The organism is Pantoea sp. AG702, from assembly GCF_003182295.1.
GTDB lineage: Bacteria > Pseudomonadota > Gammaproteobacteria > Enterobacterales > Enterobacteriaceae > Pantoea > Pantoea ananatis.
In genome coordinates this window covers 400,019-571,441 of sequence record NZ_QGTU01000003.1, presented here as the reverse complement: position 1 = coordinate 571,441, position 171,423 = coordinate 400,019, and the positions used below count along the sequence as shown (strand labels likewise).

The window sequence follows — 171,423 nt, the reverse complement described above, 5'->3', positions numbered from 1 at the left end:
TCGTGAGGCTTTGATATTTTTTACGTCCGGAGACGCTGATATCAATCCTGCGAGTGCCCACACAGATTGTCTGATAAATTGTTAAAGAGCAGTGCGAGCAGCGGGTTAACCGTCTGTCGCGAGGTGGCGTATATTACGCTTTCCTCCTTCAGAGTCAACCTCTTTTTCAGAAGTTTTTCTCCGGCGGAAACTCCTGGGAGCCTCCTGCTGAACACCGCGTTACGTAAGCCGTTGTGCCGTGTCAGTGGAGGCGCATTATAGGCAAATATTTTAGGCTGACAAGCGCTAATTCAAATAAATCTTTCGAGTGATTACTTTCCAGGCAATACGCTTTAAAAAAAGCCAAAACCACAGATTCCGCGTACAAAAAACGGGCGTAACGCCCGTTTTTAATAAATATGCCTTTACTGGTGGGCAGTAATGACGTCGTCTTTTACGTCCATCTCTATCACTTTGCCCGGGACCAGCTCACCAGAAAGAATCTGCTGTGCCAGTGGGTTTTCTATCTGCTGCTGGATAGCGCGTTTCAGTGGACGCGCACCGTAAACCGGGTCATAACCGTTTTCGCCCAACAGTTTGATCGCCGCATCAGAGATATGCAGCTGATAGCCTCGGTCTTCCAGACGTTTGTACAGCCGCTGCAGTTGAATCTGTGCAATAGACGCAATGTGTTTTTCACCCAGCGGATGGAACACCACTACCTCGTCAATACGGTTCACGAACTCTGGACGGAAATGTTGACCCACTACGCCCATCACCAGATTTTTCATCTCGGGATAATTCAGATTGCCGAAACGTTCCTGAATTAAATCTGAGCCCAGGTTAGAGGTCATGATCACGACCGTATTGCGGAAATCAACGGTGCGCCCTTGTCCGTCCGTCAACCGGCCATCATCCAGAACCTGCAGCAAAATATTGAAGACATCGGGATGCGCCTTCTCGATTTCATCCAACAGGATCACAGAATAAGGACGACGGCGAACCGCTTCAGTCAGATAGCCGCCCTCTTCATAGCCGACATAACCCGGAGGTGCGCCCACCAGCCGCGACACAGAATGTTTTTCCATAAATTCTGACATGTCGATACGAACCATCGCATCGTCACTGTCGAACAGGAAGTTAGCCAGTGATTTACACAGTTCCGTTTTACCCACACCTGTTGGGCCCAGGAACAGGAACGACCCGACAGGACGATTAGGATCGGCCAGACCTGCGCGGCTACGGCGAATGGCATTGGAAACCGCTTCAACCGCTTCATCCTGTCCGATGACTCGTGAATGCAGTTCCTGCTCCATGCGCAGAAGTTTGTCGCGCTCCCCTTCCATCATCCGGGCGACCGGAATACCGGTCCAGCGCGCCAGAACATCGGCAATCTCAACGTCCGTTACGCGGTTACGCAGCAGCTTCATCGTCTTGCCTTCAGACTGTGTAGCGGAAGCCAGCTGTTTCTCCAGCGCCGGGATCTTGCCGTACTGCAGTTCAGACATCTGTGCCAGATCGCCTGAGCGACGTGCCTGCTCAAGGGTAAGGCGCGCCTGCTCCAGCTCCGCTTTGATATTCTGCGTGCCGGTCAACGAGGCCTTTTCCGCTTTCCACTCTTCTTCCAGCTCGGCATATTCACGCTCTTTCTGGTTTAGCTCGGCTTCCAGCATATCCAGACGTTTGACGCTGGCATCATCAGATTCTTTCTTTAACGCCTGCTGTTCCAGCTTCAGCTGAATAATACGGCGCTCCAGACGATCCAGCGCTTCCGGCTTGGAGTCAATCTGCATACGGATACTGGATGCCGCCTCATCAATCAGGTCAATCGCCTTATCTGGCAACTGGCGATCGGCTATGTAGCGATGAGAAAGCGTTGCTGCCGCGACGATAGCCGGGTCAGTGATCTGCACATGATGGTGCAACTCATAACGCTCTTTCAAACCCCGCAAAATCGCGATGGTATCTTCAACGCTGGGCTCTGCCACAAACACTTTCTGGAAACGGCGCTCCAGCGCTGCGTCTTTCTCGATATACTGGCGATATTCGTCCAGCGTGGTAGCGCCGACACAGTGTAACTCGCCGCGCGCCAGCGCAGGTTTTAGCATATTGCCGGCGTCCATTGCACCATCTGCTTTACCCGCGCCCACCATGGTATGCAGCTCATCAATAAACAGAATGACGTTGCCTTCCTGCTTAGACAGGTCGCTGAGCACGCCTTTCAGACGCTCTTCGAATTCACCACGGTATTTAGCCCCTGCCACCAGCGCGCCCATATCCAGTGCCAGCACACGGCGGCCTTTCAGCCCTTCCGGCACTTCACCATTGATAATGCGCTGCGCCAGCCCTTCGACGATGGCGGTTTTACCTACGCCGGGCTCACCAATCAACACGGGGTTGTTTTTAGTACGACGTTGCAGTACCTGGATGGTACGGCGAATCTCTTCATCACGCCCAATCACCGGATCGAGCTTGCCTTTCTCGGCGCGCTCGGTGAGATCGATCGTATATTTCTTTAAAGCCTGACGCTGATCTTCAGCACCCTGATCGTTCACGTTGTCGCCTCCACGAAGTTGTTCAATCGCTTTGGTGAGCTTTTCGTTGGTGACGCCTGCGGATTTCAATATGTCCGCCAGCGAGCCACGTGAATCCAGGGCTGCCAAAACAAATAATTCTGATGAGATAAAGTTGTCGTTGCGCTTCTGTGCCAGCTTATCGCACAGGTTAAGCACTCGGATCAGGTCGGATGATGGCTGCACATCTCCGCCGCTGCCTTCTACCTGCGGCAAACGGTCAATAGCCTGATCAATTTGCGTACGTAACGATGCTACGTCAGTACCGGCTGAGGACAACAGGGGCGCAACGGAACTCCCTTCCTGCTTGAGCAACGCGCTCATCAGGTGCAAGGGTTCAATAAACTGGTTATCCTGTCCTAAAGCCAAAGACTGCGCGTCGGACAGAGCGAGTTGAAATTTATTAGTAAGACGATCCAGACGCATAATTCCTCCCATTACAGGTCAAATGCTACTGGAGATTAAAATGAGGTCATTCCTCAAATATTCAAGGTTAATGACCTGAAAAAGGACTAAAAAACGCTCTGTCTGGATCGTCTTACGGGCTAAGACTATAACAGCCAAATTAAAGTTGCCATACGGCCGGTGATGCCATCCCGACGATAGGAGAAAAAATCGTCCTGCTCGCTAAAGGTACAACGTGAATCCGCACTCACTGATTTCACGCCTGCAGCATGGAGCCGCTGACGGGCCAGTAGCAAGATATCCGCGTAGAATTTTTCCCCCGCCGGACGAAAAGCGGCAGCTGCCTCAGGATCGTGATTCATAAACGCGCGACGCACTTCTGCACCGACTTCGAACGCATCAGGACCAATGGCCGGCCCGAGCCAGGCGTGAATATTGCCGGGCGCAGCCTGAAACTGTGCCAGGGTATTTTCCAGTACGCCGCCACACAGCCCGCGCCATCCTGCATGAGCCGCAGCAACTTCACGGCCGTCATCCGAACAAAACAGCACAGGCAGGCAGTCAGCCGTCATGATTGCACATACCACGCCCGTTTCCCGCGTAATACAAGCATCTGCCTGTCGCGGCGCGGTTCCCCCTGCGCTCAGGCAGGCAACGTCGGTTGAATGAACCTGCTCCAGCCACTGCGGCATCGCGGGCAACGCCGCAAGCGCTATCAGCCGCTCACGGTTGGCTGCCACATGATGCAGCTTGTCACCGACATGGCTGCCGAGATTAAGCGAACGCCAGTTCCCCTCGCTCACGCCGCCCTGCCGTAATGTTGAGACGGCACGCACCCGATCGGGTGCCGGCCATTGTGGAATAATCAGGCTCATAGCCAGTCCAGCTGATCCTTGAACATCTCTGTATCCGCTTTCAGCGCATCAATCAGATCAATCATGTCCTGAGGTATCGCGGCGTGGAATTCCATCTCAATCCCAGAGATAGGATGGTAAAGCCGGAGCATCGTCGCATGCAGCGCCTGGCGATCAAACCCGCGCAGCGTGGTAATAAAGTCTTCCGATGCGCCTTTTGGCGGACGCGGACGGCCACCGTAAAGCGGGTCGCCCACCAGAGGATGATTAATGTGCGACATATGCACACGGATCTGGTGCGTACGGCCGGTTTCCAGGCGCAGACGCAACCGCGTATGAGCACGGAAATGCTCCATGATGCGATAGTGAGTGACAGCCGGTTTCCCCATGGGATGCACGGACATATGCGTACGTTTAGTCGAGTGACGGCTAATCGGTTCATCGACCGTGCCGCCAGCAGTCATCGTACCGATGGCGACCGCTTCATATTCACGTGTAATTTCACGGCGCTGAAGGGCGTCGACAAGGTGCGTTTGCGCCGGGACGGTTTTCGCCACGACCATCAGCCCGGTTGTATCTTTGTCCAGGCGATGAACGATGCCCGCGCGCGGCACATCGGCAATGGCGGGATAGTGATGCAGCAGCGCATTGAGTACGGTGCCATCAGGATTGCCCGCGCCCGGATGCACCACAAAGTCACGTGGTTTATTGATGACAATGATATCTTCATCTTCGTAGACGATATCCAGCGGGATATTTTGGGGTTCCCAGCGCTGCTCTTCTTCGATCTCAGCATCGATGGTCACGCGCTCGCCGCCGAGCACTTTTTCTTTCGGCTTATCAGTCACAGTGCCGTTGACACTGACGCGCTGGTTAAGGATCCACTCTTTTATGCGGGAACGTGAATAATCAGGGAACAATTCCGCCAAAGTTTGATCTAAACGTTGTCCGAGTTGTGATTCGGATACCGTTGCGGTGAGTTGAACTTGTTGTGCCATATACAGCTTCTTCGTTAACGTTGGGTTTTACGGCGATGCCGTTTAATATAATGTGCTATCGTACCTGGTCATTACCGGGAGCTATACGGACAGCTTCCGCCATAACATTTTGAGGATAATCACTTCGTCATGACGCGTATGAAATATCTGGTGGCTGCAGCCACACTGAGCCTGGCACTTGTTGGTTGTTCCGGCTCAAATGACGCGGTACCGGACAACCCGCCTTCTGAAATCTATGCTACAGCGCAACAAAAGCTGCAGGACGGTAACTTTAAAGCGGCGATTAAGCAACTGGAAGCGCTGGATAATCGTTACCCATTCGGTCCCTATTCGCAGCAGGTTCAGTTGGATTTGATCTACGCGTACTATAAAAATGCCGATCTGCCGATGGCGCAGGCTGCCATCAGCCGCTTTATGCGTTTAAATCCTACGCATCCTAATATCGATTACGTCATCTATATGAAAGGGCTGACGGATATGGCGCTGGATGATTCGGCATTGCAGGGCTTTTTCGGCATCGACCGTTCCGATCGCGATCCTACCCATGCTCGTGATGCATTCCGCGACTTTGCACAGCTGCTGCGCAGCTATCCAAACAGCCAATATGCAGCCGATGCCTATAAACGTCAGGTCTATCTGAAAGACCGTTTGTCAAAATATGAGCTTTCAGTGGCGCAATTCTATACCAAGCGTGGGGCCTATGTCGCGGTTGTTAACCGTGTTGAAGGCATGATGCGCGATTATCCGGACACGCAGGCGACGCACGATGCGTTACCGCTGATGGAAAACGCCTATCGCCAGTTGCAACTGAACGCCGAGGCGGATAAAGTCGCAAAAATTATCGCAGCAAACAACGACTGAGACGTTCGCGCGTTGAGCCACAAAAAAAGCAGCCCTGGAGGCTGCTTTTTTATGCGCATAAAACAGGCAAAATGTTGATTTACCTGTTGAGCTAACTTATCAAGAATGCCTTGATAAGGTGTTAGCTTCAAGGCTTTTCGGCCACATTCTCGCCCTTTCTCACAATTTGCTGTAGTTGACAAAAAGTGACATTTTTTTGTGATCAAAATCACACATCTACAGAGATATCGCGCTATGCTGGATCTATTCAGACGGCAATCACAGAGAGGTAAGCATAATGATCGTGAATATTACCAGTAAGCAAATGGAAATTACTCCAGCCATCCGTGAACACGTCGAAGACCGTCTCGCCAAGCTAGAAAAGTGGCAAACCGACCTGATTAACCCGCATATCGTTCTGTCGAAAGAATCCAAAGAGTTTGTGGCAGACGCCACGATTAATACGCCAAACGGTACACTGGTCGCCAGTGCCAAACATGACGATATGTACACTGCTATCAACGATCTGATAGGAAAACTCGAGCGCCAACTTAATAAAGTGCAGCACAAATCTGAAGCGCGCCGCGCGGCCACCAGCGTTAAAGACTTTACCCCCGCCGCCGAAGAGTAAGTTTTGTCCTCACCTTCCTGACGCGCCTACGGGCGCGTTTTTTGTTGACAGCTTTTCATCTGTGCGGTTACTCTCAGAACAGCTTATTTTTGGAACCTGTCATGAAAACACTGTCGTTTTTCTTCGCTTTCTTTTTTACCTTCCCCTGACTGGGAGGCCATTCGTCGTGTAAAAAGAAAGCGAAGACGAACAACAAAGCCTCCCAACCGGGAGGCTTTTTTATTGGATAGCTTACAGGTGAGCCTTATGACCCCGGACAATCCGCTTCTGGCACTGCGTGATAAAATCAGCGCCGTTGATGAAAAACTACTAACGTTACTCGCTGAACGGCGTTTGCTGGCTGTGGAGGTTGCAAAGGCGAAGCTGGCAACGCACCGCCCTGTCCGCGACGTCGAACGTGAACGCGCACTGATTGAGCACCTCATCGTACTGGGTAAAAAACATCAGTTGGATGCGCACTACATTACCCGCCTGTTTCAGTTAGTGATTGAAGATTCGGTTCTGACTCAGCAGGCCTTGCTGCAAAAAAACCTCAACCATACGCATGCTCATGCGGCCCGCATCGCCTTCTTAGGCCCGAAAGGCTCTTACTCTCATCTGGCTGCCCGTCAGTATGCCGCGCGTCATTTCAGTAACATGATTGAATGCGGTTGCCTGAAATTTCATGACATTATCAAGCAGGTGGAGAATAACGCGGCGGATTACGCCGTCTTACCGATCGAGAATACCAGCTCCGGTTCAATCAACGATGTGTACGACCTGCTGCAACAGACCAACCTCTCTATCGTAGGGGAACTGACGCTTCCGATTGAGCACTGCATGTTGGTCAGTAGCCAGAGCGACCTGGAACAGATTGAAACGGTCTACAGCCATCCGCAGCCTTTTCAGCAGACCAGCCACTTCATTAACCGCTTCCCGCACTGGAAGATTGTCTACACCGAAAGCACCGCCGCTGCCATGGAAAAAGTGGCCGCGCTCAACTCACCTAAGGTCGCGGCGATCGGTAGCGAAGCCGGTGGCGAGCTGTATCAGTTACAGGTGCTGGAGCGTAATCTGGCCAACCAACAGCAGAATCACACACGCTTTATTGTCCTGGCCCGTAAGCCCATCGAAGTATCCGATCAGATTTCGGCGAAAACGACGCTGATCATGGCAACCGGCCAGCAGGCGGGTGCACTGGTTGACGCACTGTTGGTCTTGCGCCAGCACAACCTGATTATGAGCAAACTGGAATCCCGGCCTATCAACGGTAACCCGTGGGAAGAGATGTTTTATCTGGATGTGCAGGGCAATCTGCAGTCTGAAAAGATGCAGCAGGCATTAGAAGAGCTGAGGGCAATGACGCGTTCGTTAAAAGTACTTGGCTGTTACCCCAGCGAAAATATCATTCCCGTTGAACCCGACAAGTAATCAGTAAAAAGGCATCCAACTGGATGCCTTTTTAGCTTATGGCCGGCTGTCGTTCGCCGAGCGCAGCAGGCTTCGGCTCTCAACCAAAAAGCGTTTGGCGTGATCGCCAAACCACTCTTCTACCCGGTTGAAGCTGGCAATAAAGGCGTTTTTGTCACCTTGTTCCAGCAGGGCAATGGCTTCACCAAAGCGCTGATAATAACGTTTGATAAGGTTCAGGTTATTTTCAGACGACATAATGATATCCGCATACAGCTGCGGATCCTGTGCAAACAGGCGCCCCACCATTGCCAGCTCAAGCCGGTAAATGGGCGAGGACAAAGCCAGGAGCTGATCAAGATTGACATTCTCTTCAGCCAGGTGAAGGCCATAAGCAAAAGTCGCGAAATGGCGCAGCGCCTGGATAAATGCCATGTTCTGGTCGTGTTCTTCTGCCCCAATGCGATGCAGGCGCGCTCCCCAGACCTGTATCTGCTCCAGAAACCACTGATAGGCTTCCGGCTGCCGCCCATCGCACCAGACCACAACCTGCTTGGCAAGACTGCCGCTGTCCGGCCCGAACATAGGATGCAGACCGAGTACCGGTCCCTGATGCGCCGCCAGCATCGCCTGTAGGGGGCGATTCTTGACGGACGCCAGATCCACCAGGATACAGTCATCCGGCAGCGCAGGGAGTTGTTGAATCACCTGCTCGGTCAGATGGATAGGCACGCTGATGATCACCATACCGGCATCGCTGAACAGCGTTTCCGCCCGATCCCAGTCATCTTTATCCAGCGTTTTTACCTGGTAGCCCGACAGCGTCAGCATTTTATTAAACAGGCGTCCCATCTGGCCATTACCGCCGACGATCACCACCGGACGTAACTCGGGACGCAGGGTTTTAAACCCTTTATCATTTTCGCTGGTATAGGATTCTCGCATGACGCGGCGCAATACGTCTTCAATCAGATCGCCAGGCACGCCCAGCGCTTCTGCCTCTTTGCGACGGGACGCCAGCATAGAAGCTTCCCGCTCCGGAACATAGATTGGCAAACCATGGCGGCTTTTAACTTCGCCGACTTCCGCTACCAGTTCCAGACGTTTTGCCAGTAGATCCAGCAGTGCTTTATCTACCGTATCAATTTGTTCGCGTAATGCCGTTAATTCAGCCACCATTGCCCACTACACCTCGTGTGAAAGACGCGCCGACAGAACCTCGTTTAGCTCATCATGCATTTCGCGCAGTAACGCCTCGGTGACGTTCCAGTTGATGCAGGCATCGGTAACAGAGACGCCGTACTTCATCTCACTGCGCGGCTGCTCGGAAGACTGATTGCCTTCACTAATGTGGCTTTCCAGCATCAGGCCAATAATCGAACGGTTGCCTTTCTTGATCTGATCGATGGCCGATTGCGCGACGCCAGGCTGACGGCGGTAGTCTTTATCAGAGTTACCGTGGCTGCAATCTATCATTAAGGCCGGGCGGAGTCCCGCTTTAAGCATGGCCGTTTCACATTGTGCCACGTCTTCCGGACTGTAGTTTGGTGCTTTGCCGCCGCGTAAAATAACGTGTCCGTCAGGATTTCCCTGTGTTTGCAACAGGCAAACCTGGCCTGACTGATTGATACCCACAAACCGATGAGGCATTGCCGCCGCGCGCATGGCATTTATCGCCGTACCCAGGCTGCCGTCGGTACCGTTTTTAAAGCCCACCGGCATTGACAGGCCTGAAGCCATTTCACGGTGGGTTTGTGATTCCGTCGTGCGTGCGCCAATCGCCGACCAGCTAAACAGATCGCCCAAATATTGCGGGCTGTTTGGATCCAGCGCTTCCGTCGCTAACGGCAAGCCCATATCGACAAGATTCACCAGCAACTCACGGGCAATGTGCAAACCCGCTTCCATATCAAATGAGTTATCCATGTAAGGATCGTTAATTAACCCCTTCCAGCCAACGGTCGTGCGGGGTTTCTCAAAGTAGACGCGCATAACAAGGTACAGGCGATCTTTCACCTGCTCAGAGAGGCTTTGCAGACGACGCGCATAATCCAGAGCCGCTTCTGTATCGTGAATTGAGCATGGGCCACAAACCACCAACAGGCGGGAATCACGGCCTGCAATGATATCCGCAATTGTCTGGCGCGAGGCGGCGATTTGCGCCTGCTGCGCATTGCTCAACGGGAATTTCGTTTTAAGCTCTTCGGGAGTAATCAACACCTGCTCATTGGCGATATGAACATTGTTTAACGCGTCTTTTTGCATCGTCCTGTCCTTTACACTCATTTATGCGGTCACGGGATCCTCATGGAGGAGAGATGAAACTGTATCATAATGAGTACACTCGACAATCCCTTATGTACACTTTATTTACCATCAAAAATAAAAAACCTGAAAAAATCAACAAAATACATTTAATATCAATGAATTAAAAAAATAAAAACACAATCAGTCAGGCTGTCATTGTGTAAATATAAATATACACAACATCTGTTCCACCACCGAAATCCCCCTGTTAATATTGATACGTTAACTGACAAGGACGAAAACATGATCCAGACCACCGCAGCCATTCGCCTGCGTCCTTTTGATCTAAGCGATATTGAGGCCTTCACCGTAGCCGTTAATGACTCTTTGGATACGTTATTGCCCTGGATGAGTTGGGCGCATCCGGATTATCAGCCGGATGAAGCCGAAAGCTGGATTCGCTTTACACACTTACAACGCGTACTTAAAGAAGCGGAAGAATTTGCCATCGTGGATGCCCAGAACCGCCTGTTAGGTGGTGCAGGCTTTCGCTTTGCTAAAAAACCGGGAGAGTTTTGCGCTTTGGGGTACTGGGTTCGCAGTGACGCGCAATGTCAGGGTGTTGCCACGCAAGCGGTAAAGCTGTTACTGGAATTTGGCTTTGCGCGCCCGGATGTACAGACAATAGAACTGCTGGCGGTGGAGAATAACTTCGCCAGCAGACGTGTAGCGGAAAAGAGTGGCGGGCGCTTTATCGATTACCGTTATGGTTTAATTGTTTTAGACAGCGGGCCGGTCAACGCGGCGATCTATCATTTCCAGCGCCCCTCATGAAAAGGCATGAGATCGTACTCAGCGGTCGTAGGCCTCAACATAAGCGACAAGCCAGCTGTTAACGTCCATGGTTTTCCCGGTATTACGCAGAATGATAATGCCGGATTCGATCCGTACCAGTTCGAATGCGCGCATCTCTCTGTGGAAATGACAATAGCCTTTGATAAACATCCCATCGCAGGACTCCACATCCACGCGCCGGTAAGCCACCTTACCCTCGTAGTCAAAATAGCTGAAGCCGATCTCTTTTAGACTCAGCCAGGGCATATCAACCTCGACCAGGGGCACATGCGCCGTCACCGCCGTGGACGTTTTGTTCTTACATGCCAGTTCTTTTTTGTGTTCGCGGCCTGCCCAAACAAGGATCACGTTAGCCGCCACAAAGATAAGGGCCGGACCATACAACCCCAGCGCAAGAAAAAGGGGAAACAACACGAATCCCATGCTTACCCAGACCGCGGTCAGGCAGCGGCAAAGCCACTTATGCTTGTTGCCTTCCAGTGCATATCGGGCTGAATAGAATGAGGCGAGCGAAAACATAAAGCCGGAAACTAAAAAAACGACGTCTTTCAAAACCTGTCCTTAGGGCAATGAGATTGAATAAGAGAATAATCGGTTGTGTCCGATGACGAGCAGATTGCGTTACGCAGCATCCCGGCGGTTGGCATGCACAGCATCGCAAAGATACCTGTTCTGTTCCGACAGGTTTTCCTTTATGTGAGACAGCGCTTTGGTCTGGCACACTTTGCCTGCAGATGACGGCAAACATTCGGCGTAGGCATTTTGTAGGCACTGGCATAAAAAAGGGGCTGGCACATTGCCAACCCCTTGTTTGCTATTAACTTTTAGATGTCGCGTTAGCGATACCTTAGTTAAGACGCTCTTTGATACGAGCAGACTTACCAGTACGCTCACGCAGGTAGTACAGTTTGGCTTTACGCACAGCGCCACGACGTTTAACAGCGATGCTGTCAATTACCGGAGAGTGAGTCTGGAAGACACGCTCAACGCCTTCGCCGTTAGAAATTTTGCGAACAGTGAATGCAGAGTGCAGACCGCGGTTACGAATAGCGATAACCACGCCCTCGAATGCCTGCAGACGTTTTTTAGAACCTTCAACGACCCATACTTTCACTTCCACGGTATCACCCGGACGGAAGGAAGGTACGTCCTGTTTCATCTGCTCTTGTTCAATTTGCTTAATAATGTTGCTCATAATTAAATCTCTTATCCTGGGTAAACTGATAGTCAGGGAAGATCACTCTCCCGCATCATCGTTTTGTTGCTGGTGTTCCTGTTGGAACGCCTTAAGCAACCTTGCTTGCTCTTCAGTCAGAGCCAGGTTTTCCAGAAGTTCAGGTCTTCTTAGCCAGGTACGGCCTAGCGACTGTTTCAGGCGCCACTGGCGAATATCGGCATGGTTGCCCGACAGCAAAACTGGCGGAACGTCCATCCCTTCTAACACTTCAGGTCGGGTATAGTGCGGACAATCCAGCAACCCGTCAGAGAACGAATCCTCATCGGCTGACGCCTGTTTGCCGAGTACTCCCGGAATGAACCGGGCAACCGCGTCAATCATCGTCATTGCTGGCAGTTCCCCGCCGCTGAGAACGTAATCACCGATTGACCATTCTTCATCAATTTCGGTCTGGATTACGCGCTCATCAATCCCTTCATAGCGACCACAGACAAGGATGAGCTTGTCTCGTGATGCCAGTTCGCAAACGCCCTGTTGGTCAAGTTTGCGGCCCTGAGGTGAAAGATATATCACCCTGGCACCCTCTCCCGCCGCTGCTTTCGCTGCGGAGATGGCATCCCGTAAAGGTTGTACCATCATCAGCATTCCCGGTCCGCCACCATAAGGACGATCGTCCACAGTACGGTGCCGGTCGTGCGTGAAGTCACGTGGACTCCAGCTTTGAACGCTGAGCAGGCCATTTTTTACTGCCCGGCCAGTTACCCCGTAATCGGTAATAGCGCGAAACATTTCTGGAAACAGGCTAATTACACCAATCCACATTGTCTTCGCCGTTACGTTACCGTTTGATTCGGAGATCAAAAACCAGGATCCCAATCTACTTCAATAAGGCCAGTAGAGAGATCGACTTTCTTGATAACCTGTTCATCAAGAAACGGAATTAACCGCTCCTGTACACCAAACGCATCTTTCAGGTTTGCCTTCACGACGAGAACGTCGTTCGAACCGGTTTCCATCATATCGACGACTTTACCCAGTTCGTAGCCTTCAACGTTGACTACCTTGCAACCCATCAGGTCTTTCCAGTAGTACTCACCGTTATCCAGCGCAGGCAGCTGCGTCGAGTCGACCTGAATTTCGCAATTGGTCAACTGTGCCGCCGCATCCCGATCGTCAATGCCTTTGACTTTGATGATCAGGTCCTGATTGTGGTGCTTCCAACCATCCAGTTCCACCTGCTGCCATTTACCGGCGCGCTGGATAAACCAGGGTTGGTAGTCAAAGATGCTTTCAGCGTCTTCAGTGGAGGAAAACACTTTGAGCCAGCCGCGAATGCCGTATGCCGCACCCATTTTACCCAATACAATCGGGTTAACAGGTGCCTGTGCGGCAAGTTGTCTGCTCATGCTCACCACCGTGACAGATTAAGCTGCTTTCTTTGCTTCTTTGATCAGCGCGTTGACGCGATCAGAAAGCGTTGCGCCCTGGCCAACCCAGTGCTCGATACGATCCAGATCCAGACGCAGACCTTCTGCCTGACCAGATGCGATCGGGTTGAAGAAACCTACGCGCTCGATGAAGCGACCGTTGCGTGCATTGCGGCTGTCAGTGACGACGACCTGATAGAACGGACGCTTTTTAGCGCCGTGACGTGCCAAACGAATTGTTACCATAACATCCTCTTCAGTTAATAAAACACCCGGCCCCCATCGAGGAACGGGGTCCGGGTGCTGTATAAAAAGCCCGAAAATTTTACTCATTTTGGCGCAAAAAGCAACCTAAACCGAGTAATCCCAGGCTTTTTTGTGGAACCCATTAGCGTCCTGGGAAACCTGGCGGCATCATACCTTTCATGCCGCGCATCATTTTCGCCATTCCGCCCTTCTTCATTTTCTTCATCATCCGCTGCATGTCGTCGAACTGCTTTAATAAGCGGTTAACGTCCTGCACCTGCATGCCCGAGCCGGTAGCGATGCGGCGCTTGCGCGAACCTTTGATAATTTCTGGTTTTTCACGCTCTTTGCGTGTCATCGAATTGATGATGGCTTCCATGCGCACCAGCACTTTGTCATCCATCTGCGATTTCACGTTGTCTGGCAGTTGCCCCATGCCCGGCAGCTTGCCCATCAGGCTCGCCATGCCGCCCATGTTGCGCATCTGCTTTAACTGCTCAAGGAAGTCATTGAGATCAAAACCGTCGCCGGTTTTCAGTTTCTTCGCCAGTTTTTCCGCTTGCGCGCGGTCAACTTTACTTTCGATATCTTCAATAAGCGACAGCACGTCGCCCATGCCAAGAATACGCGAGGCAATGCGGTCAGGATAAAAGGCTTCCAGCGCATCGGTCTTCTCGCCCATCCCCATAAATTTGATCGGCTTGCCGGTGATATGGCGAATAGACAGGGCAGCACCACCACGTGCATCGCCATCCACCTTCGTCAGAATAACCCCTGTCAGCGGCAGCGCTTCATTAAAGGCTTTGGCGGTATTCGCCGCATCCTGACCGGTCATGGCATCCACGACAAACAGGGTTTCTACCGGATTAATTGCGGCGTGAACCTGTTTAATCTCGTCCATCATCGCTTCGTCTACGTGCAGACGACCCGCGGTATCGACCAGCAATACGTCATAAAACTTGAGTTTGGCTTCACGCAGCGCGTTGTTGACGATATCAACGGGCTTCTGGCTCAGATCCGAGGGGCAAAAATCCACACCGACCTGCTGTGCCAGCGTTTCGAGCTGTTTGATCGCCGCCGGGCGATAAACGTCAGCAGATACCACCAGCACTTTTTTCTTGTGCTTTTCACGCAGAAATTTACCCAGCTTACCGACACTGGTGGTTTTACCCGCCCCCTGCAGACCGGCCATCAGCACAACGGCCGGCGGCTGTGCGGCAAGATCCAGCGCGTTGTTTTCTGCGCCCATCGCCGTAACCAGTTCGTTACGGACAATTTTGATAAATTCCTGGCCCGGCGTCAGGCTTTTGTTGACGTCGTGGCCTACCGCGCTCTCTTTGACGCGATTAATGAAGTCACGCACCACCGGCAGCGCAACGTCAGCTTCCAGCAGCGCCATGCGCACTTCGCGCAGCGTATCTTTAATGTTGTCTTCAGTCAGCCTTCCGCGGCCGCTGATATTGCGCAGAGTTTGCGACAAACGATCGGTTAAATTGTCAAACATTGTCTCTCACTTAAAAAAAATCGCGAGGCACCATACCGGCAGAATGCGGCGGATTATAACACGAAGCCGAGGCGATCTCTTCACTTCCACCTCAGTTCCTCTTCAATTCCACCTCAGATCGTTTGGAGCCTGCTGCGGCTGGCGCTATACTGCCCTTTTCCTTTATCTGACTGATGCCTGAAAGGAACTATGTCCGTTTTCGCGATTGTGGCGCTGTTCGCCTACTCCCTGAGTCTTGCACTCATCATCCCCAGCCTGTTGAAGCGTCAAAGCGGCTGGCGCAGGTTAGCTGTGCTGTCGGCCTGTGTGGCGTTAGTCACGCACGCTGTCGCCCTGCAGCAGCGTATCTTTGCCGTTGATGGCGGGCAAAATCTTAGCCTGTTGAATATCGGCTCTCTGGTCAGCCTGCTGATTTGTGCAATCATGACCATTGTTGCCTCCCGAAATCGTGGCTGGCTACTGCTGCCGATTGTTTACAGCTTTGCATTAATTAACCTGGCCTTTGCCACTTTTGTCCCGAATGCGTTTATTACGCACCTTGAAACCACGCCCGGCATTATGATTCATATCGGGCTGTCGCTGTTTGCCTATGCAACGCTCATCATCGCGGCGTTGTACGCGTTGCAGCTTGCGTGGATTGATTACCAGCTTAAGAACAAAAAACTGGCTTTCACTCAGGACATGCCACCGCTGCTGACCATTGAACGTAAAATGTTTCACATCACCCAGGTTGGCGTTGTGTTACTGACGCTGGTGCTGTGTACCGGCCTGTTTTATATGCATGACCTGTTCAGCGCCGAAAACGTAGATAAGGCCGTGCTGTCGATTATTGCCTGGTTTGTCTACATCGTTCTGCTCTGGGGCCACTATCATGAAGGCTGGCGCGGTCGCCGCGTAGTGTGGTTTAACTGCGGCGGCGCAGCGCTGCTCACGATGGCGTACTTTGGCAGTCGCGTACTGCAACACCTGCTCATTCACAGTTCTTAATAAAAGGAAGTTTTGCGGTGGAACATGTTTCGACCACGACGTTGATTGTCACACTCATCATTATGGTGTTGGTTTCAGCCTATTTTTCAGGCTCTGAAACCGGCATGATGACTCTCAATCGTTATAAACTGCGCCATCAGGCTAAACATGGCCATCGCGCAGCCCGCCGCGTCGAAAAATTGTTAAAGCGCCCGGATCGCCTCATCAGCCTGGTCCTTATCGGTAATAACCTGGTCAATATTCTGGCGTCCGCCATTGGTACTATCGTAGGGATGCGTTTGTATGGCGATGCCGGTGTCGCGATCGCGACCGGTATCCTGACATTTGTTGTACTGGTGTTTGCAGAAGTGCTGCCCAAAACGGTTGCTGCACTTTATCCAGAAAAAGTCGCTTACCCCAGTAGCTTTCTGCTCGGTCCGCTGCAATACATCATGCTGCCCCTGGTGTGGTTGCTTAACACCATTACCCGACTGCTGATGCGACTGGTGGGCATCCGGGCGGATGGTGCGATCAGTTCAGCACTCAGTAAAGAAGAGTTGCGTACCATCGTTTACGAATCGCGTACGCACATGTCGCGCCGCAATCAGGATATGTTGTTATCTGTACTGGACCTTGAAAAGGTCAGTGTGGACGACATTATGGTGCCGCGTAACGAGATTGTTGGTATTAACATCAACGATGACTGGAAATCAGTCATCCGTCAGTTAAGCCATTCACCGCACGGTCGCATTGTCCTGTTCCGTGATTCGCTGGATGATTGTGTAGGGATGCTGCGGGTGCGCGAGGCCTGGCGCATGATGACCGAGAAAAAAGAGTTTACGAAAGAGATGCTACTGCGTGCCGCCGATGAGATCTACTACATTCCCGAAGGCACGCCGCTCAACGTTCAGTTGGTGAAATTTCAGCGCAACAAGAAAAAGACCGGTCTGGTCGTGGATGAGTACGGCGATATCAAAGGCCTGATTTCGATAGAGGACATTCTGGAGGAGATTGTGGGTGATTTCACGACCTCAATGTCTCCGTCGCTGGCTGAAGAAGTGATGCCGCAAAATGATGGCTCCGTGCTGATTGAAGGTAGCGCGAATATTCGTGAGATCAATAAAGCCTTCAACTGGCAACTGCCTGAGCAGGAAGCGCGTACCATCAACGGTATGTTACTGGAAGCACTGGAAGAGATTCCAACAGTGAACACGCGCGTTCAGGTGAATCACTATGATGTTGATATTCTGGATGTGCAGGACAATATGATTAAGCAGGTTCGCATCACACCACAGACACCGCTCAAGCAATCCGTAGGATCCTGATGCTCATAAAAAACTGCACCTTACTCAGTTGGGTGTCCAACTTTTTGGGTGCAGTTCATTGCAAGGCGGTTTTTTTCGCCTGACCCGCAGGTTTTTGAAAAGCCCGCCGTCGTCATGCAGGCGCTGTTATAAAAAACGCCGCTCATGTGCGGCGTTTTACTGTCCGGACTAACCTAACTGACTAGATGTGCAGCTCTTTCAGTTTTTCGGCAGGCAGTTTCAGATCGTCATTGTGGTTAACACCGATCTCCTGCGCCAGCACGTTGCGGGCAATTTGCTGAGCTTCATCCAGAGAATGCAGTTTATAGCTGCCACACTGATATTCGTTGAGCTCTGGAATCTGGTTCTGATCTTTCACCTTCAGCACGTCTTCCATCGCGCCTTTCCAGGCTTGTGCCACACGTTGCTCGTCTGGTGTACCAATCAGGCTCATGTAGAAGCCTGTGCGGCAACCCATAGGTGAAATATCAACAATCTCTACGCCGTTACCGTTGAGATGGTTACGCATAAAGCCCGCAAACAAATGCTCAAGCGTGTGGATCCCACGTTCAGTCAGAATGTCGATATTGGGGCGACAAAAACGCAGGTCAAAAACAGTAATCGTATCGCCATGGGGAGTCTTCATGGTTTTTGCTACACGCACTGCGGGCGCGGCCATGATGGTGTGATCAACAGTAAAACTATCCAGTAATGGCATACGTCACCTCTTGGTCTGAAAAATTTTTTGAGAACGATGAAACTTTTCCGATCGCCCAGCGTCTGAATATATGAAAGACGCGCATTTGTTATCATCCATCCCTGACAACAGAGATGTTAATTTGGCCACATTGATGTGGCCTTTTTCTTTTCTACCCTTCCCGGCCAGCCAGATAGGTTTCAAAATCTAACGTATCATTCGCTTCAAGCTGCTGCTGCGCGGCAACGGACGCCTGTGCCTGACGCGCAAAGTCTTCCGGCTTGAGCACTTCCAGTTGCTCGTTAACCAGCAACTGCTGATACTGCTCTGCCAGAGCGATGCCCGTTCCCGTCACGCCGCTTTCTTTCATGGCTTTAAGAATACGCGCCGAATAGGTTAGCTCAGGATCGTCGAAGGATGCTACCAGTTCGTCACAGACTTGCTGATATTCTGTTGTGCCTTGATTGCTGTCCAGCGCTTCCGCAACGCGGCGCAAATCAGCAAACAGTGTCTTGCCGACCTCGACCAGTGAATACTCTGCTTCACCGCAGCCGACTGCAATTTTCAGATCGGGTTTGCGCCCTTCCAGCACCACGCGATTCCAGTTCTGCCGACTGCACTGCAATTCATCAGAACTCATCTCTGGCGCATCTGCCAGCGTGCACCAAATCAGGAACAGATCCAAGAACCGCACCTGGTTTTCATCCACCCCGATGGGCGAGAAAGGGTTAATGTCCATTGAGCGCACTTCGATGTACTCGATGCCGCCACGTTGCAGGGCATCGGAAGGCGCTTCACCGGATCGGGTAACGCGCTTGGGACGAATCGGCGCATAGAGCTCATTCTCAATCTGCAGGACGTTGGTGTTCAGCTGCAACCAGTTTCCGTCTGCATCCCGCGTGCCCATCTTCACGAAGTCTTCAGAAGGCGTTTTAATCGCTTTTTTCAAGGCGCTGACATAACCCTCAAGAGAGTTAAAGGTAATACCCAGCGAGCTCTGCGACTTATTGGTATAGCCCAGGTCACTCAGACGCAGCGAAGTGGCATAGGGGAGCCAGAGCGTACCTTTATTATCGGTGTCAAACGGCAGTGCGCTCTCGCCGCCCTGCAGGAAACTGGAACAAATTGCAGGCGATGCGCCAAACAGATAAGGGATGATCCAGCCAAAACGATAGTAGTTGCGGATCAGCCGCAGATAACCGGCAGAAATGGTTTCTTTACCGCTTTCATAATCTTTTACGTCCGCCCAGGCCTGCCAGAAGGACAGCGGCAGCGAGAAGTTGTAATGGATACCGGAGATGGTTTGCATCAACGCACCATAGCGGTTCTTTAATCCCTGACGGTAAAGGGTTTTCATACGACCGATATTGGATTTGCCGTATTGTGCCAGCGTAATTTTATCCGCATCTTCAATCAGGCAAGGCATGCTGAAAGGCCACATGCGCTCTTCACCGAGTTCGCGGGCAACATGACGATGAACGTCACGCAAAAACGCCAGCATGTGATCGATGCTGTGATCAACCGGGGTAATGAACTCCAGCAGCGTTTCAGCAAAGTCGGTGGTGATCCAGTCATGCTTAAGCGCCGACCCCAGTGACTCTGGATGCGCGGTCGTCGCAAGATGACCATCTGGCTGCACACGCAGCGTTTCACGTTCAATGCCACGGCCAATGCCTTTAAGTGCATCAGGATGCGCTTCCAGCCAGGATAACGCTTTTGATACGTCGGGGATCACATTAACCTCCCGCTGTGTGAATAATTTATTTTTGTTCAGCATAGTGTTAACCCTAGCCCCGAATCAGTACGAATCAATGCCACCATTCCATGCCCTGTAATGTGGCGGTCGCAATAACGATATAACGCAGCGTTTTACCGATAGCCAGAAACAGTATCGAGGGCAACCAGCCAAAGCGTAACCAACCTGCAAGAACGCAGAGCAGATCGCCTACAACCGGTAGCCAACTAAACAACAGTGCTGCCGGCCCCAGCCGTTGCAACCACGTCATCGCTGTCTCATGCCATCGCCCCTGACGTTTTAACGGCAATAAGCGACCCAAAATTATGTTGGTCAAGCCACCCAGGGTATTCCCTAACGATGCGACTAAAATCAACCCATAAACTGATGCGCTTTTCGCGATCAGTAGTGCAACTAACAGCGCCTCTGAGCTACCCGGAAGTAACGTCGCACTGAGAAAGCTGCTACTCAATAAAGACACATAAGCCAGTGTTTCGCTCACAGCAGGCGAACATCAACCACGGCCATCCCTGCGGCCTTCGCTGCCTGCACGCCAAAATCAGCGTCTTCGAACACCACACAGCGCTCTGGTGCGATGCCCATCAGCGCAGCACAGCGTAGAAAGGTATCGGGCTCAGGCTTGTGACGCTGCACGTCGTCGGCCCCCACCACAGCAGAAAAGAGATCTCTGACACCCAACTGGCTGAGCAGCGCATCAGCCATAGCGTGCTCACTGCCTGTACCCACAGCCAAAGGGCGGCGACCATAGTACGCCTTGACGACCTCCATGAGCGGAAGCGGCTGCACGTTATCCAGCAGCATCGCTTTTACCGCTGCTGTTTTTTCAGCGGCGAGCAAATAAGGATCGCGATCTGAATTATTGGTTTCAATAATGAACTTCGCCAGTTGCCATGAGGGCGCACCGTTGAACGCCGTTACGCGCGCTTCATCGAACGCCAGGCCATAGCGTGACAGCACCTGACGCCACGCTTTTCGATGTGTCGGTTCAGTATCAAGAATAGTACCGTCCATATCGAAAATCAGGGCGTCGTATTGATCGTAGATTGTCACTGAGGACCTCCAACAAATGAGCCATTACTTTAGCTGAATGTGCGTAGGTTGTCGCCAGGCGGGATGAACAGCAAATGCTTTGAAAGCATTAGCTATTTTAGTTTTCAGATAAAGGTGATCGGGTTGGAAAGCCTGTAAGGTCGCGAATTCCCTGTGATTTTAGCAGCGATGCAGAAGGTAAGCGCTATGCCAGGAATGTTATCAAGGATTAACAATGTTCAGCAGAAAATGTATCACCACAATCAATGTGATTCTGGCACAAGATCGCGACTACGCTCACGCCTTAAAGCCCGAACGCGTTCAGGCCGCATAAACCGAAGCTTGCGCGACACAGGTGTGGTTTGAGGGCATTCAGGTGAGGCGTTCTCAGATCGTCTGAGTAAACAGAGAGAACGAACAGTGTTGTCCTGCGCCTGATAACACGATGGCTTCACAGGTCATATGCTGGGGATTTCGGCCAGAAGATTCGCAAGACAGTCCCTGCGTAAGGATGACTCGGCTGACGCCTTGCCCTTCGGGCCGTTGCTGAAGCAACGTTATCCTCCCTGGCTCTGCCTGACAAATCGACTATGTCTTACAGACCAGGAATACACGTCCATACCGAAAAATATGGTGCATCCGGGAGGATGACTCGGCTGACGCCTCGCCCTTCGGGCCGTTGCTGAAGCAACGTTATCCTCCCTGGTGTTCGCTGTGATGACACCTGATTATGACAGAGAGGTTTCGCTTGAGCATTGCAGAATATGGTGCATCCGGGAGGATTCGAACCTCCGACCGCTCGGTTCGTAGCCGAGTACTCTATCCAGCTGAGCTACGGATGCACAGGAAAGCTTTTATGGACTGGCAGAAATCAACCTGAGGGTAATACGAAGAATGGTGTATCCGGGAGGATGACTCGGCTGACGCCTCGCCCTTCGGGCCGTTGCTGAAGCAACGTTATCCTCCCTGGCTCTGCCTGACAAATCGACTATGCCTTACAGACCAGGAATACACGTCCATACCGAAAAGTATGGTGCATCCGGGAGGATTCGAACCTCCGACCGCTCGGTTCGTAGCCGAGTACTCTATCCAGCTGAGCTACGGATGCATTATGAAATTCTTGTACAACGCAGGGTGCTAACGACTCACCATGAAGGAATTGCTAGTTCACTTTACAACTCTGTTCCGACAATGTTTTCTGCGGCGCTTCGCCTGACATCAACATATCCATATTCAACGATATGGTGCATCCGGGAGGATTCGAACCTCCGACCGCTCGGTTCGTAGCCGAGTACTCTATCCAGCTGAGCTACGGATGCATCGGAAATGGCGGTGAGGGAGGGATTCGAACCCTCGATACAGCTTTTGACCGTATACTCCCTTAGCAGGGGAGCGCCTTCAGCCTCTCGGCCACCTCACCTTACGCGTTCTTCCGAACTGCGCTTCTGAACTTGTTTCTGCTCATCGGCACTGCGTGGCGCACATATTACTTTCCCGCACTTATAAGTCAAACAATTTTTCGGAAGGTTTTTTCCGTTTGCACAAATGACAGGCAATTGGGACAAAATGACCGCAAAAAGAGTGAATAATCAACAATCAAAGATGATGAAGTTAACAAAAAGGGTAGATAACGAGGAAAAAGAAAAGGCGAGACGGCGGGAACAAAGGGTAGCGTCTCGCACAGGTGCGAGACGCTGAATCTGTCAAACGTTGGTTTGTTGCGTTTTTTCGGCCTGGATGCGCTGATAAATCTCTTCGCGATGCACAGACACTTCTTTTGGTGCGTTAACACCAATGCGGACCTGGTTACCTTTGACGCCCAGTACCGTTACAGTCACCTCATCACCGATCATGAGGGTTTCACCAACTCGACGAGTTAGAATAAGCATTCTTTGCTCCTTGAAAGATTAAAAGAGTCGGGCTTGATAAAGCTTCCCGGCGTTATCCATCACTTAACGCTGTACACAGGCTATGAGAAATACACCATTGCACATCAACGCGCCAATACATTCTGCTGATAAATAGTTTAGCCGAAATACGCTACATCAACCCGACTTTGTCACTAGCAAATTTAACATCGTATTAAAAAGCGCCGGAACATCAGTTCTGGCGCTTGCTACGATGAATTATTTTATTTAATTACAGACGGCTCGAAACCCATCCTTCAACACCTGCCAGCGCACCTTTCAGTGCAGTAGCATCACTGCCACCTGCCTGCGCCATGTCAGGTCTGCCACCGCCCTTACCACCCACTTTAGGCGCAAGTTCGGCGATGAGTTCCCCAGCCTTAACACGGTCGGTTAAATCTTTCGTTACGCCAGCAATCAGTGACACTTTGCCATCTGCTACCGTAGCCAGCACGATAATCGCCGAGCCCAGCTGGTTTTTCAGCTCATCCACCATGGTCCTCAGCATTTTCGGATCGGTGTTGCTGAGCTCAGTCACCAGCAGCTTAACGCCTTTGACGTCGACCGCATGATTGCCCAGCTGCGCACTTTCCTGCGCCGCCTGCTGATCGCGTAACTGCTGTAACTCTTTCTCCAGCGAACGCAGATGATCAACCAGCCCGCGCACTTTTTCATTCAGGTTACTGCTGTTGGCTTTCACCAGTTGGGCAATATCCTGTAGCTGGCTACTCTGCGCATAAACCTGTGCCAGAGCCGCCTCGCCTGTGATCGCCTCAATACGGCGAATCCCTGCGGCAGTACCGGACTCGGCCTGAATGCGGAACAGGCCGATATCACCGGTTCGCGCAGCGTGCGTTCCGCCACACAGCTCAACCGAGAAATCCCCCATGGTCAGAACGCGAACCTGCTGATCGTATTTTTCACCGAACAGGGCCATCGCGCCTTTGGCTTTCGCCGCCTCAAGATCCATGACACGGGTTTCAACAGGCAAATTGCGACGGATCTGTGCGTTAACAATATCTTCGACCTGACGAATCTCCTGAGGTTTCATGGCCTCAAAATGTGAGAAGTCAAAACGCAAATATTTGTCGTTAACCAACGAGCCCTTCTGAGCAACATGTTCACCTAAAACCTGACGCAATGCAGCATGCAACAGATGCGTTGCGGAGTGATTCAGACGAATACGAGCCCTGCGCGCCTCATCAACCACCGCCTCAAGACGATCGCCAACGCGTAATTGTCCGCTGCTGAGTTTGCCAATATGACCAATCGCCTGCCCATATTTTTGCGTATCCTGTACGCTAAACAGCGCGTTATTGCCCTTCAGCTCGCCAGTGTCGCCTACCTGACCGCCAGACTCGCCATAAAATGGCGTTTCATCCAGCACAATCACCGCGTCCTGACCGGCAGACAGGGCGTCAACGGCTTCACCGTTCACGAACAGCGCCTTGACGGTCGCCGTCAGATCCAACTGCTCATAGCCTTTAAACGACGAAGCCGCGTCGATACGAATCACATTGCTGTAGTCTGCGCCGAAGCCGCTGGCTTCACGTGCGCGCTGACGCTGCTGTTCCATCGCCTTTTCAAAACCGGCTTCATCAATTTTGAGGTTACGTTCACGGCAAACGTCAGCCGTTAAATCGGCAGGGAATCCGAAGGTATCGTATAAGCGGAAGACGGTTTCGCCATCCAGTGTATCACCTTGCAGTTTTGCCAGTTCCTCGTCCAGAAGTGCCAGGCCACGTTCAAGCGTTTTAGCAAACTGCTCTTCTTCACTTTTCAGAACGTTCTCAACCTGTGCCTGCTGACGCTGTAACTCATCGCCTGCCGCGCCCATGACCTGAATCAGTGGTGCAACCAGCTTGTAGAAGAATGCGTCTTTAGCACCCAGCATATTGCCGTGACGTACGGCGCGGCGGATGATGCGACGCAGGACATAGCCACGGTTTTCATTCGACGGAATGACGCCATCGGCAATCAGGAAGGCGCAGGAACGAATGTGATCGGCAATAACGCGCAGGGATTTATTATTCAGATCGGTCGCGCCGGTGACCTTCGCAACCGCTTCAATCAACGTCTGGAACAGGTCGATTTCATAGTTTGAATTAACATGCTGCAGAACCGCAGTGATGCGTTCCAACCCCATCCCGGTATCCACAGAGGGCTTAGGTAATGGCAACATCGTGCCATCCGCCTGACGGTTAAACTGCATAAAGACGATGTTCCAGATCTCAATATAGCGATCGCCATCCTCTTCAGGGCTGCCCGGTGGTCCGCCCCAGATATGGTCGCCGTGATCGTAGAAAATTTCGCTGCAGGGACCGCAAGGCCCGGTATCACCCATCTGCCAGAAGTTATCTGACGCGTAGGCGCTGCCCTTGTTATCACCGATACGGATAATACGCTCACGGGGAACGCCAATATCGTTGGCCCAGATATCGTAAGCTTCGTCATCGGTTTCATACACGGTGACCCACAGGCGCTCTTTGGGCAGCTTAAACCACTGCTCGCCGGTCAGCAGTTCCCAGGCAAACGCAATAGCTTCTTTTTTGAAGTAGTCGCCAAAGCTGAAATTGCCCAGCATTTCAAAAAAGGTGTGGTGACGTGCGGTATAACCGACGTTTTCAAGATCGTTGTGTTTCCCGCCGGCACGTACGCAGCGTTGTGACGTCGTTGCTCGCGTGTAGTCACGCTTTTCCTGACCCAGAAACACATCTTTGAACTGGTTCATTCCGGCGTTGGTAAACAGCAACGTCGGATCGTTGTTTGGTACCAGGGAGCTGCTTGCTACAACCTGATGTCCCTTACTATTGAAAAAGTCGAGAAACGCTTGACGGATCTCAGCAGTGCTCTTGCTCATATATATCCTGGAATCACGCTAACGAAAGGTCCTTCTTTATCAGGCGTACCGCATCGTTACGGCAGCAAGCATAAGGAACCAAAAGGGGTAAGATAAATATTCTTCGGAGGGAAGTAAAATCACATCGACTTTTAGTCATCAAAATTTCTGAAAACCTGCTGAATATCCTCGCTCAGAAAGCCTTTGGCATGCAAAAAGCGCTGCACTTTGGCTTTTTCTTTCCATTCTGTCGGCAATGGGTGACCAAATTTTTTCTCGGCGAGTTCAGCCGCACAGGCCGACCAGTCAATATCGGTTTCTTCCATGGCGAGATCGATCGCATCACGGCTGATGCCCTTTTGTGCCAGCTCCAGCCTGATACGCTGTGAACCAAATCCCTTGCGGCTTCGGCTCTGAATAAATCGTGCGGTAAAGCGCTCGTCATTTAACCAGCCGTTTTCACCACACCAGTTCAGCACCTTTTCCATTAGCTCGGGCGTAATGATTTCAGGATCTTTTTGTTTCATCCACGCGCTACGCTGAGCGGACAGCTGGAGCTTTTGTTTAAGCTCTTCGCGGCTGTGGTCACGCTGGCCCAGCAGGCGCATCGCACGATCCAGCAGGCGTGAAAATGAGATGACTTGTGGCTGAGATTGTTCAGACATACTGCGCACCTTTTACGAACGGAGGGAGAGTATGGCGGGAGACAGGAACAGAGGAAAGGCACGTGAGGCGTTAATGTAAAACAGGAGCGGAAAATCCGCTCCTGCTTCAGGCTTTAATAATCTTCGTTGGCTTCGCTCGCCGCCTTCTCAACGTCGTTGCCTGCAACGTCCGCCGCGATATTTTGATCGCCACCGTTAAGCAGCATTTCACGCAGTTTGATATCAAGCTCGTCGGCCACCGCGGCATTTTCTTTGAGGAAGTTGCCCGCGTTTGCTTTGCCCTGACCGATCTTATCGCCTTTATAGCTGTACCATGCACCGGCTTTTTCAATCAGCTTGTGCTTCACGCCAAGATCCACCAGCTCACCGAAGGTGTTAATGCCTTCGCCGTACATGATCTGGAACTCAGCCTGTTTAAATGGCGCTGCAATTTTGTTCTTAACGACTTTAACGCGCGTTTCACTACCCACCACGTTGTCACCCTCTTTAATCGCACCGATACGGCGAATATCAAGGCGAACAGAAGCGTAGAACTTCAGCGCGTTACCACCGGTAGTGGTTTCCGGGTTACCGAACATCACACCAATCTTCATACGAATCTGGTTGATGAAGATCAGCAGCGTATTTGACTGCTTCAGGTTACCCGCCAGCTTACGCATTGCCTGGCTCATCATACGTGCCGCCAGGCCCATATGTGAGTCACCGATTTCACCTTCGATTTCGGCTTTTGGCGTCAGTGCAGCTACGGAGTCAACGATAATGACGTCAACGGCACCAGAGCGGGCCAGCGCATCACAAATTTCCAGGGCCTGCTCACCGGTATCCGGCTGTGAACACAGCAGATTGTCGATATCTACGCCCAGTTTCTTAGCATAGATGGGATCCAGTGCGTGCTCGGCATCGATAAAGGCACAGGTTTTGCCCTTACGCTGCGCGGCGGCAATAACCTGAAGTGTCAGTGTCGTTTTACCTGAGGCCTCTGGGCCGTAGATCTCAACGATACGTCCCATCGGTAAACCACCCGCACCTAATGCGATATCCAGTGACAGAGAACCCGTTGAAATGGTTTCCACATCCATTGAGCGGTCTTCACCCAAGCGCATGATGGAGCCTTTACCAAATTGCTTCTCAATCTGGCCGAGCGCGGCAGCTAAAGCCTTCTGTTTGTTTTCATCAATTGCCATTTCTACTCCTAATCATGCCGGGTAAACACGCACGCATGGTGCCTGTGCACTTTCTGTTGCGGGTAATTATACTGTATAGTCATACAGTATCAAGTTTAATTTTGCAGAAATTGACGGGATAACGTCTGGAGTGCCCAGCCAACTGACTGACGGCGCACGGCATCGCGATCGCCATCAAACTGCTGACGAAAAGCCATGACCACGCCACCCGGTGCCGCAAAGCCAAACCAGACGGTGCCTACCGGTTTGTCTTCACTGCCACCATCCGGGCCGGCAATACCGCTAACGGAAATAGCGTAATCGGCGCGCGCCCGCTGCTGTGCCCCAAGGGCCATTTCACGCACTACCGCCTCGCTGACGGCGCCGTATTGCGCCAGTGACGCCGCGCTGACACCGACCAGTTCTTGTTTGGCATCGTTACTGTAGGTGACAAAGCCCCGTTCGAACCAGGCAGAGCTTCCGCTCACGTCAGTAAACACTTTTGCTATCCAGCCGCCGGTGCAGGATTCTGCACAAGTTACGGTAGCGTTACGCTGTTTAAGCGCCTCACCTGTCTGCGCACTCAGCGCGTGCAACTGCTGGTCATTCATTTTTCGCTCCCTGTCGCCGTTGAGTGAACATGGTGCATGCTCTGCGCTTTTTCAAGCACTCAGGGGCGCTTAGTCAACAAATTGCGCGTTACGCTCCAGTTTAGCCGTTGCGTGTCGCCACCATGAAAAGCCGGGGGAAAGCTAAGAGTACCTTGCCATCCTGACGGGCGGGATAGCCGGTAATAAGACACTGATGATAAGCAGCCAGAAACTGTTCCTGCTCAGAGACGTCCAGCGGCGCAAGGAAAGGACGCAGCCCGGTAGCCTTTAACCAGTGGATGATGGCCTGCGCATCGTCCATAACGTGATAGTAGGTGGTTCGCCAGATATCAACCGCGCAGCCTGCCTTTGTCAGCACGTCATAATAGTGTTCAGTTGAGGGTAATTTTTTGCGTTCCGCCGCCTGCGCGCTGATCTTGTCGCGCCAGGGGCCGGATGCCGCGACCTCACGCATTAACTGATGCGAAGGTTCTTCCAAATTATCGGGCATTTGAACCGCCAGCGCACCGGCAGGCGCCAGTTGACTGACTAACCGTGGTAACAGGGTGGGATGATCGCCAAGCCATTGCAGCGACGCGTTGGCATAAATCACCTGCTGCGGGATGTCGGTTGTCCAGTTGCCGATATCCGCCTGAATAAACTGGCACTGAGGCAAACGTTCCCGCGCCTGCGCGAGCATGGCGGCAGAACTGTCAAGCCCGATCACCTGCGCCTGCGGCCAGGCATCGTAAAGCAGTTCGGTGCTGTTCCCGGGGCCACAGCCCAGATCGGTAACGAACCGGACATCTTCAACCTCAATTCGTGCCAGTAATTCATGCGCAGGCCGCGTTCTTTCTGCCTCAAATTTACGATACAGCGCGGGATCCCAGTCTTGCATATTGCGTCTCCTCTCAGGGGTTAAAGATTCACAGAAGATGAGACGTATAAATAAACATAAAGTGCCCGACCAACAGCAAAATATGTCAGCGGCACGCAAACGGGCAGGAGGTCTTTATAAGGGAAAAGCCCGGTCGGGCTGACAGGAATAAGATCGGGCGCAGCGAGCAGGCGCCCGGCAGAATCAGTTCTTTTTCACAAACTCAGATTTGAGCTTCATCGGACCAAATCCGTCGATCTTGCAATCAATATTGTGATCGCCTTCAACCAGCCGGATGCTCTTAACCCGGGTGCCTATTTTCAGCACAGACGAACTGCCTTTGACCTTCAGATCTTTAACGACCGTGACGCTGTCGCCATCGGCGAGTAAATTGCCGTTTGCATCACGAACGATCAAATCCTGACCGCTGTCATCCCCTTCAGCCTGAGTCCAGATATGACCACAGGACGGACAGTTAAGATTTTCAGCATCTTGCCAGGTGTAATCGGCATGGCAAACAGGGCAAGCAGGTAAAGACATAACGGCTCCAGAAAATGAGGACGGCACAGAATAAAGGGCCGTCATCATATATCCTTACAGTTGCTAAGGGTAGTTTTAAAACAGCGATCCCTGACGCGCCTTGCTGACCGCCTCTCCCAGTTGCCACACGGTCATCGCGTAATGCGTGCTGTTGTTGTAGCGGGTAATGGCATAGAAGTTAGGCAAGCCGTACCAGTACTGGTAGCTGGTGCCGAGATCCAGACGGAGCAGGCTGACCTCGTCATGGCCATCCAGCGAACCCTGTGGAGAAAGCCCCGATGCTGCCAGCGTGCTGACGTTGTAACGGGTTTTGAAACCGTTTTCGAGCATGGGTGCCTGACCACTGGCTGGCACGGCAACATTTTCACCCGGACGCCAGCCGTTCTGCTGGAAATAGTGTGCGACACTGCCTATCGCATCGACGGGATCCCACAAATTGATATGGCCGTCACCGTTAAAATCTACCGCATAAGCTTTGTAGGACGATGGCATGAACTGACCGTAGCCCATCGCGCCCGCAAAGGAGCCTTTAAGATCGAGCGGATCGTCCTTCTCATCACGCGCCATGAGCAGGAAGGTCTCCAGCTCACCGCTAAAGTAAGCAGCACGGCGCGGGTAATCAAATGAGAGCGTTGCCAGCGCGTCCAGAATGCGGGTTTTCCCCATGATGCGGCCCCAGCGCGTTTCCACGCCGATAATGCCAACAATAATCTCAGGCGGAACGCCGTAGACCTGCTGCGCACGCTGCAGTGCATCCTGATATTGATTCCAGAACGCGACGCCATTTTGCACGTTATCCGGTGTGATAAATTTATTGCGATAGCGAATCCATGCGCCGTTAGGCCCACTCGGCGGTGTATAGGACGGTGCCTGACGATCCATTAAACGCAGGACGTAGTCCAGCCGCTTAGCCTGGCCAATAATGGCGTGCAGTTGCTCACGGTCGAAGCCGTGTTTCGCCACCATTTTGTCGATGAACTGTTCCGCAACAGGATTGCTGGCGAAGTCACCAAACATCGGCTGAACAGCATGAGACGGCTCCAGCAAAAAGCCACCTTTAGGCGCAACCCGTTCGGCGGGCGGCTGCGAAGAGTGTGGCTTACTGCTACAGGCAGCAAGCAGGGCAAAAAGCGGAAGGTAAGCAAGCTTAAAACGCATCAGATATCCATATAACAGGCCAGACCAGGGATTTTAATGTTAATCGTTCAACGCGGATACATACAAACGAGATCGTAAAAAAAACACTTTTTTTAACAATCAAACCGGCTGTTTTGTGAAATGCCTCTACTGCTTTCTCTCTCATCAAAAAAATCATTCAGTTGGCGACCCGGCTTTGCTAACTTCATTACCCGCTGCGGTAAGCCGGATGATGCAGGAGCCGTAAAATGGTACTATTTCCGCGCGGCATATGCAGCATGATGGTCGCTGCCTATCACCCTTGTTTAACCCAGCGAAAACCGTGACGGGAAAAGGAAGAGTCAACCTTGAGTAAGAATGAGATGAACAAAACAGCGCACATGGACTTGAGTACTCACACGCCAATGATGCAGCAATATTTACGCCTCAAGGCTGAGCATCCGGATATCCTGCTGTTTTATCGCATGGGCGATTTCTACGAGCTGTTTTATGACGATGCCAAACGTGCCTCTCAGCTGTTAGACATTTCCTTAACCAAACGCGGTGCCTCGGCAGGCGAGCCGATCCCCATGGCCGGTGTGCCCCATCACGCCGTCGAAAACTATTTAGCCCGGCTGGTGCAACTCGGTGAATCAGTCGCCATCTGTGAGCAAATTGGCGACCCTGCGCTGAGTAAAGGCCCGGTGGAACGCAAAGTCGTTCGTATTGTTACCCCGGGCACCATCAGCGATGAAGCCCTGTTACAGGAACGGCAGGATAACCTGCTGGCGGCAATTGTTCAGGGGGCGCGCGGCTATGGTTATGCCACGCTGGATATCAGCTCAGGCCGTTTTCGCCTGAGTGAACCTGCCGATCAGGAAACGATGGCGGCAGAGCTGCAGCGAACGAATCCTGCCGAGCTACTTTATCCGGAAGATTTTGCTGCGATGGCGCTTATCGATCAGCGTCGCGGTTTACGTCGCCGTCCGCTTTGGGAGTTTGAAATCGACACGGCGCGTCAGCAGCTCAACATGCAGTTTGGCACACGGGACTTAAACGGTTTTGGTGTTGAGCAGGCGCACCTGGGTCTGCGCGCCGCCGGCTGTCTGCTGCAGTATGTGAAAGATACTCAACGAACCAGCCTGCCCCATATCCGCTCTCTTAGCATGGAGCGTCAGCAGGACAGCATCATTATGGATGCGGCCACGCGCCGTAACCTTGAAATTACGCAAAATCTTGCGGGCGGAACAGAGAACACGCTGGCCGCCGTGCTGGATAAAACCGTCACGCCAATGGGAAGCCGGATGCTAAAGCGCTGGCTGCATATGCCGCTGCGTGACAGTAGTATCATCGCGAAACGACAGGCATCAATTGCAGAGCTGCAACCACTCAGCGATGCGCTGCAACCCGTTCTGCGCCAGGTCGGTGATTTAGAGCGTATTCTGGCCCGACTGGCGCTGCGAACGGCGCGCCCGCGTGATCTGGCGCGCATGCGCCATGCCTTTCAGCAGTTGCCGGAACTCAACGATCTGCTGGCAAACGCCGAATCCGCCCAGTTGAAAACGCTGCGTGCACAGATGGGCGAGTTTAGCGAACTGCGCACTCTGCTTGAGCAGGCCGTTGTCGAATCCCCCCCGGTATTAATCAGGGATGGTGGCGTTATTGCGCCCGGTTATAACGCCGAGCTTGATGAGTGGCGAGCACTCGCCGATGGCGCAACAGATTATCTGGATCGACTGGAAGTTCGCGAACGCGAAAAGCTCGGTCTGGACAGCCTGAAAGTGGGCTTTAACGGCGTTCACGGCTACTACATTCAGGTCAGCCGTGGCCAGAGCCATCAGGTGCCTATCCACTATGTTCGCCGTCAGACGTTGAAGAACGCAGAGCGCTACATCATTCCAGAGCTGAAAGAGTACGAAGATAAAGTCCTTACCTCTAAGGGTAAAGCGCTGGCGCTGGAGAAAAGCCTGTATGAAGGCCTGTTTGACCAGCTGTTGCCGCATCTTGAAGCGCTGCAGCTCAGTGCGGCGGCGCTGGCCGAACTGGATGTCCTGAGTAACCTCGCGGAACGAGCCTGGACACTTAACTACTGCCGTCCCACGCTGCACGACAAGCCCGGGATTAAAATTACCGCCGGCCGCCATCCGGTAGTGGAGCAGGTCCTGAAAGAACCTTTTATCGCGAACCCGCTCTCTCTGGCCCCACAACGCCGCATGTTGATCATCACCGGTCCGAATATGGGCGGTAAAAGTACCTACATGCGCCAGGCGGCGTTAATCGCCCTGATGGCCTGGATTGGCAGCTTCGTTCCTGCCGAAGAGGTGGTCATTGGTCCACTGGATCGTATCTTCACCCGTGTGGGCGCGGCAGATGATCTGGCCTCCGGGCGTTCGACCTTTATGGTTGAAATGACCGAGACGGCCAATATTCTGCACAACGCGACAGAAAACAGCCTGGTCCTGATGGATGAAATCGGCCGCGGCACCTCGACGTATGACGGTTTATCGCTGGCCTGGGCCTGTGCGGAAAATCTGGCTAACCGTATTAAAGCGATGACCCTGTTTGCGACGCACTACTTTGAACTGACGACCCTGCCTGAAAAACTGGAAGGCGTGGTTAACGTTCACCTGGACGCAGTTGAACACGGCGATACGATTGCGTTCATGCATAGCGTGCAAGACGGGGCTGCCAGTAAAAGCTACGGACTGGCCGTAGCTGCGCTCGCGGGCGTGCCCAAAGAGGTCATTAAACGGGCGCGCAATAAGCTGAAAGAGCTCGAAACGGTTTCCAGTCAGTCCGCGACGTCAAACATTGACGGCTCGCAGTTGCCGCTGTTGGTGGAAGAAACCTCCCCTGCCGTGGAAGCACTTGAGGCACTGGATCCCGATACGCTGACACCGCGACAGGCGCTGGACTGGATCTATCGACTTAAATCGCTGGTCTGATCACTGCCGCCCTTGACTGGGCGGCAACTGACTGCGCGTCAACCTTCTCTTGCGCCCGCGTTTCCCATTCTGCTGGCGCATTTTTCTGTTACTGCTTTACGCTATGACCGGCCGTTAAAGCGGTGTCATACTGCTGTCGTGTGCCTGTCGTGCTGCGATCGTGTTCCTGACGACGCTAACCGGGGATGCTGCTTACCGATTGTTTACTCTTTCGGAGACTGCACTATGCGTAACCTGAATAAAGTCAGAGAATATCGTCTTGCCCGCGCCTGGTCACAGGAGCAACTGGCCGAAATGGCCGGACTCAGCACCCGAACCGTACAACGCATTGAAAACGGTGATCCACCCAGTCTGGAAACGTTAAGCGCGCTGGCGGCCGTCTTTGCGTGTAAAATCACCGACCTGACCAGCGAGGCATCAGCGGAGAACGGCGAAGCGTTGGACAGCTACATTTCAGATGCCCGCCTGCAGCTTGCTGCCGAGAGTCGGTTTTACCGTTCTCTGTTTAGCGCCGTGGTAGTGTGCACACTGCTGTTCGTCCTCAACCACTTTACCTCGCCGAATGAGCGCTGGTCACTTTGGGTCGCTGCTATTTGGGGAGCCTTACTCGTGGTCAGAGCATTACGCCTGTTTATTTTCAAGGAAGCGATCCGCCGTTGGCAGCAAAGACGGCTGCAAAAGTTATTGCGCAGGCAGGGGTAACTTAGCGGGTTGCGCCTTCCTGTTATCCTCACACTTCAGGAACAGCTTATGCACTGGTACAGTCAGGACGCGTTTGCAATTCGTCTCGAATGGGGCATCGCCGCACTGGATCATCTTGCCGGCAATGTGGATGCCATTGTGATAGTGGATGTGATGTCCTTTTCCACCTGCGTCAGTCTTGCCGTGGAGAACGGGGCACGCGTGTATCCCTATCCCTGGAAAGATCAGACTGTCGTCCATTATGCGCAGTCCGTCGGTGCTGTCGCGGCGAACAGCGACAGGCGATTCGGTGGCGAAGGCTACAGCCTGTCGCCCCGAACGTTGCTCAGCGTTCGCCCTGGTGAAAGGTTGGTACTGCCCTCCCCTAATGGCTCCGCAACCTGCTTCCGGGCACGAGAGTGGGGCGTGCCCGTGCTGACAGGCTGTCTGAGAAACCTCACTGCCACCGCCGAGGCCTGCCGCCCCTTTAAACGTCTTTTGATTGTCCCTTGCGGCGAGCGTTGGCCGGACGGGAGCCTTCGCCCCTGTATTGAGGACTATGTGGTTGCCGGGGGGATCATTGCCGCACTTGAGCGAAACTCGCTGTCACCGGAAGCACAGACCGCTGTCGCAGCCTGGCACGCTCATCAGTTGCAGGATTTCACGGCGCTGTTTCACTGTTCGTCAGCAACAGAACTGATACAGCGCGGTTTTCCGGAGGATGTAACACTGTGCCTGACAAAAGATGTGGCCCGTCGGCCCTGTTTTTTGTCAGACGAGTATTTTGCCCTGCGGGCAGAGGCATAACACGCAGATAAAAAAAAGCGATGGGGTTAACCATCGCTTTCTGTTGATGTGCTCTGTGACGGCTTATTCGCGGAACAGTGCTTCAATGCTGAGGCCCTGACCCTGCAGGATTTCACGCAGACGGCGCAAACCTTCAACCTGAATCTGACGCACACGCTCGCGGGTTAAACCGATTTCACGGCCAACATCTTCGAGCGTTGCCGCTTCATAGCCCAACAGGCCGAAACGACGAGCCAACACTTCGCGCTGCTTAGCGTTCAGTTCGAACAACCATTTAACGATACTTTGTTTCATATCGTCATCTTGCGTAGTGTCTTCTGGGCCGTTGTCTTTTTCATCGGCCAGAATATCCAGCAGCGCTTTCTCAGAATCCCCTCCCAGTGGAGTATCAACTGAGGTAATGCGTTCGTTGAGACGCAACATACGACTAACGTCATCAACCGGCTTATCCAGTTGTTCTGCAATTTCTTCCGCACTCGGCTCATGGTCAAGCTTGTGAGAAAGTTCACGCGCAGTACGCAGATAAACGTTCAGTTCTTTAACAATATGGATTGGCAAACGAATTGTACGGGTCTGGTTCATGATTGCCCGTTCAATGGTCTGACGAATCCACCAGGTGGCATACGTTGAGAAGCGGAATCCACGTTCTGGATCAAACTTTTCAACGGCACGGATCAGGCCGAGGTTACCTTCTTCAATCAGGTCCAGCAGAGCCAGACCGCGATTGCTGTAACGTCGGGCAATCTTTACCACCAGGCGTAAGTTACTTTCGATCATGCGGCGACGAGAAGGAATATCACCTCGTAATGCGCGGCGAGCAAAGAGAACTTCTTCCTCTGCCGTCAGCAATGGAGAATAGCCAATCTCCCCAAGATAGAGTTGAGTAGCATCAAGTACACGTTGCGTCGCACCCTGCGCCAGCAACTCCTCTTCTGCTACATCATTGTCGCCAGATTCATTTTCAACGAGTGCCTTCTCATCAAAAATCTCTGCTCCATTCTCTTCGAATTCCGCGTTCTCATGTAACTCGTTTACTTTCAGCGTATTCTGGCTCATAAGTGGCTCCTACCCGTGATTCCAGGGCAGATTCCTGAGGACTCTGCCGGATTATCGCTGCGGCAAATAACGCAACGGGTTTACGGATTTCCCCTTGTAACGAATTTCAAAGTGTAATCTAACTGAACTGGTTCCGGTGCTACCCATGGTAGCGATCTTTTGCCCAGCCTTAACTTCCTGTTGTTCCCGGACCAGCATTGTATCGTTATGGGCGTAGGCACTCAGGTAATCATCATTGTGTTTAATGATGATTAAATTACCGTAACCACGAAGCGCATTGCCTGCGTAAACCACCCTTCCTGAAGCAGTGGCTACAATTGGCTGTCCGCGCGAACCTGCGATATCGATGCCTTTATTGCCACCCTCGGCGGCAGAGAAGTTATCGATGATCTTACCTTCAGTTGGCCAACGCCAGCTTCCCACAGGGGTTGAACTGTTAGTTGTACTGCTAACCGTAGGCGGTGCGGTAACGGCTGGAGCTGTTGTCGTTGCAACATTTGCTCCCTTCGAAGGCAACAATTTGCTGCCACTCGATTCACCCGAATCATCAGAATACGTAATAACAGGCTGCTGTGCAACAGGGGCCTGTTTTATTTGTGGTGCACTCACAACGCCGCTTTGCGTTGCATCTGCAGCGGTGATGGCGTTGCCACCGGTAATGGGCTGACCCGAGCCGTTGTCAACCTGTAGCGTCTGTCCCACATTCAGGCTGTAAGGGGCCTGAACGTTGTTGCGCTGCGCTAAATCGCGGAAGTCATTGCCCGTAATCCAGGCGATATAGAACAAGGTATCCCCACGTTTTACGGTGTAGGTCTGGCCAGAATAGCTACCTTTAGGAATATTCTGATAACTTCTGTTGTACACAATCCGGCCATTTTCAGTTTGCACATTATTATTATTGGCACTAATGATTCCCGAATTGTTCTGCGGTAAAGGTGTACTACGGCTTAACATTCCGCCCTGCGGTGGCACAGAGGGCACGCCGCCGGTGGCTGGCGCAGTACCAGAGCCAGCCATATTACTGTTGTCATTAACGCTGTTGCTGTCGCCGATATTGCTTATCGGCGCCTGAGTATTATCGCCTGAACTACAGCCTGCCAGCCAAAAACTCACCAGTGAAAGCGCCGCCAGACGGCGTAACTGAAAAATTGTGCTTCCCGTGCTCATTAATCCCCCGTGGTGGCAACCTTTAAAAAACTGACTTACTCGTCTCACCAGCACAATACACTGTGCGGCACGTTAAACGCTGGATTTTCGTTGAATGAACTGGATAGTAGCAATATCAACTACCTGATTCCATGAAACAGTTATGAAGAAATGCTAACAAGGCAGTCAGGCCAGATCGCCCTGAACTAAGGGAACGAAACGGACCGGCTCAATGGTTTCTTCTGTAATCTCATTGCCGCGGCGGCGCAGACGCTTTAACACCTGCTGCTCCTCACCTACGGGCAGCACCATAATGCCGCCTTCCGCCAGTTGCGCTATCAGCGCAATCGGAATTTCAGGCGGTGCCGCGGTAACGATAATGGCATCAAAAGGGCCACGAGACGGCCAACCCTGCCAGCCATCGCCGTGTCGGGTTGAAACATTGTGTAAATCAAGCTGTTTCAGGCGCCGTTTGGCCTGCCACTGCAGGCCTTTAATGCGCTCGACCGAGTAAACGTGTTCAACCAGGTGGGCGAGGATGGCGGTCTGGTAGCCGGAACCGGTGCCAATCTCCAGCACGCGCGCGTGCTCTGTCAGCGCCAGCAACGCGGTCATGCGTGCCACCATATAGGGCTGCGAGATGGTTTGACCGGACCCGATGGGCAGCGCCATGTTGTCCCAGGCTTTGTGCTCGAAGGCTTCATCAATAAAGCGTTCGCGCGGGACATCGGCAATGGCTTTTAACAGGTGCTCATCTTCAATGCCCTGTTGACGCAGCTGTGACAGCAATGTCTCAATACGCCGACTTACCATGCCAGGTGTACCTCAGCGTTGGCCAGCCAGGTGCTGAGAACAGCCTGCGCATTATGCGCAGTCAGATCGACGTGCAATGCAGTCACTGACACATAGCCCTCATCCACGGCGGCAAAGTCAGTCTCAGGGCCCGCATCCAGTTTTTCACCGGGCGGGCCAATCCAGTACAGCGGATTACCACGAGGGTCGGTTTGCGCAATCACCCGATCGGCCGGATGACGGCTGCCGCAGCGCGTGACGCGAATGCCCTTTATTTCAGCCAGAGGCAAATCGGGCACGTTGATATTTAAGATGCGTCCGGTGCGCAGCGGTTGTTGCGTCAGCGCTTTAAGAATGGCACAGGTCACTGCCGCGGCAGTGTCATAGTGCAGCTGGCCATTTAGCGATACCGCCACGGCGGGCAATCCCAGATGGCGGCCCTCCATTGCGGCCGCTACCGTACCGGAATAGATCACATCATCCCCCAAATTGGGGCCGGCATTAATGCCTGACACCACGATGTCTGGCCGGGGCTGCATAAGCGCATTCACGCCCAAATAAACGCAATCGGTGGGCGTACCCATTTGCACGGCAATATCCCCATTGTCATGGGTAAAGGTGCGCAACGGGGTTTCCAGCGTCAATGAGTTAGAGGCACCACTGCGATTACGATCCGGTGCCACAACCTGCACCTCGGCAAATTGACGCAAAGCCTTTGCCAGCGTCTGAATACCAGGCGCGTGGATGCCATCATCGTTGCTGAGCAATATCCGCATTTAATTCTGACCTTTTCTGTTCAACCGGGCCGCCGTTATATGGACCTGTTTTGAGGCATGGCAACAAGTTAAGAGTGGACAGCGACTTTTGCATTCTAGCGGTGAGCGAGAGGAAGTGGTAGGCGAAAATCAAACGAACGGGCAGGAAAAGAGCAAGGTCGCTACGATGTTAAAGCATCCGGAACAATGAAATACGCATACTGCCATGCCAACGGGCCGCCTACGCGGCTCGTTGGCAGCCTGGCGACGAGGCCGATTCTGATACACAGGCAACGTCGCGGCTTATTCGTCAGGCATATCAAGTAACTCGGTGCTGTTGAGCAACTCCCGGACAACGCTGGTGGCAAAGCTGCCTGCGGGCAGCCAGAATTGCATCTCCAGCGTGGCCTCATCCTGCCAGCGCCAGCGCAGGTCGCGCGGAACCACCAGCATCGCCCGGCGCCCGGCATCCACGCGCTCACGCTCAAGCAGACCGCGCAGCTCACCGGCATCGGCCAGGCACTGCTGTTCAAAAGCCAGCGCATCCGCCTGAGGGCCGGGCTCGCCCTGCCCCGGTAACGGTGCCGTAATGCGAAGCGCATGCTGATTAACACGCGTCTGCAGCTCGGCCAGCTCTTCCGGCTGGGCAACGAACCAGCTGCCGCGACCGGTAAGCTGCAGTGCATCCCCGTTCATAACCTGGGTTAATCCGCCCTGCTGCGCTAAACGCATGCTGGTCACCTGATTAAACAGCGCACTGCGCGCCGCCGAGAGCATCAGTCCGCGCTTGCTGCGATCGCGTATCTGAATCTCGTTCCGCGCTAACTTTGCCGCCGTCACCAGGTTATTGCCGTTGCGGCCAAAGCGTTGTTCGCCAAAATAGTTGGGCACGCCGTTATCACGGATGCTAACCAGCCGCGCCTCTGTTTCCTCACGATGGCTGACCTGCCGGATCACCAGCCGGAATGCATTTCCCGCCAGGGCACCGATGCGCAGCTTGCGCTTATGGCGCACCACCTCAAGTATGTCAACGCCGTCCAGCGCAAACCCCGCCAGAACGGGCATGGAATTGCCGGGGACGCGAAAGCAAAGCGTCTGTTCCGTAACCGCGTGGCGATCTTTCATGCCCGCATAGCTCAGGTCGCGTACGCTGACCTTCATAAACTTCGCCAGGGCTTCGGCAACAAAACGGGTATTGGCGCCGCTTTTGCGAATGCGCACCAGCACGTGCTCACCCTCGCCATCCGGCTGATAACCCAAATCTTCCACGACCACGAAATCTTCCGGTGTCGCTTTAATCACGCCTGTCGCCTTTGGCGTACCCTGCAGGTAGTGGAGCGTCATGCCGGTTCCACTTTCAACAGTAAGGCCACCGCTTCACAGGCAATACCTTCACCCCGACCGGTAAAACCGAGTTTCTCGGTGGTGGTGGCTTTAACGTTAACCTGGTCCATGTGGCAGCCCAGATCTTCGGCAATGTTAATGCGCATTTGCGGCACGTGCGGCAGCATTTTAGGTGCCTGGGCAATCAGCGTGACATCGACGTTGCCAATGCAGTAGCCTTTGGCCTCAATGCGACGCCATGCTTCACGCAACAGCCCGCGGCTGTCCGCGCCTTTGAACGCCGGATCGGTGTCCGGGAACAGCTTGCCAATATCGCCCATGGCCACCGCGCCCAACAGCGCATCGGTGAGCGCATGCAGCGCCACATCACCATCGGAATGGGCAATAAAGCCATACTCAAATGGGATTCGCACACCGCCAATCACCAGCGGACCTTCTCCACCGAAGGCGTGAACGTCAAAACCGTGACCGATACGCATTATGTGCTCTCCTTTGACTGAATCTGACTGAGATAAAAAGCCGCCAGGGCTAAGTCTTCCGGGCGGGTAACTTTGATGTTGTCGCTACGGCCTGTTACCAGCTCAGGATGATAACCGCAGTACTCCAGCGCCGAGGCTTCGTCGGTAATGGTCGCCCCTTCGTTCAAGGCTCGCATCAGGCTGGCCGTCAGTAAGGCCCGGGGGAAGAATTGCGGGGTTAAAGCGTGCCACAGGTTGTCGCGATCGACAGTGTGCGCAATCGCCGCCTGACCAGGCTCGCCGCGTTTCATGGTGTCACACACGGGTGCCGCCAGAATGCCGCCCGTTTTGCTGGTTTCCCGCAACTGCAGCAGACGATCCAGGTCGTCAGGATGCAGGCAAGGCCGTGCAGCATCGTGAACCAGCACCCAGCTGGCACCCTGAGCTGCCTGCAGGCCGGCCAGAACCGACTCCGCGCGCGTATCGCCCCCGATGACGCAAATCACCCGCGGATCGTCTGCCAGGGGCAAAGCAGCAAAGTGCCGATCGTCTGGGCTTAACGCGACGATAACCTGCGAGACATCTGGATGGGAAAACAGACGGGCAATGCTGTGTTCCAGAAGGGTGTGCTGACCAATCGTCAGATACTGTTTAGGGCAGGTTGCCTGCATGCGGCTGCCGATACCGGCAGCGGGCACAACGGCAATCACATCCGCAGAGTGGGACCGATTGTTCATGTTTTATCGTTGTTGGTTTTGCGCAGCTTGTTGCGCGTTGCGTTTGTTCTGGTCAGGGACCAGACGATAGAAGGTTTCACCAGGCTTAATCATGCCTAATTCGCTGCGTGCGCGTTCCTCAATCGCTTCAGAGCCGCCATTGAGATCGTCAATTTCAGCAAAGAGTTGATCGTTGCGCATTTTCAATTTGGCGTTATTCGCCTTTTGTACCGCAACGTCATCGTTGACGCGCGTAAAGTCATGGATGCCGTTCTTACCCAGCCACAATGAATATTGCAGCCAACCCAACAGCACCAACAGCAGTAACGTCAGTTTTCCCATCCCGCCCCCTAAAAACGGCCCAATCATCCCATAACTTTACCCAGGACTCCACACTGGCAGTAAAAATGGCGTGCAATGCCGTTTATGCAGACAAAAAAGGGAGGAAAAGATCGGACGCAAAGCAGGAAAACTTTTGTAACCTGCTGCTGCGTTTGGACATCAGTGTCCTTACCAGCGGGACAGAAACAGGAACAGTAACCAGAACTGACAGGCCACCGCAGCAACGCAGATCAGAACGGTCCAGAGCAGTTGCCCACGGAGCCAGGTATTCAATACCATTCCTGTGAGAACGGAAACGGGAAACAGGGCCAGGAAAAAGGGCCACGTGTAGAGGAAGAAAAACAGCGTGCTGGAGCCGTACAACAGGAAAGGTATGGCAAGCGCGCACCAGTAACAGATAAAGCCAATGACGCCTCCAGGAAGGACGGAACGAGGCTCATCCGGTGTACGGTGGTCTTTGCGTGCCAGCATGGGAGTAATGTTCTGCATAAATATCCTGTCAACGCGAAGGCGGCAAAACGAAAGGCGCTTTGCCGCTGTCTGTTCAGGAACTGATAATATCGCGCTGACGCAGCAGATCTAACAATTGGGCCGTCAGTTTTGTAACCAATTGTTCCCCGTTAAGCCAGATTTCTGGCTGGTCCGGCGCTTCATAAACGCTGTCTATTCCGGTGAAATTCTGTAACTCGCCTGCACGGGCTTTTTTGTACAACCCTTTAGGATCGCGCGCTTCACACACTGCAAGCGGCGTATCGACAAAAACCTCGATAAACCGGTCGCTGTCCAGCAGATCGCGCACCATCTGGCGCTCGGCACGGTGCGGTGAGATAAAGGCGGTAAGGACGACCAAACCGGCATCCACCATCAGTTTGGCCACCTCGCCTACACGGCGGATATTCTCTTTACGATGTTCATCGCTAAAGCCCAGATCGCGACACAACCCGTGACGGACATTATCGCCGTCCAGCAGATAGGTGCTGACACCGATGCGGTGTAGCGCCTGCTCCAGCGCCCCCGCAACGGTGGATTTACCGGACCCCGAAAGGCCGGTAAACCACAGTACCACGCCCTGATGGCCATGTTGCTGTTCGCGTGCCTGCCGCGTAACCGGATGGTCATGCCATACTACGTTTTCATCATGTTGGGCCATTACTGACCGCCCAGCAGATCGCGCGCATTCCAGTGCGGGAAGTGGCGACGGACCAGTGCATTAAGCTCGAGTTCGAACGCGCTGAACTCGCCGTTGTGCTGCGGCCGATCGTTCAGTGGCTCATGAATCAGCCCCGCGCCTACGGTGACGTTACTCAGACGGTCAATAATGATCATGCCGCCGGTTACGGGATTTTGCTGATAGCTGTCAAGCACCAGCGGCTCATCAAACGTAAACTCAGCAAGGCCAATCCCGTTCAGCGGCAGATTGTCCACCTGCCGTTTCTCCAGTGAATTAATCTCAACCTGGTGAATGACCTTTTCCACTCGCCCACGGGCTTTCTTACCGGCGATTTTTACATCGTAGCTCTGTCCGGCCTGAAGCGGCTGCTCAGCCATCCACACCACATCGACGGTGGCGGACTGAACGGCGCGCAGCTCGGCGCTGGCGTCCACTAACAGATCGCCACGGCTGATATCGATTTCGTCGTTCAGGACCAGCGTAATGGCCTCGCCCGCTCCCGCTTCCTGCAGATCGCCGTCAAAGGTCACAATGCGGGCAATGGTGGACTCCACGCCTGAAGGCAGGACTTTAACGCGCTGTCCCACTTTCACCACGCCAGAGGCCAGCGTACCGGCATAACCGCGGAAGTCGAGATTGGGACGATTAACATACTGCACCGGGAAACGCATCGGCTGGTGATCCACCACCGCGTTTAACTCCACGGTTTCCAGAACGTCGAGTAACGTCGGGCCGCTGTACCACGGCATGCTCTGGCTCTGTGAGGCGACGTTTTCGCCTTCCAGCGCCGACATCGGCACAAAGCGAATATCCAGATCTTCAGGCAACTGGCCGGCAAAATCGAGGTAATCCTGTTTGATCTGCTCAAACACAGACTGCTGGTAATCCACCAGATCCATTTTGTTTATCGCCACAACCAGATGCTTGATGCCCAGCAGCGTCGAAATAAAGCTGTGGCGACGCGTCTGATCCAGTACGCCTTTGCGGGCGTCGATCAGCAGGATCGCCAGGTCACAGGTTGATGCGCCCGTTGCCATATTGCGGGTGTACTGCTCATGGCCTGGCGTGTCGGCGATGATGAACTTACGTTTTTCGGTGGAGAAATAGCGATAGGCGACATCAATGGTAATCCCCTGCTCGCGCTCGGCCTGTAAGCCATCGACCAGCAGCGCCAGATCCAGTTTCTCGCCCTGGGTGCCGTGACGTTTGCTGTCGCTTTGTAATGAAGACAGCTGATCTTCATAGATCTGACGCGTGTCATGCAGCAAGCGGCCAATCAGCGTACTTTTGCCGTCATCGACGCTGCCGCAGGTCAAAAAACGCAGCAGGCTTTTATGTTGTTGTGCGGTCAGCCAGGCTTCAACGCCGCCCTGTTCGGCAATCTGTTGTGCAATTACGGTATTCATCTGGCGTCTCCTTAGAAATAACCCTGACGTTTTTTCAGTTCCATCGAACCGGACTGATCGCGGTCAATCACACGGCCCTGACGCTCGCTGGTGGTGGAAACCAGCATCTCTTCAATAATCTCAGGCAAGGTTTGCGCTTCAGATTCCACCGCACCGGTCAACGGCCAGCACCCAAGGGTACGGAAACGAACCATGCGCTGTTTGATCACTTCACCTGGCTGGAGGTTAATTCGATCGTCATCGATCATCATCAACATGCCATCACGTTCCAGTACGGGACGCGGCGCGGCCAGATAAAGCGGCACGATCTCAATGTTTTCCAGGAAGATGTATTGCCAGATATCCAGCTCGGTCCAGTTAGACAGCGGGAAAACACGGATGCTCTCGCCTTTGTTAATCTGGCCGTTGTAGTTGTGCCACAGTTCCGGGCGCTGATTTTTTGGGTCCCAGCGGTGAAAACGGTCACGGAACGAGTAAATACGCTCTTTGGCACGTGACTTCTCTTCATCCCGACGGGCGCCGCCGAAGGCCGCATCAAAGCCGTACTTGTTCAGCGCCTGCTTCAGGCCTTCGGTTTTCATAATGTCGGTGTGCTTGGCACTGCCATGCACAAAGGGGTTTATCCCCATCGCCACCCCTTCGGGATTGCGATGTACCAACAGCTCCGCGCCCATCGCTTTGACGGTGCGGTCGCGGAATTCATACATCTCGCGAAATTTCCAGCCGGTGTCCACGTGCAGCAACGGAAACGGCAACGTGCCTGGATAGAAGGCCTTACGCGCCAGATGCAGCATGACAGAGGAATCCTTGCCGATGGAATACATCATGACCGGATTGCCGAATTCGGCTGCCACTTCGCGGATAATATGGATGCTCTCCGCCTCCAGTTGGCGCAGATGAGTGAGTCGTTTTTGGTCCATCGTTTTTCCTCTCAAGCCAGATTGACAACGGCGGACTCGCGAGCCCCCTGCTGTGCCGAATGCTGAAACCAGGCCAGTTGCCCGTGTAAATTAACCACTTCCCCAATCACCAGCAGGGCCGGGGAAGGCGCTGACGCTGCCAGCGTCTCCAGATGTTCGAGTGTGCCGGTCAATACCTGTTGATCCGGCCGGGTACCGCGCCCAATCACCGCAACCGGTGTTGAGGCGGCGCGCCCATGAAGAATAAGCTGCTGGCTGATGTGAGCCGCCTTGACTGCGCCCATGTAGATCGCCAGCGTCTGACGGGCACGCGCGAGGGATGGCCAGTCAATATCATCGCCATCCGGACGGCAGTGTCCGGTGATAAACAGCACGCTTTGTGCGTAATCACGGTGCGTCAGCGGAATGCCAGCATAGGCGGTAGCCCCTGCGGCGGCCGTTACGCCAGGCACGACCTGGAATGGAATACCCGCTTGCTGCGCCGCCTGCAACTCTTCGCCGCCGCGGCCAAAAATAAAGGGATCGCCGCCTTTAAGGCGCACCACACGTTTGCCTTTCTGCGCCAGCTGCACCATCAACTGGTTAATTTCGTCCTGCGGCAGGAGATGGGCGCTGGCACGCTTGCCTACGCAGATACGATCGGCATCGCGCCGGACCAGATCGAGCACCTCATCGCTGACGAGATGATCGTAGAGCACCACGTCCGCCAGCTGCATCACCTGCAGTCCGCGCAGGGTTAACAGGCCGCTGTCGCCGGGCCCCGCGCCAACCAGAATAATTTCGCCCTGTCGGGGCGGCTGATCGCCCAGTTCGCTATCCAGCGTCTGTTTAGCGGCCGTAACGTCGCCCGTCGCCATCTGACTGGCAAAACGGCCATTAAATATTCTTTCCCAGTAACGACGGCGATCGGACATACGGCTGAAGCGAGCTTTGACTTTGTCACGCCACTGACCCGCCAGCTCGGCCATTTGGCCCAGATGGGATGGCAGCAGCGTTTCGAGTTTCTCGCGCAGCATGCGGGCCAGCACCGGCGCGGTGCCACTGGAGGAGATCGCCACGACCAGTGGCGATCGATCAACAATAGAGGGGAAAATAAAGCTGCATTTAGGCTGATCGTCTACCACGTTTACCAGCTTGTGGCGGGCATTCGCTTCGTCATAGACCTGCGCATTCAGCGCATTGTCATCGGTAGCGGCAATGACCAGAAAGACCTTGTCGAGCTGAGCGGGTTCAAAGGACGTGGCCAGCCATTCAAGCTGCTGTTCATCCAGCAAAGCCTGTAACTCGGGGCAGAGTTCGCGTGAGGCGATTTGAATGCGCGCCCCGGCCCGACGCAGCAGCTCAATCTTGCGCGCCGCGATATCTCCGCCGCCGACGACCAGTACGGGTCGACCTGCGAGATCGGCAAAAAGAGGCAAATAATCCACGTTAACCCTAGTGTTGTTACGAAGCGTTATCGCGACTATACGTTCACAGGTTTATTGAGATGAAATTACGAATTGGAATGAGATGTTACCGAATGGAATAACGCCCGGCAAAAGCTCAGAACAAAATGTGCTTAGCGAATGATCTTATGAGGCTTTCCGGACGATTCAAATTGTGTAATCACCGTCACAGTTTCATACTAGGCACAAAAAAAATATGGCCCTCTTTTACGGAATGATCCACAAGGAACCCGACATGTCTGCCTTTCTCCGCCTGGCCGTACTGCTTGGCGGCTGCATTATTTTTAGCGCTCAAGCCGTGACCGACCTCACCGGGCACTTTGCTGAGCAACAGGTTCGTCATATTGCCACCTATTTTCCCGGCCGCATGAGCGGAAGCCCGGCTGAACTGATGGCGGCCGACTATCTGCAGCAGCAGTTTACCCAACTCGGTTTTGAAACTAATACCCGGCAGTTTAATACCGGCTACAGCTGGCATGAAAATGACGGCACCTCGCGCTGGCATAAGCTTACTGCTACATCGGTTATTGCCGCGCGTGAAGGCAGTGCGCCCCAGGAAATCCTGGTTGTCGCCAGCCTGGATACCTGGATTCCGCTCACCCGCAGTGAAACCGCGCGCAGCGTAGGCGGATTGCGTTTGCAAGGCGTTGATGACAATGCATCCGGGCTTGGCGTGATGCTGGAACTGGCCCGGCAGATGAGTCATAAACCGCTCCATTATGGCGTGCGCTTTGTCGCGCTCAGCGCGAGCGAATCACAGTTGCACGGCGTGGAAGACTATGTGGCACGCATGAGTGAGAAAGAGAAAAAAAATACGCTGCTGGTGATCGATCTCAACAGCCTGATTACGGGCGACCACCTTTATTTCAACAGCGGCATCAACACGCCGCGCGCCGTGCGTAAACAGACCAGCGAACGCGCCTTACTGCTGGCTCGCCGCTATGGCATTTCTGCCGTCAGTCGTCAGATGAAGAGCACTGATTTTCAGGGCATCAATCCTTTCGACGCGGCAGGATTCCCTTTGCTTGATGTCACTGCGCGAAACTGGAACCTGGGCAGCAAGGATGGTGAACAGCAACGCACCCGTTCCCGGCATTTCCCGGATGGCACGACCTGGCATCAGACCGATCGCGATAATCTGGATTTTTTAGATCACTGGCTACCCGGCCGGATTGGTCTTCGTACCCATGACAGCGTTAAAGTGCTGCTGCCATTGCTGAGCGAGTTAACCAACCCCAAAGTGTGAGGACAGACGATGTATGTCATTTACCTGAGTTATTTTCGGCCCATCGAGGAAGTGGAAGCCCTGCTGGCACCCCATATAACGTGGCTGGATCGCTATTTTGACAACGGTGAGTTTATTGCTGCCGGCCGCAAAGATCCCCGCACGGGCGGCATGATCATGGTAAGAGACATGGATCGCGCCCGGCTGGATACGATTCTGGCGGAAGATCCCTTTGTCGCCGTGGCCCATTATGAGGTCACAAAGGTCAACGTGACGCGCACAGCCGATGCATTTGCGGGGCTGAAAGACCTGTAGCCCCTGAGCCAACAGCGCCGGGCGCCTCGTTTCCCCACGCGGCGCTGCTTTCAACTTGCCCGTCGGCTCAGGTAAAGTCAGACAGCTTCTGACCCGCGTTAATTAAGGTTTTCAGCAGCATCTGACGCCGCGCTTCTGGTGTATCCCGGCTTACCATAAAACAGATGGCCGCCACCGCCAGATCGTTGCGGGCGCGAATAGGCGCAGCCATACAGCAGGTAAAGCTCTCTGACAGCCCTTCCGTCATGGAATAGCCAAGATGCCCGGCCCGGTGAATGTCAGCCAGAAAGTCCTGCTTATCCAGCACCTTCCCGTTCGCCAGCTGGTAATCCTCTTCTGGGATCAGAGCCAAAATCGCCTCATCGCTCCAGTTACTCAGCAGCAAGCGGCCGGTGGCTGTCCAGGGAATCGGGATTTTAACGCCGATATCGGAGGTTATCTTGAACGGATGGGCATTGCTCTCTGACAGCACCACCGTGTATTTATTGCCTTCCAGCATACACAGCTGCACGGTTTCACCATGCTCAGCAACCATCTCGATCATTAACTGATGGGCACGACGGATCAGGGGATTGTGCGCCATATAATCTGCACCGTAATAGTGCATTTCACGGCCAAAATAGATACTGCCTTCCGAATCAATTTCGACCAGCCCCGCCTCACTCAACAGATTAACCAGTTCATACACGCTTGAGCGGGGCGCGCCCGTCGCCTCGATCAGTTCACGCATCGCCATGGGCTGGCGGGCAACGTGTAACTGACGAAAAATCGCGATCACACGGTCCACGCCACGTGCTCTGGCGGGTTTATCTTCCTGCATACCCTTATTCTCCTGCCGGGATCGTCACGTTAAGGTTGATGTAATACATCATACACAGCCCACTTTGTTTTACCTACGGTCGCGCACGCTATCCCGCCTTTTCTTTTTTTCGCGACATGCTATTTATCAGGGCACCAAAAGAGCGCACTCAATAATGATAAAAAGAGATCTTCATCACCATTTATTTAAAAAACTTATCATTAATGACAAATATTCGTGAAGCCAGTTTTAAAGCATCAAAATAATCCCTGATCAGGCTATTGCAAAAGAAATAACATTGTGCAAATCTCGACCTATCCGGTATTGCAGATTTAATTCCGGTATATCAGACAAGCTACAGGAATGATTCTAAGGGCACAAGCATGACAATCAAGCGCTATGGCACAGAGGGCGGTGTCGGTACCGGAGGACAAAAGCTGCCTTTTGCCCGTGCGGTAGAAGCCGACGGCTGGCTGTATATCTCCGGGCAGACGCCAATGAAAGGAGGCGAGGTCGTTGAAGGCGGCATCATTGAGCAGACGCGCCTGGCCTTCGACAACTGTCTGACCATTATGCAGGAAGCAGGCTATCGGATTCAGGATGTGGTGCATGTGACGGCGGTCCTGACGGATGCACGTTACTTCAGCTCATTTAATAAAGTGTTTAGTGAGCTTTTTCATGATAACCCGCCCGCCCGTATTTGCAGCGTGCAGGACCTGGTTGTGGATTGCAAAGTCGAAGTCGATATGACGTGTTTTAATGCCGAACGGAAATAAAAGCTGATTCTTATCTCCCCGGCCAGAAATAAACGCATTCGGTATAAAAGTGATAATTAAAAACGTCTCTCCACATTATTTAATAATGTTGGTGATATCCCTCTTTTATTTGAGAGCAGAAATATGAATACCACTTTCCAGCAAAATGTATTCACCCGGTTCCTGCCTGCCCTGTTCACCGTGGTGGCACTGGCCGGTTGTACGCCAACGGACAATAAAAATGAAACCGCAGGTGCCGCACCGGCATCCACGCTGCAAACCGTGCTTCAGCGTGGCACGTTGCGGGTGGGTGACTGCCTGAGCTTTGCGCCCTTCGGTTTTTACGATAAAGCCGGTAATCCCGACGGTTACGATGTGGATCTGGCCAAAGCCCTGGCAAAAGCGATGGGGGTAAAGCTCGAAATGGTGAATACCACCAGCGCTAACCGCATTCCTAATCTGCAAACCAATAAAGTGGATGTCGTGTTCTGTAATTTCACCCGCAACCTGGAGCGCGCCAAAGAGATTGGTTTTACTCAGCCTTACGTGGTGGCCAGTGAAGCGATGCTGGTTCGCAAAGTAAGCGGAATCAAATCGGCCCACGACATGGCAGGAAAAACCATCGCGACGGTCAAAGGCTCGACCAACGGCGACGAAGTTCGCAGCATGGGGATCGATGTAAAAATCCAGGAATATGATTCCTCTCAGGCAGCAATTCTGGCCGTGAAGCAGGGTCAGGCAGATGCCATGATTGAAGATAATAACTTCCTCGCCTATCAGGCCAAACTCGACCCAACACTGGAAGTCACTAATGAAGCCCTGGTTCCGCTGGAATACAACGCGTTCGGCGTCAAGCAAGGCGATCAGGTGTGGACGAACTATCTCAACGAATTCCTGTTTGAAATTAACGCATCAGGTGAGAACGCTCAGCTCTACCAAAAATGGTTTGGCAGTAAGCCTCGCTATCCGCTGAATCCGCAGTTCTGACAGAAGAGGACACAGGTCACGCCTGTGTCCTCCTGAGGAGGCTTTCTATGCGCTACCAATGGCTGACACTCTGGCAATATGCCGATACCTTTCTCGCCGCGACCTGGTTAACGCTTCAGGTGACGTTGCTGGCTTTTATGCTGGCGCTGGTACTGGGACTGCTGGCCGCGCTGGCGAAATCTGCGACTTTTGCGCCTTTGCGCTGGTTGAGCCACGGCTACGTTGAATTTATTCGTAACACGCCCGTGTTGCTGCAGATTTTTATCGTCTTTTTCGGGCTTCCCTCGCTGGGCATTACCATGAGCGCCTTTACCGCGGGCGTGCTGGCGCTGGGGATTAACGTCGGTGCCTATCTGGCTGAGGTTTTTCGCGCCGGTATTCAGTCCGTCCCCAAAGGTCAGTTGGAAGCCGCCTGGATTCTTGGCATTAGTCGTCGCCAGCGATTTTTAAACGTGGTCATGCCACAGGCCGCGCGCGCCGTCTGGCCCGCGATTATTAACAACCTGATTCAGCTACTGTTGGGCACCTCACTGCTGTCAGCCATTGCGCTACCGGAGTTGACGGGAACCGCAACGGTCATCAATGCGCGTACGCTGCTCTACATTCAGACATTCAGCGTCGTCGCGCTGGTCTATCTGTTTCTCAGTAACCTGTTTTCCTGGCTGGGCAATGTCGCGGGACGCCGACTGTTTATGCCGCCGCTGGTTGTCTCGGTCAAACGGCCCATCTGGACGCAGGCGAAAAGAATGTTTTCCCATACGATTAAACGGGAGCCAGCCCAATGAGCGAATTGATCCTCAGCAGTCTGCCGCTCCTGTGGCGCGGTCTGGTGATTACGTTATTGCTGTCGGTCGCTGCCATTGCGGGCAGCACGTTGCTGGGTTTACTGGCCGCGATTTTGCGTACCAGCCGCATCCCTGTCGCCCGGCAAATTGCCGTGATCTATACCGAGCTGTTTCGCGGCACGCCCGTGCTTATCACGCTGATGTTTATTTACTTTGGCGTGGCCTATTTCGGGTATGACATCAACCTGTTTGCCGCAGGCATTTTGGGCCTGAGCATTTATCAGGGCGCTTACATTGCCGAGATTTTTCGTGGCGGGATTGAAGCCGTGCCGAAAGGACAGTGGGAAGTTTCGTGGATCCTTGGGCTCTCCAGGCGGCAAACTTTCACCAGCGTGATTCTGCCGCAAACTCGCGGCATCGTATTGCCGCCGCTGGTGGGTCAGTATCTGTCGCTGATTAAAGATACCTCTATCGTCAGCATGATAGGCATGTCGGAACTGATGCATCAGGGCCAGGCCATCGTCGATCGCATCGGACAGCCCGTAGTGGTTTATGGTCTGGTTGCCCTGCTCTATTTCGTTATCTGTTTTCCGCTTTCCCGCTGGGTCCAGCATCAGCAAACCAGGAACTCGTTATCATGAAAAATGCAGCCATTACTCTGAGCCGGATTACGAAGTCATTTGGCGCTACGCAAGTTCTGAAAGAGATCAGCCTTGATGTCTCGCCCGGAGAGGTGCTGGTGCTGATCGGCGCATCCGGTTCCGGTAAAAGTACCGTACTACGGATCATGAGTGGTCTGGAAAAGGCCGACGGCGGCGAAATTTGGGTTAACGACGTTCCGCTGCACGACCCAAAACGCAATCGTGATATTTGTGGTCAGGTGGGGATGGTGTTCCAACAGTTCAACCTGTTTCCTCATAAAACCGCCCTCGGCAATGTCACCCTGGCGCTGATAAAAGCGCAGAAACTGTCAGTGGCCGAGGCGAATTCGCGCGGGATGGCAGCGCTGGAGCGCGTTGGACTGGCTGACCGCGCCGATCACTATCCTTCTCAGCTCTCCGGGGGACAGCAACAACGTGTGGCCATTGCGCGCGCTCTGGCGGTGCAGCCAAAAATCATGTTCTTTGATGAAGCCACGTCCGCTCTCGATCCTGAATTAGTCGGTGAAGTAATGGAAGTGATGCGCGGGCTGGCGCGCGAGGGCATGACAATGGTGGTGGTAACCCACGAAATGGGGTTTGCCCGGAAAACAGCCGATCGCGTTGTTTTTATGGATCAGGGCGTGATTGCTGAGCAGGGTAAGCCGGACGACATTTTTGTTCATCCGCAGAATCCGCGCACGCAACAGTTTCTGTCACGCGTGCTTGAGCACTAAGGAGCCGCCATGTCTTTACATTTTCCGCTGATCGCAGACGCGAAGCTGGACACTGCGCAGCCGTCGCCCCGCTTTAAATCGGTTGCCGGTGAGGGCGATGCTCCCCTTAAGATCGGCACCGCCGTGCTGAGTAGCGAAGATGTCTTTTCGCCCGTCATGGTAATGAAACAGTCCGCTCTGGAAAACAACCTGCGGCAGTTAGCAGCGTTTTGCCAGGAGAAAGGCGTCATGCTGGCAGCACATGGCAAAACCTCAATGGCACCGGCAGTCTTACGCCGGGCCGTGACCCAGGGCGGCGCGTGGGGGATCAGCGCAGCAACACCTGCTCAGGTGCGCGCCCTGCGCCATTTCGGTATCCGCAACGTGTTTCTGGCAAACGAATGTGTCGATCCTGGCGGAATTCGCTGGATTGGTGAATGGCAGCGTCGGAATCCTGACCACGGCTTTCTCTGTTACGTTGACTCCCTTGCGGGCGTCACGCTGCTGGAGCAAAACCTGGGCGACACGGCCATTGCGGTCTTGATTGAAGTGTCGATTCCCGGCGGCAGGACAGGATGCAGAACCGAAGAGGAGGTACTGGCGATTGCTGAGCGCATCGCCCAAAGTCGCCATCTTCATCTTGTTGGTGTCGCAGGCTATGAAGGCGCGCTGGGTGCCGGGCGGGATGCGGCTGGCGTGGCGTTAATTCAGCACTACTGCAACGTTATGCTGGACTGCGCCAGAATGCTGGCTGAACGCCAGCTGTTCCACAGCAAGACGATTCTGCTCAGCGCAGGCGGGGGGGCGTGGTTTGATGTGGTGACAGCCTGTTTTACCCAGGCCGTTTTGCCGCTGCCGGTTCAGCCTTTGATTCGCTCGGGTGCCTACATGGCACACGACAGCGGGCTCTATTCGCGTATTGCGCCTTTTTCCCAGCCCGGCGCTGACCATCATTTTGAAGCGGCCCTGGAAATCTGGGGGCGCGTGCTTTCCCGCCCTGAATCTGGTCTGGCGCTGCTGGATTTTGGCAGACGGGACGTGCCTTTCGATCAGGATTTGCCCGTGCCTTTGTGGATCCGCCAGCCGGATGGCACCGCGCCACGAACCGGCACGCATCTGCACATCAGCGAGGTTAACGATCAGCACGCCTATTTACGCGTGCCTGACGATGAATCGCTGATGCCGGGAGACTGGGTCGGATGCGGTATTTCTCATCCGTGCACGGCATTTGATAAATGGCGTTATCTTCCCTTAGTGGATGATGAATACCGGGTGGTGGACAGCGTCGAGACGGCGTTTTGATCGCAGCCGACATCCTTCCCCTGAGGCGATGACGGAGGCCATAGCAAAACGGGCGACCCCAGAGGATCGCCCGTTACCAGAACTAAGCGCGTCAGTTAGCCTTCGTGCAGGCCGCACTCACGTTTCAGGCCAAAGAAACGCGTTTCTTCTTCTGCCATCCCCGGCTCCCACTTGCGCGTGGTGTGCGTATCTCCGACAGACAGATAGCCTTCCTCCCACAGCGGATGGTATTTAAGGTTGTGGGTTTGCAGATACTGATGAATCTGGCGGTTATCCCAGTCAATAATTGGCAGCACTTTAAACACGCCGCGCTGCACGCCCAGTACCGGCAATGTGGCGCGGCTGCCTGACTGATCGCGTCGCAGGCCCGCAAACCAGGTTTGGGCGCACAGGGTTTCCAGCGCCCGATTCATCGGCTCAACTTTGTTGATCTGGTTGTACTGTTCAATGCCCTCTACCCCTTGCTCCCACAGCTTGCCGTAGCGGGCTTCCTGCCACGCTGGCGAGGTTTCCGCCCGGAACACCTGCAGGTTAAGGTTAAGCTGGTCAGCCAGTTCATCAATAAAGCGGTAGGTTTCCGGAAACAGATAGCCGGTATCGGTGAGGATGACCGGAATATCCGGTTGTACGCGCGTCACCAGATGCAGCGATACCGCAGCCTGAATGCCAAAGCTGGACGAGAGCACGTAAGCACCCGGCAGATTTTCCAGAGCCCAGCTTACACGCTCTTCAGCCGTGGCTTTTTCCAGTTGGGCGTTAGTTGCCGCCAACGCCATCGCGCGCTGGACCTTCGACATCTCATTCAGTGCTGCAAGATCGATACTCATTTTGCCTCCTGCCAGAAGTCGCGCGCAGGATCCAACACCGGCGTAACAATGCCAGCCCGAATCACGAAGTCACCAAAGCCTTCTGCGGCCTCGCGCTCTTTCGCCCAGCGACCTACCAGCTCATCAAGTGTGGCGAGAATTTCACTTTCAGTAATATTTTCGCGATACATACGTGGAATGCGCGTTCCGATGCGGTTACCCCCGATATGCAGGTTGTAACGGCCCGGCGCTTTCCCCACCAGGCCCACTTCTGCCAGCATGGCACGGCCACAGCCGTTCGGACAACCGGTAACGCGTAACACTATGTGCTCTTCGCCTACGCCATGGCTGTGCATGATCTCTTCGACTTTCGTCACGAAAGACGGCAGAAAACGTTCAGCCTCCGCCATCGCCAGCGGACAGGTTGGAAACGCCACGCAGGCCATCGAGTTTTCCCGCTGGGCCGTCACGTTTTCCATCAGGCCGTGTTCGCGGGCAATCGCTTCAATCTGCTCTTTTTGGCTTTCCGGCACGCCTGCCACAATCAGGTTCTGATTGGCGGTCAGACGGAAATCGCCCTGATGGATTTTGGCGATTTCCGCCACGCCGCTTTTCAGCGGACGTCCCGGATAATCCAGCAGACGACCGTTTTCGATGAACAGCGTCAGATGCCACTTGTTATCAATGCCCTTGATCCAGCCAATGCGATCGCCACGGGTGGTGAATTCGTAAGGACGTGTCGGCGCAAACGTGACACCGGCGCGCTTCTCGACTTCCGCCTTAAACGTCTCTACGCCTACGCGTTCCAGCGTGTATTTGGTTTTGGCATTTTTACGATCGGTACGGTTGCCCCAGTCGCGCTGGGTCGTCACTACCGCCGCTGCCACATCCAGGATCTTATCCACCGGGAAGTAGCCAAATTCGCTGGCGGTGCGCGCGTAGGTGGCTTTATTACCGTGCTCGATAGACAAGCCGCCGCCCACCAGCAGGTTAAAGCCCACCAGCTTGCCGTTTTCCGCAATCGCGATAAAGTTCAGATCGTTAGCGTGCAGATCAACATCGTTATGCGGCGGAATCACCACCGTGGTTTTAAACTTACGCGGCAGGTAGGTCTGGCCCAGGATCGGCTCTTCGTCGGTGGTCGCCACTTTTTCCTGATCCCACCAGATCTCGGCATAAGCGCGGGTTTGCGGCAGCAGATGCTCCGACAGCTTTTTGGCCCACTCATAGGCTTCCTGATGCAACTCAGACTCCACTGGGTTTGAGGTGCAGAGGACGTTACGGTTAACGTCATTCGCGGTCGCCAGCGCATCCAGCCCCACTTCGTGCAGCATCTGGTGCGTCGGCTTCACGTTCTTCTTCAGAATGCCGTGAAACTGGAAAGTCTGACGGTTGGTCAAACGGATGCTGCCGTAAAGGGTTTTATCGGTAGCAAATTTATCAATCGCCAGCCACTGGGTCGGCGTAATGATCCCGCCCGGCAGACGACAGCGCAGCATCATCGCATGGCGAGGCTCAAGTTTTTGCTCCGCACGTTCAGCACGAATATCGCGGTCATCCTGCTGGTACATGCCGTGAAAACGGATCAGCAGGAAGTTATCGCCGCTGAAACCACCGGTCAGGCCCTCGTCGAGGTCCTCAAGGATGGTACCGCGAAGGTAGTTGCTCTCTTTTTTTAAACGCTCAGCGTCGGTGAGTTTGCCTTCAACCACCAGCGGGCCAGGGTATTTTTCAGTCATTAGTAAACGTCTCGCTGATAACGGCGCTCAATGCGCAGCTCACTTAAAAATTCGTCAGCCGTTTCACGATCCATAGCGCCGTGTTCGACCACCACATCCAGTAATGCCTGCTCAACGTCTTTTGCCATCCGATTGGCGTCGCCGCAGACGTAAAGGTGCGCGCCTTCCTGTAACCAGCTCCACACCTCCGCACCCTTGGCGCGGATTTTATCTTGTACGTAAATTTTCTCGGCCTGATCGCGCGACCAGGCCAGATCGATATTCGTTAACAGGCCATCTTTCACGTATTTCTGCCATTCCACCTGATACAGGAAATCGTCAGTAAAGTGTGGATTGCCAAAGAATAGCCAGTTTTTACCGCTGGCGCCGTCGTTCTCGCGCTGCTGCATAAAGGCGCGGAACGGCGCAATACCGGTGCCAGGCCCAATCATAATGACCGGTGCATCCGGGTTGGCGGGCAGGCGAAAATTATCGTTGTGTTCGATAAACACGCGCACCTCACCGTCTTCTTCAATGCGATCCGCCAGCCAGGTGGAAGCGCCGCCGCCGCGCGGGCGCCCTTCAATATCAAAGCGCACGGCCCCCACGGTGATATGTACTTCGGTATCGGTTTCGGCCTGAGACGAAGCGATAGAGTAAAGACGCGGCGTTAACGGACGCAGCAAGCCGGATAACTGTTCTGCGCTCAGTTGGGCTGGTGCCAGACGAACCATATCAACAATCGGATAGCGTTGCGCATACTGCTGCAGTTTGGCTTTATCATCCACCAGCGACAGCAGTTCGTCGTTACGTGCTAAGGCTGCGTACTGCGCGACGATTTGCGCGGTGTTAACCGTTAGCTCAAAATGTTTCTGCAACGCCTCTGCCAATGGCAGCGTCTGGCCCTGCACCTCAACCAGCTCATCGCCTTTTAGCCACACCAGTTCAAGCAGCTCGTTAACCAAGGCCGCGTCATTCTCATACCAGACGCCCAGCGCATCACCAGGCTGGTAGCGTAATCCTGAATCACCCAGATCAATTTCGATGTGACGCACATCTTTGTCCGAATCGCGCCCGGTAATTTTCTGGTTAACCGCCAGGCTGGCACTAAGCGGCTGCTCTTTAGTGTAAGGGCTGGTGAAGACTTCGTTCACGCTGCCGGCGACGGTTGCCGCACTCTGGGCCGGTGATGCTGCCGGTACGCGTTCTTTCAGTGCGGCAGTAATTGCCGCGCGCCAGGCGCTGGCCTGCTCGGCATATTCAACATCCGCATCGACCCGATCCAGCAGTCGTTCTGCACCCAACTCGGCCAGGCGGCTGTCAAAATCTTTGCCCGCTTTGCTGAAGAATTCATAGGAGGTATCGCCCAGACCAAACACGGCAAAGGCCGCGCCGTCCATTTTGGGCGCTTTCTTAGACATCAGGAATTTATGCAGCGCAACGGCCTCTTCCGGTGGTTCGCCTTCGCCCTGCGTCGAGGTCACGACAATCAGAATTTTTTCCTGGCCAATCTGCTTAAATTTAAAGTCGCCCGCGTTGACCAGATTCACGGTCAGTTTTGCCGCCTGCAGGTCATCGCGTAACTGCTCGGCTACCCGGCGGGCATTGCCGGTTTGTGAAGCAGAGAGCAGCGTAATCGCCGGGGTTTCAGCCTGCGCAGGCGCGCTGGCAACCGCCTGGCCTGGCGTTTGATTGACCATGCCCCAGAAATAGCCAGAGAGCCAGGCCATCTGAGTGGTGGAAAAATCTGTCGTTGCTGCCTGTAAACGAGCAAGTTGCTCCGGAGAGAGCGGAAGCATTGAGCCTGGTGCCTGAGTCGTCATCGCGATAAAAATTCCAGTAGCAGAAGTCCGGACCGAATAGTAGCGGAAGAGAAGAAAGGGTACAGGCTGCTATATTAACGATTAAATACGCCTTCGACATATCAAATAACCAAAATGACTAAATGGTTTTTCAGATAAAATTAATCGTTAAAAGTGGTAAGAATATTGAGAGTTAACACACTCAGGTAATCACGGCGCGCACTGGACTTTACGACGGGTGATCGCGGCAAATTGCTGGGTTAACAACAGGAAAACGACCAGGAGCAACGACAGGTGCCAGGCATTATCACCGCGTTACCGCAAGCAATGGCGGAGCAGATTCTGCAAAAACTGGGGTTTAGCGCGCCTCCCGCCCCTGATGAGGTCGGACTGAGTGAGATATATCGCGCCTGGTGCCAGTCGGTACCCTTTGATAATCTCCGCCGCCGTCTGATGACTGACCACGACAGCGCCCTCCCCTTGCCCGGCAGCACGGCAACCGACTTTTTCACTCACTGGTTAACCTATGGCACAGGCGGCACCTGCTGGGCGGGCCATGGCGCGCTGCATGCCCTGCTGATACACGTGGGATTTAACGTGCAGTTTGGCCTTTCCACCATGCTGTCCTCACGTCCGGCGCCCGCAGGTTCCCCCGGTCATGGCATGCTGTTTGTTAACATGGATGCAGGCACGCGGGTGGTTGACAGCACGCTGCTCCATGGCCATCCGCTCCCGCTGGAAGCCAGGCTGAATCCCCATCCCGTCTGGGGAACACGCGTTTATGAGCGAGACGGCAGTTGGTACATACACTGGAGGCCGCTGGGTCGGGCAGGGATCGACTGCAAAATTCTGACTACCGACCTCCCCGTTGACGCGTTTCAGTCACGCCATCAACAGAGCCGACATAGCAGCCGCTTTGACGGTGCCTTGCTGATTCGCCGCGCCAGCGCCGGGAGCATCACCGGAATCGTGAAGGGAGAACGGGTTATCAGGGACCCTGAGGGAAAGGAAACCTTTACGCCGCTGTCACGTTCGGAGCAGCAACGGCTGCTGATTGAGGATTACGGCATAGCGGAAGCTATCGTGACGCGGCTTCCGGCTGACGATCCGGGTCATGGCTGAGCGCATTTTGGGAAAGGCGCGCGAATCCTTTTACTATTCTGGCTTAATCGTCGTTTAACGGCGCTTAGCAGATGCGAAAAACTGCCATTTCAGGTAGAATTCAGCCGTTTTTAATGCCTGAGAGCGATTATGTCTACCACGTTATTTAAAGAGTTCCAGTTCGAAGCCGCACACTATTTACCCAATGTGCCGGCAGGACACAAATGCGGCCGTCTGCACGGTCACTCATTCCTTGTTCGTCTGGAAATTACCGGTGAAGTGGATGCGCATACCGGCTGGGTCATGGATTTTGCTGAGCTGAAAGCGGCGTTTAAACCCCTCTATGACAGGCTCGATCACTACTATCTTAATGAGATCCCCGGACTGGAGAATCCCACCAGCGAAGTCCTGGCAAAATGGATTTGGGATCACATGAAGCCTCGCCTGCCGCTGCTGAGCGCGGTGATGATCAAAGAAACCTGTACTGCAGGCTGCACCTATCGCGGTTAATCTGCTCTGTACGGCAGCGCAGGGCCGGTCACCCGCTTACTGACCTGTTGATCGGCCTGCTGCCGCCTCTCCTGCACGACATCAGCTGAACTCACCTCCTCTGTCTGACGTCATCCTTCTGTCATCTTTCCCCACCAGGCTGTTCTCTCCTTCATTAAAGATCAAGAGAATCAACAATGAACCTGGTAAAACCGCTTTTTGCTTGTCTCTTTTTTATCACCGCCTCTGCCGCCGTTCAGGCGGAAAACATCCTCAGCTTTCCACAACCCGATTCACTGCCCGACGAATTCTATGCCGTGACGGAAATTCCCGCAGGCGGAATCATCAAATATGAAACCGATGCGAAAACCGGTTTTATCGTTGCCGATCGTTTTCAGTCGATGCCGGTCGCTTATCCGGCAAACTACGGTTCGCTGACGCAATCGCTGGGCGGCGATAACGATCCGCTGGATGTGATCTTCTACACCCGCGCCCCACTTGCGCCCGGGACATTAATTAAACTGCGCCCGATTGGCGTACTGAAAATGATCGACGGTGGCGAAGTGGATGACAAAATCGTGGCGGTTCCGGCCAGCAAAGTCGATCCGACCTATGATGCGATTCAGACGGTCGCCGATCTGCCAAAGCTGGAACAGCAGCGGCTGGAAGCGTTCTTTCGCGTCTATAAAGCGCTGCCGGAAGGGCGTAAAAACGTGGAGCTGAAGGGATTCGAAGACGCCAGCGCGGCCAAAGCGGAGATCAAACAGGCTTTTGAAGCCTGGAAAGCGAAGCAATAACGGTCAGGCGGCGAGAGGCCGCCTGAGTCTTATCAGGCGATGTTCAGATATTTATGTGTCTGCATCGACAGGCGCCAGTTGCGCGCAATACAGGTCTCAATACAAAGTTTTGTCGCCTCATCTTTGCGGCTAATTGGCTGCAGCGCAATGATTCGAGCTTTGCTGTCCTGAATGCCAGCCAGCAGGTCGTCTAACGCCTCCACATCACGTTGCCGGGCAACCGGATGTTTGATTTCATCCGCACGGCTCAGGGCCTGAGCCAGCACGTCGTATCCGCCGCGCATATTTACCTTGGGTGAAACGGTAACCCAGGTTTGTTCGGAACAGTGGATTTCATGGGTTCCGCTGGTTTCAATCTGGCAGTGAAATCCTGCCGCCTCCAGCGATGCGGTCAGCGGGCGTAAATCGTAAATGGCCGGTTCGCCGCCAGTGATCACCACATGGCGGGCCGTCCAGCCCTGTTGCGCGATGCTGCTGAGCAGCGTCGCCGTATCGGCGTTGCCCCAGGCATCGCTTTCCACCGTTTTGACCAGAATATCGCCTAATGATGTTTCCCGATCCGCCTGTTTTTCCCAGGTGTGTTTGGTGTCACACCAGCTGCATCCTACCGGACATCCCTGTAAGCGGATGAAAATAGCCGGCACGCCGGTGTAATAACCTTCGCCTTGCAGCGTCTGGAACATTTCGTTAATCGGGTACTGCATAATGGTCTCTGTGGTTTTAGCAAAACGCGATTATCGCAGAACTCCGGGTTAAGATCATGTCAGGTGATGCGGCGTGGCTGACTCTGTCTAAGGCAAGCCGGATTTTTGCGTTTATCCAGAGGCGAATTTCACTGATTATTGTGAGCTGTTTAGCACTATTTGGCCCGTTGCTGGCTCTTTGTCCTGCAAATTGATCGTCATCATTCCTCCGCTTACATCCCACTTTTAGCATCGCCTTTTGTCGCCAAAGATGTAAGGAAATAAACGATGACTGACTCTTCTCAATCCGAACCGCTTAAGGTCGGACCGGGCGCTTACCTGGCCTTGCTGTTTGCCATGGTGTTTTTCTCCGGTCTGCCTGGCGGAAAAGAGTGGTATGGCGTGTTTGACTTCACCACATTAAACGGGGCATTCGGAAAAGTGGTATCCGGTGTCAGTCTTCAAACCGACACCCTGGATGTCGCGCAAAGCGCCTTTCGGGGAAAAGGCGGTTATGGGGCAATGGATGGGTTCCTGTTCGCATTTGGCTTGATCCCTGCTGTTATGTTTGCATTAGGCATGATCAACGTGCTTGAGCACTACGGCGCACTTCGTGCAGCCCGTAAGCTACTTACCCCGCTACTGCGGCCTCTGATGGGGATCCCAGGCTCAACCGGGCTGGCCATGATTGGGAGTTTGCAAAGCACGGATGTTGGCGCATCATTAACCCGCGTACTGGCTGATGAAGGGCAGATCACGGAAAAAGAAAAAACAATTTTTACTATGTTTCAGTTTTCCGCTGGCGCGATGATTACCAACTTTTTCTCCTCCGGTGCGGTGCTGTTTACCCTGGTAGCGCTTGATGGCTCGCATGCCGTTCCAGCCTCAATTGGTCTGTGCGTGGCGGTAATGTTCGTCATGAAAATCGTGGGCGCTAATCTGGTTCGCCTGATCCTGACGATCGGCGAACGCAGACAAGGTACAGAGGTAAAAATGACTGACTCAGCTAAACCGATGATCACCGATGTCTTTGTGGCCGGAGCGCGAAAAGGCTGGACCATCGCGACGACCAGCACACTGCCTAACGTTCTGATGGCCTTCATTATTATTTATGCCCTGGAACTCACCGGCACGCTGGCTGGCATGGCATGGCTGTTCGGCCCCCTGATGCGGCTTTTCGGCCTGCCGGGCGAGGCCGCCGCGGTGCTCATTGGCGGCTGGATGTCCATGGGCGGTGGCGTGGGCGTTGCCATCAGTTTATTTGAGCGAGGGATTCTGACCGGTGCCCATCTGGCTATCCTGGCGCCAGCCATCTACCTGATGGGTTCACAGGTCCAGTACGCTGGACGCATTCTTGGCGTGATCGGCATTCCAGCAAAACGTATCCCTTTGATGATTGCCCTGTCGGTGCTGAATGCCTTCGGCGCCATGATAGTTATGCGACTGATGATTGCGGAGTAACCTATGGAATTAACACAGTATCTTCAGGAACTGGAACAGGTTGTCAATATTGACTGCGGAACGGGCTCGGTGGAAGGCGTGGAACAGGTATACCAGCACTTTCAGCAATGGTATCAACAGGATGGCTGGCACTGTCAGCGTGTTGAGCTGGACGACAAGGTGGGCCCGGGCCTGCTGGTCACCAACAAACCTGATGCAGAGCATTATGATGTTTTACTGGTGGGGCATATGGATACCGTTTTTCCTGTGGGAACAGTGGCTGAACGTCCTTTCTCTCTTGAGGGCGATCGCGCCAGAGGCCCCGGAGTGGCGGACATGAAAGGGGGATTGCTGACCATTCTCTGGGCATTACGTGGGCTGAATCACGCTGAGCGCGATCGTTTATCTATTGCCGTCGCCATGAATCCCGATGAAGAAACCGGATCGGTGTATTCTCATCACTGGTTGACCGGACTGGCAAAACGCAGCCGTTGCGTGCTGGTTGGCGAAGCGGCGAGAAGCGATGGCTCACTGGTCAAAGCACGGAAAGGCATGGCGCGGTATCGGCTGAATTTTAGCGGCGTTGCTGCGCATTCGGGCAACGATCCCGATAAAGGCCGTTCAGCCATCAACGCACTGGCGTACAGCGTCATTGCCGTTGCGAACCTGGCCGATCCCGCACAGGGCACAACGGTAAACACCGGCGTGATCTCAGGCGGGGACGCGGCAAATATTGTGCCAGACCACGCAGAGATGATCGTAGACGTGCGCTTTCAGCTTAACGCTGAGTTTGAGCGGGTCAACATGGCGATGAAAGCCCTTGCGCATTTTGAGGCGGAGCCCGGCGTAACGACGCAGGTTACCCAGCAGGCTTACACGCCTGCCATGACGCCAGATGCTAAAACAGAAGCGCTAATGCAGATCGTCGAGCAAGCCGGGCAAACAGAAGACATTGAGATTAGCTGGCAGGCTGTAGGCGGGGGCTCAGATGCCAACCATACCGCCGCAGTGGGCACGCCCTCACTGGATGGGTTTGGCCCCATCGGCGCAAATTTTCATAGCCCGTCTGAATATATGGAACTGAACAGCATTGAACCGCGCATTCGTTTACTGAAACGCATCATTCAGTCGCTGTAATGCTGTGGCTGCACAGGCTGCGGTCAGCGCCGCGACCTGTGCCGTCTATACCTCGGACTAGATCTTCAGGTCCACCCAGACTGCCGCATGATCCGAGGCGGCATTCACCTCTTTTTTCAGTTCGGGATAGGTTTCCCATTTTACCGGGCGCACGCCTGGCCACATCCCTTTGCGCCACACGCCGCCCTTTTCCACTTTTTTCCACAGCGCGGGGGACAGTAAAATGTAGTCAATTTTATTACTGGCGCTGCAGCCGCCCCAGGTTCCTGGATAGCCGCCGTTATCAAATTTTTCATGGGTGAAGATATCTTTCAGATCGGTTTCTTTCAGCAGAGGTGCCAGCGCCTCGCTGTCCGGCGTATCGTTAAAGTCTCCGGTGATAGCAATCAGCGTTTGTCCCTCTTTAATTCGCTGCTGATAAATTGCCTTCACCCGTTCGGCCTGCAGTTTACGGCGGGCGTCGGAAAGCGTTTTGGCACCGTAGCCTTTGCTTTTAAAATGGTTAACCAGCACGTGCAGGGTTTGTCCATCGGGTAGCGGAATCGCAAATTCGGGACAGTCGCGCGAGAAAATCAGGTCGCCCTGCTTATCCTTATCATCAACGTGGCTGCGAATGGTGTCGATTGCGAAGCCTGCTCCTGTCATCAGGCCAACATCAATGCCCCGCTCATCGTTGCCGTCAATCACCATGACATGATCAAAAGGCGTTCCCTGGCGCGCAGGCAGCATGGCGTTATTAAATTCCAGTAAAGCGGGCCGGCTTTCTGCCTCAACAACGGTCAAAATATCTGCCTTGAGGTCAATCATGACCTGCGCTGTTAATCCCATAGCTATTTCATCTACCGGCGCACGCCGCAGTTCCAGCGAACCGACCCAGTCGGCGCGTCCTGCGGCAATAATCTTTATTCCGCTGTTGTCTGTGGGGCGGGTCAACAGCTTGCCCCGGTTACGCCGCAGGATAACAAAGGGGCCGGTATCTGACTTTTGCAGCCCCAGCGCCTCCATCAATTCCACCATTTGCTTCTTAGTCGCATCGCTGTATTCCACCTGCCCCAGCAGTGCATTCAGTTGGGCGAATTTTTCCAGCGTCGGTTTGCCCTCACGCCATTCGTTTTGGTTCATTGCTCTGGCGCGATCGAACAGGTTTTCCACGTTATAAGAAGCCAGTCTCATGCGTTTCCCCCTTCTGCCTGTCAGAAATATGAACCTGAAGCGCGTGCTTCAGGCCAGCGGTAAGGTGCGAGGTCAGCCCGGCGCACCTTGCTCGTTATTCAGTGTCGGTGGGTTTTATTAAGAACGGATGTAAACAGCATAGACGTCGCGCAAAAAGATGGCGGAAGCTGCATAAGGTCCGGGCATAAAAAAACCCGCCACGTGGGCGGGTTATGATCAGAAGTCAGACGGCAGTAAACTTACTGACCTTTAACTTCTTTCAGACCGTTGAAGGGGGCTTTTGAACCCAGCGCTTCTTCGATACGGATCAGCTGGTTGTACTTAGCAACACGGTCAGAACGGCTCATTGAACCGGTTTTGATCTGGCCCGCAGCTGTACCGACCGCCAGGTCAGCGATGGTCGCATCTTCAGTTTCGCCTGAGCGGTGAGAGATCACAGCGGTATAGCCTGCATCTTTCGCCATTTTAATTGCAGCCAGGGTTTCGGTCAGTGAACCGATCTGGTTGAATTTGATCAGGATAGAGTTAGCGATGCCTTTCTCGATACCTTCTTTCAGGATTTTGGTGTTGGTTACGAACAGGTCGTCGCCCACCAGCTGGATTTTGTCGCCCAGCACTTTGGTCTGGTAGGCGAAGCCATCCCAGTCAGACTCGTCCAGGCCATCTTCGATAGAAACGATCGGATACTGTTTAGTCAGATCTTCCAGGAAGTGGGTGAACTCTTCTGAGGTAAACGCTTTACCGCCTTCACCGGCCAGAACGTATTTGCCATCTTTATAGAATTCAGAAGCCGCACAGTCCATGGCCAGGGTGATGTCTTTACCCAGCTCGTAACCGGCTGCTTTTACCGCTTCAGCGATAACGGCCAGCGCTTCGGCGTTAGAACCCAGGTTTGGCGCATAGCCACCTTCGTCACCCACCGCCGTGCTCATGCCTTTGCTTTTCAGCACTTTTGCCAGGTTGTGGAACACTTCAGAACCCATACGGATCGCTTCTTTAACGTTTGAAGCGCCAACCGGCTGAATCATGAATTCCTGAATGTCGACGTTGTTGTCTGCATGTTCGCCGCCGTTGATGATGTTCATCATTGGCAGTGGCATAGAGTATTTGCCCGGGGTGCCGTTCAGTTCAGCGATGTGCTCATACAGCGCCTGACCTTTAGAGGCCGCTGCGGCTTTCGCTGCTGCCAGGGAAACAGCCAGAATGGCGTTAGCACCGAAGTTAGATTTGTTCTCAGTACCGTCCAGGTCGATCATGATTTTATCGATGTTCGCCTGATCTTTCGCGTCTTTGCCTTTTACCGCTTCAGCAATCGGGCCGTTAACCGCAGCAACGGCTTTGGTTACGCCTTTGCCCAGGAAACGGGATTTGTCACCGTCACGCAGTTCCAGTGCTTCACGAGAACCGGTAGATGCACCTGAAGGTGCCGCAGCCAGACCAACGAAACCACCTTCCAGGTGAACTTCTGCTTCAACAGTTGGGTTGCCACGTGAGTCGATAATTTCGCGACCGATGACTTTTACGATTTTGGCCATTACGATTTTCCTCAGTACAAGTTAGTCAATCCTAAGACAAACAACGCGCGAAAAGTTCGCGCGTTGTTCGTTAAACTTATTTCGCTAAACGCTTCTGATGCTCATGTGCTGCTTTCACAAAACCCGCAAACAACGGATGACCATCGCGAGGCGTCGATGTGAACTCAGGGTGGAACTGGCAAGCAATAAACCATGGATGATTCGGGATCTCAATGATCTCAACCAACTGATCGTCACCTGAACGACCTGCCACGCGTAAACCCGCTGCCTCAATTTGCTTCAGCAGCATGTTGTTCACTTCATAGCGGTGACGATGGCGCTCAACAATGGTGTCAGAACCGTACAGCTGGCGAACCTTACTTTCCGGATTCAGCTGGCACTGCTGGCTGCCCAGGCGCATGGTGCCACCCAGATCGCTCTGTTCAGTACGCACTTCCACGTTGCCTTCTTCGTCACGCCATTCGGTGATCAGTGCCACCACCGGATACTTACAGTCTGGCACAAATTCAGTGGAGTTAGCGCCTTCCATTCCGGCGACGTTACGGGCGAACTCCATCAGTGCGACCTGCATGCCGAGGCAGATGCCGAGATAAGGCACGTTGTTTTCACGCGCGTATTTCGCCGTCATCAGCTTGCCTTCTACGCCACGGTAGCCAAAGCCGCCAGGGATCAGAATGGCATCCAAATCTTTCAGCAATTCGACACCACGGGTTTCAACGTCCTGTGAGTCGATCAGCTTGATGTTTACGGTCACACGATTTTTCAGACCGCCGTGCTTCAGCGCTTCAATAACGGATTTATAGGCGTCCGGCAGCTCGACATATTTGCCCACCATGCCAATGGTGACTTCGCCGCCCGGATTGGCTTCTTCATAAATCACCTGCTCCCACTCGGCCAGATTGGCTTCCGGGGCGTTCAGGTTGAAACGCTTACAGATGTAGTCGTCCAGGCCCTGTGATTTCAACATGCCAGGAATTTTATAAATTGAATCGACGTCTTTCAGCGAGATAACGGCTTTTTCCGGCACGTTGCAGAACAGGGCAATTTTGCCACGCTCATTGGCTGGCACCGCACGATCGGACCGGCAAATGAGCACGTCAGGCTGAATACCGATGGAGAGCAGCTCTTTGACCGAGTGCTGCGTCGGCTTGGTTTTCACCTCGCCTGCGGCGGCCATGTAAGGCACCAGCGTCAGGTGCATATACATCGTATGCTCGCGGCCCACATCCACCGCCATCTGACGAATCGCTTCCAGGAACGGCAGGGATTCGATATCACCGACCGTACCGCCGATTTCGACCAGCACCACATCGTGGCCTTCACCGCCTTCAAGAATGCGCTCTTTGATCGCATTCGTGATATGAGGGATGACCTGAATAGTGGCGCCAAGGTAGTCACCGCGACGCTCTTTGCGCAGGACTTCTGAGTAGATACGGCCCGTGGTGAAGTTGTTGCGGCGCGACATTTTAGTGCGGATGAAGCGCTCGTAGTGGCCCAAATCCAGATCGGTTTCGGCACCATCATCGGTGACAAACACTTCACCATGCTGAGTAGGGCTCATGGTACCCGGATCGACGTTGATGTACGGATCCAGTTTCATGATGGTCACATTCAGACCACGCGCTTCGAGAATGGCTGCGAGGGAGGCTGCGGCAATGCCTTTACCCAGAGAGGATACGACCCCGCCGGTCACAAAAATATAATTCGTTGTCATGCTGAACCTGAGAGTTTAGGTTTAAAGACGGTGGAATAACCAGGACGGGAAAACAGTATACTGGAAACCGCTATCAGCCACAATTGATGAATCACATCCCTCTCCCAAAGCATTGCTGCGGGTAACATAGCGGATAGCGGTAAACAAAATTTTGACCTGCGTCACAAATCTGACGTCAGGCTGAATCGAGTAAGCTCGAGCGCACACTTTATGCGCGGTACAGGAATAATCAGCTTTTTTCCGTTGCCTTCACCTGCTGCCAGGCGGCCTCCATCTGTTCCAGCGTCGCCCCCGGCATTGTCAGGCCCTGCGCGCTGATAATAGCTTCTACCGCGCGGAAACGTCGCTCAAACTTGTCGTTGGCTTTCTGCAGCGCCGTTTCGGCCTTGCTGCCCAAATGACGAGAGAGGTTAACGGTCGCAAACAGGAGATCGCCAATCTCTTCTTCCAGCTTTTGGGGATCGATAACGCTTTGCTGCGCTTCATGCATGACTTCGTCAATCTCTTCATGCACCTTATCGACCACCGGCCCCAGTGTGCTCCAGTCGAAGCCCACGTTGTGGCATCGTTTCTGAATTTTATGGGCGCGCATCAGGGCTGGCAGGGCTTTGGGAATATCGTCCAGCGCCGAGTGCTGGGCTTTTTCTGCCCGTTCGGCGCTTTTAATCGCTTCCCAGTTTTTTAACACGTCTGCGCTGTTCTCTGCCGTGCCGTTCGCAAAAACGTGTGGATGGCGGCGTTCCAGCTTGTCACTGATGGCATGGCAGATATCATCAAAATTAAAACGCCCCTGCTCCTGGGCCATCTGGGCATAAAACACCACCTGAAACAGCAAATCGCCCAGCTCCCCCCGCAGATCGTCGAAGTCCTCGCGCTGGATGGCGTCCAGCACTTCATAGGTTTCTTCCAGCGTGTAAGGCGCGATAGTGGCAAAGGTCTGCTCGCGATCCCACGGGCAACCCTGCTGCGGATCGCGCAGGGTTTTCATAATGCCCAGCAGGCGATCAATTGACGTCATAGGGAAATCCTTCAGGTGTTCAGTTGGCATAACAGCGGTGATAAAAGCAGCCAGGCGCACGTCGGTCAAGACATGCGCCTGATAACGGACGATTAGTGCAGGCGGCGGGCATCGATAATGTCAGGCACCTGATTCAGGCGAGACAGCACGCGCCCCAGGACCTGATGGTTATAAATCTCGATGTCCATATCAATGGTGGCGAGCTGTTTTTTGGTATCGCTGCGGCTTGAAACGCCCAGGACGTTAACCTTCTCATTCGCGAGGATGGTGGTGATATCGCGTAACAGCCCGCTACGATCGTTGGCCGTCACCCTTACGACCAGCGAGTAGCCGCTGGAGTAGCTTTCGCCCCATACGGCATCCACAATGCGCTCGGGCGCGGTGGAAATCAGCTCAGACAGCTGGTCGCAATCGGCGCGGTGAATCGAAATGCCCCGTCCGTGCGTGATAAAACCCACGATGTCGTCACCCGGAATCGGCTGACAGCAGCGTGCAATATGGTGCATCAGGTTGCCCACGCCTTCCACGACCACACGGCCGCTCTCTTTGCGTGACGTTGGCGCATGCGATTTTTGTGTGAGCTGGCGCAGGGCTTCACGATCCTGCTCTTCCGCCGTCGGCTTATTGAGCTTCGCCTGCAGGAAATTCACCATCTGATGAAGGCGAATGTCCCCCCCGCCGATGGCAGCCAGCAACTCGTCCAGCGAGGTAACGTTATAGCGCGGCAGCAGCAGTTTCTCGGCTTCACGCAGGCTGATATCCATCTGATTCAGCTCGTTATCCAGAATCTGACGGCCGGCAAGAATGTTTTTATCGCGATCCTGCTTGCGGAACCAGTTATGAATCTTGGCGCGGCCTCGGCTGGTGGTGATGAACCCCAGGTTAGGGTTCAGCCAGTCACGACTCGGGTTCGGCTGTTTTTGGGTGATGACTTCCACCTGATCGCCCATCTGCAGCTGATAGGTGAAGGGCACGATGCGGCCACCAATCTTGGCACCGATGCAGCGGTGACCGATATCGCTGTGAATGTGATAAGCGAAATCCAGCGGGGTAGAACCTGCCGGCAAATCGACCACGTCCCCTTTTGGCGTAAAGACATAGACGCGGTCGTCAAATACCTGGCTGCGCACCTCTTCCAGCAGCTCGCCGGAATCCGCCATCTCTTCCTGCCATGAGATCAGCTTACGTAGCCAGGCAATGCGCTCTTCGTGACCTGCCGCGCCGCGCGCATGGCTGGACGACGGCCCTTCTTTGTATTTCCAGTGCGCGGCGACGCCCAGCTCAGCGTCCTCATGCATCTGGCGGGTACGGATCTGGATCTCGACGGTTTTGCCCTCGGGCCCCAGAACCACGGTATGAATGGACTGATAGCCGTTAGGTTTGGGGTTGGCGACATAGTCGTCGAACTCGTTGGGCAGGTGGCGATACAGCGTGTGCACCGTGCCCAGCGCGCCGTAGCAGTCCTGCAGTCGCTCGGCGACAATACGCACCGCGCGAACATCAAATAGCTCATCAAACGCCAGCGACTTCTTCTGCATCTTGCGCCAGATGCTGTAGATATGTTTAGGACGGCCGTACACTTCGGCCCGCACGCCCTCTTTTGCCATCTCTTTGCGCAGATTATCGACAAAGTTATCGATGTACTGCTCACGGTCGATGCGGCGCTCGTGCAGCAGCTTAGCAATGCGCTTGTACTCGTCGGGATGCAGGTAGCGGAAGCAGTAATCTTCCAGCTCCCACTTAAGCTGACCGATGCCCAGGCGGTTCGCCAGCGGGGCATAAATATTGGTGCTCTCTTTCGCCGCCAGTACGCGTTCATCTTCCGGCGCGTCTTTAACTTCGCGCAGGTTCATGATGCGCTCAGCCAACTTCAGCACCACGCAGCGGAAATCTTCCACCATGGCGAGCAACATACGGCGGACATTATCCACCTGCTCAGAAGCCATTGAATCGTTATGAATAGCTTTCAGCTGACGAATGGCGTCCATATCGCGGACCCCGTGCACCAGCGAAACGATGCCCGGACCGACGGTTTTTTCCAGCTCTTCTTCGCTGACCACTTCGTCATTCGCGAGCGGGAAAATCAATGCGGCGCACAGGCTTTCGATATCCATGCTGAGCATCGAGAGAATTTCCACCATCTCGATGCCGCGCCACAGCAGCAGCGACTGGTGAGGATGCCCCTGAGTCTGCGCTTCACAATAGCGCCAGGTTTCAGCAAGGCGATCACAGGAATGCGGGTTAGCAACGCCAAGACTGGCGATCCACTGGTCAAGGGCAAACTCCCCTTCCGTATTTAAATGCGCACTTCTGACCGCAACCATATCCTCTCCTGCACAGCGCCCCTGCCGGACACTTATATTTTTTTTCTGAACAGCACCATGGATTCGAGATGACGGGTATGAGGAAACATATCCAGCATCGCGACCCTTTCCAATTGGTAACCCGCTGACAGCAATGTTTCACTGTCACGTGCGAGTGTCACAGGATTACACGAAACATAGACCACGCATTCTGGCGCTAATTTGACGACATGTGCCATGACACCTGCCGCCCCAGCGCGAGCCGGATCGAGTAATACCTTGTTAAATCCCTGCATAGCCCAGGGCTGGCGCGAAACATCTTCTTCCAGATTATGCTGGAAGAATTTGACGTTTTTTAGCGCATTCACGTCAGCATTATACTCTGCCTGCTGCACTAATGCTGCAACGCCCTCCACACCCACGGCACTTTGTACCGCTTTTCCTACAGGAAGCGTAAAGTTTCCCATGCCGCAAAACAGATCCAGCACCCGATCTTCAGGTTGCAAATCCAGCCACGCAATGGCCTTCGCCACCATCTGCTGATTCACCGTATCGTTGACCTGAATAAAATCCTTTGGACTGAAGATTAGCTCAAGCTGGTGAGAATGATAAAACGGCTGCCGATCGCCAGATGCGCGCAGCGTCTCGCTTCCATCATCCAGAAACAGCATCAGTTGGTGCTGATGCGAAAAACGTTCCAGTTTTGCAATATCATCGCTACTTAATGCATCGAGATGGCGCAATAACAGCACTGGGCCATTGTCAGCCAGCACCAGCTCAACATGACCTAAGCGTTTGACAGCATTAAGCATAGTGAGACAATTGCGCAGCGGAATAATCAGCGCTTCAAGCTGGGGCACCATGATGGGGCACTGCTGGATATCGACGAGATCGTTGGTGGCCGCCTGGCGAAACCCCATCAGCAACTGCTGTGTTTTGTTCTGCCACTGCAGGCCAAGCCTGACGCGACGACGGTAGCCCCAGGCAGGTCCGGCAATGATCTCATCAACCGCCACCGGCTGGTTCGCTGCCCGGGTCAACATCCGTGCCAGGGCACGTGATTTACTTTGCTGTTGTAACGCCTCGTCGGCATGCTGCTGCTGACAACCGCCACAGCGGCTAAAATGGGGACAGCGCGGCGCAACCCGTGAAGGACTGTGGTTAAGCAGGCGCACGGCTTTCGCTCTGGCATACTGGCGTTTATCCTCCAGCAGGGTGACCTCGGCCTGTTCTCCGGGCAGCGCGCCCGAGACAAACAGGGTTTTGCCCTTGTAGCGGGCAACGCCCTGACCAAACGGGTCGAGGTCTTCAATGGTGACGGTGATCCGTTGTTGAGTCGTCACGCGCTGTTTTGCGGAGTAAAATTGCGCCATAGTGTGGTTCTTTCTCTTTAAGATTCGATGTGCACAAGGTTCAGCAGATGCACAGGGACGTTCATGCCGGACAGCAGGCGACTATTATGACCAAATACAGCCTGCGGGCGCGAATGATGATTTTAATTTTGGCCCCAACGTTGATGGTTGGGTTACTGCTCAGCTCATTTTTTGTCGTGCATCGTTATAATGAGCTGCAGCGCCAGGTCATCGATGCCGGGGCCAATATCATCGAACCGCTGGCGGTTTCTACCGAATACAGCATGACATGGCACAATCGCGACGCGCTGCGTGAACTGGTCAGTTTACTGCATCGCCGCCATTCCGGGATCGTGCGCGCCATCTCCGTTTTCGACGATAATAATCAGCTTTATGTCACCTCTAATAATCACCAAAACCTGAGTCTGGAAAGCAAGCAGGCTATTCGCGCGCTGCCTGAGGATGTCTCCGTTGAAGGCAGTGGCAACCTGCTGATCTTACGCAAGCCGATTATCTCTGAACGTTACGCCGTGGATGAGCTGCCGGGTCAGGATGCCAAACCCGCAGGTAACCCGTTGGGCTATGTGGCGATAGAACTGGATCTGCAATCCGTGCGCTTACAGCAATATCGGGAAGTTTTTATTGCTACCCTGATGCTGCTGTTCTGCCTGTGTATTGCCATGCTGTTTGCCTACCGCCTGATGCGGGACGTCACCGGCCCTATTCGTAATATGGTCAGCACCGTTGACCGAATTCGCCGTGGACAACTGGACAGCCGGGTTGAAGGCCATATGCTGGGTGAGTTGAGTATCCTGAAAAACGGTATCAACGCGATGGCGATGTCGCTCACCGCCTATCACGAAGAGATGCAGCACAATATCGATCAGGCCACATGGGACCTGCGGGAAACGCTGGAGCAGTTGGAGATTCAGAACGTCGAGCTGGATCTGGCCAAAAAGCGCGCGCAGGAAGCCGCCCGTATCAAATCCGAATTTCTGGCAAATATGTCGCATGAGTTGCGTACGCCGCTTAATGGCGTGCTGGGCTTTACCCGTCAGATGTTGAAAACGCCGCTGCGCACCACGCAGCGCGACTACATGCTTACCATTGAGCGCTCGGCCAACAATCTCCTGTCCATCATTAATGACGTGCTTGATTTTTCCAGACTGGAAGCCGGCAAGCTGATGCTGGAGTCCATTCCCTTTCCGTTGCGCGCCACCCTGGATGAAACCCTGGTTTTGCTGGCCCCATCCGCCCATGAGAAGGGGCTGGAGTTGACCGTGGTCTGCGATAACAGCGTGCCGGACAACGTGATTGGCGATGCGCTCCGCCTGCAGCAGATCCTGATCAACCTGATGGGCAACGCGATTAAATTTACCGAAAAAGGGACCATCAATTTACGGGTAGAACAGCACACGATTACGGCGACGCATGTTGAACTGGAGATTCAGGTTCGCGACACAGGGATTGGCATTTCTGAAGAGCAGCAGGCCCAGCTGTTTCAGGCCTTTCGCCAGGCGGATGCCAGTATTTCCCGCCGCCACGGAGGATCGGGGCTGGGCCTGGTCATTACCCAAAAACTGGTAAGGGAAATGAACGGGGAGATCACCTTCGTCAGCCGTCAGAACCACGGCTCCACCTTTTGGGTGCGCGTTAAACTGGACCTCAATCCCAATGCACCGAGTATGCCTCGAGTGCTGGATGCACTGTCGAACACGCGCATGGCCTATGTGGAGGCGAACCCCGACGTCGCCAGCGCGGTGGTAGAGATTTTAGGTGCCACGCCGTTGCAGGTTGAGCACAGTTTAACCCTGGAGGGCCTGAGCCAGTCGCGCTATCCCATTGTGTTAATGGCCATGCCGGTCAACGCCAGCCAGGCGCAGGTGCTTGAGGACAGGCTGATCCATACGCTTCTGGAGCGCGCCGACCAGGTCATTATGGCGCTGCCGAGTCCGATGATGTTACTGGCCGATGAGCTGAAAGTGCGTGGCATTGATGGCTGCATCGCAAAACCCGTCTCGCAGACGCGCCTGTTGCCGATGCTGCTGGAGCTGCATGCCCGTCACAGCAGTGAACTATCGGCCTCACCGCGTCTGCCGCTGACCGTGATGGCCGTGGACGACAATCCCGCTAACCTCAAGCTGATTGGGGCGCTGCTGGAAGAGCAGGTTCAACACATCGTACTGTGCAATAATGCGGAGCAGGCCATCCGTGTGGCCCACAGGCAAGTGCTGGACGTGATCTTAATGGATATACAAATGCCCGATATTGATGGCATTCGGGCCAGCGAGATCATCCGCACGCTGCCCAACCACGCAACCACCCCGATAGTCGCCGTTACCGCCCACGCTATTGACGGTGAACGCGAACATCTTATCCGGGCCGGCATGAACGACTACCTGGCCAAGCCTATTGATGAAAACAAGCTCGCTCAGGTCCTGGCCCGCTATATGCCCAGCCCGAGCACCACGGCGCCCGAGATCCCCCCAATCTTACCCACGCTGGACTGGAAGCTGGCATTACGGCAGGCAGCGAATAAGCCGGATCTGGCGCGGGATTTACTCCGAATGCTGTTGGCATTCCTGCCGGAAGTGCACGGTAAAATGGCGCAGTTTATCGCCGACAACGACGCGACCTCCCTGCGTGAGATCATTCATAAACTTCACGGCAGCGCCAGCTACAGCGGCGTTCCGCGGATGAAACAACTGTGCCGTAAGCTTGAGAAAGAGCTTCATCAGGCAAGCGATATCGAAGCGCTGGAGCCGGAACTGCTGGAGCTTCAGGATGAAATGGAGAACGTCGCCAGACAGGCACGGCGCATCCTCTCCATGCCTTAGCCGGGCATACTGCGGAAGAACGAACGGCCCTGTCAGGTGAAGGGCCGTGAATACGCTTAGTGAAACCCGGCGATTTTCATTGTGGCAGCCACATTGCGCGCGGTGAGACGGACATTGTTTTCTGCCCCTTTTAGCGCCTCATCCAGCGAGCAAATACGGTAAAGCACGCTAAATACGGCATCCAGGCCATGCTGATGCACCACACCGACATCGTCAGTCAGGCTACCGGCAATGCCTATCACGGGAATATTAAAACGCTTAGCGACCTTTGCCACACCAATCGGCACCTTGCCCTTGATGCTCTGGCTGTCGATTCGCCCCTCGCCGGTAATGACCAGATCGGCATCTTTTACCTGCTCCTCCAGGCCCAGCGCTTCCGTCACAATCTCAATCCCACGGCGTAATTCCGCCTGACAAAACGCGTGCAGTGCAGCCCCCATGCCACCGGCAGCGCCGCCGCCGCTGACCTGCAGCACATCAATACCCAAATCGCGCTGAATAAGCGCAGCATAATGTGTCAGGGCTCGATCCAGTTGCTCAACCCGTTCTGGCGTCGCGCCTTTCTGGGGGCCAAACACCGCAGAGGCACCGTGATCGCCCGTCAGCGTATTGGTTACATCGCAGGCCACTTCAACGCGGCACTGCCGAATGCGCGGGTCCAGTCCGGTAACGTCAATGCTTGCCAGGTCAGGCAATGCGCCACCTCCCCGACCAATTTGCTCGCCCTGTTTATCCAGCAAGCGAGCGCCCAGCGCCTGCATCATGCCAGCACCACCGTCATTGGTGGCGCTGCCACCGATACCGATAATGATGTGTCGGACGCCTTTATCCAGCGCGTTTTTAATTAGCTCCCCAGTCCCAAACGAGGTGGTGATCAGGGGATCCCGCTGCGCTGCCGGTACCAGCTCCAGGCCGCTGGCCGCCGCCATCTCGATATAGGCGGTATCTTCATTACCCGACAGGCCGTAAAACGCCTCGACGGGTTCACCCAGCGGACCGGTGACCTTTAACCTGACCCGCTTTCCCTGGGTCGCAGCCACCATGGCTTCCACCGTGCCTTCACCACCATCAGCAACCGGTATTTTCACATAATGGGCATCGGGAAAAACCTCACGGAACCCCGCTTCGATTGCCGATGCCACTTCCAGAGCAGAAAGACTTTCTTTATATGAATCCGGTGCGATTACGATTTTCATAGGCAATCCAGGCGGTATTAATTAACGATCAGAGCGTGAAATCGGCCCGGCCTCCACAGAAGCCGGGCAAGGCATTAGCGAGAGATCTCAACCTTTGCTAATTTTTCATAATAGCAGGCCAGCGCGCTGTGGTCGGCACTCCCCTGTCCGTCATTACGCAACGCCTGCATCATTTCCATCACGGCCGCCGTCAGCGGTAGGTGCGCACCAAGGCTGTGCGAGGTATCCAGCGCGTTAGCCAGATCCTTGATATGTAAATCAATGCGGAAACCCGGCTTAAAGTTGCGGTCCATCACCATGGGCGCTTTGGCATCCAGCACGGTGCTGCCCGCCAGACCGCCACGAATCGCCTGATACACCAGTTCCGGACTGACGCCCGCTTTGGTCGCCAGCGACAAGGCTTCTGACATGGCGGCAATATTCAGCGCCACAATGACCTGATTTGCCAGCTTCGTCACGTTGCCTGCGCCGATATCGCCGGTATGAACCACCGATCCCGCCATGGCTTTCATGATGTCGTAGCACTGGTCAAACACGGCTTTATCGCCGCCTACCATCACGGATAACGTCCCCTCAATCGCTTTGGGCTCGCCGCCGCTCACCGGCGCATCCAGCATGTGAATCTGCTTTGCTGCCAGCGCATCGTGGACTTCACGGCTCGCCAGCGGCGCAATGGAGCTCATATCGATCACAATCAGGCCCGGTTTCGCGCCATCGATAATGCCGTTTTCGCCCAGGCAAACCTCTTTCACCTGTGGGGAATTTGGCACCATGGTGATCACCACATCGCACTGTTGCGCCAGTTCTTTGGCATTCGCCGCCGTAGTCGCGCCCAGCTGCACCAGCTCGGCTTCGTTTTCTGCATTATGATCGCGTACCACCAGTGAATAACCGGCTTTCAGCAGGTTTTTACTCATTGGTTTGCCCATGATGCCCAAGCCAATAAAGCCAATTTTCATGTCTTTTCTCCTGGATGATTACTTTTTAAATTTGTCGCACAACGCCTGCGTGGCACTGCGGAAAACACCGAGATCGCTGCCAACGGCAACAAAGGTTGCGCCCCATTCGAGATAGCGACGGGCATCGGCTTCCACCGGTGCCAGAATGCCGCTGGGCTTGTTGGCGGCTTTTGCCCGCTCAAAGATGTGTTTGATGACTGTTAACACCTCCGGATGGGCCGGCTGTCCGAGATAGCCGAGAGCGGCAGAGAGATCGCCCGGCCCGACAAAAATGCCGTCCACGCCGTCAACGGCGGCGATGGCGTCAATGTTGTTGACAGCCTGCTGGGTTTCTATTTGGACCAGCACCGAAATGTTGTCGTTGATGGTGGCGTTATAATTCGGCACCGTGCCGTACATGTTGCTGCGATGGGAAACCGACACGCCGCGAATTCCGGCAGGCGGATAGCGCGTGGAGGCCACCGCACGTCTGGCTTCGTCTTCGTTCTCGACAAAGGGAACAAGGATGTTATTAAAACCAATATCCAGCAGGCGCTTGATGATGACCGGTTCATTACAGGGTGGACGCACCACCGGCGCGCTGCGGCTGCCCTTCAGCGCCATTAGCTGGGGAACAAACGTGGTGATATCGTTCGGTGCGTGCTCGCCATCCAGAACTAACCAGTCAAATCCGGCCAGCCCTAACACCTCGGTCGAAACAGGACTTGCCAGGGCGCACCAACTGCCGATCAGGGTTTCACCTGCCAGCAGGCGGCGACGGAATTCATTTGGCCAGGCTGTATTACTCATGATTTGACTCCTGTGGAACGGGCTTCCTGAAGGAAGCCCAAAAAAGTTAACGCACCAGGCACGGACGCTTGTTATCAAACGTCCACTGTGGGATCAGGAACTGCATGGCCTGAGCATCATCACGTGCGCCAAGGCCATGCTTTTGATACAGCGCGTTGGCCTGCATGACCTGGTCCATATCCAGTTCAATGCCCAGGCCCGGTGCCTGCGGCACTGCGACCATGCCGCCTTCAATCTGGAAAGGCGTTTTCGTCAGTCGTTGATTGCCTTCCTGCCAGATCCAGTGGGTATCAATAGCGGTGATCTTGCCCGGCGCGGCAGCGGCAACATGGGTAAACATCGCCAGTGAAATATCGAAATGGTTGTTGGAGTGCGAACCCCACGTCAGGCCAAACGCGTGGCACATTTGCGCCACGCGCACGGAACCCTGCATCGTCCAGAAGTGCGGATCGGCCAGTGGGATATCCACCGACTGTAATGACAACGTGTGGCCCATTTGACGCCAGTCAGTGGCGATCATATTCGTCGCCGTCGGCAGACCGGTAGCGCGCCGGAACTCGGCCATCACTTCACGTCCCGAATAGCCCTGCTCTGCGCCACAGGGATCTTCTGCATAGGCGAGGACGTTTTTAAGCTGCTTACCCAGCGTAATGGCTTCGTCAAGCGACCAGGCACCGTTGGGATCGATAGTGACGCGCGCCTGGGGGAAGCGCTTCGCGAGTGCAGTAATGGCTTCTGCCTCATCACTGCCGCTCAGCACGCCGCCTTTAAGTTTAAAATCGTTGAACCCGTATTTTTCATAGGCCGCTTCGGCCAGCCGCACCACGGCATCCGGCGTGAGCGCTTCCTGATGGCGCAGGCGATACCAGTCGCAGGTATCGTTGTCCTGATGCTGGTAGGCCAGCGAGGTCTTGTTGCGATCGCCAACGTAGAACAGATAACCCAGCATTTCGACTTTGTCGCGCTGCTGTCCGTCGCCCAATAGCGAGGCGACATTGACGCCCAGATGCTGCCCCAGCAGATCCAGCAGTGAGGCTTCGATGCCGGTGACCACGTGAATGGTGGTGCGAAGATCAAAGGTCTGATTACCTCGCCCAGCGGCATCGCGATCGGCAAAGGTGGCGCGAACCTGGCTCAGGATGTTTTTATATTCGCCAATCGTTTTGCCCACCACCAGCGCGGCAGCCTCTTCCAGGGTTTGACGAATCTTTTCGCCACCGGGGATTTCACCTACGCCGGTATGGCCTGCGTTGTCTTCAATGATCACGATATTGCGGGTGAAAAAAGGCGAATGTGCGCCGCTCAGGTTCAGTAACATGCTGTCATAGCCGGCAACCGGGATGACCTGCATGGCGGTAATTTTTGGTGTGGTATTCATCTGTTATCCCTTAAGCAGAGGCCCGGCCAAAGGCCGGCCGTTTACGGTCAAATGTCCAGCCTGGTAGCAAGTACTGCATGGCTGTGGCGTCATTACGTCCGCCCGCCGGCAGTGATTTGTAGTGTTCGTTTGCCAGGCGGAGTCGTTCCCAATCCAGTTCAATGCCCAGGCCAGGCGCATCTGGCACCGTGATTTTGCCCTGACGGATCTGCAGCGGCTCTTTTGTCAGGCGTTGATCGCCCTCCTGCCAGATCCAGTGCGTATCTATGGCGGTGGGATTACCGGGCGCGGCGGCACCGACGTGGGTGAACATCGCGAGAGAAATATCAAAGTGGTTATTCGAGTGGCAGCCCCAGGTTAAGCCCCATTCATCGCACAGTTGCGCGACCCGAACGGCGCCGCTCATCGTCCAGAAGTGTGGATCGGCCAGTGGGATATCGACAGCATTGAGCATCAGCGCATGGTTCATTTCACGCCAGTTGGTGGCGATCATGTTGGTGGCGACCGGTAATCCGGTCGCACGACGAAACTCGGCCATCACCTCGCGCCCTGAATAACCCTGCTCGGCGCCACAGGGATCTTCTGCATAGGTCAGGACATCCTGCATGCCCTTACAGAATCCGATCGCCTCGTCCAGCCACCACGCGCCGTTAGGATCGACGGTGATGCGCGCCTCGGGGAAGCGCTTTTTCAGCGCCTGCGCGGTGGCGATCTCCTGTTCGCCCGGCAGCACTCCGCCCTTGAGTTTGAAATCTTTGAAACCGTATTTATCCTGCGCCGCCTCGGCCAGCCGGACAACCGACTCGCTATTCAGCGCTTCCTGATGGCGCAGGTGATACCAGTCATGCTGCGCCTTCTCACCCGTCAGATAAGGCAAATCGGTTTTACGGCGATCGCCTAAGTAGAACAGGTAGCCTAAAACCGTCACCTCATCGCGCTGCTTACCCGGTCCAAGCAGTTCGGCGACCGGCACGCCCAGGCATTGTCCCAGAAGGTCCAGCAGTGCGGCTTCCAGTGCCGCGACCGCGTTGACGCGCAGCTCAAAGGTCCAGGCCCCTTTGCCAAAAGTCTCGAAATCGGCGGACTGATTCCCCTGATGAATCTTCTGCACCAGCCGGTTCATACGGGCGACCTGCTGACCGATCACCTGCGGCGCGGCCTCGATTAAGGTCTGATAGAGGGTTTCTCCCCCCGGTGCTTCACCCAGTCCGGTGTGTCCTGCACTGTCGGTCAGGATCACGATATTGCGCGTGAAGCGGGCATTGTGTGCCCCGCCAATGTTGAGCAGCATACTGTCGTAGCCAGCCACAGGGACCACCTGCATAGTCGTAATAACGGGCGTCGATTGCGTATTCATGCAGGCTCCTTAGCGTGTTTTCAGCTCAATGCGTTTGATGTTATCCACCAGCACCAGGTAGCTGAGTACGGCAACGAACGCGTGGATACCGACATAAACCAGCGCGCCGTTATAAGAACCGGTAGAGGCAATGATGTAGCCGATCGCGATAGGGGTAATAATGCCGGATGCATTACCGAACATATTGAACAGACCGCCGCTCAGGCCGCTAATCTCTTTCGGTGCGGTGTCCGCCATCACTGCCCATCCCAGCGCGCCAATCCCTTTACCAAAGAAGGCTGTTGCCATGAACAGCACCACGACCCAGTCCGTCTCGACATAGTTACAGACCACCATGGACGTCGAGAGCAACATGCCGAGCACAATCGGGGTTTTACGGGCGATATTGAGTGAGCCGGTTTTGCGCATCAGCCAGTCAGAGATCACCCCGCCGAGCACGCCACCGATAAAGCCGCACAGCGCAGGCACCGAGGCGACAAAGCCCGCTTTAAGGATCGACATGCCCCTTGCCTGCACCAGATAAACCGGAAACCAGGTGATAAAGAAGTAGGTCAGGGCGTTGATGCAGTACTGGCCAATGTAGACACCGATCATCATGCGCGACTGCAGCAGTTGCTTGATCTGGAACCACTTATCACTGAAGCTGACTTTTTGCTTCTCGCTTTTCTGATCCATATTGATCAGCGCGCCGCCCTCCGCCATATAGTCCAGCTCCGCTTTGTTCACGCCGGGATGATCGCAGGGATCGTAAATCACTTTGAGCCAGATAAAGCTCAAAATAATGCCCAGCCCTCCCATAAACCAGAACACGTGCGCCCAGCCCACCGCGGAGGTCAACCAGCCCATGATGGGCGCGAAAATTACCGTCGCGAAGTATTGTGCGGAGTTGAAAATCGCCACGGCAGTGCCGCGCTCCTGAGCCGGAAACCAGGCTGCCACAATACGGCTGTTACCCGGGAATGAAGGGGCTTCCGCCAGCCCGACCATAAAGCGCAGCATAAACAGCGCCATGACGATGGTGTAGCCGCTGAACACGTCCACGAACCCCTGCAGCAGGGTAAACAACGACCAAAGAAAGATACTCCAGAAATAGACGCGCTTAGAACCAAAGCGATCCAACAGCCAGCCACCGGGGATTTGCCCAATGACATAGGCCCATGAAAAAGCAGAGAAGATAAACCCCATCCCCACGGGATCGAGGCCAATTTCTTTTGCCATGGCCGAACCCGCGATAGACAACGTGGCGCGGTCACCGTAGTTGAATGAGGTCACAATAAATAGCATGACCACTATCCAGTAACGCGCGTTCGTCCGTTTTTGTACCGCCTCCGTTGTCTGGTGATAACTACTCATGATGCACTCCTGAAATATAGCGAAAGCTACATTCGCTCTGACTGCATACACATCGCGTTGGGTATCAGAGAGATGTAGGTTAAACACGGCGATTTTTTTTAATGGCAAACCGATAATGCGTCGTGACGAATAACCTGATCGGGAAAACGGAAATCAGTATAGGAAGCGGGTTTGGGTGAGGCATTGGAACATCACCCTGGAATAAGGTGAATGAACGATGATTTTTTGGGCTAATGCATAAACTGCTGCGGGACGTTTCACGTTATTTGTAAAAAGTCACAATAAGCACGCCCAAACAGGCGTTGATAAGCGGCTTTGTGAGAATCTTCACTTGATTTAGTAAAAAGATAATAAAACCGCGTCATCTCTCAGCCGAATATAGGTCAATTGCACAATGTGCAGGCGGTAACACCTTCTTATACTGACGGTGGCAAATACCGAACCTGTGACACCTGACGTCTCATAATGAATGCGCCGTACCAGCAAGGCGCTACGCACTGGAAGGTGAGCGATGAACCCCATTTCAAAAGAGCAGCCGCTTTACATTAAAGTTCACGAAAACGATAACGTTGCGATTGTGGTAAACAGCCAGGGGCTGACTGCGGGCACCACGTTTAAAGATGGATTGACACTAACCGAACATGTACCGCAGGGGCATAAGGTCGCGTTGGTTGCCATTCCTCAGGGTCAGCCTGTGTTGCGCTATGGTGAAATTATTGGCCTTGCCGTTCGTGATATTGCCCAAGGCAGTTGGATCGATGAGTCACTCATTGCGCTTCCGGACGCACCGGATTTGCAGAGTTTGCCCCTGGCGAATAACGTGCCGCCTGACTTACCGCCGCTTGAAGGTTATACCTTCGAGGGCTATCGCAACGCTGACGGCAGCGTGGGCACCCGTAACCTGTTGGGCATTACCACCAGCGTTCACTGCGTGGCGGGCGTGGTGGATTATGTGGTGCAGATGATAGAGCGTGATTTGCTGCCCCGTTATCCCAATGTGGACGGCGTGGTTGCGCTAAATCATCTCTATGGCTGCGGCGTGGCAATCAACGCGCCTGCGGCGGTTATTCCTATCCGTTCCGTCCACAACCTGGCCCTTAACGCGAATTTTGGCGGGGAGATCATGGTAGTCAGTCTGGGTTGTGAAAAACTACAACCTGAGCGCTTGTTGACCGGTACGCCCGACGTGCAGCCCATCTCGCTGGATGAGGAGGATATTGTGCGTTTGCAGGATGAGAAGCTGGTGGGCTTTGGCGCCATGGTGGATGAGATCCTCCAGGTCGCAGAGCGCCATCTGAAACGGCTTAACCAGCGCCAGCGTGAAACCTGCCCTGCCTCGGAACTGGTCGTGGGCATGCAGTGCGGCGGCAGTGATGCTTTTTCTGGCGTGACGGCGAATCCCGCGGTGGGCTTTGCTTCCGACCTGCTGGTGCGCAGCGGCGCGACCGTTATGTTCTCTGAGGTCACCGAGGTGCGCGATGCCATTCACTTACTGACACCGCGCGTGATCAATCAGGAAGTGGGTCAGCGGCTGATTGAAGAGATGGCATGGTATGACCGCTACCTTGATCAAGGCAAAACCGATCGCAGCGCCAATCCCTCACCGGGCAACAAGAAAGGTGGGCTGGCAAACGTGGTGGAAAAAGCCCTGGGTTCCATTGCCAAATCAGGCCGAAGCCCGATTGTGGAGGTTCTGTCGCCCGGACAGCGTCCGACACGACGTGGACTGATTTTTGCCGCGACGCCCGCCAGCGATTTTGTGTGCGGCACGCAGCAGCTCGCCTCAGGTATCACCCTGCAGGTCTTTACCACCGGCAGAGGAACCCCGTATGGCCTGGCGGCAATCCCGGTGATAAAAATGGCTACCCGTAACGCGCTGGCCGAGCGCTGGCATGACCTGATGGACATCAATGCTGGCACGATTGCAACAGGCGAAGAAACCATTGAGCAGGTTGGCTGGCGGTTGTTTGAATTGATACTGGACATTGCCAGTGGCAGAAAGCAAACCTGGTCAGATCGCTGGGGAATTCGTAATCAGCTGGCCGTATTTAATCCCGCGCCGATAACCTGAGAAACGGGGGCGCGCAGGGCAATGACGGAACGCGCTGTACGCAGAATCCTGTTGTCGTAACACCGCTGCCGCCGGTGTAATCCGGACGGCAGCGGAACAGCGTAGCAGCCTTGATCTTATCAGAGCTGCTTGCCCCACTGCTCAACCCACGGCGTGGTGACGGATTCAGGTTCTGGATGTTCCGTGGCATCAACCAGCAGAACCTCACCTACCCGTTTAGCCTGGTGCTCCTGTAACAGGGCATCAAAGCGCTTACCCGCACCGCAGAAATTCTCGTAGCTGCTGTCGCCCAAGGCAATAACGCCGTAGCGCAGCCCTGGCTGGTGGCCCAGTTTGTCCTGCACGTCATGGAACAGGCCAGAAATAGTATCCGGGAAATCGCCCTGACCGGTGGTTGATGTAATCACTAAGGCGACATCATTCGCATAGTTTTGCCATTCGGCTAACGTAGGATCTTCAAAAATCTTCACGTCATGGCCCTGCTGCTGCAATGCCGGTTCTGCTTCTTCTGCAACCAGTAATGCATTGCCATAAACGGTGCCTACAAAAATACCAATTTTCGCCATTTCTTTTCCCCTTTATTCCGTCCCGCTATCCTGACCTGAGCCAGCCATAAACTCAACCCGTGGCACATCCGGCATACAGGCCTGCCAGCCAAACTGATCCATCACCCGTTGCCAGACAAGATCAAGTCCGGCGCGAATAACCAAGGGTTCTCCCGTCACCGGGTGGCTGAGCGACAAGCTACTGGCATGCAACATTAAACGATTTGCGCCAAAGTGTGCAGCCGCCCCCCGATTCTGACGCAAATCGCCATGGGCCGAATCGCCGATAATGGGATGGCGAAGATGAGACATATGCCGACGCAGCTGATGCTTGCGTCCGGTTTTGGGTTTGAGCTCAATCAGGCTGTAACGTGCAGTGGGATAACGACTCACTGCCACCGGCATTTCTACGGTGGCTAGTGAGGCGTAATCGGTCACCGCAGGCTGAGGCGCGCGGGGGTCGCTGACAAATTTGTCGGCAATTTTATCCAGCTCTTCGACAAGCGGATAATCCAGCCGATCGCGGCCTTCCAGCCAGCCGCGCACCACGGCATGATAGGTCTTCTCCATCTGATGATGCTCAAACTGCTGGGAAAGCAGGCGGCCAACCTCACTGGACAGGCCCATTAGCAGAACGCCCGATGTGGGGCGATCAAGCCGGTGCGCCGTGAAAACATGCTGCCCTATCTGGTCGCGTACCGTCTGCATGACAAACTGCGTTTCATGGCGATCAAGCCAGCTACGGTGGACCAGCCAACCGGCGGGTTTGTTCACCGCCACCAGCCACGCATCCTGATAAATGATCTCTAACATCAGGCAGACTCATCCTCCAGAAGGGCATCCAGCTGCTTTAACGTCAACACCAGCAGGGCACGACCGGGCTGCCCGGGCGTTAACGCCACTTCAAAATAGGGGGCGATCGCGACGTTCTTCGGCAACGGCTGCCCGGCACCAATGATGGCCTGAACGCGCGGTATCAGCACCCACTGTAACCATTCCAGCGGCTGAAGCGTATCAAGGAAGAAAGGTTGCTGGCTGGTGAACGCGTGATCGTCTGGCGCAACAGACTGCCAGAGATCGTGCTCGCGCATTATCGCTTCGACCTGTTCGAGTCGTTGCAAAATTAAGTGTTCCAGCGTCATGCTTCACCTCTGACCGGATAAAAATGGGCGGCAAGCATAACCCGCAGGCATAAAAAAAGGGAGCACTGTATTAAACAGTGCTCCCGGTTCGTTTGCAGCTTTCCCGCTACGTTAGTGCTCCCTGCTCATCCGTGACAACTTTTCCCGTGCGAATTCCATTCGCGCATCATCCTGACAAATCCTTAGCATCCAGGCCCGCCACCTCTTCTGAGGGGCTCTCATTCTCCGTCCTGGAGGTGTCCTTTAACTCAATCCAGAGTGTCCTGCTTCATCCTGAAGCCTTCCTTGTGACGTAAACTCCGTTACGCTCCGGCCTCCTGGCTACCGTCATCCTGACGGCTCCTGTTGTCCAGGACATCCTGTCCGCGAGTGATATTCTCGTCAGAAATTACTCAGAGCACAAGGTGGTAAAACGCCTTATAACGATATCTTATGAAAAGCGCTCATCAGCGCAGCTAATAAGTTAATGATTTACAATATTTTTACATCTTTCCGAAATGATCACTGCGTGAAGGATAGAGCGATCTCTCACAGAACTTGTAAGAGATCTCTCACACCGCCGATAGCGGATATCTGCAACTAGTCACTAAGCGGTTGTAAATCATTAAGAAATGATGGGATATCAGGTGCCAGCGTCTGGCGATGTTTGCGCCCTGGGGTTTCCAGAATGACATGTCCGCTCAGGTTACACAGCGAGATAATGTTTTCTTCGGCATCTGTTGTCGCGATAAACAGCGTCGGCGCCTGCTTCAGCCGGCGCTGCATCACTAAATGACCAATCAGATTTTCCTGCAGTCGGACAAAATCCTCTTCGCTCCAGACCTGCAGAAGCGTTAGCCTGATTTGGTCGTGAGTGGCGCGCATGTCTCCCGCGAACTGGTGGGTATAAAATGCGATAATCTGCGGCTGTAGCTGGATATCCAGCGCGCGCTCAACGGCATCCAGAGACGGCGGCAGGCTAAAGGGCTGCGGCTGCCACAGCGCCCGCTCGCCACGATTTTCAATCAGGCAGGGTGAAGGAACGCCATAAAGATCGCTACTGGCCGGTGCATGGCCATTATTCTGCTGCCAGTGCAGACAGTATCGGGTGGTAAAATCAGTTAACGCTTCAGCCGTTTGCTGCATCATTCAAATTCTCACTTCTGATAGGTTACACTTACTCACTTTGATGACCTCAGTGGTAACCGTTATGTCTTCTTATCAGCCGGATCCGGCGCTCAGCAACCTGACGCTTGGCAAGCCCACAGCTTATCACGATCGCTATGACAACAGCTTATTACAGGCCGTTCCGCGCAGCATGAACCGCGAACCACTCGGCCTTTATCCTGACAACCTGCCTTTTACCGGAGGCGATATCTGGACGCTATATGAACTCTCCTGGCTCAACAGCAAAGGCGTTCCGCAGGTGGCGGTTGGCGAAGTGGTGCTGGACGCCCATAGTCGTAATCTTATCGAGTCCAAGAGTTTCAAACTCTATCTTAACAGCTTTAACCAGACGCGGTTCGCAGACTGGGGCGAGGTGCGCCAGACGCTGGAGCAGGATCTGCGTGTCTGTGCCGAAGGCGAGGTGCGCGTCGCGCTGTTTCGGTTAAATGAAATTGAAGGTCAACCTGTGGGACACTTTGCAGGCTACTGCATAGATGAGCAGGATATCGAAATTGAAGATTATGCCTTCAATGCCGATTATCTGATTAACGCAGCCGGTCAGGAACAGGTGGAAGAAACGCTGGTCAGTCACCTGCTGAAGTCCAACTGTCTGATCACGAATCAGCCTGACTGGGGCTCGGTGATGATTCGCTATAAGGGCCCACGGCTCGATCGCGAAGCGCTGCTGCGCTACATCATTTCATTTCGTCAGCATAATGAGTTTCATGAACAGTGCGTTGAGCGTATCTTCAATGACCTGATGCGTTTTTGTCAGCCCGAACAGCTCACCGTTTACGCGCGTTATACGCGTCGGGGCGGACTGGATATTAATCCATGGCGCAGTAATGTGCCCTTTACGCCGGGTCATTCTCGTCTGGTTCGTCAGTAGTTTGCGAGGTATTTCTCAGGCTGCCGGTCAACTATAGCGTTCCACTTGAGTCAGACCTGCCGACAAGGCTACTCTGGGCAAGGCGGCATACAGTGGATTGCCAACCAGGGATTTTCGTCACTGCATTTGCAGTGTCAGCCATCACCCCAGCGGGTGCAAAGGAGTTCATTTGATTACACATGTCAGCCCTCTTGGCTCTATGGATCTGCTCTCCCAACTGGAAGTAGATATGCTGAAGCGCACAGCCAGCAGCGATTTATATCAACTTTTCCGTAACTGCTCGCTCGCCGTGCTCAATTCTGGCAGCCAGACTGACAGCAGCCACGAGCTCCTGTCCCGCTTTGAGAACTTCGATATTAACGTGCTGCGCCGCGAGCGCGGTATCAAGCTTGAACTGATCAATCCCCCCGAAGAGGCCTTTGTTGACGGCCATATTATTCGTTCACTGCAGGCTAACCTGTTTGCCGTGCTGCGCGATATCCTGTTTGTTAACGGCCAGTTAGCCAGTTCCGGCCGGTTACCCTGCGCAGAAGACAACGACTCGGTCATGATTACCAACACCGTGTTTTCTATTCTGCGTAATGCCCGGGCATTACACGTGGGCGAATATCCCAATACCGTTGTCTGTTGGGGCGGCCACTCGATTAACGCGGTGGAATACCAGTACTGTCGTAACGTCGGTACGCAGTTGGGCCTGCGTGAACTGAATATTTGTACCGGCTGTGGCCCGGGCGTGATGGAAGCGCCCATGAAGGGGGCGGCGGTAGGCCATGCACAGCAACGCTACCGCGACAGCCGCTTTATCGGTTTAACCGAGCCGTCGATTATCGCGGCTGAACCGCCTAACCCGCTGGTGAACGAACTGATCATCATGCCGGACATCGAAAAACGTCTGGAAGCCTTTGTACGCATTGCACATGGCATCATTATTTTCCCTGGCGGAGTGGGGACAGCAGAGGAGTTTCTTTACCTGCTGGGCATTCTGATGAATCCGCAAAATGAGCATCAGGTTCTGCCGCTCATTCTGACCGGGCCGAAAGAAAGCGCCGACTATTTCCGTGTGTTGGATGACTTCATTGTCAGCACGCTCGGGGAGCAGGCACGTAAGCATTATCAGATCATTATTGATGATGCCGCCGAGGTGGCCCGCCTGATGAGAAAAGCGATGCCGCAGGTGAAAGAACACCGCCGCGAAACGGGGGATGCCTACAGCTTTAACTGGTCTATCCGTATCGCGCAGGATTTGCAGGTGCCCTTTATGCCAACGCATGAAAATATGGCCAATCTCAATCTCTACACTAACCAGCCGCCGGAAAAACTGGCAGCCGACCTGCGCCGGGCGTTCTCGGGCATTGTGGCAGGTAACGTTAAAGAGATGGGCATCCGTGAGATCCGGGAAAAAGGCCCTTATAAACTGCACGGTGATGCCGACATCATGCACCGCATGGATGAACTGCTACAGGGCTTTGTGGCGCAGCAGCGTATGAAACTGCCAGGTACTGCCTATATCCCGTGCTACGAAATCATTAAGTAAATCAGGAGGCAGCCGCCGGGCTGCCCGTACCTTATGTCACATCACTTACTTATTGTTGATGCACTCAATCTCATTCGCCGCCTTCACGCCGTTCAAGGCTCTCCCTGTGTGGACGGCTGCGTGGCGGCATTGCGCCAGCTTCTCGGCCACACGCGTCCTTCTCACGTTGTGGCCGTGTTTGACGGGGAAGCGCGCCATCAGGGATGGCGGCATCAGCTGCTGCCCGACTATAAAAGCGGTCGCCCGCCCATGCCGGAAGATTTGCAGGCTGAAATGCCCGCTTTGCAGGCGGCGTTTCGGGCCGTGGGCGTGAGCTGCTGGATTGCCGAACAGGATGAAGCCGACGATCTGGCGGCCACGCTGGCGGTAAAAATGGCGCGGGCGGGCCATCAGGCCACTATCGTTTCCACCGACAAAGGCTACTGTCAGCTACTGGCACCGGACATTCGCATCCGCGATTATTTTCAGAAGCGCTGGCTGGATTTGCCGTTTATTGAAACGGAGTTTGGCGTTGCGCCCACTGTGCTGCCCGACTACTGGGGATTATGCGGCATCAGCAGCAGTAAAATCCCGGGTATCGCGGCCATCGGCCCCAAAAGCGCCCGGGAACTGCTGCAGCAGTTTGGCTCACTGGAATCGCTTTACCAACAGTTGGATCAGGTCCCCACCAAATGGCGCAATAAACTGCAGACAGGGCAAGAGATGGCGTTCATCAGCCGCGACGTCGCCCGGCTGAAACAGGATTTGGTGCTGGAAGGAAATCTGAATTTACTGCGTTACAGCGGTGACTAGTATCGTCAACCGATCGGGCGCCATCGCGCCCGATCGGTTCGATTAGCGCTCGTCGCGACGGCCACCGACCGCGGCCCAGATACGACGAATATGCACCGTTACTTCTTCACGATCGTGGTAGAGCTGGCGTGCGCGAATTTGCGCATTAATACCATTTTCCGTGAGGCGCTGCTCGATCATGGCCAGATTTTGCGTGACTTCTTCATACCGCTTCTTCATGGGCAGCTTCAGGTTGAAAATGGCCTCACGACACCAGCCATTCACCAGCCAGTCCGCCATCAGATTGGCCACGCGAGCCGGTTTTTCCACCATGTCGCAGACCAGCCAGCTGATATTGGTGCGCGGTGGGCGGAAGCGGAAACCGTCTTCGCGTTCGTGAAAGACCTGTCCGGTATCCATCAGACTCGGTGCCATGGGGCCGTTATCCACGGCGTAGACCATCATGCTGCGCTGTACCAGCTGATACGTCCAGCCGCCAGGGCAGGCGCCCAGATCCACCGCATACATGCCGCTGGCTAACCGCTCATCCCACTCGTCGGCGGGCACAAAAACGTGGAAAGCCTCTTCCAGCTTAAGCGTTGAACGGCTTGGCGCATCAGAGGGAAACTTAAGACGCGGAATGCCCATATAAAAGGGGGAGTTGTTTTCTGGCAGCGAATAGCCCACGTAACAGGCACCGGGAGCAATAAAGAATACGTGCACGACCGGGCGTTTTGGGCTCTCGTAATTAAGCAGAATTTTGCTCTCACGCAGGCTGGCACGCAGGGGAACGGTAAACTTGCGGCAGAATTTGGTGAGCTCTTTTGCTTCATTGGTGTCAGGCACCTCAACACGCAGCTCGCCGCCTTTCTCGACCACACCGCTCAACATGCCAACGATCGGCGAAATACGATCGTCCTGGGGCAAGTCACGCAGCAGCTCGCCGACAACCAGCATCTGGCGGGCGAAAATCAGGGTTTCAAATGGCAGTTCCCGAATCAGCCTTTCCGCATCGGGCTGCTGATAGCATTCAAACAGCACATAACCGGCATCTTCTTTTACCCGTGGAAAGCCGTAGACGTTACGCTCAGCTGCTTTCGCACTAATCTCTGCCGCACACTCTTTTTCAAAGCCGGAGCGGCAATACAGTAAAACTTTATTCATGGCGTTCTGCCTTGGTTTTAAGACGCAGTGCGCCAATCAACATCAATAGCCAGCCGACGAGGAAGAATAGGCCTCCGACTGGCGTGATAAATACAAAAAACGTTAAATGCGACAGCGCCAGTGAATAGAGGCTGCCGCTAAATAATACGGTTCCCAGCGCCATAGACGCACTGCTCCAGTAAAACCAGATGTTACAGCGATACAGCATTGCCGCACCCAGCCCCATTATAGCCAGCGTATGGTAAGCCTGATATTCCAGCCCGGTGTGAATCCAGGCCATTTCAGTGGCTCCCAGCGTTTTGTTCAACACGTGAGCACCAAAAGCACCAAATGCCACCAGGAAAAAGCCGCTGATGGCCGCAAAAATAAACATGGCACGTCTGGACATCAATCTATCCTCAAGGTGCGTTTGCAGGTCCCTGCAAAAAAATCAAAAAGTTACTGATCATAACGAAAGCGGAATTTTTCTTGTTCGGTTGCCGCTTTAGCGAGGATCCACTGTCGAAAGGCGGCTATTTTACCCAGTTCTGCCTGGCTGTCATGACAAACCAGATAAAAAGCATTTTTGCTCACTAAAACGTCATTAAACGGACAAATCAACCGCCCCGCTTCGATTTCGCTCTGCGCCATAACGTTATTGGCCAATGCCACGCCCTGACCATGAATCGCCGCCTGCAACACCATGGCGCTGTGACTGAAGATGGGGCCCTGTTGAACGTTGATATGCTGAACGCCGAGCTGGCGAATATAGGATTGCCAGTCACGACGCGACGCATCATGCAGCAGAGTAAAGCGAGCAAGATCCATAGGGGTTTTAAGCGGATTTTCCCCGGTCATCAACGCCGGAGAACAGACCGGCAGCAGGTATTCTGCGTAGAGTTTTTCCACCCGTAACCCAGGCCAGTTGCCCCGACCATAGAAAATCGCCACGTCCACATCGTCGGCCAGTTTCTCCTCATCGCGGTCAACGGCCTGGATACGGACATCGATTCCCGGATAAGCCAGATTAAAGCTGGAGAGGCGCGGCACGAGCCATTGAATGGCAAAACTCGGCAGTAAACTGACCGTGAGCGCGCCTTTGGCACTGCGTGCCTGCAGCTTGCGCGTGGCTTCATTCAGGGCAGAGAAGATTTCTTTAATGTCCAGATAGTAGCTTTGCCCCTCTTCCGTGAGCAAAAGCGAACGATTCCTCCGCCTGAACAGCTTTAATCCCAGAAAATCTTCCAGTGATTTGATCTGATGGCTGACGGCAGCCTGGGTGACAAACAGCTCTTCAGCCGCTTTGGTAAAGCTTAAATGGCGTGCTGCGGCATCGAAAACCCGCAGTGCATTAAGGGGAGGAAGACGTTTTGACATGGTTATCCATAGCCAGCCTGGCAGAAAATACGCGAACTAATACAAAGGCTTTACGTATTAGAATTTATAATCCGAGACATTATAAATTGTCCGTTGATGAAGCTCCAGCAAATACCTATAGTTGCGCTACTTCCTGAGCCGGAACGAAAAGTTTTTTAGATTTGTGAGTGAGTTCGCAGATTTTCTGAAAGCTTTTGGCTTGTGGTCGTGATGTTGTGTTTGCAATTTTGATCTGACCTTTACAGATCAAGCTTTTTTAATTCCTGTAGATTTACCCTGTCTGTCCATTGTGATATTGAGTAGCACCGCAAATTGCGGTGCTTTTTTTATGGGCTGATTACTTCATTTCAACCATTTCTTTCACATCTGAACGGTTAATCTGCTGCTCATTGCCATTCGCATCTTTATAGCTGATCATACCGGTGTCAGTATCGACCTTTGGTTTGCCTTCAGCGACGATAGTGCGTCCATCATTGGTATGCATCACGTAGTTGCTTGAACAGGCAGCCAGGGTAAAGGCCATTGTACAAATGGCCAGCATTGCGGCGAGTTTTTTCATCTTCTATCTCCTTGCAGATTGATTGCACCAAACCCCCCGCGTTACGCTGACCAAAGAAACGGTCAAGTGCGATCGACTGTAAGTAGGTCGTCTCGCCATGCGGGTTAAGTTTATACCTTGCAATACTCAGCATAACCCGCTTTTCCAGCTTTGCCAGACAGACAGCCATCTTTCAGCCTGGACCTGAAAATTAACAACCTGTGAGCCACGTATGAGCGCCTTCAACCCTTCTTCATTTCGTCAGCAGTTTCCTGCGCTAAACGATGCCGGTGTCTATCTTGACAGTGCCGCCACCATGCTGAAACCGCAGACGGTGATAGACGCGACGCAGCAATTCTACAGCCTGAGCGCTGGCACCGTTCACCGGAGCCAGTTTGCTGCTGCCCGCCAGTTAACGGAGCAGTACGAACAGGCGCGGGGCATGGTGGCACACTGGCTGAATGCCGCCAGCGATCGCCAGATCGTATGGACGCGCGGCACCACTGATGCGATAAACCTGGTGGCGCATGGCTGGTTAGCGCCGCGTTTACAACCTGGCGATGAGATAATTGTCAGTGAGGCAGAACATCATGCGAATCTGGTGCCTTGGCTGATGGTTGCGCAGGCCAGCGGCGCGCGGGTGGTGAAATGGCCGATTGGTGCCGATCGCCTGCCGGATATCTCACTGCTGCCTGCGCTGATTAACAACCGGACCCGGCTGCTGGCGGTCGGGCAGATGTCTAACGTGACCGGCGGCTGTCCCGATTTAGCGCAGGCCATTGCGCTGGCCCACGCAGCAGGCGCAAAAGTCATGGTGGATGGCGCTCAGGGCGTGGTGCATTGCCCACCGGATGTGCAGGCGCTGGATATTGATTTTTATGCTTTTTCCGGCCACAAGCTCTACGGGCCAATGGGCATTGGCGTGCTGTACGGAAAAGCGGAACAGCTGGAAGAGATGGTCCCCTTACAGGGCGGCGGAAAGATGCTGACACAGGTCGATTTTACCGGCTTTACGCCGCAGCCCGTTCCCTGGCGTTTCGAGGCGGGCACACCCAACGTTGCTGGCGTTACCGGGTTAAGCGCCGCGCTCGGCTGGCTGCAGCAGTTGGATATGCGCAAAGCCGAGATGTGGAGCCAGCAGCTTGCCAGCCTGGCCGAGGAGCAACTGGCTGAACTGCCCGGCTTTCGTAGCTTCCGCTGTGGCAGTGCCAGCCTGCTGGCCTTCGACATTCAGGGCATTCATCATAGCGACATCGTGACGCTTCTGGCCGAGCACGGTATCGCCCTGCGGGCGGGTCAGCATTGCGCTCAGCCATTGATGGCGGCATTGGGCGTTGACGGCACGCTGCGCGTTTCGTTTGCACCTTATAATAATCTTCAGGATGTCGATGCCCTGCTGCGCGCCATGCGCAGCGCCATCGATCTGTTATCGGAGTTTTAATAATGAACGCACCGCTGTTAGCGCCTCACCCGTTCGGCGCTGAAATCACCACGGCTGATTTACAGGCTACCTTCTCCCGCTTTCATCAGTGGGAAGATCGCTACCGGCAGCTGATTTTACTGGGACGGCAGTTACCCGGGTTGCCTGACGCGTTAAAAACAGCGGATATCGAACTGAGCGGCTGCGAAAACCGCGTCTGGTTCGGCAGTCAACTGGGAGAGAAGGGTACCCTGCACTTCTATGGAGACAGCGAAGGTCGTATCGTGCGCGGTCTGCTGGCCGTGTTGCTGACCGCCGTTGAAGGCAAGACGCCAGCTCAGTTGCTGGCGTCCGATCCGCTCGATCTGTTTGAGGCGCTGGGCCTGCGCGCTCAGCTTAGCGCATCACGCAGCAGTGGCCTGAAAGCGCTGGCTGACGCCGTGCGGCAGAGCGCCCAACGGTATCAGGGTTAAGCCTGGCGCGCCGCGCGCGCCAGAAACTTCTTCAGGGCATGGGATACCGCAACAAAGCCGAAGGTGGCCGTCACCATCGTTGCCGCGCCAAACCCGGATTCGCAGTCCATTCTTTTCGGCCCTTCTGCCGTACTGCGTGAGGCGCAAACCGTGCCATCCGCCTGCGGATAAACCAGCGCCTCAGTAGAAAATACGCAGTCAATGCCCAGCTTGCCTTTGCTGTTCTTCACGACACCAAACTGTTTAAGGCGCTCGCGCAGTTTGGCCGCAAGCGGATCCTGGATCGTTTTGGCTAAATCGGTGACCTGAATTTGTGTCGGATCGATCTGGCCGCCTGCGCCACCGGTAGTGACCAGCGGGATCTTGTTGCGCCGACACCAGGCAATCAGCGCGGCTTTGGGCCGTACGCTATCAATGGCATCAATCACGTAATCGATATCGCCCGTCAGCAGGGTCGCCGTGTTTTCCGGCGTAATAAAATCATCAATGCACACCACTTCACAATCAGGATTAATGGCGCGCAGGCGATCCGCCATGACTTCCGTCTTGGCTTTACCCACGTTGCCATGGATCGCATGTATCTGACGATTGGTATTGGTGATGCAGACATCGTCCATATCGATCAGGGTAATCCTGCCGATACCGGTGCGTACCAATGCCTCTGCAGCCCAGGAACCTACGCCACCAATCCCAATGACGCAGAAATGCGCATCCGCAAACCGCTGCAGAGCCTGCTGGCCATAAAGACGTGCCGTGCCACCAAAGCGCTGGTGCCAGGCATCGTTTAACACTTTCATAGTCAAACCTGTTACAGAGTGCGGGCCAGAACGCCCGCCACATCAAAATTAGTTAGCACCCAACAACAGGGTGCCGTTGTTGCCGCCCTGCGCATTGCTGAACAGCGGCTGACCGGCGCCAGGGGCAGATTTAAGCACCCATACGCGTCCATAATGGTTATAGAAACCGGCAAGATGAGCGGCATCCGGGCCCACGCCCTGATAAATGTCGAAGTGCTGGCCTTTGATGGCACCGCCAACATCCAGCGCCACCATCATTCGCATCTCATATTTACCGTTAAATTTCCCTTTTTCATTTAACTGCGGCACTTCTGCCAGCAACACCGTTCCGGCAGGAATCAGTGAGCGGTCTGATGCCACAGAAGCTTTCGCCACCAAAGGTACAGCGCTGGCACCGCGCACCGGCACATAGTCTTCAGGTTTGAAAAACACAAATGAAGGGTTGGTTTCTAACAGCGCACGCACTTCCTGCGGAGAATGCTCCTCAGCCCACTGGCGAATCGCCTGCATGGACATGTCTTCTCGCTTCACTTCGCCACGATCGATCAGCTCTTTACCGATGCTATGATAGCCCCAGCCGTTTTTTCCGCCATAACCAAAAAAGCGCATTGGACGCCCGTCGCCAAAATCAACGTAGCCGCTCCCCTGTACGTCCATAATAAAGTTATCGATGAGTGAATTACTCCAGGCAATCACATAGCGATCGTCCAACCCACCACTATATATAGAAGCACGGCTTGGCAGCTTTTGTCCGCGCTTACGTGGCGGCATCCGGTAAATGGGATACTGGAACTCACCCTGACGGGTGTAACGTGCCTCAACGACTGGCGTGTAGTACCCGGTGAACTGCACGTTGCCGTAGTTGTCTGTGCCTTCCATCTGAAACGCGTCCAGACCAAACTGGCGCAGCTGGCGCGTGTCGCCGCCGGCTATCAGCCAGTTTTCTACCGCACTGTAAGTACTGTTGTTGCGGAGAAACAGGCCAGAGGAGGCAGACTGAATCTGCCGGACCTGTTCACCAAAGTCCCGGCCGTTAACCGGGCGGCCTTTAGCATTAGGTTGATTGACCAGCGCAAGGGGCTGATCCAGTTTGCCGTCTTTATATTGCTGACCCCGATCGGTTGGCTTACTGCTACAGCCAGCCAGCAGCGCTAAAAATGCGCCAGTAAGTGCGTACTTCGCCCAACGTCCTTTCATCTTCATCTCTTTTTATAACTGTTCGCCACGCGACGATAGCAAAGCCGTCATCAGAATGAAATCCATCCTGTTTCGTCATAACGGATATCGGCGCAATAAATCACCAAATGGAGGAATCCTTCATCAATTAACAGCAAATTTAGCCTTTTAGGGCAAAAAGGGGTTGCAACAATCATCGTGCGGAGTATAGTGCGCATCCACGGACGCGGGGTGGAGCAGCCTGGTAGCTCGTCGGGCTCATAACCCGAAGGTCGTCGGTTCAAATCCGGCCCCCGCAACCAATTCTTCTGTGATTTTGCTCATACAGAAGAGACAATGTGAAAGTCGCTATGCGCAATCGGACGCGGGGTGGAGCAGCCTGGTAGCTCGTCGGGCTCATAACCCGAAGGTCGTCGGTTCAAATCCGGCCTCCGCAACCAATTTTCTGTGATTTTGCTCACACAGAAGAGACAATGTGAAAGTCGCTATGCGCAATCGGACGCGGGGTGGAGCAGCCTGGTAGCTCGTCGGGCTCATAACCCGAAGGTCGTCGGTTCAAATCCGGCCCCCGCAACCACTTTAAACACCTGAAAGGGTGTTTTTTTGTTTCTGAAATTCGCTCAACCGCCAGTGTAGTCACCTCTCCTTCTCTTCCTCTTTTTAAGCTGTTATTGCGTTTTGCCACTCAGACAGAACCCTGTTGAGGCCGCAGCTATTGCTCTTGCCGCTATATTTCTGTTTTGATGATTCATTCGGACATCACAAGGTCTGCTATGAATAACCACAATATTGCTGCACTGACCACTCAGTTTCCGCAGGTCGCGGATTTAATTGCGCTCAATGAAACCACCTGGTTTAATCCCGCCACGACCACCGTCGCAGAAGCCTTACCCCATGTTGGCCTGACGGCCCAGGATGTTGAAGAGGCGCATGCACGCCTGAAGCGGTTTGCACCTTTTCTGGCACAGGCCTTTCCTGAAACGGCCGCCACGGGAGGAATTATTGAGTCGGAGCTCGTAGCCATACCGGCGATGCAGGCGCGGCTACAAAGGGAATACGGACAACACATTGCGGGTACGCTGCTGTTGAAGAAAGACAGCCACCTGCCAATTTCTGGCTCAATCAAAGCGCGTGGTGGGATTTATGAAGTGCTGACCCATGCCGAGAAACTGGCACTGGATGCAGGTTTACTGACCCGGGAAGAGGATTACAGCAGGCTCCTCTCGCCTTCGTTCAGGCAATTTTTTAACCGGTACAGTATTGCCGTGGGCTCAACCGGCAATCTTGGCCTGTCGATTGGCATCATCAGCGCCCGTCTTGGCTTTAAAGTTACCGTGCATATGTCGGCGGACGCCCGCGAATGGAAGAAAGCCAAACTACGCAGTCACGGCGTCACGGTAATTGAGTATCAACAGGATTATGGCGTAGCGGTAGAGCAAGGACGTAAAGCGGCAGAGTCCGACCCGGACTGTTTCTTTATCGACGATGAAAACTCCCGCACCCTGTTTTTAGGTTATGCCGTTGCCGGGCAGCGCCTGAAGGCTCAGTTTGAACAGCAGGGCCGCGTGGTTGACCGCCATCATCCGTTATTTGTGTATTTACCCTGCGGCGTGGGCGGTGGGCCCGGCGGCGTCGCCTTTGGTCTGAAGCTGGCTTTTGGTGAACACGTTCACTGCCTGTTCGCCGAACCCACCCACTCTCCCTGTATGTTGCTGGGCATCTGCACGGGTTTGCACGAGGGTATTTCGGTACAGGACATCGGCATCGACAATATCACGGCAGCCGATGGACTGGCGGTCGGACGCGCTTCCGGCTTCGTTGGCCGGGCCATGCAGCGCCTGCTGGACGGGCTCTATACGCTTGACGATCAAAGCCTGTACGACATGCTGAGCTGGCTGGCGCAGGAAGAAGACCTGCGGCTGGAGCCCTCGGCCCTTGCCGGTATGGCTGGCCCCCAGCGCGTCTGCAGTGCCACAGCTTACCTGCAAATGCACGGTTTTACCGCGGCGCAGTTAGGTCAGGCGACACATCTGGTCTGGGCAACAGGCGGCGGAATGGTGCCGGAAGACGAAATGGCCCGCTATCTGGCAAAGGGGCGCTGAGCACCCGGCGGCCTCTGAAAAGCAGGCCAACCTGCGCGGCCTGATCCTGTAGCCGCGCGGAATCGCTTTCCGGTCCTGGTGTCTCAGCAGGCCAGGAAAATGCGCCAGCGGCCGTTTTCCTGAGGGTTACTCAGCGATGAGCCAGTGCGACACCGCTTTTAAAATAGGCTTTGATTCCTTCCAGTATCGCCTCTGCCACCTGATGCTGATAGCGCGTGGTGCGCAACTTACGCTCTTCTTCAACATTACTGATAAAGGCCGTTTCCACCAGGATAGAGGGAATATCTGGTGCCTTAAGCACGGCAAAACCGGCCTGATCCACGGTGCGTTTGTGTAGGTGATTGATGCGCCCCATGCGGTGCAGCACTTCTTTACCAAACTTCAGGCTGTCATGGATCGTCTGGCGCTGCACCATATCAAACATGGTGTGATCCAGATAGCGATCTCCACTCATGCTGACGCCGCCAATCTGATCGGCTTCGTTCTGGGTTTGCGCCAGGAAACGCGCCGCCGCAGAGGTCGCGCCGCTGGTGGACAGCGCAAACACGGAAGAACCGCGCGCGGCCCGGCTGGTGAACGCATCGGCATGAATTGAGACAAACAGGTCGGCACGTTGCTTGCGTGCTTTAGCAACCCGCACCCGCAGAGGAATAAACACATCCTCGTTGCGGGTCATGTAAGCCTTCATGTTGTGCTCTTTTTCGATCAAGGTTTTCAGCCGACGGCCAATCTTCAGCACGATATCCTTTTCACGTGTTTTATGTTTACCGTGGGCACCGGGATCTTCACCGCCATGCCCGGGATCGATCATGATGATGATCGGGCGATCGCGCCCCGCTTTACCGGGCAGAGGCGCCTGAACGGCCTCATTTTTTTCCAGATCGCCCTGATTGTAATCTTTAAGTAATGCCAGAAGCGGATCATCTTCAACGCTATCCTGGCTGGGATAGAGATCGACCACCAGTCGGTGTTTGATCGTGGACACCGGGTCAAGGCTGAAGATTTTAGGGGACACGTTGCGTTTCAGTTCTAGTACGACGCGCACGGTATTGGCATCAAACTGCCCCACTCTGGCGCTTTTAATAAAAGGATCGTCAACACGCACGTGCTGATTCACGCCCTTAAGGACTGAGTTGAGATGCAAGCCATCGATATCAATGACCAGCCGGTCAGGGTTCGTCAGGGCAAACTGCTTGTACTTAAGCGCGACGTTAGACTCCAGCGTCATACGCGAGTAAGTGGAAGAGGGCCAGATGCGGACCGCTAAAATATGGCTGGTCGCGGCCATACTCACACCGCTGACGCTGAGCAGTAACAGCGCCCCTGTACCTTTTAATAATCGTCTACGTGAAACCAGGGGATTACCTTCCGACATGCCACTCCAGCTGTTATATAGTGTTTAAAAAAACGGCAGCCAAATAAAATGGCGGCGAAAACTTTATCCAATCCTGCAGGCAATGTCACCCCGGAAACCCCAAATAATGCAGGCTGTTAGCGGCTTTGGCACCAAAAAAAACGTAAATTATCGTCAGGATTAGCGCTTGCAAAACGATGGCTAAAGGCATAAAAATACACAAAATACGAATAAACATTCACTGAGGGTTAGCCGTGAAGGAACGTAGTACCGAACTGGTTCAGGGTTTTCGCCACACCGTTCCCTATATCAATGCGCATCGGGATAAGACATTCGTCATCATGCTCGGCGGTGAAGCCATTGAGCATGAGAATTTCTCCAGTATTGTCAATGATATCGGCTTGCTGCATAGCCTCGGTATCCGTCTGGTCGTGGTGTATGGCGCGCGCCCACAGATTGATGCCAGCCTGGCGGCACATCAGCTGGAACCGGCTTACCACAAATATACCCGTGTGACCGATGCTCAGTCGCTGGAACTCGTCAAACAGGCCGCAGGCCGGCTGCAGCTGGATATCACGGCCCGGCTCTCAATGAGCCTGAACAACACACCTTTGCAGGGCGCGCACATTAACGTGGTGAGCGGTAACTTCATTATTGCTCAACCGCTCGGCGTGGATGACGGGGTGGATTACTGCCACAGTGGACGCATTCGTCGTATTGATGAAGAGGCCATTCATCGTCAGTTGGATAACGATGCCATTGTGCTGCTTGGCCCGGTGGCGGTGTCGGTGACGGGTGAAAGCTTTAACCTGACGTCTGAAGAGGTTGCCACCCAGCTCGCCATTAAGCTCAAGGCCGAAAAGATGATTGGCTTCTGTTCTGAACAAGGCGTGATCGATCGTGAAGGCAATATTGTCTCGGAGCTCTTTCCTAACGATGCGCAGGCACGTATCGATGAAATGGAAAGCGACGGTGATTTTCTTTCAGGTACCGTGCGTTTTTTACGGGGCGCGGTAAAAGCCTGCCGCAGTGGCGTGCGCCGCAGCCATCTCATCAGCTATCAGGAAGACGGTGCGCTGCTGCAGGAGTTGTTCTCACGCGACGGCATCGGGACGCAGATTGTGATGGAGTCGGCCGAGCAGATCCGCCGTGCCACCATCAACGACATCGGCGGTATTCTGGAGCTGATTCGCCCGCTGGAGCAGCAAGGCATTCTGGTACGTCGCTCACGTGAGCAACTGGAAATGGAGATCGATAAATTCACCATCATCCAGCGCGATAACCTGACCATCGCCTGTGCCGCGCTTTATCCGTTTATGGATGAAAAGATTGGGGAAATGGCCTGCGTCGCAGTGCATCCGGACTATCGCAGTTCATCGCGTGGCGAGTTGCTGTTGCAGCGCGTCGCGCTACAGGCTCGGCAAATGGGGCTGGAAAAACTGTTCGTGCTGACTACACGCAGTATTCACTGGTTTCAGGAGCGCGGTTTTACGCCGGTGGATATTGAGTCGCTGCCAGAAAGTAAGAAAGAGATGTACAACTATCAGCGCCGCTCAAAGGTGCTGATGGCGGATTTAACCTGACAGTCACCGGGCGGCAGCCATGCCGCCCTTGCTGTTACGCCTGCCCGGCCGCCCCTAACCTTTCCACCAGCCCGCTTCGCCGCTGCGTTTGCAGCTGTACGGCGCGGTCAAATATTGCACGATCGCTGTAAAGCGTCAGTTGACTGCGCGCACGCGTAATTGCGGTATAAACCAGCTCGCGGGTCAGCACCGGCAGAAACTGGGTCGGCATGACCAGCGCGGTATGGTCAAACTCCGATCCCTGCGACTTATGTACCGTCATAACCCAGGCGGTTTCATGAGACGGCAAACGGCTGGGCTGAATCGCTTTCACGCTGCCGTCTGGCAACGGAAAAAAGACTCTGAGCTGGCCTTCCTCATCGCGCAGAGTAATACCGATATCGCCGTTAAACAGCCCCAGTGCGCTGTCATTACGGGTGATCATTACCGGCCTTCCCGCATACCAGCGGCTGCCCAACGCAGGACGTCTGATGCGCTGCAGCTGCATCAGGCGTTGCTCAATGCGCTGATTCAGCCCGTGCACGCCAAAGGGCCCTTCACGCAGGGCACACAACAGCTGATAACGGCTGAATGCGTCAATAACCTGCTCTGGCTTAGCCTGATGCTGAACGGCATGCAGATAATCGCTATAACCCCGCGCTACCTCGTCCAGCATAGCCTGATAAGCGTCGCCGTCGTTCAGCGGCTGAAAAGAAACATCCTGGTGTCCGGCGGCAAAAATCGCGCTCATCTGGCGCGCATCGCCCTGGTTCACCGCCCGTGCCAGCTGACCTATTCCGGACTTTTCATCAAAACGATAGCTCTGTCGCAGCAGGCAAATGCTGTCGCGAACGGCTGGCGCGGCCTCAACATCGTCGCCTGTGAGCGTGCAGCCGGTCAGGGCCGTCAGCTGTGCAGCCCGTGACGGGCTAAATCCTGTTTCGCTGCAGCGGCAAATATCCCCCAGCACGGCGCCCGCCTCCACCGAAGCCAGCTGATCGCGATCGCCCAGAAAGACCACGCGCGCATGCTGTGGCAAGGCAGAGATCAGTTTTGCCATCATGCTCAGGTCGACCATTGAGGCCTCATCGACCACCAGCACATCCAGATGCAACAGGTTGCCCGCGTGATAGCGCAGACGCTGCGTGTCCGGTTGTGCACCCAGCAGGCGGTGCAGCGTCGTCGCTTCCGCAGGGAACCGGGCGCGCTCTTCCTCGCTCACGGCCAGTCCCTGTAGAGCTTTACCCAGCGACTCCGTTAAACGGGCCGCGGCTTTGCCCGTGGGCGCCGCCAGCTGTATGCGCAGCGGCACCGTATTCAATCGGATTAACGCAGCCAGCAGCTTTGCCACCGTAGTGGTTTTACCGGTTCCCGGCCCACCTGAAATCACGGCGGTTTTTCGCGTCAGCGCCACGGCTGCGGCAATCTTTTGCCAGTCGTCAGGACGGCTGCCAAACAGGCTGGTCAGTACCTCGCTGGCCCGGTGCGGATCAAATGTTCCTTCGTCGGGCTGCAACGAAAAAAAGCGCGCAACCTGCCCTTCGCTCTGCCACAAGCGATGCAGATACAAACGCTCATGGCTCAGCACCAGCGGCGTAACGGCACTGCCATCACTGATTGCTGACCAGCCCGCCAGTGCAGCATGCACATCGTCCGGCGCGCCTGCGGCCTGCCACAGTGCCTGGGCCAGCGCCGGCTGACGCCCCGCAAAGAGTCCGGCCTCGCTCAGATTAGCCAGCGGCAGACAGACGTGACCTTCTCCGGCATCGGCACTGACGCAGGCCGCTGCCAGCAGCAGAAAAGGCTGGGCGTCGTCCGCAATCAAGCGGGCAAACTGTATATCCAGAGGACGCAGTAAACGCTTTTCGACTGCCTGGAGCAGTAAGGCGTTTATATCACTCATAACATTTCCTCTGTATTGCCAAACAGCCTGTCCATTTCATCAATAAACGCCGGGTCGGGTCGGGTGGCGAAAATGCCGTTGTCGGCCGGGCTGCCATCGACGCCACGCAGAAACAGGTAAAAGACGCCGCCGAAATGCTGTTGGTAGTCATAGCCTGCCAGACGGTGCTGGAGATAACGGTGCAGCGCTAGGGTATACAGCTGGTATTGCAGATCGTAGCGGTGGTCGATCATCGCCTGCTCCATCGCCTCGGGCGTGTATGCGGCATGACTTTCCCCCAGCCAGTTCGATTTATAATCCAGCAGATAGTATTTTCCCTGCCAGCGGAACACCAAATCAATGAACCCTTTCAACATGCCTTTCACCTGGCGGAAATCCAGTGCCGGACCGCGCTGCGACAGCGGATCGTACCGGCGTACCAGCGCATCCAGATCGGTCGCGGTCAGCAGGTTATTGATCGGGAGATAAAATTCCATTTCAATCAGCCGGTCGCGGCTGTTAATACTGGCCAGCGTTACGCCTTCCTTGTTAAGCGGCGTTGTCAGGACGCGCGCAATCCACTGCTGAATGACCGGGAGCCAACTGAGTGAATACCCGTTTTGCTGGAGCTGATCTTCCAGCCACAGCGCCTCTGGCGGTTCGGTGAAATCGATTGATTCAAACAATCCGTGGAGGAACGTCCCGGGTGCCGCACCGCGCGGAAAATGGTGCGGCGTCAACAGGGTATCCTCTTCGTCTGCCGTTTCGCCTGCGGCGTCGATATCAAATTTAGGCAAGGCGTCCAGCAGCGGTGAGCTACCGTGCTGCTGCAAACCCGAATAACTGGTGACGCGCCAGCTGTCGGCCAGCGCTCGCGTCATTTCCCGACTGCTCAGCGCATCGTTGCTGCCCAGGCCTTCATGCCAGATCGCCCCGGGCTGGAGCGCGCTGCTGATAACCTCAATTCCCGCGCCCTCAAGCGCCTGCAGATGCTGACTGAGCTGCGCGGCATCGGCGATTTCGCCGCGCTGCACCAGATAACCGAGCGCGCTTTTGTGCAAGTCGCTTTCACCCGCTTTTTTACGCGCGCCCTTAATCAGCGGTGCAATGCCTACGCTGCAGTGGTGAACCGAACGGGTCAGTGCCACGTAGAGCAGACGTAAATCCTCTGCCAGGCGCTCCTCTTCTGCCAGCGTCAGGCTGTACTCATCCCCCTGCACGTCCAGCATCGCAGCAAAGCTTTCACGATCGTGATACAGCGCACTGGCGGCCTCGCGGAATCCGGCGGCAAAGGGCAGCCAGACCAGGGGATACTGCAATCCTTTCGACTTATGAATGGTGACGATTTGCACCAGATGACGATCGCTTTCAAGACGCAGTTGCTGACTGGCGGCCTGGCTATCGGGGCGGGCAATTTGCTGCGCCAGAAAACGCACCAGCGCATGGGTGCTGTCGAGCTGAACCGCCGCTTCCTGCAGGAGTTCACCCAGGTGCATCAGATCGGTTAAGCGCCGTTCGCCATTGTCTGATGCCAGCATATTTTCGGCCAGTTGCCGCGTGATCATCACGTCGCGCAGCATGGGTAAAACGCCGCGCTGATGCCAGATTTGCTGCCAGCTGACAAACTGCTCCACCAGTGCATCCCAGTGGCGTTCGTTCTGCGCCAGCGCGTCCAGTTCGGCGGCATCAATAGCAAAGATGGACGTCGCCAGCGCGCTGCGCAGCAATCGCTCCTGTTCAGGTGACTGAACCGCCTGCAGGAGCCATAACAGTTCGCGCGCTTCCGGCGTGGTGTAAACGCTGTCGCGGCTGGAAAGATAAACGGAGGGAATCGACAGGCTGTTTAGCGCATCGCGGATCAGGCTGGCCTCGTTACGGCTGCGCACCAGCACGGTAATGTCCGATGCCTTAACCGGCTGCAGGGCATCGCCTTTACCAATCAGCGCCTGCCCCTGCTGTCCGGCTACCAGCCAGCGGCTGATATCCGCAGCACACTGCTGCGCCATAAATTGTTGGTAATCACTCACTCCCACACCTTCACCCGGCTGAAGCCAGAAGCGCAGCGCGGGCTGCGGTTGCTGCTGATAAATCAGCTTCAGGGCCTGATTAGGCGCAGCCGGACTGACCGGGAGAAAAGGAATGGAAGAGAACAGAAACGGCGAATCAACCTGTGAAAACAGTCGGTTAACGCTGTCCACCATGTCAGGCGAGGAGCGCCAGTTAGTATCTAATGTGTAGTGAGCACTAACTTCACTACGGGCGCGCAGATAGGTAAAGATATCCGCACCGCGGAAGGCATAAATCGCCTGCTTGGGGTCACCAATAAGTAGCAGGGCCAGCTCTGGCTGATGCAGATACAGCGTACGAAAGATACGATACTGCTGCGGATCGGTATCCTGGAATTCATCAATCAGCGCGACCGGGAAGCGCCCGCGAATCGTTTCCGCCAGTAGTGCCCCGCCCGGCTGTTGAAGCGCCTCATCCAGACGGCTCAACAGGTCATCAAAGCCCAGTAGTGCGCGCTGACGCTTTTCGCGCTGGACCGCCTCGCGGACCTCGGTCAGGGCCTGCCAGATAATGACGTCTCGCAACGTCAGCGGTTCGGCCAGAAAGCGATCTACCGCATCAAACAATGCATGCTGCGGTGCCTCGCCCTTTTTGGTCTTCTCGTGCAGCACCTGCTGTCCAAAGCGCTCCAGCTCTTTGGGCAGTTGATAATCAAGCGTTTCGCTCTGTGCCCACTGGGTGACTTTAGCCACCCAGTTAGGTAAGTGCTTACTGCTATAACTGCGCTTATCAACACCAGACGCGCTAATGAGCCCTTCCACATCGGCGCTGGCAGCCTGCCACTGCTGCTTAAGGGCGTTAATTCGCTCAAGATTGGCCGCATGGCGGGAGGCCAGCGTTTCCTCTGGGCGAGGTGGGCGCCTGAGCGTCGGTGACTCCCCCTGCAGCCAGGGCCGCAGCGTGGTCAGTAAACTGTCCGGTCCGCTCCACTCCGCCGCAATGACTCTGGCCACATCCAGCGACAGGGGATAACACTGGCGACGCCAGAAATCGGCCGTGGCCTGTCGGAGCAGCGTTTGTTCGTTTTCAATCAGCTCCTGCTCGAACAGCATGCCCGATTCAAAAGCGTTCAGGTTAAGCATGCGCTGACAAAAGCCGTGGATGGTAAAAATTGCCGCCTCATCCATTTGTCGCTCGGCCGCCAGCAGTTGTGACGCGGCCTGGGGCAGGTCTGGGATCTGCTCCATCAGCTGTTGGTGCATGGGGTTATGGCTTTTACCACGCACGCAGGCCAGACGTAGCTGATGGATATTGTCACGGATACGACCGCGCAGTTCAGCCGTAGCGGCTTCGGTAAAGGTCACCACCAGAATCTCTTCGACGGACAGCGGCCTGCGCCAGGCGTTCTCGCCGCCCAGCCCTAATAGCAGACGTAAATAGAGCAGGCCAATCGTAAAGGTTTTACCGGTCCCCGCTGACGCCTCAATTAACCGCTCGCCGCTCAGCGGCAGCGTTAACGGGTTAAGCGACTCGGGTCTTGACTGCATCATTGGGTTTCACTCTTTACCGGCAGCGACTGCTGCAGTTTGGCGATTTCCTGCCAGGTTCTCCAGCCAGGCAGCGGGGCAAATTCGATTTTACGCTCGCCGCTTCCGGCGATCTGCGACGTCATGGCCATGCCTTTTTTCTGCATCACGGCCTGATGAAAGAAATCGGCCAGGCCGGCAGGCGTAAGCAGCTGGACCTGCTCCATCAGCTTTTGCCGGGTATCGAAGTCGTTGTTTTGGCGATCAAAATCGCGGCTGAAACGATCGGCTTCTTCGTTCAGCGTTTGTGGACGCTGTCTGAGATCGTTGAGCATCGCCTGCTGATACTGCGTAAAATCGGCCTGGCTCATCGTACGCAGACGCTGCTCAGCCTGGGGATAAAATGCCTGATAGCGCTGCATTAGATAGGCGGGCTGCTTGCTGTTACTCTGCAACAGAAAACCAATTCCCCACTGACGTCCCACCGGCATCCGGAAGGCAAAGACGGCATAGCCCAGTTGCTCTTCCGTCCGTAGCTGATTGTAAAACCATGGCTGCACGATCTGGCTGAGCATCGCGCTGTTGGCCATGCTCTGGTATTCGTCATAGCCTAAAGGAATATAGAGCGCGGCCAGCGCAGAGTCGGTACTGCTGCCGTGCTGCTCCAGATTCGCCTTTAACGGCTTTTCAACGCTGAGGTAGTTGCTGTGCCAGTAGTGAGTCCCTTTGCACTGCATCTGCTGTTTCAGATCGCGCCCCAACTGCGTGACGCTGTCGGCGCTCAGGTTGCCAACCGCCATCATCTCCGGCGTGGCATTTTTTAATAACGCATCGCGGTAAGCCACCACCTCATCCAGCGTAATGCCGCTCACCAGTTTGCGGCGTGTTTCTCGCTGAGTATAAGGCAGCTGCGACAGGAGCTGCATTGGCTGAATAGCCTGCTCAAAGGCTTTGCCTTTTTCGGCCGCGTCCAGTCGCTCCAGGTACCAGGATTTAGCCTGCTCCAGCTGCGACTCACTGGGCTGGAAGGTGCGATAACGATCCACCAGCTGTTTAAGCAAGGCGGGCAGACGTTGCGTAAAGCCACTGGCGTTAAAGACCAGACCATCGTTCTCACTGGTCGAAAAGCTGATACCGCCAATGGAGGCCTGTGAGCTCAACTCATCCAGCGCCAGGCTGGCCAGATAGTCATTCAGACCAAACAGCACCTGCTGGCGCGCATCGCTGATGGCCTGCTGGTTTCGCAACGCCACGGTAATGCTGGCTTTGGGCTCATTCGCATAGAACTGGCTTGGCATCCAGTAAATGCGCATCCCGAAATCGTTATCCAACTTTACCGGATGGCGATAGGCCTTCTCTGCGGCAGAAACCAGCGTAAAATCATCGGGAATATAGGGATTCAGCACCGGCATTGCGAGCTGAATCTCGCGCCCACGCTGCTGCCACTGCGTAAACGTCTGAGCGGTAATTTTATCTACCTGATAAGGCGCATTGACGAAATAGGCCAGCCTGTTGTGCGGCTCCTGCGGGCTGATATACCAGATGCACGCCTTCTGCGGCGTCATCTCTTCCAGACGGGCCTGAATTGCCCCGGCATCGTAGCGGTCGGCAAGATAAGGGGCATCCAGCGTGTGCTCTACCGGTACCCGTAGCATCGTATCGGCCAGCCACTCGATATAATCCATGTTGCGGGTAATGGAGGGATAACGGAAATCCAGCGCCAGAACATGTGAAACTTCGTCGAAGTAGCGACGATCGATGCCTTTTTCGCGCAGCATGGCAATGTAGCTAAAGACGGCCGCCACGACGTCGTCGCGCTGGGCGAGGCCTTTATCGGTGAGTGAGACGCTGATCGTAAAGATGCCGCTGTTGCGCTCGGTAACCGGATCGGCTCCGGCGCTGACGCCATCGGCCAGCCCCTGTTTTTGCAGCCAGTCAGCCAGCGTATTGGAGCTACGGTTGCCAATTAAATAGCCGATGAGCGTGTCCGTTTTACTACGGAAGCGATCGCTGTTATTCGGAATGCGGAACTCAATTTTGAGCTGCTTACGGGGTTGTGCAGGCACATAATGAATAAGAATACCCTGCTGCGCCTCGGTGACAACAGGCTCGTTAATCATCGGAACGCTGGCATTGTGGTTAGCCACCCGACCAAAGGTGTCTGCCGCAATGGCGGCCATCTGCGCCAGGGACTGGTTGCTGTAGATAACGGCCTTCATCAGGTTGGCAGAATAGTGGCTGTGGTAAAAGTCCAGCAGCGCCTGATGCAGGTTACTGTCGGGTTTATCTCGCAGGGTTTCAAGATTGCCCCCATAGAAGTGCGCTGCCGGATGGGCCGGATTGATCGTCTCGGCCCCCACCTGCCCCATGCGCAAAGCGTCGCGCGCGCGCGCCATTGTCAGCTCAGCATTGACCGCATGACGTTCCCGATCGGCATTGACCGGATCCAGTAACGGTGCCGCAATGGCGTCGGCCAGGCGATCGACGGCAGGCGCAAGGGCATCGTTTTCCACTTCAAGGTAAAAAGCGGTGCGGTAGGACGCCGTGCTGGCATTGTGGCTGCCACCATGCTTTTTGAGGAAGTCCGCCAGGCTGTCAGGTTCCGGATAACGCGTTGAGCCCATCAGCACCATGTGCTCAAGATAATGTGCCAGGCCAGCCTGTTGCGCAGGATCGTCCAGTGAACCAATCGGCAGGGTTAAAGCCGCCAGCGATTTAGGAGCATCCTTGTCTGACACCAGCAGCACGGTCATGCCATTATCCAGCGTAATAGCCTGATACTGACGCGGATCCTGTTCGCTTTTACCGATGGTACTGTTAACGGGCTGCCAGCCCTGGCCCGTTTCGGCCTGAACCGTAAACGCCACCAGGCTGAACAGAATGGCCAGGATCAAGCGTGCATGTGTGCGCATGTAAACCTCTTACGTTACCCAAAAGCCGCCTTGCCAGCGCATTGGCGGCTGAAAATACAACAAACGTTCGTTGGTGTTCTCATCACCTGCAAAGGTGTGACTTACCGATCGTCCTGATGGGCCTGCAGCACCGGTGAGTACCAGCACGCCGCCGCCTCGGTTATGCGCTGTAGCTGGGATTCGTCCAGTACTCTGCACAGCCGCTGCAAATAGGGATCGCTTCCCTCGCCCTCCTGCTGATAACCCCCCACCCAGGCCGCCAGCAAATTGTTGCGGGCTTTGAGCTGCGTGGCCTCATCACTGAGGAACTGATGGCTTTTCTTATCAAAACAGGTGCTGATCCAGGCGCCCCCGCTTTTAGTCAGGAGCATCAAGGGTTCGCGCATTCCTTGCAGATAACCTTGCATGTAGCGCGCTAACTGGGCCGTGGCGTCATCCGGCGCAACGGCGTGGAAGCACCAGTAGCTCTGCTGGCGGCCAAACATGCGGCTTCTGCCGTTACCGCCCAGTGCACAATAAACTAAATGTTCGAGCCACAGTAATAAACCATCATTGATATTCAGCACGCCTGGCCGCCAGCGCAGTAGCCCGTCACTCTGCACCTGAGTCAGCCAGCCGGACAGGCTGACGCCGTCCAGATCCAGATTGATTTCCCAGCTTTCCCCTTCGCTACGTTGAGAGGTGACGTCTGCCGCCACCTCCTGCATCTCTTCACGCTGAGCCTGCCAGAACAGTTCACCAAACGCGCCATAAGGTAAGTTTCCGGCAGCGCGGTGATGGGCATAAAGACGATCGGTGTCCTCGCCTGTTACCAGTGCATTCAGCAGTTGGGCATTAATCTGGTAACGCTCCAGGCTATCCAGCGCAAAGGGTTCGCTGTCGGGGAGTTCATTTTCTTCAAGCCAGAAACTCACGCCCAGGCGTTGCTGAAACCAGGCCCGCACGGGATGACGCCAGAATCGCAGGAACTGTTCAAGGGCTAATGTCTCTACGGGCGGCGTGAGCAGGGGCTGAACGAAATCGGGCTGGGGCTGACCCGTACCCCGCGCGGCGGGAAGCCATTCGCGGGCAAAACTGTGGGCTGCCGACGCGGGCTGAAAGTTCTCGGGCGCGAACGGCATCCGGCTGTGTAAGTGTTCCAGATGCGCCCTGACCCGGCGCGCGCTCTCGTCCAGATCCTGGTCTTCATCGCCTGGCAGATAAAAACTTTGCCCAATATATTCCAGTAATTCTGTGACCAGCACGGACGGATAACGTTCGGTATTGTCCTGTATCGCGCGTCCGATATAGCTGATATAGAGCTGTTGCTGCGCGGAGATCAGGGCCTCCAGAAACAGGTAACGGTCGTCATCACGGCGGCTACGGTCCCCTTTACGCGACTGCTGTTGCATCAGGTCAAATCCCAGCGGCGCCAGGGTACGCGGATAAACGCCATCGTTCATCCCCAGTAAACACACGACGCTAAACGGGATGGAACGCATTGGCATCAGGGTACAAAAGTTGATTTGTCCGGCGAGAAAACGCTGACTGATACGCTGCTGATCCAGTCGGCCGCGCAGATCGTCGCGCAGCAACACCACCGGAATGGGCTCATCGAAGCGTGCGTCCATGCCGTATTCAATCAACGCCTTCCACTGCTCTTCCACCAGCAGCAGTGCAGCTTCAGTTTCGGGATCGGCCGTAAAGAATGCATTGAGCAGCTCGCGGCACAAAGGCAGCCACGCTTCCAGCGGGCGCGGTTCGGACAGCACCTGACGCCAGTGGTTGAGCCGCGACAGCAGCTCAGCCAGATGACCTGCCAGTTCGGCCACCAGTCCACTTGACTCATCGTAGGGCAGGATGCCCTGCCAGTCGCCATGCTGGCTTTCCATCGCATAGCCAAGCAGCATGCGTTGCAGCCCAAAGCGCCAGGTATGCTGGCCGGTAACCGGCAGGGCCAGTGCCTCAACGCTGGCATCATCCAGCCCCCAGCGTACGCCCGATTCGCTCACCCAGCGCCGCAGTAAACGCAGCCCGCTTTCATCAATTGAGAAGTGGTTCGCTAAGGCGGGCACGTCCAGCAGCGCCAGCACATCTTCGGAGACGAAACGGCTGTCGGGCAGCGCCAGTAAATGCAGAAAAGCCACAATCGCCGGATGCGCCTGACTGGCACGGCGGTCAGAGATGGCAAACGGCAGATAACGTTCGGCCGGAGCATTAGCAAACACGGCCTGAATAAAGGGCGCATAGGCGTCAATGTCGGCGACCATGACAATGATATCGCGTGCTTTTAGCCCGGGCTCCGCCTCCATCCGCGCCAGTAAATGATCCTGCAACACTTCCACTTCGCGTTGGGCACTGTGACAAACCTGGATAGCGATGGATCGATCCGCTGGATCCAGACAACGCTTTTGCCCACTGTAGGCCAGTTCGTCGGCCGTCAGACCGATCACGGCCTTGTCCTGCAGATTGAGAAGATCGTGCTGCATGCTGTGCAGCAGGTTGTCTTCCTCTACATCGACAAAGGCGTCAATTTCGCTGTTAAGATCCATCTGGCTGAGCAGGTAAAGGTTATCGCGCCCCAGCTTGCCCCAGGAGGCCAGGAGCGGGTTCGTGAGCTGCTGCTCGCCTTCGTCACTGAACAGCGCAGGCGCACGCGCCACATCGCTAAACAATCCACGATACTCCTCCCGATCGTGGCGGCGACGCTGACGGCTTTGTAACTTCGCCAGAAAAGCATAATCCTGAATGTCGCCCCAGTAGTCGCGGCAGGGATTCGTGAACAGCAGATAGATATCGATATGTCGCCCCAGCGCCTGTAACGCCTGAAGGTAGACCGGCGGAAGCGCTGATATGCCGCAAATAAAAACCCGTTCGGGCAGGTTGGCTGGTGGGGTCTGCGTCTGCTCCAGCGTATGGATAAAGCGCGCATAGAGGTTGGCACGGTGCCATTTAGGCTGGCCCAGCTCCTCGGTGTAATTCACTAAGTCACGCCATAGCGCCGCCTGCCAAATCTGGGCATCGCCCAGGCCGTCGATGTGCTGACCCCGCTCCCAGCTGTTCAGCCAGTCGGCGCGATAAACCAGATACTGGTCAAACAGGTCAGCGACGCGGGCACTGAGCTGAAACAGTTTGCGCTTGTCACCATCATCGCTCAGGTAATGGCGCAGTGAGGCAAACTCATCCTGTAGCAGCAGCGAGGGTAAACGGTGCATCAGCTTCCAGCTCATGCTGGCTTTGCTAAAAGCGCTCTCGACCGGAATGTCCGGCAGTACGCGAACAAACATTTCCCAGATAAAACTGGCCGGTAGCGGAAATTCAATATTCGCCGCAATGCCAAAGGTGTGCGCCAGCTCCATCTGTAACCATTGCGCCATGCCCGGACTTTGTACCAGCACCATTTCTGAGGCAAAAGGATCGTCAAGCGGATCCAGTTTAATCACTCTGGCTGCCAGGCTTTTGAGCAGATCAAGCTGATTAGAGTGATAAACGTGAAACATGAAAACTCCTGTGGAAAATCAAAACGGCATAGCGACCTCAGAGGATACTCACTCTACCGCGTATCGCATTTCAAGCCTACCAAAAGGCGGGTAAGCATAATGCCCTAACCGCTTAACAGGTTAAACGCATCAGGCTGGCGTGACGTTGATGCGGCCCGCTCACCTCGGCTTTTTCCAGCACACAGCCTCCCGGACCTTGTGTTTTCTCGAAACGGGATTGCCAGCCTGCCACCTCGTGGCCAAGCAGTCGCTGCTCTGCAACGCGCCAGGCTTCTCGTTGCTGCCACTGCTGACTGAAACCCAGCGTCAACACCCGGTGATACTGAAGCAGAGCGCTGGTGCTCACAGCCATCAGTAGCAGGGCAAACAGGGCTTCCGGCAGGCTGAACCCACGCGCGTCAGAAACATTGATCTGACGCGGCCAGCGGGCAGTAGTCAATCCAGCCCTGCGGCAAAGGGTGAATGGTGCTGCCCTGCACCCGTACCCAGCGCCACAGGGCCATCTCGCCAGTGCGGTCTTCACCTTTAAGTAATCCTTTGTCATCTGCGGTTCTTTGCAGGCAGCTCTGCCAGCCATACTGGTTCTCCTGTTGGCAGAATAACGGCGGCTGCTCGGGCCACTGTAAGGTCAGCCCCCACTGCAGCGCCGACTGCGCCTGCCAGAATCCCTGAATGAAACGCTGCTCATCGGCAACCCCGCGCATCCCCTGCGTCAGCATGTCGCGGCTGGCGTGTAGCGTTATGCCGCCTGTCAGCATGATGATTAACACCATCCCCAGCGCGCTGTTGCCCTGCGCCTTCACAAATTCATGCCCTCCACCCAGCGCACCACTGTTTCCTCCTGCTGACCCGTTCGCCCCTGCAGCATTATCCTGACCCGCTGGCCTTCCCGCTGCAGTTCAAAGGCTTCCACAGAGAGAAACGCGGGGTCGGACAAGCGCTCCCAGCCACTGCCATTGCAGTTATCCACACCGCGCTGCATCTCCAGCTGCTTTTGCCGCAGCCGGTAGCCGTAATAGTCGCTTTCACCTTGGCTGATATCTTCCCAGCGACCGTTGCTGTTCTCATCAAAGCGGATAAGCAGGCAGCTCCCGGTTATTGTTAATCCTTCACGGCCACATTCTCCCTGGCAATAGCCTGCCCGTCGCACGGCTTTTTCCAGTGTAGACAACATCTGCTGCAGCTCCGTTTGCAATTGCACCCGCTGTTGCAGACGGAGATTTTCCCCCAACAGCAGCGGCATAAAGCGCCCTGCGCCCACCATCAGTACCGCACTGATGGCCATCGCAATCAGCATTTCCAGCAGGCTAAATCCGGCCACTTTCATTCGCAGCCTGCTTCCTCTGAGGAGCACAGGCGAATCCGCGCCCGTGACGAGATGATCAGCCGGATTCGTCCCGCTGGATTGACCAGCTCAATGCTGCCCGCTCTGGCCACGTTGCGCCGTCCGTAAAAGCCTGGCTCACCGCGCAGCGGCTGCAAGGTCACACCCGTGTGCGGCGCAATAAAATGCAGGCGTCGGGCGGGATCACAGCCGTTCACCGGCGCATCGCCAACGCCTAAGCACCAGGGCTGCATGGTTCGCGCCCACAACACAAAGTCGCGGTTTTGCCAGTTGGCCTGCGCCCGTACGCTGAGCAAAAAAAACTGCAGCTGGCGAGCGCTGTCCCGTAGTTGCTGACGCTGCTGCCAGCGCTGCCAGCCCTGCGTGGCAAACGCGCTGAGAATGCCGACAATCACCATGACAAACAGTAGCTCTGCCAGCGTAAACCCTTTTGATGTTGGTCTTTTCATGGCAACAGCGTGCGATCTGGCGGGCGGGATGGCAATGTGTAAAAGCGGGAACGGGAAGCGGCGCTGCAGACTATTTCAGCTGCATGCCGTGTTTGAAGCATCGTTTGAGATCATCGCCGCAAAGCGCCGGGCGGAAAGATAAAAAAAGCCCCGGTATGCAAAGTCATACCGGGGCTTAGTATCAGGAAACCGTCAGACGGCAACCGGGGCTTTAATCGCCGGATGCGGATCGTAACCTTCAATCTCGAAATCGTCGAAGCGATAATCGAACAACGAAGCGGGTTTGCGCTTGATGACAAGCGTCGGCAGCGGTCGCGGCTCACGTGTCAGCTGCAGACGGGCCTGCTCCAGATGGTTGCTGTAAAGGTGCGTATCGCCCCCGGTCCAGACAAAATCACCCACGTCCAGATCGCACTGCTGTGCCACCATATGCACCAGCAACGCATAGCTGGCGATATTAAACGGCAGCCCCAGGAAGATATCGCAAGAGCGCTGATAAAGCTGACAGGAGAGTTTACCGTCCGCAACATAGAACTGGAAAAACGCATGGCACGGCGCCAGCGCCATTTCATCCAGCTCGCCGACGTTCCAGGCTGACACAATAATGCGGCGGGAATCCGGATCGCGTTTCAGTTGTTCAATCACCTTGGTGATTTGATCAATTTCCTGACCGCTTGCCGTGCCCCAACTGCGCCACTGCTTGCCGTAGACTGGCCCAAGATTACCCTGCTCGTCCGCCCACTCATCCCAGATTGAGACGTTGTTTTCTTTCAGGTAACCGATATTGGTATCGCCTTGCAGAAACCACAGCAGTTCATGAATGATGGAGCGCAGGTGGCACTTTTTTGTGGTGACCAGCGGAAAACCATCCTGCAGATTAAAACGCATCTGGTGACCAAAAATTGAAAGCGTGCCTGTACCGGTACGGTCAGATTTTGGTGTGCCTTCGTTCAGCACGTAGCGCATTAAGTCCAGATACTGTTTCATTTTTCCTCGTGAAGTTGTTGCTGCGGGCGACGGCGGTACGCCCAAATCATCATAATCACACCGGCAATAATCATTGGGATCGACAGGAGTTGCCCCATGCTCAGTCCACCGGTGAGCAAACCAAGCTGTGCGTCTGGCTGACGGAAGAATTCAACAATAATGCGGAATGTGCCGTAGCCAATCAGGAACAGGCCAGAGACGCTGCCCATCGGGCGAGGTTTACGAATAAACAGGTTCAGGATAATGAACAGCACGATGCCTTCAAGAAACAGCTCGTACAGCTGTGAAGGATGACGCGGCAGTACGCCATAGGTGTTCAGTAAGGCCTGATATTGTGGGTTGTTGGCCGCCAGCGCGATATCTTCGCTGCGCGAGCCGGGGAACAGCATGGCGAAACGGAAATTGGGATCGACGCGGCCCCAGAGTTCACCATTGATAAAATTACCCAGGCGACCAGCGCCCAGGCCAAACGGAATAAGCGGCGCAATAAAATCAGAAACCTGAAAGAAATTACGTTTGGTGCGACGCGCAAATATCAGCATCACCAGGATCACGCCAATCAGCCCGCCGTGGAATGACATACCGCCATCCCAGACTTTAAACAGGTAAAGCGGATTATCGAGAAACAGCGGCAGGTTATAAAACAGCACATAACCAATTCGACCACCCAGGAAAACGCCCAGGAAGCCCGCGTAAAGCAGGTTCTCTACTTCCTCTTTTTTCCAGCCGCTGCCTGGCTTGTTGGCCCGACGCACCGCCAGCCACATGGCGAAAACAAAACCCACCAGATACATCAATCCGTACCAGTGAAGCGAAAGCGGTCCGATCGAGAAGATTACCGGATCGAACTGCGGAAATGCGATATAGCCGTTATTCATCATTCACCGTTTATTTTCAGCCCTGAAAAGGGGACGTGATGCACATAAATTAGGGCTGGGCATGATAGCACAGCCAGTTTTCTGAGTAGCCGCAGAAATGTAACCTGGGTTAACGACCGCCGCGAATCAGGCCGCCCAGGCCGCGCTCTTCCATAAACGCCGAGACCAGCTGACGCACATCTGACGCTGAATAGGCTTTGAGCGCCTGGGTGCTGAGTTTCTGGACTTCTTCGTAATCCAGATGACGCAGCAGATATTTCACGCGTGAGACATTCTTGCCGTTCATGCTGAGATGGTGATATCCCATCCCTATCAATAGCGCCACACACATCGGATCGCCCGCCATTTCACCACACAAGCATAATTCCAGATTCGCCAAATGGGCTTCAATGGAAATTGCCTGTAGCGCACGCAGCATAGCCGGATGCAGCGAATCATACAGGTTCGCCACGCGGGTATTGTTACGATCTACCGCCAGTAAATACTGCGTCAGGTCATTGGTTCCGACAGAGACGAAATCGACGCGCGACGCCAGGTGCGGGATCATAAACAGCATAGAAGGCACTTCAATCATAATCCCGATGCGCGGCGTCGGAATGGTATAGCCGAGCATCTCTTCCACTTCTGTCCCGGCACGCTGAATGAGCCGCTTGGCTTCGTCGATCTCATCGATATGGCTGATCATCGGCAACAAAATGCTCAAATTGCCTGACGCGGCGTTAGCACGCAGCATGGCGCGCACCTGCACCATAAAAATCTCGGGTTGGTCGAGCGTGAGACGGATGCCCCGCCAGCCCAGGCAAGGATTCTCTTCACTGATTGGCATGTAAGGCAGCTGCTTATCTGCCCCGATATCCAGCGTGCGCAGCGTTACCGGCTTTTCGTGGAACAGCTGCAGCATGCCCTGATACTGAGCAACCTGCTCTTCTTCCGATGGAAAACCGCTTTGCAGCATAAAGGGAATTTCAGTGCGGTAAAGGCCAATGCCGTCAACCCAGCTGCCCAGCGTTTGCTCATGCTCCGGGCTCAGCCCCGCGTTCAGCATAACCTGTATACGTTGACCGCTACGCAGCTCGCCCGGCCTGTCCACGCCGCCTTCAGCCATTTTGCTGAGGGCATTTTCTTCACTGATTAGCCGCTGGTACTCCTGCACCAGAACCGGTTCAGGATCGATCAGCAGTTCACCGCGATAGCCATCGACAATCAGCAAACGTTTGTTTAACTGACTGGGTTGAATGTCCGCGCCCATGACGGTCGGAATGCCCATCGCCCGGGTCAAAATGGCCGCATGGGAGTTCGCCGCGCCGTCGCGTACCACAATCCCTGCCAGCCGCTCGTGCGGAATTTCCGCCAGCGTTGTGGCGGTGAGTTCGTCTGCCACCAGCACGAAACGCTCAGGCCAGGCGTTCACGCCCACCAGAGAATCATCGAGATGGAACAGCAAACGTTGACCCAACACCCGCAGATCGCCGGCGCGCTCTTTCAGATAGCTGTCCGTCAGGCTGGCAAACTGGGCGGCAAACTTTTCAATGACGGTTTTGACCGCCCACTCGGCAACGGATCCCCGCTCGATCTCCGCGAAAAGATCCTTTTTCAGGCGTGCGTCGGTTAACAGGTGAGAGTAGAGATCGAAGATCGCCGCGCTCTCTTTTTGCGCGCTGGCGGTAAAGCGTTTACTGAAGCGACGGAATTCACTGGCGGCTTCGGTCATGGCCAGTGACAAACGCTCGCGTTCACGCTGCGGATCCAGCGTTGAGGCGGCAGAAACCTGATCGAGTAAGGGCTGGGTTTCGTCTACCCAGCCTGGCGCGACGGCAACGCCTGGGGCGGCAGCAATGGCACGAATGCGTGCCAGACGATACTGACCAAACAACTGACTCAGTTGCGATTGTGACAGTAAGGCAGCCAGCTGCGTGGCCAGGGTAACGAGAAACGACTCTTCACTTTCGTCAAACTGCCGATGTTCACGCTGCTGAACCACCAGCACGCCCATAAGCTGGCGGCGGCTGATAATAGGCACGCCAAGGAAAGAGCGATAGCGCTCTTCCTTTACTGAAGGAATGTACTTAAAGCTGGGATGGCTCTGCGCATCGGCAAGGTTAATCGGCTCAGCGAGTCGCCCCACCAGACCGACAATACCTTCATCAAACGCCAGCTTGACCGTTAGCCCACGCGGTTTTTTCAAACCGCGTGTCGCCATCAGGTAATAACAGCGACGTTCGTGATCGGCGAGGTAGACGGAACAGACTTCCGTTTCCATCGCCAGGCAGATCTCATTAACCAGAATGTCGAGTGCTTCATTCAGACGTGGCGCACTCGCCACCTTTTCAACAATTTCTCGCAACTGAGTGAGCATAAAGGGCGTGGCCTATCCTCTTTTACGTCGATGGGCAGGATGATTTCGCTGCACCGCACTCTCCTGCATGGACATCACTACGCCAGCGAATTCTTTCATCACCCGACGATAAACATCGCGCTTAAAAGAGACAACCTGACGGACCGGATACCAAAAGCTTACCCACCGCCAGCCGTCGAATTCCGGCGTGCTGCTGTGCTGCACATTAATGTCTGCGTCATTACACATCAACTGCAGAAGAAACCACTTTTGTTTCTGACCAATACAAACCGGTTTTGTGTCCCAACGCACCAAACGTTTTGGCAACTTGTAGCGCAACCAGTTACGGGTAGATGCAAGTATTCGAACATCTTTACGGTGTAACCCGACTTCTTCGAACAGTTCGCGATACATCGCCTGTTCCGCGGTTTCACCGGGATTGATGCCTCCCTGAGGAAATTGCCAGGAGTGCTGTCCAAAGCGCCTGGCCCATAACACTTGCCCCTGCCTGTTACAAATTACGATACCAACATTCGGGCGGTAGCCATCATCATCGATCACCGGACTACCTCAAAAGCTAAAATTGAATGGTCTGATTGTTTCACACTCCTTACAGGCGGTAAACCACTGGATTTGCGGGCGCTTAGGGGCGTAATGTCGGGATAACTCACAGACTCATGCGAAGTTATAAACAAAAGTCCGTAAAAAGAGAGATCTTATTCACGTTTTCTGTGGATAGCTTTGTGCAGAACACGGGAGTTAACTGAATAACGTACCAGGATGAATCTGAAGGTGCCAAAAACAAGACCACGATTTACTATTGAAATATAAGACTATTTTTTTACTCTGCTGCCTTTTACCCTGCCGGAAAGGGGGCGGATAATTCCTTCGTGCTGACAATTGGCTAAAGATCCACCACAATGCTTTTTATCCACAGCGATCGGCTCAAGCTTGCATCAAACGGCTTAATTTTTGTTGAAAAACAGCAAAGTCAAGGCTGTAAATGGAACCAGTAGGCAACCTGAGACGGGGTTATCCCATTTTTCTGTGGATAACTGGGCTTGAGATCCTGTTCATTGTTGATAGCAAGTTGGGATAACCTGCGACATGAGTTGGAGCCTGCCAATTTCGCTGTAAAAAAAAGTACTATGTTTCATGTTATTATGTGAGTTATACCGCGTTCTTTCCTGTGGAAAACCTGAGGCTGCCGCAGGCTGCTTAATTATTAATCATTATGAGTTATTCACATGACATTCCTTCCCGGGCCACCTGAAGATGAGTCAACACTGTTATCGCGCGCCCAGTCACTGGCAGGTTTAACGCTGCAAACCCTGGCCGACCAGGCAGGCATTCCGATACCGGCCAACCTGAAACGGGATAAAGGCTGGGTCGGAATGCTGCTGGAATGGCATCTGGGCGCCAGTGCGGGCAGTAAAGCAGAACAGGATTTCGCACACCTGGGAATTGAACTAAAAACGATCCCTGTCGATCGCTATGGCAAGCCGCTGGAAACAACATTTGTTTGCGTTGCGCCCCTCACCGGAAACAGCGGCGTCACCTGGCAAAACAGCCATGTCCGCCATAAGCTGGCGCGCGTCCTGTGGATGCCGGTAGAGGGCGAGCGTGACATCCCGTTAGGCGAACGTCGGGTTGGCGCGCCGCTGCTGTGGAGCCCCGACGCGCAGGAAGATGAGATGCTGCGCCAGGACTGGGAGGAGTTGATGGATATGATCGTACTGGGTCAGGTAGAACGCATCACCGCCCGTCACGGTGCCTGGCTGCAGATTCGCCCCAAAGCAGCAAACAGCAAAGCCTTAACGGAAGGGATCGGCGATCGCGGACAGCCCATCATGACGCTGCCACGCGGGTTTTATCTCAAGAAAAGTTTTACAGGCCCGCTTCTGGCACGCCATTTTCTGGTCTGACAGCCTTATTCTCGCGTCCCTGGCGGTATTTAAATGTGAGTTAGACAAATTTGGTGCGTATAATCTTTGTTTAATTTTCGTTTAGGATATGAGTGCAGGTATGTTCGAGTGGATTACCGATCCCAACGCCTGGCTGGCGCTGGGCACCCTGACCATTCTGGAAGTGGTTCTGGGCATTGATAACATTATCTTTCTGTCGTTAGTGGTGGCAAAACTCCCCAAACATCAGCAAGCCCGCGCACGCCGCATCGGTTTGATGGGCGCAATGCTGATGCGTCTGGGATTACTGGCCTCTATTGCCTGGGTCGCAAGACTGACCAACCCATTGTTTACCCTCATGGATCATGCTTTTTCAGCACGCGATCTCATTCTGTTGTTTGGTGGATTATTCTTGCTGTGGAAGTCCAGCATGGAGATTCATGAAACGATAGAAGGCGAAGAAGCCGAGCACAAAACCAACGTTCACTCGTTCATGGGTGCCATTGTTCAAATCATGTTGCTCGACATCATTTTTAGTCTCGACTCCGTTATTACGGCCGTGGGCCTCTCCGACCATTTGTTTATTATGATGGCGGCAGTGGTGATTGCGGTATTAATGATGATGGTCGCTGCCCGCAGTATTGGCGAGTTCGTTGATCGTCATCCATCGGTCAAAATGCTGGCTCTCTCGTTCCTGATTTTGGTGGGTTTTACCCTGATCCTGGAAAGTTTCGCGGTGCATGTACCAAAAGGTTACATTTATTTTGCCATGTTCTTCTCGATGGCCGTTGAGTGCCTTAACCTGATGCGCAGTAAGAAAAAAACGCACTAATGTTGTCAAGGGCGGCTCCGCGCCGCCCGGTTATTTTCAGATTGATACGATTAACCCAATCGGTAAAAGGATTTATTACTACACTTTTTGCAGTGGACGATTCGTGAGGATGAGCATAATGAAAGGGCTGAATAAAATTGTATTATTGGCCGTTGCTGCGGTGACATTGGGTGGATGCAGTTCCAATTATGTTATGGCAACAAAAGATGGCCGGATGATTATGACCGAAGGGAAACCGAGCATTGATAAAGAAACGGGGCTGGTGCAATACACCGATCAGTCAGGCCATACGGTGCAGATCAACAGTGACGACGTTTCTACCATTATTGAACGTTAGATGCGAAAAGTATCGGCCTGTCGCCCCTCCCCCGCGTCGGCAGGCTATTTCTCTCTGTTATCCCCCTTTCTTAGCCGCTACGCCTCGCGCTATAGTCCCTGAAGTCATATTACTTATCCCTACAGAAAAGGAAGCCGGCAATGCACTATCACCGTATCCCCCATAGCTCGCTGGAAGTGAGCCAGCTTGGATTGGGCACCATGACGTTTGGTGAGCAAAACAGCGAAGCCGACGCCCACGCTCAACTGGATTTAGCCCTCAGTTCGGGCATCAACCTGATTGATACTGCCGAGATGTATCCTGTTCCCCCGCGGCCCGAAACTCAGGGGCTGACCGAAAAATATATTGGCAGCTGGTTAAAAAAGACCGGTAGCCGGGACAAAATCGTTCTTGCCAGTAAAGTTGCCGGCCCAACGCGCGGCAACGATGCGTCGATTCGCCCTAATATGGCGCTGGATCGCAAAAATATTCGCGAGGCGCTGGATGCCAGCCTGAAACGTTTAAACACCGACTACATCGATCTGTATCAGCTTCACTGGCCGCAGCGTCAAACCAACTTCTTTGGCAAGCTGGGCTATCAGTACAGTGAGAACAGCGTCCCTGTCACGCTGTTAGAAACGCTGGAGGCTCTGGCTGAGCAGGTGCGGGCAGGTAAGATCCGCTATATCGGCGTGTCGAATGAAACGCCGTGGGGCGTCATGCGTTATCTGCAGCTGGCAGAAAAGCATGAACTGCCGCGTATCGTCTCTATTCAAAACCCCTACAGCCTGCTAAATCGCAGTTTTGAAGTGGGCCTGGCGGAAATCAGCCAGCATGAAGGCGTGGAGCTGCTGGCCTATTCCTGCCTGGCGTTTGGTACGTTGAGCGGTAAATACCTGAATGGCGCGCAGCCCGCGGGTGCACGTAATACCCTGTTTAGCCGCTTTACCCGCTACAGCGGTGAGCAGTCTCAACTGGCGGTGGCGGAATATGTGGCGCTGGCCCAAAAACATCAGCTTGATCCTTCACAAATGGCACTGGCGTTTGTTCGTCAGCAACCTTTTGTGTCCAGCACCCTGCTGGGCGCAACCACGCTGGATCAGTTAAAGATCAATATCGACAGCGCCAACGTGACGCTCAGCAATGAGGTTCTGGAAGAACTCGAAGCGATCCATCGCCGTTACACCTATCCAGCCCCCTGACGGGGACGACCAGCCGTGCGGTGGCACGGCTGGCCTGTCAGTCATCGTCTTTCAACAGGCGCAGTAGCCTCATTCCAGCGCCAGCAGATCTTCAATGCGCTGCGCGCGGCGGATTTCTCTCGGCTCGCCGTTTTCAAACAGGATCTCAGGAATCAGTGGGCGGCTGTTGTAGTTTGAGGACATCGATGCGCCGTAAGCGCCGGTGTCGTGAAACACCAGATAATCCCCGACTTTCGCGGCCGGAATAGCCCGGGTTTCCACCTTGCCACCTTCAAGCTGGGTGAAAACATCGCCCGACTCGCACAGAGGGCCTGCAACCACGCTGTCGATCGTTGCCTGTTCATCGATCGCCCGGTTATCGCCCGCCATCACAGAAATATGATGGTAGCTGCCGTACATGGAGGGGCGCATCAGATCACTGAAGCCTGCATCCACCAGCACAAAGTGACGGCTGCCCATCTCTTTTACTGCCCGAACCTGAGAGACCAGCACGCCTGACTCCGCGACCAGGAAACGGCCGGGTTCGATTTCCAGCTTCACGGCATGGCCCAGATGGTCCGCCACGCGCTGGCGTGCCGCGTCCCACAGGCCAAAATAGTGATCGGTATCGATCGCCTCTTCCCCGTAGTGATAGGGAATGGATAAACCGCCTCCGGCAGAGATAGCCTCAAGATCCTGGCCAAATTCCACGACCAAATCCACCATGGCATCGCAGACCTGCTGCAGGTGCGCATAGTCCACGCCTGAACCGATATGCATATGAATGCCGATCAGGCGCAGTCCATATTGTTCGATAGCCGCCTGAGCAGCGGGCAAATCGCTGGGCCAGATACCGTGCTTACTGTTTTCACCACCGGTATTGGTTTTTTGGCTGTGCCCGTGACCAAAGCCCGGGTTAATGCGTAGCCAGACGGCATGTCCTGGCGAAACGGCACCCAGTTGATGCAGCATATCGACGGATCCGGCGTTAACCGGCACCTTAAGCTCTGCAATCCTGGCAAGCGTAGGGTTATCCAGGACATCGGCAGTGAATACGATTTCGTCACTGTCAGGCTGAAAGCCGGCCACCAGCGCACGCTCAATTTCGCCCAGGGAAACCGAATCAACCTTAACGCCCGCAGAATGCATCAGGCGCAGAATGTGGGTGTTAGAACAGGCTTTTTGCGCAAAGCGCACCACATCAAATGCGTGGAGTTGAGCAATACGCTGTTGGATAACCTGCGCATCATAAGCCCAGAACGGGCCGCTGTACTGACGTGCCAGCGGCAGTAAATTATCGACGTTCAGGGCGGTTTCGGTGGTATTAAGTGGACGAGGCATGGGTTTCTCCTGTGGCAATAAAACCATTAAGCCAGAATCGTGCCATGCCGAAAAATATCTGTTTTAATAGCATCTATGCAAAAATGATATGGAATGATGCATGGCAAAAATCAACTGGCGGCATATCGAGATTTTTCATGCTGTTATGACCAGCGGAAACCTTACGCAGGCTGCGACCCTGCTGCAGACGTCCCAGCCTACCGTCAGCCGCGAGCTGGCGCGACTGGAACGGCAGCTGAGTCTGACGCTGTTTGAGCGCGTGCGCGGCCGCTTACAGCCTACCGTACAGGGCTTACGGCTGTTCGAAGAGGTGCAACGCTCATGGTATGGGCTGGACCGCATCATTGATGCCGCAGAGGGATTACGCCAGTTTCGCCAGGGTGAGCTCTCTATCGCCTGCCTGCCGGTTTTTTCCCAGTCACTGCTGCCGCCCGTCTGCCAGACCTTTTTGCAGCGCTACCCTGATGTCAGTCTGAACATTATTCCGCAGGAATCCCCGTTACTGGAAGAGTGGTTGTCGGCTCAGCGTTACGATCTGGGCATTACGGAAACGCAGCACGCCCCCGCCGGGACCGATCGCCAGGCGCTGCTGACCTGCGATGAAGTGTGCGTGTTACCGCAGCACCATCGCCTGGCGCAACGCGCCTTGCTGACGCCGCAGGACTTCGCCGGAGAGAACTATGTCAGCCTGTCGCGCACGGACAGCTATCGCCAGCTGCTCGACGCACTGTTTCATGAGCAAGATGTGACACGCAGGATGGTGATGGAAACCCACAGCGCGGCGTCCGTGTGCGCGATGGTGCAGGCCGGAGTGGGGATCTCCGTGGTGAATCCGCTGACGGCGCTGGATTACGCCGACAGCGGTGTGGTGATGCGCCCTTTTAGCGTCGCTGTGCCTTTTACCGTTAGCCTCGTCAGGCCGCAGCATCGGCCGGCATCCGCGCTGGTAGAGGCGTTTGTGAACCACCTGCAGCAACAGGTGGCCCGTTTTCCTGAGCAAATTGCGGACAGACTCGCTTAGGCATGCACCCGGGCCGCAGCACCGCCGGATTTGCGGAAGGTGATCAAGCAAACCATCAGTCCAACCGCCGCCAGCGCGGCGGCGGCAACAGGAACCGCGGTCAGTCCATAGCCGCGCGCAATCACCGCGCCGCCCACCCACGCGCCAAGCGCATTGCCAACGTTAAAGGCAGAAATATTCAGGGTGGAAACCAGATTAGGTGCCTCTTTACCGTGACGCACCACATTGATCTGCAGGCCGGGAACCGTGGCAAAGGTTGCCATTGCCCACAGGAACAAGGTGATCTCCGCCAGCCAGAGCGCGTGGCTGGTCCAGCTAAACAGCAGTGAGAACAGCGTAATCAGCGAAAAACTGCCTATCAGGCTCAGGGAGACTTTGCGGTCGGCCATTTTGCCCCCCAGAATATTGCCCACGGTCAGGCCCGCGCCAATCAGAAACAACGTCCAGCTCACGCCACGATCGCTGATGCCGGTAACCTGCAGCAGCAGCGGTGCTATGTAGCTAAACAGGGCAAACATGGCGGCAGCAAAACAGACCGTCATCAGTAATGACAGCCACAGTTTGCCGTTGGCCAGCGCGCTGATTTCGCTCGCCAGATCGACCGGCTTCTCATTCTTATTTCCCGGCAGGCTGGTGATTAAGGCAATGAAGGCTAGTACGCCGATAGCCGAAACGCCCCAGAATGTCGCACGCCAGCCAAACAGCTGACCAAACCAGGTTCCCAACGGCACGCCTAATACATTGGCCAGCGTCAGACCGGTAAACATCAACGCCACGGCAGAAGCCTGACGATCGGCGGAAACCAGACTGGCCGCGACCACCGATCCAATCCCAAAGAAAGCCCCGTGACAGAGGGCGGTAATCACCCGTGCCAGCATCAGCAGGTTATAGCTGTAGGCCAGAGCACACAGCAGATTGCCGATGATAAAAATTACCATCAACAGAATCAGCGTTTTTTTACGGGGCAACTTCGCCGTTAACAGCGCCATGATCGGTGCACCGATTGCTACGCCTAATGCATAGCCGCTAATTAACCAACCTGCGGACGGAATGGACACGCGCAAATCGTTTGCGACCTCCGGCAACAGACCCATGATCACAAACTCAGTGGTTCCGATAGCGAACGCACTCAGCGCCAGTGCAAGCAATGCAACAGGCATAACACTCTCCCAAAAATGATAATTACAACGAGACGGATGACGCATGCATCCTGATAAACGAGCTATAATTTATGATCTATATCACACTACGTATTACAGCATAGCTACCTGTCATCTGATACTCACATAACAACAACAATCTATTGCGTGTATGGCAATAATTGACACACGCATCAACCAGGCTTATTAAACATACAGTTAGCGAGGATGCCGCCGCGTAACACACCGGACGATGATAAAGGTTGCCAGCGAAGTAGCCGTTTTTTTGCTAATACCGATTTTAGTTATCAATAAAGTATTAGCGTTGCCGATATAGCTCTTATGAATCGCCAGATGAAATGCAGTCCAACTGACGCGGAGAGAGAAAATGCAACGGCTTATCGTTTTGATGGTAATCAGTCTTACAGGCTGCTCAGTCGGCCATTATGAATACAGTAGAGAAGCAGAGAAGCGCGTGGATATGACCGTAACAGGCATTCCCACCGTGCTGGGGCTGGGCACGCTGGGCACGACTATTCCCCTTACCCCTGACTACAGCCTCACGGCCGCCCACGTCGCAAAATATTCGCTGTACCGCGTGAAAGCCTGGCATCCTGAGTGCGATCTTGCGGTCGTGTACCACAAGAACAGCGAAGCCAACCTGCCACCGTCCTTCCGTAACAGCCATATTGGCGACAAAGTGAATCTTTACGGCTACAGCTTCATCTCTGCAATGCCCGTGAGCTCTACCGGGAAAAACCTGGTGAACACCACGCTGGCAAATGACTGGAACAAAGCGAACTGCGTTGTCGTGGCCGCCAATGCGGGCGTGGTTAAGGGCATGTCAGGGGGCGCGGTTTATAATGCATCTGACGACACGCTGGCAGGCGTGATTGTGGGTTACAGCCAGCGCATCAACGACAACCAGAGCGGAAAAACGCTGTATAAAGATGTGGCGCTCTATGTGCCCTACTCACGCTTCCAGACCTGGCTGGATAATGCTGTGAAATCTTAAGGCTTTTCGTCCGGCAGTCCGGGATGTGTGCCCATCTGCTGTTGCGGTGGGTTAAGCCACTTGTCTTCGCGCGTGGCTTCGTAGTCGCGGTTTAGCGGATAGGTAATGCGGTTCTCCGCTTTGCTGACCTCGCCGATCACCAGAAAGCGCGCGTCGGCGTCGCTGTTATTGATAAAGGTGTGACAAATGCCGGTACCGGCCGGAAACGCCACGGCCTCTCCCGGTGACAGCGGATACAATTCGCCATTGATCCACGCGTGTGGATAACCTTCCAGCACGAAGATAAACTCCTCTTCCGCACTTTCCGCATGGGGATAAGACATGCGGCGTCCGGGCGGCAACCTTTCATGATGAATGCCCAGCCGGGTTAATCCAGACAGTTTCGCCAGTGGTGTACCAATGGACATCAGCTCATCGCTATCGGAATAATGTTCGTTGTCTTCGCCTTCCAGCGCTTGCCAGTGAAGAATACAGTCAGGACGTGGCTTCATAATGGTGGCTCCAGGTTGAGATGTTCAGCCTGGCAGAGGGGACGGGATTACTCAAGCGCACATGCCGTGGCGGGTTGCAGAGCAGAAATAAAAAAGGCCGGAATCACCCGGCCTTTAACCAGCATCTGATAATTACTTTGAGCCTGGGCGCAACGCCGGGAACAGAATTACGTCGCGGATGGTGTGGCTGTTGGTAAACAGCATGACCATGCGGTCAATACCAATGCCTAAGCCTGCCGTTGGCGGTAAACCATGTTCCAGGGCGGTGACATAATCCTCGTCGTAGAACATCGCTTCATCATCGCCCGCATCTTTCGCATTCACCTGCTGCAGGAAACGCTCAGCCTGATCCTGCGCATCGTTAAGCTCAGAGAAACCGTTGCCGATTTCACGTCCGCCAATAAAGAACTCAAAGCGATCGGTGATCTCAGGATTTTCGTCGTTGCGACGGGCCAGCGGCGACACTTCAGCCGGATACTCGGTAATGAAGGTTGGCTGAATCAGATGTGCTTCAGCGGTTTCTTCAAAAATTTCGGTCACTACGCGCCCTAAGCCCCAGCTTTTCTCGACTTTGATGCCAATGGTCTGAGCAATCGCCACCGCTTTGTCGAAATCGTCAAGATCGGCCAGATCGGTTTCCGGACGGTACTTCTTGATCGCTTCACGCATGGTGAGTTTTTCAAACGGCTTACCAAAATCGAATTCCTGCTCACCGTAAGGCACAACCGTGCTGCCCAGGATATCCTGCGCCAGCGTACGGAACAGGCTTTCGGTCAGTTCAATCAGATCTTTGTAATCCGCATAAGCCATATAGAGTTCCATCATGGTGAACTCTGGGTTGTGACGAGGCGAAATCCCCTCGTTGCGGAAGTTACGGTTGATCTCGAACACGCGATCGAAACCGCCCACCACCAGGCGTTTCAGATACAGCTCTGGCGCAATACGCAGATACATATCGATATCCAGCGCGTTGTGATGCGTGATAAACGGACGCGCTGAAGCACCGCCCGGGATCACCTGCATCATTGGCGTTTCCACCTCCATAAAATCGCGTCCAACCATGAACTGACGAATGCCGGCCATGATCTGTGAACGGATTTTGAAGGTGTTGCGTGATTCATCGTTGGCGATCAGATCAAGATAGCGCTGACGATAGCGCGTTTCCTGATCGGCCAGACCGTGAAATTTGTCTGGCAGCGGGCGCAGGGCTTTCGTTAACAAGCGCAGCTCTGAGCAGTGAATCGACAATTCGCCGGTTTTGGTTTTGAACAGCTTACCGCGTGCGCCGAGGATATCGCCCAGGTCCCACTTTTTGAATTGCTCGTTGTAGATACCTTCAGCCAGATCGTCACGTGCCACGTACAGCTGAATGCGGCCGCCCACGTCCTGCAGGGTAATGAAAGACGCCTTGCCCATGATACGGCGCGTCATCATACGGCCAGCCACGCTGACCTCAATGCCTAAATCTTCCAGCTCTTCGTTACTCTTCTCGTCATAGCTGGCATGCAGCCGATCGGAGGTGGTATCACGACGAAAATCGTTAGGAAACGCCACGCCGTTTTCACGCAGCACGCTCAGCTTCTCGCGACGCGTTTTCAGTTCGTTATTTAACTCAAGTGCGACGTCAGCGCTCTGCGGTTGTTGTTCAGACATGTCGGTTCCTTATAGCCCTGCTTTTAAACTTGCTTCAATGAAACGGTCCAGATCGCCATCCAGCACCGCCTGCGTGTTGCGCGTTTCCACGCCGGTACGCAGATCTTTAATACGTGAGTCGTCCAGAACATAAGAACGGATCTGGCTGCCCCAGCCAATGTCAGACTTGTTGTCTTCCAGCATCTGCTTCTCGGCATTTTTTTTCTGCATTTCAAGCTCGTACAGCTTCGCCTTCATCTGCTTCATCGCCTGATCTTTGTTTTTGTGCTGAGAGCGATCGTTTTGACACTGGGTGACCGTACCGGTTGGAACGTGGGTAATACGCACCGCCGATTCCGTACGGTTAACGTGCTGACCACCTGCACCAGAGGCGCGGTACACGTCAATACGCAGGTCAGCCGGGTTGATGTCGATATCAATATCGTCATCCACTTCCGGATAGATAAAGGCTGAACTGAAGGAGGTATGGCGGCGACCACCGGAGTCAAATGGACTCTTACGTACCAGACGATGTACGCCGGTTTCGGTGCGGAGCCAGCCAAACGCGTAATCGCCAGACACGCGAATCGTCACCGACTTAATGCCCGCGACTTCACCTTCTGACTCTTCAATAATTTCTGTTTTGAACCCTTTGGCTTCTGCCCAACGCAGATACATGCGCATCAGCATGCTGGCCCAGTCCTGCGCTTCTGTTCCACCAGAACCGGCCTGCAGATCGATGTAACAGTCGGCGCTGTCGTACTCGCCAGAGAACATACGGCGGAACTCTAGCTCGCCGAGCTTGCCTTCCAGCGCGTCCAGCTCGGCGACCGCTTCGTTGAAGGTTTCTTCGTCATCGGCTTCTACCGCCAGATCAAGCAGCCCCTGCACATCTTCCAGCCCCTGGCTCATCTGATCGAACGTATCCACGATGGCTTCCAGGGAGGAGCGTTCTTTGCCCAGTGCCTGAGCGCGTTCAGGCTCGTTCCAGACGTCGGGCTGTTCCAGCTCGGCGTTTACTTCCTCAAGGCGTTCTTTCTTAGCATCGTAGTCAAAGATACCCCCGAAGAACGTCGCTGCGTTCGCTGAGGTCCTGAATACGGTATTTGACCGGGTTGATTTCAAACATGTGTTTAGCGTCTTTTTTACGTTCGATGGAATAAGAAATTTAACCTGCGAGTTTACCCGAAACCGACGGCGGTTTGTAGCGTTGAGAAAATGCGCAGAGGTTAATCTTTCGTTGAGCCAGCTGGACTGGCTCTGCCGACGCGGGCGTGGCAAGGTTAAACTGGCAACGGCGGGAATGTGAGGCCCCGCCGTCACCGCTGGCTAACTGAGCGGCCAGAGATGTTCAATGATCAGCTGGACGGAGCGATTGCCGCGATACTCATTGATATCAAGCCGATAGGCCAGTTCGACCTGGCGCACGCTGCTGTCAGGCCACAACGTGGTATCCACGTTGAACGCGATACCGTCGATCAGCGGTCCGCCCTCCAGAGGTTCAACCATGACCTTCAGGTGACGTTCACCAACGAGGCGCTGCTGCAGTAGCCTGAACCGGCCGTCGAAAGCGGGCTCAGGGAAAGACTGGCCCCATGGGCCGGCATCACGCAGTACTTCCGCCGTCTGAAGAGAAAATTCAGCGGGCTGCAGGGCACCGTCCGACCAGATGACGCCCTGCAACGCTTCGCCGGCCAGCCATTCGCCCACCAGGTCCGCAAAACGCTGACGAAACTCGTCGTAGCGGGCCTCTTCGAGCGACAGTCCGGCGGCCATCGCGTGACCACCAAACTTCTGCATCAGGCCAGGATGCAACGTATCAAGACGCTCCAGCGCATCGCGCAGATGCAGACCGGCAATCGATCGTCCCGATCCCTTCAGCATGCCATCACCGGCCGGTGCGAAGGCAATAACCGGGCGATGAAAACGCTCTTTCAGGCGGGAAGCCAGAATCCCGACCACGCCCTGATGCCACTCAGGATGATAAAAGGCCAGCCCCAGCGGCAGATCGGTTTGCTCGTTCTCCAGCTTTTGGCATAACGCCAGTGCCTCGCTCTGCATCCCCTGCTCAATCTCTTTGCGCATCTGGTTAAGCGCATCCAGTTCACTGGCTAACATGCGCGACTGGCTGAGATCGTCGGTCAGTAACAGCGCCACCCCGACAGACATATCGTCCAGCCGACCGGCAGCGTTAAGCCGGGGCCCCAGGGCAAAACCCAGGTCGCTGGCGGCCAGCTGTCGGGCATCGCGGTTGGCGATTTCCAGCAGGGCCTTGATGCCCGGACGGCACTTTCCGGCCCGAATACGACTCAGGCCCTGCCACACTAAAATGCGGTTGTTGGCATCCAGCGGCACCACATCTGCCACCGTGCCCAACGCCACCAGATCGAGCAGGTCGGCCAGATTGGGTTCCGACCGCGTGACGCCAAACCAGCCCTGAGTGCGCAAATGGGCGCGCAGGGCCATCATCAGATAGAAAGCGACGCCCACGCCCGCCAGCGAACGAGAGGGGAAATGACAGTCAGGCAGGTTGGGATTAACGATAGCATCGGCGTCAGGCAGCGTTTCGCCCGGTAAGTGGTGGTCGGTCACCAACACCGCAATGCCGTGCTGATGAGCAAGCGCCACACCCGCATGGGACGAAATGCCGTTATCGACGGTCAGAATCATCTCTGCACCGCGCGCGCGGGCCTGCTCAACCACTTCCGGACTCAGGCCGTAGCCATCTTCGAAACGATTGGGCACCAGGTACTGCACGTTGCTGCATCCCATGCTGCGCAGCGCCAGCACCGTCAGGGCGGTACTGGTGGCACCGTCAGCGTCGAAATCCCCGACGACCATAATGCAGCGGCCATCCAGCAGCGCCTGATGAAGCAGGTTAACGGCCTTGTCTATGCCGCTCAGTGCACTGAAAGGGAGCAGGTTTTTCGCGCCCCTTTCGAGCTCGGCGGCGTTGGTGACGCCACGTTGCAGATAAAGCCGACGCAGGAGCGGCGGTAAATCTGCCGGTAGCCCCGGCAAATCGGCTACCGCTTCACGGCGACGTAACTCAACTTCGTGCTTTACCACGCCTTAACCACCACGCTTTTGATTATCCAGTACCTGCTTGAGCTCCTGTGGACTTTGATAGCCGGGGATCATCATGCCACTTTCAGTCAGAATCGCCGGCGTGCCCTGGATACCAAACAGTACGCCAAGCTGGTACTGCTTGCCGATATCAATCGTGCAGGAGGCTGGCGCATCCATCTTCGGCACATCGCCTTTCATCGCCTCATCAAAGGCTTTATTGCGATCGGCGCTGCACCACACGGCCTTCATGGCGCTGGCAACTTTGCCGTTCATGCCTTCACGTGGGAAAGCCAGATAGCGAACGGTGATGCCCAGCGCGTTGTAGTCAGCCATTTGTTCGTGCAGTTTGTGGCAGTAGCCACAGGTGATATCCGTAAACACTGTCACCACATGCTGCTCTTTGGGCGCTTTATACACGATCATTTCCGGAACCAGCGCCTCAACTTTTTTATCCAGTAGCGCGTTCGTCACGTTGACCGGCTGAGCACCGCTGACATCGTAAAGCGGTCCCTGGATCATGTGTTTACCATCATCGGTAACGTACAGCACGCCGCTTTCGGTGAGCACGGTTTTAAAACCCGGCAGCGGTGCAGGTTGGATCTCAGCCTGGTGCAAACCCAGTTTCTTCAGGGAAAGCTGAATGGCGCTGTCATCAGCGTGGGTCAAACCGGAAAAAGCGCTGGCCAGCAGCGCCAGCATGGCAACATGTTTGTTCATTGTTTTCCTTACTCTCCGCCAGCTATGCGCGCGGATGATGCTGTTGATGTAACAGTCGCAGACGTTCCGTGGCGACATGCGTATAAATCTGCGTCGTTGAGAGGTCGCTGTGCCCCAGTAACATCTGTACGACACGTAGGTCAGCCCCATGGTTCAGCAAATGCGTGGCGAAAGCATGGCGCAACACGTGGGGAGAAAGCTTTTCGCTATCAATGCCCGCCAGCAGGGCGTAATGCTTGATACGATGCCAGAAGGTTTGCCGCGTCATCTGCTGGGCACGGTTACTGGGGAAAAACACGTCCAGCGTCTGCCCATTGAGCAACCACGGCCGCCCGTGCTCCATATAGTATTCCAGCCAGTGAACCGCCTCTTCACCTAATGGCACCAGCCGCTCTTTATTGCCTTTACCGATCACGCGCACCACGCCCTGGCGCAGGCTGACGTCATTCAGGGTCAGTCCCACCAGTTCCGAAACCCGTAAGCCGGTGGCATATAACAATTCCAGCATGGCTTTATCGCGCAGTTCAAGCGGCACGTTGACATCGGGTGCCTGCAGCAGGCGATCCACCTGCGCCTCGCTCAGATCTTTTGGCAACCGCTGGGGCAGTTTGGGCGCGGCCAGCATCGCGCTGGGATCGTCAGTGCGCATCTTTTCGCGGTACAAATACTGAAACAGACGGCGCATGGCGCTGAGCAGGCGTGCAGAGCTGGAGGCTTTATAGCCGCCTTCCAGTCTCTCCGCGAGAAACTGTTGCAGATCGGGCGCGCTCAGGGTTGTCAGCGTTAAGCCGTGATGCGCCAGCCAGCCGGTGAGAGTTTGCAGATCCTGCCGATAGGAGGACAGGGTATTTTGCGCCAGATTGCGCTCGATCCACAGCGCATCAAGAAACTGTTCTGTCAGTTCACTATCTTGCACGTTTTCCCCACCGTTCAGTATGAAATCGTGCTCATTATGCCTGATTCAACCCTGCTTCTGATACAATTACGCCAAAGTCAGGATTAACAGAGCACTATCTGCATGAAAATTGGTCTTTTTTACGGTTCCAGTACCTGTTACACCGAAATCGTAGCGGAGAAAATTCGGGATTTTATTGGCGACGAGCTGGTGACGTTGCACAACGTGAAAGATGACGATCCGCGTCTGATGGAAGACTATGATCTGTTGATTTTGGGGATTCCCACCTGGGACTTTGGCGAGCTGCAGGAGGACTGGGAGGCTATCTGGCCCCAGTTGCCGACGCTCAATTTGCGCAACAAGATCGTGGCGCTGTACGGCATGGGCGACCAGATTGGCTACGGTGAGTGGTTTCTGGATGCTTTAGGCATGCTACATGAACTGCTCCAGCCGATGGGGGTGCAGTTTGTGGGCTACTGGCCGCTGGACGGCTATGACTTTACCAGCCCCAAACCGCTGAGTGCCGACGGCAAGCAATTTGTCGGACTGGCGCTGGATGACGTCAATCAGTTTGAAGCCACGGATGAGCGCGTTGAGCAGTGGTGCGAGCAGATTCTGACGGAAACCGCCGAGCGGCTTTAAGCCGCGCGCTAAAACGCAATCCTGAAATCCTGGTAAAGGACGCGCCGTCGATACGACTGTATTTGGAAAGCCTGACCTGGAAAAGCGTGTTCTGAAATCGGCACGCTTTCTCGTGATGCGCTGTTCCGGGCACGCTATTTAGCGCGTTGCGGTTTCGCTGAAACAGCATGACCGCAAGGCGCGCCACGCCTCTGGCTGCATGTTGTCCTGCATCAGCCAGAGCCGTAAGATCTTGCCCTTGCGGTTTCGTGCGACCAGCAACACCGCGCCAGGCAACCAGTACAACGGCTGCTGCGTTTGCCAGTCTTCTCCCTGCCAGTGCCAGTCACGATTGCTGTCGCGCCGTAACCGTCCATGCCGTTGACGCAAGCGGCGATCCTGTTTCCATCCTTCCCACAGCACCACCACGACCAGCCCGGGCTTTATCATCCACTCTGCCGCAGGCAGTTCCATGATGCCAACGCCTGCTATCGTTACTGACAGCGTCAGTGCGAGGATCAGGCGTGCGCGCAAAGAGGGATGAAGTTTACATTGCCACCGGACCGCGTTCACGATTACGCTGCTGAATCAGATTCACCATGCGTTTCAGCTCGGGATCGGCAGGCTCACCGTGGTTCATCATCCAGTTGAAAAGATCGGGATCGTCACTTTTCAGCAGTGCGATAAACACCTGCTTATCGGTATCATTTAACGTGTCATATTCGTACTTAAAGAACGGCATAATAGCGACATCCAGTTCCAGCATGCCACGACGGCAGGCCCATTGAACGCGCGATTTATTATGAATATCCATGCATTCGTTTCCACATTTCACATCGTGGCAGCTAGTGTACCCTGGATTACTGCTGGCTGCAGGTTCACAAACCGACCCTGTGCAACGCGCCGCAGACTCAGGCTTTTTTTACACATCGGCACGCGTTTTGTGCGCCCTCTTTAGTAAACAGGTTGCATTGCCAGTGTGCTCTTTTACCATTGAAGACATTGTTTCGGATGAACCTTCAGACTCAGGATTTATCGATGCCAACATTTACGCTTCCCCCACGCCAACCTGCGGCCTCATCACGTCTGCCGCTCACGTTAATGTCTCTGGATGCCTGGGCACTGGTTGCCGTGGTCGGCCCTGACAGCACGTCCTATTTACAAGGCCAGTTGACCCTGGATGTGGCGGCACTGGATGCCTCTCATCACCTGCCTGCCGCCCACTGTGACGCCAAGGGCAAGATGTGGAGCAACCTGCGCCTGTTTCATCGCGCTGAGGGTTATGCCTATTTAGTGCGTCGTGAGTTGCGAGACACTCAGCTGCCGGAGTTAAAAAAATACGCCGTATTTTCTAAAGTTACCCTGACCGCAGATGACGATGTCGCACTGCTGGGCGTGGCAGGTTTCCAGGCCCGTGCGGCGCTGGCCAATGTTTTTGACACGCTGCCTGACAGCACCACCCCGGTGGTACAGCAGGGCGACACCACGCTGCTGTGGTTTGCCCATCCAGCAGAACGCTTTCTGCTGGTCACGTCGCCCGCCCAGGCCGATGCCCTGAAGCAGACGCTGGCAGACGATGCGCAGTTCAATGACAGCACCCAGTGGCTGGCCCTGGACATCGAAGCCGGAATTCCGGTTATTGACGCAGCCACCAGCGCGCAGTTTATTCCCCAGGCCGCAAACATGCAGGCGCTGGACGCGATTAGCTTTAAAAAGGGCTGCTATACCGGCCAGGAGATGGTGGCCAGAGCCAAATACCGGGGCGCGAATAAACGGGCGCTCTACTGGCTGTCAGGACAAGCCAGCCACCTGCCCGCCGCCAACGATTCCCTGGAGCTGCAGATGGGCGAGCGCTGGCGTCGCACGGGCACCGTTCTTGCTGCGGTGCAACTGGACGACGGCGTCATCTGGGTGCAGGTGGTCATGAACAACGATCTGGAGCCGGACAGCGTATTACGGGTTGAAGGCGATGAAGGCGGTAAGCTGATGATTCAGCCCTTGCCTTACTCGCTGGAAGAAAGCTGAGTTCAGGGGCGGGACCACGTCCCGCCCTGTGACGTTACATAACGTAGAAGTAGATGGCGCAGAAATGGCAAACACAACCGCCTAAAACAAACGCGTGCCATATAGCATGGTTAAACGGCACCCGACGCGCGACGTAAAAAATCACGCCCAGGGAATAGATAATGCCCCCCGACGCCAGCAGCCAGATGCCCCCCGCCGACAGTTTCATCGCCAGCTGATAGACCACAATCAGCGACAACCATCCCATGCAGAGATAGGTCACCAGCGACAGTGCCTTAAAGCGTTCGGCAATCGTCAGCTTAAAAATAATGCCCAACAGTGCCAGGCCCCATATTACCGCCATCAGCCCATAGGCGAGAGGCGACTGCAGACCAACCATCAGAAACGGCGTGTAGGTGCCAGCAATTAACAGGTAGATTGCGCAGTGATCCACTTTTTTCAGTACGCGCTTCGCACGTGGGTGGCTGACGGCGTGGTAAAGCGTTGAGGCCAGAAACAGCAGAATCATACTGCCGCCATAGAGGCTGGAGCTGACAATGGCGGTCAGCCCGGCATTCATGACCGATGCCTTATCGAGCAGCAGCATTAACCCTACAATGCCGAACAGACAACCCAGTCCATGACTAATACTGTTGGCAATTTCCTCTGCCAATGGATAACCCTGCGTCGGCAAACTTTTGTAACTCATAACATTCCTGCCTGAAAGTGATAGCAACTGCAGATTTATCGTCCAACAGATTACCCAGAAAAACTTTCAGTGTACAAGTGTAAGCTTAAAATAATTATTGCGGTCACCTCCCCTTCGAATTCTGTTAAAATGCGGGCCAGTTAATTGCCGGGTGAGCTTTTCCATGTTCTCGCATCACGATCTTGCTACCCTGAACGATCTTGAAATGCAGGTTTATCAGTACATTATCAAACATCGTGACAGCGTCAGTTACATGACCATTCGCGAGCTGGCTGAACAGGCTGCGGTATCGACCACAACGGTATTACGCTTCTGTCGCAAGATGCAGTGTGAAGGATGGTCAGAATTCCGTATCCGACTGCGTCTGGCCAGGGAACAAACCGCGCCTGCGCTGCCTGTCTCCGGCATCGCAGATATGCTGAGTTTTTTTAAAAGCATCAATAATGATGAGTTTGAGCAGGTCATCCATCGGGCTGTGGGGATGATTAATCAGGCTGAGCGGGTGTTTTTTATTGGTGTCGGCACATCGGGCAGCTTGGGGAAATACGGGGCACGTTTTTTTTCGAACGTAGGCAAATTCAGCCACGCGATCGACGATCCCTATTATCCGATCAGTCCGAGTTTATATGAAAATGCCCTGGCCATTATTCTTTCTGTCTCCGGCGAAACGGAAGAGGTGCTGCGCATCGCCAGTCAGTTCAACCTGAATCAGTGTAAAATCATCGCCATTACGAATAGTGAAACCTGCTCGCTGGCCAAAATGAGCGACTTTACGGTGTCCTATCATGTACCGGTGATACGCATGCCCGACCAGAGCGATATTACGACCCAGGTGCCTGTCATGTATATTATCGAGTCACTGGGTCGGCAACTGGGTAAATAAAACAAAGCGTTTTTTAGCTGTAACAAATCCCTTTTTCGCGGTGGTGTTATAGCGTGACATTATTAAGTGCTTTGCTACACTCACCCCAATTTAATCCTCAGGGGAGAGTGCATAATGAGCTTACCAAAAACGTTTCTGTGGGGCGGCGCGGTCGCGGCTCATCAGGTAGAGGGCGGCTGGGATCAGGGCGGTAAGGGCATCAGTATTGCTGATGTACTGACCGGCGGCGCTCATGGCGTTGACCGCGTCATCACCGACGGCGTCCAGCCAGGAAAATTCTATCCAAATCATCAGGCTGTTGAATTTTATTCTCATTACAAACAGGATATCGCGCTGTTTGCTGAGATGGGATTTAAATGCTTCCGTACCTCAATTGCCTGGACCCGTATTTTCCCTAACGGCGATGAACCGCAACCCAATGAAGCCGGCCTGCAATTCTATGACGACCTGTTTGATGAATTGCTTAAATACGGTATTGAGCCGGTTATTACTCTCTCCCATTTTGAAATGCCCTATCACCTGGTAAAAGAATACGGTGGCTGGCACAATCGTAAGGTTGTCGATTTCTTTGTGCGCTTTAGTGAAGTTGTGCTGAAGCGTTATAAGAATAAAGTGAAATACTGGATGACCTTTAACGAAATTAACAACCAGCGTAACTGGCAATATCCGCTGTTTGGTTACTGCTGCTCAGGCGTTATTTTCACGGAACATGAAAAACCTGAACAGGCGATGTATCAGGTCATGCATCATCAGTTTGTTGCCAGCGCCAAAGTCGTGAAGCTGGGCCACGAGATCAACCCGGAGTTTAAGATTGGCTGCATGATCGCCATGGTGCCGGTTTACCCCTTCTCCTGCCATCCGGATGACGTCATGCTCGCTCAGGAAGCGATGCATCAACGCTATGTCTTTAGCGACGTGCAGATGCGCGGTTACTACCCGGCTTACGCCCTGAAAGAGTGGGCGCGCAAAGGCTATCATATCGACATGGAGCCTGAAGACGCTGAAACCCTGCGCAATGGCTGTGCCGATTATGTGGGCTTCAGTTATTACATGAGTACAGCCGTTCAGACCCGCGCCAGTGGCGTTGATGATCCTATTACCGGCTTCGAAGGCACGGTGAAAAATCCGCACGTTAAAGCCTCAGACTGGGGCTGGCAGATCGATCCTGTTGGTCTGCGGTATGTTCTTAATGATGTGTATGAACGCTATCAGAAACCCCTGTTTATTGTTGAAAACGGTTTTGGCGCCATCGACAAACCGAATGCGCAGGGCGTGATAGAGGATGATTACCGCATTGATTATCTGGCCGCGCATATTGAAGAGATGAAAAAAGCCGTCATTCATGACGGGGTGGATCTCATGGGGTACACGCCCTGGGGCTGTATCGACTGCGTGTCTTTCACTACCGGTCAGTACAACAAGCGTTACGGTTTTATTCACGTGAATAAAAACGATGACGGCAGCGGAGACTTCTCGCGCTCCAGGAAAAAGAGTTTTGCCTGGTATCAACAGGTCATCGCCAGCAATGGTGAAAAGCTGTAAGTCGTTTGCCGCAGCGCCCTGCTGCGGCATCATTCTAGCGCCCGCCGGCAGCATCGATAATGCTGCCCGTAATGTAAGAAGCGGCATCGCTGGCTAACCAGACAACGGCTTCTGCGATTTCTTCGGCATAGCCGCCGCGCCCCATTGGTATGCCGCTGGCAAGCCTGTCTACCCTGCCGGGTTCTCCGCCGTCAGCATGAATCTCGGTGTAGATCATCCCCGGACGTACGCCATTGACCCGAATTCCCTGCTGGGCCACTTCCAGCGACAGGCCTTTGGTCATCGTGTCCATTGCGCCTTTCGATGCCGCATAGTCGACATATTCGTTTGGCGACCCCGTACGGGCAGCTGCAGAGGAGACATTGACGATGCTGCCGCCCTGACCGCCATGATGGGTGCCCATGCGCCGGACGGCTTCACGACAGCAAAGAAATGCGCCAAGCACGTTGGTGGCAAAAACCTGCTGAATACGTGAGGCATCCAGTTGCTCAAGGCGACATTGTTGGAACAGAATGCCGGCGTTATTCACCAGCAGCGTGAGCGGCAGATCTTCCTGATCCAGCCGTTGAAACAGCGACATCACCTGTGTTTCATCGCTGATATCGGCCTGAACGCTAAAGGCCTCACCGCCGTTACGTACAATCTCATCTACAACCTGATGGGCTTCACTGGCACGTGAACGGAAATTGACCGCCACCCGGTAGCCTCGGGATGCCAGTAAGAGGGACGTCGCGCGACCAATGCCGCGACTGCCGCCGGTAACGAGTGCGAGCTGCATACAAACCTCCATAAAAAAAGGGCCGAAAATCGGCCCTCATAACTAAACGCGTTAAGCTGACTTACGCATAATCGCTCATCGGGACACACGAACAGAACAGGTTACGATCGCCAAAGACATCGTCCAGGCGCTTCACCGTTGGCCAGTATTTATTGTGGCTGCCAGCAGGGAACACGGCCAGTTCACGGCTGTAGGAATGAGACCATTCTCCGATGACTTCCATTTGTGTATGAGGCGCGTTAACCAGCGGGTTATCCTCAAGTGACCACTCACCCGTTTCCACCCGGCCGATTTCCATGCGAATCGCCAGCATGGCATCAATAAAGCGGTCCAGTTCAATTTTGCCTTCTGATTCTGTCGGTTCGACCATGAGTGTTCCGGCGACCGGAAACGACATGGTGGGCGCATGGAAACCGTAGTCGATGAGGCGTTTCGCGATATCCAGTTCACTGATACCGGTTTGCTCTTTTAACGGACGAATATCAAGAATACATTCGTGCGCTACGCGGCCGTCGCGCCCTGCATACAGGATGGGATAGGCCGATTTTAGCCGGCTGGCAATATAGTTAGCGTTAAGGATCGCGACCGAACTGGCCTGCTTCAGCCCTTCTGCCCCCATCATACGGATATACATCCAGCTGATAGGCAAAATAGACGCGCTGCCAAATGGCGCAGCGGAAACTGCGCCCTGCTGCGTCAGCATGCCGTCAATTTGTACAACGCTGTGGCCCGGCACAAACGGGGCCAGATGGGCTTTTACGCCGATCGGTCCCATTCCCGGCCCACCTCCGCCGTGCGGGATGCAGAAGGTTTTATGCAGGTTAAGGTGCGAAACGTCTGCGCCGATGTAGCCCGGCGTGGTAATGCCTACCTGCGCGTTCATGTTGGCGCCATCAAGATAAACCTGGCCGCCGAACTGATGCACAATCTGGCACACCTCGCGAATAGTTTCCTCGTAAACGCCGTGGGTAGACGGATAGGTCACCATAATGCATGACAGCTTATCGCCAGCCTGAGCCGCTTTTTCACGCAGGTCGCCCAGATCGATGTTGCCCTGCTTGTCACAGGCGACCACCACGACATCCATGCCCGCCATCTGAGCCGAAGCCGGATTAGTACCGTGCGCCGAGCTGGGGATCAGGCAGAGATGCCGTTCACCCTCACCGCGGCTTTCGTGATAACGACGAATCGCTAACAGACCGGCATATTCACCCTGCGCACCCGAGTTAGGCTGCATGCAGAGTGCATCGTAACCAGTCAGTTGAACCAGCCACTGTGAAAGCTGCCCAATCATTTGCAGGTAGCCGCCAGCCTGTTCAGCCGGGCAGAACGGGTGCAGTTCGGCAAATTCAGGCCAGGTGATCGGGATCATCTCGGCGGCGGCATTGAGTTTCATGGTGCAGGAACCCAACGGAATCATGGCCTGATTCAGCGCCAGATCTTTTTTCTCCAGGCTGTGCATATAGCGCATCATCTCAGTTTCGCTGTGATGACGGTTAAACACCGGATGCGTCAGAATCTCGCTTTCACGCTGCTGCGCGGCCGGAATGGACGGGTTGTCGGCCTTAACCAGGCTGTCGAGCCGATCGATATCCTGACCGTGCTCATCCCCCAGCAAAATAGCGAACAGCGTAGCGATGTCTTCACGGCGCGTGGTTTCATCCAGCGTGATACCGACGGCATTGAGAATGTCGCTACGCAGGTTCACACCGAAGCTCAGCGCACGGTTGAGTACGCCCGCTTTATCCGCAACCTCTACCGTTAGTGTGTCAAACCAATGGCTATGACGCAGTTTAAGCCCGCCACGCTGCAGTCCGGCAGCCAGAATATCGGTAAAGCGGTGGATACGCGACGCAATACGTTTCAGCCCGACCGGCCCGTGGAACACGGCATACAGCCCGGCGATATTGGCCAGCAGCACCTGAGAAGTACAGATATTGGAGTTCGCTTTTTCGCGACGGATATGCTGCTCACGGGTTTGCATCGCCATGCGCAAGGCGGTGTTGCCTGCGGCATCGCGGGAAACGCCGATAATGCGGCCAGGCATTGAACGCTTATGTTCGTCGCGGCTGGCGAAGAAGGCAGCATGCGGGCCACCATAACCCATTGGCACACCAAAGCGTTGGGCCGAACCGAACACGATATCCGCGCCTTGTTTGCCCGGAGATGTCAGCAGCACCAGCGCCATAAAGTCGGCAGCGACGCTGACAACCACCTTGCGTGCTTTCAGCTCGCTAATCAGGTGGGTGTAGTCGTGTACTTCTCCCGTAGTGCCCACCTGCTGTAGCAGCACACCAAACAGGTTTTCGTGGTCCAGTGCTTTGGCCGGGTTGTCGATAATCAGTTCAAAGCCAAAGGTTTCGGCACGGGTACGCACGACGTCCAGCGTTTGCGGATGAATATCGTCAGCGATAAAGAACCGGGTCGCGTTTTTCAGTTTGCTGATGCGTTTTGACATCGCCATCGCTTCTGCGGCGGCGGTCGCTTCATCCAGCAGAGAAGCGGAGGCAATGTCCATGCCGGTCAAATCGATCGTAACCTGCTGGAAGTTAAGCAGGGCCTCAAGCCGTCCCTGCGACACTTCTGGCTGATACGGCGTATACGCCGTGTACCAGCCGGGGTTCTCCAGCATATTTCGCAAAATCACCGGCGGCGTAATCACCGCGCTGTATCCCATGCCGATCCAGGATTTATAAAGCAGGTTTTGCCCGGCAATGGCCTTCAACTCAGCCAGCGCCTGTTGTTCAGTTGCGGCATCGCCCACCGCTGGCGGGCCTGGCAACTGAATGTCGGCGGGAACGATAGAACCAATCAACGACGCCAGAGAGCTGGCACCGATCGCCTCCAGCATGACGGCCTGTTGTTCTGGCGACGGACCAATATGGCGCTCAATGAAGGCACCGTTGTGTTCAAGCTGGCTGAGAGTCTGAGTCATGAGCTGTAAATCCTGAATCGGGCTGGGGAACAGAGAATGCAAGTCAGATATCTGCGGCCTCAGTTTGAGGCCGCACGACGATTACTCGTCAATGGAGGCTTTATAAGCATCCGCATCCAGCAGCGAGTCGATTTCTGACTCATCGCTGGCCTTAATCTGGAATAACCAGCCGCCGTCATAAGGCTCGCTGTTAACCTGTTCAGGGGAATCGTTAAGGGCGTCGTTGACGGCAACGATTTCACCGCTGATGGGCGCGTAAATGTCTGAAGCGGCTTTGACCGATTCCGCAACCGCGCACTCTTCTCCGGCAGAGAAAGTGGCACCGACCTCAGGCAGGTCAACAAACACCATATCGCCCAGCAACTCCTGCGCATGTTCGGTGATACCAACGGTATAGGTACCGTCCGCGTTTTTGCGCAGCCATTCGTGACTGTCGCGGTACTTCAACTCCACTGGCACATTGCTCATCGCCCTTTCTCCTGTAATTATGTTTTACTGCGCAACCGGTTTTCCGGCGCGAACGAAAATTGGTTTAGTGACTTTCACAGGCATTTCACGGTTACGGATCTCAACAATCGCGTTTTCCCCAATCCCTGCAGGCACGCGGGCCAGTGCAATGCTGTAACCCAACGTCGGTGAGAAGGAACCGCTGGTGATCACCCCCTGCTGCAACTGACCCTGCTGATCGGTAAAACGCACCGGCAACCCGTTACGCAGAACGCCTTTTTCAGTGAGGATCAGCCCAACCAGTTTTTCAGTGCCCTTTTCTCGCTGGCTTTCCAGCGCTTCACGTCCGATAAAGTGGCGGTCGCCAGGTTCCCAGCTAATGGTCCAGCCCATATTGGCCGCCAGCGGCGATACGCTCTCGTCCATTTCCTGACCGTAAAGATTCATACCCGCTTCCAGACGCAAGGTATCGCGTGCGCCCAGCCCGGCGGGTTTGACGCCCGCACTCAACAAACGCTGCCAGAATCCGACGGCATCGGCGGCAGGCAGCGCAATTTCATAGCCCGCTTCGCCGGTATAACCGGTTGTGGCAATGAACAGTTCACCGGCCTGCACGCCGAAGAACGGCTTCATGCCCTCTACAGCCTGACGCTGTGCGTCACTGAATAAGGTTTGGGCTTTTTGCTGCGCCTGCGGGCCCTGTACAGCAATGAGTGCGAGATCGTCGCGTTCTGTTAACGCGACGCCGTAACCCTGTGCATGCTCGCCGATCCAGGCCAGATCCTTTTCACGCGTCGCGGAGTTGACCACCAGACGAAAAAACGTCTCGTCCATAAAATAAACAATTAAATCGTCAATTACGCCAGCGGAAGCATTCAGCATGCCGGTATACAGGGCTTTGCCCGGCTGAGTCAGTTTGGCGACGTCGTTTGCCAGCAGGAAGCGCAAAAACTCGCGTGTGCGCTCACCTTTTAAATCCACAATGGTCATGTGCGAAACATCGAACATGCCCGCGTCGCTGCGCACGGCATGATGCTCATCCATCTGAGAGCCATAGTGCAACGGCATCATCCAACCGTGGAAATCCACCATCCGCGCGCCATTTGCCTGGTGCTGTTCAAACAAAGGTGTGTGCTGAGTCATAACTATCCTGTGCAGAAACGAGTGAGTTTGAAACCACGCGCCATGTAGCCGACGCAAACGTTCTCTTTGCCTTGACGTTACCACCGAATCAGGCGATTAACCATAAGCAAAGCGAGGTCGAAAGACGTGGCACAGCCTAACCAGGCCTCGGGTTAATCAGGATAAAAAACTATAATTTTGTGATTAACCACGCAATAAATACGCCATAGTGATTTATTCACAGCAAATTTATGCGCGCAGTCCAGCAGGATGTTAAAAAAATAGCGGGTCGAAAACAGCCATGGATAAAAAAAAGTAATGCGAAACTTCACGCAAAATTAGAATAAATCAAACGATGCGCAGTCAGAGTGCAGCCCTGCATTTTTACGGTGCAGCGGAGGGTGAGCATAAAAAAAGCCAGCAATTATGCTGGCTTTTTGCGGGTGAGCGGCGTTACCGCAGCCATGCTGGCATATCGTTCAGGCCCATGGCCTGACGCAGCATTACCGGCTTCACGCCCGGCAGGTTATCAGCCAGTTTCAGGCCAAGGTCGCGAAACAGCTTTTTGGCTGGATGATTGCCTGCAAACAGTTCACGAAAACCCTGCATTCCGGCAAGCATCATGGCAGCGCTGTGTTTGCGACTGCGCTCGTAGCGGCGCAGATAAAGGTGCTCGCCGATATCTTTGCCCTGCTGGTGCAGGCGGCGGATTTCGCCAATCAGCTCAGCAGCATCCATGAAACCCAGGTTGACGCCCTGTCCTGCCAGCGGATGAATGGTATGTGCCGCATCGCCCACCAGCGCCAGCCGGTGAGCGGCAAAGTTACGTGCATAGCGTGCCGTGAGCGGGAAACACTTGCGCTCGCCTTCCAGCTGGCACAGCCCCAGGCGCATATCGAACGCGACCGACAGTTGTTGATTAAACAGCGCCTCCGGCATGGTTTCGAGACGGCTGGCTTCCTGAGGAGAAAGAGACCAGACGATAGAACAGAGATGGGGATCCTGCATCGGCAGGAAAGCCAGAATGCCATCGCCGTGAAAAACCTGGCGCGCTACGCCGTCGTGTGGCAGCGCCGTGCGAATATTCCCGACCAGCGCATGATGATCGTAATCCCAGAACGTCAGGGGAATATCGGCTTTGTTACGCAACCAGGAGTTGGCCCCGTCCGCCGCCACCATCAGCCGCGCACTCATCATGCTGCCATCCTGCAGCGTAATAAAGGCTTCATTATCGCCAAAGGCCACCTGCTGCAGTTGGGAAGCAGGCAGCAGCGTAACATCACTGCACTGGCTGGCGCGCTGCCATAAGGCGCTGTGGATCACAGGGTTTTCGATGATGTGCCCAAGATGCGTCAGGCCCTGCTGCTCACCGTCAAATGCGATCGCACCGAAGCTGTCGCGATCCCAGACCTCCATTGCCTGGTAAGGGCTGGCACGGAGCGACAGAATCGTTGACCAGACGTCCAGCTTCTGCAAAAGACGTTCACTGGCCGCGTTAATTGCGGATACGCGTACGGACGGCGATGCGCCTGCATCAAATTGCGGCCCGGCAGACTGCTCCAGCACGGCAATGCGTAATCCGCTCCCTTGCAGACCGCAGGCTACTGCCAGACCCACCATACCGCCACCGGCGACCACTACATCGTAAGTTTGCATCAGTGCCTCTCAGTTAACGCTTAACCCAGCCGAGCGTACGCTCGGCCAGAAGATTTCTCAGCCATGGCAGGTGATCCATTGCCAGCAGGCCAAGGTTGCGCCCGACGACCAGCGGCGCATGGCGGTTGGCAAACATACGCACCAGGCCATCAGTGATGCCCACGGTAATGGCCCGATCCTGCTGGCGACGTTGGCGGTAATGTTGCAGGACCGCATAGCTGCCGGGATCCTGCTGCTGTCGGTGCGCGGTTGCCAGGGTTTCTGCAAGCGACATCACGTCACGCAGGCCAAGATTGAACCCCTGACCGGCAATAGGATGCAGCGTCTGTGCCGCGTTACCAACCGTAACGACGCGATGGGAAACCACCGAATCGGCCTGCTGCAGCGCTAACGGATAAACGTCACGCTTACCGGTATGGATAAATTTGCCCAGTCGCCAGCCAAACGCGCGCTGAAGCTGGCTGAGAAACGCCTCGTCACTCCAGCTTTCGACCTGCGGGCGCTGATCCAGCGGATGGCACCACACCAGCGAGAGGCGATTATCTGACATTGGCAACAGCGCCAACGGGCCAAACTCGGTAAAGCGTTCAAAAGCCCGCCCCTGATGGGGAAGCTCACTGGTGACGTTGGCAATAAGCGCTAACTGCTGATAGGGCTCGGTGTGCCACTGAATGCCGCAGGCGGCCGCAACGGCTGAACGGGTGCCATCAGCGGCTACCAGCACGTCGCCTTCCAGCTGTTCATCATTATCAAGCGTGACCCGCACGCTTTCCTGGGTTCGGGCCACCTGAGTGACGCGCGCGGGACAGCGCAGTGTGACGCCGGGTGCCTGTTTTAACTGTGTGAACAGGCTTTGCCCTACGTCGAATAATTCAACCACCTGCCCCAGCGCGGGAATCGCATAATCGCTGGCGGCGAGTGACACGAAACCGGCATGGCCGCGATCGGATACGTGAATAGTGGTAATCGGTGTGGCACAGGGGGAAATCCGCTGCCAGAGATTGATATCAGCAAGCTGCTGGCAGGTTCCGGCAGACAGCGCAATCGCCCGGCCGTCATAGCCCGGATGCGCACGGCTGCCAGGCTCGCTGCTTTCAATCAGCGTCACGGGCAGTTTACCCTGTGTCAGGTGCGCGATGGCCAGCGCCAGGGTGGCGCCGGTCATTCCTCCACCGGCGATAAGAATGGTCATAACGCGCGTGCCGCCGCCATCAGCGATTCGATTGCATCAGGATCTTTCACGACGCTGTCGGTGAGGTTCTCAATACCGGTTTCGGTAATCACAATGTCATCCTCGATGCGGATGCCGATACCACGGTATTCCACAGGGACGTCAGCATCGGGCGCGATATACAACCCCGGTTCGACGGTGATAACCATGCCCGGCTCCAGAATACGATCGCGGCTTGGTGTGCCGTAGTGCCCCACATCGTGGACATCCAGACCCAACCAGTGGCCCAGACCATGCATAAAGAATTTACGATGGGCATCTTCAGCGATCAGCGTATCTACCTCGCCCTGCATTATCCCCAACTCAACCAGTCCAGTGACCATAATGCGCACGACGTCATCATTAACCTCGCGGATGCTAACGCCAGGGCGGAATCGGGACAGTGCCGTTTCCAGTGATTTGAGTACGATGTTGTACACCGCCCGCTGCGGCTGAGTGAATTTACCGTTAACCGGGAACGTCCGGGTAATGTCACCCGCATAGCCCTGCCATTCACATCCGGCATCGATAAGCACCAGATCACCGTCCTGCATCTCACACTCGTTTTCGGTGTAGTGCAGAATGCAGCCGTTTTCGCCGGAACCCACAATCGTGTTGTAAGACGGGAATCGCGCACCGTGGCGGTTAAATTCGTGATGAATTTCGCCTTCCAGATGATATTCGTACAGGCCCGGACGACAGGCCTGCATTGCGCGCGTATGCGCCAGCGCACTGATCTCACCCGCACGGCGCAGAATGGCAATCTCTTCCGGACTTTTGAACAGGCGCATCTCATGCACCCAGGGACGCCAGTCTGTCAGGCTGGCAGGCGCGCTGAGATTCTGGCGAAAACCCTGCCGCAGTTTATCCAGCGCACCGAACACCAGTTTATCGGCTTCAGCATATTGGCCCTGCGCGTGGTAAACCTCATCCAGGCCGTTCAGCAGCAGGTGGAGTTGTTCACCAATATCGTTCCAGGGCAGGGCCCGATCCACGCCGAGCTTAGCGGGCGCCGCATCCTGTCCCAGACGGCGGCCAAACCAGATTTCTGCAGTCAGGTCGCGAACACGATTAAACAGCACACTGTGATTGTGGTTCTCATCACTTTTAATCAGCACCAGTAACGCCTGAGGCTCGTTGAACCCCGTGAAGTACCAGAAGTCGCTGTTCTGACGAAACGGATATTCGCTATCATTACTGCGCGTTACTTCAGGCGCGGCAAAAATTAACGCTGCGCTGCCCGGAACCATTTTCGCCAGCAGCGCCTGACGGCGCTGCTGAAAATTTTCCAGTGAAATCATGTCTGCACTCCCTGTTAAACTCAGATAGCTGGCTTAGTGTAGCGTTGGCTTTTGTACTTCTGGCGCAGTCGGTTGCGGACGAGTGAAAGTGTCGTGGCAAAGTAGTGCTGCAACACGAACGTACTCAATCACCTCTTCCAGCGACTGCTCTAATTCTTCCTGATCTTCGTCTTCGTCGTAGCCCAACTGAGCAATCGTGCGCAGATCGTCAATGGCCTCGCCCGTTTCACCGGTGACCTTATCCAGTTTAGGCTGGGTTACGCCCAGACCAAGTAAAAAATGGTTTACCCAGCCCGCCAGTGCATCAGCGCGATCAAACACCGTAATGTCATCATCGGCGGGCAGCATCAGTTGAAAAAGGAAGCCATCGTCCTCTAGCGCAGTCGCAATGCTTTCATGCAAAGACTGCAGTGGCAGAGACAGCGTCTGCGAAAAAGCCATGCCTTCGTTCGCAAGATCGTGGACCAGCGTTTTCCAGCTGTTATCCGCGTTACCGCCACATAAGATGCCGCTGAGTAAGCCGTGCATTTCCGCAGGCGTCATGCCCACGCCATGCTGTGAGAGCGCCGCCGCCAGCGCGTTGTAATCGGGGGTTGCGTTCTGTGAAGACATCATTTTTCATCGTCGTTGGCTGTAAGAGTTCGTGGTATGCTACCACTAGCTGCCTCAAGGTTTCCAGAAAAGGGGTTGTATCTTATTTCTCAGGTCTATATAGTTGCCCGCCTCCCAGGCCATTGAAGGCTAAGGGGAATGGCGAGCCAGGTAATCAGTCAGGAAGGTGGCATGTCTGCACAACCGGTAGATTTACAAATTTTTGGTCGTTCTTTGAGAGTGAATTGTCCGCCTGAACAGCAAGATGCGCTGAACGCGGCAGCAGAAGATCTCAATCAACGGTTGCAAGATTTAAAAGTTCGCACTAGAGTCACAAATACAGAGCAACTGGTGTTCATTGCCGCGTTAAACATTTGCCATGAACTGGCACAAGAGAAAGGTAAGACGCGTGACTATGCTGCTAACATGGAACAACGAATCCGTATGTTACAGCAGACCATTGAACAGGCTTTAGTTGAGCAAGGTCGCATAACCGACCGCCAGGATGCGAAGTTCGAATAACACTTCATGGTCAGTGTGCTACACTAACGGTGAAGTCAATTTTCTCTGAGATGTTTGCAAGTGGGCCAGTCCCCTGAGCCGATATTTCATACCAACAGAATGTGACGCTCCGCAACCTGTGAGCATGCTCGGTCCGTCCGAGAAGCCTGATGGTTGCGACGGCATGTTCACCTTGAACCAAGGGTTCAAGGGTTACAGCCTACGGCGGCATCTCGGAGATCTCCTTTCTGGTCGTACTGCATTACCTCCCACCAGGCATGATATAATGCGTCGCTTAAGCGACTTTGTCTGGGGGACACCATGTCAGCACCCTCTTTAGTACTGCGTCAGGACATCCGTCAGGACATCCGTCAGCACGTTCGCCACCTACGTCGCGCTCTGAGCGGTGAGCAGCAACATGCGGCAGCCGAACAACTCGCCCAACATGCGATCAACTTTGCACCACTGGCCGATGCCAACAACGTGGCACTGTTTTTGTCTGTTGATGGCGAAATCAATACACGACCGCTTATCGCCAGGCTGTGGCAGCAAAACAAACGGGTTTACCTGCCGGTTCTGCACCCCTTCGCAGCGGGCCATCTGCTTTTTCTGCGCTATACGCCAGAAACACAGTTAATCCAAAATAAACTGCGCATTCCCGAACCCCCACTGGATATCCGCCATCTGATCACGCTGGATGAACTGGATGTAATGATGGTACCGCTGGTGGCGTTCGATCGCGCCGGACAGCGTTTAGGAATGGGGGGCGGCTTCTACGATCGCACCTTACAGAACTGGAAACAGCATGGGTTTTTACCGGTGGGCATCGCTCATGACTGTCAGCGGGTTGACGCGCTGCCTACAGCGGCGTGGGACATTCCTTTGCCGGCCGTGCTGACGCCATCAAAACTGTGGCTATGGGATGAATAAACCCGGGCATGCTTGTGTGCCCGGGTAGGTGACAGCGTGGGATCAGTAAAGCAGGCGGGCGCGAATCGTTCCCGGAATCGCCTTCATCAGCTGCAGAGCTTTCTCTGCCAGTTCGTGCTCAGCATCAATGTCGATGACCACATAACCCATCATCGGAGAGGTTTGCAGGTACTGAGCGGCAATGTTGATGCCTTGTTCAGCGAAAATCTGGTTGATGGCGGTGAGTACGCCCGGACGGTTTTCGTGAATATGCAGCAGACGACTGGCGCTAATGCCGTGCATCGGCAATGACACTTCCGGGAAATTGACGGCGGACAGCGTTGAACCGTTATCCGAATATTTCGCCAGCTTGCCCGCGACTTCAATCCCGATATTCTCCTGCGCTTCTTCCGTCGATCCCCCGATGTGCGGCGTCAGGATAACGTTGTCGAATTCGCTCAGTGGGGAAACAAACGGATCGCTGTTGGTCGCCGGCTCTACAGGGAACACATCAATCGCAGCGCCACCAACCTGCTTGCTGGCCAGCGCTTCGCACAAAGCAGGAATATCTACCACGGTGCCGCGTGAGGCGTTTATCAGCAGGCCGCCAGGCTTCATCTGCGCCAGCTCATTGGCAGAAATCATATTTTGCGTAGAGGCGGTTTCCGGGACATGCAGGCTGACAACGTCACTCATATTTAGCAACTGCGTCAGGCTACGAACCTGTGATGCGTTGCCCAACGGCAGTTTGTTTTCGATGTCATAGAAGTAAACGTGCATGCCCAGACTTTCTGCCAGCACGCCCAGTTGCATACCGATATGGCCATAGCCAATGATACCCAGCTTTTTACCGCGCGCTTCAAAAGAGCCCTTGGCGATTTTATTCCAGATACCACGGTGCGCTTTGGCATTCGCTTCCGGAACACCGCGCAGCATCAGCAGCATCTCGCCAATAACCAGCTCGGCCACAGAGCGCGTATTTGAGAAAGGTGCGTTAAAAACCGGGATACCGCGTTTCGCTGCGGCATTTAAATCAACCTGATTCGTTCCGATACAGAAACAGCCCACCGCTACCAGTTTTTCTGCAGCGGCAAAAATCTCTTCGGTCAGTTGGGAACGGGAACGGATACCGATAAAATGCGCATCGCGAGCGGAAGCTTTTAACGCCTCGGCATCCAGTGCGCCTTTGTGGAATTCAATATTGGTGTAACCTGCAGCACGAAGATTTTCCAGCGCGCTCTGATGGACACCTTCCACCAGCAGGAACTTAATTTTGTCTTTTTCCAGTGATACCTTTGCCATTTCCCAACCCTATTCAGAATTCAACGAGGACTGAACGCAGTCAGCCGTCTGTCAAAATATCAAAAAAATCGCCTGCGGCAATACAAACGATTGCCTGACCGCCAGCATGGCAGGGCTCAGAGGACGTACTTTGCCAGACAAAATCGTGGGTTGGCCGCATCGAGAAGAACGAACCCGCTGCCGATGACGGTTATGTGACATAAGTCACCAAATTTCAGCCTGGTGAGAAAAGTTTTTTTAAATCAAAAAAAGCGGGCGCCCTGTTGCGCGCCCGTACTTTATTTTTTGAGGGTTTTGACACCGTCAGGTCCGCCAATCAATGCGACATCTGCGCCACGCGTGGCGAACAGCCCCACGGTGACAACGCCAGGCAGGGCATTAATCGTTTTTTCCAGCTCAATGGGATCGAAAATACGCAGATTGTGCACATCAAGAATGATATTACCGTTGTCAGTCACCACATTCTGACGATATTCCGGCAAACCGCCCAGCTTCACCAGTTCACGCGCGACATAGCTTCGCGCCATCGGGATAACTTCAACCGGCAACGGGAAGCGTCCAAGCACGTCCACTTCTTTGGATGCGTCGGCGATACAGATAAACTTTTTGGCGACCGCCGCGACGATTTTCTCGCGAGTTAAGGCAGCACCGCCCCCTTTGATCATCTGCATTTGTGGGTTAATTTCATCGGCACCGTCGACATAAATGGCCAGATCATCAATCTCGTTCAAATCAAACACCTGAATGCCCAGGCTTTTTAGCTTTTGCGTCGACGCTTCGGAACTGGATACGGCACCCTCAATCTGATGTTTAATGCTGCCGAGCGCATCAATAAAGTGAGCGGCCGTAGAACCCGTACCGACGCCGACGACAGTACCGGGCTGTACATAATCCAGTGCGGCCCAACCAACAGCTTTTTTCAGTTCATCCTGGGTCATGATATGTTTAGAACCTGTGCGATAAGGAAATGCGCGTAGTATAAAGCAAGGCTTGCTGAAAATGCTCGGATGCATTGGGCGGATTTAATGCTTTGGAAGCCAGCCCACAAAAATATCGCTGACATTTCCGTTGGAATATTTGTGGCATAGTAACGTCCATCCTGAAGGAGAGAGAAAAATAATGAAACGCCCGGACTACAGAACGCTTCAGGCGCTGGACGCAGTGATACGTGAACGCGGATTTGAACGTGCCGCACAAAAACTTTGCATTACGCAGTCTGCCGTCTCGCAACGCATTAAACAGTTGGAAAATCTGTTTGGTCAGCCGTTATTAGTTCGTACGGTACCGCCTCGTCCCACTGAACAGGGGCAAAAGCTGCTCGCACTTCTGCACCAGGTTGAGTTACTGGAGGAAGAGTGGCTGGGCGATGAGAACAGCGGCACCACGCCGCTACTGCTGTCGCTGGCGGTCAACGCCGACAGTCTGGCAACGTGGCTGTTACCGGCATTAAAAGACGTACTGGCCGATTCGCCTGTGCGCCTGAACCTTCAGGTTGAGGATGAAACCCGCACTCAAGAGCGTCTGAGACGAGGCGAAGTGGTTGGCGCAGTCAGTATTCAACCGCAGCCGCTACCCAGCTGTCTGGTGGATCAACTGGGTGCGCTGGATTATTTGTTTGTGGCGTCAAAGGATTTTGCAGAGCGCTTTTTCCCCAACGGTGTAACGCGTTCCGCCCTGCTTAAAGCGCCAGCCGTGGCATTTGATCACCTGGATGATATGCATCAGGCCTTTTTGCAGCAGAATTTTGATTTATCACCGGGTAGCGTTCCCTGCCACATCGTCAACTCGTCCGAAGCGTTTGTGCAGATGGCCCGGCAGGGCTCGACCTGCTGTATGATCCCTCATCTGCAGATTGAACGCGAACTGGCGAGTGGCGAGCTAATCGATCTCACGCCGGGGCTGTATCAACGCCGGATGCTGTACTGGCACCGTTTTGCGCCTGAAAGCCGCCTGATGCGTCGAGTAACGGATGCGCTGATTGCGCATGGCCATCGGGTGCTACGTCAGGATACGGCGGAATAATCGCCCTTTGCCGCAGCAAAATTTGGGCGTTGCGGTGAGAAGGTGCACTTGTGAAAGCGGCACGGCGTTAATGGCCGTCAGGGGCATTTTTTAGAAGGCAATACGCAGCGCTGAGCAGAGGGAATCAACCAGGATTTACCCGCAAGGATGCGGGTAAAAGGCGCAGCCGGCACAGGGATGTGCCGGCTGCGCCGGTCCGTCAGGTTGATGAGCGATGTGAAGGAACCGCATCAGCGGCGCGAGGACCGCCTGGCAAAAATTGCCCCTGATGGCTTAACCACAATACCAATAAAGGCTTACTGTGCCGTATTTGGTTTCATCTCAAAAACCACATCCACCTGGTCATCAAAGTTGATGCTTTGCTGATCGTAGGTTTCCTGTGCAGAAGTATCTGCCACAGCCGCGGCTTTAAACATGCGGTTCATTGGCATTGGCTGATAGTTTGCCACATGATAACGAATGCTGTAGATCGGGCCCAGTTTGGCATTAAAACCTTCAGCCAGTTCAGCCGCCTGTTGGGTCGCATTTTTGATTGCGGCCTGACGTGCCTGCTGCTTGTAGCTTTCAGGATTAGCGACGCCCAGTTCAACGCTACGCACTTCATTCAGACCGGACTTCAGCGCACCATCAAGCAGATCGTTAAGTTTGTCCAGCTGACGTACGGTGACCTGAACCTGACGCACCGCACGGTAGCCTTTGAGCTGTGACTTACCGTCTTTGGTGTAATCATATTCTGGCTGCGTCGTCAGGTTCGCGGCTTCGATATCCTTTTTCTCAATACCGTTTTTTTGCAGGAAATCAAAATATTGCGCTACGCGGCTATCGACCTGCTTTTTTGCCTCTGCGGCATCTTTCGATGAGACATTCACCACAATTGACAGCGTCGCGATATCCGGGCGGGCATCTACAGTTGCCTTACCTGACGTAACAACATGGGGTCCGTTCGGCAGTTCGTCAGCCTGTACGCTCAAAGGCAATGCCCCTGCACTCATCATCGCGGCAAGCGCCAATGCTTTCAGTTTCATGAAAGTCCTCCTTGAAAAGGTCAGTTCGATGGCTCCCGGTACATGAAGCCCACAAGCGCATCATATTACGCGTTGTTTGGAGTGAAGATTATGGCAAAAGTTCGGCAGACTGGCCTCAATAACCCGTTTTCGTATAGCTTTTACTCAAAATCCCGTGATGACCTGCCGGGCAAGCTGAAACGCAATAAACCACATGACCGCACCGACCAGCAGATTGATGATGCGTTGAGCGCGCGCCGTTTGCAGTAGAGGCGCAAGCCAGGCCGCCAGCAGCGCCAGACCGAAAAACCACAGCACCGAGGCGCTGATGGTCCCCAGCGCAAACCACTGTCGTGCAACCGTTCCGGGCAACTGCCCGCCCAGGCTTCCCAGCACAACAAAGGTATCAAGATAAACATGCGGATTCAGCCAGGTCACCGCCAACATCGTCGCGATAATTCGTTTTCTGCTCTGCGTTGCGTGGCTACCCGACGCCAGTTCAATGTTACGGCTAAATGCCGTGCGTAAGGCGCCCCAACCGAACCAGAGCAGAAAGGCAACCCCGGCACAAGTAATCAGCATCAGCAGTAAGGGAGACTGGTTCAGGAGCGCACTGCCGCCAAAAATGCCTGCACAGATCAATGCGATATCGCTTAACGCACAAAGCGCCGCAGTCATCAAATGATACTGGCGCTTTACCCCCTGGTTCAGCACGAAGGCGTTTTGTGGGCCTAACGGCAGGATAAGCGCCGCCCCAAGAGCAAGCCCTTGAAAGTAAATGGTTAACACTGGATGACATTCCTTACATCGGTGAGATGCAGGGATTATAAAGAGCGAGTCAGATTAGCGGAAATTGAAAAAATTAATCTGCTATTAACAAAATTAATGGGCGACCGCTGCCGCCCATTAACGTTACTGCGTTGCGGTCGTCTCGCTTTCAGGTTGTTGAACCTGGTGCAGGTGCACATCCATTTGTGGATAAGGGATGCCAATACCTTTGCTGTCCAGCGCACGTTTAAAGTTTTTCAGTAAGTCCCAGTAAACGTCCTGCAGATCGCTGCTGTTACTCCAGCAACGCACCACGAAGTTAAGCGATGACGCCCCTAATTCATTCAGGCCAATCTGGATGCCACGTTCTTTAAGTACGCGCTGATCGGCCTCAACGACGCCGCGCAACAGGGCAATCACCTCATCCACATCGGCTTCGTAGGCAACGCCGATAATGAATTCATTCCGGCGCACTGGCTCGCGCGAGAAGTTGATGATATTGCCACTGATGATTTTACCATTTGGCACCACAACGATTTTGCCATCGGCAGATTTCAGGGTGGTCGAGAAAATTTGCACATTGAGCACGGTGCCCATTACGCCGCCCAAATCGACAAACTCACCGGTGCGGAAAGGACGGAAGGTGACCAGGAGGACGCCAGCCGCCAGATTGGAGAGCGAGCCTTGCAGGGCTAAACCTACTGCCAGACCGGCGGCACCCAGCACGGCGATAACCGATGCCGTCTGCACGCCGACACGACCCAGCGCAGCAATGACCGTGAAGGCGATAACGCCATAGCGCACCAGGGCGGAAAGGAAATCGGCTACGGTAGCGTCAATATGGCGCGCGAGCAGCAGGCGATTAACCGTGTTAGAAATTACCCTGGCGATGATCATGCCGACAATGATAATGGCAATTGCCGCGACGATATTGACGGCATAACTCAGAATCAGCGCCTGGTTGTGTACCAGCCAGCCACCGGCACTGTTAATGCCATTAACAACATTCAAGTCTTCCATTTGTAAGCCCTGTCGATAGTTCCCCTGTGGGGAAAGACAAAAAACTGCCAGATGTAATCCGACACCCAATGGTTAAGGGTAATCAATTATTTAGCCAGACGCCAAACTGAGTGATACAGGAAGGCGGTTTTGCACACTTACGCATCAGCACGCCGGCCTCCGCGCACGATGTTTGTTCAGGGCACATGGCTGAGTATATTAATCAGCCTGCCAAACGGATCACGGACATAAAAACGACGCACGCCCCACGCTTCTTCTGTAAGCGCATAGTCGACCGGCAGCCTCGCAGCGACAACGCGTTGATACACCTCATCAAGATTATCAACCTCAATGGATAAATCCGGAACAGCTGTGCCGGCGCCGCCTTCCCGCGCAATACTGACCTGCGGCACCATCGTGTTATCCGCGGCCCAGGTCATGATCCATCCGTGATCCATCGCCAGTTTCAGATCGAGAACGTCACCGTAGAAGCGTTCTGCTTCTTCCATATTTCCGGCCCGAATATTCGCCACAATGCGTTTGACGGCCATACGATTGCCCTCACCTGTTAAGCCACACACAGGATACAGCGCGCGCTGCAGTGAGGTTGTGACAGCACGTCAGAATGTGTCGCCCGACAAAAAGAAATGAAACTGAGCGTGAGCAGAAAGGATAAAAAAAAGTCCCGATCGGACGATCGGGACTGAGTCGTTCGTCTGCCGTTCTCTCGAACTCAGACGCCAGCAGCGTGATGCTTACAGAACGTCAACGGCGTTGAGTTCTTTGAACGCCTGCTCCAGACGCACCACCATGGATGCCTGGGCAGAGCGCAGCCATACACGTGGGTCATAGTATTTCTTGTTAGGCTTGTCTGCGCCTTCTGGGTTACCCAGCTGCGCCTGAAGATAGCCTTCGTTCTTTTTGTAGTACTGCAGGATGCCGTCCCAGGTTGCCCATTGGGTATCGGTATCGATATTCATCTTGATCACGCCGTAGCTGATAGACTCTTCGATTTCTGCAGCAGATGAACCTGAACCACCGTGGAATACGAAATCCAGCGCGTTGTGCGGCAGACCGTGTTTTTCACAGACATATTTCTGTGAATCACGCAGAATGGTTGGGGTCAGTTTAACGTTGCCTGGCTTGTAAACGCCGTGCACGTTACCGAAAGAGGCCGCAATGGTGAAGCGCGGGCTGATCGCATTCAGTTTTTCGTACGCGTAGTTTACGTCTTCTGGCTGAGTGTAAAGCGCTGAAGCATCCATATGGCTGTTATCTACGCCATCTTCTTCACCACCGGTGCAGCCCAGCTCGATTTCCAGGGTCATGTCGATTTTCGCCATGCGCGCCAGGTATTTGCTGCTGATTTCGATGTTTTCTTCCAGTGACTCTTCGGACAAGTCGATCATGTGAGAAGAGAACAGCGGCTTACCGGTTTTCTTGAAGTGCTCTTCGCCCGCGTCCAGCAGACCGTCGATCCACGGCAGCAGTTTCTTGGCGCAGTGGTCGGTATGCAGGATAACCGGCACGCCGTACTGCTCAGCCATCAGATGCACGTGGTGTGCGCCAGAGATGGCACCGAAAATCGCTGCGCCCTGTGGCTTGTCTGTTTTAAAACCTTTACCGGCGATGAATGCAGCACCACCGTTGGAGAACTGTACGATAACCGGCGCTTTTACTTTCGCCGCGGCTTCCAGTACAGCGTTAATGGAGTCGGTGCCGACGCAGTTGACCGCAGGCAGAGCGAATTTGTTCTCTTTCGCTACTTTGAAGATCTTCTGAACGTCATCACCAGTGACAACGCCGGGTTTTACGAAATCAAAAATTTTAGACATGATTGTGTCCTGTTTCGTGACCGGTTATCCCCGATACGGGGACAGCGATTTAAACGCCCGGTTTCGGGCGAGTTTTTAGGCGATGCCGTAGGGCACCGCCCCCAAAGGATTACTGCTTCGCACGCTCTTCCAACATGGCTACGGCAGGCAGTTTTTTGCCTTCCACGAACTCCAGGAAGGCACCGCCGCCGGTAGAGATGTAGGAGATTTTGTCTTCGATACCGAACAGGTCGATAGCCGCCAGCGTATCACCGCCGCCCGCCACTGAGAATGCTTCGCTGTCTGCAATGGCGTTAGCCACAATCTCGGTGCCTTTGCGGAAGTTCGGGAATTCAAACACGCCCACCGGGCCGTTCCACAGAATGGTTTTGGCATTCTTCAGGATGGTCGCCATGGCCTGAGCGGTTTCATCACCGAAGTCCATAATCTCTTCGTTATCTGCGACTTCCGAAACCTTTTTCACGGTTGCCGGGGCAGTTTCAGAGAATTCCGTGCCAACACGTGAATCGGTTGGGACAGGAATGCCGTACTGATCGCGCAGGCCTTTGGCCGCGTCAACGAAGTCTGGCTCATACAGCGATTTGCCCACGTTGTTGTCGATAGCGACAAAGGTGTTGGCGATGCCGCCGCCGACAATCACGGTATCGGCAATCTTCACCAGCGACTGCAGCACGTCAAATTTGGTTGAAACCTTAGAACCACCGACCACAGCCACCAGCGGGCGCTCAGGGTTCTTCATCACTTTACCCAGCGCTTCCAGCTCAGCTGACAGCAGCGGGCCAGCACAGGCGACAGGGGCAAATTTGCCAACGCCATGCGTGGATGCCTGGGCGCGGTGCGCGGTACCAAAAGCATCCATAACAAAGACGTCGCACAGCGCAGCGTATTTCTTAGACAGCGCTTCGTCGTCTTTCTTTTCGCCTTTATTGAAGCGAACGTTTTCCAGTACGACCAGTTCGCCCGCGCCGATATCGACGCCGTCGAGGTAGTCTTTCGCCAGGGTAACCTGAGTACCGTTCAGTTTCTCTTTCAGGTAGTTCACTACTGGCAGCAGTGAGAATTCTTCGTTGTATTCACCTTCGGTCGGACGACCCAGGTGAGAGGTAACCATCACTTTGGCGCCCTGTTTCAACGCCGCTTCGATAGTTGGCAGTGAAGCACGAATACGTGCATCTGACGTCACTTTCCCTTCTTTCACTGGTACGTTGAGATCGGCGCGAATTAAAACGCGTTTGCCAGCAAGATCCAGATCGGTCATCTTAATTACGGACATGGTGAACCCTCTCGTTGATTCTCATAAGTTTTGCCAGACGCAAACCGCGTCTTACCTGAAACCGCTTGCGGCCATCGCTAACGTTGTGTCGAGCATTCGGTTAGCAAAGCCCCATTCGTTGTCACACCAGACCAGGGTTTTGATCAGATGCTGACCGCTGACCCGCGTTTGTGTACCGTCCACAATGGCACTGTGCGGATCATGGTTGAAATCTACTGAGACTAACGGCAATTCTGTATAGTCAACTATACCACGAAATGCCCCTTCTGCCGCGCTTTGCAACAAGGCGTTAACCTCACAGGCCCGAACGGGCTGGCGCACGGAAACGCTGAGATCAATGGCCGTCACGTTGATCGTCGGTACGCGAACCGCGATGGCTTCGAAGCGATCGTTAAATTTCGGAAAAATACGCGCAATACCTGCCGCCAACCGGGTATCCACCGGGATGATAGACTGACTGGCCGCACGCGTACGGCGCAGATCGCTATGGTAGGCGTCAATCACCTGCTGATCGTGCATCGCCGAATGGATAGTCGTTACCGTCCCCGACTCGATACCAAAAGCGTCGTCCAGTAGCTTAATCACCGGAATAATGCAGTTAGTGGTACAGGATGCATTAGAGACAATACAGTCCGTTTGTTTCAGTTCCTGCTCGTTAACGCCGTACACCACGGTTGCATCAAGATCGTTCCCCCCTGGATGGGAAAACAGCACTTTCTTCGCTCCTGCACGCAGATGGGCTTCGCCGTCATCACGGGAACCGTAAACGCCTGTGCAGTCCAGCACCACGTCAACGTTAAGCTCGCCCCAAGGCAGTTCGTCCAGTCCGGCACGATGCAGGATACGGATAATATCGTCTCCGACCCACAGCTGATCACGCTCCTGACGCACATCCAGCGCGAAACGCCCATGACTGGTATCGTACTTTAGCAGGTGCGCCATGCCCGCAGCCTCAGCCAGTTCGTTAACTGCCACCACTGTGATCTCCGCGCGGCGCCCCGTTTCATACAGTGCACGCAACACGTTGCGCCCAATGCGACCAAAGCCGTTTATCGCTACCCGAATGGTCATCTTTCTCCTGCCAAACCAGACTGAAAAAAAGGTGCAGATAGCCTGAGCGTTTCACTGCATTTTGTACAGGAGATTCTTAGCCCGACCGCTGGCAAAGCAGCCTAAACTGAAACGGTTCAGCTAGGATAATAGAAGGACGGAATAACGGGAATGATTGCGATCAAGCGGGCTGCGTATTTTTGGATCTACATCACAAAATTACGCAAAAAATCGCTATTACTACAGGAATAATTTTGTCGATAAGGGGGCAAACTGGGCCCCCTTTCATCTGGGTTCAGGCGAGCCTTCACTCGCCTGCGCCCTTTTGTCAGGCCAGCAACGCTTTTGCTTTCGCTACTACGTCGTCTACCGTGAAGCCGAAGACTTCAAACAGCTTCTCAGCAGGCGCTGACTCACCAAAGGTGGTCATGCCGACGATAGCGCCGTTCAGGCCGGTATATTTGAACCAATAGTCTGCAATACCCGCTTCAATAGCAACGCGAGCGGCAACGGCCTTCGGCAGGACAGATTCACGATACTCTGCAGACTGCTTGTCGAACGCATCCGTTGATGGCATGGAAACCACGCGAACCTTACGGCCTTCATCGGTCAGTTTCTGATACGCAGCCACAGCCAGTTCAACTTCTGAACCGGTGGCGATCAGAATCAGCTCTGGCGTGCCCGCGCTGTCTTTCAGCACATAACCGCCGCGGGACACGTTTGCCAGCTGCTCTGCGGTACGATCCTGCTGCGCCAGATTCTGACGAGAGAAGATCAGTGCGCTTGGACCATCTTTACGCTCAATCGCATATTTCCACGCCACTGCTGATTCCACCTGATCACACGGACGCCACAGGCTCATGTTTGGTGTGGTACGCAGGCTCGCCATCTGCTCTACCGGCTGGTGCGTCGGGCCATCTTCGCCCAGGCCAATTGAGTCGTGGGTATAAACCATAATCTGACGGATTTTCATCAGCGCGGCCATACGGGCGGCGTTACGTGCATACTCAACAAACATCAGGAAGGTCGCGGTATAAGGCAGGAAGCCGCCATGCAGCGCCAGACCGTTGGCAATCGCGGTCATACCGAATTCACGCACGCCGTAGTGAATATAGTTGCCGGCAGCGTCTTCATTGATGGGCTTAGAGCCAGACCAGATGGTGAGGTTACTGGGTGCCAGATCAGCCGAACCGCCCAGATATTCTGGCAGGATTTTACCAAAGGCTTCGATCGCATTTTGTGAGGCTTTACGGCTGGCGATTTTCGCCGGGTTAGCCTGTAACTGCTCGATAAACTTCTGCGATTCCTGCTGCCAGTTAGCCGGCAGTTCGTTGCTCATGCGGCGCGTAAATTCTGCAGCCAGCTCTGGGAAGGCACTGGCATAGGCCGCGAATTTCGTGTTCCACGCATCCTCTTTCGCCTTGCCTACTTCCTTAGCATCCCACTCAGCATAAATGTCTGAAGGAATAACGAAAGGCGGATAGTCCCAGCCTAACTGTTTGCGGGTGAGCGCAATCTCGTCATCGCCCAGCGGTGCGCCGTGTGAGTCGTGGGTCCCCGCTTTATTCGGTGAACCAAAACCGATCACAGTTTTGCACATCAGCAGTGACGGCTTGTCGCTCACCGCTTTCGCTTCTTCAATGGCTTTCGCGATGGCGTCGGCATCGTGACCGTCAACGCCGCGCACCACATGCCAGCCGTAAGCTTCGAAGCGCTTCGCGGTGTCATCGGTGAACCAGCCGTCAACATGACCATCAATGGAGATACCATTGTCATCATAAAATGCCACCAGCTTGCCCAGCTTCAGCGTACCCGCCAGCGAGCACACTTCGTGTGAGATGCCTTCCATCATGCAGCCGTCGCCCATAAAGACCCAGGTATTATGATCTACGATCTCATGGCCCGGACGGTTGAACTGTGCTGCCAGCGTGCGCTCCGCAATGGCAAAACCTACGGCGTTAGCGATGCCCTGCCCCAGCGGACCGGTCGTGGTTTCCACGCCCACGGTATAGCCATATTCAGGGTGCCCCGGCGTTTTAGAATGCAACTGACGGAAGTTTTCCAGCTCGCTAATCGGTAAATCGTAGCCGGTAAGGTGCAGCAGGCTGTAAATCAGCATCGAACCGTGACCATTGGACAGAACAAAACGGTCGCGATCGGCCCAGTGTGGGTTGGTTGGGTTATGATTGAGATAGCCGCGCCACAAGACTTCGGCGATATCCGCCATGCCCATCGGGGCACCCGGATGTCCCGATTTAGCTTTTTGCACTGCGTCCATACTTAACGCGCGAATGGCGTTGGCAAGATCTTTACGAGAGGGCATCTTCTACTCCAGTTCGGATTAATGATTTTCGCCTTAACCTGTTGTAATTAATCAGCTATCGGGCAAATCACGGGGAAAAGTTTCACCACAATGTACATGAAAAACGGGGCAAAAGTAATGTCGTAAAACGCTAAATGTTCCCGCTTCGTCTGGCTTTTCCAGTCATGTCTGCTAGCAAAAAGGTTTATCACGAACTATAACCTGTTGGTTAAATCACCTTGTACGGATTCAGGTGTTTGTTTTTTATCTTGTTACTTATGGGACGACAGAATGAAAATTCATAAAATGGCACTGGCTCTGGGCCTGGTTGCGCTGCTTAGCGGCTGTGAGGGTGTAAATAGTAATGGTCTGCTGCAATCCGGCGCACAGGCATTTCAGGCTTACACGTTGAGCGATGCTCAGGTTAAGCAGCTTAGCGATCAGTCCTGCGCCCAAATGGACAAAGAAAATCAGGTCGCGCCAGCTGACAGCGAGTACCAGCAACGGCTGAATAAAATCGCTGCGGCACTGGGCGACAACATCAATGGTATCCCGGCTAACTACAAGGTTTACCAGACCAAAGACGTTAACGCCTGGGCAATGGCCAATGGCTGCATCCGCGTTTACAGCGGACTGATGGATATGATGACCGACAATGAAGTCGAGGCGGTACTGGGCCATGAAATGGGCCACGTTGCGCTGGGTCATACGCGCAAAGCGATGCAGGTCGCCTTCACCACAACGGCAGCACGCACCGCGGCGGCATCGGCTGGCGGTATTATTGGTTCGCTGTCACAGTCGCAGTTGGGTGATATGGGTGAAAAATTAGTAAATGCCCAGTTCTCGCAGACGCAGGAGACTCAGGCTGATGACTACTCATACAACCTGCTGAAAAAGCGCGGTATTGATCCGGTCGGGCTGGCAACCAGCTTTGAAAAACTGGCAAAACTGGAACAGGGCCGTCAAAGCTCAATGTTTGACTCGCATCCTGACTCCGAAGCGCGTGCGCAGCATATTCGCGATCGCATCGCCGCAGACGGCAAGTAAGTCAGAATCAGAGGGATAACCCTGAAGTTATCCCTCTGTCGCATCAGCCTTTATTCGCTGCCTGAACGTGCAACATGTCCAGCGCCAGCGTAGCGGCGGCAAGTGCCGTCAGATCGGCGTGATCGTAACCCGGCGCGACTTCCACCAGATCCATCCCCACGATATTCATGCCCTGTAAACCACGAATCAGTTTAGTGGCTTTATCTGTGGTTAAACCGCCAATGACCGGCGTACCGGTGCCCGGCGCATGCGCAGGATCCAGACAGTCGATATCAAATGTCAGATAAACTGGCAGGTCGCCGACGGTGCGCTTAATTTCCGCCAGAAGATCGTCCACGCTGCGGTCGTTAACCTGAGCAGCATCCAGCACGTTAAAGCCCAGGCTTTTGTCGAATTCGGTACGAATACCGATTTGCACCGAGTGCTGAGGATCGATGAGCCCCTCTTTCGGTGCGGTAAAGAACATGGTGCCATGGTCAAACGTTGGACCATTAGAGTAGGTATCGGTATGGGCGTCAAAGTGTACCAGCGCCATTTTACCAAAGTGCTTCGCATGCGCGCGCAGCAGGGGAAGCGTGACGTAGTGATCGCCACCAAAGGTCATCATGCGTTTGCCGTTCGCCAGCAGTTTCTCTGCGTGGGCCTGCAGCTTGTCAGACAGATCCTGTGAATCACCAAAGGCGTAAACCAGATCGCCGCAGTCCACCACGTTCAGGCGCTGACGCAGGTCAAACTCCCACGGCCAGCGGCAGCCTTCCCAGGCGAGATTGGTCGAAATCTGGCGGATAGCGCCAGGGCCAAGACGGCTGCCCGGACGGCCTGAGGTCGCGGCGTCAAAGGGCACCCCGGTGATCACCCACTCTGCGTCGCTGTCGTAAGGCTGGAAATTAACCGGAAAACGCATAAAACCAAAGGCGTTAGAAACCAGTGAATTGTCGTACTGATTGCCGAGGGTATTGTACATAAGTCGTCCTCTGTCTGTGCATGAGGCGGGCCTGGGCCGCGCACCATGAAGGTTGAGATAAAAAAAATCCCCTCCGCGTCGTTAGGCCCGACGAGGAAGGGATGGGTTGCTGCCGATTATCAACAATGTCCCGACCCGCTGCAAGCGCTTCGCGGGGCTTTATTCGTCTTCTAAATAGGTGTAGCCATACAGACCGCTTTCGAACTCCTGCAGGAACTGCTCACGCAGTTCGTCATCCAGTTCAGAGGTCTGAATCTGCTTACGGAACAGCGTCATCAGTTCGTTCGGATCGAGCTGAACATACTGCAGCATGTCGGCCACGGTATCGCCCTCATCCGACAGTTGAACCTCCACCTCGCCATTCTGGAAGGCAAACACGTCAACCGCTTCGGTGTCACCAAACAGGTTATGCATGTTACCCAGGATTTCCTGATAGGCGCCGACCATAAAGAAGCCAAGCATCGGTGGGTTGTCCACGTCGTACTCCGGCATCGGCATGGTTGTGGCAATACCGTCACCATCAACATAGTGATCGATGGTACCGTCAGAGTCACAGGTGATGTCCAGCAGCACGGCACGACGTTCCGGTTTTTTATTCAGGCCTTCCAGCGGCAGCACAGGGAACAGCTGATCGATGCCCCATGCATCCGGCATGGACTGGAACAGCGAGAAGTTAACGTAGATCTTGTCCGCCATGCGCTCCTGCAACTCGTCGATGATCGGACGGTGCGCGCGGTTGCTGGGATCAAGATGCTGCTGAATGTAGTGACAGATGCTCAGATAAAGCTGTTCTGCCCAGGCGCGCTGCTTCAGGCTGTAGGTACCGGATGAGTAGCCTGTATGGATATCAAACAGGTCCATCTGGCTGTCGTGCAGCCATTCACGCAGCGAACGACGCGTGTCCGGCTCGTGCATCTCCTGCCAGGTTTCCCACATGCTCAGGATAGGACGCGGGGCATCCTCAATCTCTGGCGCTTCTGGCTTACTGAATTCGTTACGCTCAACGCCGATGATGTTAGATACCAGCACCGTGTGGTGAGCTGTGACTGCGCGGCCGGATTCGGTAATCACCGTTGGGTGCTCAAGTCCATGCTCGTCACAGGCTGCGCCAATTCCCCAGATCACGTTATTGGCATATTCATTCAGTCCGTAATTGACCGAACAGTCGGACTGCGAACGGGTACCTTCATAGTCAACGCCCAGGCCGCCGCCAACGTCAAAGCACTTAATGTTGACGCCGAGTTTTGCCAGTTCCACATAGAAGCGCGCAGACTCACGCACCCCGGTCGCGATATCGCGAATGTTAGACATCTGCGATCCCAAATGGAAATGCAGCAGCTGCAGGCTGTCGATCCGACCCGCTTCACGCATGATTTCAACCAGCTTGAGTACCTGCGTTGCTGACAGGCCAAATTTAGATTTTTCGCCGCCGCTCGACTGCCACTTACCAGAACCCTGTGAAGCGAGACGTGCACGAATGCCCAGACGCGGCACCACATTCAGGCGCTCGGCTTCTTCCAGCACCATGCGCACTTCGGTCATCTTCTCCAGAACCAGATAAACCTTGTGCCCTATCTTCTCGCCAATCAGCGCCAGACGAATATATTCACGATCTTTGTAACCATTACATACAATAACCGAACGGGTCTGACCGGCATGGGCCAGTACCGCCATCAGTTCGGCTTTTGAACCGGCTTCCAGACCCAGCGGTTCGCCAGAATTGACCAGGGATTCGATGACGCGCTTATGCTGGTTCACCTTGATGGGATACACCAGGAAGTAATCACCGGTATAACCGTAAGACTCACGTGCGCGTTTAAAAGCAGCGTTTATTGAGCGCAGGCGATGCTGAAGAATCTGAGGGAAGCAGAACAGCGCGGGCAGACGTTGGCCCTGGGCCTCGCGTTCCTTAACCAGCTTAGCCAGATCGACACGCACATCCGGACGATCCGGATCGGGGCAGACGCTAATATGACCCAGTTCATTGACGTCATAGTAGTTATTGCCCCACCAGGCAATGTTGTAGGTCCGCAGCATCAGGCTGGCGTCCTGATCGTTCATCGCCACCTCCTGCATTGAGCGGAGTGCACCTTGTTCGCCAGCTGACGAACCCTTGATATTCTTCATGCCGTCAGACATCGCGAACCTCAATTTTCCGTTGAAAGATAATAATGTAAACCGACTTGAAGGTCGGGAGTCTGGAAATTCGTTGCCACATATTACGTCATGCTCTGTCTGCGTTGCGAACCTGCACGATGCATCACTGTAGTGTTAAGTGTAAAACACTCAGCCGCGTCAGGTACAAAAGGGCCGCGAATAATTCACGACGCTCACCGCCTGGACGATATAAACCGCTATCGCGTCAGAGGTTAACCAGCGCTTGTGTCGGGATAATTACCGAAACCAATAAAATGTCGGCAGAAGAGAAATAAGGACGGGAAACAGGATAACGCCAGCGCCGTGCCAGCACGCGAAAAGGCCGGGAGAGAGAAGATAAGGCTCATTACTCGTATCACCTCCGCACATGTCCTGGACATGTGGAAAACCACCTGGGTGAAAGCCAGACAGCTGTCTGACGGGCGCGACGCGGTAAGCGCGTCATCCTTTTTGCTGCTGAGAACGCAGCGGCGTTTTATACATTTTGCGCCTAAAAAAAGCAAAGAGATTATTTGCTTAATGCACGCGCTGTCAGCAGGATTTTCCACTGCTGCGCGTAAAGTTAACAGTGCAACATCAAAAAGGGCTGGTAATTCGCTCACCGCGTAACCTAAAATAGACGTCCAGATGGTTTTCCATCTAAACAGGTTAATATCCAGGCGGAGTTGGCCTGCGTGCTGACACTACCTGACTGCTCACGGCTTTGCCTTAAGGGGCGTTAAGTCAGCTAATACTCACTTGCGCTATGCAGTCGAATTCAAACCATTGGTAAGGTAAAGAACATAATGGCTAAACATCTTTTTACATCCGAGTCCGTATCCGAAGGACATCCTGATAAAATCGCCGACCAGATTTCTGATGCTGTGCTTGATGCGATCCTGGAACAGGATCCCAAAGCGCGCGTGGCCTGCGAAACGTACGTTAAAACCGGTATGGTTCTGGTTGGCGGTGAGATCACCACCAGCGCCTGGGTTGATATTGAAGAAATCACTCGTAATACCGTACGTGAAATCGGCTATGTTCATTCCGATATGGGCTTTGATGCCAACTCCTGCGCAGTATTAAGCGCAATTGGCAAACA

The 171,423-nt window shown here is 54.5% G+C and carries 154 protein-coding genes, 7 tRNA genes, 1 other RNA gene, 1 pseudogene and 1 other annotated feature (1 of these 164 running past the window's edge); of the genes and pseudogenes, 52 read left to right on the top strand and 111 right to left on the bottom strand.

Features of this window, described 5'->3' with window-relative positions:
• Positions 1-404 precede the first annotated feature (404 nt).
• The 3 genes from clpB to rluD form a co-directional block, all read right to left on the bottom strand.
• Complete coding sequence (gene clpB, locus DFO57_RS12245; RefSeq protein ID WP_014605184.1) at positions 405-2,978, bottom strand: ATP-dependent chaperone ClpB; 2,574 nt, start codon at positions 2,976-2,978, stop codon at positions 405-407.
• A 125-nt stretch (positions 2,979-3,103) separates the two neighbouring features.
• On the bottom strand, positions 3,104-3,832 hold the full coding sequence (gene yfiH / locus DFO57_RS12240) for a purine nucleoside phosphorylase YfiH (RefSeq protein ID WP_110015381.1): 729 nt from the start codon (positions 3,830-3,832) through the stop codon (positions 3,104-3,106).
• Positions 3,829-4,809, bottom strand: a complete 981-nt coding sequence (gene rluD / locus DFO57_RS12235; protein ID WP_013026884.1) for a 23S rRNA pseudouridine(1911/1915/1917) synthase RluD — start codon at positions 4,807-4,809, stop codon at positions 3,829-3,831. The genes yfiH and rluD overlap by 4 nt, the downstream gene beginning before the upstream one ends.
• Before the next feature lie 129 nt (positions 4,810-4,938).
• On the opposite strand from rluD, the gene bamD reads away from it, so the two are divergent.
• From bamD to pheA, 4 genes are all read left to right on the top strand, one after another.
• A complete protein-coding gene (gene bamD, locus DFO57_RS12230) occupies positions 4,939-5,670 on the top strand; it encodes an outer membrane protein assembly factor BamD (protein ID WP_013026885.1) in 732 nt (243 codons plus the stop codon).
• A 277-nt stretch (positions 5,671-5,947) separates the two neighbouring features.
• Entirely contained in the window at positions 5,948-6,280 is a 333-nt protein-coding gene (gene raiA, locus DFO57_RS12225) for a ribosome-associated translation inhibitor RaiA (RefSeq protein ID WP_013026886.1), read from the top strand.
• A gap of 100 nt (positions 6,281-6,380) precedes the next feature.
• Positions 6,381-6,504: a sequence feature (Phe leader region), on the top strand.
• On the top strand, positions 6,382-6,429 hold the full coding sequence (locus DFO57_RS22755; RefSeq protein ID WP_193372328.1) for a hypothetical protein: 48 nt from the start codon (positions 6,382-6,384) through the stop codon (positions 6,427-6,429). (Overlaps the previous feature by 48 nt.)
• Before the next feature lie 22 nt (positions 6,505-6,526).
• On the top strand, positions 6,527-7,690 hold the full coding sequence (gene pheA, locus DFO57_RS12220) for a bifunctional chorismate mutase/prephenate dehydratase (protein ID WP_105077311.1): 1,164 nt from the start codon (positions 6,527-6,529) through the stop codon (positions 7,688-7,690).
• 36 nt (positions 7,691-7,726) lie between these two features.
• Here the strand turns inward: pheA and tyrA are convergent, their stop codons facing one another.
• Positions 7,727-8,848: a bifunctional chorismate mutase/prephenate dehydrogenase gene (gene tyrA / locus DFO57_RS12215; protein WP_014594413.1), complete on the bottom strand. Its 1,122-nt coding sequence runs from the start codon at positions 8,846-8,848 to the stop codon at positions 7,727-7,729.
• Positions 8,849-8,854: 6 nt separating this feature from the next.
• Positions 8,855-9,934 (bottom strand): 3-deoxy-7-phosphoheptulonate synthase, encoded by a 1,080-nt coding sequence (locus tag DFO57_RS12210; RefSeq protein WP_014605181.1) that lies wholly within the window; start codon positions 9,932-9,934, stop codon positions 8,855-8,857.
• A 285-nt stretch (positions 9,935-10,219) separates the two neighbouring features.
• On the opposite strand from DFO57_RS12210, the gene DFO57_RS12205 reads away from it, so the two are divergent.
• Positions 10,220-10,750 carry a GNAT family N-acetyltransferase gene (locus tag DFO57_RS12205; protein ID WP_110015380.1) on the top strand — a complete coding sequence of 177 codons (531 nt, stop codon included), beginning with the start codon at positions 10,220-10,222 and terminating at the stop codon, positions 10,748-10,750.
• An 18-nt stretch (positions 10,751-10,768) separates the two neighbouring features.
• Here DFO57_RS12205 and DFO57_RS12200 read toward each other — a convergent pair whose 3' ends face one another.
• The 6 genes from DFO57_RS12200 to ffh all read right to left on the bottom strand — a co-directional run bounded on the left by DFO57_RS12200 (position 10,769) and on the right by ffh (position 15,125).
• Positions 10,769-11,323: a hypothetical protein gene (locus DFO57_RS12200; protein WP_088900475.1), complete on the bottom strand. Its 555-nt coding sequence runs from the start codon at positions 11,321-11,323 to the stop codon at positions 10,769-10,771.
• Between the two features lie 295 nt (positions 11,324-11,618).
• Positions 11,619-11,966, bottom strand: a complete 348-nt coding sequence (gene rplS, locus DFO57_RS12195; RefSeq protein ID WP_013026892.1) for a 50S ribosomal protein L19 — start codon at positions 11,964-11,966, stop codon at positions 11,619-11,621.
• 42 nt (positions 11,967-12,008) lie between these two features.
• A complete protein-coding gene (trmD, locus tag DFO57_RS12190; RefSeq protein WP_014594415.1) occupies positions 12,009-12,770 on the bottom strand; it encodes a tRNA (guanosine(37)-N1)-methyltransferase TrmD in 762 nt (253 codons plus the stop codon).
• A gap of 35 nt (positions 12,771-12,805) precedes the next feature.
• A complete protein-coding gene (rimM, locus tag DFO57_RS12185; RefSeq protein WP_014594416.1) occupies positions 12,806-13,354 on the bottom strand; it encodes a ribosome maturation factor RimM in 549 nt (182 codons plus the stop codon).
• Between the two features lie 18 nt (positions 13,355-13,372).
• Positions 13,373-13,621, bottom strand: coding sequence for a 30S ribosomal protein S16 (gene rpsP, locus DFO57_RS12180; protein ID WP_007893313.1), 249 nt, complete (start codon positions 13,619-13,621; stop codon positions 13,373-13,375).
• 142 nt (positions 13,622-13,763) lie between these two features.
• Positions 13,764-15,125: a signal recognition particle protein gene (ffh, locus tag DFO57_RS12175; RefSeq protein ID WP_013026896.1), complete on the bottom strand. Its 1,362-nt coding sequence runs from the start codon at positions 15,123-15,125 to the stop codon at positions 13,764-13,766.
• 189 nt (positions 15,126-15,314) lie between these two features.
• Here ffh and DFO57_RS12170 point away from each other — a divergent pair, with 189 nt between their 5' ends.
• Both DFO57_RS12170 and DFO57_RS12165 read left to right on the top strand, forming a co-directional pair.
• Positions 15,315-16,112, top strand: coding sequence for an inner membrane protein YpjD (locus DFO57_RS12170; RefSeq protein WP_013026897.1), 798 nt, complete (start codon positions 15,315-15,317; stop codon positions 16,110-16,112).
• A 17-nt stretch (positions 16,113-16,129) separates the two neighbouring features.
• On the top strand, positions 16,130-17,416 hold the full coding sequence (locus DFO57_RS12165) for an HlyC/CorC family transporter (RefSeq protein WP_013026898.1): 1,287 nt from the start codon (positions 16,130-16,132) through the stop codon (positions 17,414-17,416).
• 181 nt (positions 17,417-17,597) lie between these two features.
• Here DFO57_RS12165 and luxS read toward each other — a convergent pair whose 3' ends face one another.
• From luxS to mltB, 16 genes are all read right to left on the bottom strand, one after another.
• Positions 17,598-18,113 carry an S-ribosylhomocysteine lyase gene (luxS, locus tag DFO57_RS12160; protein ID WP_013026899.1) on the bottom strand — a complete coding sequence of 172 codons (516 nt, stop codon included), beginning with the start codon at positions 18,111-18,113 and terminating at the stop codon, positions 17,598-17,600.
• Positions 18,114-18,264: 151 nt separating this feature from the next.
• Positions 18,265-19,869, bottom strand: a complete 1,605-nt coding sequence (gene gshA / locus DFO57_RS12155) for a glutamate--cysteine ligase (RefSeq protein WP_110015379.1) — start codon at positions 19,867-19,869, stop codon at positions 18,265-18,267.
• A gap of 31 nt (positions 19,870-19,900) precedes the next feature.
• Positions 19,901-20,329 (bottom strand): YqaA family protein, encoded by a 429-nt coding sequence (locus DFO57_RS12150; protein WP_014605177.1) that lies wholly within the window; start codon positions 20,327-20,329, stop codon positions 19,901-19,903.
• Entirely contained in the window at positions 20,326-20,892 is a 567-nt protein-coding gene (yqaB, locus tag DFO57_RS12145; RefSeq protein WP_024471530.1) for a fructose-1-phosphate/6-phosphogluconate phosphatase, read from the bottom strand. Before yqaB ends, DFO57_RS12150 begins: the two co-directional genes overlap by 4 nt.
• A 750-nt stretch (positions 20,893-21,642) precedes the next feature.
• Positions 21,643-21,719, bottom strand: a tRNA-Arg gene (locus DFO57_RS12140).
• Between the two features lie 189 nt (positions 21,720-21,908).
• Positions 21,909-21,985 (bottom strand) — tRNA-Arg (locus tag DFO57_RS12135).
• Positions 21,986-22,119: 134 nt separating this feature from the next.
• A tRNA-Arg gene (locus tag DFO57_RS12130) sits at positions 22,120-22,196 on the bottom strand.
• A gap of 8 nt (positions 22,197-22,204) precedes the next feature.
• A tRNA-Ser gene (locus tag DFO57_RS12125) sits at positions 22,205-22,297 on the bottom strand.
• Between the two features lie 283 nt (positions 22,298-22,580).
• The gene (gene csrA / locus DFO57_RS12120; protein ID WP_006120718.1) at positions 22,581-22,766 is read right to left on the bottom strand and encodes a carbon storage regulator CsrA; all 186 of its coding nucleotides are present in this window, start codon (positions 22,764-22,766) and stop codon (positions 22,581-22,583) included.
• 250 nt (positions 22,767-23,016) lie between these two features.
• Positions 23,017-25,644, bottom strand: a complete 2,628-nt coding sequence (alaS, locus tag DFO57_RS12115; protein ID WP_110015378.1) for an alanine--tRNA ligase — start codon at positions 25,642-25,644, stop codon at positions 23,017-23,019.
• 131 nt (positions 25,645-25,775) lie between these two features.
• On the bottom strand, positions 25,776-26,288 hold the full coding sequence (locus DFO57_RS12110) for a regulatory protein RecX (protein ID WP_014594422.1): 513 nt from the start codon (positions 26,286-26,288) through the stop codon (positions 25,776-25,778).
• Positions 26,289-26,401: 113 nt separating this feature from the next.
• Positions 26,402-27,472 carry a recombinase RecA gene (gene recA / locus DFO57_RS12105; protein WP_014594423.1) on the bottom strand — a complete coding sequence of 357 codons (1,071 nt, stop codon included), beginning with the start codon at positions 27,470-27,472 and terminating at the stop codon, positions 26,402-26,404.
• A 95-nt stretch (positions 27,473-27,567) separates the two neighbouring features.
• A complete protein-coding gene (gene pncC / locus DFO57_RS12100) occupies positions 27,568-28,062 on the bottom strand; it encodes a nicotinamide-nucleotide amidase (RefSeq protein WP_013026906.1) in 495 nt (164 codons plus the stop codon).
• Between the two features lie 100 nt (positions 28,063-28,162).
• A complete protein-coding gene (tam, locus tag DFO57_RS12095) occupies positions 28,163-28,939 on the bottom strand; it encodes a trans-aconitate 2-methyltransferase (RefSeq protein ID WP_014594424.1) in 777 nt (258 codons plus the stop codon).
• Between the two features lie 183 nt (positions 28,940-29,122).
• The gene (locus DFO57_RS12090; RefSeq protein WP_014605175.1) at positions 29,123-29,458 is read right to left on the bottom strand and encodes a zinc ribbon domain-containing protein YjdM; all 336 of its coding nucleotides are present in this window, start codon (positions 29,456-29,458) and stop codon (positions 29,123-29,125) included.
• Between the two features lie 75 nt (positions 29,459-29,533).
• Positions 29,534-30,616, bottom strand: a complete 1,083-nt coding sequence (mltB, locus tag DFO57_RS12085; protein WP_014594425.1) for a lytic murein transglycosylase B — start codon at positions 30,614-30,616, stop codon at positions 29,534-29,536.
• Positions 30,617-30,957: 341 nt separating this feature from the next.
• Between mltB and mutS the strand changes: the two genes are divergently transcribed.
• From mutS to DFO57_RS12070, 3 genes are all read left to right on the top strand, one after another.
• The gene (gene mutS / locus DFO57_RS12080; RefSeq protein WP_015699636.1) at positions 30,958-33,519 is read left to right on the top strand and encodes a DNA mismatch repair protein MutS; all 2,562 of its coding nucleotides are present in this window, start codon (positions 30,958-30,960) and stop codon (positions 33,517-33,519) included.
• Between the two features lie 225 nt (positions 33,520-33,744).
• Entirely contained in the window at positions 33,745-34,221 is a 477-nt protein-coding gene (locus tag DFO57_RS12075) for a helix-turn-helix domain-containing protein (RefSeq protein WP_014594427.1), read from the top strand.
• A 48-nt stretch (positions 34,222-34,269) separates the two neighbouring features.
• Complete coding sequence (locus tag DFO57_RS12070; RefSeq protein ID WP_105080800.1) at positions 34,270-35,007, top strand: 2-phosphosulfolactate phosphatase; 738 nt, start codon at positions 34,270-34,272, stop codon at positions 35,005-35,007.
• Positions 35,008-35,070: 63 nt separating this feature from the next.
• On the opposite strand, the gene rpoS is transcribed toward DFO57_RS12070, so the two are convergent.
• From rpoS to cysG, 13 genes are all read right to left on the bottom strand, one after another.
• The gene (gene rpoS, locus DFO57_RS12065) at positions 35,071-36,063 is read right to left on the bottom strand and encodes an RNA polymerase sigma factor RpoS (RefSeq protein WP_013026913.1); all 993 of its coding nucleotides are present in this window, start codon (positions 36,061-36,063) and stop codon (positions 35,071-35,073) included.
• A gap of 51 nt (positions 36,064-36,114) precedes the next feature.
• Positions 36,115-37,230, bottom strand: a complete 1,116-nt coding sequence (nlpD, locus tag DFO57_RS12060) for a murein hydrolase activator NlpD (RefSeq protein ID WP_013026914.1) — start codon at positions 37,228-37,230, stop codon at positions 36,115-36,117.
• A 165-nt stretch (positions 37,231-37,395) separates the two neighbouring features.
• On the bottom strand, positions 37,396-38,022 hold the full coding sequence (locus DFO57_RS12055) for a protein-L-isoaspartate(D-aspartate) O-methyltransferase (protein ID WP_013026915.1): 627 nt from the start codon (positions 38,020-38,022) through the stop codon (positions 37,396-37,398).
• A complete protein-coding gene (surE, locus tag DFO57_RS12050; protein WP_014594429.1) occupies positions 38,016-38,777 on the bottom strand; it encodes a 5'/3'-nucleotidase SurE in 762 nt (253 codons plus the stop codon). Before surE ends, DFO57_RS12055 begins: the two co-directional genes overlap by 7 nt.
• A gap of 282 nt (positions 38,778-39,059) precedes the next feature.
• On the bottom strand, positions 39,060-40,100 hold the full coding sequence (truD, locus tag DFO57_RS12045) for a tRNA pseudouridine(13) synthase TruD (protein WP_013026917.1): 1,041 nt from the start codon (positions 40,098-40,100) through the stop codon (positions 39,060-39,062).
• Entirely contained in the window at positions 40,097-40,579 is a 483-nt protein-coding gene (gene ispF, locus DFO57_RS12040; RefSeq protein WP_013026918.1) for a 2-C-methyl-D-erythritol 2,4-cyclodiphosphate synthase, read from the bottom strand. The genes truD and ispF overlap by 4 nt, the downstream gene beginning before the upstream one ends.
• Positions 40,579-41,295 carry a 2-C-methyl-D-erythritol 4-phosphate cytidylyltransferase gene (ispD, locus tag DFO57_RS12035; RefSeq protein ID WP_013026919.1) on the bottom strand — a complete coding sequence of 239 codons (717 nt, stop codon included), beginning with the start codon at positions 41,293-41,295 and terminating at the stop codon, positions 40,579-40,581. The genes ispF and ispD overlap by 1 nt, the downstream gene beginning before the upstream one ends.
• 3 nt (positions 41,296-41,298) lie before the next feature.
• A complete protein-coding gene (gene ftsB / locus DFO57_RS12030; protein ID WP_024471451.1) occupies positions 41,299-41,616 on the bottom strand; it encodes a cell division protein FtsB in 318 nt (105 codons plus the stop codon).
• 168 nt (positions 41,617-41,784) lie between these two features.
• A complete protein-coding gene (locus DFO57_RS12025) occupies positions 41,785-42,105 on the bottom strand; it encodes a DUF3561 family protein (protein ID WP_013026921.1) in 321 nt (106 codons plus the stop codon).
• 55 nt (positions 42,106-42,160) lie between these two features.
• Positions 42,161-42,766, bottom strand: a complete 606-nt coding sequence (gene cysC / locus DFO57_RS12020) for an adenylyl-sulfate kinase (protein ID WP_013026922.1) — start codon at positions 42,764-42,766, stop codon at positions 42,161-42,163.
• Complete coding sequence (gene cysN / locus DFO57_RS12015) at positions 42,766-44,193, bottom strand: sulfate adenylyltransferase subunit CysN (protein WP_013026923.1); 1,428 nt, start codon at positions 44,191-44,193, stop codon at positions 42,766-42,768. Before cysN ends, cysC begins: the two co-directional genes overlap by 1 nt.
• Before the next feature lie 11 nt (positions 44,194-44,204).
• Positions 44,205-45,113, bottom strand: a complete 909-nt coding sequence (gene cysD, locus DFO57_RS12010) for a sulfate adenylyltransferase subunit CysD (RefSeq protein WP_006120739.1) — start codon at positions 45,111-45,113, stop codon at positions 44,205-44,207.
• A gap of 11 nt (positions 45,114-45,124) precedes the next feature.
• The gene (gene cysG, locus DFO57_RS12005; RefSeq protein ID WP_013026925.1) at positions 45,125-46,540 is read right to left on the bottom strand and encodes a siroheme synthase CysG; all 1,416 of its coding nucleotides are present in this window, start codon (positions 46,538-46,540) and stop codon (positions 45,125-45,127) included.
• Positions 46,541-46,793: 253 nt separating this feature from the next.
• Here cysG and DFO57_RS12000 point away from each other — a divergent pair, with 253 nt between their 5' ends.
• Together DFO57_RS12000 and DFO57_RS11995 are read left to right on the top strand one after the other, a co-directional pair.
• A complete protein-coding gene (locus tag DFO57_RS12000; protein ID WP_041457770.1) occupies positions 46,794-47,804 on the top strand; it encodes an aminopeptidase in 1,011 nt (336 codons plus the stop codon).
• Positions 47,805-47,813: 9 nt separating this feature from the next.
• Entirely contained in the window at positions 47,814-48,098 is a 285-nt protein-coding gene (locus DFO57_RS11995; RefSeq protein ID WP_013026927.1) for a YciI family protein, read from the top strand.
• Between the two features lie 67 nt (positions 48,099-48,165).
• On the opposite strand, the gene DFO57_RS11990 is transcribed toward DFO57_RS11995, so the two are convergent.
• Positions 48,166-48,918 (bottom strand): IclR family transcriptional regulator, encoded by a 753-nt coding sequence (locus DFO57_RS11990; RefSeq protein ID WP_013026928.1) that lies wholly within the window; start codon positions 48,916-48,918, stop codon positions 48,166-48,168.
• A gap of 362 nt (positions 48,919-49,280) precedes the next feature.
• On the opposite strand from DFO57_RS11990, the gene DFO57_RS11985 reads away from it, so the two are divergent.
• The 6 genes from DFO57_RS11985 (at position 49,281) to DFO57_RS11960 (ending at position 54,080) form a co-directional block, all read left to right on the top strand.
• Entirely contained in the window at positions 49,281-49,673 is a 393-nt protein-coding gene (locus DFO57_RS11985) for a RidA family protein (RefSeq protein WP_013026929.1), read from the top strand.
• Positions 49,674-49,796: 123 nt separating this feature from the next.
• The gene (locus DFO57_RS11980) at positions 49,797-50,639 is read left to right on the top strand and encodes a transporter substrate-binding domain-containing protein (RefSeq protein ID WP_013026930.1); all 843 of its coding nucleotides are present in this window, start codon (positions 49,797-49,799) and stop codon (positions 50,637-50,639) included.
• A gap of 47 nt (positions 50,640-50,686) precedes the next feature.
• Positions 50,687-51,424: an amino acid ABC transporter permease gene (locus DFO57_RS11975; RefSeq protein ID WP_013026931.1), complete on the top strand. Its 738-nt coding sequence runs from the start codon at positions 50,687-50,689 to the stop codon at positions 51,422-51,424.
• Complete coding sequence (locus DFO57_RS11970) at positions 51,421-52,065, top strand: amino acid ABC transporter permease (protein ID WP_013026932.1); 645 nt, start codon at positions 51,421-51,423, stop codon at positions 52,063-52,065. The genes DFO57_RS11975 and DFO57_RS11970 overlap by 4 nt, the downstream gene beginning before the upstream one ends.
• Positions 52,062-52,799 carry an amino acid ABC transporter ATP-binding protein gene (locus tag DFO57_RS11965; protein WP_013026933.1) on the top strand — a complete coding sequence of 246 codons (738 nt, stop codon included), beginning with the start codon at positions 52,062-52,064 and terminating at the stop codon, positions 52,797-52,799. The genes DFO57_RS11970 and DFO57_RS11965 overlap by 4 nt, the downstream gene beginning before the upstream one ends.
• A 9-nt stretch (positions 52,800-52,808) precedes the next feature.
• A complete protein-coding gene (locus tag DFO57_RS11960; protein ID WP_110015377.1) occupies positions 52,809-54,080 on the top strand; it encodes an alanine racemase in 1,272 nt (423 codons plus the stop codon).
• A gap of 95 nt (positions 54,081-54,175) precedes the next feature.
• On the opposite strand, the gene DFO57_RS11955 is transcribed toward DFO57_RS11960, so the two are convergent.
• From DFO57_RS11955 to cysJ, 3 genes are read right to left on the bottom strand one after another with little or no spacing between them, the layout of a single operon-like run.
• Positions 54,176-54,907, bottom strand: a complete 732-nt coding sequence (locus DFO57_RS11955; RefSeq protein ID WP_013026935.1) for a phosphoadenylyl-sulfate reductase — start codon at positions 54,905-54,907, stop codon at positions 54,176-54,178.
• Positions 54,904-56,625: an assimilatory sulfite reductase (NADPH) hemoprotein subunit gene (gene cysI, locus DFO57_RS11950; protein ID WP_013026936.1), complete on the bottom strand. Its 1,722-nt coding sequence runs from the start codon at positions 56,623-56,625 to the stop codon at positions 54,904-54,906. Before cysI ends, DFO57_RS11955 begins: the two co-directional genes overlap by 4 nt.
• Positions 56,625-58,427, bottom strand: a complete 1,803-nt coding sequence (gene cysJ / locus DFO57_RS11945; RefSeq protein ID WP_110015376.1) for an NADPH-dependent assimilatory sulfite reductase flavoprotein subunit — start codon at positions 58,425-58,427, stop codon at positions 56,625-56,627. Before cysJ ends, cysI begins: the two co-directional genes overlap by 1 nt.
• 273 nt (positions 58,428-58,700) lie before the next feature.
• Here cysJ and DFO57_RS11940 point away from each other — a divergent pair, with 273 nt between their 5' ends.
• The 3 genes from DFO57_RS11940 (at position 58,701) to DFO57_RS11930 (ending at position 60,793) form a co-directional block, all read left to right on the top strand.
• Positions 58,701-59,528, top strand: coding sequence for an arylamine N-acetyltransferase (locus DFO57_RS11940; protein ID WP_072404632.1), 828 nt, complete (start codon positions 58,701-58,703; stop codon positions 59,526-59,528).
• Positions 59,529-59,657: 129 nt separating this feature from the next.
• The gene (queD, locus tag DFO57_RS11935) at positions 59,658-60,017 is read left to right on the top strand and encodes a 6-carboxytetrahydropterin synthase QueD (protein ID WP_013026939.1); all 360 of its coding nucleotides are present in this window, start codon (positions 59,658-59,660) and stop codon (positions 60,015-60,017) included.
• A gap of 176 nt (positions 60,018-60,193) precedes the next feature.
• Positions 60,194-60,793 (top strand): inorganic diphosphatase, encoded by a 600-nt coding sequence (locus DFO57_RS11930; protein WP_013026940.1) that lies wholly within the window; start codon positions 60,194-60,196, stop codon positions 60,791-60,793.
• Between the two features lie 32 nt (positions 60,794-60,825).
• On the opposite strand, the gene queE is transcribed toward DFO57_RS11930, so the two are convergent.
• Positions 60,826-61,497, bottom strand: coding sequence for a 7-carboxy-7-deazaguanine synthase QueE (gene queE / locus DFO57_RS11925; RefSeq protein WP_110015375.1), 672 nt, complete (start codon positions 61,495-61,497; stop codon positions 60,826-60,828).
• A gap of 267 nt (positions 61,498-61,764) precedes the next feature.
• Here queE and DFO57_RS22750 point away from each other — a divergent pair.
• From DFO57_RS22750 to DFO57_RS11915, 3 genes and pseudogenes are all read left to right on the top strand, one after another.
• Positions 61,765-62,454 (top strand): annotated as a pseudogene (locus DFO57_RS22750) (nucleoside recognition domain-containing protein); the annotation flags it as partial.
• Between the two features lie 15 nt (positions 62,455-62,469).
• Positions 62,470-62,937 (top strand): YjiG family protein, encoded by a 468-nt coding sequence (locus tag DFO57_RS22745; protein WP_014605162.1) that lies wholly within the window; start codon positions 62,470-62,472, stop codon positions 62,935-62,937.
• Positions 62,938-62,940: 3 nt separating this feature from the next.
• Positions 62,941-64,053 carry a M20 family metallopeptidase gene (locus tag DFO57_RS11915; RefSeq protein WP_110015373.1) on the top strand — a complete coding sequence of 371 codons (1,113 nt, stop codon included), beginning with the start codon at positions 62,941-62,943 and terminating at the stop codon, positions 64,051-64,053.
• A gap of 57 nt (positions 64,054-64,110) precedes the next feature.
• Here the strand turns inward: DFO57_RS11915 and DFO57_RS11910 are convergent, their stop codons facing one another.
• From DFO57_RS11910 to rlmD, 6 genes are all read right to left on the bottom strand, one after another.
• Positions 64,111-65,226, bottom strand: a complete 1,116-nt coding sequence (locus DFO57_RS11910; protein ID WP_022623104.1) for an endonuclease/exonuclease/phosphatase family protein — start codon at positions 65,224-65,226, stop codon at positions 64,111-64,113.
• Positions 65,227-65,465: 239 nt separating this feature from the next.
• On the bottom strand, positions 65,466-66,761 hold the full coding sequence (gene eno / locus DFO57_RS11905; protein ID WP_013026946.1) for a phosphopyruvate hydratase: 1,296 nt from the start codon (positions 66,759-66,761) through the stop codon (positions 65,466-65,468).
• A gap of 76 nt (positions 66,762-66,837) precedes the next feature.
• Positions 66,838-68,475, bottom strand: coding sequence for a glutamine hydrolyzing CTP synthase (gene pyrG / locus DFO57_RS11900; protein ID WP_013026947.1), 1,638 nt, complete (start codon positions 68,473-68,475; stop codon positions 66,838-66,840).
• Positions 68,476-68,704: 229 nt separating this feature from the next.
• Positions 68,705-69,493, bottom strand: a complete 789-nt coding sequence (mazG, locus tag DFO57_RS11895; RefSeq protein WP_110015385.1) for a nucleoside triphosphate pyrophosphohydrolase — start codon at positions 69,491-69,493, stop codon at positions 68,705-68,707.
• Between the two features lie 92 nt (positions 69,494-69,585).
• Positions 69,586-71,817, bottom strand: coding sequence for a GTP diphosphokinase (gene relA / locus DFO57_RS11890; protein WP_013026949.1), 2,232 nt, complete (start codon positions 71,815-71,817; stop codon positions 69,586-69,588).
• Positions 71,818-71,849: 32 nt separating this feature from the next.
• Positions 71,850-73,169, bottom strand: a complete 1,320-nt coding sequence (gene rlmD / locus DFO57_RS11885) for a 23S rRNA (uracil(1939)-C(5))-methyltransferase RlmD (RefSeq protein WP_110015372.1) — start codon at positions 73,167-73,169, stop codon at positions 71,850-71,852.
• An 86-nt stretch (positions 73,170-73,255) separates the two neighbouring features.
• On the opposite strand from rlmD, the gene barA reads away from it, so the two are divergent.
• The gene (gene barA / locus DFO57_RS11880) at positions 73,256-75,985 is read left to right on the top strand and encodes a two-component sensor histidine kinase BarA (RefSeq protein ID WP_031283989.1); all 2,730 of its coding nucleotides are present in this window, start codon (positions 73,256-73,258) and stop codon (positions 75,983-75,985) included.
• 56 nt (positions 75,986-76,041) lie between these two features.
• On the opposite strand, the gene DFO57_RS11875 is transcribed toward barA, so the two are convergent.
• The 6 genes from DFO57_RS11875 to DFO57_RS11850 all read right to left on the bottom strand — a co-directional run bounded on the left by DFO57_RS11875 (position 76,042) and on the right by DFO57_RS11850 (position 83,017).
• Complete coding sequence (locus DFO57_RS11875) at positions 76,042-77,181, bottom strand: glycerate kinase (protein WP_041457772.1); 1,140 nt, start codon at positions 77,179-77,181, stop codon at positions 76,042-76,044.
• 74 nt (positions 77,182-77,255) lie between these two features.
• Positions 77,256-78,140, bottom strand: a complete 885-nt coding sequence (garR, locus tag DFO57_RS11870; protein ID WP_013026953.1) for a 2-hydroxy-3-oxopropionate reductase — start codon at positions 78,138-78,140, stop codon at positions 77,256-77,258.
• Between the two features lie 18 nt (positions 78,141-78,158).
• Positions 78,159-78,929 carry a 2-dehydro-3-deoxyglucarate aldolase gene (garL, locus tag DFO57_RS11865; protein WP_110015371.1) on the bottom strand — a complete coding sequence of 257 codons (771 nt, stop codon included), beginning with the start codon at positions 78,927-78,929 and terminating at the stop codon, positions 78,159-78,161.
• 46 nt (positions 78,930-78,975) lie between these two features.
• On the bottom strand, positions 78,976-80,307 hold the full coding sequence (gudD, locus tag DFO57_RS11860) for a glucarate dehydratase (protein WP_024471447.1): 1,332 nt from the start codon (positions 80,305-80,307) through the stop codon (positions 78,976-78,978).
• 10 nt (positions 80,308-80,317) lie between these two features.
• Complete coding sequence (locus DFO57_RS11855) at positions 80,318-81,664, bottom strand: enolase C-terminal domain-like protein (RefSeq protein ID WP_014605155.1); 1,347 nt, start codon at positions 81,662-81,664, stop codon at positions 80,318-80,320.
• 9 nt (positions 81,665-81,673) lie between these two features.
• Positions 81,674-83,017, bottom strand: coding sequence for an MFS transporter (locus tag DFO57_RS11850; RefSeq protein WP_014594458.1), 1,344 nt, complete (start codon positions 83,015-83,017; stop codon positions 81,674-81,676).
• A gap of 511 nt (positions 83,018-83,528) precedes the next feature.
• Here DFO57_RS11850 and garD point away from each other — a divergent pair.
• Complete coding sequence (gene garD / locus DFO57_RS11845; RefSeq protein WP_028715733.1) at positions 83,529-85,088, top strand: galactarate dehydratase; 1,560 nt, start codon at positions 83,529-83,531, stop codon at positions 85,086-85,088.
• A gap of 119 nt (positions 85,089-85,207) precedes the next feature.
• Here garD and DFO57_RS11840 read toward each other — a convergent pair whose 3' ends face one another.
• The 4 genes from DFO57_RS11840 to syd form a co-directional block, all read right to left on the bottom strand.
• Entirely contained in the window at positions 85,208-85,654 is a 447-nt protein-coding gene (locus tag DFO57_RS11840; protein WP_015699618.1) for a flavodoxin, read from the bottom strand.
• A gap of 12 nt (positions 85,655-85,666) precedes the next feature.
• Positions 85,667-86,446 (bottom strand): tRNA pseudouridine(65) synthase TruC, encoded by a 780-nt coding sequence (gene truC, locus DFO57_RS11835; RefSeq protein WP_014594461.1) that lies wholly within the window; start codon positions 86,444-86,446, stop codon positions 85,667-85,669.
• Positions 86,446-86,775: a YqcC family protein gene (locus tag DFO57_RS11830; protein ID WP_013026961.1), complete on the bottom strand. Its 330-nt coding sequence runs from the start codon at positions 86,773-86,775 to the stop codon at positions 86,446-86,448. Before DFO57_RS11830 ends, truC begins: the two co-directional genes overlap by 1 nt.
• Before the next feature lie 579 nt (positions 86,776-87,354).
• On the bottom strand, positions 87,355-87,903 hold the full coding sequence (gene syd / locus DFO57_RS11825; protein ID WP_110015370.1) for a SecY-interacting protein: 549 nt from the start codon (positions 87,901-87,903) through the stop codon (positions 87,355-87,357).
• 61 nt (positions 87,904-87,964) lie between these two features.
• Between syd and queF the strand changes: the two genes are divergently transcribed.
• The 3 genes from queF (at position 87,965) to xni (ending at position 91,136) form a co-directional block, all read left to right on the top strand.
• On the top strand, positions 87,965-88,810 hold the full coding sequence (queF, locus tag DFO57_RS11820; RefSeq protein ID WP_024471444.1) for an NADPH-dependent 7-cyano-7-deazaguanine reductase QueF: 846 nt from the start codon (positions 87,965-87,967) through the stop codon (positions 88,808-88,810).
• 169 nt (positions 88,811-88,979) lie between these two features.
• A complete protein-coding gene (gene ppnN / locus DFO57_RS11815; RefSeq protein ID WP_014605152.1) occupies positions 88,980-90,344 on the top strand; it encodes a nucleotide 5'-monophosphate nucleosidase PpnN in 1,365 nt (454 codons plus the stop codon).
• A gap of 33 nt (positions 90,345-90,377) precedes the next feature.
• Positions 90,378-91,136 (top strand): flap endonuclease Xni, encoded by a 759-nt coding sequence (xni, locus tag DFO57_RS11810; protein WP_110015369.1) that lies wholly within the window; start codon positions 90,378-90,380, stop codon positions 91,134-91,136.
• 42 nt (positions 91,137-91,178) lie between these two features.
• On the opposite strand, the gene rlmM is transcribed toward xni, so the two are convergent.
• The 4 genes from rlmM to DFO57_RS11790 form a co-directional block, all read right to left on the bottom strand.
• On the bottom strand, positions 91,179-92,279 hold the full coding sequence (rlmM, locus tag DFO57_RS11805) for a 23S rRNA (cytidine(2498)-2'-O)-methyltransferase RlmM (protein WP_105091896.1): 1,101 nt from the start codon (positions 92,277-92,279) through the stop codon (positions 91,179-91,181).
• A complete protein-coding gene (locus DFO57_RS11800) occupies positions 92,272-92,667 on the bottom strand; it encodes a DUF423 domain-containing protein (RefSeq protein WP_015699615.1) in 396 nt (131 codons plus the stop codon). The genes rlmM and DFO57_RS11800 overlap by 8 nt, the downstream gene beginning before the upstream one ends.
• Before the next feature lie 50 nt (positions 92,668-92,717).
• On the bottom strand, positions 92,718-93,635 hold the full coding sequence (locus DFO57_RS11795; protein WP_014594466.1) for a transcriptional regulator GcvA: 918 nt from the start codon (positions 93,633-93,635) through the stop codon (positions 92,718-92,720).
• A 337-nt stretch (positions 93,636-93,972) separates the two neighbouring features.
• Positions 93,973-94,194 (bottom strand): YgdI/YgdR family lipoprotein, encoded by a 222-nt coding sequence (locus DFO57_RS11790; protein WP_013026969.1) that lies wholly within the window; start codon positions 94,192-94,194, stop codon positions 93,973-93,975.
• Between the two features lie 211 nt (positions 94,195-94,405).
• On the opposite strand from DFO57_RS11790, the gene csdA reads away from it, so the two are divergent.
• Together csdA and csdE are read left to right on the top strand one after the other, a co-directional pair.
• Positions 94,406-95,614, top strand: a complete 1,209-nt coding sequence (gene csdA, locus DFO57_RS11785) for a cysteine desulfurase CsdA (protein WP_078829005.1) — start codon at positions 94,406-94,408, stop codon at positions 95,612-95,614.
• A gap of 2 nt (positions 95,615-95,616) precedes the next feature.
• Complete coding sequence (gene csdE, locus DFO57_RS11780) at positions 95,617-96,066, top strand: cysteine desulfurase sulfur acceptor subunit CsdE (protein WP_013026971.1); 450 nt, start codon at positions 95,617-95,619, stop codon at positions 96,064-96,066.
• Here the strand turns inward: csdE and tcdA are convergent.
• Positions 96,063-96,863: a tRNA cyclic N6-threonylcarbamoyladenosine(37) synthase TcdA gene (gene tcdA, locus DFO57_RS11775; RefSeq protein WP_014594469.1), complete on the bottom strand. Its 801-nt coding sequence runs from the start codon at positions 96,861-96,863 to the stop codon at positions 96,063-96,065. The two genes, csdE and tcdA, sit on opposite strands and share 4 nt — an antisense overlap.
• A gap of 48 nt (positions 96,864-96,911) precedes the next feature.
• Entirely contained in the window at positions 96,912-98,060 is a 1,149-nt protein-coding gene (gene mltA, locus DFO57_RS11770; RefSeq protein ID WP_110015368.1) for a murein transglycosylase A, read from the bottom strand.
• Positions 98,061-98,264: 204 nt separating this feature from the next.
• On the opposite strand from mltA, the gene DFO57_RS11765 reads away from it, so the two are divergent.
• From DFO57_RS11765 to dsdA, 4 genes are all read left to right on the top strand, one after another.
• Positions 98,265-98,341 (top strand) — tRNA-Met (locus DFO57_RS11765).
• Positions 98,342-98,402: 61 nt separating this feature from the next.
• A tRNA-Met gene (locus DFO57_RS11760) sits at positions 98,403-98,479 on the top strand.
• A 60-nt stretch (positions 98,480-98,539) separates the two neighbouring features.
• A tRNA-Met gene (locus DFO57_RS11755) sits at positions 98,540-98,616 on the top strand.
• A gap of 196 nt (positions 98,617-98,812) precedes the next feature.
• On the top strand, positions 98,813-100,141 hold the full coding sequence (dsdA, locus tag DFO57_RS11750; RefSeq protein WP_029570612.1) for a D-serine ammonia-lyase: 1,329 nt from the start codon (positions 98,813-98,815) through the stop codon (positions 100,139-100,141).
• Positions 100,142-100,271: 130 nt separating this feature from the next.
• Here dsdA and amiC read toward each other — a convergent pair whose 3' ends face one another.
• Entirely contained in the window at positions 100,272-101,516 is a 1,245-nt protein-coding gene (amiC, locus tag DFO57_RS11745) for an N-acetylmuramoyl-L-alanine amidase AmiC (protein ID WP_013026975.1), read from the bottom strand.
• Positions 101,517-101,749: 233 nt separating this feature from the next.
• On the opposite strand from amiC, the gene argA reads away from it, so the two are divergent.
• The gene (gene argA / locus DFO57_RS11740) at positions 101,750-103,078 is read left to right on the top strand and encodes an amino-acid N-acetyltransferase (protein WP_013026976.1); all 1,329 of its coding nucleotides are present in this window, start codon (positions 101,750-101,752) and stop codon (positions 103,076-103,078) included.
• 34 nt (positions 103,079-103,112) lie between these two features.
• Here argA and recD read toward each other — a convergent pair whose 3' ends face one another.
• The 12 genes from recD to rppH all read right to left on the bottom strand — a co-directional run bounded on the left by recD (position 103,113) and on the right by rppH (position 121,418).
• Positions 103,113-104,960 (bottom strand): exodeoxyribonuclease V subunit alpha, encoded by a 1,848-nt coding sequence (recD, locus tag DFO57_RS11735; protein ID WP_110015367.1) that lies wholly within the window; start codon positions 104,958-104,960, stop codon positions 103,113-103,115.
• On the bottom strand, positions 104,957-108,496 hold the full coding sequence (gene recB / locus DFO57_RS11730; RefSeq protein ID WP_110015366.1) for an exodeoxyribonuclease V subunit beta: 3,540 nt from the start codon (positions 108,494-108,496) through the stop codon (positions 104,957-104,959). The genes recD and recB overlap by 4 nt, the downstream gene beginning before the upstream one ends.
• On the bottom strand, positions 108,493-111,384 hold the full coding sequence (ptrA, locus tag DFO57_RS11725; RefSeq protein ID WP_110015365.1) for a pitrilysin: 2,892 nt from the start codon (positions 111,382-111,384) through the stop codon (positions 108,493-108,495). Before ptrA ends, recB begins: the two co-directional genes overlap by 4 nt.
• A gap of 101 nt (positions 111,385-111,485) precedes the next feature.
• Positions 111,486-114,863, bottom strand: a complete 3,378-nt coding sequence (recC, locus tag DFO57_RS11720) for an exodeoxyribonuclease V subunit gamma (RefSeq protein ID WP_110015364.1) — start codon at positions 114,861-114,863, stop codon at positions 111,486-111,488.
• 112 nt (positions 114,864-114,975) lie between these two features.
• A complete protein-coding gene (locus DFO57_RS11715; RefSeq protein WP_233255860.1) occupies positions 114,976-115,302 on the bottom strand; it encodes a prepilin-type N-terminal cleavage/methylation domain-containing protein in 327 nt (108 codons plus the stop codon).
• Complete coding sequence (locus DFO57_RS11710) at positions 115,262-115,666, bottom strand: DUF2509 family protein (protein ID WP_110015363.1); 405 nt, start codon at positions 115,664-115,666, stop codon at positions 115,262-115,264. Before DFO57_RS11710 ends, DFO57_RS11715 begins: the two co-directional genes overlap by 41 nt.
• On the bottom strand, positions 115,663-116,190 hold the full coding sequence (locus DFO57_RS11705; RefSeq protein WP_015699607.1) for a prepilin peptidase-dependent protein: 528 nt from the start codon (positions 116,188-116,190) through the stop codon (positions 115,663-115,665). The genes DFO57_RS11710 and DFO57_RS11705 overlap by 4 nt, the downstream gene beginning before the upstream one ends.
• Positions 116,187-116,657 carry a prepilin peptidase-dependent protein gene (locus DFO57_RS11700; RefSeq protein ID WP_013026984.1) on the bottom strand — a complete coding sequence of 157 codons (471 nt, stop codon included), beginning with the start codon at positions 116,655-116,657 and terminating at the stop codon, positions 116,187-116,189. The genes DFO57_RS11705 and DFO57_RS11700 overlap by 4 nt, the downstream gene beginning before the upstream one ends.
• 192 nt (positions 116,658-116,849) lie before the next feature.
• Positions 116,850-117,644 carry a thymidylate synthase gene (gene thyA, locus DFO57_RS11695; protein WP_014594480.1) on the bottom strand — a complete coding sequence of 265 codons (795 nt, stop codon included), beginning with the start codon at positions 117,642-117,644 and terminating at the stop codon, positions 116,850-116,852.
• The gene (gene lgt / locus DFO57_RS11690) at positions 117,641-118,522 is read right to left on the bottom strand and encodes a prolipoprotein diacylglyceryl transferase (protein WP_024471441.1); all 882 of its coding nucleotides are present in this window, start codon (positions 118,520-118,522) and stop codon (positions 117,641-117,643) included. Before lgt ends, thyA begins: the two co-directional genes overlap by 4 nt.
• A gap of 109 nt (positions 118,523-118,631) precedes the next feature.
• Positions 118,632-120,878, bottom strand: coding sequence for a phosphoenolpyruvate--protein phosphotransferase (gene ptsP / locus DFO57_RS11685; RefSeq protein ID WP_013026987.1), 2,247 nt, complete (start codon positions 120,876-120,878; stop codon positions 118,632-118,634).
• Between the two features lie 12 nt (positions 120,879-120,890).
• The gene (gene rppH / locus DFO57_RS11680) at positions 120,891-121,418 is read right to left on the bottom strand and encodes an RNA pyrophosphohydrolase (RefSeq protein ID WP_013026988.1); all 528 of its coding nucleotides are present in this window, start codon (positions 121,416-121,418) and stop codon (positions 120,891-120,893) included.
• Positions 121,419-122,104: 686 nt separating this feature from the next.
• On the opposite strand from rppH, the gene mutH reads away from it, so the two are divergent.
• From mutH to DFO57_RS11660, 4 genes are all read left to right on the top strand, one after another.
• Positions 122,105-122,782, top strand: coding sequence for a DNA mismatch repair endonuclease MutH (gene mutH, locus DFO57_RS11675; protein WP_013026989.1), 678 nt, complete (start codon positions 122,105-122,107; stop codon positions 122,780-122,782).
• 100 nt (positions 122,783-122,882) lie between these two features.
• Positions 122,883-123,593 carry a TerC family protein gene (locus DFO57_RS11670; RefSeq protein WP_014605139.1) on the top strand — a complete coding sequence of 237 codons (711 nt, stop codon included), beginning with the start codon at positions 122,883-122,885 and terminating at the stop codon, positions 123,591-123,593.
• A 118-nt stretch (positions 123,594-123,711) separates the two neighbouring features.
• The gene (locus tag DFO57_RS11665) at positions 123,712-123,930 is read left to right on the top strand and encodes a YgdI/YgdR family lipoprotein (protein ID WP_110015362.1); all 219 of its coding nucleotides are present in this window, start codon (positions 123,712-123,714) and stop codon (positions 123,928-123,930) included.
• A gap of 140 nt (positions 123,931-124,070) precedes the next feature.
• On the top strand, positions 124,071-125,111 hold the full coding sequence (locus DFO57_RS11660; protein ID WP_013026992.1) for an NADP(H)-dependent aldo-keto reductase: 1,041 nt from the start codon (positions 124,071-124,073) through the stop codon (positions 125,109-125,111).
• A gap of 69 nt (positions 125,112-125,180) precedes the next feature.
• On the opposite strand, the gene lysA is transcribed toward DFO57_RS11660, so the two are convergent.
• Complete coding sequence (gene lysA, locus DFO57_RS11655; protein ID WP_019104749.1) at positions 125,181-126,431, bottom strand: diaminopimelate decarboxylase; 1,251 nt, start codon at positions 126,429-126,431, stop codon at positions 125,181-125,183.
• Positions 126,432-126,531: 100 nt separating this feature from the next.
• Between lysA and DFO57_RS11650 the strand changes: the two genes are divergently transcribed.
• The gene (locus DFO57_RS11650) at positions 126,532-127,452 is read left to right on the top strand and encodes a LysR family transcriptional regulator (protein ID WP_028715748.1); all 921 of its coding nucleotides are present in this window, start codon (positions 126,532-126,534) and stop codon (positions 127,450-127,452) included.
• On the opposite strand, the gene DFO57_RS11645 is transcribed toward DFO57_RS11650, so the two are convergent.
• Positions 127,449-128,612, bottom strand: a complete 1,164-nt coding sequence (locus tag DFO57_RS11645) for an MFS transporter (protein ID WP_015699602.1) — start codon at positions 128,610-128,612, stop codon at positions 127,449-127,451. The genes DFO57_RS11650 and DFO57_RS11645 overlap by 4 nt on opposite strands.
• A gap of 367 nt (positions 128,613-128,979) precedes the next feature.
• Between DFO57_RS11645 and DFO57_RS11640 the strand changes: the two genes are divergently transcribed.
• Positions 128,980-129,606, top strand: a complete 627-nt coding sequence (locus tag DFO57_RS11640; RefSeq protein ID WP_028715750.1) for a hypothetical protein — start codon at positions 128,980-128,982, stop codon at positions 129,604-129,606.
• Here the strand turns inward: DFO57_RS11640 and DFO57_RS11635 are convergent.
• From DFO57_RS11635 to xerD, 6 genes are all read right to left on the bottom strand, one after another.
• Positions 129,603-130,097, bottom strand: a complete 495-nt coding sequence (locus tag DFO57_RS11635; protein WP_014594486.1) for a cupin domain-containing protein — start codon at positions 130,095-130,097, stop codon at positions 129,603-129,605. The two genes, DFO57_RS11640 and DFO57_RS11635, sit on opposite strands and share 4 nt — an antisense overlap.
• Positions 130,098-130,229: 132 nt before the next feature.
• Positions 130,230-131,750, bottom strand: coding sequence for a lysine--tRNA ligase (lysS, locus tag DFO57_RS11630; RefSeq protein WP_013026998.1), 1,521 nt, complete (start codon positions 131,748-131,750; stop codon positions 130,230-130,232).
• Positions 131,751-131,759: 9 nt separating this feature from the next.
• A protein-coding gene (gene prfB / locus DFO57_RS11625) for a peptide chain release factor 2 (RefSeq protein ID WP_104933680.1) occupies positions 131,760-132,858 on the bottom strand; the annotation gives its coding sequence in 2 pieces (ribosomal slippage) (positions 131,760-132,782 and positions 132,784-132,858; 1,098 coding nt in all).
• Between the two features lie 200 nt (positions 132,859-133,058).
• Entirely contained in the window at positions 133,059-134,798 is a 1,740-nt protein-coding gene (gene recJ, locus DFO57_RS11620; protein WP_013027000.1) for a single-stranded-DNA-specific exonuclease RecJ, read from the bottom strand.
• A gap of 3 nt (positions 134,799-134,801) precedes the next feature.
• Positions 134,802-135,515 (bottom strand): bifunctional protein-disulfide isomerase/oxidoreductase DsbC, encoded by a 714-nt coding sequence (gene dsbC, locus DFO57_RS11615; RefSeq protein WP_014605134.1) that lies wholly within the window; start codon positions 135,513-135,515, stop codon positions 134,802-134,804.
• Positions 135,516-135,537: 22 nt separating this feature from the next.
• Positions 135,538-136,431, bottom strand: a complete 894-nt coding sequence (xerD, locus tag DFO57_RS11610; protein WP_015699600.1) for a site-specific tyrosine recombinase XerD — start codon at positions 136,429-136,431, stop codon at positions 135,538-135,540.
• A 102-nt stretch (positions 136,432-136,533) separates the two neighbouring features.
• On the opposite strand from xerD, the gene fldB reads away from it, so the two are divergent.
• A complete protein-coding gene (gene fldB, locus DFO57_RS11605; protein WP_013027050.1) occupies positions 136,534-137,052 on the top strand; it encodes a flavodoxin FldB in 519 nt (172 codons plus the stop codon).
• A gap of 138 nt (positions 137,053-137,190) precedes the next feature.
• On the opposite strand, the gene DFO57_RS11600 is transcribed toward fldB, so the two are convergent.
• Together DFO57_RS11600 and sdhE are read right to left on the bottom strand one after the other, a co-directional pair.
• Positions 137,191-137,604 carry a protein YgfX gene (locus DFO57_RS11600; RefSeq protein ID WP_064374247.1) on the bottom strand — a complete coding sequence of 138 codons (414 nt, stop codon included), beginning with the start codon at positions 137,602-137,604 and terminating at the stop codon, positions 137,191-137,193.
• On the bottom strand, positions 137,579-137,845 hold the full coding sequence (gene sdhE, locus DFO57_RS11595) for an FAD assembly factor SdhE (RefSeq protein WP_041457788.1): 267 nt from the start codon (positions 137,843-137,845) through the stop codon (positions 137,579-137,581). Before sdhE ends, DFO57_RS11600 begins: the two co-directional genes overlap by 26 nt.
• Before the next feature lie 224 nt (positions 137,846-138,069).
• Here sdhE and ygfZ point away from each other — a divergent pair, with 224 nt between their 5' ends.
• A complete protein-coding gene (gene ygfZ, locus DFO57_RS11590) occupies positions 138,070-139,056 on the top strand; it encodes a tRNA-modifying protein YgfZ (RefSeq protein ID WP_015699598.1) in 987 nt (328 codons plus the stop codon).
• 34 nt (positions 139,057-139,090) lie between these two features.
• Here the strand turns inward: ygfZ and DFO57_RS11585 are convergent, their stop codons facing one another.
• A complete protein-coding gene (locus DFO57_RS11585) occupies positions 139,091-139,744 on the bottom strand; it encodes a hemolysin III family protein (protein ID WP_110015361.1) in 654 nt (217 codons plus the stop codon).
• Between the two features lie 163 nt (positions 139,745-139,907).
• Between DFO57_RS11585 and DFO57_RS11580 the strand changes: the two genes are divergently transcribed.
• On the top strand, positions 139,908-140,627 hold the full coding sequence (locus tag DFO57_RS11580; RefSeq protein ID WP_014594495.1) for a MurR/RpiR family transcriptional regulator: 720 nt from the start codon (positions 139,908-139,910) through the stop codon (positions 140,625-140,627).
• A 114-nt stretch (positions 140,628-140,741) separates the two neighbouring features.
• A complete protein-coding gene (locus DFO57_RS11575; protein WP_014594496.1) occupies positions 140,742-142,169 on the top strand; it encodes a 6-phospho-beta-glucosidase in 1,428 nt (475 codons plus the stop codon).
• 34 nt (positions 142,170-142,203) lie between these two features.
• Here DFO57_RS11575 and DFO57_RS11570 read toward each other — a convergent pair whose 3' ends face one another.
• The 8 genes from DFO57_RS11570 to DFO57_RS11535 all read right to left on the bottom strand — a co-directional run bounded on the left by DFO57_RS11570 (position 142,204) and on the right by DFO57_RS11535 (position 152,230).
• A complete protein-coding gene (locus tag DFO57_RS11570) occupies positions 142,204-142,947 on the bottom strand; it encodes an SDR family oxidoreductase (RefSeq protein ID WP_110015360.1) in 744 nt (247 codons plus the stop codon).
• Positions 142,948-143,008: 61 nt separating this feature from the next.
• On the bottom strand, positions 143,009-145,882 hold the full coding sequence (gene gcvP / locus DFO57_RS11565; protein WP_110015359.1) for an aminomethyl-transferring glycine dehydrogenase: 2,874 nt from the start codon (positions 145,880-145,882) through the stop codon (positions 143,009-143,011).
• Positions 145,883-145,963: 81 nt separating this feature from the next.
• The gene (gene gcvH, locus DFO57_RS11560) at positions 145,964-146,350 is read right to left on the bottom strand and encodes a glycine cleavage system protein GcvH (RefSeq protein ID WP_014594498.1); all 387 of its coding nucleotides are present in this window, start codon (positions 146,348-146,350) and stop codon (positions 145,964-145,966) included.
• Positions 146,351-146,374: 24 nt separating this feature from the next.
• Positions 146,375-147,472, bottom strand: coding sequence for a glycine cleavage system aminomethyltransferase GcvT (gene gcvT / locus DFO57_RS11555; protein WP_022623121.1), 1,098 nt, complete (start codon positions 147,470-147,472; stop codon positions 146,375-146,377).
• Positions 147,473-147,904: 432 nt separating this feature from the next.
• Positions 147,905-149,107 carry an FAD-dependent 2-octaprenylphenol hydroxylase gene (gene ubiI, locus DFO57_RS11550; protein ID WP_014605125.1) on the bottom strand — a complete coding sequence of 401 codons (1,203 nt, stop codon included), beginning with the start codon at positions 149,105-149,107 and terminating at the stop codon, positions 147,905-147,907.
• 13 nt (positions 149,108-149,120) lie between these two features.
• The gene (ubiH, locus tag DFO57_RS11545; protein WP_041455828.1) at positions 149,121-150,299 is read right to left on the bottom strand and encodes a 2-octaprenyl-6-methoxyphenyl hydroxylase; all 1,179 of its coding nucleotides are present in this window, start codon (positions 150,297-150,299) and stop codon (positions 149,121-149,123) included.
• Positions 150,296-151,618: a Xaa-Pro aminopeptidase gene (gene pepP / locus DFO57_RS11540; RefSeq protein ID WP_013027063.1), complete on the bottom strand. Its 1,323-nt coding sequence runs from the start codon at positions 151,616-151,618 to the stop codon at positions 150,296-150,298. Before pepP ends, ubiH begins: the two co-directional genes overlap by 4 nt.
• Before the next feature lie 33 nt (positions 151,619-151,651).
• Positions 151,652-152,230 (bottom strand): YecA family protein, encoded by a 579-nt coding sequence (locus DFO57_RS11535; RefSeq protein ID WP_024471434.1) that lies wholly within the window; start codon positions 152,228-152,230, stop codon positions 151,652-151,654.
• 171 nt (positions 152,231-152,401) lie between these two features.
• On the opposite strand from DFO57_RS11535, the gene zapA reads away from it, so the two are divergent.
• The 3 genes from zapA to DFO57_RS11520 all read left to right on the top strand — a co-directional run bounded on the left by zapA (position 152,402) and on the right by DFO57_RS11520 (position 153,640).
• The gene (gene zapA, locus DFO57_RS11530; protein WP_015699590.1) at positions 152,402-152,731 is read left to right on the top strand and encodes a cell division protein ZapA; all 330 of its coding nucleotides are present in this window, start codon (positions 152,402-152,404) and stop codon (positions 152,729-152,731) included.
• Positions 152,732-152,770: 39 nt separating this feature from the next.
• A non-coding RNA gene (gene ssrS, locus DFO57_RS11525) (6S RNA) lies at positions 152,771-152,954 on the top strand.
• A gap of 77 nt (positions 152,955-153,031) precedes the next feature.
• The gene (locus tag DFO57_RS11520) at positions 153,032-153,640 is read left to right on the top strand and encodes a 5-formyltetrahydrofolate cyclo-ligase (RefSeq protein WP_110015358.1); all 609 of its coding nucleotides are present in this window, start codon (positions 153,032-153,034) and stop codon (positions 153,638-153,640) included.
• A 42-nt stretch (positions 153,641-153,682) separates the two neighbouring features.
• On the opposite strand, the gene serA is transcribed toward DFO57_RS11520, so the two are convergent.
• Together serA and rpiA are read right to left on the bottom strand one after the other, a co-directional pair.
• Positions 153,683-154,921, bottom strand: a complete 1,239-nt coding sequence (serA, locus tag DFO57_RS11515) for a phosphoglycerate dehydrogenase (protein WP_013027067.1) — start codon at positions 154,919-154,921, stop codon at positions 153,683-153,685.
• A gap of 278 nt (positions 154,922-155,199) precedes the next feature.
• Entirely contained in the window at positions 155,200-155,859 is a 660-nt protein-coding gene (gene rpiA / locus DFO57_RS11510) for a ribose-5-phosphate isomerase RpiA (RefSeq protein WP_110015357.1), read from the bottom strand.
• 181 nt (positions 155,860-156,040) lie between these two features.
• Here rpiA and DFO57_RS11505 point away from each other — a divergent pair, with 181 nt between their 5' ends.
• Positions 156,041-156,943 carry a LysR family transcriptional regulator ArgP gene (locus tag DFO57_RS11505; RefSeq protein WP_014594503.1) on the top strand — a complete coding sequence of 301 codons (903 nt, stop codon included), beginning with the start codon at positions 156,041-156,043 and terminating at the stop codon, positions 156,941-156,943.
• A gap of 296 nt (positions 156,944-157,239) precedes the next feature.
• Here DFO57_RS11505 and DFO57_RS11500 read toward each other — a convergent pair whose 3' ends face one another.
• The 8 genes from DFO57_RS11500 to tkt all read right to left on the bottom strand — a co-directional run bounded on the left by DFO57_RS11500 (position 157,240) and on the right by tkt (position 166,195).
• On the bottom strand, positions 157,240-157,968 hold the full coding sequence (locus tag DFO57_RS11500; protein ID WP_110015356.1) for an oxidative stress defense protein: 729 nt from the start codon (positions 157,966-157,968) through the stop codon (positions 157,240-157,242).
• 144 nt (positions 157,969-158,112) lie between these two features.
• Complete coding sequence (argO, locus tag DFO57_RS11495; protein WP_013027071.1) at positions 158,113-158,736, bottom strand: arginine exporter ArgO; 624 nt, start codon at positions 158,734-158,736, stop codon at positions 158,113-158,115.
• 123 nt (positions 158,737-158,859) lie between these two features.
• Positions 158,860-159,735 (bottom strand): small-conductance mechanosensitive channel MscS, encoded by an 876-nt coding sequence (mscS, locus tag DFO57_RS11490; RefSeq protein WP_014594505.1) that lies wholly within the window; start codon positions 159,733-159,735, stop codon positions 158,860-158,862.
• A gap of 176 nt (positions 159,736-159,911) precedes the next feature.
• Positions 159,912-160,265, bottom strand: coding sequence for a VOC family protein (locus DFO57_RS11485; RefSeq protein WP_024471432.1), 354 nt, complete (start codon positions 160,263-160,265; stop codon positions 159,912-159,914).
• A gap of 204 nt (positions 160,266-160,469) precedes the next feature.
• Positions 160,470-161,549 (bottom strand): class II fructose-bisphosphate aldolase, encoded by a 1,080-nt coding sequence (gene fbaA / locus DFO57_RS11480; RefSeq protein ID WP_013027074.1) that lies wholly within the window; start codon positions 161,547-161,549, stop codon positions 160,470-160,472.
• 109 nt (positions 161,550-161,658) lie between these two features.
• The gene (gene pgk, locus DFO57_RS11475; protein WP_013027075.1) at positions 161,659-162,822 is read right to left on the bottom strand and encodes a phosphoglycerate kinase; all 1,164 of its coding nucleotides are present in this window, start codon (positions 162,820-162,822) and stop codon (positions 161,659-161,661) included.
• Between the two features lie 51 nt (positions 162,823-162,873).
• Positions 162,874-163,893, bottom strand: coding sequence for an erythrose-4-phosphate dehydrogenase (gene epd / locus DFO57_RS11470; RefSeq protein WP_013027076.1), 1,020 nt, complete (start codon positions 163,891-163,893; stop codon positions 162,874-162,876).
• A 307-nt stretch (positions 163,894-164,200) separates the two neighbouring features.
• Entirely contained in the window at positions 164,201-166,195 is a 1,995-nt protein-coding gene (tkt, locus tag DFO57_RS11465) for a transketolase (RefSeq protein WP_110015355.1), read from the bottom strand.
• Between the two features lie 270 nt (positions 166,196-166,465).
• Between tkt and DFO57_RS11460 the strand changes: the two genes are divergently transcribed.
• The gene (locus tag DFO57_RS11460) at positions 166,466-167,221 is read left to right on the top strand and encodes a M48 family metallopeptidase (RefSeq protein WP_015699583.1); all 756 of its coding nucleotides are present in this window, start codon (positions 166,466-166,468) and stop codon (positions 167,219-167,221) included.
• Positions 167,222-167,264: 43 nt separating this feature from the next.
• Here DFO57_RS11460 and speB read toward each other — a convergent pair whose 3' ends face one another.
• The gene (gene speB / locus DFO57_RS11455; RefSeq protein ID WP_013027079.1) at positions 167,265-168,185 is read right to left on the bottom strand and encodes an agmatinase; all 921 of its coding nucleotides are present in this window, start codon (positions 168,183-168,185) and stop codon (positions 167,265-167,267) included.
• 159 nt (positions 168,186-168,344) lie between these two features.
• Positions 168,345-170,324 (bottom strand): biosynthetic arginine decarboxylase, encoded by a 1,980-nt coding sequence (speA, locus tag DFO57_RS11450; RefSeq protein ID WP_014594507.1) that lies wholly within the window; start codon positions 170,322-170,324, stop codon positions 168,345-168,347.
• Between the two features lie 803 nt (positions 170,325-171,127).
• On the opposite strand from speA, the gene metK reads away from it, so the two are divergent.
• Positions 171,128-171,423: the 5' end (the start) of a methionine adenosyltransferase gene (gene metK / locus DFO57_RS11440; protein ID WP_013027081.1), read on the top strand. 856 nt of this gene lie beyond the right edge of the window; the window shows 296 of its 1,152 coding nt (coding positions 1-296); its start codon is at positions 171,128-171,130; its stop codon lies off the right edge, out of view.

What these genes read in the sequence shown, in the direction of transcription:
- clpB (WP_014605184.1), bottom strand. Translation starts at nt 2,978, where the DNA reads ATGCGTCTGGATCGTCTTACTAATAAATTTCAACTCGCTCTGTCCGAC.
- yfiH (WP_110015381.1), bottom strand. Translation starts at nt 3,832, where the DNA reads ATGAGCCTGATTATTCCACAATGGCCGGCACCCGATCGGGTGCGTGCC.
- rluD (WP_013026884.1), bottom strand. Translation starts at nt 4,809, where the DNA reads ATGGCACAACAAGTTCAACTCACCGCAACGGTATCCGAATCACAACTC.
- bamD (WP_013026885.1), top strand. Translation starts at nt 4,939, where the DNA reads ATGACGCGTATGAAATATCTGGTGGCTGCAGCCACACTGAGCCTGGCA.
- raiA (WP_013026886.1), top strand. Translation starts at nt 5,948, where the DNA reads ATGATCGTGAATATTACCAGTAAGCAAATGGAAATTACTCCAGCCATC.
- pheA (WP_105077311.1), top strand. Translation starts at nt 6,527, where the DNA reads ATGACCCCGGACAATCCGCTTCTGGCACTGCGTGATAAAATCAGCGCC.
- tyrA (WP_014594413.1), bottom strand. Translation starts at nt 8,848, where the DNA reads ATGGTGGCTGAATTAACGGCATTACGCGAACAAATTGATACGGTAGAT.
- DFO57_RS12210 (WP_014605181.1), bottom strand. Translation starts at nt 9,934, where the DNA reads ATGCAAAAAGACGCGTTAAACAATGTTCATATCGCCAATGAGCAGGTG.
- DFO57_RS12205 (WP_110015380.1), top strand. Translation starts at nt 10,220, where the DNA reads ATGATCCAGACCACCGCAGCCATTCGCCTGCGTCCTTTTGATCTAAGC.
- rplS (WP_013026892.1), bottom strand. Translation starts at nt 11,966, where the DNA reads ATGAGCAACATTATTAAGCAAATTGAACAAGAGCAGATGAAACAGGAC.
- trmD (WP_014594415.1), bottom strand. Translation starts at nt 12,770, where the DNA reads ATGTGGATTGGTGTAATTAGCCTGTTTCCAGAAATGTTTCGCGCTATT.
- rimM (WP_014594416.1), bottom strand. Translation starts at nt 13,354, where the DNA reads ATGAGCAGACAACTTGCCGCACAGGCACCTGTTAACCCGATTGTATTG.
- rpsP (WP_007893313.1), bottom strand. Translation starts at nt 13,621, where the DNA reads ATGGTAACAATTCGTTTGGCACGTCACGGCGCTAAAAAGCGTCCGTTC.
- ffh (WP_013026896.1), bottom strand. Translation starts at nt 15,125, where the DNA reads ATGTTTGACAATTTAACCGATCGTTTGTCGCAAACTCTGCGCAATATC.
- DFO57_RS12170 (WP_013026897.1), top strand. Translation starts at nt 15,315, where the DNA reads ATGTCCGTTTTCGCGATTGTGGCGCTGTTCGCCTACTCCCTGAGTCTT.
- luxS (WP_013026899.1), bottom strand. Translation starts at nt 18,113, where the DNA reads ATGCCATTACTGGATAGTTTTACTGTTGATCACACCATCATGGCCGCG.
- gshA (WP_110015379.1), bottom strand. Translation starts at nt 19,869, where the DNA reads ATGCTGAACAAAAATAAATTATTCACACAGCGGGAGGTTAATGTGATC.
- csrA (WP_006120718.1), bottom strand. Translation starts at nt 22,766, where the DNA reads ATGCTTATTCTAACTCGTCGAGTTGGTGAAACCCTCATGATCGGTGAT.
- alaS (WP_110015378.1), bottom strand. Translation starts at nt 25,644, where the DNA reads ATGAGCAAGAGCACTGCTGAGATCCGTCAAGCGTTTCTCGACTTTTTC.
- DFO57_RS12110 (WP_014594422.1), bottom strand. Translation starts at nt 26,288, where the DNA reads ATGTCTGAACAATCTCAGCCACAAGTCATCTCATTTTCACGCCTGCTG.
- recA (WP_014594423.1), bottom strand. Translation starts at nt 27,472, where the DNA reads ATGGCAATTGATGAAAACAAACAGAAGGCTTTAGCTGCCGCGCTCGGC.
- pncC (WP_013026906.1), bottom strand. Translation starts at nt 28,062, where the DNA reads ATGAATGACCAGCAGTTGCACGCGCTGAGTGCGCAGACAGGTGAGGCG.
- tam (WP_014594424.1), bottom strand. Translation starts at nt 28,939, where the DNA reads ATGCAAGACTGGGATCCCGCGCTGTATCGTAAATTTGAGGCAGAAAGA.
- DFO57_RS12090 (WP_014605175.1), bottom strand. Translation starts at nt 29,458, where the DNA reads ATGTCTTTACCTGCTTGCCCTGTTTGCCATGCCGATTACACCTGGCAA.
- mltB (WP_014594425.1), bottom strand. Translation starts at nt 30,616, where the DNA reads ATGCGTTTTAAGCTTGCTTACCTTCCGCTTTTTGCCCTGCTTGCTGCC.
- mutS (WP_015699636.1), top strand. Translation starts at nt 30,958, where the DNA reads ATGAACAAAACAGCGCACATGGACTTGAGTACTCACACGCCAATGATG.
- DFO57_RS12075 (WP_014594427.1), top strand. Translation starts at nt 33,745, where the DNA reads ATGCGTAACCTGAATAAAGTCAGAGAATATCGTCTTGCCCGCGCCTGG.
- DFO57_RS12070 (WP_105080800.1), top strand. Translation starts at nt 34,270, where the DNA reads ATGCACTGGTACAGTCAGGACGCGTTTGCAATTCGTCTCGAATGGGGC.
- rpoS (WP_013026913.1), bottom strand. Translation starts at nt 36,063, where the DNA reads ATGAGCCAGAATACGCTGAAAGTAAACGAGTTACATGAGAACGCGGAA.
- nlpD (WP_013026914.1), bottom strand. Translation starts at nt 37,230, where the DNA reads ATGAGCACGGGAAGCACAATTTTTCAGTTACGCCGTCTGGCGGCGCTT.
- DFO57_RS12055 (WP_013026915.1), bottom strand. Translation starts at nt 38,022, where the DNA reads ATGGTAAGTCGGCGTATTGAGACATTGCTGTCACAGCTGCGTCAACAG.
- surE (WP_014594429.1), bottom strand. Translation starts at nt 38,777, where the DNA reads ATGCGGATATTGCTCAGCAACGATGATGGCATCCACGCGCCTGGTATT.
- truD (WP_013026917.1), bottom strand. Translation starts at nt 40,100, where the DNA reads ATGACGCTCCACTACCTGCAGGGTACGCCAAAGGCGACAGGCGTGATT.
- ispF (WP_013026918.1), bottom strand. Translation starts at nt 40,579, where the DNA reads ATGCGTATCGGTCACGGTTTTGACGTTCACGCCTTCGGTGGAGAAGGT.
- ispD (WP_013026919.1), bottom strand. Translation starts at nt 41,295, where the DNA reads ATGAACAATCGGTCCCACTCTGCGGATGTGATTGCCGTTGTGCCCGCT.
- ftsB (WP_024471451.1), bottom strand. Translation starts at nt 41,616, where the DNA reads ATGGGAAAACTGACGTTACTGCTGTTGGTGCTGTTGGGTTGGCTGCAA.
- DFO57_RS12025 (WP_013026921.1), bottom strand. Translation starts at nt 42,105, where the DNA reads ATGCAGAACATTACTCCCATGCTGGCACGCAAAGACCACCGTACACCG.
- cysC (WP_013026922.1), bottom strand. Translation starts at nt 42,766, where the DNA reads ATGGCCCAACATGATGAAAACGTAGTATGGCATGACCATCCGGTTACG.
- cysN (WP_013026923.1), bottom strand. Translation starts at nt 44,193, where the DNA reads ATGAATACCGTAATTGCACAACAGATTGCCGAACAGGGCGGCGTTGAA.
- cysD (WP_006120739.1), bottom strand. Translation starts at nt 45,113, where the DNA reads ATGGACCAAAAACGACTCACTCATCTGCGCCAACTGGAGGCGGAGAGC.
- DFO57_RS12000 (WP_041457770.1), top strand. Translation starts at nt 46,794, where the DNA reads ATGTCTGCCTTTCTCCGCCTGGCCGTACTGCTTGGCGGCTGCATTATT.
- DFO57_RS11995 (WP_013026927.1), top strand. Translation starts at nt 47,814, where the DNA reads ATGTATGTCATTTACCTGAGTTATTTTCGGCCCATCGAGGAAGTGGAA.
- DFO57_RS11990 (WP_013026928.1), bottom strand. Translation starts at nt 48,918, where the DNA reads ATGCAGGAAGATAAACCCGCCAGAGCACGTGGCGTGGACCGTGTGATC.
- DFO57_RS11985 (WP_013026929.1), top strand. Translation starts at nt 49,281, where the DNA reads ATGACAATCAAGCGCTATGGCACAGAGGGCGGTGTCGGTACCGGAGGA.
- DFO57_RS11980 (WP_013026930.1), top strand. Translation starts at nt 49,797, where the DNA reads ATGAATACCACTTTCCAGCAAAATGTATTCACCCGGTTCCTGCCTGCC.
- DFO57_RS11975 (WP_013026931.1), top strand. Translation starts at nt 50,687, where the DNA reads ATGCGCTACCAATGGCTGACACTCTGGCAATATGCCGATACCTTTCTC.
- DFO57_RS11970 (WP_013026932.1), top strand. Translation starts at nt 51,421, where the DNA reads ATGAGCGAATTGATCCTCAGCAGTCTGCCGCTCCTGTGGCGCGGTCTG.
- DFO57_RS11965 (WP_013026933.1), top strand. Translation starts at nt 52,062, where the DNA reads ATGAAAAATGCAGCCATTACTCTGAGCCGGATTACGAAGTCATTTGGC.
- DFO57_RS11960 (WP_110015377.1), top strand. Translation starts at nt 52,809, where the DNA reads ATGTCTTTACATTTTCCGCTGATCGCAGACGCGAAGCTGGACACTGCG.
- DFO57_RS11955 (WP_013026935.1), bottom strand. Translation starts at nt 54,907, where the DNA reads ATGAGTATCGATCTTGCAGCACTGAATGAGATGTCGAAGGTCCAGCGC.
- cysI (WP_013026936.1), bottom strand. Translation starts at nt 56,625, where the DNA reads ATGACTGAAAAATACCCTGGCCCGCTGGTGGTTGAAGGCAAACTCACC.
- cysJ (WP_110015376.1), bottom strand. Translation starts at nt 58,427, where the DNA reads ATGACGACTCAGGCACCAGGCTCAATGCTTCCGCTCTCTCCGGAGCAA.
- queD (WP_013026939.1), top strand. Translation starts at nt 59,658, where the DNA reads ATGTCTACCACGTTATTTAAAGAGTTCCAGTTCGAAGCCGCACACTAT.
- DFO57_RS11930 (WP_013026940.1), top strand. Translation starts at nt 60,194, where the DNA reads ATGAACCTGGTAAAACCGCTTTTTGCTTGTCTCTTTTTTATCACCGCC.
- queE (WP_110015375.1), bottom strand. Translation starts at nt 61,497, where the DNA reads ATGCAGTACCCGATTAACGAAATGTTCCAGACGCTGCAAGGCGAAGGT.
- DFO57_RS22745 (WP_014605162.1), top strand. Translation starts at nt 62,470, where the DNA reads ATGACTGACTCAGCTAAACCGATGATCACCGATGTCTTTGTGGCCGGA.
- DFO57_RS11915 (WP_110015373.1), top strand. Translation starts at nt 62,941, where the DNA reads ATGGAATTAACACAGTATCTTCAGGAACTGGAACAGGTTGTCAATATT.
- DFO57_RS11910 (WP_022623104.1), bottom strand. Translation starts at nt 65,226, where the DNA reads ATGAGACTGGCTTCTTATAACGTGGAAAACCTGTTCGATCGCGCCAGA.
- eno (WP_013026946.1), bottom strand. Translation starts at nt 66,761, where the DNA reads ATGGCCAAAATCGTAAAAGTCATCGGTCGCGAAATTATCGACTCACGT.
- pyrG (WP_013026947.1), bottom strand. Translation starts at nt 68,475, where the DNA reads ATGACAACGAATTATATTTTTGTGACCGGCGGGGTCGTATCCTCTCTG.
- mazG (WP_110015385.1), bottom strand. Translation starts at nt 69,493, where the DNA reads ATGACGTCAATTGATCGCCTGCTGGGCATTATGAAAACCCTGCGCGAT.
- relA (WP_013026949.1), bottom strand. Translation starts at nt 71,817, where the DNA reads ATGGTTGCGGTCAGAAGTGCGCATTTAAATACGGAAGGGGAGTTTGCC.
- rlmD (WP_110015372.1), bottom strand. Translation starts at nt 73,169, where the DNA reads ATGGCGCAATTTTACTCCGCAAAACAGCGCGTGACGACTCAACAACGG.
- barA (WP_031283989.1), top strand. Translation starts at nt 73,256, where the DNA reads ATGACCAAATACAGCCTGCGGGCGCGAATGATGATTTTAATTTTGGCC.
- DFO57_RS11875 (WP_041457772.1), bottom strand. Translation starts at nt 77,181, where the DNA reads ATGAAAATCGTAATCGCACCGGATTCATATAAAGAAAGTCTTTCTGCT.
- garR (WP_013026953.1), bottom strand. Translation starts at nt 78,140, where the DNA reads ATGAAAATTGGCTTTATTGGCTTGGGCATCATGGGCAAACCAATGAGT.
- garL (WP_110015371.1), bottom strand. Translation starts at nt 78,929, where the DNA reads ATGAGTAATACAGCCTGGCCAAATGAATTCCGTCGCCGCCTGCTGGCA.
- gudD (WP_024471447.1), bottom strand. Translation starts at nt 80,307, where the DNA reads ATGAATACCACACCAAAAATTACCGCCATGCAGGTCATCCCGGTTGCC.
- DFO57_RS11855 (WP_014605155.1), bottom strand. Translation starts at nt 81,664, where the DNA reads ATGAATACGCAATCGACGCCCGTTATTACGACTATGCAGGTGGTCCCT.
- DFO57_RS11850 (WP_014594458.1), bottom strand. Translation starts at nt 83,017, where the DNA reads ATGAGTAGTTATCACCAGACAACGGAGGCGGTACAAAAACGGACGAAC.
- garD (WP_028715733.1), top strand. Translation starts at nt 83,529, where the DNA reads ATGAACCCCATTTCAAAAGAGCAGCCGCTTTACATTAAAGTTCACGAA.
- DFO57_RS11840 (WP_015699618.1), bottom strand. Translation starts at nt 85,654, where the DNA reads ATGGCGAAAATTGGTATTTTTGTAGGCACCGTTTATGGCAATGCATTA.
- truC (WP_014594461.1), bottom strand. Translation starts at nt 86,446, where the DNA reads ATGTTAGAGATCATTTATCAGGATGCGTGGCTGGTGGCGGTGAACAAA.
- DFO57_RS11830 (WP_013026961.1), bottom strand. Translation starts at nt 86,775, where the DNA reads ATGACGCTGGAACACTTAATTTTGCAACGACTCGAACAGGTCGAAGCG.
- syd (WP_110015370.1), bottom strand. Translation starts at nt 87,903, where the DNA reads ATGATGCAGCAAACGGCTGAAGCGTTAACTGATTTTACCACCCGATAC.
- queF (WP_024471444.1), top strand. Translation starts at nt 87,965, where the DNA reads ATGTCTTCTTATCAGCCGGATCCGGCGCTCAGCAACCTGACGCTTGGC.
- xni (WP_110015369.1), top strand. Translation starts at nt 90,378, where the DNA reads ATGTCACATCACTTACTTATTGTTGATGCACTCAATCTCATTCGCCGC.
- rlmM (WP_105091896.1), bottom strand. Translation starts at nt 92,279, where the DNA reads ATGAATAAAGTTTTACTGTATTGCCGCTCCGGCTTTGAAAAAGAGTGT.
- DFO57_RS11800 (WP_015699615.1), bottom strand. Translation starts at nt 92,667, where the DNA reads ATGTCCAGACGTGCCATGTTTATTTTTGCGGCCATCAGCGGCTTTTTC.
- DFO57_RS11795 (WP_014594466.1), bottom strand. Translation starts at nt 93,635, where the DNA reads ATGTCAAAACGTCTTCCTCCCCTTAATGCACTGCGGGTTTTCGATGCC.
- DFO57_RS11790 (WP_013026969.1), bottom strand. Translation starts at nt 94,194, where the DNA reads ATGAAAAAACTCGCCGCAATGCTGGCCATTTGTACAATGGCCTTTACC.
- csdA (WP_078829005.1), top strand. Translation starts at nt 94,406, where the DNA reads ATGAGCGCCTTCAACCCTTCTTCATTTCGTCAGCAGTTTCCTGCGCTA.
- csdE (WP_013026971.1), top strand. Translation starts at nt 95,617, where the DNA reads ATGAACGCACCGCTGTTAGCGCCTCACCCGTTCGGCGCTGAAATCACC.
- tcdA (WP_014594469.1), bottom strand. Translation starts at nt 96,863, where the DNA reads ATGAAAGTGTTAAACGATGCCTGGCACCAGCGCTTTGGTGGCACGGCA.
- mltA (WP_110015368.1), bottom strand. Translation starts at nt 98,060, where the DNA reads ATGAAAGGACGTTGGGCGAAGTACGCACTTACTGGCGCATTTTTAGCG.
- dsdA (WP_029570612.1), top strand. Translation starts at nt 98,813, where the DNA reads ATGAATAACCACAATATTGCTGCACTGACCACTCAGTTTCCGCAGGTC.
- amiC (WP_013026975.1), bottom strand. Translation starts at nt 101,516, where the DNA reads ATGTCGGAAGGTAATCCCCTGGTTTCACGTAGACGATTATTAAAAGGT.
- recD (WP_110015367.1), bottom strand. Translation starts at nt 104,960, where the DNA reads ATGAGTGATATAAACGCCTTACTGCTCCAGGCAGTCGAAAAGCGTTTA.
- recB (WP_110015366.1), bottom strand. Translation starts at nt 108,496, where the DNA reads ATGATGCAGTCAAGACCCGAGTCGCTTAACCCGTTAACGCTGCCGCTG.
- ptrA (WP_110015365.1), bottom strand. Translation starts at nt 111,384, where the DNA reads ATGCGCACACATGCACGCTTGATCCTGGCCATTCTGTTCAGCCTGGTG.
- recC (WP_110015364.1), bottom strand. Translation starts at nt 114,863, where the DNA reads ATGTTTCACGTTTATCACTCTAATCAGCTTGATCTGCTCAAAAGCCTG.
- DFO57_RS11705 (WP_015699607.1), bottom strand. Translation starts at nt 116,190, where the DNA reads ATGAAAGTGGCCGGATTTAGCCTGCTGGAAATGCTGATTGCGATGGCC.
- DFO57_RS11700 (WP_013026984.1), bottom strand. Translation starts at nt 116,657, where the DNA reads ATGAAAAGACCAACATCAAAAGGGTTTACGCTGGCAGAGCTACTGTTT.
- thyA (WP_014594480.1), bottom strand. Translation starts at nt 117,644, where the DNA reads ATGAAACAGTATCTGGACTTAATGCGCTACGTGCTGAACGAAGGCACA.
- lgt (WP_024471441.1), bottom strand. Translation starts at nt 118,522, where the DNA reads ATGAATAACGGCTATATCGCATTTCCGCAGTTCGATCCGGTAATCTTC.
- ptsP (WP_013026987.1), bottom strand. Translation starts at nt 120,878, where the DNA reads ATGCTCACTCAGTTGCGAGAAATTGTTGAAAAGGTGGCGAGTGCGCCA.
- mutH (WP_013026989.1), top strand. Translation starts at nt 122,105, where the DNA reads ATGACATTCCTTCCCGGGCCACCTGAAGATGAGTCAACACTGTTATCG.
- DFO57_RS11670 (WP_014605139.1), top strand. Translation starts at nt 122,883, where the DNA reads ATGTTCGAGTGGATTACCGATCCCAACGCCTGGCTGGCGCTGGGCACC.
- DFO57_RS11665 (WP_110015362.1), top strand. Translation starts at nt 123,712, where the DNA reads ATGAAAGGGCTGAATAAAATTGTATTATTGGCCGTTGCTGCGGTGACA.
- DFO57_RS11660 (WP_013026992.1), top strand. Translation starts at nt 124,071, where the DNA reads ATGCACTATCACCGTATCCCCCATAGCTCGCTGGAAGTGAGCCAGCTT.
- lysA (WP_019104749.1), bottom strand. Translation starts at nt 126,431, where the DNA reads ATGCCTCGTCCACTTAATACCACCGAAACCGCCCTGAACGTCGATAAT.
- DFO57_RS11650 (WP_028715748.1), top strand. Translation starts at nt 126,532, where the DNA reads ATGGCAAAAATCAACTGGCGGCATATCGAGATTTTTCATGCTGTTATG.
- DFO57_RS11645 (WP_015699602.1), bottom strand. Translation starts at nt 128,612, where the DNA reads ATGCCTGTTGCATTGCTTGCACTGGCGCTGAGTGCGTTCGCTATCGGA.
- DFO57_RS11640 (WP_028715750.1), top strand. Translation starts at nt 128,980, where the DNA reads ATGCAACGGCTTATCGTTTTGATGGTAATCAGTCTTACAGGCTGCTCA.
- DFO57_RS11635 (WP_014594486.1), bottom strand. Translation starts at nt 130,097, where the DNA reads ATGAAGCCACGTCCTGACTGTATTCTTCACTGGCAAGCGCTGGAAGGC.
- lysS (WP_013026998.1), bottom strand. Translation starts at nt 131,750, where the DNA reads ATGTCTGAACAACAACCGCAGAGCGCTGACGTCGCACTTGAGTTAAAT.
- dsbC (WP_014605134.1), bottom strand. Translation starts at nt 135,515, where the DNA reads ATGAACAAACATGTTGCCATGCTGGCGCTGCTGGCCAGCGCTTTTTCC.
- fldB (WP_013027050.1), top strand. Translation starts at nt 136,534, where the DNA reads ATGAAAATTGGTCTTTTTTACGGTTCCAGTACCTGTTACACCGAAATC.
- sdhE (WP_041457788.1), bottom strand. Translation starts at nt 137,845, where the DNA reads ATGGATATTCATAATAAATCGCGCGTTCAATGGGCCTGCCGTCGTGGC.
- ygfZ (WP_015699598.1), top strand. Translation starts at nt 138,070, where the DNA reads ATGCCAACATTTACGCTTCCCCCACGCCAACCTGCGGCCTCATCACGT.
- DFO57_RS11585 (WP_110015361.1), bottom strand. Translation starts at nt 139,744, where the DNA reads ATGAGTTACAAAAGTTTGCCGACGCAGGGTTATCCATTGGCAGAGGAA.
- DFO57_RS11580 (WP_014594495.1), top strand. Translation starts at nt 139,908, where the DNA reads ATGTTCTCGCATCACGATCTTGCTACCCTGAACGATCTTGAAATGCAG.
- DFO57_RS11575 (WP_014594496.1), top strand. Translation starts at nt 140,742, where the DNA reads ATGAGCTTACCAAAAACGTTTCTGTGGGGCGGCGCGGTCGCGGCTCAT.
- DFO57_RS11570 (WP_110015360.1), bottom strand. Translation starts at nt 142,947, where the DNA reads ATGCAGCTCGCACTCGTTACCGGCGGCAGTCGCGGCATTGGTCGCGCG.
- gcvP (WP_110015359.1), bottom strand. Translation starts at nt 145,882, where the DNA reads ATGACTCAGACTCTCAGCCAGCTTGAACACAACGGTGCCTTCATTGAG.
- gcvH (WP_014594498.1), bottom strand. Translation starts at nt 146,350, where the DNA reads ATGAGCAATGTGCCAGTGGAGTTGAAGTACCGCGACAGTCACGAATGG.
- gcvT (WP_022623121.1), bottom strand. Translation starts at nt 147,472, where the DNA reads ATGACTCAGCACACACCTTTGTTTGAACAGCACCAGGCAAATGGCGCG.
- ubiI (WP_014605125.1), bottom strand. Translation starts at nt 149,107, where the DNA reads ATGCAAACTTACGATGTAGTGGTCGCCGGTGGCGGTATGGTGGGTCTG.
- ubiH (WP_041455828.1), bottom strand. Translation starts at nt 150,299, where the DNA reads ATGACCATTCTTATCGCCGGTGGAGGAATGACCGGCGCCACCCTGGCG.
- pepP (WP_013027063.1), bottom strand. Translation starts at nt 151,618, where the DNA reads ATGATTTCACTGGAAAATTTTCAGCAGCGCCGTCAGGCGCTGCTGGCG.
- DFO57_RS11535 (WP_024471434.1), bottom strand. Translation starts at nt 152,230, where the DNA reads ATGTCTTCACAGAACGCAACCCCCGATTACAACGCGCTGGCGGCGGCG.
- zapA (WP_015699590.1), top strand. Translation starts at nt 152,402, where the DNA reads ATGTCTGCACAACCGGTAGATTTACAAATTTTTGGTCGTTCTTTGAGA.
- DFO57_RS11520 (WP_110015358.1), top strand. Translation starts at nt 153,032, where the DNA reads ATGTCAGCACCCTCTTTAGTACTGCGTCAGGACATCCGTCAGGACATC.
- serA (WP_013027067.1), bottom strand. Translation starts at nt 154,921, where the DNA reads ATGGCAAAGGTATCACTGGAAAAAGACAAAATTAAGTTCCTGCTGGTG.
- rpiA (WP_110015357.1), bottom strand. Translation starts at nt 155,859, where the DNA reads ATGACCCAGGATGAACTGAAAAAAGCTGTTGGTTGGGCCGCACTGGAT.
- DFO57_RS11505 (WP_014594503.1), top strand. Translation starts at nt 156,041, where the DNA reads ATGAAACGCCCGGACTACAGAACGCTTCAGGCGCTGGACGCAGTGATA.
- DFO57_RS11500 (WP_110015356.1), bottom strand. Translation starts at nt 157,968, where the DNA reads ATGAAACTGAAAGCATTGGCGCTTGCCGCGATGATGAGTGCAGGGGCA.
- mscS (WP_014594505.1), bottom strand. Translation starts at nt 159,735, where the DNA reads ATGGAAGACTTGAATGTTGTTAATGGCATTAACAGTGCCGGTGGCTGG.
- DFO57_RS11485 (WP_024471432.1), bottom strand. Translation starts at nt 160,265, where the DNA reads ATGGCCGTCAAACGCATTGTGGCGAATATTCGGGCCGGAAATATGGAA.
- fbaA (WP_013027074.1), bottom strand. Translation starts at nt 161,549, where the DNA reads ATGTCTAAAATTTTTGATTTCGTAAAACCCGGCGTTGTCACTGGTGAT.
- pgk (WP_013027075.1), bottom strand. Translation starts at nt 162,822, where the DNA reads ATGTCCGTAATTAAGATGACCGATCTGGATCTTGCTGGCAAACGCGTT.
- epd (WP_013027076.1), bottom strand. Translation starts at nt 163,893, where the DNA reads ATGACCATTCGGGTAGCGATAAACGGCTTTGGTCGCATTGGGCGCAAC.
- tkt (WP_110015355.1), bottom strand. Translation starts at nt 166,195, where the DNA reads ATGCCCTCTCGTAAAGATCTTGCCAACGCCATTCGCGCGTTAAGTATG.
- DFO57_RS11460 (WP_015699583.1), top strand. Translation starts at nt 166,466, where the DNA reads ATGAAAATTCATAAAATGGCACTGGCTCTGGGCCTGGTTGCGCTGCTT.
- speB (WP_013027079.1), bottom strand. Translation starts at nt 168,185, where the DNA reads ATGTACAATACCCTCGGCAATCAGTACGACAATTCACTGGTTTCTAAC.
- speA (WP_014594507.1), bottom strand. Translation starts at nt 170,324, where the DNA reads ATGTCTGACGGCATGAAGAATATCAAGGGTTCGTCAGCTGGCGAACAA.